This is a genomic window from Lactobacillus intestinalis (genome assembly GCF_024397795.1).
GTDB classification, from domain to species: Bacteria; Bacillota; Bacilli; order Lactobacillales; family Lactobacillaceae; genus Lactobacillus; species Lactobacillus intestinalis.
This window is the reverse complement of sequence record NZ_CP072983.1, coordinates 1,326,445-1,557,130: the sequence shown is the minus strand read 5'-3', so window position 1 is coordinate 1,557,130 and position 230,686 is coordinate 1,326,445. Positions and strand designations below refer to the sequence as shown.

Genomic DNA, 230,686 nt, shown 5'->3' with positions numbered 1-230,686 from the left:
GAACATGACTCTTTGTGATGTGGGAGCCGGCGCAGGCTTTCCATCAATTCCTATTAAGATTATTATGCCAAGTTTGAAGATCACTATTGTAGATTCCTTAGCTAAGAGATTGACTTTTTTGAAAGGATTAGTTGAAAAGCTAGGCCTAAGTGATGTGGAATTAGTCCATGGTCGTGCTGAAGATGTAGGTCAAAACAGTAAGTATCGTGAAAAGTTTGATCTAGTAACAGCTCGTGCTGTGGCCAATATGACAGTTTTAAGTGAATATTGCTTACCTCTTGTTAAAAAAGACGGATATTTTATTGCTTTGAAGGGTCCGAAGGCTGAAGATGAACTCAAAACAGGTCAAAAAGCTCTAAGTGTACTTGGTGGGAAATTGATCAAAGATAAGGAGCTTACTTTGCCAAATAGCGACGAAGAACGGACCTTAGTTTTGATTCAAAAAATTAAAAATACCCCTAAAAAATATCCACGTCAAGCTGGTACACCAAGAAAGAAACCAATTAAGTAAAAATAGTATTGGAGGAGATTATTATGGCATTCTTTTCTTTTGGACATCGTGATGAAGTCCCAAAAAATAAACAAATTCAGGATTTAGCTTTAGATAAAATTGAACCAAATCAATATCAACCAAGACATCAATTCTCCGAGGAATCAATCAGTGAGTTAGCTCAAACCTTGGATAAAGAAGGTTTGCTTCAACCAATTGTGGTTAGAGAATCTGATAATGGTTATGAAATTATTGCTGGTGAACGTCGTTACCGTGCTGCTCAAAGTTTAGGTTGGGAAACTATTCCAGCTATTGTTAAAGAAATGGATGACGATCAAGCTGCTTCTCTTGCTGTAATTGAAAACTTACAAAGAGAAAACTTGAACCCAATTGATGAAGCTCAAGCATACAAGAATTTGATGAAACTCAATGATTTAACTCAAACTGCTTTAGCTAAGGAAATGGGTAAGTCTCAATCTTACGTTGCTAATAAGTTGCGTTTGCTTAAACTTACTCCAAAGGTTCAAGCATCTTTAATCGATGGCAATATTTCAGCTCGTCATGGTCGTGCCTTGGTTGGTCTTGATGAAAAGACGCAAGAAAAAGTTCTTAATGAAGTTTTGGCTAAGGGATTAAATGTTAAAGAAACTGAAGCTATTGTTAAAGATGTAGACGGATACTTTAACCCAAAGACTAAGAAAGCTAAAAAGCAAGGAAAATCAGAGTCAAAGAAGCGTGTAGTTAATAAAATGCCTAAGGACTTAAAAGTTCAAATTAACACTATTAAACGCGCTGTTAAACTTGCTGAAGAATCTGGAATTGAAGTTAAGGTAAAGGAAAATAATAATCCAGATGATTACCGCATTACAATTGAAATGAAAAGAAAATAGGAGGGGAAGCATAGATGGTAAATGTAATTTCAGTTGCTAACCAAAAAGGTGGTGTTGGTAAAACTACCACTACCATTAATTTAGCAGCTTCAATTGCCGACCGTGGTTACCGCGTTTTAATTGTTGATATTGACCCTCAAGGAAACGCTACTTCTGGTTTAGGAATCGAAAAATCAGAGATTGACCAGGACATTTACAATGTTTTAATTGATGAAGTCCCTCTAAAAGAAACTATTCACCATACTTCAACTAAAAAGTTGGATATTGTTCCAGCAACGATTAACTTGTCTGGAGCTGAAACTGAATTGATTAGCATGATGGCACGTGAAACTAGACTAAAATCAGCGCTAGATACAGTGAACGATGACTATGATTTTATTTTTGTGGATTGTCCGCCGTCTTTGGGACAGCTTTCAATTAATGCTTTTACTGCATCTGATTCAATTTTGATTCCTGTTCAAAGTGAATATTATGCCATGGAAGGATTGAGTCAACTTTTAAATACGATTAGATTGGTGCAAAAGCACTTCAATAAGGATTTAGGAGTTGAAGGAGTATTGCTCACAATGCTTGACGCTCGAACTAATCTGGGAGCTGAGGTGGTTAAAGAAGTTCAATCTTACTTTAATAAAAAGGTCTATAAGACAATTATTCCTAGAATTACTAAATTGGCCGAAGCTCCAAGTTATGGACAGCCAATTACTGAATATGCTCCTCGTTCACGTGGTGCCAAGGTTTATGATGATTTAGCAAAAGAGGTTTTAAAAGCTCATGGTAAGAGACTCAAGAAATAACGAACCAAGAAAAAAGGGTGGCTTAGGTCGCGGAATTGAAGCTTTGTTTGAAGATGAACCCCAAGTTGAACAAGCTGAGGAAATTCAAGAACTCAATTTAAGTGAAATTCGCCCCAATCCATATCAACCCAGAAAGACTTTTGATGATAAGAGCTTAAAAGAATTGTCAGATTCCATCAAAGAAAATGGTGTCTTTCAACCCATTATCGTCCGCAAATCTGTCAATGGCTATGAAATTATTGCTGGTGAGCGACGCTTTAGAGCATCTAAGCTTGCTAAAAAGGAAACTATCCCTGCTATCATTCGCAAGTTTGATGAAAGCGAAATGATGGAAGTTGCTGTCTTAGAAAACTTACAAAGAGAAGACTTAACTCCATTAGAAGAAGCTCAAGCTTATGATATGCTTCAAAAGAATCTTGGCTTAACTCAAGAAGAAGTTTCTAAGAGAATGGGCAAGTCTCGTCCTTATATTGCTAATTACTTACGTTTATTGACGCTTCCAAGTAAGACTAAACGTTTGCTTCAACACGGAGATCTTTCCATGGGACAAGCTAGAACTTTACTTGGTTTAAAAGATAAGAGCCGTATCGATGATGTGGCAAAACGCGTTGTACGCGAAGAAATGCCAGTTAGAAAAGTGGAGGCCTTAGTGGCTAAGTTAAATGCTAAAAAGGCACAAAAAAAGCCAGCTAAAAAATCTGCTTTTATTAGAGCTAGCGAAAGTCAATTGGCTAATAAATTTGGTTCAACTGTCAATATTTCTGAAAATAAAAAGGGTAAGGGACACCTTTCAATTGATTTTGCTTCAACTGAAGAATTGAACCGAATCCTTAACATTTTAGGGGTTGATCTCGATGATTAAAAATGATTCATATGATTTGGGCGATACTGTACAAATGAAGAAGCCTCATGCTTGTCAGACCAATGATTGGGAGATTGTGCGCATGGGTGCTGATATTCGTTTAAGATGTATGGGATGTGGTCGTACAATTATGATGCCAAGAGCTGAATTTACTAAAAAGCTCAAGAAGGTTTTAACGAAGGCTAATGATCCAGTCAATGCAAAAAAGGAATATTATTTGCCAAAGGATCGCATTGCACGCCCAAATTTACTAAAATAAAAAGGTAACAAATATATAAAAGAAAAAGAGGATAAAAATGTCACTAACTGCTGGGATTGTAGGTTTACCAAATGTTGGTAAGTCAACTTTATTTAACGCGATTACAAAGGCTGGTGCGGAAATGGCTAATTACCCATTCGCAACCATTGAACCAAACGTAGGAATGGTGGAAGTACCAGATAAGCGTCTTGCTCGAATTCAAGAATTAATTCCTGCTAAGAAGATTGTTCATACTACTTTTGAATTTACGGATATTGCTGGACTTGTTAAGGGTGCTTCCAAGGGTGAAGGTCTTGGTAACAAGTTCCTTGAAAATATTCGTCAAACCGATGCGATTGTTCACGTAGTACGTGCTTTTGATGATGACAACATTACTTCAGTTACTGGTAAGGTTGATCCAGAAGAAGATATCAATACTATTAATTTGGAACTTGCAATTGCAGACCTTGATGCAGTTAACCGTCGTATCAATAAAGTTAAGAAAGTTGCTCAACAAGGTGATAAGGAAGCTAAGGCTGAAATGGCTGTACTTGAAAAGCTTAAGCCAGTTTTAGAAGAAGGAAATGCTGCTCGTTCACTTGACTTTAACAAGGATGAGCAAAAGATTGTTAAGGGTCTTTTCCTTTTAACTTCTAAGCCAGTTATTTATGTAGCTAACATTGCAGAAAGTTCAATGGCAGATCCAGAAAGCGATAAGTACTACCAAATCGTTAAGAAGCATGCGGAAAGTGAAAATGCAGAAGCTTTAGGAATTAGTGCAGCCACTGAAGAAGAAATTGCTGCTATGGATGAAGATGAAAGAAAAGAATTTCTTGAAATGGAAGGCGTGGAAGAATCTGGACTTGATCGTTTGATTAAGGCTGCCTACCATATTTTGGGTCTTCGTACATTCTTTACTGCTGGTGGTCCAGAAACTCGTGCTTGGACTTTCCACGAAGGGATGAAGGCACCACAAGTTGCTGGAGTTATTCACTCCGACTTTGAACGTGGATTTATTCGTGCCGAAGTTGTATCATTTGACGATTTGAACAAACTTGAAACTATGCAAAAGGTTAAGGAAGCTGGTCGACTTCGTCTTGAAGGTAAAGATTATGTTGTTGAAGACGGTGACATTATTGAATTTAGATTTAATGTCTAGGGGGAAAAATGGCAGAAGAGAAGAATAATACTGCAAAAATTAATCAATCTAAACAAGAAAAACTTAAAAATCAAACTGAGAGTCAAAATAAGGATGACGAATTAAAAACTAAGTCACCTGCTGAATTAAGAAAACTTCTCAGTAATAAGAATTCTGACTATGTTTTTCGTCTTCAAAAAGAACTTCAAGCTCAGGGTAAAATGACCTTGGAAGAAGCAGAAAGTAAGGTAAATGAACTTTTGCCCGAAATCATCGTTGCTCAACGTCATGGTCAACCAGCTAATGGACTTTACATGGCATCCCCTAAGATTAAAGCCATGGATATGCTTAGTCCTAAGAACAAAAAGCCTGTAGTTCACCCATTTTGGCAAAGAGCAATTGATAGTGCCCTTCTTTACTTAGTATTCTTTGTTGGGGCATTTGGTGTACTTGAAATGTTTCAAAGCAGTGGTCAAAAAGACAACCCTCAAACTGGAATCCTAACTTTAGTTAGTGTTGGGGTATTAATGGGGATCTATATGGCTAAGTACAATGATTGGGTTGTTCCTGGTAAAGGCCAAGGCAAGACCCGAGTATCCTGGGGGAAAGCAATTTTAGGGATGCTAGGATTGTTGATTGCTTTGTTTATTTGGTTATGGATAATTACTCTTCCGGGTATTCGAGTAATTAACCCAACTCTACCAGGAGTCGTAGATATCATTATTGCGGCCATTGCTTATGGTATACGCTGGCTCTTTAGACGCCATTATGATATTACAGGCTCAACTTTTGCTCCTGCACCAAGACAGAAATAAAGTTGCTTAATTAATGGAATTGGTATAATCTAAATAGTGATGTAAAGGGATAAGTAGGTGTTATTTGCCTATTTATCCTTTTTAATATTTGTGTGCATAAAGAAGGGGGCTTTTAATTGATAAAAACACTAAGTAAATCAATACGGCAGTATAAAAAATTATCACTTCTGTCACCACTTTTTGTTATTGGCGAAGTAATAATTGAAATGCTGATTCCGTATTTGGTTGGTATTTTAATTGATAAAGGGATTATGAAAGGAGATATGGCTTACATTAATAAATGGGGCTTAATCTTGTTCATAATTACAATTGTTTCGTTAATTCTGGGTGCGAGCGCCAGCTATGTTTCAGCTCACGCAGCAGCTGGTTTTGCGGCTAACTTGCGTAAAGATATGTTTTATCATATGCAAGATTATTCTTTTGAAAATATTGATAAGTTTTCAAGTTCAAGTTTGGTAACTCGTTTAACTACTGACGTAACTAATGTTCAAACCGCTTATCAGATTTTGATCCGAATTGCGGTTAGAGCACCAATGATGTTAATTGTGTCAGTAATTATGTCAATAATTATCAGCCCAAGATTATCATTAATTTTCTTGGTAATTGCACCGATTTTTGTCATCATTTTGGCTTTGATTATTAAATCAGCTTATCCGTATTTCCCAAAGAGCTTTAAGGGATATGACCGTATGAACCAAGTAGTGCGTGAAAATGTACGTGGGATTCGCGAAGTTAAGACTTATGTCCAAGAACAACCACAAATTAAGAAATTTGAAAAGTCCTCAGGTTTCATTTATAAGCTATTCTCTACTGCACAAAAGATTATTTCATTAAACGCACTAGTTGTAATGGCCGTACTTAATATTGCAACTTTAGCAATTTGCTGGTTTGGTGCTAAAGAAATTGTTGGTGGAACTTTGCAAACTGGGCAATTAATTTCAATGTTCTCTTATTCCAACTCTGTTTTGTTCAGTTTGAACATTTTGGCTATGATTGCGACTCAATTGATTATTTCTGGCGCGAGTGGTCGTCGTATTGCTGACGTAATTACTGAAAAACCAGCCATTGAAAATCCAAGAAAACCGCTTAAGACCATTACTAATGGAGAAGTGGTGTTTGATCATGTTAGCTTTAAATATGATCCATCCGATAAGCATTTAGCCTTAGATGATATCGATTTACATATTAAACCCGGAGAAACAATTGGTATCATTGGAGAAACTGGGTCTTCTAAATCTACTCTCGTTTCCATGATTCCACGTTTGTACGATGTAACGGCGGGTGCAGTCCGGGTGGCTGGACACAATGTTAAGTCATATGATTTAAAGAGTTTACGTGATAACGTAGCGATGGTATTGCAAAAGAACATCTTATTCTCCGGTACCATTAAAGACAACTTGAAGTGGGGTAATGAAAATGCAACTGATGAACAAATCGTTGCAGCAGCTAAGATTGCCCATGCAGATGGTTTTATTCGTGAAATGCCAGATGGCTACGATACGATGATTGAACAAGGTGGTAATAACGTTTCAGGTGGTCAAAAGCAACGGTTGACAATTGCTCGTGCGCTTTTGAAGAATCCAAAGATTTTGATTTTGGATGATTCAACTTCAGCTGTTGATACCAGTACTGAGCGAGAAATTCGTCATTCTTTGGCTAAAGATATGCCAGAAACCACTAAGATAATTATTTCTCAGCGTATCGTTTCCATTAAGGATGCAGATCGCATTATTGTAATGAATCATGGAAAAATTGAAGATATCGGAACAAACGATGAACTTATGAAACGTAACGCTCTCTATAGTTCAATTGCTAAGTTCCAAGAAGAAAATGGAAAGTAGGGTGATTAATTTTGGATCAAACAGTAAATAATGAAAAAGTTCATCATTCTAGTACTTTAGCTAGATTATTAAAATTAATCTTAACTACTAGCCCATGGATGTTCATTGCCTCAATAATTACCATTATCTTGTCGGCTGGAGCCAACGTTATAGGTACTTTATTTATTGAGCGTTTAATTAATAACTACATTGCGCCTTTAGTTAAGCAGGTACAACATGGTCAGAGTCCTAACTACGGTCCGCTTGCATATGCAATTTGGGTAATGTTAGGTATTTATGCCATTGGATTTATCTCTAACTATCTATTCACAATGTTAATGGCAATTTTGGCCCAAAAGGTTCAATTCCGGGTACGTAACAATATGTTTACCCACATGGAGAACTTGCCAATTGCTTATTTTGACCAAAATGACTACGGCGATATCATGTCACGTTACACCAACGATATCGATACTTTGATGCAGATGATTTCGCAGTCAATCCCACAGTTTACTAACTCAGCTTTGACTTTGATTTTCGTAATTGCCGCCATGTTTAGTTTGAGCTGGCAGCTTACGATCTTCTCATTTATCATCTTCGCCTTATCATTTGGAATTGTTCGTTTCTTAACTAAAAAGTCTAGTTACTACTTCAAGGTTCAGCAAAAGAAACTTGGCCAAATTAATGGTTATAACGAAGAAATGCTTAACGGCTTAAAGGTTATCAAGGTTTTTTCACATGAACCAGAAGTAAAGGAAGGCTTTGAAAAATATAATGATGAATTGAGAATCGCTTCTGGAAAAGCTAACACTTACGCAACTATCCTTTTCCCAATTATGGGTAATATGGGGAACTTACTTTATGTATTAATTGCAATTTTAGGTGGAGCCGTTGCTATTAATAACTGGGCACCATTGACTTTGGGTGCAATTGCTTCATTCTTGCAATTGTCTAGACAATTCAGTATGCCAATTGCTCAGATTTCTCAACAATTGAACTCGATTGTGATGGCTTTAGCTGGTGCACAAAGAATTTTCCAATTAGAGGATGAACCTGTTGAAGCAGATAATGGCGTGGTTACAATTTCTAAAGATAAAGAAGTTGAAGGTGCATGGCACTGGAATGTTCCTCAAAAAGATGGCAGCACCAAGAAAGTTCCAGTACGTGGTCATATTATTTTTGATCATGTTAACTTCTCTTATGTACCTGAAAAGCAGATTTTGTATGATATTTGTATCAATGCCAAACCGGGGATGAAGGTGGCTTTAGTTGGAGAAACTGGAGCTGGGAAGACGACGATTTCTAATATGCTTAACCGTTTCTATCCAATTAGTTCTGGCGAGATTACTTATGATGGTATTCCGATTAAGAATATTAAAAAGGATGATCTAAGAAGATCGCTCTCAATTGTATTGCAAGAAACACACCTGTTTACAGGAACTATTATGGATAATATTCGTTTCGGTAATCCAAATGCTAGTGATGATGAGGTCTATCAAGCTGCACGCTTATCACATGCGGATGAATTTATTCATGAGCTTGATGATGGGTATGATACTGTGATTGACGGTGATGGTGGCGATTTATCACAGGGTCAAATGCAATTGCTCAGTATTGCCCGGGCAATGATTGCGGATGAGCCAGTAATGATTTTGGATGAAGCTACCTCAAGTATTGATACACGAACTGAAAAGATGGTTCAAGCGGGTATGGATAACTTGCTTGCTGGTAGAACAAGTTTTGTAATTGCGCACCGTTTGTCTACAATTGTTAACTCAGATCTTATTTTGGTTCTTGATCATGGTCATATTATTGAATCAGGTACTCATAAAGAACTTCTTGCCGAAAAAGGCTACTACTACGAACTTTATACTGGTAAGAAAGAAATTCAATAAGTGTTAGGCTCTATATCTATAAGCTGAAAGTGGTAAAATGAAGGCGGAAAGAAGGCCTTTATTATGAGGAAGAGTAGTTTATGGATGGCATCGATTTTATTGGTGCTCCTAGGCGTGATGGTCTATTGGGACCACGGATTCAAGGATTATACTAGGCCCGGAATGATTTTGACATCAATATTGATCATTTTAACAATCTTGATTGCATTCTTTGGAACTTTTAGCAGTACCTTTAATGCCTGGGTTGGATCTTGGTGGGTCATTCCAGACGGAATTTTATTTGGTTTTGCAAGTATGCTCGATTATGCTTCAATTCCTAAACTTTGTTGTTTTGCTTTGTTGTTCATTGTTTGTGTTTATATTGAAACTCAACTTTACGATGATAAACATGCAGCACATTAATCGAGATATTAATCTCACATAAAATACGCTTTTCTCAGTTAAGAGAGGAGCGTATTTTTTAGCTTTTAGTAAAAAAATTATATGAAGACTGTATATTTTTTGAAAATGTGTAAAATAGACTGCATGAGGTCTGCTAAACTATAAGTAATGTAAGATAATGTATTAATCAAAAGAGAGGGGTTTTCTCTGTGAAAATCTTAGTTGTTGACGACGATAAAGAAATCGTAGAATTATTAAGCATTTACCTAAAAAATGAAGGATATGAACCAATTGCAGCCTATAGCGGTAAAGAAGCAATTACTAAATTAACTACCACTCCTGACATTGCTTTAATGATTTTAGATGTCATGATGCCAAATATGACAGGGATCGAAGTGATTAAGGAGGTTAGAAAAGATTCGGATATTCCAATCATCATTGTTTCTGCTAAGACTGGAGATATGGATAAGATTCAAGGGTTAATTACTGGTGCAGATGATTATGTTTCTAAACCATTTAATCCATTAGAAGTAATGGCTCGTGTACGTTCACTTTTGCGTCGTAGTCAAAAGCAAGTCAAAGATGACGAACCTGATGTTTTAGAAGTTGGACCACTTGTAATTAATCGTGATTCTCATGAAGTAAAAACAATCGGCGGTAAGGATATTCAATTAACAGCTTTGGAATTTGGAATTCTTTATTTACTAGCAAGCCATCCAAATCGCGTTTTCTCAGCTGATGAAATCTTTGAAAGAGTATGGCAACAAGAATCCATTGTTTCCGCTAAAACTGTTATGGTCCACGTTTCCCACCTTCGTGATAAAATCCAAAAAGCAACTGGTGGCGAAGATGTTATTCAGACTGTTTGGGGAGTTGGCTATAAAGTAGAGGCTTAAAACCTATGAAAAAAGAGCGCGTAAAATTAACTGGCGCTGAAAAAAGTGAACTTTTTGCGGAAGCGGTCGTTACGATTGTTTTGCTTTTATTACTGAACTTATCGATCATCATTTTAATTCATTTGGCGATTTTACAAGATGAAAACTTAGTCAATGGGATTTATTTCTTAAAAAAGACGATGAGTTTTGTAGGAGGAAAAGACTTCTGGTCTTGGCAAAATGTCGTGATTATCATCATGGCTATTGGGGATTTGATAGTTTTGTATTGGCGTTTAATCCGTCGCTATCATCAAATGCAACTGCGCCATGTGATTTCGGAATTGCACTATATCGCAAACGGTCACTTTGATCATCGAATTTCTTTTGTGGTAAGAACGGACCTCCAACGCGTAATTGATTCAATTAATTCTTTGGTAGATAGTACTGTGAATTCAATTAATGAAGAGCGCGCTATTGAGAAGTCTAAAGATGAACTTATTACTAATGTTTCTCATGATATTCGCACACCGCTGACTTCAATTATTGGTTATCTTGGCCTGTTAAAATCCGGCGCAGCTTTACCTGAAGATACGCAGAAATATGTTGATATTGCTTATACTAAAGCCGAGCAAATGAAATCTCTGGCAAATGATTTGTTGGAATACACGACCTTGAAATCAACTAATACTACCTTGAATTTATCGGCACTTCATATTTATTCTATGCTGGAACAAGTAGCAGCTGGATTTGAACTGGAAGCTGAAAAAAAGGGAATTAGTTTTGAAATTCAAGCTCGTCCGCAAGATTTAACTATTAAGGCTGATCCAGAAAAGCTTGTCCGTGTTTATAATAATTTGATTACTAATGCTTTGAAGTACGGTACTGGGGCTACGACGATCAAGCTGGTAGCAAATTTAGTAAATAATCAACAAGTAGAACTTCGCGTCGAAAATAATGGGGCTAAGATTCCTGAAGAGTCCTTGAAGAAGATTTTTGAACGTTTCTACCGTGTCGAAACTTCTCGCAATACTAAAACTGGCGGAACTGGGCTAGGTTTATCAATTACAAAAAGTGTAGTTGATTTGCACCATGGAACAATTACTTGTGTATCGGATGATAATTGGACAAGTTTCATTATTCGTCTGCCATTAGATCCAAGTAAAGCGTCAGTGAAGCAGTAGCTGTGTTATAATTTTGTCTGAAACATTAATATTCTATTTGAGGGGTATAACATGAGTATTTCTTTAAATACCTGTATTTTAATTTTAAAAGAACACCACTTGCTTAAGTCAAGTGCGGTTCAAGATGCTGTCGCAACTAAGATGGATTACGTATCTTATGATTCACGCGACATTCAAACCAACACTTTATTTTTCTGTAAAGGGGCTGGATTTAGACCAACCTACTTATCAATGGCTAAAGACAACGGCGCCATTTGTTATGTTGCAGAACAACCATATCCAGAAGGAAAAGGGATGCACGCCTTAATTGTTCGGGATGTATCAAAGGCCATGGCACTTTTGTCTGCCGCATTTTTCCGTTTCCCACAAGACGATTTATTTGTAGTTGCCTTCACTGGAACTAAGGGTAAGACCACTTCCGCATACTTTTTAAAGGGAATGCTTGATCAAATGAATGGTGGTCGCACTGCACTTATTTCTTCAGTTAATGATGTAGTGGGTCCTAAGCCAGAAGACAGCTTTAAATCAAGCTTAACTACACCAGAATCACTTGATTTGTTCCGTGATATGAGAACTGCTGTTGATAATGGAATGACTCATTTGGTAATGGAAGTTTCAAGTCAAGCTTACAAGAAGAATCGTGTATTTGGTTTGACTTACGATCTTGGCTTTTTCTTAAACATTACGCCAGACCATATTGGACCAAATGAACACCCTAACTTTGCGGATTATCTTCACTGTAAGTTGCAATTGTTGGTAAATTCACGCAAGTGTATCATCAATGCAGAAACTGCTCACTTTGATGAAGTATATGCAGCCGCAACTACTACAACTAATCCAGACAGTATTTATCTTTTTGCTAACGAAAACTTTGAAAATCCAAACTTGAAGGTTCCAATTGATTTCCGCTATGCTTCACAAGAAACTGATATGCGTGAAACTCGCTTCAAGCTTTACTGTGCAAGTGATAAAGCTAAGCAACTTCCAATTAATGGCGATTACACTTTGCAAATGATCGGTGACTTCAACGAATCAAATGGTACTGCTGCAATCATCGGCGCCGGACTTGCTGGCATGGATCATGATGAATGCGCTAAGGGGATTCGTCACGTTACCATCCCTGGTAGAATGCAAACTGAAATGACCAAGAATCATGGAATGGTTGTTGTGGATTATGCTCACAACAAAGCTTCAATGATGGCACTTATGAGCTTTATGCAAGAAGAATTTGATAATCCAAAGATTATTGTGGTTGTAGGTGCTCCTGGGGATAAAGGAGTTTCTCGTCGTCCAGGATTCAGTGAAAGTTTGACTGCTTATGCTGATAAAGCCTTCCTTACTACCGATGATCCAGGATTTGAAGATCCAATGTCAATTGCTCAAGAAATTGACTCTGGAATTGATCACTCAAAGTGTGATGTAACAATTGAATTAGATCGTAAAAAGGCTATCCATGATGCAATTGCAATGGCTGGCAAAGATGATGTTGTTCTTATCTGTGGAAAAGGTGCAGATGCTTTCCAAAAGATTCGCGGTGTAGATACACCATATCCATCAGATATCGTTGTTGCTCAAAATGTAATTAACGAACTTGAAGGTGAACAAGAACATTTTGAACATTAGTAACGGTTAAAATAATCAAAGTAGGGAAATTATGAAGCATTTTTTTAGTATTATCGGTGGAATGGGAACAATTGCCACTGAAAGCTATGTTCGTTTAATTAATCATCGAGTTAAAATTGCTCGAGACCAAGATTATTTAAACTATATTTTGGTAAATGATGCCCAGGTTCCTGATCGAACTTCTTACATTATGGATCATTCCAAGCCCAACTTCTTTTATGATTTAAAAGATGACGTCTTAGGCCAAGCCAAGCTTAATCCAGATTTCTTTGTTATGCCATGTAATACAGCTCATTATTTCTATGATGATTTAGCTGCTTTGACAGATATTCCATTTTTGCATATGATGCGAATTGCAGTCCATAATTTTATTGATAATTATCCCGATGAAAAGAAAATCGGCTTGATTGCTACTGAGGGTTCAATTTATGATCATTTATATGAAGATGAAATTCATCATGTTGGACGGGAAGTTGAACTAGGTGGGTCTGAGATTCAGCCTATGGTTAATGAGTTGATTTATTCAGACATTAAGGAAAAAGGCGTTGTAAATCACGATTTATATCATAAGATCTTGAAGACGATGCATGATAAGTACGGTTGTAATGTGGTCTTGTTGGGATGTACCGAGCTTTCTTTGGCTCAAGAAAAAGCACCCGATCATCCCTACAATGTAATCGATCCACAATCCATTATTGCCGATGTTTCCATTGAGCTAGCATTAAAAATTAGAAATGGAATGGATCCACAAGAAGCTTGTGCTAAATATTTGTACAAATAAATATTTTTAAACAAAATAGTGAATGACTTTATAAAAGTTCGTTCACTATTTTTTTGATGGTTTCTTAAATGTATTTTAGAATGAGTACATGTTTTGTTATCTGTTATTTTTCGCGTTAAAATATGGTATAGCATATAGAATACAGACTTAAGGGGATTTGACTTATGATTTTCAATAAAAATGACTACGATAGTAAACAAAGGTTTAGTATTAGAAAACTAAGTGTTGGCGTATGTTCTGTATTGTTATCAACATTATTTTTGACAATGAATGATAATCAAACGGTTCATGCAGCAACAGAAAGTAATCAGCAAGAAACTGAGACAAGTGAAAATGTGGAGGCTTCGGCTTCTAGCAGATCGAATGTTGGAGACCAATCTGCATCAAAGTCTGCTACTACCACAGAAACTTCTGAATCAGCTCAATCAGAAGCTTCTGGGACACCATCACCTCAACCAGAGAATTCTAAGAATGGAGCTACCCAACTGAAGACTTCTGGGGCAGAAACTCCTAAAAAGCCTGATGAAAGTAAGAATGATAATGTAGAGAATACTAATCAACAGAGTACAACTGCTAAGCCTGTAGAAACTCCTTCTACTGCTCAAAATTCTGAAACTTCAAAGTCTGATTCTTCTATTCCTCAAAAGACTAAAAGTGAAACAGATTCTTTAAATCAAAAAAATAATGCTAATGATGCAGCTCACGATACAACTACATTTAATGTAAGTAACTTTGCTGCTAAGGTTAATTTTAATGCTCTTCAAGAAAATAAGGCTGTAGCAGCAAGCGCCACCGCACCTACTACTAACGGTGGATATGATTCTGCTACTTGGGGAACATTAGATACCTCTAAATGGACAGGGCAGAACACGACATTTGATGGAAACAATTATTACCAATTAACTGGCTACACTGGTGATCAAACTCATATTATTGTGCCTAATGAGGCTGACTTTACGGCTGCTGATAAATCAACTAATGGTCTTCAAGTATCGATCTCTAACGATTTAATTAAAACCTGGCAAAAGGCCGCTACTATTGCTTTTAGTAAGACAGAAGATAAGAAAGTTAAGCTTGCAAGTAATAACTTAAATAATACATTCCAAAATGATACGAATTTGACTAGTTTAGATACCAACAGTTTAGATACTAGTAGTGCTACTTCAATGCAAAATACTTTTAGCTGTGCTACTAAACTCTCTTCTTTAACTGGAATTAGTAATTGGGATGTTTCCAATGTGACTAATATGTCCCTTCTATTCCAAAATGCGACTGGCTTGACTAGCTTAACTGGTTTGGAAAACTGGGATGTTCAAAAAGTTACGAATATGACTCGGATTTTCAACAATGTTAACAAAGTTACAGATCTTTCTCCTTTGAGCAATTGGAAGACTGATAGTTTACAAAAACTTAACACTGCATTTGCTAATAATAGTTTTACGAACTTACAAGGTCTAGAAAATTGGAATGTAAGTCACGTAACTGATATGGGCGTCATTTTTATGAGTGATGCTAATCTGACTGACATTAGTGCCTTAGCTAATTGGGATACTAGCAATGTAACTGATCTGAATCGTGCATTTAATGTTAACCAGGCTCTAACGAGCCTGCATGGTTTGGAAAACTGGAATACCAGTAAGGTAACTAATCTTGAAGCAACTTTTGCCAATGAAGGATCATTGGTTGATGCAAGTGCGATTGCTAACTGGAACACGAGCAATGTTACCAATATGTCAGTTTTGTTTGCTGGGTCAAATGCTCAATATGTTGATCTTTCTAACTGGGACTTTAGTAAGGTAACCAGTGCATCTAATGTCATAAATAATACTCAGTCAGTCGTTTATCTCGGCAATAACTCCACACTTACTGCTGATAAGTTAAACACTTTGGGTATTGCCAATGGTGGCTTTACTCAGCCAATCATTTTAGCTAGTGGTAATCTCTACACTCTTTTATCCAATAAAAACAATAATACACATAATATTACTATTAATAATGCCAGTGGTAGCCAACTTACTACTATTTCTGTACCTGTTGTTTATGATGCAGCTGGTGCAAGTAACATGACGGATGCCATTAATAGTTACAAAGACATGATTGATCAAAAGCTTGAGGATTATGTTACTGAACATAACTATGTATTAAAGAGAGTTTCAACTGCCCCTGTTGATGATGTAACGGGTCACAATAATCATCTAGTTAACTATGCGAATGCTATATACCAAGTTGTTACTATCCCCGCAGATCAAAAGAAAAATCTTCAGATTCAAGATAAGACTACCTATAAGGGGAAGACTTTAACAGCTAAAGATTTAGTCACTAATGTTGCTGATTTTCCATCAGGTACTACATTTGAATTTACTGATAATAGTGAACCAAATTGGGATCAAGTAGGAACATATAATGTTAAAGTTATTGCAACTTATCCAGTTTCTGTGAATGGCCAGCAATACACTGCCGTAACTGCTCCAGCTACTGCTAAGGTTACTGTTACTCAACAAATGCAGTTTACAATCACTTACTGGGATGATACGGAAAATAAGGAAATTACTCAATTTGATATAAAAAATGCTGGTAATGGGGCATATAGTCGACTTAAATTTCCAGAAGGTATAAATCCAAACGATTATCAATCTGTCAGTGTCTCTGGAGTACCTGCAGGAGCAACAGTTGCCGGGGATTTCTGGAAGCCGTTTACAGATCCAAGTTGTAATTGGACAATACCAAATTATAAATGGACGACTGAGGCTGCTCCTTCATTCTATGGTGCAAATGTTGTTGTTCACTTAGTTCATAAAACTCAAGACGTAACTAATACTGATCCAGCCGCACAAGAAACACGCACTGTTACCGTAAATTACGTTAAGACAAAGGTTAATGAAGACGGTACTTACACCGAGGATGGTAATGCCTTTACTTCCGCAGTTTTAGATGTTTACTATACTCGGCAAGCTACAAAAGATTTGGTAACTGGAACTGTTACGTATGGTCCATGGCAATGGAATACTAAAAAAGGTGATAGTAATACACCTGGTTACCATGTGGTATCCGGGACTTGGACTAATTTACCGCAAGAGTGGGCTACGGTAACTGCCGATGTACCAACCTTAAATGGATATACAGCTTACACTGGTGGTCCTGCTACAAATACTAATAAAGTTCCCGCTAATCAATTTGTTTTCCCTACTTGGAATGGTAGTGATGACGATACCAGCGATATTTCTAAAGGCTCAACTGCATATACTACGGCTGCATCTCTTTATGAAGCTCAACCTGTTCATACTATTTTCTATGTTCCAAATAAAACTGCAGCTAGAACAATAACCGCTAAATTTGTGTATGCAGGTGGTGATAAGAATGGCCAATCAGTTGCCCCCGATGCGCAGATTCAAGTCTTCTTCAAACAAGCTGGGACCATTAATGCTTCAACCAATAAAGTGGTTTATGGAGATTGGACTTGGGATAAGACTGAGGACAACTTAGGTTTCCATGTAATTTCTGGAAATTGGAATATAGCACAAGATGGACAATTTACTGTTACTCCTCCTGATGCTGGCAATGACTATGTAGTAGCAAACCTCAATTCTACAGGCACATATACTACTGTAAATTTTGCTAATCCAAATTATAATTCCAATACAGTATTTACTACTAATAATGCTTCTCAATGGTATGTTCGTAATGAATTGACAACTTACTATGTACCTAAATCATTGACGCAAAAAACTATTAACCGTGTAATTAACTTCACGCCAGTTAACCAACCAGGAACTCCTTCAGTTACCCAAACTACGACTCAATCAGCTACGATTACTAGACCTGTTAGAGTAAATACTGATGATAGAGGAGTAGTATTTGATGGCTTTGATGGTAGTGGCTGGACTACAGGTGAATGGGACCGCTACAAGAATATGCCAGTTCCTGATAATTATACGAAAGTCATTAAACAAATTGTTACGCATCCTGATGGGACAACTACTGAAACAACATTAAATATTCCAAACTGGAGACCTATTCCAGCTCAAACTGTTACTATCGATACACTTCCGACTGTAATTAACATAACCTATACGGCAACTGCAACAGCATTTTTGGCAGGTACTAATGAGTCAACTTACACTGGCAGTCCAATCACTCTTGATGACCTTAATAATGGGGATGGTAACAATCCAATTTATGCTGGAGTTAGCGGACCAACTGGAAATGTCTATTATTTACAGGCCGGGGATGTTGAATTTTCATCTAATAATGGTCAAACTTGGACGAGTGAAATGCCAACTAATGCAGGCACCTATGAGTTACGTTGGTCAGAACATGGCAAGCAGAATATTATAAAAGAATTTGGTAATAACAGTATTAAATGGGTAGATGCTCAGGGTAATTCAACCTTTACCAGTACTGCAACCTATATTATTAATCCGGCCCCAGCTACTTTCACTTTAAGCAACCAGACATCTGGAAATTATAGTAAGATCTATGATGCCCAACCTGCGACTAGTATCGATCCTTCAAAATTAACAATTACTGCTAACTTTAACAATGCCAAAGTAGTTTTAGATACGACGGACCTTACTAGTGATAGTTATGAGTGGGTAGATGCTCAGGGTAATCCGATCAGTAATCCTGAAAATGTTGGAACTTACTACATAAAACTTAAGGACTCTGCACTCTCTACTCTAGAAAAGGATAATCCTAACTTTACTTTGACTAATGGTGGTGGTTTAGCTACTTACACTATTACGCAAGCTCAAGCAAGTGGTGTATTAAGTGGCTCTAACTCACGCACATACGATGGTCAAGCTACTACAACTGCTGAAGTAAATAGCAATGGTCAAATTGGTGTAACGGTAACCTTTCCAGGTGTTACTGATGCTAACAAGACCTATATTCTTAAAGATGGTGACTACAAGTGGAGTAGTGGCTCTGCACCAACTAATGCTGGAGCATACACAATTACTTTGACACCTGATGGTATTTCCAACATTGAAAAATATATTCTTGGTTTAGCAGGTTCTGGTCAAAATAACACACCAAATGTAGTATTTGCTGATAATGACTTTACTGGAAGTGCAAGTTATACAATTAATGCTGCTGAAAATACTGTAAGTGTCGATGGTACACAAACCGAAACTTACACGGGCCAACCAATTAGCGTTAAATACAATGCTAATGGAAATAACAGCGTTCAAGTAAGCATTAGCTCTAAAGATGGAGCAACAGCTAGCTTGAGCAATGTACAATTAGATTCTGGTGATTTCCAAATTGTTGATGTCAGCGGTAAGCCTATCACTGCAACGAATGCTGGTGGTGTTTACCATATTGTCTTAACTGATGCCGGTGCCAATAAGATTCAACAAGCCGTTGGTGATAATTACAAGATTAGCCAAGGCACAAGTTTCGGTACTTTAGTTATTAACAAGGCCCAAGCATCTGCAGAATTTAGTGGCAATCCTTCATACACTTACACTGGTAGTCCTAATAGTGATTACTTAAACGGCTTCTCAATTAAGCTGAATGAACCAAATAATCCAACTTATAACTTAGTTGCTGGTGATATTGAATTTAATATCGATGGGACTTGGACTACTACTGTTCCAATTAATGTTGGAAAATATGCAGTTCGTTTATCACAAGCCGGTTGGGATCATATCAAAGAGATTAATAGTGATAATGTAACTTGGGCTGCTACAGCATCAAGTGGAACAGGGACTTACAACATTACTCCTGCTAGCGCTAATACTGAACTTAGCGGTCACAATTCTATGGTTTACAATGGCAATTCAGTAACAACAGCTGATTTGTACACTGATGGTTCAACCATCAAGGTAGTTATTAGTGGTAATAATATTGTTAACTTACCAACTAGTTTCACTCTTGCAGATGGAGACTACGCTTGGAATACTCAAGATGGCAAAGCACCTGTTAATGCTGGAAACTATACTCTAACTCTTTCTAGTGCAGGTCTTGATAAAATTCAAGCTGCAATTGATGAAGCGGTTGGTAAAGGTAATGTTATCTTGTCTAAGGTCAATACAGGAAGTGCCACTTTCCAAATTGAACAAGCTGTTTCACCAAACGTTCAGTTAGATGGTAGTGAAAAGAGTGAATACAATGGTCAAGCGGTCAGCTTTGATCCAAGTAATGAAGAAACCAAGAAGAACTTTGGCTTCAATAATGTTCAAGGCTTGACTATTCCAGATTTAACTGCTGATGACTTTGAATGGGTCGATCAAGATGGCAAACCGATTGCTGCTCCAACTGATGCTGGTTACTACTACTTGCAATTGAATGAAAAAGGTAAGACCGCTTTTGCGAATGCTAACCCTAACTACACATTTGTTAAGGATGGAAAGAGTACTATTTCAGGCCGCATTACTTACCACATTTATCCAGCAAGCTTGATTATTGGCGTAAGTGGAACTGCATCACAAGTTTATAATGGTCAAAATGCAGCCATTACCCAGACACAGCTTGATAATGGTGATATTAAACTAGTATGGGGTAATTCAAATGATGAGCCAATTGGATTGGGGAGCTTCACTTTAATCCCAGAAGATTTAGAAGTGGTTGATAGTGCTGGTAATCCAGTCAACCATGCTAACGCCCAAGAAAACGATAAAACAGGTAATCCAGCTTATTATGTTCGTTTGACAAGTGCTGCACTTAATAAGATTAAGAATCTAACAGGTGCAAGTAATTATGACATTAGTTTAGGTAATGCAACTGGTAATTTCTTAATCTATGCTCGCAAGGCTCAAGTTACCTTAAATGGTAATCAAACGACCACTTACGGGACTGATTTACCACTCGACCCAAATGCATATCATATTGAACTAACTAATTGGAATAGCAGTATTCCTGGGCCAACCGAGGCTGAAATTATTCAAAAAATTGGTGGTTTGAAAACTGGCGATGTCTATATTAATGGCTTTACTGATGGGCAAATGCCAGTTAATGTCGGCTCTTACCAAGTTAAGATTGCTGGTCAATTACTGCAAAGACTCCAAGCAGCTTTTCCAGATTATGATTGGAATGCGGTCAATGGAACTAATAGTAATGCTAAGAGTGGGTCAACTGATGCTAATACTGTTGATGCTAGACATGAACCAGCTACATATGTAATTACGCCGGCTGATACTACCGTTACGATTAATGGCGCAGAGCATATTAAATATGGTGAAAATACCACGATTCAATATGGCGGCGATAACGGCTACAGTATAACTATTACTGCACCTGTTAAGAATGCGACAACTGACAATGAACATGAGCCAATTTATACAGATTTGAAGCTTGAAACAGGCGATTTAGAGTTTGTAACTACTCCAAGTAATGTTGGTACTTATGAAGTGAAATTATCTGCTCAGGGGCTGAAGAAACTTCAAGCTTTAACTGGTTCAACTAACTATAATTGGACTCAAGCTGCTGAAGCACGGGCTAACTTCTTTGTTGACCAGATGCCAGTGACAATTACTGTTGGTGGTAATGAGCAAAATGTAACTTATGGTTCCAATGATTGGTTAAAGGCTATTAAGGAGAATCCTCAAGGTTATACTCTAACTGTGAAAACTGAAAATGGCACTTTAAACTATCAAGCTAAAGATGGGGATTTGATTTTTAGTCAAACACCAGGCAATGTTGGTAGCTACCACGTTGTCTTATCAGCTCAAGGTCTGGAAAATATCAAGAGTGCATTAGGTACTAACTATGCCTATCCACAGGATGCGAGTGATGTAACTACTTATGGCACCTTTACCGTTAACCTAGGCGAAGTCACGATTAGCTTAGATGGTAGCGATAATAAGACCTATGATGGAAAAACTACTTTACCAGCTGATTTGAACATTGATAAGTATAAGTTAACTTATTCAGCAACTGTTTATGCTCCCGACGGTACTGCACAAACGATTAAGTTAACTAGTGATGATTTGCAGTTTGCTAATGGTGATCCTATTAATGCTGGAACTTATACGGTTGAATTATCACCAGCCGGTGAAGCTAAGTTGAAGAATTTAACTGGCAACAATGGCGATAACTACAAGTGGACATTTAATACTAAGGCCACTTATACGATTAATGCAGCTACTGAGGCTAGTGCAAGCTTGTCAGGTTCTAACCAAATGACATTTAATGGATCAGCAGTAACTACCGCTGAACTTAACAATGGTGGTGACATTATTGTTAACTTGACCTTCCCTGGTAGCACTGAAAATAGCATTTACCACTTGCAAGATGGTGATTACATTTGGACTAATGGTGCGGCACCAACTAATGTAGGTACTTACACTATTAAGTTGACCCAAGCTGGTTTGGCTCATTTGCAAGCTGCAATTGATCAATATGCTGGTTCAGGGAATGTAAAAATTAGTGCGGATAGCTTAACTGGTTCAGCTACTTTTGAAATCGGTCCTAAGTCAATTACTGATGTAACTATCTCGGGCAAGGATCAAGAAAAGACTTACGATGGTCAGCCTGCTAGTTTAGATGTAAAAGACTTAACGATTAACGCTAATGATCTTGTTACTGATAACCCATTATCAATGAAAGGTATTACTATCAGTGATTTTGATTGGTATAATGCCCAAGGTGAGAAGCTAGATGCGATCCCAACTGATGCTGGCACTTATGAAGCCTGTTTGAAACCTTCTGCTCTGCAAACATTGCAAAAGGATAATCCTAACTACAGCTTTAATGCTGCAAGTGGCACGATTAAGTACACAATTAATCAAAAAGCAGCTACTGATACTTTAGGTGGAAATGGCAATAAGATTTACAATGGTCAGGAAACTTCAGTTAGTGATGTCTTTAATTCAATTACTTGGACGCCAAGTGGCTTAGTTGCTGGCCAAAGCTTAGATCTTTCTAATTTGAATGTTGACGACTATGCTTGGTATTCCAAGAATGCAGACGGCACTTACACTGAAATGACTGGCTTACCAACTAATGCTGGTACTTACTACTTGAAGCTTAAGGATAGTTCAATTGCTAAAATTCAGGCAGCTAACCCTAACTACAGTTTTGCCACTGGTGCAATTAGCGGTGAGTATACTTATAACATTAGTCAAGCTAAGGCTGAGATTACTTTGCCAAGTACTAGTGATCAAACTATTACTTGGACTGGTAATCCAGCAACAATTGATCCAGCTAACTTTATTCCAGAAATCACTACTGATAATCCAAATGAAAAGACCATTGCTTTGCCAAGTACTTTGCAATTAACTGCAAGTGATTATGAATTCTTACAAAATGGAAAAGTAATTTCTGCACCAAGCGAAGTTGGAACTTATCAAGTTCGTTTAACCGAAGCTGGCTGGCAAAAAGTCCAAAATGCGATTACTGGAAATACTAACTATACTTGGAGTTACCAAGGCGAAGGTAATTATCATATTGAAAAGGCAACTGCAAGCATTACTCTTGACGGTTCAGCTTCAACAATTTACACAGGAAATCCAGTAGTTATTCCAGCCACTGATGGAGTTGTTAACGGCATTAATGTGAAGTTATCAAATGGCCAAACTTATGTCTTAAAGACGACAGATCTTGAATTTGTAAATGATCAAGGCAATCCAATTCCTGCACCAACTAATGCAGGTACTTACAAGGTTAGATTGACCGAAGCAGCATTAGGTCAAATTCGAAATCTTGAAAGTAATCATTATAACTATACTTATAATAATGATGCGGTAGACTTTACAATTGAAAAAGCTAACGCTGATGTAACCACTTCCGGTTCATATGATGTAGTTTACAACGGCCAAACTCCAGAAATTACTGTTGATAAGATTACTAACGCTATTGCTACTAACAATGGTGTAGATCTTACCGCCCCAACTCTATCTGCTGACGACTATGAATGGGTTGATGAAACTGGTAAGGTAGTTGCTGCCCCAGTAAATGTGGGTACTTACTACTTGAAGCTTAAGGATTCTAGCCAAAGTAAGATTGCTACTAATAATAATTACACATGGAACTTCAAGGGTTTAGCTAGTGTCACGATTAGCAAGGCAAATGCAACCATCGGTTTTAGTGGTAATCAAGAAACTCCTTATACAGGCAGTGTAATAGCATTAGACCCTGATAAATTTGAAGTTAAACTTTCTAACAGTCAAACTTACCAATTAACTGACAAAGATATTCAAGTCATTGGTAATCCAATAAATGTTGGTACTTACCAAGTTAAGTTAAGTCAAGCTGGAATTGATGCAATCAAAGCAGCTGATAGTAACTATAACTACAGTTACGATGACAGTCAGGGAGCACTAGTAATTGTTCGCGCCAAGGCTAGTGCAACAATAAGTGGTTCTCAAACTACTCAAGACTTAGAACTTGATCCTCATAACTACTCAGTTGTTGTAACGTTAAACGGGCAACAACAAACTATTACTGGATTAACAGCAAATGATTTTGTCTTTAGTAAAGATGGTCATCCAGCTCAATTAACTGAAGCAGGAATTTATGACGTTGAACTTAGTGGGGATGCAATCAATAAGATTCGTCAAGAAAATCCAAATTACAATATTGACTTCAGTTCAATAGCCACATTTACTTTGGAAAATGGTAGCCAAACTATTAATTATGTGGATGCTGATAATAAGGTAATTAGTTCAACTGATATTAAGGGGCACCTTAAAGGAACTAAACTTCCATTTACTCCTGAAATTCCAGTAGGTTGGGTAGCAAGTGATCCAAGTGAAGTGCCAACTGAAATCACCATTAATAATGGAACTACTGTAATTAAGATTGAACATGGAATAACCAATGTTGATCATAATAATCCGGTACCAACAGGTGAAAAGACGGTAACTGGTGCAGTAATTAATGGTGCTCACGCAAGTGACTTGAACCAAACAATTACAAGAACAATTAATGTAACTAAGCCAGATGGAACTAAGAGTACGGAAGTTCAAACCGCAAAGATTTACCGTAATGCAAGTTACGATAATGTAACTGGTGCAGTAACTTATGGAGAATGGTCAACTGGAAGTTGGAAAGAATTTAGTCCAGAGAAGATTGATGGATACACTCCAAGTGAAGCCGTTGTTCCTGCAGTTGAAGTTAAAGACGGTCAAAAGAATGTCACAGTTGATATTACCTACACTGCAAATAAACAATCGACTAACATTATTTACCAAGATAATACTGGTCAGGTTATTAAGACAGATAAGGTAAATGGGGAAACTGATCAGACAGTTGATGTTTATTCAACGGTTCCTGCAGGCTGGAAGCTAGTTAATGGCTACACCATTCCATCAACTATTACTTTTGGCCCAGATGGTCACAAGGATGTAGTTGTTCAAGTTGAACATGCAACAATTACGATTACTCCAGATACTCCTGAAGATCAGATTCCAAATGGTAAGGTTCCAGGTAATCCAGATAAAACTTATCCAAAAATGGAAAAATTAGTTTCTGAACCAACGAGAATTATCGTGGTAACTAAACCAGACGGAACTAAAGAAACTGTTACTCAAAAAGTTAAGTTTACTAGAGTTGCTACATTTGATGAAGTAACTGGCGAAGTAACTTACAGCGATTGGAAGAGTACTGATTCTGCTGTTTGGGAAGCTTATACCCCTGCAACAATTGATGGATATACTCCAAACATAGCTCAAGTTGCTCAAGAAGCAGTGAGTGCAGATACCGCAAATGTAACTGTTAATATTTCTTACACGAAGAATATTGTTCCACCTGTTGAAGAAACTCAGACTATTGAGTATCAAGATAAAGATGGCAAGATTATTGCTAGGGAAGCAATTACTGGTGAAAAAGGCCAAGAAATGCCATTTACTCCACATATCCCAGAAAACTGGCAAGCAAGTGGAGAAGTTCCAAAGACAATCACAATTGGTGAAAATAGTAATAAGACCATTATTAGAATTGAACCTAAGATTGAAACTACGGAACTTACTAAGACAGTTACTCGAACAATCATTGAACATTTACCAAATGGCGATAAGAAAGTTGTTCAAAAGGTAACTTTAACTGGCACTCAAAGTAAGAATTTGGTAACTGGTGAAGTTCAAACGCAATGGAATTCTGGTAAATTTGATGCTTATACTCCAGAAAAGGTTGCTGGCTACACTGCTAGTCCAAACATGGTAGGAGAAGAAGTAGTTAATGCAACTACTGAAAACTCAACCATTGAAATTACTTATGTTAAGGATAAAGTTCAAGCAAGCCAAGTAGTTCAACTTGTTGATTCAAAAGGCCAGGTAATTGCTTCGACTACTGTGGTTGGAAAACTTGGTCAAGAAGTAACTTACAATTTGCCACTTCCAAATAATTGGGAATATACAAATGGTAAGCCAGCTGATCAAGTTAAGGTTGAAAATGGTATAACTAAGATTGCAATTCAACATAAGACAGAGGAAGTTACTGATACTCACACTGTAACAGAAACAATCCACTTCAAGTATGCTGATCAAAGTCAAGCTTTACCAGATACCATTCAAACTATCACCTTTATACGCAATGGGGTTAAAGACTTGGTAACTGGTGAAACGATTTGGGGTAAATGGGACAAGGAAAGCTCCACTTTCCCAGAAATTGTTGCTCCTAATATTTCAGGCTACAGTCCAAATCCAATGACTATTAATGCTCAAACTGTAGGTCCAAATTCACAAGATCTTGAATTTACAGTTACTTATAGTTCGATTAAGAAGCCAAATGATGACAACAATAAACCAACTCCAAATCCAGATAATCCAGTAAATCCATCTAAGCCAGATAATAACAAGCCAAATAAACCTGATCATAATAAGCCAATTGAACCAAATAAGCCGAATAAGAAACCAGCTAAGCCGGTTCAACCAAACAAGAAGCCTGCTAATAAGGTGCCTGCAAAACCTGTAACTCCAACAATTCACAAGCCTTCAACCAAGGGGAGTGATAATAAGCCTCTTTATGAAGAAAAAGATTTCCCAAGAGGAAGTCATAAGCTTGATAATGGTACAATTGTTGATTCACACGGCAGAGTACTTTATAAAAATGGCAAATTGACTCGTTTAGGTAGAGCGATGCTTAAGAAAGGTCATGAAAAGGTTTTGCCACAAACTGGTCAAAGGGATAGTGAAAATATTAGTTGGATTGGTGCACTTTTAGCTGGATTGGGAATCTTTGGATTAGCCGATCGCAAAAAGCGTAAAAAGAAAAACTAATATTAAATAAAAGTCATGGAAAAAGTCCATGGCTTTTTCTTGTGCTAAAATTTAATTAAAAGATATGAAAGGGGCGTTTATCATGAAAGAAACGGAAATGGGCGTTGGGATGCACAATAACACTTATGCCGCCAACAACGAATTTATTATTAAAGTAAGAAGCTTGGTTAATAACGATCCTGATTTGATTGGGAACAAAGATATTATGAAGATCGTGAAGTTAGCTTTGTATAAAGCAAGCAAAGATGAGCCACGTGCTGAAGTTGCTAAGGAACTTGATGACGAGCTCTCGGTTTATTTAGCTAAAAATAAATTCAAGGTGCCAAAGGGTGTGCGCAAGCTTCAAGAAGAACTCAAAAAATATACAGTTGAATTTTAAAAAAGATCCCAAGTTAGTTAAGTGCTAACTTGGGATTTTTTTGCCTAAATAATTTTATTTATCAATAATAAAATATTGATTTACAAGTATTAATTATCGTAATACAATAATTAATGAATTAAGGGAGGAGCTTGAAATGAAAAAGTTTTGGTTGAATTTGATTGAAGTTGTAGCTTTTATTTATCAAATTTTCTGTGTTTTGGGAATGGTCTTTAGTGTATTTGTGCTAGGGATAGTTGCCTTTAGTTTTAACAATAATTCGGATTTTGCTCAAGGATTTAGAGCAGGTTTTGGAAGTTGGGGCAAAGGAAACACGCTTTGGCTAGCAATTGCGTTCTTTGTTGTATTGTTTCTTGAAGCTTTGGCTGAATTCTTTATCTGTAGATTCGCGCGAGGATTAGTAAGAAATATCAAAAATGAGATCTTTTTTGCTAATCAAAATTTAGAATTGATTCGTAAATTGTTGGTGTGGGTTGCAACTTATACAGTGATGACGATTGTTTTGTTCTTGATGAGTCTTAATTTACAACCAGGGAAAGACGAGATACAACACCTTGCTTACCCTACAGGCGCTCAAGGAGGACTGCTGTTTCTTGCCGTAATATATGTAATTTACATCGTGTTCAAATATGGGATGCAACTTCAAGAAGATTCAGACGCAATTATCTAGGGGGCGAGTAGTTTGATAGAAGTGACACTAGATTTTATGTTGTTAAAGCGAAAAATATCTTCAAAAGAATTAGCACAAAAAGTGGGAATTACTCCAGCGAATCTATCGATTTTGAAAACGGGGAAAGCTCACGGGGTGAGATTTGATACCTTGAATAAAATCTGTGAGGTGTTGGATTGTCAACCAGGTGACTTACTTAAGTATAAGAAAGAGGAAGAAGAGGAGTGGAAGGATTTAAAGAATGGCTGATTTTGGTACTGATTTTATTAGTGCTGATTGCCATTATAGATTTGATCTTCATTTTAGTATTTGCAAGCTGGCGTGCCTTCACTCGAAAAGAAAATGGAAATTACTATTTCACTTTGAAAAGTCGACGAATTGATCAGTTCGTAAGGGGTGAAAAAGAGAAGGTCTATATTCACGAAAGATGTAAAAGTTATGGCGAAGCTTTTCGTAAATATGCAAAGTATTATTTGAAGCATTGGTGGAAATGGTGGCTTATAGATGCGATTTTCTACTTTTAGCTAGAAAGTATTGACAGAGTTTGCAATCTATATTACTGTATTAAGTAAATAATACAGTAGATCGAAAACAAGTGGGGGATTCAAGATGTTATATTTGTTATACATTTTAATTGGCATTATCATCGTATTAGGGGTTAACTGTTTAATTACTGCATATTGGGCAGTAATGGATACGTTGAAATATCACGATAGAGATCATTTGACTTTTATCCAAGCATTTAAGAAATACTTCGCAAAGAACAATAATATCCCAACTAGTATGTCTGATTTATTTAATTAAGTCGGTGATATGATGAAAAACTACTGGAAGAATATTGTCTATCCAATAATTTGCTTTTTCTCATTGGTTTTATCATTAGTTGTAATTGCAAAATTAGCCGGAAGATTTCAAGTAATCATCGTTTCGCCTAATATCGCTAAAACTGTGCAATTCATTTCAATGATAGTGTATGTCTTATTAATTGTTGCTAGCAGCTACTTATTAACTAAATCCCTATATTTAGGAGCTTGCATTGCAGCAATCGCAATATTTATCTTTTCGATTTTATATTTATTAATTAGTAGTGTTGAATTTGCATTACTTATCTACTATTTCTTATATGCAGCAGTGATTGGTATAATTGCTTTCACTGAATTGAGAAAAGAATAATCCCGTAATAAAGAAGCAATCTATATGATTGCCTCTTTTTTTGCATTTAATTGCTTAATTTTGAAGAAAATTGAATTTATTTGAATTATTTTGAAGAAAAATGATTGATTTTAGAATCGAAAGCGAATACAATATTTTTTGAGGTGAAAATTATGCTGACTGAGGAACGCCGAAGTTTAATTGAAAACTATGTCAACGAGCATGAGTTGTGTCGTGTGGCAGAGCTATGTAAATTAACTGATACTTCTGAATCAACGATTAGACGAGATTTAATCCAAATGGAAAAATCAGGAATTCTTAAGAGGGTTCATGGTGGCGCTCAATCAGTGAAGAATTTCTCTCGTGATGTTTCACAAAATGTTCGTTTTAATCTTAATCACGATGCTAAGATAGAAATTGCCAAATATGCGGCGGAACATTTCGTTCATTCTGGAGATAATATTTTTATTGATGCTGGGACTACTACCTATGAGATGGTACCATTTTTAGCGGAAATTCCTGATGTAAAGATAATTACTAATGGAGTAGAGACCGCTTTATGTAGTTTAAATTATGGCATTGAAACTATTTTAATTGGCGGAAAGGTTAAAGATGATACTCATGCAGTCATCGGTCAAACCGCATTAAAACAAATTAAAGGGATGAACTTTTCTGCAAGTTTTATTGGGGCAAATGGTATTGAAAAAAATGGCAATATCACCACTCCGGATCCAGAGGAATCTGCCATTAAAGCAGCCGAAATTGCTCAAGCGCACAAGGCCTATGTTTTAACAGATTCTTCTAAGATTGGGGAACGCAATTTTGCAGTTTTTGCAAATGTAGACGACGTTTGTGTGATTATCAATAAACTTAATCAAAGTCAAAAAAAGGCACTACCTGCCGGGATAAAAATAGAGGAGGTACAAAAATGATTTATACAGTTACTGTTAATCCAGCACTTGACTATGTAATGCAACTTGAAAAAGTTAATGCTGGTGAAGTTAATAGAACTAATAATTATTCATTTTTAGCAGGAGGAAAGGGAATTAACGTTTCTCAAATCCTTAACCAATTAAACGTAGAAAACACAGCTTGGGGCTTTGTTGGTGGTTTTACTGGTAAGGAATTGATTCGTCAATTGAATCAAAAGAGAATTACCAGCGACTTCGTTACTATTTCAGATGTAACCCGTGTGAACGTTAAGATTCATGCTGAAAAGGAAACTGAAATTAACGCTGCTGGTCCCCAAATTACTAACCAAGAAATCACTGCTTTTAAGTCACGTTTAGACGATCTTAAGAAGGGTGACATTGTGGTAATGAGTGGTTCTCTTACTCCAAGTTTACCAACTGATTTTTATCAACAATTATTGCCTACAATTAAGGATGCAGGTGCTGAATTTGTTGTAGATACTACTGGACAAGCACTTCTTGATACTCTTGAATATGGCCCATTAGTAATTAAGCCAAACCATCATGAATTAGCAGATTTGTTCAATACTAGCTTTGATTCTAGCGATGTCATGCTTGAATACGCAGAAAAGCTTTTGAACATGGGTGCACAAAATGTAATGGTATCTATGGCTGGCGACGGTGGTTACCTTTTGACTAAGGACCACGTTTACCACGCAAAGGGTGCCGTTGGTACTGCTGTTAACTCCGTAGGTGCTGGTGACTCAATGATCGCTGGATTTGTTGGTACTTACTTCAAGACTCATAATGCAGAAGAAAGCTTTAGAATGGGTATGGCTTGTGGTGCTGCAACTGCCTTTACTAAAGATATTGCTGTTAAGAGTCAAATTGATGCTGTACTCCCACAAATTAAAGTAGAACAAATTTCTTAATTAATAAATAAAAAATAGGAGGACATGATTCGATGAGAATCAAGGACATATTAAGTACTGAGTCCATGATTATGGACCTCAAGGCTACTAATAAAGAAGACGCCATTAAAGAAATGGCTGACCTTGAAGTCAAGACTGGCATTGTAAATAATGAAGATGAATTCATTAAATCAATTTGGGCTCGTGAAGATGAATCAACCACTGGTATCGGTGGCGGAATCGCAATGCCTCACGCACGTAATAAGTACATTAATAAAGCACGAGTATTATTTGCCAAGAGTAAGAATGGTATTGACTACAATTCTTTGGATGGTCAACCAGTTCACTTATTCTTCATGATTACTGCACCAGATGGTGCTGATAATACTCACCTTCAAGCTTTAGCAAAACTTTCAGGACTTTTGGTAAATCCTGATTTAGTTGAAGAATTAAAGAAAGCTCAAACTCCTCAAGAAGTAATTGACTTGTTTGAAAACGCTGAAGCTAAGAAGGATGCTGAAGATAAGGCTGCTGCTGAAAAGAAGAAAAAGCAAGAAGCCGCAAAGGCTGCCGGTACTTCTAAGGAAGACGAAAAGCCTTTAATTGTTGGTGTTACTGCATGTATTAACGGTATTGCTCACACTTACATGGCTCAAGAAGCTTTGATTAAGGCCGGTGAAAAGCGCGGTATCGAAGTTAGAATCGAAACTAACGGTTCTGAAGGTGTTAAGGATAAGTTAACCCCAGAAGAAATTAAGCGCGCTAAGGGTGTAATTATTGCATCTGACAAGAAAGTTGACATGCCACGTTTTGATGGTAAGGAATTAGTTTCTCGTCCGGTTGTTGATGGTATTAATAAGCCAAATGAATTGATCGATGACATTATGGATGGTAAGGCTAGTGTTTACCATGCTAGTGCAAGCGACAAGTCAGATGAAGGATCAAGCGACGCAAGCGTTGGTGTTTGGGGCAAGATCTACAAGAACTTAATGAGCGGTGTTAGCCACATGTTACCATTCGTTATTGGTGGTGGTATCTTGATGGCTATCTCCTTTATCGTTGAAAACTATATGGCTGGTGGTCCTAAGAACCCTGCATTTATCTTCTTAAACTCAGCAGGTAACTTAGCATTTGCTTTCATGGTTCCAATTTTGTCAGCTTATATCGCTGAATCAATTGGTGATTTGCCTGCATTGATGCCAGGGTTAGTTGGTGGTTATATGGCTGCCATCGTTAACGGTACTAATGGTCTTCAAGTTAACGTTCAAGCTCATGCAACTTCTCCAGCTGGTTTCTTAGGCGGTATTGCTTCAGGTTTCATCGCTGGTTACTTGATGATTCTTTTGAAGAAGATTTTTGCAAAATTACCTAAGTCAGTTGAAGGTATGAAGCCAATGCTTCTTTATCCAATTTTAGGACTATTGTTCATTGCTTTGATTATGTACTACATTGTCAACCCAATCTTTAGTTCAGTTAACTTTGCAATTACTCACTTCTTAAACAGCATGGGTACTGGTAACTTAGTAGTTCTTACTACTATCTTGGCTGGTATGATGGCTATCGATATGGGTGGTCCTTTCAACAAGGCTGCTTACGTATTTGCTTCTGGTGCCTTTGCTAATGACCCTCATTCAGCTACTGCCGCTGTTATGATGGCTGCCGTTATGGTTGGTGGTATGGTTCCTCCATTTGCTACTGCTATTGGTACTACTTTCTTTAAGAACAAGTTCAACAAAGAAGAACGTCGTGCTGGTGTATCAAACTGGATTTTAGGATTCTCATTCATCACTGAAGGTGCTATTCCATTTGCTGCAGCTGACCCAGGTCACGTCATTCCATCATGTGTACTTGGTTCTGCTGTTGGTGGATTCCTTGTTGGTTTATGGCATATTCAAGTTCCAGCCCCTCACGGTGGACTTTGGGTATCACCACTTGCTAACCACATCTGGCTCTACTTCTTAGCAACTATTATTGGTTCTATTGTTGCCGGATTAGTTCTTAGCTTCTGGAGAAAGCCAATTTCAAAGGATCCTGACGAATAAAATTATTAAAAATTGTTGTCTACTCAGGCAGCAATTTTTTGTTAGGTGATATTAGAAAAAACTAATCTAAAAAGATAACGCAATCCCAAAATAATGGTTAAATGCAAAAATAACCTATGTTATCGTGCAAAATGACTACTATTTTTATAAAAAACGTATTATAATATAAATATCTTGATGATCTCTACTTAAATCAAGATACTCTGTTATGTTTTGCGTCACCTGAGGGTGGCGTTTTTTTGTTTTTGAAATTAAGTTATAATGAAGGAAGATTGACAGGACAGGTGGAAAAAGAAGTTGAATGATCAAATTATTCGAATTACGAGAGCATTAAATCACCCTATTCGAATTCAAATCCTTTATTATTTAAATGATAATAAACAAAGCAGCGTGAATAATTTAGTTAAGCAATTTGATGTTAGTCAACCTGCGATTTCGCGTCATTTGAGAATTTTAGAAGAAGCTCGGCTAGTAAAAAGTGAAAGAGTCAAGCAAGAAAAGTACTATTATCTGTTTGACAATCATATTATCAAGATTCTTGATGTTCTAAGACAACATGCTAAAGGTGAATTTTAGTTTGACAATCATATAAAAATATGTTTATATAATGATGTAATTCTAGATAAAGCATTTAAATAATTCAGCAAAATTTATGGCATGAATATCGATAACATCAAGCTTCTTAGAGCTTGATGTTATTTGCGTTTCTCAAAGATGTTGACAGAATATAAAAACTAGCTTATGCTAACTTTAAATCAAAAATGTTGCTGAATTTTGATTTAAATGCTTTTTTATTTGTATTTTGGAGGTAAATATGAAAAATACAAAATCTAGAATTATAAGATCCATTTCTATCTTAGGATTATTAGGTGCTTTAATGGTGCTTGTTTCAGCTTGTTCTGGACAAACCGACTCCACCAGTGATTCAAAGAAGATTCAAATTGTAACTACCACTAACGTTTATTCAGATATCGCCAAAAATGTAGTGGGTAAATATGGCGATGTACATGCGATTATTACTAACAGTACAACTGATCCGCATGATTTTGAGCCTACTACTGCAGATGCTAAGAAATTATCAAATGCCAATATCATTGTGGCTAACGGTTTAGGTTATGATAGCTGGATGACAAAATTAGCCAGTTCAGTAGATAAAAAGCCGGTTCTAGTAGGTGAAGACTTGATGGGCCTTAAAAAAGGCGACAATCCACATATTTGGTACAATTTAAACATGCCAACTAAATATGTAAACTACTTGGTAAAGCGTTTGTCTAAATTGGATAAAAAGCATGCTGCTTACTTTAAAGAAAATGGTCAAAAGTATCTAGCTAAAATTAATAAAATCAAGAAGTTAGCTAAGAGCATTGATGGTAAGAATAGTAAGCCGGTCTTTGTAAGTGAACCAGTCTTTGATTATGCTTTAAAAGAAGCTGGTTATAGAATTGGCGATAAGGAATTTGAAGAAGCAGTTGAAAATGGTACTGACCCAAGTCCAAAGATGATTAACAAGATGACTAATGATATTAAGAATCGGAAGATTGCTTTCTTTGTTAATAATAGTCAATCCAGCAGTTCAACTGTGAAGAGCTTTGTAAAACAAGCTAAAGACCATGGTATTCCTGTTTTGAATGTTCGCGAAACTATTCCTAACCATGTAACTTATTTAAAGTGGATGAATGAAAATTACGAAAAATTAGCTCAAGTTTCTAAAAAATAGTAACTAAGCTGAATTAAGAAGAAAAGGTGGCGCAAAAATTTGACTGATGTTTTAAAAGTTAAAGACTTAACCATGAAGTTTGATTCAAAAGTCATCTTTCAAAATTTAAATTTTGAATTAAAAAAGGGTTCCATGACTGCGCTTCTTGGTCCTAATGGGACGGGAAAAACAACTTTGATCAATATTTTGATGAAATTGTTGATTCCAACTTCGGGGACTTTTGAATTTGCCAAAGGTGTAAAATTGGGTTATGTTCCACAATTTAGAAATATTGAAGCCGACTATCCTCTATCTATTAGAGCTTTTGTCAGTTTAAATACACCTTTAATTAAAACTAAGAAAATTAAGGAAAGAGTTACCTCTGAGTTGAAAGAAACCCATCTGCTCTCCATTCAAAATACTCGCATGGGTGAAGCTTCTGGAGGACAAAAACAACGCGCATATTTAGCGCAAGCGCTGCTGGATAAGCCCAATATGATTATTTTGGATGAGGCAACGGCTAGTCTGGATCCTTCTGCCAAAGAAGAACTTATGCAGCTCATTAAGCATTTGAATGAAGAACATGATATTACTGTACTTTTTGTAACGCATGATGTTCCTTTAGCTAGAAAATATATGAATAATTATTTGTACCTAAATCACGGTACAATTACTCAAGGTAAGATGAGCGAATTTGAGGGGGATTACGAATAATGTTTCAATTTGAATTTATGCGTTATGCCTTCCTTGCAAGTACGTTCATTGCAATTACTTGTGGTGTAGCAGGAGTTTATGTAGTGGCGAGAAACTTTAGTTTTTTAGCTCATACATTATCAGAAATCGGCTTTGCTGGTGCGGCTTTTGCAGTTTATTTGAATATGGCGCCATTGTGGGGGATGCTTCTGTTTACTCTTTTGGGATCAATTAGTGTAGGTGAATTATCTATGCACACTGACCAAAAAGAAAGCTCAATTAGCGCAATTTCTGCTTTGTTTATTGGATTAGGTGTGTTGTTTTTAGCTATTTCTAATTCCAATAGTCGTTATGCAACTAATATTTTATTTGGAAGTATTATTGGTGTTGACCGTAAAGGGGTTATTCAGTTAGTCATTCTCTCAATTATTGTTTTATTACTGATTTTTAGTGTACAAAGGCAATTGAATTTTGATTCTTTTGATCATGTAGGTGCGCTAGCTAATGGGGTAAAAGTTGGATTAGTAGGATTAATATTTTTAGTTGCATTGGCAATGGCTGTTTCAATTGGCTCACAAATAGTAGGATCAATGCTGGTCTTTATCCTTTTGACTTTGCCATCATCTACGGCGCGTTATATTGCTCGCAGTGTGCCCGGAATGATTGCGTGGTCAGTAGGAATTGCCCTTTTTAGTGTATGGCTTGGGTTATATTTAGGATTTGTAACTAATTGGCCCGTAACTTTCTTTATTTCTTTGATTGATGTAGTTATTTATTTGGGAGCTTACTTTACTCATCTCATTAAACATAAAGTCTAGAGAATAAGGCCGAAAGGCCTTATTTTTTGAGTAAAAATCATAATAAGTCATATTGTTATAGCATGAAAGTGCTTTCTTTTATAATGAGAGTGAAATATAAGATTTCATAGATAATAAGAGGGAGTACTAAAATGACTTATTATTACAAAGGATTTCCACAAAGTACCCGTGATGAAGTATTACATATGGTGAATGTGGAAGAGCTAGCTAGAAAAGCTAAAGATGTGATGCCAGAGGCAGCTTACTACTATGTTGCATCTGGTGCTGAAAATGAATGGACTTGGCGTGCTAATACTTCTGCCTTTAACCATTATCAAATTATTCCCCGGGCACTAACTAATATGAGCCATCCTCAACTAGATACCGAATTTATGGGGATGAAACTTAAGACACCAGTAATGATTGCTCCAATTGCTTGTCATGGGATTGCCAATAAAGCTGCGGAAGTTGGTACCCAAAAAGGGGCTGCCGCTGCAGGAGCACTCTTCTCATCAAGTACTTATGCAAATAAGAGTGTTGAGGATATTGCTGCAGCTGCTCCAAATGCTCCTAGATATTTCCAACTTTATTTAAGTAAAGATTGGAAATTTAACAGAATGGTCTTTGATGCTATTAAAAAGACAGGTTATAAAGGTATTTGGTTAACCGTTGATGCTTTGGTATCAGGTTATCGTGAAGCAAACTTAAGAACTCACTTTACTTATCCTGTTCCGCTAGATTTCTTTACTCGTTATTTAGGTGGAAAAGGAGAAGGTCAAACTGTGGCTCAAATGTACGCCGCTTCTGCTCAAAAGATTGGTCCTAAGGATGTTCAAAGAATTAAAGATGAAAGTGGCTTGCCTGTATTTATCAAGGGTATAACTAATGCGGAAGACGCATATAAGGCAATTGGTGCAGGTGCAGATGGTGTATACGTAACTAACCACGGTGGTCGTGAAGTTGATGGTGAACCAGCTACAGTTGATGATTTGCCAGAAGTTGCCAAAGCTGTAGCTCATCGTGTTCCTGTTGTTTTTGACTCAGGTGTTCGTCGGGGTTCACATGTATTTAAGGCTTTAGCACTTGGTGCTGATATGGTTGGTATCGGTCGTCCGTTCCTTTATGGCTTAGCTCTTGGCGGTGCTAAAGGGGTTAAGTCGGTAATTGATCAATATAATAAAGAATTACTTATTGATATGGAATTAACCGGTTGTAAAACCATTGAAGATGTAAAACATGCTAAGATTGCTCATATTAGATATACTGCTGACAATCTACCATCTGATACTGATCCAACTAGAATGAAACCATATCCTGTCACTAAGTATAATCAAATGAAGAGTGATGAAGCTGATGCAAGTTCAGGAGCTTCTGAAGCTTAATCAGTAAAAAATAAAACCGCCTCCCAACGCAGGAAGCGGTTTTTTGATGTGAGAAATTTTACTTTCCTTTAATAGTTATATATGTAGTTTAAGAAGTAGTCAAATTAAATTTATAAAAATAGTGAAAAATTTCCGTTATTGCGTTTTTAATTTATATAATAAGTCATTTGCATAGTTTACTACTTTGATTAAATCAATTAAATGTTGACGTTGAGAGAGATCATTAAGAAAGTTATCGAAATCCAAAATTTCTTGATTGAAGGCATCCATTACCTCTAAAGATTGATCATTAGAATTCATAATATCCTCTGGAACGCTATCGGTTTTTGCTTGCATGGTAATCTTTAAAGCTACTTCATGATATTCCTTGATCAATTGAAGAAGTTTATCAATATGTTTTTCAATAATTTCAGCCCACTGCTTTTGATTCTGCTCAATTTCACTGATCATTTGATTGAATTCCATATGAGTATTATAGCCTGCTCTTAATAAAGCACGATTAATTTTTTCCTCCATCACAAAAATCTCCTTTCTATCTATACATTAATACGTTTTGAGGAAAAATAGTAAAAAATAACCCAGAAATTAATGTTTCCTGGGTTATATTTTTTAGAATTGATCAATCAAACTTTCAAATTCATTTAGTCGTTTTTCAAAGGTCTTGAAAGCATCTTCTAAGTAATCAGGTTTAGTCATATCAACACCTGCACGTTTCATGATTTCAACAGGATAATCGCTTGAACCAGACTTAAGATAATCAATATAAGCTTCTTTATCTTTTTGATCGCCATGAACCACTTTATTTGCTAAAGCTGTCGCTGCTGCAAAGCCGGTCGCATATTGATATACATAGAAGTTGTAGTAGAAGTGAGGAATACGTGACCATTCCTTAGCAATATCTCCACCTGGTGTAACACTGTCGCCGTAGTAGCGTTGGTTGAGCTCACCGTAAAAATTATCTAAAACTTCAGCAGTTAAGGGTTCACCATTGGCATCGGCTTCATGAATAAATTGTTCGAATTCCGCAAATTGAGTTTGACGATAAAGAGTACCTTTAAATGAATCAAGATAATAATTTAAAATGAAGGCCCGGGTTTTTGGATCCTTAATATGGTCCAGGAAATATTCCGTCAAAATATTTTCGTTAGTAGTTGATGCAATTTCTGCAACAAAAATCGGGTAGTCCCCATAAACATAAGGTTGATTGTGACGGGTGTACCATGAATGCATTGAGTGGCCAGTTTCATGAACTAAAGTATAAAGAGAGTCAATATTGTTTTCCCAGTTTAAAAGTTCATATGGATCAGTATCGTAGGCTCCTCCAGAATAAGCGCCAGTGACCTTGTTTTGGCTTTCTACGGGGTCAATTACTCGATTGTTAAAAATATAATCGACATGCTTTAAATAATCTTCTCCAAGAGGAGCTAAAGCTTTTTTAGCTTCTTTTTTAGCTTCTTCAAAATTATATGAAAGAGCAGGTTTTCCAGTCAAAGGCACATACATATCCCACATTTGTAAATCGTCAAGCTTGAGAATCTTTTTACGTAAACTAACGTAGCGGTGGAGAAGATCAAGATGCTTGTTAACTTCTTTTAACAATGTGTCATAAACATTGGTATTTACGCCATTTTCGCTAAGAGAAGCATTCCGTGCAGACTTAAAATTGTGAACCCGAGCGTTATAGTTATGCATTTTTACTACGCCAGATAAAGTTGAAGCTAGTGTGTTTTCAAATTGACCATAAGTTGCATACATCACATCAAAGGCCATTTTACGTACATCACGGTTTTGAGATTGAATTAAATTGGAATATAGCCCATCAGAAAGTTGGACCATTTGACCATCTTCATCTTGAACATATCCGTATTGCATGTCCGAGTTAGTTAAAACGTTAAAGGTGCTTTCTGAAGTATTCATTGCATCACTCGCGTCAGCAATTAATTTTTCTTCTTGGGCTGGAAGAGTATGGGGACGCATCTTGGTGATGGTGTCAATTAAATGAGCATAATCCTTTAAACGTGGTTCCTCTTTCATAAAGTCAGAGAGCTTTTCTTCTGGGATAGAAAGGATCGCAGGATTAAGGAAGGAAGTCACTGCTTCAAATTGACTAGCTAAGCTTTGGACACGGGCGACATAGCCTAAATAATGATTATTTGAAGTATCAACATCGCTTGCCATTGTGGCATAGACATAAATGTTTTCAAAGCGCCGCTTTACGGCCAACATTTGAGTGATAGCTTCGTACAGATCTTTTCCAGAATTGGTAATAGTATTTTTTAAATCTGCTAAATCATTGATATCGTTTTTGACGTTTTGGTACGCATTTTCCCAATCTTTATCTGATTTGAAAATGCGACTCAAATCCCAAGTTAATTCTTCTGGGACTTCGTTTCTTGTTGGTAAAGCCATAAAAATCTCCTTTTTACATATCACTTATTCAAAAACTGTATGTGCTAAAATACAAAGAATAAGTTATTATTAATTATCAGTAATTTTATTTTATCTGCTGTTTAAAAGTGGTACAAATAAATTTGTATTATTTTTGAAGGGAAACGATATAACGATATGGATCCAAATTCCGAAAATAGAGAGAACTATCGCTCGCGGCGCTCGGGACTCAATTTACATCGTAATCGAGTGTTTGCGGCATCAAAAGGTTCATTTAAACAAGGAAATACATTCATTAGATTTATTGGCTTGCTTGTATTAATTGTAGCTGGATGTGGAGTTGCTTGGGGGGCTCATATGTACTTTTCAGTTCACAATGCAATTGACAATGCTAGTGGCAACACCTCGGCTACTTCCGGTAAAATTGCAGCTAAGCAACCAATTTCTGTGTTGATTTTGGGAGTAGACCAGGGTATTGAAGGACGCCATGATCAAGGAAATTCCGATACTTTGATTTTAGCTACGGCTAATCCACAAAAAAATAAGGCCACTATGACCTCTATCCCTCGTGATACATTGGTAGATGTTTTGGGTGAACCTGGGAATAAATACTTTATGTTTAGAGTTAATTCCGCATATGAAGTAGGTGGGAATAAAGCTGCAGTTAAGACAGTTTCAACGATGCTTAATGTACCTATCAATTATTATCTAGAAGTTAATATGAAGGCATTAAAGAGCTTAGTTGATGCGGTAGGTGGAGTAGACGTTCAAGTTCCATTTAGCTTTTCTTATGACTGGTGTGACTTCCACAAGGGTAAACAACATTTGAATGGGCGTCATGCGGTAGCTTATGTTCGAATGAGAAAAGAGGATCCGCGCGGTGATTACGGTCGTCAGCTTCGTCAACGTCAAGTAATTGAGGCAGTAGCCCAAAAAGCGATGTCCGTTAATACAATTAGAAACTATCGTAAGTTAGTTGAAATTTTTGATAAATATGTCAAAACTAACCTTACTTTTAATGATATGTTCGCATTGGCTATGAATTACCGTGGTTGTATGAACAATTTAGACAGTGGCTATATCCAAGGGCATGACGCTTGGATTAATGGTTCTTCTATTCAAGTTGCTTCAACTAAAGAATTGCAAAAAACTTCTGATAAAATCAGAACTAATCTAGATCTTGATAAAGAGACTTTGGATAATGAAGAAACTCGTCAAAATGAGTTGAATGAGCTTCATAATCATATTAATTGGAAAGATCCAAATGCCTTCACTAATTATCAAATTTTTGATGCAAATTCAGATACACCTCAAACTAGAAATTCAACGAGTTCTAGTTCGACGACAAGTTCATCTTCAAATTCTGAGTCTTATTATTCTGGTAATTCAGAAACTAATCAAAATTCAAAAACTACAAAGAGCAAAAAGAGTAATACTTGGAGTATCTTCAAGTAGATATGGAAAAGCATTTCGGATAGAAATGCTTTTTTTGTATAAATAACCATAAAAATTTTTTTGATTTTTATTCAAGGATAATAATAATCCTTAATTAGTTTTTGTTTGTGAAGTTAATTGTAAATATATTTCTAATAAAATTATATAAATATTGTTCTTTGCCATCGGATAGGGATTCAAAAATAATTTAATGTATAAGCATAATGTTATAATTGAAAGTAAAGCTTAACAGAGAAATAATATAACAGTTGTGAAAGCGCATTATTTAAGGTGTTGCAACATTTCATAAGTAGCAGTAGACTGGAAATGGGATTAAATAATGTACGTTATTATTAGAAGAATTTTCTAATAGTTTTCTCAATGGAGGCGTAATATGAATATTGTCGATTTGGCAAGATTTCAGTTTGCGATGACAACCATATTCCACTTTTTCTTTGTACCATTTTCTATTGGTACAGCATTTGTTGTTGCAATCATGGAATCTATGTATGTAAAGACTGGGAATTCCCAGTACAAAAAAATGACAAAGTTTTGGGGCAATGTTTTCTTGCTTAGCTTTGCCGTGGGAGTAGTTACAGGAATAATTCAAGAATTCCAATTTGGAATGAACTGGTCTGATTATTCAAGATTTATGGGAGATATTTTTGGAGCACCGCTTGCATTTGAAGCTTTGCTTGCTTTCTTTATTGAATCTACCTTTATCGGACTTTGGATGTTTACCTGGAATAAAGTGGGGAAAGGTTTACATCTGTTCTTTATTTGGATGGTCTCATTTGGTACATTAGCTTCCGCATTTTGGATTTTAACTGCTAATGCCTTTATGCAACACCCAGTAGGCTATTCAATTAAAGGTGGTCGTGCCGTAATGGTTAACTTCGGTGCGTTGATCACTAATCCACAATTAGGCTTTGAATATGGACACGTTATTTTTGGTGCTTTATTGACTGGCTCTACTATTTTTGCCGGTTTAGCTGCCTTTCAACTTCTTAAAAAGCGTGCTATTTCAAAAGAAAGTAAGCAAATTTATCATAAAACAATGCGTTTAAGCTTTGTCTTAATGTTTATTTTCTCTATTTTAACTATTGGCTTAGGTGACCTTCAAATGCAATATTTGGTTAAGGAACAACCTATGAAATTTGCAGCTACTGAAGCAGTTATGAAGACCACTGGCGAACGTGCACCATGGAGTGTAATTGCTTTTGTAAATCCAAAAACTCATGAAGTCAAAGGAAACATTGATATTCCTGATATGCTAAGTATTCTTTCTTACCACAAAACTACAGGTTCAGTTAAGGGTATGGAAGAAATCAATAAGGAAATGGAAAAGAAGTACGGCACTAGAATTGCTGGTCACAAGATGAATTACTATGTTCCAGTTAATACTTTATTCTGGAGCTTCCGTTTTATGGCTGGATTCGGAACACTTCTAGCTCTTGTTTCAATTGTTGGTTTAATTATGACTCGCAAAGGTCATGAAACCTTGTATAAGCATCGTTGGTGTCTATGGGTGGTTGCTATTTTGACATTTGCTCCATTTATTATGAACACTTGTGGTTGGCTAATTACTGAATTTGGTAGACAGCCATGGACTGTTTATGGAGTATTTACCACCGCTCAAAGTGTGTCGCCAAATGTTTCGGTAGCATCCCTATTAACATCCAACATTGTTTACTTCTGTTTGTTTACAATATTAGCGATTATCATGATTGCTTTAGTGGTTCGCTACTTGCGTAAGGATCCTGACGATATTGAAAATCAAGAACCTAAATTAGCAGATCCATTTGCAAAGGGGGCCTTCTAAATGTCATTCTTACAGATACTTTGGTTTGTTTTGATCGGCGTTTTATTTGCAGGCTTTTTCTTCCTTGATGGCTTTGATTATGGGGTAGGAATGGCTGTTGAGACGCTGGCTTATAATGAAAAAGAAAAAAGCCAAGTTATTGAAACAATCGGTCCTGTTTGGGATGGAAATGAAGTGTGGCTAATTACTGCCGGGGGTGCGATGTTCGCATCATTCCCATATTGGTACGCTACTTTATTTTCTGGATATTATTTAATTCTGTTGTTGATCTTATTTGGTTTGATCATTCGTGGGGTATCATTTGAGTTCCGTGCTCAAAGTCCGGAATATCGCAAGCCTTTCTGGGATGCAATGCTTGCTCTTGGAAGTTTAATTGCTGTTTTCTTCTTGGGAGTTATGTTTATCTCAATGATTAAAGGGATGCCTATTGATGCAAATGGTAATATGAAAGCCCAATTTTTCGATTACTTTAATTGGTTCTCAATCGTAGGGGGGGTTGCCTTAGTTCTTCTCACTTATTTGCACGGCTTGAACTATATTACTTTAAAAACTAAAGGCCCTATTTCTGATCGTGCCAGAAATTATGCCCAAGCTTTATATTGGGTACTTTATGTTGGTGAAGTGATTTTTGCATTACTTCTTTTATTCCAAACCGACTTTTTGAGAGTTCATCCAATCTTAACTTGGGTATGCCTAATTTTGATTGTGGGCTTCTCAGTTGCAGCTCATATTTGCACCTTTAGTGATAAGCAAGGATTGGCCTTTACTTTTAGTGGACTTACCTTAGTTTCATTAGTTGCATTGATCTTTTGTGGATTATTCCCAAGAGTCATGATTTCATCAATTAGTAGTAGTTATGACTTGATGATTCAGAGTGCATCATCATCAAACTACACATTAGTAATCATGACTATTGCAACAGTTATTTTGGTACCATGTATTTTAGCTTATACCATTTGGGCATATTGGATTTTCCGTAAGAGAATTGAAATGCCTAGAGTAGGGGACGGATATTAATGATTGATCGACATCTATTTCAACTTGCAGGTGCTAATTCAATCGCAAAAAGACTTGCAGTACTTGAGGTTCTGCAAGCCTTTTTCATTATTGGACAAGCTGTGGCGTTAAGTATAGTTTTAACCCAGCTATGGCAAGGAAAAAATTTAAATATTGAAATGCTTTTAGTCTTTATTGTTTGTTTTAGCTTTAGACAAATAATTAATTGGCTAAATGAAAAAATACTAGATCATTATTCAAGTAGAGTAAGTGAAGAATTACGAAAAAAGCTTCTACAGAAAGTCTTTGTAGAAGGACAAGCTTTAATTCAAAAACAAGGGACCGGCAGTTTGATTACGATGGCCCTTGATGGGATTGATGAAGTACGACAATATATCAAGTTAGTTTTCAGTAAAGTTTTAACAATGATGATTGTGCCAATTTTTATTTTTATAGCTATGCTATTTTTGAATTGGCTATCAGCTCTAATTTTGCTTGCAATGTATCCCTTGATTGTTTTGTTCATGATTATTCTTGGTCATGCGGCTCAAGATAAGGCAATTAAGCAATTTGGTAATTTTCAAAAATTATCTAATAATTTCATTGATTCTTTGCGTGGCATTGATACCTTGAAGTATTTAGGATTAAGTAAACGTTACTCTAAGAGTATTTTTAGGTTAAGTGAACGGTTCAGACATCGAACTATGGCCGTTTTAAAAGTGGCGATGCTATCAACTTTTGCCTTGGACTTTTTCACTACTTTATCGATTGCCGTAATTGCGGTTTATTTAGGATTTGGGCTGATGAATGGCAAGGTTAGTTTGTTTCCGGCTTTAGGAATCTTAATCTTGGCTCCCGAATTTTTCTTACCAATCAGAAATTTTGCAGGTGATTTTCACGCAACCTTAAATGGGAAAAATGCCTTTAAGAGGATAAATGAACTCATTAAATCACCTAAAGAACCTGTGGCCAAGATCAGTCTTCATACTTGGCAAAAGGATGATGAACTTCAAGCTGAAAATATTTGCTTTGATTATGAAAAAGGGGCTGAAATTGGACCAATTAATGTCAAAATAAAGGGCTATGAAAAAGTCGGCATTATTGGGATGAGTGGCTCGGGTAAAACTTCTCTGGTTAACCTGTTAAGTGGATTCTTAACTCCATCAGATGGTGAGTTTGAAATTCAGAATCATAAAACTAAGACCTTAAATATTCCGGATTGGCATCAGCAGCTCATCTATATTCCTCAACAGCCCTATGTTTTTACTACGACTTTGAGGAAAAATATTGCCTTCTACACTCCAGATGCTAGCGATGAAGAAATTAAAGAAGCGATCCATGTAATGGGGCTAGATGATTTATTAGCTGAATTACCTAAAGGTCTAGATACAGTGATTGGCCAAGGAAAACGGGTTTTGTCAGGAGGACAGGCTCAGCGAATTGCTTTAGCACGAGCATTTTTGGATAAAGAAAGACGAGTCATGATTTTTGATGAACCAACTGCTCACTTAGATATTGAAACTGAAATTGATCTAAAGAAGCGGATGATTCCGTTAATGGAAAATCGACTGGTTCTGTTTGCCACCCATAGATTGCATTGGATTAAGAAGATGGACTACATTTTAGTAATGAATCATGGTCAACTTGTTGAGCAAGGAACTTATAGCGAATTAACCAAGAAAAATGGCTACTTTACAAGTTTAATGAAACAAATGAGAGGTGAAGAGGATGCTAAATAAAATTCCAATTTTGCGATCTCTAAAAAATGATCATTGGGTAAAGCCATTTTTAAAACGCTATAAAAAGACTTTGATTTTGGCCATTTTTTTAGGAATTTTGACCTTTGTTTGTGGGGCCGGATTGATGTTTTGCGCTGGCTATTTAATTAGTAAAGCCGCCACAATGCCAGAAAATATTTTATTGATCTATGTTCCAATTGTATTAACTAGAGCATTTGGGATTGCGCGTCCGGCAGTTCGTTATGTTGAAAGACTTGTGAGTCATAATTGGGTTTTGAAAATGACATCTAGTTTTCGAAAAAAACTCTATGATTCATTGGAAGTAGATGCGGTATTTTTCAATAGTAAATATCAACTAGGTGATATTTTGGGACTTTTGGCAGATGATGTAAGTCACATTCAAAATTTATATCTGCGGTCTATTTTTCCCATGTTTGTTGCTTGGGGGCTTTATGCCTTAATTGTAGTAGGATTAGGAATCTTGTCACCTTTAATGGGACTATGGATGTTAATTCTATTTGGTTTGATGATTTTTGCTATTCCATATTGGTCTGTAATTATTAATGGTGCGCGTCAAGCCTATGAAAAAGAAGTTCAAGATAAAATTTATGTAGATTTAACCGACAATGTAATGGGGGTTAATGATTGGATTTTATCAGGTCGCAATAAAGAATACTTGCGTTTGCATGTGGCCAGCGAAAAAGAATGGCTCAAAGTTCATCAAAAAATGAGAAAGTTTGAACGAATGCGCGACTTTCTTTTGCAGATGTTATTTCTTTTAATTGTAGTGAGTTTAATTATTTGGGCCGGGGCTAAATTTGGTGGTCACTATAGTTCAGCTACTAATTGGATTGCTGCTTTTGTTTTAGCAGTTTTCCCAATGGTAGATGCTTTTGTTCAACTTCCAAGTGCAGCTCAAGAAACTAATATCTATCAAAGGTCTTTGGTTCGTTTAAATAAACTTCCCCAACCTAAAAAAGAAGAAGTTAAGCCTATAGATCTGAAACAGCCCTATGAATTGACTTTGTCTAATGTTCATTACACTTATCCTGGGACTAAAAAAGAAATTTTAAAAGGAATTAATTTAACTATTAAGCCGGGAGAAAGACTAGCAATTCTTGGTAGAAGTGGGTCGGGTAAAAGTACTCTTGCATCTCTAATTAGGGGTGATCGAAAGCCAAGTAGCGGGTCGATAAAGCTGAATGGAGTTGATACTGATAAATTTGGAGATCAAATTACTAAATACATCAGTATCATCAATCAAACGCCATATCTCTTTAATACCACAATTGCTAATAATCTCCGTTTAGGAAACGAAGATGCAAGTGAAGAGCAATTATGGCAAGTATTAAGACGAGTTGGATTGAGCGAGATGGTTCAAGAATTACCTGATGGCTTAGAAACTAAGGTAGATGAAGCCGGGCTTCGCTTTTCTGGGGGGGAACGCCATCGCTTGGCATTAGCGCGAATTTTATTGCGCGATACTCCCATTGTGCTTCTTGATGAACCAACTGTAGGCCTCGACCCGATTACAGAACAGGCTGTCATTAATACCTTTATTAAACAGTTAAAAGGTAAAACTCTGATTTGGATTACTCACCACCTGCAGGGAATCGATAAAATGAATCAGGTGATTTTCATTGAAGATGGTAAATTGACCATGGAAGGAACTCCGCAAGAGTTGTGGGAGACAGAACCCCGTTTTCGTGAATTAAAAAAAGCCGATCAGGGCCTTTAAAGTGTTCTAGATAATAATTCTTGTGACATTTTTTGAAGGAGTTTAACAGCCTTATTTGAGGGTAATTCCTTTAAGTTGTTAATTGCTTTTTGAGAAAATTGCTCGGCGAGTGCGCGACTTTCTTCGATGGTGTTGCTTGATAAAATTATTTCTTGAATTTGACCAATATCTTCAAGAGTCATTTCACGCTTTTTAGCTAAAATTGGGTCAAGTCTTAAGCGCAAATTATCATGACTTAAGGCCAGGAGGATGGGTAATGAATAAACTCCGGTTGCTAGATCTTCTAGCGTAGGTTTGTTTAATTTTTTGCCACCAGCATAATCTAAAATGTCATCAATCATTTGGAAAGCAATTCCTAGATTTTGGCCAAAGTCAGCCATTAATTGCACCTGATCAAAATCACCGCCAGCAAAATGAGCTCCTTCTTCACTGGCTAGACTAAATAAAGCAGCGGTTTTACCTTTGATATCTTTTAGATAATCATCAAAACTTTGATTAATGTTAAAACGCTGGCCCATCTGTCCCAATTCACCATTTAAAATTCGGCGCATAGTTTGGGCATTTTTAACTAAAAATTCGTGTTCATCAATGGTTTCAAGCATCAGATCAAAGAAATTAGTAAATAGTAAATCACCTGCATACACGGCTACGTCCTTACCAAATCGAGCTTGGATGCTAATATTGCCACGTCTTTTATCAGAATCATCAATAACATCATCATGAATTAAAGTAGCCATATGTAAAATTTCAATTGAAGTAGCTAATTTAATTATTTTAGGAGAAGTGGCTAATTCCTTTTTTCCACAGCTTCTAGCGGATAAAATTAAAATTGTAGGACGCAGATATTTTCCGCCACTGTTTACCATTGTTAGTAAGGCTGATTGAAGACTGGGAATGGGAGCCTTGATTGTTTTTAATAAGTAATCGTTAACTTGAGATAACTGTGAACTAATCAATGGATAAGATTGCCAAGGTTTATAATTATTCATGATGAAATTTCCTTAATTGTTGTAAATACTCAAAATTATGTTTTGAGAGGATGTGTTGTGGATCGATGTCATTAAATGTATTTTTAGAACTTGTTGAAATAAAAGCTAAAACAGCTAGTGTAGCCCCTTTTTTGTTAGGGATGTGCTTTAGTGCATATTATTATCATCACCTGAATTGGACTTTAGCATTAGTATTCTTTGTAGCAATGTTTTTGTTCAATATGGTGGTTGATATGCTTGATAACTACAGTGACTATTATCATGCCGATAATAAAGCTTACCAACAAAGTACTAACATTATTGGAAGAGAAAACATTTCCCCAAAACTTGTTTTGGGTTTGATGATTAGCTTTACCCTTATCTCAGCTTTATTAGGAATCTGGTTGGTTATCCAAGCTGGATTGCCAGTACTTTGGATGGGAATATTCTGTTTTGCAATTGGATATTTGTATTCCTCTGGTCCCAAGCCAATTTCAGGACTACCTTTGGGAGAATTTGCCTCAGGTTTTACAATGGGGTTTATGATTGTGCTTTTAAGCGTTTATCTGAATACCTATCAAGTCTTTTCCTGGAGTTGGGTAAGCCTAGGCCGGGTATTTTTATTAGCATTAGCTGATGAATTATGGATTTCTAATTTGATGCTAGCTAATAATTTATGTGATGCAGAAGAGGATGAATCCAATCACAGAACAACGATTATTCACTTTATTGGTAAAAAAGCGGCTTTAGTTGCTTTTAGTGTAAAAAATGTGTTGGCATTTTTAGTTATTATACTATTGCCATTTATTAATATTGCCCCTAAAACAGTGTGGCTAACAGTCTTTATTGTACCTTTCGTTTATAAGCAGAACAAGCTACTAATTCAAAAGCAGGTAAAAAAAGAAACATTTATTACTGCTGTTAAAACATTGTTAGTTGGGTCAATGACTTTTTTAATTACGTATTTCATTGGAATTTTAATCTAGAGTAGAAATGGAGGATTAAATATGAAGAAGATTGTAGTATTAGGTGGAGGTTTTGCGGGAATTAAGACAGTTGTTGAGTTACAAAAAAAGCTCAAAAGAGAAGTAGAGATTGTTCTTGTCGATCGCAATCCTTATCACTGTGAAACCAATCGCTTACCAGAAGTTGCATCAGGTAACCATCCTTACACTCGTATTTCTTATAATTTTACGGATGTTTTAGATGATAAAATGAGTAAATTAATTGTTGATGACGTCACTACTGTAGATTATAAAAATAAGACGGTTCATTTGAAGAATCACGCAGATCTGAAATATGATTACTTGGTTTTAGGTTTAGGCTTTGTTTTGGGTACTTTTGGGATTAGCGGAGTAAAAGAAAATACTTTGCCAATGTACAATACGGAAACAGCTCAAGCAATTCGTGATCATATTTATGCAAAAATGGAAGACTATCAGAAGACCAAAGATCCGAAAGATTTACGGATTGTATTTTGTGGTGCAGGCTTCCAAGCCATTGAACTTGCTGGGGCAATTGCTAGTTCAAGAGATAAATATGCCAAGATGGCTGGCGTTGATCCTGAGAAAATTGAAGTTAGAATGATTGATGGCTCTCCTAGATTATTGCCAATGTTTGATGATAAGCAAATGAAATATGCTTTAAGTTTGGTGGATGAAGTAGGAATTAAAATTATTAAACCTGCTCGAATTGAAAAGGTTGAGGCAGATGCAGTTTACTACAAGATGACTTCTGAAAAAGACGAAGAAGATCTACATAAAATTGAAGCTAATACTACAATTTGGATGATGGGCTTTAGTGGTAATCCTGTAATTGCGGCTTCAGGCTTTAAACAAAATCGTGGTAGAATCACAGTTACTGAACATTTAACTGTGCCTGAAGACGAAGCAATTTATGCTTTAGGGGATGTGTCAGCTGTTATGGTTCCAGGTAAAAAGTGGCCATGGCCAAATACCGCTCAATTAGCCCTTTCAATGGCTGGTTATGCAGCAAAAGACATCTCTGCACGTGTTTTAGGTCATAGTCGTCCAAATCCATACCGTTATCATGATTTAGGTGTAGACGTTGCAATTGGCGATACCAAGGCTGCTGCTAAGGCTCTTGGCCACAATTACCGTGGCTATTTGGCTTCAGCTTTAAAAAAGATCATTGATGATAAGTCTTTAATGGAAACTGGTGGAATTAAAGAAACATTAGCTGTAGGTAGATTTGATTTGTATCATTAAATCTAATCTACATGAAATAATAAAGATGGATTTCTTTTGAAGAAATTCATCTTTTTTCTTCTTTTCTTTGCTTATAGAATGTAAGATTAGATTAATGATTTTTGAAAGGAAATACTATGAATAAAAATCAAATCTTTCCCGTAGTATACGGGATTATTTCTGCTATCATTTCTTTTATTGCTGTCTTCTTCATTTGTATGCGTAGTTTTCATCTTAATTTGCAGCTTGCGATTTTATTAAGTGGAATCTTTGCTGTTTTCTTTTTTGTCTTGTCCTGGTTTCGCGGACATGCTAGTGTTGAAATTAAACGAATCGTTTATAAATATCATTTAACAGATCAAGATTTGGCTGAAATTACCGGACTTAAGGCAAGTGATTTTCCAATTTATCATGATCAATTGCAGTTGATTTTGCCTAAGCGATATTGGCCACGAATTTTGAATGCTTTACAAGTATATGAAAAAGAACATAGCTAAAAACGTGTTATAATGTTTGAATTTGATTTTTAAGGGATGTGAAAAAGTTGAGTTTATTAACTGTAAAAGACTTAAGTCAAAGTTTCATTGATAAAACTTTATATGAAGATGCAAACTTTGTATTGAATAAAGAAGATCATATGGGAGTTACTGGGCAAAATGGAGTAGGTAAGTCTACGTTGATTAAGATTTTGACTGGCGATATTATTCCAGATGAAGGCCAAGTGAAATGGCAAAATAAAGTAAGTGTTGGATACCTAGATCAGTATGCCAAACTTGCGCCCGGAGTTACTATTCGTGGCTTTTTGAGAACGGCTTTTGATGAGTTATACACAAAAGAAAAAGAACTTAACGATCTTTATACTAAATATGCAGAAAATAGTGATGATGCACTTTTAGAAAAGGCAGGCAAAGTTCAAACTTATCTAGAAGAAAATAATTTCTATGATTTAGATACCGAAATTGAACGTGTGGCTTCAGGATTAGGGTTAGCAGATTTAGGTTTTGACCATGATGTATCTAAATTATCGGGAGGTCAACGTTCTAAGATTATTTTGGCAAAATTACTTCTTCAAAATCCAGATGTCTTGGTTTTAGACGAACCTACTAACTACCTTGATGTTTCCCATATTGATTGGTTAGTGGACTATTTAAACAATTTTGAAGGTGCCTTTATCGTTGTGAGTCACGATTACGACTTTTTAGGCAGAATTACTAATTGTATTATCGATATCGATTTTGGAACAATTACTCGTTATACGGGAACTTTGAAGCAAGCTCTGCGCCAAAAAGCTGCTAACCGTGAAACTTACTTGAAGGCGTATTCGAACCAGCAACGCAAGATTGCAAAGACTGAGGCTTATATTCGGAAAAATAAGGCCGGTACTCGTGCAAAAAGTGCTAAGTCGCGTGAAAAGCAATTGGCTAGAATGGAAGTTTTAACTCCACCAAAGAATAATCGCCGGGCTAAGTTTGATTTTCCTTATGTTGCGACTGCATCTAATTTGCTTTTGCAAACACAAGATTTAGTTATCGGTTATGATGAAGCCTTGGTAAAAACTGCCTTTAACTTTTCGGTGGGTGGAAGTGAAAAAGTTGCCATTACAGGTTTTAACGGAATTGGGAAGACTACTCTGCTTAAAACTTTATTGGGGCAACTTAAGCCGATTTATGGCAATTATGAATTATCAGTAACAGCTAAATTGGCTTATTTTAAGCAAGATTTGACTTGGCCTAACAATAATATGACGCCGCTTCAATATCTACAAGAAGAGTTTGAACGTAAGAAGCCTAAGGAATTACGTCAAGCCTTAGCAAAAATGGGCCTAACTGCACAACAAGCCATGAGCCCACTTAAAGAGCTTTCTGGTGGAGAACAAGAAAAAGTTAAACTAGCCAAGATGCAATTTGAACCAGCAAATTTGCTCTTCTTGGATGAGCCAACTAATCACCTTGATAATGATACCAAGGACGCTTTAAGAAAGGCGATTGTAAATTTCCCAGGAGGTGTCATTATCGTTAGTCACGAGCGCGATTTCTTCCGCGGAGATTGGGTAGACAAGACCATTGATTTAGAAAAATTGAATTAATTTTGTAGGTAAAATTATGGCTAACAAACATGATGCGAAGTTTTATCAAGAGATACTAGATATCTGTTTACTAGCTGGGCGTTTAATGATCGAAGGCGGTAGCGAAATGTACCGTGTGGAAGATACGATGCTTAGAATTGCAAAAAATGCCGGTGTAGATGATCCTCGAGTTTTTGCCACACCAACTTGTGTATTTATGAGTTTAGATGGGGGAAACTTGTCCCAGATGAAGCAAATTCGTGATCGAAACATTAATTTGGAATTGGTGGATCGAGTAAATGAATTGTCGCGTGAATTTGCTAATAAAAAAATAGATTTGATCCAACTGCATAATAAAATAGCAAACGTGGAAACTAAGACGCCTACTTTTCCTTTATGGATGCAGGTAATAGGAGCTGCAGTGTTAAGTTCAACCTTAATGGTACTTTTTATGGATGATTATGATTGGATTGACTTTCCGGCAGCTGCTCTAGTTGGTGCATTAGGATACTTAGCCTATGTTTACTTCAAACGTTTTACTAAAGTACGCTTTTTATCTGAATTGATTGCAGCCATAGTGATGAGTATTATTGCGATTATTATCAAAGCATTATTCCCGCAAACCATTGTAGATAATATTTTAATTGGGGCGTTGATGACCTTAGTTCCGGGTCTGGCTTTTACTAATGCTTTGCGAGATTTGTTTATGGGAGACTTGTTATCAGGAATCGTGAGACTATTTGAAGCCACTTTAACGGCAATTGCCTTAGGTGGGGGCGTAGCGATTGTGATTAAGTTTATGGGAGCGTAAAGATGCCAATATACATGCAGATTATTATCAATATTGTCTTTTCCTATATTGCTTCAGTGGGATTTGCGCTGACGATCAATGTGCCACACCGTGCCTTGAATCTTGCGGGAGTTAGTGGAACGGTGGGCTGGATGGTGTGCTGGTTTATTACTAAAGCTCAAATGGGAAGAATGCTGTCTAACTTAATGGGCGCATTTGTGATTGGAATCTTGGGTTTATTTTTTGCCCGAATTAAAAAATGTCCAGTGACTGTTTTTAATATTCCCGCTCTCGTTCCGCTTGTACCCGGAGTGCCAGCTTATCAAGCGGTGCGAGCTCTCGTAAATGGCAATGTATTTGACGCAGAAGCTTCGTTTTTACGGGTTGGAATTGTAACGTGTTCGATTGCTTTAGGAATTTTACTTGCCACCATGTTTACTGAAATGTTCTACCGAGTTAAAAAGTTTTACAAGAAGCGCAAAATTAAGCTATAATACTAATGACGAGTCGAGAAAAACAACGCGAGATGCGGATATTTTTGAGATAGAGGACATCTACTTTAAATAGCAGGCACGGGAAGTGCTGATGTTGGACAACCCTGATGTGAACAGGAAGTGTCCACATATTTTCTTTTGAAAATGTGCCTTGAGTTAAAAGACCAGGAACTTTATGGTTCTTGGTCTTTTTTTAGTTGATGTACAAGGCTTGACGTCCTTGCTGGTTATAACTGGCTTCGATATTATTCCATGAGACAGCTTTATTTTTAACCCCATACGGGTCATTTACGTAAACTAGGCGCTTCTTTTTATCGTAACCTGTAATTACACATGCATGCGAAGAGGGCGTTACATGGACATTTCCTTGCTTCGTTTTCCAAGTTTGCATGTCATTGACCTTATTAAAATGTAAGGTAGTAATAATCATCACGGGATGTCCGCTTGAAACAAGGCTGAGAAGATGGGTAAAACTGGAGCCGGTTGCGTTTTGGATGCGGTCAGTGTATTTACGCGCAACATTATAGAGCGGTTCGTTATAAACGCACCAGCCGGCATTTGCGATGCTCATATAGCCAACGAAGCCTTCATGAGGATTACCCCGATACTGTCCATCATCTGTGAAGGATGAAACATGCTTGATATTTTGCGCAAGTTTATCCTTTGAAACGTTGATGTGATAATAGTTTAAAAGCATTGAGAGGGATGTCACTTCACACCCATTAGGTAAGTCAGGAAGTTGTTTTTCCAAGGGGACATTCAATTCTTGCCTTGGCTTCATCGTGAGCCAGTCCCAATTTTTCTTGATTTTGTTAAAATTGAGAAAAACACCTAGTAATCCGATTGCCAGAATGATACAGAGAATATTAACCCAATTTTTATTGTGTGATTTTCTCATTTGAGATCTTGTTTTTGTTTCCATGGCTAGTATTTAAGCACATTTTATGTATTTTTGAAACGACTTATAGTTGTATTTAGTTTAAAAGTTGAGTAAGGTAATACTTAGAAAAACTCAAATTTAGATCAAAGGACAATACGTTTTGGAAATTAATTTAAAAGACTTAATTGATAAGATTGAAAATCAAGAATACATTCAAGATCTTGAAACTATAAAATATGCAGATGTAAGCAAGTCAAAGAAGAAGCTGAAGGTTTATACTGACAAGATGGTTAAAGAGGTAGTGGCTGCCTTTAAGCATGATTCCTTAGTTCAAACTCAGCTTGCTTTAACTGGGCGAAGACCGGTGACTTTTGCCCTGGAAACGAATATCATCAACTTGCCTTATAGTAACTATAAAAAGATCTCCAACTTTTTTGACGAAGGTGTGGATTATGCCTTGAATGTTTATTTTGAAACTCGTTCAGAATATATAAATGTTTCTCATTTTCGAATTGATCAAATTGCGACTGAAAAGCAAATTGAAGCTGATCCAGAAGCGATCAGTAATATGATGGTTGATGCAATTATGGATAAGTTGCAAGTGATTCGTGAATATAAGAAACCTGAAAAAACAACAGCCAAAAAAACAACAACTAAGAAAAGTGAATAAAGTAAAAAGCAATTCTAAGAATTGCTTTTTTCTATATAATATTTTTTGTATTTAGATTAATCACTATACTTTTGCCAAAAATATCTAAAATTTGACCTTAACTCTAAACAAAAAAGAAGCCCATCGGGCTTCTTTCTAGTGTTCTTCATGAAACTCAGTAAGACGATTGCTGTTTTGATAATAGAAGAAATCTTCAAAATCAGCACTCTTAATTACTCCTTGTTGAATGGTAGGGTTGATGGTATTGGCATCATCAGGGTAAGGAGTAGGAAATCCTAAGTTCATGTAATTTTTGTTAATGGTATAGCGGAAATAATGCTTTACCTCATTATTCCATCCGCAATTCGTGTAGAGCTCGTCGATGTGCTTTTCGACTAAGCCAGCTAAATTAGCTATAAAAGTATCAATCCAAACCTTCAAATCATCTTGCTTTTCTTTAGATAAATTATCAAATGAAGCTCTAAATTTAACGCCAGGGTACATTGCATTAAAGGAAGTACTCCGAATAGCTAATTTGATAATTTCGGCCGAGCGTACTAATTTACCTTCTCCAAAAATGTAAAGAGGGGTGTAATAATCTGCATGATAGACTGCCATTTCTACGAATGATAAGGCAATCTTCTTTTGCAAAACACTCCCCTTTAAATAGACATCCCCAATTAAAGTGGCAATATCCTGCAAAATGTCAGAATTTTCAGCCCACTCAATCATGCTGTCAATTTGTGTTGGATCTGCTAAAGTTTGGATTACATAGTTATAGCCTCGATTAGCAATTGACTCCAAGTAAGCCAAAGCATTAAAAACAGAGTATTCAAGTTGAGTTGCGGAATCTTTTTTGACAATATCGTCTCCAATTTTAACTTGTAAACTGGAGAGGAATGCCAAAGAGCTAAAAGATTTCAAGAAGGTATCTTGAATAACGGGCTCTAAATTATTAAATTCATCTTTATCTTTATGGACTGGAACTCGAGCTGGCTCCCAAATAAAATCATTTAAACGAGACCAAGCTGAGAAATCTACTCGATTTTCAATTTTATTCCAATTGATTGTTCTATATTTCTTAGTCATTATTACCTGTAGTCACTTAAAAAGCTAATATTTCCACGCATTTCTTTGGGCTTTTGTACCTCTTTCGTACTTTGACCCTTTGCAAGTCCTCTAACAATTTTGCGAACATTTTTAACGTCCTTATCTGTCCCACTAAATTCCATTAAATAAAGTATTGGAACTTTAAGAGTAACCGATAGTTTTTTGGCGGTTTGCGCAAATAAATCGTTAAAGTTTCGGTTGCCACAACCAATAATTCCAACTAGGTGTTTTTTATTATCTTTATAATTTAAAAAATCAACAAGCGAATCCATCATAAAATCCTGATAGGAAGGTGTAATAAGAATGTAGTCTTCTCCCATATCATATTGTGGCCACGCATCGTCGATTTCATGGGCCTCTAAGCCTGTCTTGACAACAAATTTCTTAGTTTGCCCAGTAATTGAATAAAATGCTATTGCTACCATAATTTTTCCTAAATATAAACTATCACAAGTTCATTCTCCCACTTCATTGGTCATGTTTCAATTGTTTAGTTAGGAAAAAAACCATATAATTAAAACCATAGAAAGGGGCAGTCAATATGATTAGTTGGAACTTGCTCGGGATTTTATTATGGGTCATTGTTATCCTTTATTTAGTGTTTATCATTCAAAATATTCGCCGTAGACGAATCGAAATGATTATTAAGAAACACCAACGCTTTAATTGGCCGAACTTTATTTTAGACGTGGTTGAAATTGTAATTTTTATTGTGGCTGCCCTATGGCTGTTTAATCAGACAGCGCTGGATAACCCTAACCTCGATGATACAAGCCGCATTACTTCCAGTGTGAAATATGAACCTTTGATTATGAACACTGGCTCAGGGAATTCAAGTTATGTGACCATCAATTCTTCTAAGAAAAAGAACGGTTCTCAAACTTATACTTATTACCGCGCTGGTAGTAAAATTACTGTCTCCAGCGATTATGCGACCGTATCTTATGGCAATAATCCGATGAGCGTTAATGCAGAAAAGATTCCATACGAATTGAAGAAATTGAAACAAATGGATGAAAAGTATCAAAGAGCATATGTGGCAATCTACACAGCACGCTACGAGAAGAACTGGCAAAATGGAATTGGAATGCATGCAGGAAGAATTGCGACGCAGTATTACTTGATTCGAATTCCTGATTCAACTTTTGTTAAACAAAAACGTAGTTAAAAATATAAAAAAGACGATCTTCGGATCGTCTTTTTTATTTGAATAATCTTTGTGTTCTTGACTCACCAGCAAATTCTTTCAACAAAAATCCACTAACAAATGCCAAGATGAAACTTGCCGTTAAAAAGTCCATTACGTTTCCTGAAGAAAAAGCAGCTGCTAACATGAAAACCATCGCAGTTAAGATAGATGTAATTAGATAAGTGCGTTTGTTTTTGTTTAAGATCCACTTCAAGATTCCATAGGCCAAGATAGCAACATAAGGGCCAATAAACAAAATCATGCCAAACCATCCTAAGGAATAAATTTGTGAAGTGAAATCACGCTCTAAATTGAAGATATTAGTTTCACGCGTGTAAGAAATACCCATGAACTTATCAAGCTTATTGTTGTTAGTAGCGACCACTTTATCGAGCATAGCGCGTTCAAGATAGCGATTCTGCATTCGCGTTTCACCGGGTTGTTTCATAATAGATAGCCAGAATTCGGGATCATATTGATATGAATAACTCTTCGTAACGAATTTTTCGTTTAGTGCGTATGAATGGTAATTTTCTTTAATAAATGTCCGTAAGAATTCCTGACGCTTTTTACCTTGAGGATACTTCTTTAGACCAGTTTCAAGTTCTTTAGTTTCATCTTTTAATTCATGGTCAGATTGATGAGCTAAGTAAATTTCATAGTTGTAACGCTGAATTGCAGGGCTGAAAGGAAGAATTGCCAGGGATGCAATTTCAATGATTAAAGCTGCCAGAACAGCCTGTGTATTTTTATGTACATTTTTTATCAAAAAGCGATGAATAAAGTAAATCAAAAGGGTGATGATGATTCCCGCGATTAAACCAATCGCCGCCACTTTAGTCCCAATTTCTAGCATGGCTAAGGCTTGAACTGCGTTTAAAGTAACGATTTTCCAGTTGAATTCCTTAAACATAAAGTAAAGCATTAGCGGAAGCAACATAAACAAAATCGCGCTAACCATATTGGCAAAATTGAAAAATCCTTTAGAAGCAATATGAGAATAGCCAATATTTTGATTAAAAAACCACTCAAAAACATTTGCTGAAATAAAACCGTCGCCATAAGATCTTAGCGAAATTAAAAATAAATTACTGATGACGATTGTAAAGGAAAATAATCCCGACAATCCCATAATCACTTTTTTAAAATCTTCTTGAGTAAATTCCAACTCACGGGTAAAGTAAATTACGCTGAGTGGAAGAAACATTCTAATTAAATAAAAAATTTCACTGATGGTGGAATAGTTGTAATCATTCGGATTGACGCTATTAAAGTGGCGCACATGTAATAAGTGAAAGATTGAATACACAACTAGCAAAATTAGATAGGCAATCAACCATTTCTGCTTATTAAGCTTTTGCCAGGAGTCTTTTTTACTGAAAAACATCCCGATTAAGATTCCCACTGCTAAAATTCTAATGATTGTCGGTAGTGTGAATGGCAAAATCGTGGCTAGCTTACCATTATAGAGCCAATAAAGGTCTAAAAATGGCTGAATAAGTATGAACCAAAATAAGGCAGTTCTTGTTTTTTCTTTCATTGTTAAAGTTATCCTCTTTCAAAACTACTCGCCTTATTTTAGGAAAAAAAAGACGAAAAAAAAAGACTAAGATATAAATTCTTAGTCTAATTCGAAAATTACTTTTCTTTCTTATCGTCGTCTTTTTTAGCAACTTTCTTCATCTTTTCGATCTTAACTTCGTTAGTTGCGGCAGTCTTAGAGTTCTTCAAGCTGCGAGCACTCTTTAAGTTTTTGAAGTTAACAACAATCTTATTATTTAAGTCGCTGATGGCAGTTTCGTCAACTGGGTCATATGAAGTAATAGCTAAAAGAGCGGAATTTTCGTAGATTTTTTCTACTTTACCTAAAAATGGCTTCTTAAGTTCTTCTTCTGACTTGCCGCCAACAATTGCGCCAACTTTTACATCTGCTTTTTTCATAGTGAAATTTTTCTCCTTCCACTTTTCTTTTATACAATAGTAGAATGTTATTACATTAATTATAAGTTTTCAAGGGAAGTATACTCAAAAATGAAGAAAATTATTTTGATCGCCGGACCAAGTGGGGCAGGAAAGACAACGATTTCAAATTATTTAGAGCGTGAATATGGCATCCCTCGGGTGATTACTCATACTACGCGTCCTAAACGAGAGGGTGAAGTCGACAAAGAAAGCTACTTTTTTGAAACAAATGAAAGCTTCAATAAGTTGCACTTCTTTGAACATATAAAATATGGCAACTACCAATATGGCTCAAGTAAAGAGGCCTTGGAAGCCATGTGGAAAAAGCATGACATCGTTTCTTTAATAGTTGATATTCAAGGAGTGAAGTCATATTTGTCCAAACTTGATCCTGAGCAAGTTTATTTTCTTTATGTGACAACTTCCACCATGGATGAGTTGCGTGAGCGTTTAATTAACCGTGGGGATAGTAAGGAAATGGTCAAAAAACGTCTGTCTGGGAGTGAATTAAATCGATTGCCAGAAGATTTGAAGCAAACAGCGCACATTTTGTTAAATGATAAATGGAATGAAACTGAAAGCGATTTAAACACGATAGTAACAAAGCTTAAGCAAAATTAATGATTCCTTTTTTTACAGATTTAGTTCTTCCTTTACATGTTTCTTAACGGGATGGTAGTTTTTTTGAAACATTCATGTAACATTAGCTAGGTATGATATAAACCGTCAGCTGATTTAAGAAATTACTAAAAAATCGGCGATCCTTTAAAAAAAGTAAATTAAATTTTAAAAAAATTAGTAAATGTTATAGGGAGAGAATTAATTTTGAATTTTAAGTCAAGTTTAGTTAAGTTTACAGCAGTTTTATCAGTGTTCTTTACTGGAATTTCAGTAGTTAATGTTCCAGTTCAAACAGCACAAGCTGACACTGTTGACTCAAGTCAAGTTGACAAGAATACTACTAACGCAGTTACACCTGAAATTGCTGCACCAGTTAAGAAAGCTAAGACTACTTCAGCAAAGACTAAGAAGTTAAACGCAATTGTTAAGCTTGCTAAAAAGCAAGTTGGTAAGAGCTACGTCTATGGTGCTACTGGTCCTTACGCATTTGACTGCTCAGGTTTAGTACAATACGTTTACAGAAATGCTGGTAAGAAGACTTTGCCAAGAACTACTTACTCACAAGTAAATGTTGGTAAACGTGTTTCATTGAGTCACTTGAAGAAGGGTGACTTGTTATTCTGGGGTTCTGCAAGTGCTCCATACCACGTAGGTATTTACGTAGGTAACGGTCAATATGTTCACGCTGCAACTCCTTCACAAGGTGTTCGTAAGCAAGCTTTATCAGGCTACTTCTACCCATCAGCAGCTAAGAGAGTTTTATAATTAAAGTTCTAATTCTCTTTCAATAATAAATTAAACGCTCAAGTTTGATCTTGAGTGTTTTTTTGTGTGCTCGTATTATTTCTGTAACGATTTTGTAATATAGTGCGTGTATCATATAGTCGTTAAGAGGATTAGGTATAGATTATGCTTAAAGAACATTTTCTTATTAATTAAGCAATATTACAGAGGAAACTGAATTTTGAAAATTAAGACTAACTTAGTGAAGATTACAGCAGCTGCTGCATTGACTGCTGTGGGAGTTACTGGAATTAATGCAGTTAAGACAAGTTCTGTTCAACATGTACAGGCTGCTGTTTGGCGCATCAAGGTTAACTATATTCCAGGTTATGGCGTGAATATTTGGTCAAGTTATAAGAATGGCCATTTTACTGGTAAACGCGCTATGCATGGTGAAACCTACGAAGTGCTTGAAACTAAGAAAGATCAAGATGGTAATACTTGGTATAAACTAGATGATCATCAATGGATCGAAGGTCGCTACGCTATCAATGCTAAATCTGCTAAGGCTAAGAAAGTAAGTGCTAATCAAGCAGTAAAAGCCACTGGTACTATTTCTAAACCTAAGAAGAAAAAAGCTACTAAGAAAACTAATTTAACTATCACAACTCAAAATCAAAATAGCGAAGCAACTTCTAAAACTTCACAAGTTAAAAAGACATCAAAGCAAGCTTCAAGTAGTGCATCCGCAATTGTAGCTCTTGCTAAAGCTCAAGTAGGCAAGAATTACGTTTGGGGCGGTACTACTCCTGCTGGTTTCGACTGTTCAGGTCTTACCCAATATATTTATAATAATGCAGCTGGAATTGATATTTCACGCACTACTTATACTCAAGTAAATCAAGGTAAGGCTGTTTCCTTAAACAATTTACAACCAGGTGACTTGTTATTCTGGGGTTCTGCAAGTGCTCCATACCACGTAGGTATTTACGTAGGTAATGGTCAATATGTTCACGCCGCAACCCCAAGCGAAGGGGTAAAGATGCAAGCTCTTAGTGGCTACTTCTACCCATCTACTGCACGTAGAATTTTGAAATAATAAAATCAACAGAAATTTTAAAAATTAGTAGTTAGAGAGTATTCTCTAGCTGCTTTTTTAGTGCGCAAATTTAAGCTTCTCTGTAAAAGGCTGCTAATTCTTAATATAAAGCCAAAAATTTACAGAATTTCTTTACCCTTGTAATGGATTTGTAATTGCTAAGTCTTTAAAATAGGAAGTGTAAGATTTTTAAGTGAGAGATATAGATGGTTCTTTGTGACCATTTTTCGCTACCAAAGGGGATTATATATGTCACATAATTTTTTTAAAATTGGAGCTGCAGCTGCTTTAACAGTTACGGGTCTTTCTGCGGCAACGTCTGTGAAGACGGTTTCGGCCTCAAGCTTTAAGACGGCAATTAAGAGGGTAAGAATTAAATATTTGCCTGGTCAGGGTGTTAGAATTTGGACTAATTATAATAATGGACAATTTATGGGCTTTCGTGCTAAGGATGGTACTGAATGGAATATTGCTCAAACTGCAATCGATAAATCAGGAAATCTTTGGTATAAGGTCGGGACGCGGGAATGGATTGAAGCTCGGTATACTGAAGATATTGAAAATCCGAAACCAGCAAAAACTAAGAAGCCTAAGAAAACTAAAAATCCGGTAGTTCAAATTTTAGATAAAACTGCAAAAAATGTAGCTGTTAAAAAGAAAAAGACTGCAGAAAAAAAGGCTGATGATCAAGCACAAGCTCAAAAGCCTGAAGTTAAAAAGAATGATAAAGTAGCCGCACCAACTAAGCCTACAGCTTTAAAAAACACGGTTAAAAAAACTAATAAAATTAAAAAGGCTAAAAGTATTGTTACTAATACTCTCAATAAGCTTAATAAGGCATCTACACCAGCTCAAAAACCTGCTTCACAACAAGCACCTTCGGTCTCAACAGCAACTAAGTTGAATGCCATTGTGAGTTTAGCTAAACAACAAGTTGGCAAACCATATATTTGGGGTGGTGTAGGACCGGATAACTATGATTGTTCAGGCTTAGTTCAATATGTCTATGGTCATGCAGCTGGCGTGAACATGCCGCGAGTTACGGCCGATCAAGTAAGAGTAGGTCAAACTGTCCCAATGGATCAATTAAAACCTGGCGATTTGATTTATTGGGGATCAATTACCTCGCCATATCACGTGGCAATTTATGTGGGCAATGATCAATATGTCAGTGCCGCAACGCCAGACCAAGGTGTTGCTTTGCAAAAACTTACAACATATTACTATCCAACCATTGCTAAAAGAGTTTTGTGAAACAAAAAAGACATCTGGGTTTTCAGATGCCTTTTTGTATGAGTGAAAATTTTTAGTGGTGGGATGCGCCAGAGGTTGCGTCTAAATCTTCTTGTGGTTGATTTTCGCTAGTTACGGGATAAGGTTTCATTCGAGAAGGATCAGTATTAGAAGGTAAATTATCTGCGGTGTAGTTAATGTGCATAATCTTTGCCTTTTTGACATCATCAATGGTCTTGCAGCCAGTTAATTGCATGTCGATTTTAAGTTCTTTATTGTATTGTTCGATCACAGATTCAACGCCTTTTGCCCCACCTAAAGCTAATCCATAAAGGTAGGGACGACCGATTGCGACTAAGTCTGCACCCAGGGCTAAAGCTTTAAAGACATGAGAACCACGACGAATGCCAGAATCGAAAATAATTGGGACGCGGTGGTTAACTGCTTTAGCGATGTCAGGTAAAACGTCAATTGTCGCAGGTGAACCGTCAATTTCCCGCCCACCGTGATTGGTTACATAAATTCCATCGGCCCCAGCTCCCAGAGCTTTATAAGCATCTTCCACACAAGTGATTCCTTTAATAAAGATAGGAAGGCCGGCTTTCTTCTTTAATGCGAGCTACATCCTTGGGGCCAATCTTTTGGGCAGAAGCCGCGTACATTTGGGCTACACTTTGTCCTTCACCTTTAGCGCCCAAATAACGATTAAAGAAGTCAAGAGGGACGGGGTAGGTGAATTGTGTCCGCAAGTTGGCTTCACGATAGCCGGATACCAATGCATCGACAGTCAACATGATAGCCTTATAGCCAGCTTTTTTGACTGCATCAAAAACCATCTTGTTGAAATTCCAATCTTTACTTAAATAAAGCTGGAAAAATCTTGGTGCGTCAGGTGCGGCTGCCGCAATATCTTCTACGCTCTTGTTAGCATAAGTACTTGAAGAAAATAGAGCACCAGCTGCCGCGGCACCTTTTTGCGTGGCGACTTCTGCGTCTTTATGGGCGATTCCATGACAAGCAATTGGAGCAATCATTACAGGAGTCTTTAACTTTATTCCCATGAATTCGGTGTCAAGTTGGGGATCTTCCATATCAGTTAAAGCCCGGGGCACAATTTGATAATGATTGAAGGCAGCGGTGTTGTTGCGCCAGGTCCACTCGTTTTCTGCTCCTGAAGCGATATAATAGTATGCTCCTTCAGGGATAACTCTTTTAGCGTCTTCTTCAAGTTGATCAACATTGATTAAGTTTAGCTTTTCATCATGTTCACTTTGTGGAAAACCATTGTAATAATAAGTCATTCGCAAAAATCCTCCTAATTTGATTAAGTTACTGTTATAGTCTCACTATAAATGAAAACGCATACAAAAGCTAGTGAATTTTGAAGATTATTTGTGTACAAAAATAAGGAATCGTTGAAGCGATTCCTTATTTACTATGTTGAGTGGTTTTGTGAACAACTTTTTTAGGACTTTTTAAAGTATCCTTTTGCCTAAATAAGCGAAATGAATATGATGTTACACCGCGGATTTCTACCTTATATTTATGGGTATTGATCAGAGAAATATTAGGATCAAAGCTGATCGCACTTGTGTAGCCGTCGCCAAAGTAGTCGGTGCCATAGTTGCGCACGTGAATGGCGCGCTTTTTCTTATTAGTGGTGAGATCAGTCACGTAGATTTTAGGCTGGCGCGTTAAATGTCGCTTGGCAAAGTAAATCGACCAAGGAGTGTCGCTGTCTAATAGTTCATAGGGAAAAACGTCACTGCTTGGGAAAGCAACCACATCTTTAACAGCTGGACGCAAGATATCATCTGCAAAAACCCCATTTTGAACTGAATAAAACTTCTTATTGGAACTACCGTAAGCTGCGCCAATTCCCATGCGAGTTGCGCGCGCAGATAAAATTAGGGCCCGATGACCAGTATTACCACTGCCATCGAGGTTGTTATCGTCTTTGATTAAATCAGTCACGATTTCTCCAGCGCTGGCACCGGTGTCACTTTCAAGAAAGTTGATATTGCCTAAAGTTGCGTCTTCAGCAGTATTCCATTCGTCCTCGCTGATGTAATAAGGGCGTGTGTAGCCAAGAAGACCGTGGGCAGTGAGGGATGTCTTAGCATTGATGGCGGCTAAGGCACTCGCCCCGATTTGAGCATCGCGATTCACTTTATCATTATTGCTTTCGCTGGGAAGGCCACAGAGCTTGCGATAGTAATTAACATAGTCCATCGATGTCGTAATGTAAGCAGCCTTTAACTGGCCTGGATTGAATGGCTCGGCAAAATTAGGTTCAACTGTGTATAAATTATTTTCATCATAGACCTTTTTGCTGAGCTTTTTGTAACGGTTCTGAAAATACCGTACCTGCTTGGCTTCGCTTTTGCTGTAATTAGCGGCATTGACTTGTGTGGGTGCCAGGAAGAATGTACAAGAAACTAGAGCCACCAACATTGTGATTTTTAAATGTTTAATTTCCATCATCTATATCTTTCTAAAATCTAGTTAAGTTAATTGTAGTCCAACTTTTATTTTAGAAAAACAAAAATACACCTACCAGCTTAAAAAGCTATTCAGGTGCATTTTCGTTTGTTATACTTTTTGATAGTGCAGGTCAGAAATTTCACCCACCTAATTCATTGATTTCTCCTTCTAGGCTGATTAAGCAAGGATACCCCGGATTTTAATCCGGGGAGGAATTGCACTTTCAGCCTTTTTATATTTTGTCTTTTTCTCCTCTAATTTCTATGATATAATCATTTTCAAACGCTTGTTTGGAGGTGAATAATTTGGATCAGGCAGTAACGATTAAAGCCAAGCTCCTTAATATTGATGATGAGACTGAACACGCTTTTATAAAGACCATGACTGCATACAGAGATGCCTGCAATTTCGTCTCGCAGTATGTTTTTGACCATGATTTTGAGTTTCGGTTTTCTCGGTTAAATCATGTCCTTTATCATGATTTGAGAGACCTGTTTGGACTTAAAAGTCAAATGGCTCAATCGGTTATCAGAAATGTTGTTGCTCGCTATAGAACCATCAAAACCCAATTAAAGCAAACACCGTTTCGCTATAATACTGGCGAAAAAGATGCGCAGGGCCATGCTATCTGGTCGCAGATTCCGCGTGATCTCACTTGGCTTTGGCGTCCAGTTAAGTTTAAGCGTCTTCAGCTTGATCTTCAGCGCAATCGCGACTGGTCTTATTTAAATACAAGCACCCAGCTTTCTTTGAATACCTTAATGGGGAGAAAGAAAGTTGATTTTGTCTGCAAAAATTTCGACCAGTATCTTGATTCTAGCCACTGGAAGTTTGGCTCAATTAAGCTGCTTCAGTTCAAAAATAATTGGTATATCCACCTTAGTGCGACCACGTCCTTTTCTGAATATGAATTAAAGCAGACGCAGCACATCGTTGGGATTGATCGCGGTCTGCGCTTTTTGGCTGCCTGCTATGACGAACAGGGCCAGACTCTGCTTTGCAGCGGACAAAAAGTATTGCGCACCAGGCGCAAATATAAGAAACTCCGTGCTCAGCTTCAAGCCAAAGGCACTAAGTCTGCCAAGCGAAGACTTAAAAAGATCGGTCAGCGAGAGAACCGTTTTATAAGCGATGTTAATCATCGCCTTACCAAGACACTCGTTGATCATTACGGTCCCAATACTATCTTTGCTTTAGAAGACTTAACCAATGTCCGCTTTGCGACTGAGAAAGCTGCCAAAAAGCGTCGCTATGAAATGGTTTCTTGGACTTTTTACCAGTTTGAGCAGTTTTTAGCTTACAAGGCTAATTTGAATTCTTCAACTGTAGTCAAAGTTTCTCCAAGATTTACCAGCCAGCGCTGTCCTAAGTGCGGAAGAATCCGCAAGGAGAACCGCAACCATGAGTTGCACCTCTACATTTGTGATAAGTGTGGCTACAAATCCAATGACGATCGCCTAGCGGCCATGAATATCCAGTTTTTAGGAGACCAGTACCACAAAGGTGTTAAAATACCTAAATTTACTAAATTAAGATCTGCCGAGTAAACTTGGCAGGTAAACGGGTATTGTCAACTGCCCGACGATGCAGCCTCGGAGGCGGAAGTCGCAAGACGCTATAACCGCTATCTAGTAAAAATAGATGAGAGCTGCAAACCCTAGAATTTATTCTAGGGTAGTTGATAACGAGAAGGTGTTCCCATACGGAAACTTTTTGTTTGAGTGCTGATCGGCAGCGCACTGGACCTGCGCTGGGATAGTAGCACTAAGCTAATTTACCGACTTGACTATCGAAGTAATTAACTTCTATAGCACAGGAGTAATTATAGCCTGAATTAGCTATCTAAGAAAGGCACGGAACTTATCCTTGCCTTTTTCTTATGCATTTTCTGCAATCATGAATTTCTTAAATCTTGCCTGATCGCTTGGTGCAATATTGGCGCTCACATGGACGCCGTCGTCCTTGAATTCTTCCTTATTAACTTGAGCATGTTCGTGTAAAAAGGCCAATTCTTTTCCATCGGATAATGGCAAAAGCAATTCAAATTCGCCATACCCAGCAAAAATGCGCTTAGTAATCAAATCTGCCAACATCCGAATCGACTTCTCGTCGGTGGCAGAATAAAGGATGTCATCGCCTTCGATTTGTGGATAATTACGGCCGGTACGATCTGCCTTGTTGTAAGCTGTGATCATTGGGATGTTGCCAGCGCTGATTTCATTCAAAACTTTTTGGGTGGTGCGCACCATCTGAATCATATTTGGATCAGATGAATCAACGACGTTCACCAGTAAATCGGCATCGCGTGCTTCTTGCAAAGTCGCCTTAAAGGATTCAACCAAGTTGTGAGGCAATTTAGAAATGAATCCAACAGTATCGGATAAGATAAAGCCTTTGTTGTTGTCGATGTCGATTTTACGTACACTAGTATCCAGCGTAGCAAAGAGCATATTTTTTACAAAAACTTGCTTGTCGCTACCTTCATGGTCGAAGGCTTTGAGTAAACCGTTCATTGTCGTGGATTTACCCGCGTTCGTGTAGCCGACAAGAGCGACTTTAGGGATGCGGCTTTGATTGCGGCGACTAGCTTTAATCTCTTCTTGGCTCGCAACGGCTTTGAGTTCTTTCTTAATTGCAGAAATTTGCTTACCAATTGTTCTTCGATTTAATTCTAACTTAGTTTCACCGGCACCACGGTTGCTCATTCCGCCCCCGCGCTGCTGGTCCAAGTTATTCTCTGACGGGTGCAAACGTGGCAACTCATATTGTAAGCGAGCTAATGCCACTTGAAGCTTGGCCTGCTTGGTGCGGGCACGACTAGCAAAAATTTCCAAAATTAATTCGGTTCGATCAATGACGCGTAACTTGGTCATTTTTTCCAAATTGCGGATTTGAACTGGACTCAATTCATCATTTAAAACTAACACCTTAGCCTTGAGTCCTTGAGCCATCGACTTAATTTGGTTAATTTTACCAACACCAAAATAAGTTCCAGCGACAATATTCTCGGCTTTTTGTTCAGCGCGGCCAACAACTTCCATATTATTTGCTTCAGTTAAATCAGCAAGCTCAGTCATATAATAGTCAAAGTTAGGGTCATTTAAGTTAACGCCTGCGATGAAGGCTTTTGTCTTTTTTGGTCGATTATCGATCATTTTTTCGCCTGCTTTCTATGTGAATTTGTAACTTAATTGTATTACAGTCGATAACAATAAGGAAGAAATTGTAAAAAATGTGTTTATTTTCCTTGTTTTAATTGAAAATTGACACTTTATTCTGTATGTAAAGGGTTAACGGGGTGGTCAAACGACCAAGAACGATATATAATTATAGAGATTCTGAAAAACTATTGAACTAAGGGGATAGAGTATGGCAGAAGATAATAAACAAAATCAAACCCAGCAACATCACCATCGTCATCATCACCGAAGACGTCGTCGCAAATTTTGGCGAATCTTCTGGATTGTGATCGGTATAGTCGTTGTTGCTGGTATTTTTGTTGCCGGAATGATGTACAAGAATTTACGTGATACCACCAACAATATGTACACACCGGTTGCTAAAAAGACTAAGAGCAATAAGGGACGAGATTTAGATACTTTATTACAAGAAAAGAAACCAATCAATATCTTGCTATTGGGTATTGATACTGGTGCAATGGGTCGTCACTGGAAGGGTAGAACTGACACCATGATGATGATGTCAATCAACCCTAAAAAGAACACTACCGACATCATGTCGATTCCGCGTGACTCCGCTGCAATCTTCCCTGACTTTAAACAATATGGCGTAACTAAGATCAACTCAGCTTATACTTTGGGTGGAGTAAGCCAAACAATGAAGACACTTGATAAGTATTACAGTGTTCCAATTGATGGTTATATCTTAATCAACATGGGTGGTCTTAAGAAAGCTATCGATCAAGTAGGTGGAATTGATGTAACTTCTCCACTTACCTTTGACAACATGGGTTACCACTTTGAAAAGGGTAAGACTTACCACATGAATGGTAAAAAAGCCCTTGCCTTCTCACAATTGAGACACGGCGACCCACGTCAAGACTATGGTAGACAAGATCGTGACAGAAGAGTAGTTATGGCACTTCTTAAGAAATCTGTTTCACCAACAACTCTTCTTAATACTAAGTTCTTGAATTCAATTGCTGACGAAATGCAAACTGACTTAACAATGAACCAAATGTACAAGATCGGAATGGACTACAGAAAAGCAACTGATCATGTGGTTCCAGATCACGCACAAGGTGTAAGTAAGTCAACTGACAACCCTAAGTTTGGCAATATGGAAATCGAAGTAATTAGTCGTAAGGAACGCCAACGCGTATCTGACCGATTAAGAGAAAATCTTGAACTTCAAAAAGTAACAGTAGCCAAGGATGATACAGGCTACAATATGAATTAAGGATAGGTTTGATGGAACAACAAAACAATAATACAAATACAATTGATTTAACGCAATTAATTCGCATTTGCCGTAAGCATATTTGGGCATTGATCCTTTGGAGCGTAGGCTTAGCACTTGTCGGCTGGGGAGTTGCCAGCTTTATCATTTCTCCAAAGTATACCTCTTCAGCACAAGTCTTAGTTAACCAAAGAAATGCACATAATGATCCTAATGCGGCATTAGCTACCCAACAAGCTAATATGCAATTAGTTACTACCTATAAAGATATCGTAACTAGTCACGTAATCTTGCAAGAAGCTTCTGACCGTTTAGCAAATCCAACTCGAGTAGTTAAAAAAGCTCAACCAGCAAAATATAGAACTGAAGCTGACGGTACGCGTCGCTTAATTAAAAAAGCTCAACCAGCTGTAATCGATCGTTCAGGTAAGGCTTACAGTGTTAGCGCAAAGCAACTTGCTAAAAGTATTTCAGTAACTACTCAACAACAATCACAAGTCTTTACTATTAATGCCAAAGCTGATACTCCAGACAAGTCAAAAGCTGAAGCTAACGCTGTTGCCGAAGTATTCAAAGACCGTATTAAATCAATTATGAACGTTAACAACGTTACAATTGTAGCTCCAGCTACAACTGGTGTTCAATCTTCACCAAATGTAAGATTGTTCACTTTGGCTGGATTTGTAATTGGACTTGTACTTTCATTTGCAGTAATTATGATTCGTGAATTATCAGATACTGCTGTTCGTGATGATAGTTACTTAACTGATACTTTGGGCTTAACTAACTTGGGTCAAATTGCTCACTTTAACGTTTCATCATCATTCCAATTGAACCAAAACGCTAATAAGAAGAATAAGAGACGTCGGGTATAGGAGGAAGAAGCAGATATGTCTTTATTTAAGAAAAAACGTGGTACTAACGAAACTATGAAAAAGGGTGCCAAGTTGATCACTGCTGCTGATCCTCAAAGCCCTATCTCAGAACAATTTAGAACTGTTCGTACCAACATCAACTTCATGAGTGTTGATAAGGAAATCAAAACTTTAGCATTCACTTCTGCTAACATCAGTGAAGGTAAGTCAACTGTTACTGCTAACGTTGCTATTACTTATGCTCAAGCTGGTCGCAAGACTCTCTTAATCGATGGAGACCTTCGCCGTCCAACTTTACACAGTACTTTCAATGTGAAGAATAACAGGGGATTGACTACCGTGTTGACATCAGATGCTGATGAAATCGATTTAGAAGATGTGGTTAAGGAAAGTGGTGTTAAGAATCTTTCAATTTTAACTTCTGGTCCAATTCCACCTAACCCATCAGAACTTATCGGTTCTCATAGAATGCAAACCTTTATTGACTTAGTTAAGGCTCATTACGACTTGGTCATCATCGACTTAGCTCCAGTGCTTGAAGTATCCGATACGCAAGAATTAGCCAGCCACTTAGACGGAATTATCTTGGTCGTTCGTCAAGGTAAAACTCAAAAGGTTGCTATTCGTCGCGCCGTTGAAATGCTTGAATTTGCCAAAGTTCGCATCTTGGGTTACGTAATGAATGATATAAGCGCTGAAAATAGCGGCTATGGTTACGGTTATGGTTACGGTTATGGTTATGGCTACGGACAAGAAAATAAGAAATCCCGCTTCTTTGGTGGATCTAGCACAAATAAGGAAAGTAAGTAATTATGACCTTAGTTGATATCCATTGCCATATCTTGCCAGGGATTGATGATGGTTCTAAGGATTGGGAAACGTCTCTGCACTTGGCACGAGAGGCAGTAAAGGATGGCGTTACTCATGCAGTTGTGACGCCACATACACTAAATGGTAAATATACTAATCACAAGAAAGATATCATTTGGCTCACTGATCAATATCAGCAAAAACTTAATGAAGCGAACATTCCGCTTACGGTCTTTCCAGGTCAAGAAGTCCGCCTTTCAGGTGGGCTTATTCCTGCTTTAGAGGCAGATGATATTTTATTCTGTGATGCCGATGGTCAATATATGCTTCTTGAGTTTCCAAGCGAAGATGTGCCAACTTATGCCAAGAATACAATCTTCCAGCTTCATGAACATGGTATTACCCCGGTAATAGTTCACCCAGAGCGAAATAATCGAATCTTGAAGGAGCCACAGGTGCTACAAGAATTAATCGAACAAGATTGTTTAGTGCAGATTACTGCTAGTTCTTATACGGGATTATTTGGTGAGAAAGTTGAAAACCTGTCACGCAGATTAATTGAAGCAGGTCAAGGTTGCACATTTGCGTCTGATGCACATGATTTGCCAAGGCGTCAATATCAACTAAGTGAAGCATATGACAAAATGGAGCGCGAGTTTGGGAGCGAACTTGCGGAGGCTTGGAAAGAAAATGCACGCAAGATCATTAATGGTGATCAGGTGCAAATGGATTGGAGACCGTTAAAGAAAAAGAAGAAGTTTTGGCTATTTTAAAGCTAGAATTAATTTAGTGAGAGTGAGAGGAAAATGATTGTGACGGAAAAACTTGAAGTTAATCCAGCTAAGGTGCATCATCGCCCTATCTATCATGGAATTAAGCGATTATTTGATATAGTAGCTAGTGGAATAGGATTGGTATTACTTTCGCCACTGTTCGCTTATTTGGCAATTAGAATTAAGCATGAAGATCATGGACCGGCCTTTTATTCGCAAGAGAGAATTGGTAAAAATGGTAAGCCGTTTAGAATGTATAAGTTCCGTTCAATGATTGTAAATGCCGATCAAATGGTAGAACAACTTGAAGAGCAAAATGAAATTGATGGTGCCATGTTCAAGATTAAGGATGATCCAAGAATTACCAAGATTGGCCATACAATTAGAAAATATAGTCTTGATGAGTTGCCACAATTATGGAATGTCTTAATTGGCGATATGTCCTTAGTGGGTCCTCGTCCACCTCTACCTAGTGAAGTAGCTAAATATACTGATTATGATAAGCAACGCTTGGAAGTAATGCCTGGCTGTACCGGACTTTGGCAAGTAACTAAGCGAAATGAAGCTGACTTTGATGAAATGGTCTGGCTTGATATTATCTACATCAATCATTCAGGTTTATGGGAAGATTTCAAGATTTTGGTTAAAACTGTGGGTGTAGTGGTTCATCCAAATAGTGCGTATTAGGGAAGATTCTATGAATAAAAAAATTAGAGTTCTCCATATTGCAGAAGCAGCTGGCGGAGTAGAGCGGTATTTAGAAACACTTTTTAAATATAATGATAATGATAAAGTAGAAAATATTTTAGTATGTTCTCAAAATTATGATTCTAACAAGTTTAAGAATATAGCTAATCGAGTAATAGTCTTAAAGATGGCCCATGATATTGATCCCAAAAGTGATTTAAAAGTCGAAAAAAAATTAAGATCAATTATTAAACAATTAAAGCCAGATATTGTATATGCTCATTCAAGCAAAGCGGGAGCTTTTGCTAGAATTGCGGATCTCGGATTGAAGAATAAGGTTATCTATAATCCTCATGGATGGGCATTTAATATGCAACAATCTGCTAAAAAGAAAGAAATGTATAGATGGGTAGAGAAGATTTCCGCTCATTTTTGTGACAAAATTGTCTGCATTTCTGATGCCGAAAGGGAGTCAGCTCTTAGAGAAAAAATCTGTAAGCCAGACAAGCTAAAAGTAATTTATAACGGAATTGATATAGAGGAGATAGAGAAGACTTCTCCTATGAGTAGAACTCAATTAGGCATCCCTAAAGATGCATTTGTTGTAGGTATGGTAGGTAGAATATCTAAGCAAAAGGCTCCAGATACCTTTGTAAAAGCTGCAAAGTTAATCAAAAAAAAGATTCCCAATGCATACTTTTTAATAGTTGGGGACGGTGAATTACGAGATAAAATTGAAAATTTAATTAATCAATATAATCTTAGTTCATCATTTTTGATAACTGGCTGGGTAAATAATCCAACCGCATATATGAAGACTATGGATATAGGAATGCTATTATCTAGATGGGAAGGTTTTGGCTTAGTTTTACCTGAATATATGGCATCTAAAATTCCTATTGTAGCCACCGACGTAGATGCAATACCAAATATAATTAAATCTTCTCTAAATGGAATATTGGTTGAAAAAGATGATTATATTGCTATAAAAGATGCTGCTTTGAAAATCTATAGGAACAAAAATTATAAAGAACAGATGCAGACTTTTGCCAAATCTTATGTTCAAAAAAATTTTGATGGAAAAAGAGTATCAGATCAAAGTTATATTCTTTACAATCAAATTTTAAATTATTGAAATTGTTGTACGCTTCAAAAAATTAATATTATTACTTGTATACTTAATAATTAGGAGGATAAATGTGAAAACTTTAACTATATCAGTAGCCGCATATAATGTAGAATCTACGCTAGACAAAACATTAGCATCTTTTAATGATCCCCGTGTTTATGATGATCTAGAAGTTTTAATAATAGACGATGGATCAAAAGATAATACGAATCAAATCGCTAAAAAATATGAAAATATTGCTCCTCAAACATTTAAATATATTCCTAAAAAAAATGGAGGACATGGTTCTACCATTAATAAAGGAATGGAATTAGCGACAGGAAAGTATTTTAAAGTGGTTGATGGGGATGACTGGGTAGATACGTCTAGCTTAGTAAAGTTTATTGAAGATTTGAAGTCTCAAGATTCCGACTTAGTATTAACTGATTTTACTGAGATGTATCCAGATCAATCTAAAAATATTAATTTGATAAAAAATGTAGAACCAGCAAAAGAATATACTTGGAAAGATAAAATTGATATAAAACGAGTAGTATTACATACATTAACGGTAAAAACAAATTTACTTAGAAAGAATAATGTTCATATTACAGAAAATTGCTTTTATGTTGATGTAGAATTTGTAACATGGGCAGCTTATGTTTCTCAGACAATTACTTATTTTGATTTATATCTTTATAAATATCGGTTAGGAGAAGCAGATCAAAGTGTTGCAAAAGCTAATATGTTAAAGAATATTAAGATGCAAGAGAAGGTATCATATCAACTTGTAAAAATGTATGATAGTTTTACAAAAAATAATAAAATGTTGCCTAATCAAGAAGAAACCATATTTAATACATTTAGACGCTCAATAGGAAGCACCATGAGAACATACCTACTTATGTCTCTAGGAGAAGCTAAAAGTAGAACAAAAACGTTTGATAAAAATATTAAAAGACTTTCCTTGGCTAGCTATCAAAGATTAAATAATGATAATTTTATTCGATTAATCAGAAAAGGTAACTATTCTATGCTTCCCTTAGCCAAAGTTATGTATAGAATATGGGTAAAAAAATATGGATATTAATCATAAAAAAGCCATGATTATGATGGCAACGTACAATGGAGAATCCTATATTAAGGAACAAATTCAGAGTTTACAAAAGCAAACTTTTAAAGATTGGGAGCTATATATTAGTGACGATCATTCTACTGACCATACTTTGAATATACTTAAGGATTTACAAAAAGAGGATCCTCGAATAAAAAAAATAATTACTAATAATACTCAATATCATGGTGCTTTTGCAAATTACTTTAATTTGATGAGATATGTGCAAACTCATTGTGCACCTGTTGATTACTATTTTTATTGTGACCAAGATGATATATGGGATGAAAAAAAAATATCTTTAGAGATTAAAAGTATGGAAAAGTTAGAAGAAAAGTATGGAAAAACTAATCCTGTATTTTGTTATTGTGATTTAGAATTTTATGATAAAAATGGCACTGATCAACATGACAAAATGAGTAATCATATCAGAACACAGTTTATAGATAATCCCTATAATTCCTTTTTTAAAGATCAATATGTATGGGGAACAACTATAGGGCATAATTTTGCTTTGTGGAAACTGGTTAATCTTGGAACCTCGGCTCAAGTTAAAAATAATATAAGTCATGATGTATATCTTAGTAAATATGCACTTACTTATGCCCAAATAGCATATATTCCTGTTACCTTAGTAAAATATCGGAGAACTGGTAATAATGTAAGTGGCACTCCAGGAGTTTATACTATTAGTAATGTTTTGAAAAAAATTATTAATTTTAATCAAATTATTGATGATGCAGCTAGAAATTTTTGGGGAACTCTTTTTTTTGCTTACCATGTTCCTAAAAAATCCGAAGTTATTAAAGATATAAAAGAATGCTTTAATAACAAAGGACAAAAAAAATTTTTTAATAAGTATGACGTGCTAAAAAATGAAAGTACATTAGGGAAGATTTCTACAAAGGTTGTACTTTCTACAGGATTATATAAACATAGCTCTATTTTTAAACATGAAAGATATAAGTAAATGCTAATTCTTCTATTTTTAATATTTATATTATTATTATTTATAACTTATTATTTATTTGATAAAGATTATATGGCTCCTCCCTTTCTTTTTTGTGCAGTTTATATTATTAGTATTGGAAGTGCTTTAATTAATTATACTCAATGGGGATTACAAGATTATTCTATTACTCCTTTTTTAATTCTTTTAGGAGGAGCCCTTATTTTTATTTTTGTTGGATATTTAATAAAAAAATTAGTATGTAATCAAATACCGGATAATTATGATAGAGTACTGGCATCATCAAGAATCAATATTAATATAGGTATCTCATTTTTTTTGGTGATTTTAAATTTATGGATTCTATATTTAACTTTTAAAAGTGTAAAAGCCATAGGTGGAAATGGCTCTTTATCTCAAGTTATTGAAGCATATAGAGCGATTACGTCTTATGGAACGGATACTAGCATGAGTATTCCAGGATACATACAACAACTTCAAAAAATTCCTACTATTTGTGCATATATTTATCCATTTGTATTAATCTTTAATATTGTGAAAAGTTATGTAAATAAAAAAGACTGGTTGTTTTCTATAGCAAACGTATTAATTTTTGTTCTAATGAGTATGATCTTAAGTAACAGATTAAACATACTGGGTATGGTAGGGACCATTATTATTTATTATTTTGTTCTAAAACAAAGCCCTTCTAATAATCAAAATGTGAAAAGTTTATTTAAACTTTTAGGTATTTTTGTAGGATTAATGATCTTTTTTTATTCCATCCGACTGCTAGTCGGCAGGTCTAATTCGGCTGATTCAAGTTTTATGGATTATATAACTATGTATGTAGGGGGACCAGTTAAACTTTTTGATATGTTTATCAAAAATCCAATTCATGATGCTTCTATATGGGGAAAAGAAACCTTTATCTCTATGATAGGAACGGTGAGAGATCTTGGAGGAAATATCCCAGTATATTTGCAACATAAAGAATTTAGAACTTACAATGGCATTCAATTAGGAAATGTCTATTCCGCTTATAGAAATTGGCTTGCAGATTTTGGAATATCTGGGGTTATTATATTACAAACTCTGTTTGCAATCTTTTATAATTACTATTATTATTTGCTCCAACGAAGAAATATTATAAAACATAAACTTGCTTTTATTATATATGGATATATGGCAGAGGGGATATTTTTACATCCAATCGATGATTGGCTTTTTTCAATATATTTATCAGTTGGAATGATAATTTACTTGATTTTATTCTTTGTCTTATATAATTTGATTACTAGGAAAGTTAAGTTTTAATATGAATAAAGAAATTAAAAAAAATTTTTTATTTGCCTTTCTAGCACAATCACTCTCTTTAATTGTGAGTTGTGCTACTAACCTAATTTTGCCTAAGGTAATGAGTGTAGCCGATTTTAGTTATTGGCAACTTTTTATATTCTATAGTAATTATATTCCATGTCTGGCTTTGGGATTAAATGATGGAGTCTATCTTCGTTATGGAGGTAAAAAATTAGATCAATTAAATTACACTGCAGTAAAAAGCCAATATTATTTTGGAATTATTTTTCAATTAGTTTTAGGAATATTAGCTGGATTAATTTTGACTATTTTTTCTAAAACTTCTGAACGACGTTTAGTAATATTTTTTGTTATAGTATATTATTTTATATTTACGCTTCAAAATTATTTGGGGTACATTTTTCAAGCGGTGAACGAAACCAATATATATTCTAAATCAATTATTATCCAGAGAATAATATTTTTTGGATTTCAAATTTGCTTATTATTCTTGAGTATAACGGATGCCTTTATTTATATTCCATTTTATATTTTAGGAGTATTAGGGGCACTTGTATACTTAAGAGTAAAGATAAATCCCCAATTCCGTTCGAGTGCATTGAATTGGAGTATCGGAATTAGTGATGGGGTTACTAGTATGAAAATAGGTATTAGTTTAATGATAGCTAATGTTTGTTCAATGCTAGTTTTAGGAATTGGTAGACAAATTATTGATATGCGTTGGGGGTTAATAGCATTTGGAAAAGTTTCATTTTCACTCACATTAATGAACTTTGCATTAACTTTTATTATGCAAATAGGCTTAGTACTTTTCCCAGCATTAAGAAGATTAAAACAGGAAGATTTAAAGAATACATATAGAAAATTTAATATAAGGATTTTCTATATTCTCCCTCTAATGTATCTTGCTTATATTCCCGTGCAATATGTATTAAAACTATGGTTACCACAGTATGCAGAAAGTATCAATTATCTTGCTATAGTTTTACCAATATGTTATTTTGACAGTAAAATGGATTTGATCGGAAGTACTTTCTTTAAAGTGTTGAATAAACAGGTAACTTTATTAAGGGTTAATTTAATTACTATTGTACTTAGCGGAATTTTATGTGGAATAACTGCATATGTATTTAATGATATGAATGCTTTGATAATAAGTCTTGTGATAGCCATTGCTTTTAGAAGCATCTTGGCGGATTATGTATTAAGTCATTTTATTGGAATACGTATTACTATGTTAGATATTTTAGATGTGCTTATGGCTATTTTGTTTATCGAAGTTAATTATTTTTGTAATTGGTGGACAGCATTTTTATTACTCTTGTTTACATATATGTTGAGAGTAATATGGATAAAAAAGAGTAATTATGAAATGGATTTGAGTAAAATATATGGATAAAAATAAGTATTTAATAGTAGGGTCAGGCCTTTTTGGAGCAGTATTTGCTCATGAGGCTGCAAAACGTGGAAACAAAGTTACAGTTATTGAAAAAAGAGATCATATTGCAGGCAACATCTACACGAAAGAAGTTGATGGAATTCAAGTTCATCAGTATGGTGCACATATTTTCCATACTTCAAATAAAGAAGTTTGGAATTATGTTCATCAATTTTCGGATTTTAACCGTTATACGAATAGTCCTGTAGCGAACTACAAAGGTCATATGTATAACTTGCCTTTCAATATGAATACTTTTAGTGAAATGTGGGGAGTAAAAACCCCACAAGAAGCGATGGCGAAGATTAATGAACAACGTCAAGAAATGGCTGGGAAAGAACCAAAGAACTTGGAAGAACAAGCTATTTCTTTAATTGGTAGAGATATCTACGAAAAGCTTATTAAGGGTTACACTGAAAAGCAATGGGGTAGAAAAGCTACTGAACTTCCAGCTTTCATTATTAAGCGTCTTCCAGTTCGTCTAATTTATGATAACAACTATTTCAATGATGATTATCAAGGCATCCCAATTGGTGGTTATACTAAGATGGTTGAGAATATGCTTAATAATCCAAATATCACAGTTGAATTGAATACTGATTTCTTTGATAAGAAAGATGAGTATTTGAAGAATTACGATAAAGTTGTTTACACTGGCATGATCGATAAGTTCTTCGATTATAAATTAGGCGAACTTGAATATCGTTCACTTCGTTTTGAAACTGAAGAAAAGAATGTTGGTAACTACCAAGGAAATGCTGTTGTTAACTATACTGAAGCTGAAATTCCTTATACTCGTGTAATTGAACACAAGCATTTTGAATTCGGTAAGGGTGACAAGGATAAGACAATTATTACCCGGGAATATCCAGCTGACTGGGAGCGCGGAGATGAACCTTATTACCCGGTAAATAATGACCGTAACAACGATATGTATGCAAAATATGCAGAGCTTGCTAAAAATACTGATGATAAAGTTATTTTTGGCGGACGCTTAGGTCAATACAAGTATTACAACATGGATCAAGTTATTGCAGCCGCGCTTGATGCAGTTAATGATGAATTTGGTGATTAGTTTCTATGAAGGTTATCAGAAATTACCTTTATAATGTAGGATATCAAGTTTTAGCAATTATAGTACCTTTAATTACTTCCGCTTATGTCAGTCGTGTTTTGCGCCCTGAAGGTGTAGGTGCGAATGCTTTTACTAATTCAATAATCCAATATTTTATTCTTTTTGCAAGTATGGGAATTGGATATTATGGTAATCGGCAAATTGCTTATGTACGTGAAAATCCTCGAAAAATGTCTCAGACATTTTGGGAAATTCAAATAGTTAAAACTATAATGACGCTTCTTGCAATCATTGCTTTTGAAGTATTCATGATGTTTTATACTAGACAGCCAGAATATATGGTTGCACAATCTATCAATTTGATTGCAGTAGCCTTTGATATTTCTTGGTTTTATGAAGGAATTGAGAACTTTAAAGTTACTGTTTTAAAGAATTCCTTTGTTAAGTTATTGTCAATGGCAGCTATTTTTCTTTTGATTAAGGGTCCTTACGATGTAACTTTATATATTGTTGTCTTAGCAATTTCGACATTATTAGGTAATTTGACCTTATGGCCTAATATCAAAAAAGATCTTCCTAAGATTAATATTAAGATTTTAGATCCTTGGCGCCATTTTCTGCCAATGGCAGAATTGTTCATTCCTCAAATCGCTACACAAGTTTATGTTCAATTAAACAAAACTATGTTAGGTGGAATGGTAAGTGAAACTGCTTCAGGTTATTACCAATATTCTGATAACTTAGTCAAATTAGTTTTAGCTTTAGTAACAGCAACCGGTACTGTTATGCTCCCTCACGTAGCTAATGCGGTATCAAAAGGAAATATGCGAGAAGTTAATCGAATGCTTTATAAGTCATTTGATTTTGTCTCTGCCGTTTCCTATCCAATGATGTTTGGACTTGCTGCAATTTCTTTAACATTGGCTCCTAAATACTATGGCCCTGGATATGGTCCAGTTGGTTCAGCTATGATGATTGAATCTATCGTAATTTTAATGATTGCCTGGAGTAACGTATTGGGAGTTCAATACTTACTTCCAATTCATCATCAACGTGACTTTACTATCTCGGTAACGATAGGGGCTTTTGTAAATATCATCTTGAATATGCCTTTAATTCATACGTGGGGATTATATGGAGCAATGTGGTCCACTGTAATTTCTGAAATTTCAGTAACTGTATATCAACTTTGGGCTGTTAGAGGATTACTAAACTATAAACAATTATTTTCTAGTTCTTGGAAATATTTGTTAGCGGGAATTGTTATGTTCATTCCTGTATTTTGGATGAATCAACATTTGAAAGATAGTTGGCCTATGATGGGATTAGAAGTCATCGTTGGCGTCATTATTTATGGAGTAATGGTATTAATTTTAAAAGCTCCAATTGTAGATCAAGCTAGAGATTTAATTATTGAAAAATTGAAGAAATAGGATTGAATAACCTCAAACTTTACATGGGGAGCCTAAAATACCCTACATTATTCGGTAAGAACTTGACTATAACAACTTCAGCACTAAGAAGATTAATGGTAAATTTTCCTAGGCTTTGCAGGCTAACAATTATTACGAGGAAAATAGAAGCTGTTTAACTAAATAGATTGAAATGAACCTCCATCGAGCGAATGCTTAGGGGAGGTTTTTGTGTACTAATAAGTAAAATTATTTTAAGAAAGGAATTATGATATTGAGGTGGTTAAAAGACATGCTTAATAAAATGAAATATGGTAAAATAAATTTTTTAATTAACAAAGATCAATATAATTCTATACCCGAAAATCAAATTTTTGAGTGGAAAGAAAATATATACGGAGAATGGTTTAGAGAATATAAAAAAATCTTTGAGAGGATACAGCATACTAATAATCAATTTGAAAGGGACCTCAACACTCAAATTTTTAATCCTCTTATGGATTATGAGGGTTGGGTATACCAACGAATTAATTATTATTTACGGTATGGGAAATTTGTTGATAATTATTCTTCAGAACGTGAACATATATTAATTGATATTTCCTTGTTAAGATGGGCAATATATTCTTCTCCCACTATTCCAAACAATATAATAGTTTATAGAAGAATTCCGGAAGAAATTGCATCTGAAATTGTTGAAAATAATAAAAATTTTGAAGAGAAGGGGCCTTTTCAAGAGAAAGGATTTATGAGTACAAGTTTATCAAAACGTCTGAGTTCAGATTATCCTCATCACTATGTTTTAAAAATTTATGTATCTGAAAATAGTTATGCTGTATGTGCAGATATGGAAGAAGATGGAGAATCCGAACTGATTTTTCCTCCAAATTGTTATTTGCAATTGATTGATTATCCTTTTAGGGATGATGAAGATATTGTAATTCCATGTAAATTAATTCAATTTACGTAATTTCGACCACTATAATTTTGTAATTTTAGAAAGAATTAAGTAAAGATGTATATAGATAAAATTTGACTATTAATACTTGTACCACCAATAATTAATATGTTAACTTTTCTAATTAGATTAGCTAAAAAAGACATCATTATTATAGTGACAAGAATTCTTATTATAGGGGAATATGCGTATTAGTATACTGTATTTGGGACCACAAAAAATAGGAAAGATTTGCAGTATGTGAATTGAGTATAGTCATGGTAGCAATTATATTGAGCAAAATGAAGTTAAAAACAATGTTGAATAAAAATGATTAATTAAGTGAATATGCTACAATGAAATTCCATCAAATTTATGGTTGATGGGATTTTTTATTTTGCAAGTCTTACCTTTTATTATCTGTGAAGAATTAAAAAACAAAGATATGATAATTTTGATTATTCATCAATGACAAATAGGTATATACTAACAGAGGAATAATGGGAGAGGAGAAAGATATGAAAATTAGAAAAAGTTTAGTTTTAGTAGTGGGGATGTTATTTACTATTTTGGGAGTCGTAACAATTACTCATTCTACTCAAGTAAAGGCTTCTGTTTTTCAAAAAATTAATGTGCCTAAGAGATTTAGAGGAACTTGGTATGGTTATGATTACACTAATAAGCTTAAAGCGTTTAAGATTTCGCGCTCAAAGATTGTATTAGCTGGTTATTCTGATGCAGGTACGAAGGCTAGAACTTATAAATATACTGATCGTGCGCATAATTCCAACGCAGATTATAGTTCACATCAATTAATTAAAAGTAAGGGCAATAGGATGCGAATGAGCTATCCTATGGGTGAAACAGCAGTTGTATATGTTACCAATAATCGCAAAAAACTCTATGTGGGAATTAATACTGCAGTAGACACATATTATAAGAGTAAGGCGGCTGCAAAGAAGAATCATAGAGTTGATAACAAAAAAAGAAGATCACCTAAGCTTTTTAGATTTATTTGGCAACTGTAATTGATGAAAAAGTTAATTTTGGCGTTCAGGTGGTTCATAATTAATCGTCTAGGGATTAATTAAGCAAGTAATGTAATTTTTTTATTAATATAACCATTTAAAAAGATTCAGTTTTTGTGACATAAAGGAGTTTATATTATAAGAAAGAATAAGTCATTAACAGTAAAGAAAGTTTCAGTAATCTCTAATGAGAGGAATTGAGGCTTTTTTTATGGATATAGAGGAATATAGGTTGTATTAATGGAGATTGTCATAATGAAACAACGTGAATTATTAATTATTGTAGTTTCAGCGATAAGTGGAATATTTGGGGGCGTAATTTCTTCTCTCTTTATTACTAGAAAATTACCTGTGCAAGAAATAGGTGATTTAGCTAGCTGGGTAAGCGGAATAGGGACGGTTATTGCGTTCATAGTAGCATATGTAGAACTAGTTAATTCTAAAAAAAGGTTTGAAAAAGAGCATAGACCTGAATTGAAAGTTTTTACAGGATGGAAAGATGCGGCAATTGTTAGCAGAACAAAAGATGACAATGAAAGTTATGACACTGGAATAGATAATCCAGGAATAGAGTTACATATCATTCCGATAAATGGAGGGTTGTCAGCGGGTATATATCGTTATGTAGGCATATGTAAAAAAGATAAATTGAACGAAGTATCTTTTTTAATAAAGAAAGTAAAAATTGGAAATATAACTGCTGAAGAAGTTGATAAACTTGCTACTCTTATATATTATACTCCAGCAGATATTGGGCAAACTAGTCAAAGCCATGATATGACGGGGATGAGTTTGTTATATCCAAATGATAGTAAACTATTTCAAACTATAGAACCAAATCATGTGGGAAAAATTATTGATAAAAAGAGATTGGATATAGAGAAAAAATTAAATATTAATATTTCTAAAGATGTAGTAGAAGTATTGTATATGGATCTAAATATGAAACTTTATAATTTTGAAGTAAAAACGTATACATCTCCTAAAAGTATAGTAAATATTAATTTAAATGGTAGTAATGAATTAGTGATATAAGTCCTACTTTGATAAACAATATAAATGTATGACTCTTTGTTCAAAAAGTTTATCAATATAGATAAGTCATCAATAGAGAAAGCTTTTTAAGTAGGAGAGAAGAGATTTGTAATAAATAGCTTTTGAAACAATAAAAATAGTATAAGGAGATTTCTTGTGGCTGAAGAGAATAAAAAAATAAATTGTAGTCAAACTATTCGATCCTTGTTAAATGCTTTATCAATATATGGATTTGTGTGTCTAATAATTTCCTTTATATTGATGTTTATATTTAACCTTAATGAAAAAGTTCTTTTATATTTAGGAGGAATAGATGTGATGACTTATATGATTGGTGGAATAATATTTTACTTTGGGAGAAAAAAACCTGAAATTAGGGCTTTCAATAGTAGAATAAAAGAGACCTCATATATTTTAGCTGTCACATATATGATTTTGGAATTAATTCCAAAATTGGAAACTATATGGTGTCGCCTAGTAGTTGGATTGCTAATATTGGGTGTTATCTGGTACTGTATTGAAAAGTTTAAAAAATTTCTTCTTTATAAAAATCAGGAAACCTTAAAGTTTATAAGTATTTGTATGGACATAATAGAAAGCGCTATTTTTTACTTAGTAATTGAAACAATTATTTTAGCAATAATTGTTTCTTTATTTCATATAAATGGAATAATTAATAATTGGGTGCCAATTTTTATTATTTCAGGAGCTTTGACCATCATAGTTTTTGAATATTGGTCAATTCTTATTAATGTAAAAGCTATTTTAATATATATTTTTCTTTGGATTATAATCCCAATAATTATTTTTGTATTTTATGTCCAAAATTGTATTACAGGAGGATATAATACATTCCATTTTTTATTTTTAATACTTGCAGCTTTGGATTCTTTTGCATTAGCCACTTTTAGCAATGAAATGCAAACGCTAGTGGGTAAGAAAATTCATGATAAGGATGGATTTATTGCTATTACTAAAATAGTTTTAGCAAATGTTACATTATTAGTTGCTATAGCAACGGGAATATTTGAAAAAAATAGATTAAAAAATTTTATTTTTTGGATTTGTTCATATTTTTATCGAATTAGTAAGAATTGGCATATAAATTTGAATTTTTCAATTAATGGAAAAATGACAATGTTCATTTCAATTACGTTATTTTTTATTATATTATTAAGTTTTTTATTAATCTTTTTGGAAAAGAAATTTTTAAATTGGGGAATAAATAAATTAACAAAACACGGCTTTATTGATTAATATGGACTCTCTTTTAATGAAAGTATTAGTAGGAATAGAGTTGAATTAGTCAAAATAATGTGATGATAGAGATCAATATGAATATTGTGGTCCTTTCATAGGTTTTTATACCCAATGTGATTATTTGATTTCAACTAAAGTTTTTGGTTTTGAGGAGCTATCTTGTAGTCATAGAATAGTATGCTTGATTAAAGCGTGCATATTATTTTATGCACGTATGTGATGACATTTTCTTGGAGATATGGCTATAAAATATAGTTTGATAAACGAAAATAATATTTGTTAAAATAAATTTTTTGCTCTAAAGTTGCCATATTATCCCTCTAACTGATGTAGGGGAAGGGTATAATTAATGCTGTTCTGTATGATCCCAATTGCGTAAAACCGCTAAGCCAAAATGTTTATTTATAGTTTAATTTTATACAAATAATTGTATACCAAAAAAATTCAATTTTATAAAAAGTCTAATAAAGGTTCGCTTGAATCATGGTTACCCAGCATGCATATTAAAGGGGGGTATGAAGAACGAGCAGCTAATAAGCTTGGATTCAGCTGGCCCAATTAGGTCATATAATTTTAGATTTTCAGGTTCATTAAAATAAGGTAGTTGTAATTATTAATAAATAAAAGATAACAACAGATTGTATAAGAAGCACTTCTAAATAGGAGTACTTTTTTATAAAGAATATTTTAGAATGATTATGTCAAATAAAGGAAATAATATCTCAACATGCCAACATACTACACAAGTGGTGAATTTGCGAAGAAGGCGCATGTGTCGATTCGTACAATTCGCTATTACGACCAAAAAAATTTATTAAAGCCGACTGCTCATACTAAAGGGGGAGCCCGGCGTTATACTGACAGAGATTTTGCTAAACTTCAGCAAATTCTTCTTTTGAAGTATCTTGGTTTTTCCCTAAGTGATATTAGGGAAATGACTATTGGATCAGGGGATCAGCAATTATTGCTTGATTCGCTTCAAATTCAAAAACGACTTGCTGAAGAACGTTTGGAAGAAATGAAGAATGTTATAACGGCGATTGATTCAACTAGGGATGCATTGAAGGATGAGGGAAAAGTTGACTGGCAGAAGATGTTGGACTTGATTCACTTAACTTCTATGAATCAATCCTTGAGTACGCAATATCAAAATGCAACTAACATTTCTGCTAGAATTAGATTGCACCGAGATTATTCCACTAATAAGGAGGGTTGGTTCCATTGGCTTTATAAGCATTTGGATTTGAAACCGGGAATGAAGATATTGGAATTAGGTGCTGGGAATGGAACTTTATGGTCGCAGAATATCGATCGAGTTCCTAATGGTGTAACGATCGTTTTATCAGATATTTCCGAGGGAATATTGGCAGATGCCAAGAATGATATTGGGGATCATCCGCAATTTCAATATGCGGTGTTTGATGCGCAGAAGATTCCTTTTGCAGAAGATACTTTTGACTTAGTGATTGCTAATCATATGCTCTTTTATTGTGATGATATTCCTCAGACTCTAAGTGAAGTTCGTCGAGTATTGAAGCCTGGAGCTTCTTTTGCTTGCAGTACTTATTCTAAGAAGCATATGCGAGAGATTACTGACTTAGTACAGAATTTTAATTCGAATATTGTTCTGTCATCAGTTAACTTATATGATCGTTTTGGTTTAGAGAATGGAAAGCAGATTTTGAATTCATATTTTAAGGATATTACTTGTCACAAGTATGAAGATGCAATTGAATTGTCTGAATCTACACCGCTGATTTCGTATATTTTGTCTTGTCATGGGAATCAGAATGCACTTTTGTTAGATCATTATCCGGATTTTAAGCATTATGTTGATCAGAAAGTAAAAGATGGCTTCTATATTACTAAGGGTGTAGGGTATTTTATCGGTAAAAAAGTCTAACTTTTTTATTTTTGAGATATCGGTAATCTAAACTTATGCTAATTTGGATGTTTGTAAATTTCAAGGTATAATTAGTAATTGTTGATAATGACCCTATAGATTATCGTAAATAACTATTTATTAAATAGAATTTACACATATCACAAAAATGCTAAAAAGTCAATTCTTTTCTTTTGCTTTTTAAATAGGCGCTGGAGTGGCTTAAAACGTTGATACATCAGTATTACTTTCTTTTCTTTTTCTTTTACTTATAGGTGAACTTATGGATTTTATTAACTTTATTAAAGATATGGGTACTAGTGAATTTACAACCCCAAAAGAAGGCTTGCATTTAGAATTCAAAACAGCAAGTTGGAAATTACCTCAAAATATATGGGAAACAGTAAGTTCATTTTCCAATACGGATGGCGGTCTCATTGTATTAGGTGTAGATGAACCCAAATCACATCATTATAAAATTGTAGGTGTTGATTAACCTGATGATGTAATTAAAGAATTATTTAATAATAATAGCAATCCCAAGATCGTTAACAAGCCGGTAATTCAAAATTCCGATGTTGAAGTTACTCGCTTTAATGGGAAAACATTACTACAAATTAAAATATTTCCAGCTCAGTTTTCTAATAAACCAATTACTTTTAAAGATAAAGCGTACATGCGAACTGATGATGGGGATCGTTTTGCAACACATGATCAGCTGAAGTATTTGTATGCTGAAAGTCAAGATCAAGTTGATACCAGATTACTTAAAAATTTTGATTGGGATAGTGACTTAAATTTAGAAGATGTCAATGATTATAGTAAAAAGTTAGGAAAGATAGAAGATGCAGATAGTGTGTCAAAATCAGATTATGAGCTTTTAACAGATATCGGAGTGTTGAGGCGTGATAGACGTTCTTCAAGTAAAGAACGTAAATTGACAGAGGGTGGATTATTATTCTTTGGCAAGTTTATGTCAATAATGGATAGATTTCCTAGGTTTCAATTAGATTATACAAGATATGCTAGAGATGGAGACACAGATTGGGTTGATCGTGTGTCGGCAGGTGATATGAATTATCCCGAAATGAATGTATATTCATTTTACAATTTAGTTCTTCCTAAAATCACTTCTAATATTAATGATAAATATGTTCAAGATGAGGATTTAACTCGAGGAAGCTATGTTGCTGATTTGAGATCTGCTGCAAAGGAAGCGTTGGTTAATTGCTTAATGCATGCTTATTATGATGGAACAATAGCAATTCAAATTGAGGATCGTCCAAGTTATTGGGAATTCACAAACCCCGGTGATATGAGAGTCAGTAGGGAATCATTTTTGCGCGGTCAAAAGTCAGAAGTAAGAAATTCGGAAATTGCCACTTTATTTAGAAGGATTGGTATTTCAGAAAAAAGAGCCAGTGGAGGACCCAGAATTTTAAGAGCCGCAAGCAGAAATCACTTAATGGAACCAGAAATTGAAATTGATGCGACTAATAAAATTACTAAGATCAGAATTTGGAAAATCGATATTAGAACAAAAATTGATGATGAAATGATCTTAGATCCAACAGAAAAATTTATTATTGATTATGCTATTCAAAAGTCTGAGTTTAGTTTTTCTCAGATGTTTAAAGATATGAATAATAGATTTGGGAGCAATAGTACGGTAAGAAAAAGACTTAATCATTTATTAGATAAAAAAGTTCTAGTTTCAGAAGGAAATGGTAAATCTACTGTATATAAGTTGGAAAAAACTAGTGAACAAGAACAGGTGGATAGAATAATGAGATTGAAAAATATGGAAGAAAATTTGTGATAAATAGAGTTTTTGTTTTTATGATACTAGGGAGATAACCCAAAAGCACGACTTTGCTAAAGAAAAAAATTATTTTTATTTTACTCTTAATTTAAGTCTGTCTAAATGATGAGATAACGGGATATGATTAGTAAAAAAGTCTAACTTTTTTATTTTTACTATTGAAAGTGACGTAACGTAATGTTATATACTTCATATGAACTAAGAAATCTTATCGGAGGATTAATATGAAAGTTATTGTTACTGGTGGTGCCGGTTTTATCGGTTCAAACTTTGTTTTTTACATGTTAAAGAAGCATCCAGACTACGAAATTATCTGCTTGGATAGCTTAACTTATGCAGGTAACTTGTCTACATTGAAGGGCGTAATGGACAATCCTAACTTCAAGTTTGTTAAGTTAGATATTCGTGACCGCGAAGGTGTTTACAAGTTATTCGAAGAAGAAAAACCTGACGTTGTAGTTAACTTTGCTGCTGAAAGTCACGTTGACCGTTCTATTGAAAACCCAGAAATTTTCTTAGAAACTAACATTATTGGTACTTCAGTATTGATGGATGCATGTCGCAAGTACGGTATCAAGCGTTTCCACCAAGTTTCAACTGACGAAGTTTACGGGGATTTACCACTTGATCGTCCAGACTTGTTCTTCCATGAAGACACTCCACTTCACACTTCTAGTCCTTATTCCTCAAGTAAGGCAAGTGCCGATTTACTCGTTGGTGCCTACGGCAGAACTTTCAACTTGCCAGTAACCATCTCACGTTGTTCTAATAACTATGGCCCATATCAATTCCCAGAAAAGCTTATTCCATTAATGATTCAAAGAGCTTTGAACAATGAAAAACTTCCAGTTTACGGCGATGGTGAAAACGTTCGTGACTGGCTTTACGTTGAAGACCACTGCAAAGCTATCGACCTTATCTTAGAAAAGGGTACTCCTGGTGAAGTTTACAATATTGGTGGTCACAACGAAATGCACAACATTGACATTGTTAAGCTTATTTGTGACTACTTAGATAAGCCATACTCATTAATTGAACACGTTACTGACCGTAAGGGTCATGACCGTCGTTACGCCATCGATCCAGAAAAGATTCACAACGAATTAGGCTGGCTTCCTGAAACCATGTTTAAAGATGGTATCAAGAAGACTATTCAATGGTACCTTGACAACAAGGAATGGTGGGAAAACATCATTTCTGGCGATTACCAAAATTACTACGATGAAATGTATGGTAAGAAGCAAGTTTTAGATAAGGACTAATTCAAAATGAAGGGAATTATTTTAGCGGGCGGTTCAGGTACACGTCTATACCCATTAACTTTAGTAACTAGTAAGCAATTGTTGCCTGTTTATGACAAGCCAATGATTTATTACCCATTGTCAACTTTGATGTTGGCTGGAATTAAGGATATTTTGGTTATTTCTACTCCAGCTGATACTCCACGCTTTAAGGAATTGTTAGGAGACGGTTCACAATTTGGAATTAAGTTGACTTATAAGGTTCAACCAAGTCCAGATGGATTGGCACAAGCCTTTACGTTGGGTGAAGATTTTATCAATGGCGAACCTTGTGCGATGGTACTTGGTGACAATATCTTTTATGGCAATGGCTTTACTGAATTACTTAAGAATGCCGCTCAAGATGCACAAGACGGTAAGGCAACTGTCTTTGGTTACTATGTTAACGATCCAGAACGTTTTGGTGTGGTTGACTTTGATGAAAATGGTAATGCTGTTTCTATTGAAGAAAAGCCAGCACAACCTAAGAGTAACTATGCTGTAACTGGACTTTATTTCTATCCAGCTGGCGTTAGTGAAAAGGCGGCTCAAGTTAAGCCTAGTGCACGTGGTGAAGTTGAAATTACTAGTTTGAACGATATGTATTTACAAGATGATAACTTGGGTGTTCAACTTTTGGGACGTGGCTATGCTTGGCTTGATACTGGCACTATGCAAAGTTTAGTTGATGCTTCTAACTACGTTAAGATGGTAGAAGAACGCCAAGGAGTTTCTGTTTCAGCTCCTGAAGAAATTGCCTACATTCATGGCTGGATTGATAAGGATGAACTTCTTGAAGCAGCTACTCACTATGGTAAAAGTCCATATGGCAAGCACCTTAAGTCAGTTGCTGAAGGCAAGTTACGTTACTAATTTTTGAAAGGAAGAAGAGTAAAAATGGGACAAATTAAAGTTGAAAAGAATGTTGGCGGCATTGAAGGTTTAGCAGTTATTACCCCAACTGTTCATGGTGATGATCGTGGTTACTTCATGGAAACTTTTAACCAAAGAGACATGATGGATGCAGGTTTTAGCATTAACTTCGTTCAAGATAACCAATCAAGTTCAACTAAAGGTGTACTTCGTGGTTTACATTTCCAAAAGCATTATCCACAAGTTAAGTTGGTTCGTGCCGTTCGCGGTAGCGTATTTGATGTTGCTGTTGACCTTAGAAGTAATTCAAAGACTTACGGTAAGTGGTATGGTGTTGAATTAACTGCTGAAAACAAGAAGCAATTCTTGATCCCACAAGGTTTTGCTCATGGTTTCCTTGTTTTGAGTGACGAAGCAGAATTCTGCTACAAGGTTAACGATTTCTGGCACCCAAACGATGAAGGTGGTATGGCTTGGAACGATCCCGAAATTGGAATTGAATGGCCACATCTTCAAGGTAATTACCCAGAAAATGCCAGTGCTGAAGGCTACACTTTAGATGATGGAACAAAATTGACTTTGTCTGATCGTGACCAAGAATGGGTTGGTTTGAAAGACACTTTCAAGTTTTAATTAGTGAGGTAATTTAATGAAAGTTTTTGTGACTGGAGTCAATGGTCAACTTGGCCATGACGTAATGAATGAACTTGCTAAGCGTGGGTATGAAGGTGTCGGCTCAGATTTAGCACCTGAATATGCCGGTGTTGCTGATGGTACAGCTGTAACTAAGGCACCTTATGTTTCTTTAGACATCACCGATGCAGATGCAGTCGATAAAGTTATTTCTGAAGTGAATCCAGATGTCATTGTTCACTGTGCTGCCTGGACTGCTGTTGATATGGCAGAAGATGATGACAATGTTGAAGCTGTTCGTAAGGTTAATGTTGGTGGTACTCAAAACATCGCCAATGTTGCCAAGAAGTTAGACGTACCAATGGTATACATTTCTACTGATTATGTATTTGATGGTCAAGGAACTACTCCGTGGAAGCCTGACTTTAAAGGCTATAAGCCAATGAATGTTTATGGCGAAACCAAGTTAGGTGGCGAAGAAGCTGTGGCTAACACTTTGGACAAGTACTTCATCGTTCGTATCGCTTGGGTATTTGGTGTTAACGGTTCTAACTTCATTAAGACCATGCTTAAGGTGGGTAAGAGCCATGATGAAGTTAAGGTTGTTGACGACCAGATTGGGACTCCAACTTATACTTTTGACTTGGCACGTTTGCTCGTTGATATGATTGAAACTGATAAGTACGGTTACTATCATGCAACCAATGCTGAATTGCCAGAGTCTGAAGGTGATCATAACGCTGATGGTACTAAGACTGGTTATATTTCTTGGTATGATTTTACTAAAGAAATTTACCGTCAAGCTGGCTATGATACTAAGGTTATACCTGTAACTACGGAAGAATATGGCTTATCCAAGGCTGTGCGTCCATTTAACTCTCGCCTTGACAAGAGTAAGCTTGTCGAGAATGGCTTCCAGCCACTTCCAACTTGGCCTGATGCCATTAAACGTTACTTAGAAATCTTGAAAAAAGACGGTTTCTTTGACGAATTAAATTAATAATTACACTCAATCTACCCTATTGAGAACAAAACAGGACACGTTATTGTAGCGTGACCTGTTTTTTGTTTAAATGTTTGAACTATATTTGTAAATAAAATGACACCTTTATTACAATTTTATTACTATACATGGCTAATCGTTTTCATGTGATATAATAAGACGGATTTTCATAGGGAGGAATTACATGAGTATTAGTAAGAAAGATTCACTACTGACATTTATCTCAGCGGCAACTTTGCTTGGAATGTTTGCAACAACTAATCAAGCAGTTCACGCGGATACCATCAAAACACCACTTGTAGCAAAATCACAAAATGAAAATAAACAAACTGTTGCAGCTGGGCAAACTGCCAAGGATGATAAAGCTGCCACAACTACAAATCAACCTGAAAATGATCAGCCTAAAGCTGAAGCGACTAAAGATAAAGTAGAAACTACTAAAACAGCTGATAATAATCAAACAACTACTAAGAATACACAAACTCAAGCTAATAATACTGTAGCACCTACTACTCCTCAAACTACTAAGACTAATGATTCGAAGGATAGCAAAAAGACTACAGATAAAGATACTAAGAAGAATCAACAAGAAGTTCAACCAACTCAAACTACACCGGTAGAACAGGAGCCAACGGTTTTTGTTCCTCAATCTGAACTTCCAACTGATGACAGTACAACTGAAAAAGCAACAAAAACTGACTATCAATTAAGTGAAGAAGCATTAAAGGTTTTAAAAGAGGCTGAAATCAATGTAGATTCTTTGACTAAAGATCAAGTTGCTAAGATTAAGAAGATTAACTTTGATGACACCAAAGCTAACACCGCGGCTAAATGGACATATTCACAATATACGGGTGTTGCTAACAAGATGCTTAAGCAAGATGAACGCTATCGTATTCCATATTTCAACGCGAAGAAGATTAAAAATATGGGCGGCATTACAACCAAAGATGCTCAGACTGGTAAAGTCGCAGATCTTGAAATTTGGGATTCATGGCCAGTTCAAGATGCCAAGACTGGTAAAGTTGTTAACTACAAAGGTTTTCAATTAGCAGTTGCAATGATGGGAATTCCACAACAAGATGATTCTCATATTTATTTACTTTACAACAAGTATGGCGATAATAATTTTGATAATTGGAAGACGGCTGGGCCGATTTTTGGTTATAAAGGTACGCCACAAGCTCAAGAATGGTCTGGTTCAGCTACTGTAAATAAAGATGGTAGCATTCAATTATTCTACACTGATGTGGATACTCGCGAAGGAACAAATAATCAAAAGATTTCTACTGTTAACTTAGTTTTGAAGGTTGACAAAAAGAAGGGCACAGTTAAGATTGCTAAGCGTAGATATCGTCACGTTTTGTTCACAGGTGATGGATACTATTACCAAACTTACAAGCAATGGAAAGACAAGAACAAAGGTGCCGACAACATTGCTATGCGGGACGCTCACGTTATTTCAGTGAAGGGACGTCGCTACTTAGTATTCGAAGCTTCAACTGGTAGTCAAGATTACCAAGGTGAAGACCAAGTTTACAAATGGCAAAATTATGGTGGTACTGAAAAAGAAGCAATTGAAAACTTCTTAAAGATTACTTCAAATGCTGATATGACAAGTCGTGCTACTTGGGCTAACGCCGCCATTGGAATTATTCGTTTAAGTAAAAACGAAAACAATCCGAAAGTTGATAAAGTTATGCCTCCACTTGTAAGCAGCTTGATGGTTTCAGATGAGATCGAACGTGCTAACCTCATCCCTATGAATGGTAAATATTATTTATTCGCTACCACTCGTCTTAATCGTGGTACTGGTGATGACTTATGGCAAGCAGCTGATCAAAAGATCGGTGACAACGTTGCCATGCTTGGTTGGGTATCAGATCACTTGACTTATGGCTATAAGCCACTTAACGATGATGCCGGTGTATTAGTAGCAAGTGTTCCATTCAATTGGAGAACTTCAACATATTCCTATTACCCAGTTCCAGTTAAGGGCAGTAATGATGAATTGTTGGTAAATTCCTACATGACTAATCGTGGCTTTGCCGCTGGTGCAGGTAAGCGTTCAACCTTAGCACCTTCATTCTTGATTAAGGTTAATGGCGACAAGACTTACGTTGAAAATGTTGCCACTAATCAAGGTGTTTGGGATTACAATAAGAATTCTAAGAATAACTCCATGATAGTAAGCACTATTAAGGGTGCACATCTTGATGGTGAACCGATTGACAAGAGTCAATGGAATAATGTTTCTCTTGTTTCTCATATTGAAAAAACTAAGAAGATAAATAAGAATAAAGCTACCGCAAATACTAAAGCAAAGGTAAAGAAGGTAACTAATAAAAAATTTGCTAATAAGTCAATTCTTAAACTTACTGCTCCTGTAAAGATAACTGCTATACGCAGAACACCGGTTGTTGGTAAGGATGGCAAGCAAGTAAAGACTTACATGGGTAGCAAGAAGTACAATGTGATTGGCAAGAATATCACAGTTAATGGCTTAGGTACCCAAAAGATTAACGGTAAAACTTACTATATCTTACAAAATGGCTACTATGTACTTGCTAAAGACTTCAAGTTGGCAGGTACGTTAGTTTAAAATGGTCAGCATGTAATGGTCTTTTCTTAAAATAATGAAAAACTGAAACAGGACACGTTATTGTAGCGTGTCCTGTTTTGTTGGTAAAAAATAAATTTTCTATTAAATTGAAAGAACACGGTTAATTTATGAAGGCAAACAAAAAAGCTCTTGGCTATTTCAGCAGACAAGAGCAACAAAAAAATATCAAACACCTAAAAAATACGGCATAAATTACCTAAAGTAATCAGCTTTAGGATTTTAATACAGAAGTTATAACCTCCGCATGACAATTTTGGGATTTTTTGTTAGCGTCGGTGCGTCAGTGCTAGCAAGTCTTATTTCTCATTGGCTGATTAAGAAGCTAATGAAATAACATTTTATGGAAGGGTAGGCAATATATTATTGCTACCCTTTTCTTTATTATACCATACGTATGAAAGTACCTTCTAATGGTAAGTTTGGTATAAATAAAGAATGTTTGTAAATTGCCCCCTAATATATAACTATTAATTATTTCAAAATCTGACTATCATTATTAATCAACTCCCTAACACACAATTCCAAAATCGCATTTCCAATATCGCTGCGGGGTATTTCTTTGATTTGCGTAATGTTGGGGTTGTCCCAAGTAGCAAAAGGAGTCCCATCGACAATTAAACGATTAAGAATATTGATGTTGTCGATGCAAGCGTTATGGATGTTAGTACGGCGATTATCTAAGTTAGAGAAGAGTTGTTGATAATCTGCAGTACTTTTTTCGGTTTGCCAAGTAGCTTTTTTCTCATTGAATCTGAGAACTATTTGGCCGTATTGTTTGAAATTGTCTAGGGCATCTGTAACGATGGCGCTTATGTCTGGATCTGAATTATTTAAATAAGGCGTGAGTACTGACAGATTTAAGGTGACGGTTGTTCGCATTTTTCGGCGAAGAGCTTTTTTAATTTCGGTTTGTGCATCTTGATTGTAAGCAGCTACAATAGTTTTTAAATCCTCGCTTCTATCTTGTAATACGCCAGCTTCTTTTAGTAGTTGACCTACTTTTAGAATATCGTATTTAGGGGTAGTGCTCTTAGCAAGATCAAACATTAATTGATCTGCTTGTTCTAGTTTTTCAATATCTTTACTGATCATGGTTGATCCTTTCTTTTATCTAATTTATTATATGAAATTTTGAGAATATAAGATACTTTTCTACACAAATATAAGGTAAAATTGTTTTTTGTGAATGAAATAAAAAGTTTAGGAGAGTATTTTAGATGAAAAATAAGAATTTCCTAGGAATACTAGGCTTATTATTTAGTATTATGATGTTATTGACGGCTTGTGGTGAAGATGATTCAAGCACTAAAGCTCTGACACATCATACTCAAAATATTTACAATGTAAAAATATCCAAGGTTAAAAGTGATGATGGAGACTTTGTGGTAAGTGGGACAACTAAGGCTCCAGATGGAAGCAAGATTTTAGCCCAAGGAGAAACGGATAAAGATCAGAATAAGGCTGAGGCTGACGATGATGTAGACTATTGTAAAGTCAAAGATCATAAATTTACTGCTAGATTGACTGCTGATAATTTAACCGAAAAAGATATTAAGCAAGATTTGAAGATTAAGGTAAAGATCTGTGCAGTTAAAAAATATGACGTTGATTATGATGATTATAAGATCACTAAAAAGGTTAGAACCGCTTTAAAGAGTAAGGTTAAGACGACAGTTTTAACAGTTGATGATAAAATAGCTACCTATTATAAAAAAGACGATAGCTCATCAGATGACAATGACTCAAATGATTCTGATTCCTCAGATGAAGATAGCGATTCAGATTCGGATGAAGATGATTTAAGTGATGAAGATACAAATGACGATTCGGACTCTGAAGATGATGTCGATGATTCTGACGTGGATGATACGGATGACGACATTGACGATAGCGATCTAGACACTGATGATGAAGAGGAAGATGAACCAGAAGACGATGCAGACGAAGACAGTAGTGATGATCAGTCTGCTGATGCCAACTCTGATTCTGATAAAGTGTATACCGGTGATTCTTCACAAATTATTGGAGATGCTAGAACTAAAAAGTATCACATGCCAGGACAAGCTGGTTACTATATTGATAAGAAGAATGTAGTGATCTTCAACTCTGAAAAAGAAGCTCAAGCCCAAGGTTATATTAAGTCTAAGAGGTAGTATACATACCATCTTTAGCCTTTATGTAGAAAAAAGCACCTTCTCATTTTTAGCTTTTCTGCTACAATGAAAGGGAAATTATTTAAAAATGGGAGAAAAAATATGAAGGTTAGAAAAGCTGTTATTCCTGCAGCGGGTCTTGGAACCAGATTTTTGCCTGCAACCAAGGCGATGCCAAAGGAAATGTTACCAATTGTGGACAAGCCAACCATTCAATTTATTGTTGAAGAGGCTAAGAAGTCAGGAATCGAAGACATTTTGATCGTCACTGGTAAGAATAAACGTGCTATTGAAAATCATTTTGATTCAAATCCTGAATTGGAACAAGATTTGAAGGATACGGGTAAAGTTGAATTGCTTAAGTTGACTGAAGAAATTACGGACTTAGGTGTGAACTTGTACTACACTCGTCAACCACATCCAGCTGGTTTGGGGGATGCGATTTTCCGTGCGCGTAGTTTCGTGGGGGATGAACCATTCGTCGTTATGCTTGGCGATGATTTGATGCGTGATGAAGTGCCTCTAACTAAGCAGCTAATTAATGATTACAATCAAACTCATGCTCCAACTTTAGCCGTTATGAAGGTGCCACATGAGGAAGTTTCTAAATATGGTGTGATTTCCCCTGAAGGTAAAATCAACGATGATCTTTACAACGTTAAGTCATTTGTGGAAAAGCCACCAGTTGCTAAAGCTCCAAGTGATTTGGCAATTATTGGACGTTACTTGCTTACTCCAGAAATTTTCGATATTTTGGCAACACAAAAACCAGGTCGTGGTGGCGAAATTCAATTAACTGATGCCATCGACACTATGAACAAGACCCAACGCGTTTTTGCTCATGTGTTTAACGGTCAACGTTTCGATGTTGGTAACAAGGAAGGCTATCTTGAAACTTCCATTCAATACGGCTTGCGCCACCCTGAAACTAAGGATGCCTTGAAGAAGTACATCATTGACTTAAGTAAGAAATTACAAAAATAATTCGATAAAATCAGCACTTGAGGTGCTGATTTTTTAGGTGGGTAGAAGTAGAATCTGAGATCATTACCATTAATTTGTATGTTATGATTGACTTTAAATAAATAAATAATAAAATAGAGGTAAGAAAGAGTGGCGGTGGACTCTACGTGAGGCCGTTGCGGAAAAACACCTCTATTATTTTGTAGAGGTGTTTTTTTGTGAAAGAATTTAAAACAATTGATGAACAAATTATGCTTTTAAAAGCAAGAGGCCTGACTTTTAATAATATTGACCATGCAAAAAAGTACTTAAAGTCTAATAATTATTACAATATTATTAACGGTTATAGTAAATACTTTCAAGAAAGTCAGGATCAATTTATTTCAGGGACAACTTTTGATGAAGTGAGTCAACTCTATTTTTGTGATAAACAATTAAAGCAAGCCTTTTTTAATGCGATTATTAATGTAGAGCATCATTTAAAATCTATTTTTGCGTATAACTTTGCTCAAGAATTTGATGGTAAAAGATATGCTTGTTTAGATATCAATTCTTATAATCCGAATAAGGTGTTAACGGTTGGAAGGACTATTAGTGATTTAACTCGAGTAATTAATTTTTATAAGAATAAACCTAATACCCCTATTTATCATTATGTAAAAAAATATGACGATGTACCAATTTGGGTAATAGTAGAGTTTTTAGATTTTGGACAATTATGTTCTCTAATTAAGAATTCCAAAAGAACGGTTCAAAATAATATTTGTAAAGATCTTCTTGAGTTTATTACAGATAATATAGGACCCATTCAAGAACATTTTACTCCAGAAATTATGATGTCCTTTATTGAAAATATTCGTGAACTCAGAAATATTTGTGCTCATAATAATCGACTTTTGAAATTTAGATGTAGAGCAGATTCTAAATATTTTGCTAGCTTAGATAAACTTTCAGGAGTTAAAAATACAGATTCACGTAAGTATGCATATTCGGTTTTAATTAGTATGCAATGTTTTTTAAGTCCTACTGAGTATCGAATTTTAAGTAATACAATTAGAAAGAAATTGAATTTTTTAAGTAATCATTTAAGCTCAATTAAAATTGATGAAATTCTGTCAGCTATGGGATTTCCTAATGATTGGTTAGAAAATCCAAAATTTCGACAGTAGTAAGTTTGATCTAAATATGATCATCTAAATCTCTTGCTTTTCGCCTGTACGGGAGCCGATTAACTGTTAACAAAAATATAGAAATATTTGTCATAATTATTCATCAGAAAGTTAAATATGGATGTGAATATTATGACAGTTTTAAAACCTAAAGATGTCGCTGATCGACAGTTTGTTCTAAAAAAATAAAGGAGCCTGCGAAAGGCTCCTTTTTTGTGGGAGAAGATTGTATAATTACTACTATAAGGATTTTCACATATAGGGCATAACGATGAAGAAAAAACTACCACTTATTTTAATTTTGATCTACATTTTCTTTTGTGGTTACCTGTTTGTTTCAACTCATTTTTTAAAAAATATTACTGGAGCCACTCCTCAAGATCAGATTTCTTTAAAACAAAAGAAGCAAATCAAAAAAATGCTGAATAGCTTTGGTTTTAAGGGGAATGCAACTTTTTATAAAGATGGTAAGCGAATTTGGAATTACACCACTGAAGGGAATATTAATTCGGCTTACTTGATTAATTCGGTTCAAAAAGCATACACGGGCGCGATGGTCATGCAAGCGATTGATGAGGGAAAATTGAGCTTAGATGATAAAGTAGCGAAGTTTTATCCAAACGTACCTAATGCTGGCAATATTAGTATTTTAAATTTACTTGAAATGACTAGTGGCTTGTCGGAGCAGGGACCATTTGGCAATAATCCCTTCAAAAATGATGATGATAATGCTCAAAAGACGATTCAAGATATGCATTTTGATGAGCAAAATTTTAATAAATGGAACTATCAAGATGTAAATTATGTCCTGCTAAGTCATATTTTAGAAAAAGTAACAGGTTGCAGTTATGAAGATCTCTTTAATGAGATGTATGTGTATAAGCTCGGACTCAAGCACACAGATTTTCTTTGGGCCGATGCACAAAAGATTAAAGAAATTGAACTAATTCCTAGCAGTACTCAAGTTGATATGAATGAGATTCATGGCTTGCTAGGTGCTGGAAGTGTTGCAATGTCTAATGATGATATGTTTCTTTCAATGTTGGCACTTTTAAGCGGAAAAATATTGCCAATGCAAAGCATTCAAACAATTTATGACCCGGGAAATAATCAAGCGCAGTATCGGGGCGGCTTATATACTAAAGATGGTTATTACCAGGCAAATGGGGCCGGATATAATTATTCAAGCTTTATTCGAATCTCTAAAGATGGCAAGAATGCGGTGATTTTGCAAACGAATGTCAATCAGTATCAGGGATGTAACGATAATGCAACGGCAATCTACAATATGCTGTTTAATGAGAAGAAGGAGAACTAGATGGATTTGTGAATCAGATAAACATAACAGAGAGATTAATATTTGTTCATGAAAATAAAAAACTACTATACTCGTGGTTAAAAATGTGCGATTATGGTAGCTAGCAACTTACTGATATTTAGGAAGACTGTTTAGAGATGAGAGAACGTAGAGAAAATAGGCGGAGAAGCTTTAGTCTCATTTGGCTAGGGTTATTAGTGATTGTCATCTTTTGTGGCTTGTTTTTCCCCGAAATTCCTAACATTAATACATACATCAATTCAAATAACGAACATCATTTACTGATTACAAAAGTTAAGATTGCAGGAGATGCTCCAATTAAGTATCGACATAATCATCCTGAAGGGGTGGTAATCAGTCAAACGATTAAAAGAACTGACACCGTTCATGCTTATGTAAGTAAAGACGGTGTTATTCAAATGCATTTACCAAGTAAAAGTGCTACTGATTCTCATAGTAAAATCAATACCCGTTATATTCAAGTGGGGGTAGGAGAAGAAGATAATGCTCCTAATTTTGCTAAAAGTATGGATAATGCAGCAATTTATACGGCTAATTTGATGCATAAATATCACCTAAAGCCTGATGCAACTAGCTATAATAATCGTACTTTGTATTCTTTAAATGATTTAGTTCATAGTAAAAATAGTACTAATTTAGATGATTATTTTGGTCGCTTTGGTTATAGCAGTGTGCAATTTTATAATTTGGTGAGTCAATATTACTATAATAAGGCAATTATCCCACCATTTGGATTGCCAATCTTTGAACGGCTAATTATAGTGTTGAAGATTTTTGGGATAATTGGAGGATTTGTGCTGATTATAATCAGTATTTTTTTACCAAGTGCCTTTTGGAAAAGATGGTGGCAATAGCTTTCACGCAATTGTCATGATATTAATAATCAAGTACAATATTTTTAGTGTAGTAATTAGATCGATGAAAGATGTTTGAGTTGCAATTAAGCAGAACAAACCGGGGAAGTGAACAACACAGTGACTGTAAATAAAGATTTGGATCAACAGATTATCGCCGTTCAAAAAGAGATGAGTGGAGATAAAAAAATTGCCGAATCAGAAAAATACCAACAAATTAATGGAAAGATTTCTTCAATCTTGGATAATGAAATTAAAAAAATCCAAGCTAAGAGACCTAATTTTTGGGTACCATTAATTATTTTGCTGATTATTATGGGGATTATTTCTGCTGTTCTTCATTTTGGAAGAAGTAGATTTTGGCTGGTTTTAGTAATTAGTATTGCGATTTTAGCTGTAGAATATTTAGGCTATGATTTTTGGCGTAGAAGTCGTGTGGAAAAGAACTATAGCGAGCTTTTACAAATTCAAGGAAAAATCGAAAAGACTAAGGGAAACTTTAATCCTAAATATCTTGACTTAGAAAATAAGCGTGTCGATTTACTAGATAAAATTGATGAAATTTTTGATAAAGATGGGGATAATGAGCAAGCATATCACGTCTTAAGATCAAAATATGGTGACTTGCTCATTCGGGATATTTTTGATAAAAACGGTTTTCGTCATTATCAAATTGTCTACTCTCTTGATGGGAAAATTGAACAAGTACGGGAATTTTCTATCAGTAGAGCAGGTTATTTGTTGACCCTTTATGAAGATGGCAATATCAAAAAGCGCGAATTTCACGGTGAAAGTGGAACTGTCTTATCATTGAAAAAATATGATGATTTGTACAATGTGACCGACAAAATTGGTGTAATCAAAGATCAATATGTAAGGGATATTGCTGCTAAAGTTAAGGAAATTGATAAGATCAAGAAAAATACTCCTACTTGTACTTATAATTGGTTTGAATATAAGAAAATTTCAGATGATCAAGCAGCTGAATCTCTTAAGGAAGCTGAATACATTGGTCGAATGAAAGAAGGAAAAGAAGAAAATCCTGCTGAGCAACTTGATCATGACTTAACTGACAAGAATTTAGAGGGAATTAGCACTATAAATGAGCTTTACTCTGACTATGACGAAGAAGTAGAAAAACTTTATTCTAAAGTAGAAGCTTTAAAACAAAATAATTACAGTGTATATAAGTCACTGACTGATCTCAGTTGGTTTTTGAGACCGGTGGAGGTGTTTGCTGGAGAATCTAAAAAGAAGATTTGGAATCACCTTAGTGATATTTTGGCTTTAAATGCTGCTCAAGCTGAAGTTGTAAAGCAGTTGGAAAAATCAGATGATGTTTATATAATTAATAATTTGATTTTACCTCTTGGAGAAGGAGTTACTACTAAAATTGATCATCTTGCTATCACCCCAGCAGGAATTTTTATCATTGAAACTAAGGCTCGCAATATTGAAGATGGCAGAATTTATCGAGCTAAAAATGAACTTGACAAGGCAGCAATTAGAAAGCAAATCACTCTCCATAAAGACGCTATTTATAATCAATTAAAAATTGCAAGTCGGGGATTTTTTGCTTCAAATGCAGTTGAACAAATTTTAAATAAAGATGCTATCCGCAGCCTAATCGTGATTGTAAATCGTGATAATCCCCAAAAACAAGATTTCTTAATTGATAATCCTAATTTTTATCGAGAATATGATCGCAGTTTGATTATTAATCCTAGTGAAATTGGACATGTGATTCACCGTAATACATCTGGCATTAATTTGGATGCCGATGCTCGTAAGATGGTGGCTGCTGCACTTGAACCAAATGCTAGATTAGTAGATAGAGAACAATTGGGGTATGATTTCTTCCCATATCTTAATGATTTAAAGGGACAAGAATATAGTGGACAAATTTGGAATCAGTTGAAGGGGATTGCGGATCTTCAAAAGATTATTTCAGATTTAAGTGAATTAGTTGAAAAATTGATTGAATTTGAAAGAGAATATCAAACTTATGAATCTTTACATGCAATTTTACCTTATTTCACTGATCATATTCCTGATGAAGAAAAGCAACTCACTGGAAAAGTAAAGGATATAATAGATGAATTAAGCCAAGTCGTTCATCAACAAAATAATCTACTAGATAAGACTGAAAAAACTGTTGATGAAGCTGTAGTTGGATATAGTGACCGTATTAAAACTTTACAGCATATTGAAGAAACAAATCTTGATGCTGTAGTTCCAATTGCACTGGCTGTGGTGATCAGTACTTTAGTTGGCACAATGTTTTAAAGCTTGCAGATAATGCAAGCTTTATTTTTTTGCGTCAATTTTCCAAAGAAGTAGTAAACTAAAAAGGTAAAATCTACTATTTTGGAGGAATTATTGATGAAAATGAAGAAATTCATGCAAATTTTAGCCATTGGGCTTGCAATGTTAATGGGAGTAGAAACAGCTACAGAAGTGGCTAATATCAATCCCACAACGCATACTGTTCAAGCTGCTCGCCGCCGTTATAGAAGGAGAAGAAGACGCCGAGTTTTAGATCGGACAAAAATTTATACTTCTACTAGACCAGTAATTATTGGAAATCGTCGTTCCCATATTTATCATGTTTATCGCCAACATGCTTATCGGATGAATCGGGGAAATGCAGTTTATTTTAGAAGTGAAGCCGCAGCCCGCGCAGCGGGCTATCGTAAGTCTTATAGATAAATAGAATAGGATTTAATTATGAACTGGAAAAAAGTGGGTCAAGTCATTTTATGGATCCTATTTTGGTATTATTTACTGCCACACTATCTATTGAAAAAGTACGTTTTTAAAGGCAAAAATGGTGGTGTATGGTCAAGTATCTTAAGTGTGGTCATCGCCTTTTTCTTTTTGGTTTTTGCGATTGGAAGTCAAGCTAGTGATGAGGATGAGGCGGATAGTCATGCTTCACCTAAAGTTCACTATGTAGTGAAAAAGGTTGGAACTACTCGTTTGGCTGAAGCCAAAGCTAAAGAAAAGATTTTAAATAAAGAAAAATCTACTAAAGAAGCTGAATACGAGAAGTTAGAAAAAGAACTAAGTCGTGCTCAAGCAGCTAAAGAAAAACAAGAAGCTGAACAAAAGGCGCAACAAAAAGCCGCTGCCGCTAAGGAAAAGAAAGCACAAGCCGCAGCTAGAAGAGCTGCAAAAGAAGCACAAAAGCAAGCAGAGGAAGATTCTTCAACTTCTGATTCTCACTCTGAAACTCACCACAGTAATTCTCATGAAGGAGATTTATATACGGGTGAATCAGGAAAGATCATTGGTAATAGTCGTTCTCACATATATCATGTTCCAGGGCAAGCAGGTTACCATATGAATTCCGCAAATGCTGTTTACTTTGATTCTGAGCAAGATGCAATTAATCAGGGATATCGAAAGGCAATGAGATAATGAAAAAGAAAATTATTGGTCTACTTTCTGGTGTGCTTGTTGCAGTTTCTTTGGTTGGAGTTAGAAATTCCCAATTTGTTGCTTTTGCTAAAGATAAAATTGTCACCAAGTATCGTTATGATCGCAGTGATCAAAATAAAGCCGAAAAAATTGAAGAGAAAAATAGAGCTACTGAAAAGCAAATTGCTGTTTTAGATAAAAAGATTGCTAAATTACAAAAGCAACTAAAGAAATATAGTGGCGCTCACACAGTTGAATCAGTTAGTGCAGCTAAGTTGGCTAGTTTGAACTATTCTGGTAAAGACGTTATTACTGTTAACAATAATGAACCGAGTTTTAGTAAATCAGATTTAAGTACAAGCCAAGGAGCATGGCAGCGTTATGGCGAACTGGATAATGAAAATCGCGTTACTGCAGCCAATGCTCTTCTTAATCAGAAGTTGATGCCTAAAGCTCAGCGAGAACCACTACACGTTAATCCAACTGGTTGGCATAATAAACGGGTAGCTGGCGGATGGCTTTATAATCGTTGCCATTTGATCGGATATCAATTAACTGGGCAAAATAATAACTTGAAGAATTTAATGACAGGTACACGTCAACTTAATGATCCTGATATGTTGCGTTATGAGGATCAAGTTGCAAATTATTTGAAAGAAAGTCCGCATAATTATGTGCGCTATCGCGTAACTCCAATTTTTAGAGGCCAAGAACTTTTGGCCCGTGGAGTAGAGATGGAAGGGCAATCTACCAATTCAAATAGCGTTCATTTCAATGTTTATATCTTTAATGTGGCTGATGGTGTAAAACTAAATTACGCTGATGGTACGAGCCAAAGGTAGAAAAAAGCTTGCAGGGATGCAGGCTTTTTTGCTTATAAGTTGAAATTTTTGGAATAATTGTTAGGCTAAAGAAAAAGACAGACTTAGAGAAAAGGTAAATTGTATGAGTAACAAAAAAATTCTAAAAAACAAGAAGACCTTTTGGTCTAAAAAACATAAGATTTTGATTATTACTACACTCTCTATCATTATTCTTTTTGGTATCTTTTATGCCTGGGGAAGTTATTATTATGCTCGAAATCGCCAAATAGATAGGATCATTGACGGGATTTCTGATCCAAAAAAGGATTTATCAAGCTATGTCATGCCTACTAATCCTGATATTGATGTAAATGAGAGTAAATTGAAGCCACTCCAAAATTATTTTGCCGAAAATAAGAATGCCCTCAATAAATTAACCAGTAATTTACGAGAAGGAAAAGGTAGTAATGAAATTAGTTTAGTTGAATCCGGCACTCATTTTCTATTCTTCCCTAAGTACCAACTTCGGGTTCAAGTTTATCGTCCTCAAGTTGAAACCAATCATCCCAATTCTTATTTAGTAGTAGATGGGAATAATATGGGTACTCTGGAAGGTGGAGGTCAAAATTATTACCAAGATTTAGGCTTAGTATTTCCCGGGCGATACCATATTATTGTAAATACAAAAGTTGCTGGGCGTAAGTTACAGGCAAATTCAGTAGTTAATATTTGGTCTAGTAAGAATATTAATATGAATATTCGAACTGCGACTTTTCAGGTAAGAAGTGTTCCTAATGGAGAAATTTATATTAATGATCATAAAGTTGCAAAGTTAAGCAAGACAGGACAGTATATGTTTAAAAACTATCCAATTGCAAAAAATATGGAACTTTATGTTAAAACTGAATACAAGGGGAAGACTATAAAATCTGAAAAAGTAACGGATTTTCCCCAAGCAATTAGCCAAGAATTCGCTAATAGTGAAGATGGAATTAGTGATTATGATAATGTTTCTCAATATGTTGGTAATCAAAATAAGGATGTTTATCAAGATGCCGAAGGGGATTATATTGTTAATCCGATTTGGCCAGGATTAATTTCTGATAAAACAGCCGCTCAAATTTTAGCTAATAATTTTTTGAAGGCTGATCCTAAGCAATTTACTAAAGGGAAAGAAAATAAATCTTATAAAGAGCTTCATAAAGAAATAAAAAAGACTGTTAAAAAAGTTGATGCTAAAAAAATGGTAGATAAAGTTAAGATTAAGTCAATTTTGCCAATAGGGAAGGATCGCAGTTTAGTTAAGTTTGAGGCTTATTATAGCTTTAAGAAAGATAAGAAAAAGCATCGAATAGAGTCTAAATTCACGACGGCTATTTTTAAGAATATCAATAATCAGCAAACAATTGAGAAGTTAGAAAAAAGACCTGAATAGGTCTTTTTATTTTTTAAGAAATTTTCGTAAGCGAGTTGAAAATTTGCTCTTTTTCTTTTGTTTTAAGTATTGCTTGGCAAGCTTAACTTCTGGGTTTTTGGATTTACTAGTAATGGTCTTTTTTATGGGATGTTTGATAGTTCTTTTCTTGAAAGAATCATGGGCGTGAGTAGCCGCATCCATCGCAATATCAGGTCGCATGTAGTACAATTTTTGCTCTTTATAGGTATTTAATAAAAAGACAAAAATATCATTAATGTCGCAAATGCAGCGCCAAGCTTGGCCTTTTGAAATGGAATAATCTTCATCGTGAACCGCATCATTACCAAACTTGCGCACTTCATTAAACAAATTAATGATGCTAGTTGGATAATGAAGTTCTGATTGTAAATAAAAGGTGTCGCTTCTCAAAGTTCGACGATTACCGTTATGAACCGGATAATAACGATCTAAATTTTCAATAATAAAAATTTTTTTGACGATAGATTCCAGTAGAAGACGACTGTTAATCATTACATCTCGATAATCTTCAATCTCATATAGTTTCAAAATTTTATTTGCAGTTTTGTACTGATTGCTAAAGAGTGAACTACTTTTTAAAAAAGCAAAATTTAGTTGTGCCATGGCTTATTTCCTCATTTCTGTTTCTTATCCTAGCGAAATTTTGCTGTTTATGCAAAAAAAGTAATTGACATCTCTTTAAAATCATATTAGTGTATTATATAAATAATACAGTAAAACAAAAGAATGAAAAAGGTGACTATCATGAACGCAATACTTAAAGTAAATCAACTTACTAAAACTTATGGTAAAAAAGGCGAAAAACAATACCAGGCTTTGAAAGGCATCAACTTCGAATTGAATCGTGGTGAGTTTGTGGGAATCATGGGGGCTTCCGGTTCTGGTAAAACTACCTTACTAAATATTTTATCCACTCTTGATAAGCCAACTTCAGGTAATGTTGTAATTAATGGAAAGGACATTACAACGCTAAAGAAGAATCAAATGGCTGATTTTCGTGGTAAAGAAATTGGATTTATCTTCCAAGATTTCAATTTGCTTGATAATTTAACTAATCGTGAAAATATCGCACTGCCACTATCTCTTCAAAATGTTAAAGCGCGGGAAATTAACAACCAAGTTGAATCAATTGCTTCAAGACTTAACATTGCCCAAATCTTAGATAAATATCCTGCTGAAGTTTCCGGTGGTCAAAAGCAACGTGTTGCCTCAGCCAGGGCTTTAGTGCATAATCCATCTATTCTATTTGGGGATGAGCCAACTGGAGCACTTGATTCTAAGTCTGCTACTGAACTCTTGAATACCATGGATGATTTGAATAAAAATGATCAAGTTTCAATTTTAATGGTAACTCACGATCCTTATTCTGCTTCATACGCTCAAAGAATTTTATTCATTAAAGACGGAAAAATCGGTAAAGAACTAAAGAAGGACGACAAGAGTCGAGAAGAATTTTATCAAGAAATTATTGCTGAATTAGGTAGACGTTAATAGAAAGGAAATCGACCATGCTTTGGAAATTATCATTAACTGGAATTAAGAGTCGCTTCAAAGACTACTTGATTCTGTTTTCAGGATTGACCTTTGCAAGTGCAATCTTTTACATGTTTATGTCGATTGCCACCAATTCAACTTTTTTGAAAGGTGCTTTGGTAATTGCTTTTAAAACTACTCAATTTGTCTTTGGCTTTGGAATTGCCCTTCTAGCGATTATTACTTTTGTCTACATTGTATATGCCAATAGTTTTTTACTCAGTATGAGGCAAAAAGATTATGGAATGTACATGATGCTTGGAGCAAGAACTGGTAAAATAGGGACTTTAATCTTTTTAGAAACCCTGATTGTTGGATTTTTAGCTACTATTTTGGGTGTTCTAATTGGAGTAGGTTTAACTCAAGTAGTTTCACAACTATTGATTAATCAATTGGGTTTACAAATCCATAAATTCGTTGGTTTTTACTTGCCGGCCTTTATTTGGACGATTATTTTCTTTGCTGCATTATTCCTGTTAGCGGCTCTTTGGAATCGTCACAAATTAGTTAAATCAAATGTAATTAACTTACTTCATGAAGACCAAAAGCCAGTGAAGCTTCGCTATAATAAAGTTTGGAAATTTATTGAAGCTGTTTTGGGTATTGGACTCTTAGGAATTGGTTACTGGGCTATGACCAAATATCAAGTCTTATTGACTAATTCAATTACAATTGGCTTCTTCACAATTACGATTGGGTCATACTTTGTCTTTGATTCTTTATTTACAACAATTATTAACATTCTTAGAAATAATACAAAATTTGAATACAAGAAGCTTCATTCATTTACTCTAGGCCAACTTAAGTTTAGATTAACTGACTATACTCGAATTTTATCAGTTGTTTCTCTTCTTTTTGCTTTAGCACTTGGGGCTATTACCGTAGGACTAAACTTCAATAATATGGCCGATCAAGCCTTAGAATCTTCATACTATGACGTAGTTTTATATAAAAAGACCCCGCAAGTTGAACATGATTTAAAAAAGATTTCAGTAAAATCAACCAAAACCTTCAATTATAAGCTTATAGAAGATAAGAAAGCTAAGAATCCGCAAACTATTTATGTTTCAAAAGATGAAATTGCAAAGAAGAACTTAAAATATCAGAATTTTTATGTAAATAAAAAAGGTCAACAAGCTTATTCAACAAAGACTATTAATGTTAAAGAGTTACAAAAAGGATCTTCAGCTCGAACTGAAATGATGAAATACCAATTAACTCAATTGACACCTTATCCAGGTGCTGGAGTTAAAATTGTTTCTCAAAAACAATATGATCAGTTGAGAAGCGAAAATAAGAGTGTTGAACTATTGATGGTGAATAACTTTAGACAGAACTTTGCTAATATTGAAAAATTACAAAAGGCAGCTGTCACTGGTTCACTTAATGATGATAATCCAGTATTAAATTCAACTAAGGCGATGAATTACCGCTTTGTATCTAGCATGGCCTCTGGATTTGAATTTATGGGCTTTTTCTTAGGACTTGCATTCTTGGCAATGCTTGCTTCAACTTTAATGTTTAAAGTTTTGTCTGGAGCAAACAGCGACAAGCCAAGATACAAGATGCTTTGGAAGATTGGAACTCGTCAATCACTTTTAAAAGCTTCAATCGCCAAAGAAATCGGTGTATTGTTTGCTTTGCCAGCAGTACTTGGAATTATCGATGTTTTGTTTGGACTTCAGTTCTTTAAATCACTGCTTAAAAATCCGTATGATAAAATTTGGATTCCATTTACTATTTTCTTAGTTCTTTACTTAATTTACTATTTGATCACAGTAAAACTGTATGAAGGAATCGTCCTAAAAGATAATAAATAAAAAGTGCCTCTTACTGGGGCACTTTTTTTAAAGGGTCATTTTATTATAAGCGGTAATCTTCATTTCACCCTTGTCGTTCATATCCATGATAGTAATTGAGGCATTTTGTGGGCCATTGCTGATATCGATGCCGTTGCCATAATGATCGACAATACTGCGAATGGTGAAGCCGTGAGTAACAAGCAAAATGTTTTCAGCACCATCAAGTTCGCTAATCATCCTAAAGCCTTGGTTTACACGTTCCCAATATTCTTGAGCATTTTCAGCTTCATGATATGGGTCGGCTTCTTTGATCCAATCTTTAATGGTGTCAATTCGCTCCTTGCGCAATAATTCATGACGATCGTCGTATCCATGAGGGCCTCCAATCATTCTCCAGGCCATTTCAGAATCCATCCCTTCGAAATAACCATAAAATTGTTCACGGAAGAATGGACTAGCGATGTGTTGAAGCTCATCTTTATTTACATTATGCTTCATGATGATTTCGCAGGTATCACTCGCGCGCTTTAAATCGCTTGATAAAGCAATGTCAAAGGGGATGTCTTTTAAATGTTCACCTGCTTCATCAGCTCCTTGAACTCCTAAAGTAGTGAGCGGCGTATCACACCAACCTTGCATTTTATTGTAACGGTTGATAAATGTTTGACCGTGACGAACGATGTAAATTCTCTTCATAATTTTTCTCCTAATAAAAATAGCTACTTCCATTGTAGTGAAAGTAGCTAAAGAAGGGAAATTATTTTTCTTTATATAATTTTTGCACTGCCTTAATATCACCTGGTTGAATGGTGTATACAGAGCCCTTCGGATACATGACTGACACACCGTTATTATGGTCAAGACCGATAGCATGTCCTAATTCATGTTCGGCGGTATTGATAATTCGATTTTGGCTGTAACCATACCATCTATTTTGTAAATAGTAACGGTTAAGGTTAACTTTTGCTCTTAATAAGTGGCCAGTTACAGGATTATAAGTGGTGGAAGTTTCACCAGCAGCACTGGTATCGCTGTCATCAACTACGCCAATAATAATTTGAGCGTCGCTTTTATTATCAGTTTGCACAAAATTAAAGGCCCCCGTTCTATTCCAGGCATTCATGGCATCGATGGATGCCGACCGCAAAACTGGATTATTTTGAATATTTAAATAAACTTTCGCAGTCGCGCTAGGCCAGCGGCGGTTAGATGTTTTAGTAACTGTTTCACGGCTACTGGATTGAGTTTTATTTGGATTTTGTGTGTGAGTGTCGCTAGTTTGCGGAAGCTGAAGATTCCCAGTAGTAATAAATTGACCAATTTTTTGTTTTAAAACAGCGACTGAGTCATTAGTTGCTGTGTGTATATCAGGATTATTTTGATAACTCCAAACCCCAAAGGCAAGGAGTGTTAGAAGCAGTAAATTTTTTATAAAACGAAAAAAGCTTCTCATATAGCATCAACTCCAATGTTACAGATTATAAGTAAAAAAGGTAAATTTTTCATGAACTTTTACTTACATTTATTTAGCGAAAGCATCAAATTCTCGAAATAAGTTGACTTCGTGATAAAATAGAATGTAAGTTTTCTATAGAAATAGGTGACTAAATGACTAAAGAAATTAGTGAAAAACAACGTGAACAACAGCATCTTGATCACGTTTTGGACTTAATTAATGATAAAGAAAAGGAATTAAAGAGCTCTATTAAGTCTGCAGAAGGTGAAGCTCGAGATATTAATTCACATTTTTTTGATGATGTAAAACTTGATTATGATGGATATTCGACCTCCATGGAAACTGCGCTTTCCATTCATCAACAACAGCAGCTTTTAAGCGAACGTGAACATGCTTGGCAACATTCGGCTAAACAACTTGATACTATTGAACGCTTAAAAAAGAAGCCTTATTTTGCGCGGGTTGATTTTAAGGAAAGTAACGAGAAAAAAGCAGAAACTATCTATATTGGGCTAGGATCTTTTGCGGATCGCGATGACCATTTTTTGATTTATGATTGGCGTGCGCCTATTTCGTCCATTTATTATGATGGCAAATTGGGTGAAGTGTCTTATAACTCACCTGAAGGTGAAATTACCGTCGATATGACTAAAAAACGCCAATTTATGATTAAGGATGGCAAAATTGAAAGCATGTTTGATACTAATGAATCAATTGGCGATCAAATGCTTTTAGAGGTTTTATCGGAAAAGTCTAGCACCCAAATGAAGTCGATTGTAACGACGATCCAACAAGAACAAAATAAGATTATTCGTAATACAAGTGCGGATTTATTATTTGTTCAAGGGGCAGCTGGTTCAGGTAAAACTAGTGCCATTTTGCAACGAATTGCTTATTTGCTTTATCGTTATCGTGGGAATTTGACCTCTAGTGACGTGATTATGTTTAGTCCTAATCAGCTGTTCAATGACTATATAAAGAATGTTCTTCCTGAAATGGGTGAACAAAATATGGTGCAAATGACTTATTGGCAGTTTGTTTCACGACGTTTGCCTGGAATGGAAGTCGAAAGTCTATTTAAACAGTTTGAAGATCAGAATTCTGACACTAATATTAGTGCATTTAAAGACTCTGTCAACTTTTTTAACTTAGTAACGCGTTATGCTAAGCATCTTAATAAACGTGGAATGATCTTTAAGAATATTTATTTCCGTGATAAGAAAAAGCCATATTTTGATAAAGAAAAGATCAAAGAAATCTACTATTCTTTCAATGAAAACTACAAATTAGCCAATAGAATTGATGCAACGCGTGAAGAATTAATTAAGATGCTCAATCGTAAAATTGCTCCTGAAGTTAAGAAGAATTGGGTAATGCAGACAATTGAAGGTTTAAGTCGAGATGAATTAAATGAATTGTATGATCGTCCCGATCAAGAATTCAATTCCGAAAAAGAAGAAGAAAAGTTCTTAGGCCGAAAGATTGTTGTTAAGGCCCTCAAGCCTGTTTCAAATAAAATTAATCATAATCAATTTATTAACATGCGCGCTCAATACTTAAGCTTTTTGCGTGCAGTTCCAAAGATGACAGACCTTTCTAAGTGGAATATTTCTGAAGAAGATTGGCAAAAGCATATTGAAGAAGTTAAGGAAAACTTCAAGAAACATCATATTTATATGAATGATGTTTCTGCTTATCTTTACTTGTATGACTTGATTACTGGTCGTAGAACTGATTATGAAATGCGCTATGCTTTCATTGATGAAATTCAAGACTACACCCCATTTCAACTTGCTTATTTAAAGTATAATTTCCCACGTGCTAAATTCACGATGCTGGGTGATTTGAATCAGGCGATCTTTACTAAAGATGAAAGTCGTAGTTTGTTAAAGCAAATTTCTGGTTTATTTGATCCTAAGAAAACTGATGTGGTTCAGCTTACTAAGTCATATCGGTCAACTAAGGAGATTACCGATTTTACTAAACAGATTTTACGACAAGGTGAAAAGATTGAAGCCTTTAATCGTCGTGGCCCCAAGCCTGCATTATGGGGAAGAAGCAATGAACAAGAAGCAATTGAAGCTTTAGTTAAGATTTTAGACAAAAATAATAAAAGTCAACGCACCACAGCTGTAATTACGAAAGATTTAGCCAGTGCTAAGCAAGTGGCTGAACAGCTCAAGCAAAAAGGTGAAAAGGCTACTTTGATTGCTACTGCTAATCAGCGACTCGTCCCAGGAACCTTAGTGGTGCCATCCTACTTGGCTAAAGGACTAGAATTTGATGCGGTTGTAATGTGGGATGCATCAAAAGAAAATTATCATAAACTTGATGAAACCCAGCTAGTTTATACCATTACCTCCCGTGCGATGTATGAACTTGACATTATTTATATTGGAGAAAAAAGCCCTCTTTTAGATGTTGATTCTGACACTTATGTTGAAAAATAATGTTGACAAAAAAATTAACATCGGTTAACATTTTAGAAAATAAAAGACGTAGAGCAGAATAAGTAATTTAGATGACGCTGATAGAGAATCTTTGATGGTGGAAATAAGATAGCAATTTAAATGAAAACACATCTGTGAGTTGGTTTCTTGAAACTCAGTAGAGAGATCCGGGATTTAGCCCGTTACAGCTGAAGGTTTATTAGTAAACTTATTAAGGCAATTAATGTGAGTTAATTGTGAAAATGAGGTGGAACCGCGGATTTCTTCGCCCTCTTAGGTCTTTGACCTAGGAGGGTTTTATTTTTGCTAATAAACCTGCCGAGGTAGACGATGTGAGTTGTCTATAAAAATGAGGTGGAACCACGGATATTTCGTCCTCTTGGAGTAATCCAAGAGGACTTTTTTATTAGGAAAAGTAGGTGCGAGGATGAATTATATTAGTGAAATTATGCCGGCTCTTTTAGCTGGAACTTGGATGACATTGAAAGTTTTCTTTTGGACGCTGGTTTTAGCGATGCCATTGGGAGTTTTAGTTTCTTTAGGGGAAATGAGCAACATTAAACCTTTAAAGTGGCTGGTAGAATTCTATGTTTGGATTATGCGTGGGACACCACTTTTGTTGCAACTTATTTTTGTTTTTTATGGTTTACCAATTATTGGGATTGTTTTTCCAAGATATGAAGCTGCACTTTTTGCTTTTGTGCTTAACTATGCTGCCTACTTTGCAGAAATTTTTCGCGGTGGATTGCAATCAATTAGTGAAGGTCAATTTGAAGCAGCGCAAGTTTTACGACTTAGTCGTTTTCAAACTATGACTCACATCATTATTCCCCAGGTAATAAAAATTGTTTTACCATCAATTGGAAATGAAGTTATTAATTTGATCAAAGACTCCTCTCTGGTTTATGTCATTGGATTAGGAGATTTGTTAAGAGCCGGGAATGTAGCAATGGCAAGAGATGTAACTTTGGTTCCGCTTGTGTTAGTAGGAGTAATTTACTTACTCTTAATTAGTCTATGTGCTTTTGTTCAAAAGAAGATTGAAAAATACTTTAGTTACTACAGATAAGGAGGAATGGCAATGCTTGAAGTTAAGAATTTATGCAAGGAATTTAATGGACGTCCGATTTTAAAGGGTATTTCCTTTACTTTAAAAGACGGTGAAATCATGACGATTGTTGGCCCTTCTGGTGCCGGGAAAACCACTTTACTTAGAATTATCGCGGGGCTTGAAACTCAAAATAGTGGTGAAATTTTAATTGATAATAAAAAATACGACCGCGGTAAAGTGGGCGTCGTTTTTCAGGATTTCAACCTTTTTCCTAATTTGAGCGTTTTACAAAATGTAACGCTCGCTCCAAGATTAGTTTTAAAAGAAAGTGATACTGAAGCTGATCAAAACGCTAAAGATTGGCTTGAAAAATTACAAATGCATGGCCATGAAAATCAGTATCCATTCCAGTTATCTGGGGGACAAAAACAGCGGGTCGCAATCGCACGTGCTTTAGCAATGAAACCAAAAATTCTTTGTTATGATGAACCCACAAGTGCCCTTGATCCTAATTTGCGTCAAGAAGTAGAGAAAATGATCTTGAATTTGAAAAAAACAGGTTTGACGCAATTAATCATTACTCACGATTTAACTTTTGCAAAAAATGTGGCGGATCAGGTACTTAAGATAAAACCGTTAAATGAGGGCTAGCCTATGAAAAAATTTTGGATGATTATCCTCCCCTTTCTTTTGTTAGGGTTGACGGGATGTGAAAGTGTACAAAAAAGAGCTAATACTCAAGATACTTGGTCAAAAATTGAAAAAAAGAAGCAAGTAGTAATAGGGCTGGACGATTCTTTTGTTCCCATGGGATTTGTGAAAAAGAACGGCCAACTTACCGGATATGACGTTGATTTAGCCAGAGAAGTGTTTAAGCAATATGGAATCAAAGTTAGTTTTCAAACAATTGACTGGTCAATGAATGTTACTGAGCTACGCAACGGTACAATTGATTTGATTTGGAATGGTTATAGCGAAACGCCCCAAAGAAAAGAAAAAGTTGCCTTTAGTCGCCCATATTTACGCAATGAACAAGTTTTGGTTGTAAAGAAGAATAGTCCTATTCATAATTTTAGTCAGATGAAGAATTATGATTTAGGGATGCAAACTGGTTCGACAGCGCAGCAGTGGTATGAAGGAAAGCAAAACGTTATCCATGCTAAAAATGTTGTTCTTTATGATCAAATTCCAAATTCTTTTTTGGACTTGAATGCTGGTAGAATTAAGGGAATTTTACTTGATGAAGTTTATGCCAACTATTACATTGCTCATATGACTAAGGGAAATTATCGGGTAATTGAAAATCCGAAAGTCCCAGCTGATATGTTTGCAGTAGGGATGCGTAAAGGGGATAAAACTTTACGTAAAAAGATCAATCAAGGTTTAATTAATTTGCAGAAAAATAGCAAATTAAAAGAACTAAATGAAAAATGGTTTGGCAAAAATAGCAATTATTTAGGGGAGTAAAATGGAAAAGATAAACGAATTCGTTTTTAAAAAAGTTGACGAAATGAGCGGCCGTGAACTCTTTTGTGTAGAAAAATTACGCATTAATTCATTTGTAGTGGAACAAAAAATCACTCTTCCCGAACTAGATGATACTGATCTAGTTGCGACTCAAGTTTATTTATTAAATAATGATCAAACTTGTGCTTTGGCAACTTGCCGCGTCTTTAAGAAAGGTGACAAGTGGATGTTTGGACGCGTTGCTGTAGATAAAGATACCCGGGGCCAACACTTAGGGGCTAAAATGATGAAAAGTGTGCACCAATTCTTGATAAGCCAAGGAGCCGATCGCGTTTATTGTCATGCACAAATGCAAGCGAAGCCATTTTATGATTATCTTGGCTATGAAACCGAAGGCGACATCTTTGATGAAGGTGACGTCAAGCATGTAATGATGTATTACAAACTAAAAAAGTAGGATAACGATCCTACTTAAGATTAAGTTTTTTCTTAATACTTGGTACAATGGAATTAACTAAGAAGGCATTTCCTCTTGCAGTAAGGTGTTGACCATCTGCTTGATAAAGTAGGGAGATGTCTTTTTGCTTTTTAAAACTAGCAATTAAATCTACGAATGGAGCATTATTAAGCTCAGCACAAGTTTTTGCTACTTGGTTAAAGGCATTTAGATGATCTGCTGGATAAAATTGATTGATTTCGACATTATTAGGATCAGGGAAACTTGGACCAACTACGATTACGCGCTTCTTTCCAATTTGATTAATCATAGAGAGCAGATTATATTGGTAGTTTTCTAAACTGAGTCCCCAACCAGTTGAAGAATCATTGGTGCCATATTCGATGACTACTAGATCAGCTCCTGGATCAATTTGATGAATGTAGTCCAGTCCCTCAACAGTTGTTGCTCCACTTTTAGAAATATTATCGATATTTGTATTTGGTAAAGCGGCTTTGAATAAATCGGTAACGATAGTAGTGTTTTGATGGTTAGTAAAACCATTAAAAAGTGAATCTCCGAATAAAACTATTTTTTTCATATTTTTTCTCCTTTCTTTTATAATAAAATAAGAATTAACAAAGAGGAAAAATTATGAAGAATTACACAGCTTTTAATCGAGATGAATGGGCAAAACTTGCTCCCAAAAATAAAGTTGAGATTACTCAGGAAGAGTTAGCCAATATTAAATCTTTGGGGGATGTAGTTGATTTAACGGATGTGCATGAAATTTACACCACTTTAATTAGTTATTTGCATCTAGTATATAAAGAAAAGCGAAGCGGTCAAGCAAAACAAAGAGAATTTTTGCATAGGGATCTAAAACCTGCACCTTTTATTATTGGGATTTCTGGATCGGTAGCGGTCGGTAAATCTACTACTGCACGACTTCTACAACTATTGCTTAGTAGAACTTATCCAGAATTAAAAGTGCATCTAATGACTACCGATGGTTTTATTTATCCTAATGCTGAATTGAAAAGAAAAAACCTGATGTCACGTAAAGGCTTTCCGGAAAGTTATGATATGGCCTTGTTGACCGATTTTTTAAAAGATGTCTTGAGTGGCAAAGATGATATTGTATATCCACTTTATTCGCAAGAATTAAGCGATATAGTTCCTGGGAAATATGGTCATGTTCAAAATCCTGATATTTTAATTATCGAGGGGATCAATACTTTACAGCTCCCTCGCGGAGGACAAGTAGTGACGAGTGATTACTTTGATTTTTCACTTTATATTGATGCCGAGGAAAACATAATTGAAAAATGGTATATGCAGCGTTTTTATAAAGTAATGGATATGAATAAGAATGATCCAGATAATTACTATTATGAGCTTGCGAATGCTCCTCGTGAAGAAGCAACTAAGTTTGCCGAAGAAACTTGGCAGATGATCAATCTAGTTAATTTAAGAGAGTATATTGCGCCGACTAAACAACGAGCTAGTTTGATTTTACATAAAACTACTGGACATTTAATTGATCAAATTTATCTGCGTCACTTTTAGTTTGGTATAATAAAATCATGAACATGATTTATTTATTATTAATTAAAAAGTTTGCTTTACCTCCAGCGCAAAATTTGGCATGCTAAAAGAAGTTGTTTTGTGATGAAGGAGATTAAAAAATGGTACAAGCAATTAATTTGAAAAAAGGAATGGTCTTCAGTCAAGAAGGCAAATTAATTATGGTTTTAAAGGCTAACCACCACAAGCCTGGTAAGGGTAACACCGTTATGCAAATGGATTTGCGCGATGTTAAAAGTGGTGCGGTAGTTCACAAAACTATGCGTCCAACTGAAAAGGTAGATTTAGTTGAATTGGTTAAGAAGCCAGCTCAATTTCTTTATAGCGAAGGTGATATTTATACCTTTATGGATACTGCAACTTATGACCAATATGAAGTTTCTGCAGACCAATTAGGTGATGACAAGTTATACCTTATTCCAAATACTAACGTAGATTTGGAATTCGTAAATGATACTGAATTGATCGGCGTTAATTTGCCAGCCACTGTTGAATTGACTGTTCAAGAAACTCAACCTGAAATTAAGGGCGCTACTGCTGCTGGTGGTGGTAAGCCAGCTACTATGGAAACTGGTTTAGTTGTTCAAGTTCCTGACTTTATTAAAGAAGGCGAAAAGTTGGTTATTAATACTGCGGAAGGTACTTACAAATCACGTGCTGATAGCCAATCTAGATAAACTAAAAAGACGAGATCCACAAGGATCTCGTCTTTTTAGTTGTTTATTATCTCTTTTGAAAGAGCATCAATTTTAACTTTTGTAACTTCATTATGGTCAATAATTTTTACCGTCCAAATAGGGTTGGTATGAGAGGGGGTAACGGCTAAAGTCCATTCTCGAGCCTCTCCACCCCCAACTTTTTGGATTGCAATTTGGCTAGCTTCTTTCCTAGATACGAGCTTGTTGATTTGTAAAGTATCTTCTTCGGTGTCCACTCCCTGATCTTCATTTCTTAAAGTAGATTGCCCTAAGATTTCGCCAGTACTGGCATTAATTTTTATAGTGCAATCTTTTTTAGTATCATAACCAACAATATCGTAAATATAGCTTTGATGTTGGATGGTTAATTTGATCTCTGTAACTTTAGTGTTAGGGTACAGACGGTGAAAGTCTTTAATTGCTCGATTTTGACTAATTTTAATAATCGGAGCTTCTTCTTGAGCTGTATTGGTAGAAACTTTATGAATAGAAGAAATTTTTTCTTTTTTAACCGGATAAGAATGAGTAGCGGGCAAAAATTCCTTGATAGTAAGTCCAATTGCAATTCCAATGATTAAACTTGTAATTATAATTAGTGCTTTTTTCATATTACTCTCAATTCTAAATCTAATACACTTTCTATAAGCTGTATTATATCTAGAATTAATAGGAAACTTCCACTAATATGCTCTAAAGAAAGAGTAAAATTAAAGCAATTAAAGCAGGTAGCATTTGAACAAAAAATATTTTCTTGGTAGCAGTGAATCCACCAAAAGCTCCTACGACAATGATGAAAAGCATTAATAATTGCCAAACGTGAATTAAGACGGCAGGATTATTTGAAAATACAAAATAAGAAAGTAAGATAGTGATTCCCAACATTCCATTGTAAATTCCTTGATTAGCCATAGAAATGCGAGTTTCCTGTTTTTTAACATATTCCAGGGGCATATCAAACATATTGGCTTGCTTTTCTGGGGATGCAAAGATTTCCAAGCCACAGATTACAATATGTTCTAAGGCAATTAACATCACTAAAAAAACTGAGATTAAGAATATAGTATTATTTTCCATAAATTTTTCCTCCTCTTCTTAATATTACCCTATTCATAAGAGAACTGCTATCATTATATTTTTGTTGTATTTACAACAAAAATATATTAAACTTTGATAAGTGAGGTTAGTTATGGAAAAAGATACTTTAAGAAAAATTGGCACAATTTCAAGGGCTCTGGATTCAATTGCCAACATTGAATTCAAGCAGATTAAACTCACTCGAGGTCAATATTTATACTTAGTAAGAATTTATGAAAATCCCGGAATGATTTCGGATCGTATTGCAGAAATTTTGAGTATGGATAGAACAACAGTAGCTCGGAGCATTCAAAAATTAGAGAGACAAGAATTGGTAGTGAAGAAGTCAGATCCTAATAATAAAAAGATTCGGCATTTATTTGTAACTGAAAAGGGAAAAGAGTTAGCTCAAGTAATTGAAAAAGAGAATAGTTTCTCGAATCAGATGGCATTAAGAGGACTGGATCAAAGTGAGAGAAAGCAGTTAAATAAATTACTCAGTAAAGTTGAACAAAATGTAGATCAAAATTGGCATTTTGTTAAAAATGGTGGAAAGAGAGAATATTGATGGTGGAATATACAATTAAAGATGTAACAGAAAATGATGTAAAAGAACTGCAAGCTATTTCCCGGGAAACTTTTAAGGCTACCTTTGATGAATATACTGCACCTGCGGATATGGCACGATTCTTAAAAGAAGATTATGCTACGGAAAAATTGCTCGCTCAGATTAATAATTCTGATAGTCGCTTTTTCTTTTTGATGGTAAAAGACGAAGTGGCCGGTTATCTAAAAGTGAATGTCAATTCTGCCCAAACTGAAAACGTAAAACCCAACGCTCTGGAAGTAGAACGGATTTATTTGAGACAAAAGTTTCAACATCAAGGATTAGGACTTGTTTTAATTAAATTAGCTGAAGAAATTGCTCGTAAAGAAAATTATGATTATATGTGGCTAGGAGTTTATGAAAATAATTTAATTGCTCAAAAGTTTTATAAAAAAGATGGCTTCACTAGGGTGGGACAGCATGTATTTCAAGTGGGAGAAGACCCACAAATTGATTATATTTTAGCTAAAAAATTAGATTAACTAAAAAAGCTCCATTTTGGAGCTTTTTTCTTTAGTCTTTTTCAACATGTAATACTTTCTTATTAATTGCATCAATTTTAACATCGGTTTCTTTGTTAGCACTAACGACCTTAACTTCCCAAATGGTTTGATTATTGTCCTGTTCTAACTTCCATTCTTGGCTAGTACCTGTAGCATGTTTTTCAGCAATTTTACTTGCTTCTTCACGACTAATAGTTTTATCTAGGTTAATTCCTTTTTGTAAATGTTCGTCTAAATCAAGTTTCTCGGAATGAGTATTTAAAATCTTTCCAGAATTAGCATCGATATTAACTGTATATTCTTTATTCATGTCAAAGCCATCAATTTTGTAAATATACTTATTATTTTCAAGTTCTAAGTCAATTTCTTTGATTTTTTTGTCTTTAAATTGTTCATTGAACTTATTTAAAGCTTCAGACTGACTTAAGTTAATTTCTTGAGTTTTAAGCTTAGTAGTATTTTCTTTTACTGCTTTTTTAGTTTGGCTTTTAGTGGAACTTACCTTAGAACTATTTTTAGTGGAAGAATTGCTTTGGGAGGAATCATTGTTTGAACTACATCCAGCTAGCATAAGGGATGCTAAAGCAATTGAAGCTGTTACTTTTCCAAAAGTTGTTATTTTTGACATAATACATTCTCCTATATCTACGTAAAATCGCTTACTTGTATACACATAATTATACATGTAAATCATATATAAATCTAAAATTTAGATAGTATTTAAATCGGTTTAGTCTTTTCTTAATAATTTGAAATTAATAATTATAATATAATAAGCCGTTTTATTTGTGATTACTAAATATTTGTTGAATACTGAAAGTGCATACAATAATATATTTTGGACTTGAAAGAGAGATGTATCGCTATGGCTGATAACCTTTCAACAAATAAAAAAGTTGTAAGTAAAGGCTATAAATATTTTATGGTGTTTCTGTGTATGTTAACTCAAGCTATCCCTTATGGAGTTGCTCAGTTAATACAGCCTTTATTTGTACACCCATTAGTTAATACTTTTCATTTTACATTAGCTTCTTATACATTAATTTTTACTTTTGGTGCTGTAGTTGGTTCAATAGTTTCACCTTTTGTCGGAAAAGCATTACAAAAAGTAAACTTTAAACTTCTATATATCATTGGTATTGTTTTGTCAGCTGGTGCCTATGTCATTTTTGGGATAAGTACGAAACTGCCAGGATTTTATATAGCTGGGATAGTATGTATGGTAGGTTCAACGTTCTATTCTGGTCAAGGTGTTCCATGGGTAATTAATCACTGGTTTCCTTTAAAGGGTCGTGGCGTTGCATTAGGACTTGCCTTTTGTGGTGGGTCAATTGGTGATATTTTTCTTCAACCTATTACCCAGGAAATATTGAAGCATTTTATGACTGGTAATACTAAGACTGGTCATTTAACTTCGATGGCGCCGTTCTTTATTTTTGCAGCTATCTTATTAATTGCCGGATTAATAATCGCAGCATTCATTCGAGTACCTAAGCCAACTGAAGCTTTAGCATCTAAAGATGAAGTTAAAGAGAATAAAAAAGTAGCTCATGAAAAAGCTGCTCACGAATTTCAAGGTTGGACAGGTAAACAAGTTTTAAAGATGAAATGGTTCTGGATTTTTAGTATTGGCTTCATGATTATTGGCTTAGGGTTAGCTTCTTTAAATGAAGATTATGCGGCCTTTTTAGATACTAAATTATCACTGACTGAAGTAGGAATTATTGGATCTGTTTTTGGTGTAGCGGGTATTGTCGGAAATATCTCTGGAGGATATTTATTCGATAAGTTCGGTACAGCTAAATCAATGACTTATGCTGGAATTATGTTAATTATTTCGATTTTGATGATGATCTTTATTTCATTTCATCCCTATGACAGTAGGATAAGTTTGTATGCTGGTATGGGTTGGGCTATTACAAGTGGCCTATCAGTATTTAGCTATATGTCTGGTCCAGCATTTATGGCTAAAAGCTTATTTGGTTCAAAAGCACAAGGAGTTAACTTGGGATACATTAGTTTAGCTTATGCGATTGGATTTGCTATTGGTGCACCTCTCTTTGGTGTAATAAAAGGAATTACCAATTTTACGATTGCTTGGTGCTTCACTATTGGTTTTGTAACGATTGGCTTCATATTGCTAGTAATTGCTGCAATCAGAATTAAAGATATTCAAAAGCAAATGGTAGCAGATAAGCCTGAAATTGTTTTAGATAAATAAGATTATTTAGAAAGAGGTGTTTGTCATGGCTAGTGCAAGTAATGAAAAAACTGTCAGCAAAGCATATAAGTACTTTATGGTATTTCTTTGTATGCTTACTCAAGCCATTCCTTATGGTATTGCTCAAAATATTCAACCACTTTTTGTCCACCCGTTAGTTAATACATTCCATTTTACGCTCGCTTCTTATACCTTGATTTTTACATTTGGTGCTATTGCGGCATCTGTCGCATCTCCATTTATTGGTAAAGGTCTTGAAAAGATAAATTTTAGGGTAATGTACTTAATCGGTATTGGTCTTTCAGCAGTTGCCTACGTAATTTTTGGAATTAGTACAAAACTACCAGAATTCTATATTGCAGCTATCATTTGTATGATTGGTTCAACATTTTATTCTGGACAAGGTGTTCCTTGGGTAATTAATCACTGGTTTCCTGCAAAAGGTCGTGGGGCTGCCTTAGGAGTTGCCTTTTGTGGTGGTTCGATTGGTAATATCTTTTTGCAACCTGCTACTCAAGCAATCTTAAAGCACTTTATGACTGGTAATACTAAAACTGGCCATCTAACTTCGATGGCTCCTTTCTTTATTTTTGCGATTGCACTGCTAGTTGTAGGTGTAATTATTGCAATATTTATTAGAACGCCTAAAAAGAATGAAATTGTGGTTAGCGAACAAGAATTGAAAGAAAGTAAAGCCGCCCAAGAAAAGGCAAAAGCAGAAGAATTCCAAGGCTGGAGCGGTAAGCAAGTTTTAAAAATGAAATGGTTTTGGATTTTTAGTTTGGGCTTTCTAATTATTGGTTTAGGTCTAGCTTCTTTAAATGAAGATTATGCCGCTTTTCTTGATACTAAATTATCATTAACAGATGTTGGTCTAATAGGATCCATGTATGGAGTTGGTTGTTTAATTGGTAATGTATCCGGTGGAATCTTATTTGATAAATTTGGTACAGCTAAATCTATGACATATGCGGGATGCATGTATGTTTTATCTATTGCCATGATGATCTTTGTAAGTTTGCAACCATATGGTTCCCATGTGAGCAAAGTAGCCGGAATAGCTTATTCAATTTTTTGTGGTTTGGCCGTATTTAGCTATATGTCTGGCCCAGCATTCATGGCAAAAGATTTGTTTGGTGCTAAAGATCAAGGAGTAATGTTAGGGTATGTAGGTCTAGCCTATGCGATTGGATTTGCTATTGGTGCACCATTATTTGGAATAATTAAAGGAAAAGCGAGTTTTACAGTGGCATGGTACTTCATGATGGCCTTTGTAATTGTGGGCTTTGTACTTTTAGTCATTTCAGTAATTAGGATTAAGAAAATTCAAAGAGTTTATATTGCTAAACATCAAAATCAAAAAGCTAAAGTTAAGGAGAATTAAAAATGTGTACAGGTTTAAGATTTACAGATGATCAAGGAAATTTGTATTTTGGTAGAAATCTTGATGTGGGCCAAGATTATGGTGAAAAAGTAATCGTTACGCCACGTAATTATCCTTTACCATATAAATTTCTAGCTGATACCAAGACTAGCAAAGCTGTTATTGGGATGGGTATCGTAGTAGATGGTTATCCTTCTTATTTTGATTGCTTTAATGAAGATGGCTTGGGAATAGCTGGTTTAAACTTCCCTCATTATGCCCAATTTAGTAAAGAACCAGTGAATGGAAAAATTAATTTAGCCTCTTATGAGATTATGCTTTGGGTAACGCAAAACTTTACTACAGTTAAAGAAGTAAAGGAAGCTTTGAAAAATGTAAACTTAGTCAGTGAAGCTATTAATTCAGATTTTGCAGTTGCTCCTCTTCACTGGATTATCAGTGATAATGAAGAAGCAATAGTTGTAGAAGTTTCTAAACAATATGGGATGAAAGTTTTTGAAGATAAGTTAGGCGTTTTAACTAATAGTCCAGATTTTAATTGGCAAGTAACTAATTTAGGAAATTATACTGGCTTGAGTCCTCATGATGCTACGCTTCAAAATTGGAATGGCCAAGAGGTTATGCCATGGGGCGTTGGTACTGGTAGCTTGGGTTTACCGGGCGATAGTATTCCTGCTTCTCGATTTGCCAAAGTAGCATATTTGAATGCAAATTATCCTACTCAAAAAGGTGAAACTGCGAATGTGGCAAAATTCTTTAATATTTTGAAGTCAGTCGCTATGGTAAAAGGAAGCGTCATTAATAATCAAGGAAAAGATGAATATACGGTTTACACAGCTTGCTATTCATCAAAAACGAAGACATATTATTGTAATTATGCTACTGATTTTGAGTTGAAAAAATATACTATTACTGATGAAAATTTAAGCTTAAATAAACTTACAATTTATTAGAATTTGGATCAAAAAATAGCCTCTAGATTCCAAAAAAATCTAGGGGCTATTTTATTGGTTATTCACCTTTGAAACTACCATTTTCAACTTCACGGATAAAGTCGGCTAAGTGTTTATAATAAACATCTGGATTATCAACCATGTGGTGATGACCACCATCTGGTGTAGTTACTAAACGAGAATTTGGAATTTCTTTTTGCATAATTTTAGCAGTAGAAATTGGCATTGTTTCTTGTTCACCAAAAGTTAAAAGAGTTGGAACCTTAATGTTCTTTAATTGATCTCTAAAGTGCCAATCTTTAAGTTTCCCAGTAATGACAAATTCATTGTCACCTTGGAATGCATGGTAAACATCACTGCCACCAATATCCTTTAAGTGGTAAAGCTTTGAAGGCTGCTTTCTATCGACAAAGTTAATGTTTAAAATTTGAACGTCATCTTGGTAACGTTTGTTATCGTAGTCATTATTTTCTTCACATTTATGCATGAAATCAATTTCACTTTGTGGAAGAACTTCTTGACGGCGACGGTTTACAGATTCTACGTATTCGTCAATTTCATCAACCATTGAAGAAATGATAGCACCCTTTAAGTGCTGACCGTATTTTACAGCATATTCTTGAACTAACAAGCCACCCCAACTTTGACCAATTAAATAGAAATTGTCTAAGCCTAATTTTTCTCGAACTTCGTCAACTTCATCTAAAAAGTATTCATAAGTTAGGTATTTCTTGGCAATTTCTGGATCAGAATAATCAGGTTGATCTGAATATAAAGAACCTAATTGGTCATACATGGTAACTTGAACATTAAGACCTTGCTTCTTCAATTGTGCTGCAGTATCTTCCCAGTATTCGTGATTACCGCCAGGACCGCCGTGAAGAGCGAGTAAATGAATGTCACCTTCACCTTGAGTATTAGTCCAAAGATGATAACCGTTGTCTAGAGTAATAATTTTAGTACCTGTCTTCATTTTCAAACTCCTTTTCAACATTTCTTTCCATTCTACATCATTCGTTGATATCTAGCTAATTTGAGAAGTTGCTACCTTTTCGCGTATAATGTTTCCAGTAATAAGTTTGAAGGGAAAAAGCAGTTTTTATGAGTTTAAAATATGCGAAAAAAAGCCAAGTTGTGTTGTTTACAATTTTGGCAGCAATTAAAGCCTGTAATATTGTCTTTGTTGCTTATATGATCAAAATTATGCTTAATGTTGCTTCTTCGGGATCGCATGATTACATGCATCTAGTTCGTTTGGCAATTTTAACTGGACTTGGTCAATTATGTTTTATGGCAAGTAATTTTGTATATGAAACGGTTAAAATGACTATTGTTCGAGACGTAAATATGGTTTTTAAGAGAGCGAATCTAACTTATTTAGTAGATCAGGGTAATCCAGATATCAAAAATGGATTATCTTTATTGACTAATGATTTAAAACAGATTGAAACAAATCGTGTAAATGCTCAATTGGATATGATTTTACAAGGATTGACTTTTATTGGTGCAATTAGTTTTGCTTTTTATTCTTCTTGGCAAATGACTGTAGTTTTTGTAGTGGCAATGATTGTGCCAGCCTTAATTCAAATGATTACCAGTTCGGTTATTACCAAAAAATCAAAAATTTGGGCAGCCAAGAATGCAATTTATACCCAGAATGTTTCTGACTCTTTAAACGGAGCTCAATCAGCTAAATTATATAATGTCCAAGAAGATATAGTGAGCCGTGCTATTAACGCTGCTCGCAATATGGAAAATGCTTTGAGAAAAATGTCCTTAACTCAAGCGTGGGCATTGGAATTAATTTATTCTGCTGCTGAATTGTTTTGTTTTATAATTCCATGTACAATTGGCGGTATTTTAATGATGCAAGGCCAATTAGAAGTGGGAACGCTGGTAATGATGGTTGACTTGGCAATGAACTTCATAACGCCAGTTGTAACGCTTTTTAATGAATTTAATCAAGTTAAATCTACAGTTCCAATGTGGGAAAAAACTAAGAAGGCTCTCAACTATACGTTTAAGCATAATAAGCATATTCCAGGTGATTTTGAAGGGATGCAAATTCGGGATTTATCTTATGTAACGCATAAAGATAAAAAACGGATTTTTGAAAATGTAAACTTGGATGTTCAGCCTGGTGAAAAGGTTCTCTTGATGGCTCCAAGCGGTTGGGGAAAAACAACCCTTTTAAGATTAATGTTAGGATTAAAAAAGCCGAAAAATGGAGAGATTATCATCAATCGGAAAAATGTTTCAGGCAACTGGGAAAAGGCTCATAATTTTTATTCCTATGTGAATCAAAAGCCATTTATGTTTGATGATACTTTGCGCTTTAATATCACGTTGGGTAGAAAAGTAAGTGATAAAGAATTACAAGCAGCAATTAAAGAAGCTGGCTTAGAAGATTTGGTAAAAGAACATGGCCTAGATAGCAATGTCGGCGAAGGTGGGAATAATTTATCTGGAGGACAGATTCAGCGGGTTGAGATTGCACGCGCACTTTTGTCCCAAAGACCAATTTTGTTAGCTGATGAAGCTACTAGTGCGTTAGATCCTAATTTATCCTTAGCAATTCATAAAACTTTACTTGAAAATCCAAAAATCGCTGTTATTGAAGTAGCCCATAAAATTTCAGAAAAAGAAAAATCGATGTTTGATAAAATTGTTCATTTGGATAAGCATCGCATAGAAACAAAAATGTGATTTTTTATATAAAATAAATATACTTGTATTAATTAAATTAGCTATTTCCTTGCTATGAAACAGCTTACATAATACAATGGATTTGTACAAAGTTTGTGTTTATCAAAGGAGTTTTAATTATGGCAGAACCTAAGTGGCTTAAAGATATGAATCCCGATGAATATATGAAAGAAGATTTCAAGGCAGAAGGAAAGTCCGAAGCTGGTACTACAATTGAGGGAATTGACAAAAATGATCCAGATTGGCTTGAAAAAGCAGCTAAAAAAGTTCATGCAGCTGAAGGTAGCGACTATGTAAAACTAGATGCAGGGTTAATGACAGTGGATCAACTTAACTGGATGCTTCGCAGTACTATTGGGGAATTAACTTTTGTTGATGATAACAATCAATTTTTATGGTACAATCGTCCAACCAATCCTAATTATAAGATGAAGGCTAAACGTACTCCTGACCAAGTTGGGGATACTATGGGTGCAGTTCACCCTAATGTGGGAGATGTGATTCCTGAAGCTAAAAAAGTGGTTCATGCGCTTCGTACCAAGCAAGATGGTCATGATGATGTCTACATGCCAGTTCCCACAGGTAATTTAAAAGAATTGGTTTTGCATTATTACAAGCGTGTTGAAGATGATAAGGGCAATTACGCTGGTATTTATGAATGGGTTCAAGATTTATATCCACTTGTTAAATATTTCTGCGAGACTACTGGTCAAAAATTAGTCGTAGATCCAGATGCAACAACTGGTGCAACTTACCGTCGCAATTCAGATCCAGACGCAAAAACTGGTGCTTCGACAAAAGCTGAAGCTGAAGAAGAAAAGAAAGAAGAAAAGCCTGATACAACAACCAGTGCATCACAACATTAATATTTTTTCTAAAAAAGGGTGGCGAAAGCTGCTCTTTTTTTGCATAGCAAAATAAAAATAAAAGTCAATTCTTGTATTTAAAAAATCAGGCTACTATACTAGATAATGTCGTTTTTAAGAAAAAAGTTCGCTTCAAACACAATATATAGTGTTCGGAAGCATAGAATGGAATGGGGAGACTTTATGCATACTGATAACAACGAGAATTATTTTGTCTGGCTTTTTAATCAATTAAAAGGCTGGCCTGTACAAAACTACATGCTTTGGTTTTTTGCTTTTGGCTTTCAACTTGCACTTTTAATTCAACAAAAGATGACACCAGTCACTATTATCACTTTTATTGGTACTTTACTTGGTACTTTATGCGTGCTCGCAATTAACGCTACTAAAGCAATCAATGGTTGGCTTGGGTTGATTTCTGCAGCTTGTTTTATTTATGCAGGACTTGAAGCTAAGAACTACTTATCAATTTTTGAACAAATTGCTTATATTGCTACTCTTGATTTGCCAGTTATTCTTTCAGTAAAGTCATGGAATGATGATACTAAGAACCACTTGCGAAAATTTGGAGCTAAAGAATGGGTTATTGCTATCGTTGGTACTTTAGCAGTTTATGCAGTTAGTGGTTACTTGATTGGTAAGTTTACTAATGATCCTCGTCCATGGATTGATGCTATTAGTTTTGCTATTTCTCTTACTGCTGGTATTATGTGCTTTATGCGTTACAACAACCAATACTTCTGGTGGACAGCTAGTGGTATTTTTCAATTAATTCTTTGGGGCGTAACTTATGCCGAAGGTGATGCTACCTTAGCGATGGCTATAAACTCACTTATTTATGTAATTAATGATGTTTTGGCATTTACAGTTTCACCATGGTTCAATATGGGAAGACGTCGTGAAGGTCTGAAAGAAATTAAAAATTAGTTTTTGATTTTCTAGCTACTGAGTATTTGGTCAGTAGCTTTTTTTCTGTGCTAAAATAATTTCAAAATAAGAAAGAAGGACTGAACATGGTAGATTATGATTTTGATTATATAAAGAATAAGTTTATCCAGTATGCAAAGATGAATACTCGCTCTGATGAAAATAGCAATGCAATACCAACTACAAAGGGTCAAGTAAAGTTACTCAAAGAGTTAGTTTCTGAATTGAAAAAGTTAGGCTTAGTAGAAGTTTCATATTCTGAAAAGGATGCTTACACGGTTGGTAAAATTGCTGCCAATATTAAGGAGGAGCTTGCCCCAATTGGTTTTGTAGCGCATGTTGATACTGCGGATTTTAATGCGGACAATATTCAACCACAGATTTTTGAAAATTACGATGGTCAAGATATTGTATTAGGTCATGGGTATACTTTATCTGCCACAGAATTTCCTTCTTTGAAAAAAGTAATCGGACAAACTTTGATCACTGCTTCAGGTAATACATTACTAGGGGCCGATGATAAAGCAGGAATTGCGGGCTTGCTTGGAATGGCAAAATATTTAAAAGATAATCCTGAAATTAAGCATGGTGATATTTGGCTTGCTTTTGGTCCAGATGAAGAAATTGGTCAAGGAGCTAAAAGATTTGATGTTAGCCGTTTTCCAGTAGAATTTTCTTATACTTTAGATAATGGAAATCCAGGCGATATTGCTTATGAAACTTTTAATGCGGCAGCTGCTAAGATTAAAATCAAGGGCACAGTAGTGCATCCCGGAGAAGCTTATCATTTAATGGTAAATGCGACTCTGATTGCTAATGAATTCATCAATCAATTGCCAACTAATTTTGTTCCTGAAGAAAGTCGTGACTATCAAGGGTTTATCTTAATTTTACGCAATGATGGAAATGTTGATCATGCAGAAATTGATTTAATTATTCGTGATTTTGATACGGATTCGTTTTTAAAGCATAAAAAATTGATTGAGAATACAGTAAAATCTTTGAATCAAAAATATGGCGAAGGCCGAGTTAGTTTAAAAATGTATGATCAATATATTTCACCTGGTGATACCATTAAAAAGCATCCCTATGTGGTGAATTTAGTCCACCATGCTTATCAAAAGATGAATTTACCAATTAACCACGTACCTTTTCGTGGCGGAACAGATGGTAATTTTATTACGCAAAAAGGAATCCCAACCCCGAATTTATTTAATGGAGGGGCCAACTTTCATGGGCGCTATGAATATGTGACAGTTGAAAATATGCTTTTATTGGCCAAAACTTTGACTGCTATTGTGACAGAACATGTGAAATTAGATAATAAACGAGATGAAACACCACTAACAAGATAGAATTATGACTTTTTATACAATTAACTATATTCAAAATAATCAAAATAGTGACAGAACCATATTATATGTGTTGATGCTGATTGCGGCAGGAGCGATGATCATTTTTACTTTTTTATATTTAAAAGATCGTTTTGCAACTCGATATCGTGATTTAGGGATAATCGCCTTATTGTTTCTATTGCTTTTTGCAGGAAGCCAATATGAGAAATATACTCAAATTAATTCGCAAAAGTCACAAGCTACGCAAATTATTCCATTTATTAAATCAGTTGCTCGAGACAATAATGTGGCGGAAAATGATGTATTAGTAAATTCCACTAGCTTGCAAAATGGAATGATAGTAAGAATTGATTCTAAAAATATTGATTATCAGTTGAATCTTAATGCTGATAATAATACTTATACATTAAATCGGGCCCATGTGATTGATCATAAAGTTGATGTGAGGAAATAAAATGCAATTAGACTATACTGAATTATTTATCAAATTTGCTCTAGGGATGTTAACCTTGATTTTCCAAATTAATCTTTTTGGAAAAAGTAATCTTGCTCCTACGACAGCTTTAGATCAATTACAAAATTACGTTTTGGGTGGGATTATTGGTGGTATTATCTATAATCCTAGTATTAAGGTTTTGCAATTTTTACTTGTATTAATTGTTTGGACACTCGTTGTCTTTTTATTAAAATTTGGCCGTGAGCATAATAGCTGGATTCGAAATATTGTGGACGGAAAGCCAGTTCAGGTAATTAAAAATGGGGAAGTTTTGGTTAATAATTGCATGCGGGCAGGAATTTCGGCTAATCAATTGATGTTTAAATTGCGTAGTCGAGGAATTTATTCTGTAGCTAAAATCAAGAATTGTATTTTTGAACAAAATGGTCAGCTAACTGTCATTGAAAACGATGAGGCAAATATTCGCTTTCCAATTATTAGTGATGGGCAAGCTAATATTGATGTGTTAGAACTGATTCATAAAAATGAATCTTGGCTTGAAGAAGAAGTTGAAAAAGCTGGCTATAATAGTATTAGTGACGTGTTTTTAGGCGAATATAATAAAGGTAAATTACATTTTGTTGGTTATTCAAAAGAAAAGAGATAAACAATGACAGAAGTAGAGCAAGCAAAAAAATGGTTATCTGATGCGGATGCGATAATTGTTACTGCAGGAAATGGTTTTGCTCAAGAAGAGGGTCTAGATATTTTAAGTGAAGAAAATTTTGACAATAATTTTGGCGAAATTGCTGAAAAATATGATGTCCATACGATTGGGGATGCATTAGATAAGAAATTTGATTCTTGGGGCGAGCAATGGGCTTTTTGGAGTGAATTAATTAATCAATATACGCTCAATTATGTTCCAAGTGAAAATGTGGGAAATTTGAAGAAGCTCTTGGATGATAAGCAATACTTTATTGCTACGAGTACTTTTGCGCGTTATTTTGAAAATAGTGGCTTTAATCCAAATCGAATCTTTGATGTGTTTGGAGATTGGACAACTATGCAATGTTCTAGCGGTGTCAATCATGGTCAAAAGAGCGATATTGAAGTAGTGAAGAACTTTATTAAAGCTAAAGAAACTGGAGCAGATTTAGAAAGTTTGGTCCCAAAATGTGAAATTTGTAATAGTGAGATGGAAATCCATATGCCATTGAATGCACATTTTTTCCCAGATACTGATGCGAATGCTCGCTTGCGTTGGTTCTTAACAGCTAATGAAGATAAAAAGGTGGTAGTTTTGGAATTAGGGGTAGATGAAACTAGCCCCCAACTTCTTGATCCTATGATTAGTTTAGTCGATCAATTTCCAAATTGGCACTATATCACAGCGGATCTAAAGAAAGAGGACCTACCTGATAATATTCAGAAAAAAAGTGCAGTGTTGAATTCAGATGTGCATAATTTGCTAAAACAACTTACTGAATAGGAGAATTGGAACTTAATGAGTATTTTTGTAAAAGATGGCGTCCTTTACGTGTCTGGTGCGCAGGATAAGCTACGCAAAAAAGGAAAAGAAATTCCTAAATTTCTGGATGACTATACTCTTTTAGATATTGAAACTACAGGTCTAAGACCGTATAAAGACCGGATTACTGAACTGGGAGCGATAAAAGTTCGCAATAATCAGATTGTAGATAAATATAGTAATCTGACGATTTATCCCAAATCTAATCGAGTACCTAAGTTTATTACTGAACTCAATGGTATTACCGAAGAAAAAATTATGACAGAAGGTGTTCCAATTAAAGAAGCTATGTCTGAATTTCGCAATTTCATCGGTGATGATATCATTGTTGGTTATAATGTGAATTTTGATTTGAACTTTATTTATGATGCAGTGGAAAAGCTACATTTAAAGCAATTAAGTAATGATTATGTTGATGTCTTTCGTTTTGCGCGAACTTATTATCCCAAAGAACGTCATAATCGGTTGATCGATTGTATGCAGCGGGCAGGAATTGCTCAAGTTGAACAACACCGCGGACTAGATGATTCAATTGATACTAAGAAAGTTTATGATGATTTTAGAGAACACTTTACTGAAGATTTGCTTGAAAAAATGCGAGAGCAAATTAAAAATGTTGATTTAGTTAATGAAAAATTAACACCCCAACAATTAGGAATGCATAATCCAATTCGAAATAAGAATATTGTTTTCTCGGGTCATATTCATATGGATGTTGATGAAGCTCATAATATGATCTATAACATGAACGGTCAAAATCAGGATAGCGTAGACAGGGCAACTAATTATTTGATTATGGGAGATCATGATTTCTTTAGACGAGATAACGAGGATTTGAATAAAGCGCGTGAATTGATCAAAAATGGGAGTCGAATAAAGCGTTTGTCAGAAAGTTTCTTCTTGAGTATGCTTGATGATTGGGCACGAAGTTAAGTGAAAGTAGCGATTTTACTCGCTACTTTTATTTTTATGTTGTAATGAAATAATACATGTACTACACTGAAAAAATATCCCAAAAAGGAGATTTTTTATGGCACGTAAAAAGCAAAAGAAGCAAGGAACTTTGTATACTGTTATTGGGGCAATTATCATTATTGCTTGGGGAATATTTTCAAAAGATGGAAATTTTAATTTAAACAACCTGTTTTCCATGAATCCATCTAATACAGTTAATAATGCTAAGAGTGCAAATACTTATTATGGTGGCTTATCTAAAACAGATTACGATCAATTAGCTAAACTTGATTTTAAGAGTGGGGATCGCGCATATATTGATGTGAATCATAATAAGTCCACTTTAATCAAAAATGCATGGAAGGTTAATAAGGTAATCTATTCTAATTTAGATAGTTTAAATAGAACATCGCATTCAAATACTGCTTTTCTAGAAAAGCGAAATGTCGCCAATGATAGCTTAAGGGTAAGACAGTTTGTCCAGCCAACAGGATGGCATTATAACCATCGTAATGGCACTCAAATTTATAATCGTGGTCACTTGATTGCTTATTCAATCTCAGCGGGAATCGATCAAGATGGTAATTACAATCCTAACAACCAATCTGGTGATCAAAATAATCCTAAGAATTTGTTTACGCAGTCAGCTTATTCCAATCAAAAGATTCAAACAATCTTTGAAAGTAAGGTACGCCGTGCTTTAAGAGAAAATAAACGCGTAATTTATCAAGCAACTCCTATCTTTAGAGGAAACGAATTAATGGCTCGGGGAATTAATTTACAAGCAATTTCTACAGATGGTAGCTTGGACTTTAATGTTTATCTGTTCAACGTTCAACCGGGGTTTGTTTATAACTATAATGATGGTCGCGCGAAAATTGATCGTCAGATGATCGTCAAACAGTAGTAAAATACCTATAAGAAGAAAGTTATTTCAGTAAAGGAAGTACAAATTATGAAAAAAGACAACTGTACTGCAATGCTCGTGGGTAAGGATGCTACTTTAGATGGTTCAACCATGATTGCCCGTGATGAAGATGGTTATGGTGGCATTAATGAAAAGCTTTTTGTAGTAAATAAAGCTCGCCATTATGATGAAGAATATGTTTCTAAATATAATGGCTTTAAAATGCATCTTGAAGGAGATGGCTGCAGATGGACTGGTACTCCAACTGCGGATGAAAGTGAAGGACGTTGGGACGAACAAGGAATTAACGAATATAACGTCGCTATGTCTGCCACTGAAACTGAGGCTACTAATGCTCGCTGTTTAGGTCATGATCCACTCGTCAAAGATGGAATTAATGAAGATTCCATGGTTTATTTAGTTTTGCCATTTATAAAAACTGCTCGCGAAGGAGTTAAGCGTTTAGGTCAATTAATTGAAAAATACGGTACTGGCGAAAGTAACGGGATTGCTTTTTCTGATAATGAAGAAGTTTGGTATTTAGAAACTGGTGCAGGTCACCAATGGGTTGCCGCTCGTGTTCCGGATGATTCATACGCAATTTGTCCAAATATTATGGTGATCCAAAATGTGGACTTTGATGATTCTGACAACTTTATGTATGCAAGTACAATTCGTGATTTTGTTGAAGAAAATCATCTAAACCCATCTCAAGATGGCACTTTTAATTTCCGTGATATTTTTGGTACTAAAGATGAAGCAGATGCATTTTACAACACTCCAAGAACTTGGTATGGTCAAAAATTGTTTAATCCAAGCATTGAGCAAGATCCAACTAGTCAAGAAATGCCATTTACTCGCGTTCCGGAAAAGAAAATTGGTGTTGAAGATGTAGAAAAGTTTTTGACAAGCCACTATAACGGCACTGAATATGATCCAATGGATACTTATTCTTCTGGGGATGAAAAGAAGCAAAAGATGTTTCGTTCGATTGCCCTTGATAGAAACCAAGAATCAAGTATTTTACAAATTAGAAATGATGTGCCAAAAGAATTAGCTGGGGTTCAATGGATTAATATGGGATTCTATGCTTATTCTCCATATGTTCCTTTCTACACTAATATTGAAAACACTCCAGCCAATTATCAAGTTGCCGACCATACAGTGGATCCTGATCAGAGTGCATATTGGCTATATAAGACTTTACAAGTGTTGGTAGAGCCACGCTACCATCAATATATTTATCAAATTAATACTTATCGTGATGAATGCCAAAGCTACGGCGTAGGTCGAGTTTCAGAAATTGATAAAGAAGCAAAAGATAAGCAGGGAGATATGTTAACTAGCTTTTTAACTTCCGCTAATGAAGTAACTGCAAATGAAATCACTAAGAAAACAAAGACTTTAATAAGTGATTTAGTTCGTCAAGCCTTAAATTCATCTAAATATCAATTTGAACGTGGTGACAATTTATAATAGTTCGGATTTTGACTTTAAATAGAAATCAGAATTGCAAAAAAGACTACTGAATAGCAGTAGTCTTTTTTATTTATGTAGATCATGACATACAATATATTGTAAATCCGAATTTAAATTGATTTTTACAAAATAAAGTTTGTGTATTATAGAACTTTTTGAACAAAAAATCAATTATTTTTCAAACTAATTAAAGAAATTACGAATTTTTTTGCGGATTTTATTTGTGATTTTGATATATTTAGCTTAAAATTGATAAAGAAATTCTGTAACAATAACAAGATGTAGTGGTGTATGAATTTATGAATGATAACAAGTTTGTTGAAGTAAAGAATCTGAAAAAGGTGTACGACAACGGTCACCAAGCTATCAAGAACGTTAGCTTTCACGTTAAAAAAGGTGATTTGGTATGTTTGCTCGGCCCTTCTGGATGTGGAAAAACAACTATTTTAAATATTTTGGCTGGTCTTCTTAATCCAACAAGTGGAGATATTTTATTTGATGGCAAGTCTGTTGTTAATACTGCATCAAAAGATCGTCAAATCGGATATGTTTTCCAAAACTATGCTTTATATCCACATATGACAGTTTTGCAAAATGTAATGTTCCCTTTGACTGTCGGTAAACAAAAAATGCCTAAAGATAAGGCTAAGGAAATTGCAGAAAAGTATATGGAATTAACTCAAATTTCTGATTTTGCTAATCAAAAGCCAGGTCAACTATCCGGAGGACAGCAACAGCGTGTCGCAATTGCCAGAGCCTTAGTTCAAGAACCTAAAATCTTGCTCATGGATGAACCTTTGAGTAATTTGGACGCACGCTTGCGTTTGAAGATTCGTGAAGAAATTCGTTCTTTAGTTAAAGAAGTTGGAATTACCACCTTATTTGTTACGCACGATCAAGAAGAGGCGCTATCAATTGGAGATAAAATTATTCTCTTCAATGAGGGTGTAATTCAACAAGACGATTTAGGTCAAAACTTCTACTTAGAACCAAACAATTACTTTGTTGCTAACTTTGTTGGTAATCCAGTGATTGATAACTTTAAAGTAAAAATGCAAGATGGCAAACTTATTGGGTCTGATTTTGAATTAAATGTGAATGATTTACAACAAGCTCGCTTTAAGCGTCAATTGACAGATGGAGACTATATTTTGTCAGTTCGTCCTGAAAATATTTTGCCAAGTGACGACGGAAATGTCTCTGCTCATATTGATGACGTTGAATTAATTGGTAGAGAAAGAATTTTGAAATTTACTCATGATGGGGTTCAGGCTCGATCTTTAGTAGATCTTGAAACTCCTATTAAAGCTGGAGATGATATTAAGTTGGAAATGCGATTAGACAGGGTGTTTATCTTTACTCCGGAAGGAGAGAGGGTTTACTAATGAAGCAGAATCAAAAAAAGGCATGGCTATATTTAGCACCAACCATTATTTTTGTAACTTTCTTTAGTATTTATCCAATTTTACGAGCATTTGTAATGAGTTTCCAAAGTGGCTCATTAATCAACTTAAATTGGACCGGTTTTAGCAATTATCAATACATTTTTCATGATCCGGAATTTTGGTTAGCAATTAGAAATACTATTCTTTATGCATTAATTTCGGTTCCAGTAGCATTAGCAATTTCAATCATGCTTGCTTGGCTAATCTTCAGTAAGGTAAAGAATAAGTCGTTTTTTGAAACTACTTTCTTTATGCCTTATGTAACTTCCACTATTGCGATTGGTATTGTCTTCCGTTATATCTTTAACGGTGATTATGGGATGCTTAACTTTATTTTGCGTGCTCTTCATTTGCCAGCACCTAATTGGATTGATGATCCCGCAATGTCTGTTACTACCATTATTATCTTCGGAATTTGGACTTCATTAGCTTTCAATATTGTTATTTTGATGGGAGCTTTGAGAAATATTGATCCAAATTATTACACAATTGCTGATATGTATGGGGCCTCTGGAACTGAAAAGTTTTGGCGAATTACGATGCCTCAATTAGTACCAACAATTGCCTTTTTGTTGACAATGAATATTATTGCTGCTTTCAAAGTTTATACTTCTGTATATGCTCTGTTCAATGGACAAGCAGGAGTCGGCAATTCAGCTACAACCGCAGTGTTCTATATTTATAATAAATTCCAAATTGTAGGTACTCCAGGTGTAGCCATGGCTGCGACAGTAGTTTTATTCATTATCATTATGTTTGTAACTTTTTTACAACGTAAAATGATGAAAAAGATTGGAGGACGGTAAGGGATGAAAAAAATTCGCTGGGGTGTAGTTGTTGCTTATGTGATTTTAGCGATTTTTGCAATCATTACGGTTTTCCCATTTATTTATATGATTTTAGGTGGATTAATGAGTTTTCAAGAAACAACTACTATTCCACCAACTCTTTGGCCTAAAAATCCACAATGGAGCAACTATGCAAAGGTATTTTCTCAAGCACCTTTTGGACGTTACTTCTTAAACACCTTTATAACGGCAAGTGTAACGACAATTGTTAGTTTGTTTAACGCCTTACTAGGTGCTTTTGCGATGGTTAACTTGCACTTTAAAGGTAAGCATTTTATTCAAATTATCTTACTTTCACTGTTAATGGTGCCCGGAGAGGCAATTATTTTTACTAATTACAGCACAATCGCTCAAATGGGATTGTTGAATACTTATATTGGTTTGGTATTACCATTTTTAACTTCTGTATTTTATATGTACTACTTACAAAGTTACTTTGGATCAATTTCCAAAACAATTTATAAAGCATCAATGATTGATGGCGCTAGTGATTGGGAATATATTTGGAGAATTTTGGTTCCAATGTCAAAAGGTGGTCTTTTTACCGTAGGACTTTTGAGTTTTATTTCTGGATGGAATTCATTCCTGTGGCCACTTCTTGTCACTAATGAAGACAGTATGCGTCTGCTTAACAATGGATTAACTGCATTTACTTCCGACTCAGGAAGCGAAACACAATTGCAACTCGCTGCGGCAACTTTAACTGTTTTACCGATCTTGATTCTATACTTTATTTTTAGAAAGCAAATAATTAGAGGGGTAGTACGTAATGACCTTAAAGGATAAAACTACAGTAACCTTTTATAATGGTTTAACCACTATTGGTGGACCAATGATTGAAGTTGCTTATAATGATTCTCATATTTTGTTTGATTTAGGAGAAGTTTATCGTCCTGAACTTAAACTAAGTATGGAAGATGAAGATTTTGAAACTTTGATTAAGTATCAATTGATTGGGGAGGTACCAAATTTCTATGATCCTAAAATTACCGGTAAAGAAATTGATAAAGATCGTTGGAAGCATGCTGCTGCTTACATCTCCCATTTGCATTTAGATCATAGTAAGGCACTTAATCTTTTGGCGCCAGAAATTCCACTTTATACTGGTAAAATTACTGCTCAATTATTGCCGGCTTTAAATGAAGATGGCGACTTTTTATTACCTGCTGCAGGGCATGACAAAGGTTATACCCGGGAAATAATTGCAGCTGAATATAAGAAGCCAATTCAAGTAGGCGATATTACTATGGAAGTGTGGCCAAGTGATCATGATGCTTATGGTGCCACCGGCTTAATTGTTAAAACTCCTGATAAAACGATCGCTTATACGGGGGATATCCGTTTACATGGTTACCATCCAGATTGGGTACATGATTTTTTAAAGGCTGCTAAGCATTGCGATATGTTCATTATTGAAGGTACTGGTGTTTCTTGGCCTGAAGAAAAGCATGACGACAACAGTGAGGAATTTACTGGACCAAAGAATGAAGTTGAGCTTACTGAGCAAATTGTTAAACTAGAAAAAGAAAATCCTAAGCGCCAAATTACATTTAATACTTATCCAACTAATGTGGAACGATTGCTTAGAATTATTTCTGATTCGCCAAGAAAGGTTGTGCTGCATGCAAAAAGAGCCCACCTTTTAAAAGACAGTTTAGATCAGAATTATCCTTACTATTACTTGCCAGAGGAGAAAAGATTTAATGATTTAAATCCGGAGCTGGAAGTTTCCTATCAGAAACTTCTAGATGATGATCATGAATACCTTTGGCAAGCAGTCAAAAATTATGATGATCTCAAAGAGGGTGGCTTATATATCCACTCTAATGCGGAACCGCTGGGAGATTTTGATCCGGCCTACAAGCCATTTGTAGAAAAGTTTGCGCAGAAGAAGATTGAGTTTGAAGCTTTGCGTTGCTCTGGACACGCAGATGAAGAAGAGCTCAAAGAGATTATTTCTGAGGTTGAACCAGCAATTTTAATCCCAGTGCACACATTGCATCCGGAGCTGGAAGAAAACCCATATGGAGAACGGATTTTACCTAAGCGCGGTCAAACTATCGTGCTTTAGTGAATCAAAAAATTTGTTATTTAGTTTTATTTTTGGGAGGATTTATCCAAATGAAGTTTAGTAAGAAACTTGCTATGGCGGCTGTTGCTGGTTTAGCTTTGATTGGGACTGCTGCATGTTCAAATGGTGGCAGCAAATCTTCATCGAGTTCTGAGAAGATTCCATCAAAGATTACTAAAAAGACTACTGTTGTTTTCTGGCATGGTATGGTTGGGGTTCAACAATCTACTTTGCAAAAGTTGACTAAGGAATTCGAAAAAGAAAATCCTAAGATCACTGTTAAGCTTGAAAATCAGGGTGCATACAATGATTTGCAAGCCAAAATCAATTCAACTTTGCAATCACCAAATAATTTACCTACTATTACTCAAGCTTACCCAGGGTGGCTTTGGAATGCAGCGCAAAATAACATGCTTGTAAACTTAACCCCATACATTAACAATAAGAACGTGGGTTGGGGAAGCGCTAAGGCTTCAAACATTAGAACTGAGTTATTAGATGGTGCCAAGATTAAGGGAACCCAATATGGTATTCCATTTAATAAATCAATTGAAACTTTAACTTACAATAAAGATATGTTTAAGAAGTACGGTATCAAGAAGGTTCCAACTACTATGGAAGAATTGAAGTCCGCTTCAGAAACTATCTACAAGAAGAGTAATCATAAGGTTGTAGGTGCAGGCTTCGATTCTCTTTCTAACTACTATGTTTTAGGGATGAAAGATGATGGCGTAAACTTCACTAAGAACATTAACTTCAATGGTTCAACTTCAAAGAAAGTTATTAATTACTATGCTGATGGTATAAAGAAGGGCTACTTCAGAGTTGCCGGTTCCGAACACTACTTATCTGGCCCATTTGCTAACCAAAAGGTAGCAATGTTTATTGGTACTTCTGCAGGTGAAGGCTTTGTTAAGCAAGGTGTAGGTAACAAGTTTACTTACGATGTGGCTGCACGTCCAGGTAAATACACTATGCAACAAGGTACTGATATTTACATGTTTAAGCATGCTTCAGCTGATCAAAAAGCAGCTGCCTTCAAGTACATGAAGTTCTTAGTATCTAAGTCAAGTCAACTTAAGTGGGCTAATGCTACTGGTTATATTCCAGTAAATAACAATGTAATTACTTCAAAGGAATACAAGGCTAACAAGAGTACTAAACTTCCTGCTAAGCTTGATTCTACAATGAAGAACTTATACAGTGTTCCAGTTGAAAAGAATTCAAATGCTGCTTACACTCAATTAAACAGCATTATGCAAAATATTCTTTCTGCAGCACAAAAGGATCAAAATGTTAACAATGCAATTAACACTGGTAAATCTAAATTTGATGCTGCTTGGAAGCAATAAAACTGAATAACAATTTAGATGAAAAACAGGCCGATTGGCCTGTTTTTTGATTATTTTAGATCGGATCATGATAAGATAGTAAAGTTGAAAAATGAATGTTACGATTAGATGAGTAATATTAAAGCAGGTGAGACTAGATGATTAGACAACAGAATTTTCCCGTTGACACAAAGTACAAATGGTACGATATCAGTAATTTAAGTGAGCAAGACAGTGATCGGTTGCAAGATGAATTCAATTTCACTCCAGATATCATTTCGTATATCTCCGACCGGCATGAACGTCCTCACTATGACTACGATGTTCACACCCACAGTCATTTATTGGTGTATGATGTTCCTATTTGGCCAACTAATACAATTAAGCATTTTACGGCTCATCCAATTACTTTCTTAGTTGTGGGAGAAAATGTTTTTACTTTCCATACTGAATCAACTAGTTATGTCTTTGATGAATTTAATGATGAACCCATGCGTGAGCGTTTATCTGAAGCTAAAGATGTGACTGAGCTCTTGATGATATTTTTGCTTTACGCTTCTCAATATTTCCAAAGAGCAGTCACTCAGCTGGATGTAGAAAGAAATAGCTTAGATCAAAAATTATCTGATGATATTGATAATAAGGATTTAGTTGAATTGTCCAACATTGAAAAGAGTTTGGTTTATTTATCTAGTTCCATTCAAACTGATCTAATGATGCTTCATAGTTTAGATCATTCAAAATTGTCATTTACTAAAACGGCCCATGAACGGCTAGATGACGTATTGATTGAATCTAATCAGGCGGCTGAAATGATTCAGATTTCGCAACAAGTAACGAAAACTTTGTCGGCGACTTCTAATAATATGATGAACAATAACCTAAATGACACGATGAAATTCTTAACTGTCTGGTCTTTGGTGTTGACTATTCCAACGATCTTGACAGGTTTTTATGGAATGAATGTGGACCTTCCTGTGATTCATAGCCCGTTTGATTGGGTAATCATTACTGTATTAATGATTGTTCTGATGGTCTGGTTAGTAGTTTTAATGCGTAAACATCACTTCTTTTAAGGAAAAAATCAATGAAGAATAAAGTATTTATCGTCTCTTTGATTGCAACAATTATTTCTTTTTCACTTTATTTTGCTAATTTAAAAAGGGTCAAGAATGCTAGCATTAATATAATTGAGCCTAAAACTAGTAAAACTAGTCCGAAGAAGAAAGTAAAAGAGCCTAAACCTAAAATAAAAGAACCTAAAATCAAAACTATTGAGTACGCTAACCATGTGAAAGTTGCATCAGGTAGTCAAAAGAAGCTTGCTCAAAAGATTAAGCAGATTATGGGTAAAGATTATAGTTATCAAGTTGCAGTTCAAGATTTAAATAATTCAGCTAAGTTTTGCCGAGTGGCTAATACTAAGGTGGCACATAATGTGGATGACACCATGAAATTATACCTGCTTTTAGCAATTTATGAACAAGAGCAACAGGGTAAATTAACATCTAAGACTGTAATTAAAATTAAGAAATCTGATCGCGTTAATGGTGAAAAAGCGCTCAAGACTAATATGTCTTATGGGATTTCGTTTTTAAGACAGGCAATGATGCGCGGTAATAAGACTGCCGCCAATGCTTTGATTCGTAAAGTTGGTCATGATAAAATCGATGCCATTATCAAAAAACTAGGTGCCGATCAGACTACAATGTCTGCTAACTTTAGTAAAGCTCCCTATGGAAAGACTACAGCCCATGATTTAGTAAAAACAATGGCTGGAATTTATCAGGGACGAATCTTAAATCAGAAACATGCTAGTTTGCTTTTGCAAGCTTTGAATTCTAAACCAAACTTTGTTAAAGGAATAAATGGTGGAGTTTATGCAATTGGGGATGATCATTCAGCTGTTGCGATTGTTCAAACCCAAGGTCATTCATATTGCATGAGCGTATGGAGTAGCAATAATAAGAAGTTTAATGAATTAGGTAAAGCAATAAATGCGTCATTTACGGCAAAGAAAAAGTAGAAGAGAAATCTTCTACTTTTTTAGTTATTTACAGTTTGTAGATTGTAATCTTCATTGTGTAGTGATATATTATTTACTATGCGTGACAAGGAGGGGTGGAAATGACGCAAAAGAGAAGTTTAGATTTAAATAAAATAATTGATAAAGCTATTCAGTTGATTCGAGATAAAGGGTTAACTGAGACTACTCTGCCAGCTCTTGCTAAAGAATTAGGCGTGAGATCCCAGTCTCTTTACCATTACGTATCCAATCGTAAGCAATTAATATCTCTAGTTGGTGCGAGTCGAATTAAAGTTTTACATCAAAAATTAATTGAAAATTTGATGGGGGTTTCAGGTAAAGAGGCTCTCCTCAAATTCGCAGATGTGACACGTGACTTTGTATTAAAGGATCCGGCTTTATCAAGTATTTTATATCACTTGAATGAATATTCTGAAGATGATGCTATTAATAGAGAGATTCTCAACATTATTCAATTAGGTGAAAAATTAAATCTTAAAACAACTAGCACTATTTCAGCTCATGCCTTAATCGGCGCAGTACTTGGCTATGTCTTTTTGGATAAATCATCATCATTTCCTGATGAAAGTGAAGATGAGGCCAATCGTAATTATCATGAAATGATATTGCGACTAGTACAACCAATTGCCGTTTTGCAGGAATAATAGGGGGAAAGGAAAATTGCAGAAATTTCTGAAAAACCATGTGTTTTCATTAATTGCATGGATTTTAATTTTGCTAATTTCCGTCTTCGCTTTGCCAAATGTTAGTCAATTGACTAGTGAACATTCAACGATTTCATTACCAAGCAATGTTCAAAGCGAAGTTGCACAAACAATCCAAAATCAATGGGGAAAGAAGAAAAAGAATACCTATGAAGTTGCGGTTGTTTTCAATAAGGAACATGGCAAATTAAACGATGCTGACAAAGCTGCGATTAATAATACTGTCAGTTATTTAGAAAACCATAAAAAGAAATATGGAATTACGGACGTTTTAGCTCCTGATTCTAACATTGCTACACGAAAGAAGTTGCAATCAAAAGATGGCACTACTTGGGTAATGCAACTTAATATTTCTAAAAAGCATGGTCGAATCGGTGAAGTAGAAGATCAAATCACTAAAGCTGTTAAAACGCAGGGAGTTCGTACCTACGTAACAGGTGCAGATATTTTACAAAATGCATTCTCAACTTCAATTCAAGAAGGTATTAAGAAGACAGAAGCTATCACAGTAGTATTTATCTTTATCGTACTTATTATTGTGTTCAGATCACCAATTGTGCCATTAATTTCATTGTTAACGGTTGGTGTGTCATTCTTAACATCTTTCTCAATCGTTACCAATTTGGTAGAACATGCGAATTTCCCATTTTCTAACTTTACACAAGTGTTTATGGTTATCGTATTGTTTGGGATTGGTACCGACTATAACATTTTGCTGTATGATAAATTTAAAGAAGATCTGGGTAAAGGAATGGATAAATATGAGGCACTTAGGGATTCCCTCCGCAATGCCGGTAAAACCATTCTTTACTCAGGTTCATCAATTTTAATTGGATTTACAGCATTAAGTTTAGCTAAATTCTCTATTTATCAATCAGCAGTCGGAGTTGCTGTTGGGGTTGCAACTTTATTAGTTGTTCTCTTGACTTTAAATCCATTCTTTATGGCTGTTCTTGGTAAAAATATGTTTTGGCCGGTTAAAGAATTTACTGGTGAAAGCGAAAATAAACTTTGGCATGGGATTTCAGCTGAAACTTTGAAATATCCGGTCATCTATTTGGTAGTTTTAGCTGTGGTAACTATTCCGTTTATGTTGATGTATCATGGTCAACTAAATTATGATGATACTGATGAAATTGCGGATAATGTACCAGCGAAGGCCGGCCTTTTAGTAGTACAAAAACACTTCTCTAAAGGGATGGCTGAACCTTCATACTTATATATTAAGAGTGACCATCGTTTAGATAATGAAGCTAATTTGAAGTTGATTGATCAACTGACTAAACAGCTTCAAGCTTCAAAGGATGTTTCATTTGTGACTTCTGTAACTCAACCTTATGGTGAACCAATTGATCAACTTTATGTAAATAATCAATTGGGCACTGTAAATGAAGGTGTTGACCAAGCTCGTTCTGGACTTGGTAAATTGAGTAAGGGTAGCCAGAAATTAAGTAATGGTGCAAGCCGTCTGCAAAGTGGGGCCGAACAATTAGAAAATGGTACCGGTCGTCTACAAAGTGGAGCAGACCAACTTAGAAGCGGAACTACTCGTTTGCAAAATGGTGCAAGCCGTCTACAAAGTGGAGCAGATCGTTTACAAAACGGAGCTGGTACTTTGCAAAATGGTACTCAAAGCTTGCAAAACGGAGCTGATCGTTTACAAAGTGGAGCAAGCAGCTTACAGAATGGTACTAGTTCTCTTGTGAGCGGTGTTGGTCGTCTTCAAGCTGGTGCTGGTAGATTAGCTAGTGGTACTTTAGCTCTTCAAAACGGTGCAAGTAGCCTTCAAAGCGGAGCTGCCCGTTTGCAAAATGGTGCTGGTAATTTAAGAAATGGTACCCAAAGTTTACAAAATGGTACGCAAGAATTAGTAAATGGCTTGAATCAATTAAATAATCAATTGTCAACCCAATTGAATGGCTCAAATCGTGCTCAACTTGCACAATTACAATCTGCACTTCCACAAATTAATAATGGTATTCAAGCTTTGAATACTGCTTTAAATGGTGCAGTTGATACAAGTGCAACTACTAATGGTTTAGCAAGTGTTCAAAGGGATGCTGCTAGACTTCAAAGTAGTTTAAGTAAGTTGCAAAGCTTAGCCGGTAGTGCTGGTAGTTCTTCTAACACTAATGCTTCTGCTGCTGAAAGTGCAATTTCTGGCGCTGTTCAAAAAGCTGTTGAAGGAGCTTTGAGTAACTCTAAAGCAACTGATGAAGAAAAGGCCGCTGCTGCTCAAGCTGGTGCTAGTGCAGCAAGCTCGGCAGTAAAACAAGCTCTTAGTGGTAATAGTGGTTCATCTTCAAGTGGTGAACTTCAAAGTACTCTTGCTGAAGCAAATTCTGCAGCTCAAGGACTTCAAAGTTCTATGCAAGCAATGCAACAAAGTAATACTTTGAATCAAATTCAAGCTTTGAAGACACAAGTTAATGCTTTAGCTGCTGCTTCTAATCAAGCAATTCCAGGTGCAGTAACTGCCCTTAACCAATTGAATTCTGGTTTATCACAAGTTCAAGGTGCTGTGACTCAAGGTGTTGCTGGTGCAAACCGTTTGAACAGTGGAGTTGCTTCATTGAACTCAGGCGCAGGTCAGCTTTACAACGGTCTGGGTAGTTTGAGTTTAGGTGCAAGTCGTTTGAACTCAGGCGCTGCTCAATTAAATTCAGGTATCGGTACACTTAATACAGGGCTTGGCAGTTTAAGTTCAGGTGCAAATCGTCTAAACTCAGGCGCAGGTCAACTTTACAACGGCCTTGGTAGTTTGAGCTCAGGTGCAAGTCGTTTAAACTCAGGCGCAGGTCAACTTTACAGCGGTCTTGGCAGTTTAAGTTCAGGTGCCGGTCAACTAAACTCAGGTCTTGCACAAGGTGCAAGTGGTGCTGAGCAGTTGAGTAACGGTATCGGTCAACTTAACAGCGGTGCAAGTCAATTGAGTAGAGGTGCAGGACGTTTAGCTGACAGTACGCCACAACTTACCTCAGGAATTGATCGTGTTAACAGTGGTTTAGGTCAAGGAGAAGCTTACTTAAGAGGTCTCGGCTCATCTGCTGCAGCAGATACGTTCTACATCCCTAAGGAATTCATTAATAACGCAATGTTCCAAAAGTCAATTGATGTTTACTTGAGTCCAAATAAGAAGTCAGCAATGTTAATTGTTGTCTTCAATTCAAACCCAAGTGCTCCTGAAGCTACGGCTCGTTCACAAGAACTTAGTGCAATGGCTAAGAAGTCATTACAAGGTACTAAACTCAAGAATGCTACGGTTGCAATGGGTGGACAAAGTTCTAAGATCGAAGATACCAAGAATGTTGCAAGTGGTGACTTTATCAGAACTGCTGCAATTATGTTGATTGGTATTGGTATTGCCTTAATGTTCGTAACTCGTTCATTACTTCAACCTGTATATATCTTGGGTACTTTGCTTATTGCATACCTCTGCTCACTTTCAATCAATCAATGGATTGTTAAGCTTGTTCTTGGAAGAGATCTTCTTACTTGGAACACACCATTCTTCAGCTTTATTATGTTGATTGCTTTAGGTGTAGACTATAGTATCTTCCTTATGACGAGATATCGTGAGCTGGAAACTGAGGGTCTGACTAGCCCAAGTGCTAGAATCCTTAAGGCTTGTGGTATTATCGGTACAGTAGTAATTTCTGCAGCGGTTATTTTAGGTGGTACTTTTGCTGCTCTTATCCCATCAGGTATTCCAACTTTAATTGAAGTTGCATTGACAGTTATTGTTGGTTTGATTATTTTAGTATTTATCATGCCAATTACAATGTCAGCTGGTGTGAAATTGACTTATGAAGGATTTTCCGGATTTAAGTTAGGAAAACACAAGCATTCGATGACTAAATAAAATAAATTAATAGAGTAGGTCTGAGACCTGCTCTATTTTTTTGCTTAAATAATAAAAAGTGGCGCATAATGAGGACAAGAGATGTGAAAACGATAATTTTATTTCTAAAATAAAAAAGGCTGAGAAGGGGAAATATGGCTTCTAACACCTTAAGAATGAAAATGATATAATTTAGGTAAATTGATTTTGAGAAGGGAGGATTACTATGACTACATGTCCAAATTGTGGCCAATCCGTTACCAAAGATGATGATATTTGCCCAAAGTGTGGTTTTAATTTAAAAAAGTATCGTGATACCTTTTTTGAAGATGACTCTGAAAAAAAGAGTGTCTCATCTCAGCCTAAACGTGCACAATATCGCGAAGAATTTCGACCGAAAAAACAAAATACGACTATTCAAAAGATGATTGCTTGGGTGAGAAGTAATGCGACAATTGTTTTCTTACTAGGAGTAGTTCTTTTAGTAATCATGAGCTTTTCACGAGCCTTAGGTTGGACATCGTTTTTAGTTTTGATGGTGTGGCTCTTTATTGTTTGTGATAAAGCAGATAAAATTGAGCAATATACAGCTGATAAACGGCTAACTGAAATGATTAATAAAATGGGTTCAGATGTGGTCAATACTGCTAAAGAGCACACGGATAAAGTAAGAAAAAAGGGAAAGAATTTCACTGAAACCCATCCCCACGTTAATCGGCATGTTGAAAAAGTAAAAGAGCGTAGCAAGTCAAAATTTAGCTACATTCAACTTTCTGTAGTTTTAACTTCTGTAATCAGCTTAATTGTGCTATTTACAGGTTCAGGAGCAGCTGTGGCAGATGTAAGTTATACTCAAAAACTTTCTCTTTCCAAAGTAATTCTCAATTTGGCAAATCGTCTACTTTCCTCTAGTCATACTTCTATGTCAGCAATTATTTTGTATGTATTTTGGCTACTACTGGTTCTTTTCCCAATTTTTATTATTTACAATATTTTCAAAAACACGAAAAATAGTCAATTCTTTGCCTTTATTTTGTCGCTGCTTGAAACTGCATTTTTGATTTATATTGTCTTTAAGATTTCCAATAATTCATCAAATCATGGTGTAATTGGCGAATTAACTAATCAATTTTTGATGTATGCAGTCTCAATTGGCTCATCGGCATATTTCTTGATTTTAGCGAGTTTATTGACGACGGGCCTTGCTGGGTATAATTATTTTAAGAAAAGGTAGTTGAAGCAAGCAATAAATCTTCTTTATTTTAGAAGGTTCATTGCTTGTTTTTTGATCAGTGATATAAAAGTTGAGTTAGAATTCGACAAATTTGTTAGATTTTTAACCATTTATGTTATTTCCGTAAATTAAGTTAAGCCAGTGATAATATGAAATCGTCAAGATAAAGTCAAATGAGAAGGAGATCGAAAATGGAAAACATTATAAACGCAATTTTAGGATTGCAAAAACAAAGAGAGGAAAAGAAACATCATAAGCAAAGTGATGGTAACAATGAAGTTAAACATAGTTTGATTTGCTTTCATGATTTTTCAGATTGGTTTAAATTTTAGAAAAAGGAAGAGAAAATGAATTCAATTATAAATATGCAGGCTTACCCTACGCAAGCAACTGTAGAATATTTTGTAAAAAAGCGTAGAAAGCATAGAACTTCAAGAACTCGAGTAACAATAATTTGCTGGAATATTTTTTAGAGGAAGAAAAAATGGAAAATTCTAATATATTAAATTTACAAAAATTGAATGTGAATGGAACTTCTTCTCAAGCTTTATTAACAAGTAAAAGAATTAGTGTGTTCTGTTTTAATAAACATGGAAAACATAAAATGAGAAATATCTATTTACCACCTATTCTATTCGCCTAATTATGAAGAAAGAAAATCAAATTAGTTTATTCGCCGTAGATAGATTATTAATAATAGCTATTCTGCTAAGTGTTATTGGAAGCTTATTTAATTTAATTTTGCCACTTTTTGTTCAGCAGTTTATTGATCTAGGGTCAAAAGTCAAATTTTCAATTTCCACTTTATTGCCAATAATACTCTTATTAATTGGAGGATCTATCATTAATGCTGTTAGCTCTTATTTAATTAGTTATTCCGGAGATAAAAGGATAAGAAATATAAGGGCGAAACTAGAAAAGAAATTATTAAATTTACCAATTTCATTTTATGAAAAAGTTTCAAGCGGTGAATTAGTAAGCCGAGTGATCAATGATTCTTTGATTATCAAAGAATTTACTACAAATGAATTGCCCAGTGCAATTATTAGTATAGTTACTCTATGTGGAAGCGTACTGATCTTACTAATATTAGACGTTCGTCTTACTTTTGTAATTATTATTTCGTTTACATTAGTATCACTTATTGCTTATCCTTTAGGGAAAGTTAATGAAAAATATTCTTTCTCTATTCAAAAATATTTGAGTAAATTATCTCAAGTTATAACTGAAAATATCCAAAATATTAAGATCATTAAACTATATAATGCTCAAACTGAAGTAGAGAATAATTTTAAAAAGCAAAATGATAAAGTTTACTCCTTATCTAAGAAAGTAGATAAGATTTTTAGTATTACAGGGCCTATTCAAACCTCGTTTACCCTTTTAGCATTTTTGGTAATTATTCTTTACGGAAGTTCACGTGTAGCTCATCACACATTGTCTATGGGAATTTTAGCGTCCTTTATGATGTACGTGTTTGAAATTATTACTCCTATTAATAATTTGGCTAATTTTTATGTGAGCTATTCTGAGGCGAAAGGTGCTTCCCAGGTCATTAATAAGATTATGGAAGAAAAAGAGGAGCGTCTTCAAGGTAGAAATATTGAGCATCCTCATGTGGCTGATTTAAAGATGAAACATATATTTTTTAATTATACTGATTCACCTATCAAAGTACTAAAAGATGTAAATGTTTTATTTGAGCCAGCCAAAAAAATTGCTATAGTGGGACCTTCTGGAGCCGGAAAAACTACCTTAACTAGTATTTTGACTAGACTTCAAAATACTTTTGACGGTGAAGTTTTATGGAATAAAATTGATGCTCAAATTTTTTCTTTAAAGGCATGGCGTTCTTTATTTAGTGTAGTAACCCAAGATAATAGCGTCTTTTCAGGGACTATCAAGGATAATTTAACTTTGGGGTTAGGCTATGATCCATCGCAAATGCAATTAGCTGAAGCGATCAAGCTGGCAAGATTGGAAAAGTTTATTAGTCAATTATCAAATGGATTGGATTTTGAAGTTGGAGAAAATGGTAAAAAGTTATCTGGAGGACAACGACAAAAAATTCAAATTGCGCGCGCTTATTTGAGGAATACTCCTTTTATTATTTTTGATGAAGCTACTTCAAATTTAGATCCGGAATCAGAAGCAGAAATTTTAAAGGCAATCGACAAATTGTCGGAGAAAAAGACTTTGATTGTGATTGCACATCGATTATCGACAATTGTGAATGCAGATAAGATTTACTTTATGGATAATCATACAATTTTAGGAGTTGGAAAGCATTCAGATCTATTACATCAAATTCCTAAATATAAGGAATTTGTAAATGATCAATTCATATCTAACGAGGAATAATATGAAATACAATATAGAAGGTTACCTTCCTTTTACACTTAATGATAAAGATTTTTTTAGCGAACCTAATAAAAAGGCTAATGAATTTAAGGTGAAAGTTCCACAAGGTTGGCGGCAATTTTCTGATTTACATTGGCAGTATTTTTTAAATTCTAAAGCAAAGCTTCCAGACCAAGGATGGAAAATTCATCTTTCAGCTGGATATAAAGATATAGAACAGCTACTTCAAACTGTAACTAAATATTTAGTTGATAAAGGAGTAACTTTTAAAGTCACGATTGGTAAAGAAGAATGGATTTTAAAGAATTCAAAATCAGCTGATAGAGTTTCTTCAGGAAAATTTATTACGATTTATCCGCAAAATGATCAAGAATTTAAAGAGATAGTTCATGATGTGTCTAAGAAAATTGCTTCTTTTGAAATTGGACCATATATTTTGTCAGATAAAAGATATAAAAATACCAATATTTATTATCGATATGGTGCTTTTACAGAATTACGAAACGATCAAGGAATTCTATGTATTCGGGATGAGAATGGAAATCTAATCCCAGATTCAAGGCAACCTTTTTATCAACAACCCAATTTTGTAGAAGATCCATTAATGGATGAGCAAGATATTTCACAGCTACGAATTGCTAATAAAGAAAAATTGGATAAATACCACATTACAGGAGCATTGCAATTCAGTAATGCTGGAGGAGTATATGTAGGAGAATTTCAAAATAAAAATTATGTTTTAAAAGAAGGTCGATTACAGGCCGGGATTGATTCTAATTACGAAGACGGATTTTCTAGAATTAAGCATGAATCTGATATACTTAAAAAACTGCAGAATTCACCCTATGTAGTTAACTTTAAAGAATACTTTCCTGTATGGATTCATAATTATTTGGTTGAAGAGTATTTACCATATGAAAATTTGGGAGATTATATTACGGATAATTTTCCATTTCATGGAGAAAACTCTGAGTATTTAAATATAATCAAAGAGATAGCCCATAATTTAATTAAAGCGATTAAAGATGTGCATAGCCGAGGGATAGCAGTTGGTGATTTACAACCAGATAATATTTTAATTAATGAAAATAAAAATGTAATTTTGATTGACTTTGAACAAGCAAATAACAAAACCGAAAAGTATAATCCGGGATTAAAAACTACTGGGTTTGTAGATCTTGATGTTCAAACGTATGGAGAAGCTGATTGGATTGCGGTATACAAGACAATTAGGCATGCCTTTTTGCCAATAATCAATATTGATGAGTTGTCTGATAATACTAGCGAGAGTTATCAAGATCAGAATTTGAAGAAGTATGACCCAGCAGTCTATAAATTTTTGATGTCATTTAAGAAAGAATGCTATGAAAAGATTAGCTTAGAAAGCTATTCATTAAATCAAAAAGCTTATTTTTCACTTGATCTTAATAATTTAGAAGAGGCAGTTAAAAAAATAAGACAAGGTATTAAAAATAATCTCGATTTTAATCAAGAAAGAATTTTAAAAGGGGATATATCACAGTATTTATCTACCATAGGGATGTTTAACATTCTGAATGGTGGAATGGGATTAGGTCTTATTCTTTCGGATTTGAATGAAGGGACGCGGACTCAATTTTTGGATTGGTTTGAACAAAATAAAGCTGAGATATGGAAGGGCATCCAGAAAGATTCAGGATTATTCACTGGAGCTGCTGGAATAGGTTCGGTAATATATTCTAATATTAATAAAGATCTTGGAAAAAAAATAATCGATCAAATTGATTATTCCCAAATTTCGAGTTTATCATTGAAAGATGGATTAGCAGGGATTGGGTTAGCACTATTAGCCTTAAATCAAGTAGAACCTGAATTTGCTCGACAACGTAAAATAAAAGAGATAGCTAGGAATGTAAATGATAACTATGATGAGTGTCCTTCAGCAGGATTGTTAGATGGTAAATTAGGATTATTGCTTTTCTTAGAAAAGGTGGCCATCTATTTGCAAGATTCTATCTTATTTAAAAGTGTAGAAAGTAAAGTAAACTTTTTTATCAAAAACGAGCTGCATAGAACCGAACGAGGTTTATATTTAATGGATGAAACGCACTCTAATTATTTACCCTATCTAAATTCTGGTTCAGCAGGACTAGAAATTGTTATTTTAGAATTCATTAAGGATGGGATAAATATTGAAGACGGAAGAAAACTAATTGAATCATTGTCAGCTACTAATGATGTTAAATTAACTTATATGAATGGAATATTTGATGGCTTTTGTGGATTAATGCTGGCAGATTTAGCAGCTGAGAATTATGACTATTCGAATGCGTTACAGAAAAAGATTCATCTTCTGAATAATTATTTAGTAATTAAAAAAGATGAAATTCTGGTTCCAGGACGACATGGGTTAAAGAATTCAATGGATTTAGATTCAGGTGCAATTGGAGTTTTACTGACTTTACAAGGAATAATAGATAATGATTGGGGGCAGTGGTTACCCATTATTCATAGTGCTAAATTATCTATACTGAAAGGAGGTGAATAGGGATGCATGATGAAAATCAAGATATCCTCAACTTACAAGGAACCACACCTTTTGTTAGTCTAGCAAGACGTCGTGGTCATGGTGGAACTAAAAATTATAATTTCTCTCTGTTTTGTTGGAATCATATCAAGACAATCTTTCATTTGAAGTAGATGAAAGAGATAATCAAAAAAAGCGTAACTAGGGTTGCGCTTTTTGGTGTATAGGAAAGGAAAAATCGATGAAAAAAATTAAATTAATTGAAGTAAATGGCCTTTTTAATCCGTATGTTAGTTTTTTTAGTAAAAAAACGGCCGAAAAACATAAAGTAATGCAATTTTTAAAAAGATTGTTTAAATAATGTTACTTGCAATTATTAATATATTTTTTATAGGCCCTGCGGTAGATATATTAATTTTTCTAAATATAACTAAACTAAGAGTAAAAAGTATTTTTGATAGATTTGTCTTAATTGGATTGGGCATTACAGTAATCTTATTAGAATCAATTTCAGATTTTATCAAATTGGATCAAACAGATCTTATTTTTACTATCATAGAAGCTAGTTTGTTTGAAATAGTTTTTTATAAACGAGTGAAAGATAAAATATTGCTAGTTAATGCTGGAATAATAGTAGCCATGCTAAGTTTAATTTCAGATTTTGTTATAACGATAAGTGAAAATTTATCATTTACCAATACTGCTCTAGTGGAATTCATGTCTATGCTGTTGCCCATTATAGAATATATAGTTATTAGGCATTATTCTTCAAAATTAAATAGGCTATTCTCCGGTATAAATAAGAAAACAATTTTTTACACTTTGCTTTATCTATACATTTCGACTGCCATAGCTTATATTGTTGCTACTTTGGAAAAGCAAGTTACTATTGAAACCCTGACTATTTTGGGAATACTAGTGATTCAAGGAGTTTATGCTATTGTTAGCTTAAAACTGAATCTCCAACTTCAAACTACTTTGCTTGAAAAAGCAGAGCAGCAAAAACTAAAAGACGTAAATCATCAATTAGAAAAGAATAATAAACAATTAAAGGATTATGCGACCTCTCTTGAAAAAGATGAAGATCGTTTGCGTAGATTTAAGCATGATTACCGCAATATTTTGAATGGTTTAAAAATTGCTGCCCAGAAAGACGATTCTAAAGCACTGATAAAACAATTGGATGAGTATAGTCAAAATCATTTTGATGAGAATACATTATCTAAGTTTAAAGACGTACATCATATTCATAACGACATGATTAAAAGCATTATTATCACCAAATTAGCTAAAATATATGATGATAAAATTCCTTATAGATTTAGCTGTGAAAAGGATATAATTGACTTTCCTTTTATTTCTAAGGATGAAGAGCTTGATATTGTGAGAATCATTGGAATCGCATTTGATAATGCCATAGAAGCTAGTGAAGGATTAAAAAATGCACAAATTGAAGCTATGCTTTATCAAAGTGAAGGAAATTTAGAATTCATAATTAGAAATAAAATCGATCAAGTGGATAAGGACCAAATTCTAAAAGCAGGATTTACTACTAAGAACGACCATAACGGGCTTGGCTTAAGTAATGCCATGGAAATTGCCAATAAGTACTTTGAAAATATTATGGTTGATGTAGATACTAAAGGAGAATGGTTTACATTCAGTTTAGTTCTTTTGCCAACTAATTAGTTTAAGGGAGGATAGAAAAATAAAATATTCAGTTTTTATATGCGATGACGAGCAAGAACAAGTAAATATCCTTAAAGAATGTATTCGAAAATCTAGCATTATTTTAAGTGATGAAGATAAGTTGGAATTTGATATTGTTAAAACTGTAAATAACTACGATGATGCTATAAATTTTATTGAAAAAGTATCTTTTAAGTCTGGAATTTACTTTTTAGATATTGAAATCGGAAAGAAACTTTACGAAAAAAATGGTCTCGATTTAGCAGAGATTATTAAAAAAAGAGACAAAAATGCTCAATTGATTTTTATAACGAGTCATCAAGATATGGCATTTTTAACCTTTAAGAGAAAATTAGGTGCTGTAGATTTTATTATTAAAAATGGTAATGTAGGTGATCTACAAAAAGATGTAAATTATGCTTTACAAAGTGCAACTAAAGCTATTTCTAATGCAGATTTTATTAAGAAAAATACTTTTTCTTATAAGTTTGGTCAAGAAGTAAGAAATATTAATTTAGGTGATGTAATTTATATAACTACAACTTCTGTAGGGCATAAATTAAAGTTGATAAAAACAACGGGGTGGGGATATTTTATTGGAAACCTAAAAGAAATTCCAGAAAAATATGGAAGTCTCGTTCAAATAAGTCAGTCTTGTGTAATTAATCCAGAGAATGTAGATAGAGTAAACTTTAGAGAAAAGAAGATTGGTTTTGTTAATGGGGAGTCACAGTACTATTCTGTGCGGAATACTCACAAAATGCATAAACTATTCAAAAATAAATTTTGATAAACAAAAAGACAACTTCACGTGAAGGTTGTCTTTTTGTTTTTTTATAAATTATTTAATTATTCGTTTTCTGAAGTAGTGTCAATTACCAAGTGTTCATTGACAAAGGCCATCAAGCCAAGTTTGCCTAATTCACGGCCATAGCCAGACTTCTTAACTCCGCCAAATGGTAATTCAGGAGCAGTTACCCAGCGGCCATTAATTACAGTCATGCCAGTTTCAATCTTAGCAGCTAACTTTTCTGCATGAGCAGTATTCTTGCTGATGATTGAAGAGCCAAGGCCATAGCTTGAATCATTAGCTAATTTAATAGCTTCATCTTCATCTTCTACGCAGTGAACTTCAGCTACTGGGCCGAACAATTCTTTGTCAAAGACAGGATTGTCCTTACCAATGTGGGTAAGGATTGTTGGTGGGAAGAAGGCACCAGTTGATTCGATTTCTGGGTGTTGGTAGTAAATTTGTGCACCATGATCAACTGCTTCTTGAACTTGCTTTTCTAGTTTTTCTTTAGCACCTTCAGAATTCATTGGAGCAAGAGTAGTTGATGAATCAAGTGGGTCGCCTGGTTTTAATACTTCATATAAACTCTTTAATTCTCGTAAGACTTCTTCGTAACGGGACTTAACAACAATGATTCTCTTAGATGAGGTGCAGACTTGACCATCATTGTAAGTTCTCGCGTCAGACAAAACATTGCGTAAAACATCCTTATCAGCGTCCTCTAATACAATAAATGGATCGTTTCCACCGAGTTCCATGGTTGATTTCTTTAAGTTCTTACCAGCTTCTTCAGCAACACTGCTGCCGCCGCGTTCAGAACCAGTTAAAGCTACGCCTTGAATTCTAGGGTCACGAATAACTTGTGCTAATTGATCATAACTTAAATAAAGATTGATTAAGCTGCCTTCTGGAGCACCAGCTCTTTTAATAATTTTAGCCATTAAAGCAGCTGAAGATGGAACATTGTGAGCATGCTTCAAAATGATTGGGTTACCTACCATGAAGTTAGGGGCGAAGACGCGGATAACTTGATAAAGTGGAAAGTTCCAAGGTTCACATGCTAAAACTACCCCAGTTGGTTGCTTTAAGTAGTAAGCATTTCCTAAACCTGATTCAAGAGGTTGTGGTTTTAACATATCTGCACCATTGACAGCGTAATATTCACAAATTTGAATACAAAGCTCAACTTCTTCTTTGGCTTCGCTGAAAAGTTTACCTATTTCTAAGGTCATCATTTGGGCCATTTTGTCTTCGTTTTCACGAAAACCTCCCGCAATAGCAAGCAATTCTTTGCTACGAGTGCTTGGATCTTCATGACGCCATTTTTTATAAAGCATATGAGCTAAGTTAAGTGATTCTTCGATTTCTTTGTCAGTTGGATTTTCAAAAGTGGCAAAGACATCTCCGTTATATGGATTTATTGATTGATATCTAGACATTGTCAAACCTTCTTTTCAAATTAATACACTTTAATTCTAAGCGTTTTCAGATTTAACTTCCAGAATTTTGACTAAAATTGCATCCCGGTCATGGTAGAATGGGAATAAATATTTTTAATTCTAAAGGAGCTGATTAACTGTTAACAAAAATATGGAAAAATATAGAAATTTGTAGATAAAACAAAAGATAGAGCTTATTTAGAAAGTTAAACATGGAAAATAAGCTTTAATTAAATTTTTACTTGTTTTGCTTTATCTCTTTAGATAAACTTATGTTTGTATTTAAGGAGGTGAAGCAATGATTAAAACACAAGTAGTAAAGCTAAAAGTTAATAAGACCATGCAAAAGCATCTTGATACTTTGTGCGATTATCGTCGATACTGCTGGAATAAAGGCTTAGAAACTTGGCAGTTAATGTATGAAGCTCATACATTAAACAAAAAAGATAATCCCAATCCTAACGAACGCAGAGTCCGCGATGAATTAGTGGCTAATAAAGCCGACTGGCAATATAATTTGTCAGCTCGATGCTTACAATTAGCTGTTAAAGACTTGGCTAATGCTTGGAAGAATTTCTTTGATAAAGCTCAGCCTGATTGGGGCAAGCCTAGATTTAGATCTAAGAAGGCACCTAGGCAAGGCTTTAAAACTGACAGAGCTAAGATTGTGAACGGGAAGCTCCGCCTTGATCGTCCAAGAAGCATTTCAAGAGATAGTTGGTTTGATCTAGCAAGTTATGAAGTCTTAAAGATGGATGAAGTTAAGGTAGTAAGCATCTTCAAAGAAAAAGATAGTTATTACGCATCTTTGCCTTATGAAGAAGATATACTAGCTAAAACTAAAACTCATAATAAAACGGCAATTGATGTCAATGTTGGTCATTTCAACTATACCGAGGGGCAAATCATTGTTTTGCCTGCTAAATTGCAAAAGCTGTATAAGCGGATTAAACATTATCAAAGAATGCTAGCTCGTAAAAGAAAGGTTAACGGTAAGTTGGCTGCTAAATCCAATAATTACTTTGCAGTGAGAACCAAATTGCAGAGAAATTATCGCAGAGTAGCCAATATCCAAAACGATCTTTTACAGAAGTTTACTACTAAGCTTGTTAATGATTACGACCAAATTGTAATTGAAGACTTAGCAATAAAGCAAATGATGATGACGCATGTCGCTTCCAAAGGTATGCAGAGATCGCTCTTTGGTAAATTCAGACAGATATTAACTTACAAATGCGATTGGTATGGCAAAGAACTGATCTTGGCCGAGAAAACCTACCCATCAACTCAAAGATGTGCTCAGTGCGGCTATGTTAAAAAAGGTGACGAGAAGATCACTTTGCAAGGCAACAAAAAGCATGGCACAAAGCATAATGAGTATATCTGTTATGAATGTGGCTACAGTAACGATCGAGATGAAAATGCAGTATTAAATCTTTTAGCTTTAGCAAATTAAAGAAAATAAACGGGGCTGGCTAGGCCCTTAAGCTGGAAGAGCTAGTCAATGTGATTACTCCTATATTGGAATATCGGAATACTAGTGAAGACGACAGTAAGTGAAACAAAGAAAGGAAAAATATATCTTTCTGATATGTAGAAAATTCGCATTCTTCTACATATTTCTATGTTTTATATACCAGTAAATTATGACGGCAGAAATTTCCACCGCAAAGATTTATTTAGGATCACCATTTTACAATGATGCTCAAAGAGAACGCGTTACTAAAGCAAGAAAGTTGCTTGCTCAAAATCCTACAGTTTGGCAAGTGCATTTCCCATTTGACCAAAATTTCGTAGATCCAGAAGAAAAGAACCCTGAAATTGGCGGTGTTCGCAGCATGACGTGGCGTGTTGCAACTTACCAAAATGATTTAAATGGGATTGTGAATGCTACTTGTGGTGTTTTCTTGTATGACATGGACAATATTGATGACGGAAGTGCCTTTGAAATTGGCTTTTTCCGTGCACTTCACAAGCCAGTTATCTTAGTTCCATTTACTGAAATTGAAAATAAAGAAAAAGAAATGAATTTAATGCTTGCACAAGGTGTAACAACTATCATTGATGGAAATGACAGTTTTGAAAAATTAGCAAGCTATGATTTCAATTCTTGCCCAGCTGATCCAGTTGTGGGATACAAAATTATCTAAAGAAAAAACGTGGAATTAATCCACGTTTTTTTGATTGAGTTCTTTAATTAATTTTTTCGCCTTAGTTAAAATGACATGATTCTTATTCAAGCGGGCAAATGCACAGGCATCATAGAGGTGCTGTAAGGCCTTATCTAGGCCTTTACCTTGCTCAATATCATTTAGTCCCCAGCGAAATAAAATACGCGCTAAGAAGTAAACTGTATGCTTCTCAGAGGCAATTGAATAAGCGTAACGTAAAAGAGAGTTAGACTTCTTATATTCTTTTTGTTTGCCGAAAAATTCACCAGCATCACATAAGATAGCCAAAACTTGTAAAGCAGTTAATTCATCATCAATGTCAATATCTTTAATGTAGCTCAAAATCTGATCATAATAATGATGGGCCTTTGCCATATCATTTTCACTGGCATAAATTTGACTACATCCATTTAAAGCAAGCAATCGATAAATATTATTATCGGCAATATCACGGTTGGAAAGGATATTGTTGAAATAATAAAGTGCAGTCATGTCGTTTTTTTCGCCGTCCAGCGCATAAAGCCCGCGCAAATAATCAAAATGAAGGCGATCTTGTTCGTGCTTTAAATCTTGTTCGTGAATGCTAGAAAGTAAGTCACGGATCTTATTATAATCATAAGTAATGAATGCAAATTCTGCTTCAAACATGTTTTTTGTTGCGGGATTATCACTACTTTGTCTAATAATATCGCCAACTTCAATCCCCATTCGATCACACAATTGCTTTAATATCTTAAAAGAAGGTACTTGACCATTGTTTTCGAATTTACTTAAAGTGGATTGTGTACAAATTCCATGAGACAGTTCATTTTGTGAAATTTTCTTTGATTTTCTTATTTTTATAAATTTATCAATGTTAATCATAATTATTTCTGCCGCTTAATTGTTTGATACAAAAAATCAAGAGATTCATCAATATAATCGCTCGCATATGCCATAGCGTGACGATGTCCCTTGATGACGAGTAATTCAACACCTAAATTTTGATCAGCTAAAAATTGAATGAAATTAAGAACGTTAGGTAAAGGATTCAATTCATCAGCCGAATTAATCATCATGAGTTCTTTTAAATGACTATAATCATAAGAGTCTGCATCTAACTTTTTAAGGACTTTTTGATCAGCAGTTCCTGCATAAGTTAGAGTGAAATATTTATAGAACGAATTATTTATGTCATGCAAATCTGTTAAACCAAACTCTTTAGCCCCTTCATATGAAGGTTTAACATTTTCGTGGTTTTTCATCCATTTTGAAAATTCAACTGGCGCTGACCAAGTGACGGTAGGAAAGCCATATTTCCCCGCTACATAAAGTGCGAGCGTTCCTCCAACACTGGCTCCGATTTGAACAATGTTTTTTTGATCATCTTTATCAGTATAGTTTGAATTTAAAAGCCACTTCACGAAATGGACTGCGTCATCATGGGCTTCAGGAAAAACATGCTCAGGAGCAAGACTATAATCTGGAATAAAGGTCATAAAACCAGCATTAGCCAGGTTAACTCCAACTTTTTTGGCATCGTCTTTGCTTCCGCGGAACCAACCGCCACCATGCCAAAAGATTAAAATCTTTGTTGCTGAAGTCGTATCATTAGGATAGTAGATGTCTGTCTTAAGTTTCTTTTCTGAATCGTAAGTAATGTCGTTTTTTATTACAACCATTTATAAACACATCCTTTTTAAAAAACTCATATGTCGCTTATATTATATATTATAAAGTATTGATTTAACTAAAAATTGACTTTTCGATAAACATAATTAAATATATTTAAGATTTAGGGTGCAGCACCAGTATTTTGATAGAATTAATTTAAGTTAGGGGATGATTTAAATGCACTTGTCAGCTAAAACTAGTCGAAAGCTAATTAATTATGCCACTATCATTTGTGGAATCATAATTATATTGTTGGTGATTTATTGGTATCGGTTAGGGATTTTTACCAATCAAGAAAAAATGAAGGCATATTTGCAAAATAAGCAAATAATTGGACCAATTGTCTTTGTTTTGATTCAGATTGTCCAAGTAGTAATTCCGATTATTCCAGGAGGAGTTTCTCTTTTAGGAGGAGTGGTTTTCTTTGGTCCCGTTGCTGGATTCCTCTATAATTATGTGGGAATTTGTATTGGATCAATAATTAACTTCTTCTTAGCAAGATACTATGGGCGATCTTTTATCTTTCATATTGTTTCAGAAGAAACTTTGAATAAATACATGAAGTGGACGAAAAATCAAAAGAAATTCAACTGGTTTTTTGCTCTTTGTATTTTGGCACCTGCTGCTCCAGATGACGTTCTATGTTTATTAGCGGGGCTAACAGAAATGAAGTTCTGGACGTATTTTTGGATTATTATTTTGTGTAAGCCATGGACGATTGCGGCCTACAGTATCGGATTAGTATATGGAGCAAATTGGCTCCTAAAGTTAGTTGGTAAGTAATGTTAGCATCAAAACGAATTTATTTACGAAATGTATCTGAAAATGATGCTCCAATTTTATTAAAATGGGGTAAAGACAAAAGTTATCATGATAGTGCTGGTTTTGGTAGCTATGAGAATTTAGCTGAGGCCAAAAAAGCAGCCAAGCAATATATCATGCGTAAAAATAGTTATTTGATTTGTTTAAAAGAAAATGATCAGGTTGTCGGCTTAATCGAATTAAATGAACGAGGGATGGATGAAAGAAGCGGGCTGCTTAAGACTAAGGAATTAGGCTTTTTAATGGATAAAGATTACCGGCAAAAAGGTTTGATGACCGAAGCTATTGATTTAGTAGTTAAAGATGCTTTTATTAATTTAGATCAAAATGAAATATGGGCCGGAACTTTTGAAAATAATCTCAAATCGCAAAATTTATTGAAAAAGTTAGGCTTTAAATATATTTATGAAATCGACTATAGCCAAATTAGCGATCTTTTTTCGTATAAGGAAAAATACTATTTGCTCAAAAAAACAGAATGGCTTAAAATAGAACAAAACACGAAATCCTAAGACTACTTCAGAGAGTTCGCGGTTGGTGGGAGCGAACGGATGTCGTTTCCAGATTTCTAAATGTGGGCAATTAATAGTTGCACGGCTTGGCGCCGTTATTCGCCTTATAATGAAGTGCAGCCGTTTAGGCTGAAGATGGGTGGTACCGCGAAGTCGTGACAGAGCCGATTCGTCCCAATTTAGGGATGGACGGCTCTTTTTTATGGAGGTTTTTATAAATGCTAGATATAAAAGTAATTCGTGAGAATCTTGATTGGGCTAAAGATAAGCTTGCAACTCGTGGAATTAAGCCAGAAGAATTGGATGAACTAATTCAAATTGATGCTAGACGTCGTGAAGCTTTAAATGAAAGTGAACAATTAAAGGCAGAACGTAACAATGTCTCAAAGAAGATTGGTGAAGCTAAGCGTAATAAAGAAGACGCTAGCGATGCCATTAAATCAATGAAAGAAGTAAGTAACAAGATTAAAGATCTCGATAATGAAATTAGAGATTTATCTGAAAAGCAAGAATATATCTTGCTTCGTTTACCAAACTTCCCAGCTGATTCTGATCCAATTGGTCCTGATGAAAGCTATAACGAAGAAGTTCGTAAGTGGGAAGAACCTACTAAATTTGATTTCAAACCAAAAGCTCACTGGGATCTTGGTACTGATTTAGATATTCTTGATTGGGACCGCGGTGCTAAAGTTTCTGGTGCTCGTTTTGTTTACTATAAGGGAGCTGGTGCGCTTTTAGAACGCGCCGTATTTAACTTCTTCTTAGATGAAAACACCAAAGAAGGATATACAGAAATTATTCCACCTTACCTTGTAAATGACGCTTCAATGCAAGGAACGGGCCAATTCCCTAAATTCCGCGAAGACGTATACACTATTGTAGATAACGATGATCCAGACAAGCCACGTGACTTGACGCTTATTCCAACTGCGGAAGTTCCATTGGTTAACTACTTCCGTGATGAAATTATTCATGAAGATAAGCTTCCAATTAATGTTACTGCAATGTCTCCAGCCTTCAGAAGTGAAGCAGGTTCAGCTGGTCGTGATACGCGCGGTTTAATTAGAATGCACGAATTTAGAAAAGTTGAAATGGTTAAGATTTGTAAGCCAGATGAATCTTGGGATGAACTTGAAAAGTTGACCCATAATGCTGAACATCTTCTTCAAAAGCTTGGTTTGCCATACCATGTAGTTGCTCTTTCAACTGGGGATGCCAGCTTTACTAGTGCCAAGACTTATGATCTTGAAGTTTGGATGCCATACCAAGATAAGTATCGTGAAATTTCAAGTTGTTCAAACTGTACTGATTTCCAAGCTCGTCGCGCCCAAATTAGATACCGTGGGGAAGATGGCAAGCTTCATTTGGTTCATACTTTAAATGGTTCAGGACTTGCTGTAGGTAGAACTGTTGCTGCTATTTTAGAAAATTATCAAAATGAAGATGGTAGTGTTACTGTACCTGAAGTTTTAGTTCCTTACATGAATGGTATGAAGAAAATCACTAAACAACCTAGCTTAATTTAATAAAAAATATCCGCATGAAGCCTTGATAGCAAAGAGTTTGCTATTAAGGCTTTATTTTTTTATCAAAAAAGACTTGCCAAAAAAGAATAAATCAGGTATATTAATAAAGTCGCTTTTGAGAGAAAGCGAAACAGAAGCAGGCAAGCAAAAAGAAATAAAAAAATATTTCAAAAAAAGCTTGCAAGAGAGAAAAACTTCTGGTAATATATTTAACTGTCGTCAAGTTAAGAACTTGAAGGCGAAAAAATAAATTCAAAAAAGTTCTTGACAAAGGACAAACGAATTTGATATAATATAAAAGCTGTCTGATGTAAAAGATCAGGCAGAGGTAGTACCTTGAAAACTGAACAAAGTTTCGCTAAAGTGTGCGGGTGTAAAAACCCAAACAAAGAGCGAAGTCAATTCGCAAGCAATAAATTTTGAGACAAAGATCTTAAAAAAGGAATGAGCAATCATTCAAACTTTTAAAAAATGAGAGTTTGATCCTGGCTCAGGACGAACGCTGGCGGCGTGCCTAATACATGCAAGTCGAGCGAGCTGAACCAGCAGATTCACTTCGGTGATGACGCTGGGAACGCGAGCGGCGGATGGGTGAGTAACACGTGGGTAACCTGCCCTAAAGTCTGGGATACCACTTGGAAACAGGTGCTAATACCGGATAACAACAATAGCTGCATGGCTATTGCTTAAAAGGCGGCGTAAGCTGTCGCTAAAGGATGGACCCGCGGTGCATTAGCTAGTTGGTAAGGTAACGGCTTACCAAGGCGACGATGCATAGCCGAGTTGAGAGACTGATCGGCCACATTGGGACTGAGACACGGCCCAAACTCCTACGGGAGGCAGCAGTAGGGAATCTTCCACAATGGGCGAAAGCCTGATGGAGCAACGCCGCGTGAGTGAAGAAGGTTTTCGGATCGTAAAGCTCTGTTGTTGGTGAAGAAGGATAGAGGTAGTAACTGGCCCCTATTTGACGGTAATCAACCAGAAAGTCACGGCTAACTACGTGCCAGCAGCCGCGGTAATACGTAGGTGGCAAGCGTTGTCCGGATTTATTGGGCGTAAAGCGAGCGCAGGCGGAAAGATAAGTCTGATGTGAAAGCCCCCGGCTTAACCGAGGAATTGCATCGGAAACTGTGTTTCTTGAGTGCAGAAGAGGAGAGTGGAACTCCATGTGTAGCGGTGGAATGCGTAGATATATGGAAGAACACCAGTGGCGAAGGCGGCTCTCTGGTCTGTAACTGACGCTGAGGCTCGAAAGCATGGGTAGCGAACAGGATTAGATACCCTGGTAGTCCATGCCGTAAACGATGAGTGCTAAGTGTTGGGAGGTTTCCGCCTCTCAGTGCTGCAGCTAACGCATTAAGCACTCCGCCTGGGGAGTACGACCGCAAGGTTGAAACTCAAAGGAATTGACGGGGGCCCGCACAAGCGGTGGAGCATGTGGTTTAATTCGAAGCAACGCGAAGAACCTTACCAGGTCTTGACATCTAGTGCCATCCTAAGAGATTAGGAGTTCCCTTCGGGGACGCTAAGACAGGTGGTGCATGGCTGTCGTCAGCTCGTGTCGTGAGATGTTGGGTTAAGTCCCGCAACGAGCGCAACCCTTGTTATTAGTTGCCAGCATTAAGTTGGGCACTCTAATGAGACTGCCGGTGACAAACCGGAGGAAGGTGGGGATGACGTCAAGTCATCATGCCCCTTATGACCTGGGCTACACACGTGCTACAATGGGCAGTACAACGAGAAGCGAGCCTGCGAAGGCAAGCGGATCTCTTAAAGCTGTTCTCAGTTCGGACTGCAGTCTGCAACTCGACTGTACGAAGCTGGAATCGCTAGTAATCGCGGATCAGCACGCCGCGGTGAATACGTTCCCGGGCCTTGTACACACCGCCCGTCACACCATGGAAGTCTGCAATGCCCGAAGCCGGTGGCCTAACCACTTATGTGGAAGGAGCCGTCTAAGGCAGGGCAGATGACTGGGGTGAAGTCGTAACAAGGTAGCCGTAGGAGAACCTGCGGCTGGATCACCTCCTTTCTAAGGAAGCCAAAGCGACGGAGAGTAGAAATACTAAAAGAAGTCGCAAACGGCAAACGGAAGCACACTAAAGAAACTTTGTTTAGTTTTGAGGGTAATACCTCAAGAAAAGAAGCGTTAGTCGGGCCTATAGCTCAGCTGGTTTAGAGCGCACGCCTGATAAGCGTGAGGTCGATGGTTCAAGTCCATTTAGGCCCATTGACATAACAACCGAAATGAGTTAAAGTTATGTCTGTCTAATAATTAAATATTTTGGGGGCTTAGCTCAGTTGGGAGAGCACCTGCTTTGCACGCAGGAGGTCATCGGTTCGAACCCGTTAGCCTCCATTGGATTTCGAAAAGAGATCCAAAAGAGATAGTACGTTGAAAACTGAATACAAACCAAGCAAAAACCGAGACAATCATTGAACAGATTGTAGAGCGACCGAGAAGAGAGAAAAGAACTTGAGTAAGGTCAAGTAGAAAAGGGCGCACGGTGAATGCCTAGGCACTAGAAGCCGATGAAGGACGTGACAAACTACGAAAAGCTTCGGGGAGCTGTAAGTAAGCTATGATCCGGAGATATCCGAATGGGGGAACCCAGTGCAGCGATGCACTATCATGTATTGTTAAGATATATGAAGGAAGACGCAGTGAACTGAAACATCTAAGTAGCTGCAGGAAGAGAAAGAAAGATCGATTTCCTTAGTAGCGGCGAGCGAAGAGGAAAGAGCCCAAACCAGATGATTTATCATCTGGGGTTGTAGGACTGCGACATGTGAGCTTAAGCGATAGCAGAATTATCTGGGAAGGTAAGCCAGAGAGGGTGAGAGCCCCGTAAGCGAAATTGCAAGAGCAGCTAGCAGAATCCTGAGTAGGCCGGGACACGAGGAATCCCGGTTGAATCTGCGAGGACCATCTCGCAAGGCTAAATACTAACTAGTGACCGATAGTGAACCAGTACCGTGAGGGAAAGGTGAAAAGAACCCCGGAAGGGGAGTGAAAGAGAACCTGAAACCGTGTGCCTACAAATAGTCAGAGCACATTCAAGTGTAATGGCGTGCCTTTTGTAGAATGAACCGGCGAGTTACGTTATATAGCGAGGTTAAGTCAGAAAAGACGGAGCCGGAGCGAAAGCGAGTCTGAATAGGGCGAAAAGTTGTATGACGTAGACCCGAAACCAAGTGACCTACCCATGGCCAGGTTGAAGGCGTGGTAAAACGCGCTGGAGGACCGAACCCACGTAAGTTAAAAATTGCGGGGATGAGCTGTGGGTAGCGGTGAAATTCCAAACGAACTTGGAGATAGCTGGTTCTCTCCGAAATAGCTTTAGGGCTAGCCTCGTGGTAGAGGATAATGGAGGTAGAGCTCTGTTTGGACTAGGGGCCCGTCAGGGGTTACTGAATCCAGATAAACTACGAATTCCAGATATCTATACACGGGAGTCAGACTGCGAGTGATAAGATCCGTAGTCGAAAGGGAAACAGCCCAGATCACCAGTTAAGGTCCCCAAATCTATGCTAAGTGGAAAAGGATGTGGAGTTGCGTAGACAACTAGGACGTTGGCTCAGAAGCAGCCATCATTCAAAGAGTGCGTAATAGCTCACTAGTCGAGTGGCGCTGCGCCGAAAATTTACCGGGGCTAAGCATAGTACCGAAACTGTGGATGTGTTTTAAAGAGCACGTGGTAGGAGAGCGTTCTAAGTGCGGCGAAGTCAGATCGAGAGGACTGATGGAGCGCTTAGAAGTGAGAATGCCGGTATGAGTAGCGAAAGATAGGTGAGAATCCTATCCGCCGAAAGACTAAGGTTTCCTGGGGCAGGCTCGTCCGCCCAGGGTAAGTCGGGACCTAAGACGAGGCCGAGAGGCGTAGTCGATGGACAACAGGTAGATATTCCTGTACTGCGTTTAATCGTTATGAGCGAAGGAGGGACGCAGGAGGCTAAGCACGCATGGCGCCGGAAGCCATGTTTAAGCGTCAAGCCAGAGAGTGAGTCAAATGCTTGCTCTTGATGAAGGCAAGGCGCGACGAGGAGCGAACTAAAGTAGCGAAGGTGCTGATGTCACACTGCCAAGAAAAGCTTCTAGCCAGAGAGAACGTACCCGTACCGCAAACCGACACAGGTAGTCGAGTGGAGAACACTAAGGTGAGCGAGAGAACTCTCGTTAAGGAACTCGGCAAAATGACCCCGTAACTTCGGGAGAAGGGGTGCTGATCGCAAGATCAGCCGCAGTGAATAGGCCCAAACAACTGTTTATCAAAAACACAGGTCTCTGCAAAGTCGTAAGACGACGTATAGGGGCTGACACCTGCCCGGTGCTGGAAGGTTAAGAGGAGAGCTTAGCGTAAGCGAAGGTTCGAATTGAAGCCCCAGTAAACGGCGGCCGTAACTATAACGGTCCTAAGGTAGCGAAATTCCTTGTCGGGTAAGTTCCGACCTGCACGAAAGGTGTAATGATTTGGGCACTGTCTCAACGAGAGACTCGGTGAAATTATAATACCCGTGAAGATGCGGGTTACCCGCGACAGGACGGAAAGACCCCATGGAGCTTCACTGTAGCTTGATATTGAGTATCTTTTAAACATGTACAGGATAGGTAGGAGCCAGAGAAAGTAGGACGCTAGTCTTACCGGAGGCAATGTTGGGATACTACCCTTGTTTGAAGGATGCTCTAACCTCGGCCTGTAAGCCAGGCCAGGGACAGTGTCAGGTGGGCAGTTTGACTGGGGCGGTCGCCTCCTAAAGTGTAACGGAGGCGCCCAAAGGTTCCCTCAGAATGGTTGGAAATCATTCGCAGAGTGTAAAGGTATAAGGGAGCTTGACTGCGAGAGATACATCTCGAGCAGGGACGAAAGTCGGGCTTAGTGATCTGGTGGTACCGTATGGAAGGGCCATCACTCAACGGATAAAAGCTACCCTGGGGATAACAGGCTTATCTCCCCCAAGAGTTCACATCGACGGGGAGGTTTGGCACCTCGATGTCGGCTCGTCGCATCCTGGGGCTGAAGTCGGTCCCAAGGGTTGGGCTGTTCGCCCATTAAAGCGGCACGCGAGCTGGGTTCAGAACGTCGTGAGACAGTTCGGTCCCTATCCGTCGTGGGCGCAGGAAATTTGAGAGGAGCTGTCCTTAGTACGAGAGGACCGGGATGGACGCACCGCTGGTGTACCAGTTGTCTTGCCAAAGGCATCGCTGGGTAGCTATGTGCGGAAGGGATAAGCGCTGAAAGCATCTAAGTGCGAAGCCCCCCTCAAGATGAGATTTCCCATGCGTAAGCAGTAAGACACCTCAGAGACTATGAGGTAGATAGGCTGGAAGTGGAAGAGTAGTGATACTTGGAGCGGACCAGTACTAATCAGTCGAGGACTTGACCAAAGCGAAGCAATCGAAACGGTTTTTGCGAGGAATGTATTTAGTTTTGAGCGTAGTAGCTCAAAAAAGAGTGCGGTGGCGATAGCAAGAAGGATACACCTGTTCCCATGCCGAACACAGAAGTTAAGCTTCTTAACGCCGAGAGTAGTTGGTGGGCAACTGCCTGCGAGGGTAGGCAACTGCCGTGCTCATGGAGGATTAGCTCAGCTGGGAGAGCATCTGCCTTACAAGCAGGAGGTCACAGGTTCGAGCCCTGTATCCTCCATCGAGTCGTTAGCTCAGTTGGTAGAGCAACGGACTTTTAATCCGTGGGTCGAGGGTTCAAGTCCCTCACGGCTCATGACCCTATATTTGCGGGTGTGGCGGAATTGGCAGACGCGCTAGATTTAGGTTCTAGTGTTTTCGGACGTGTGGGTTCAAGTCCCACCACCCGTATTGCCAACCACATATTGACAATTTATGCCGATTTAGCTCAGTTGGTAGAGCATCTGTCTTGTAAACAGGGGGTCGTACGTTCAAGTCGTATAATCGGCATTATATATTATGCGGAAGTAGTTCAGTGGTAGAACATCACCTTGCCATGGTGGGGGTCGCGGGTTCGAATCCCGTCTTCCGCTTTCATTAAATACGCCGGGGTGGCGGAATTGGCAGACGCACGGGACTTAAAATCCCGCGGTTGGTTTCAACCGTACCGGTTCGACTCCGGTCCTCGGCATTTAATGATGCGCCCTTAGCGCAACTGGATAGAGTGTCTGACTACGAATCAGAAGGTTGAAGGTTCAAATCCTTCAGGGCGCATAGAGCGGGAAGTGGCTCAGTTTGGTAGAGCACCTGGTTTGGGACCAGGGGGTCGCAGGTTCGAATCCTGTCTTCCCGATTGTAATCTAATGGTTACAGTTTTTTGGCGGTGTAGCTCAGCTGGCTAGAGCGTCCGGTTCATACCCGGGAGGTCGAGGGTTCGATCCCCCCCGCCGCTATATGTAAGCTTGGACCTTTAGCTCAGTTGGTTAGAGCAGACGGCTCATAACCGTCCTGTCGTAGGTTCGAGTCCTACAAGGTCCATAATGACTTAAAACTTACATTTGTTTTCATCGCGGGATGGAGCAGTCTGGTAGCTCGTCGGGCTCATAACCCGAAGATCGTTGGTTCAAATCCAGCTCCCGCAATTTGGTCCATTGGAGCAGTGGTTTATCTCGCCTCCCTGTCACGGAGGAGATCGTGGGTTCAAATCCCACATGGACCGTAAGATGGCTCGGTAGCTCAGTTGGTAGAGCAAAGGATTGAAGCTCCTTGTGTCGGCGGTTCGATTCCGTCCCGCGCCATTCGTTTTTTTATAGTTTTGCGGGTATAGTTTAGTGGTAAAACGAAAGCCTTCCAAGCTTTAGTCGCGAGTCCGATTCTCGTTACCCGCTTTTTGGGCCTATAGCTCAGCTGGTTTAGAGCGCACGCCTGATAAGCGTGAGGTCGATGGTTCAAGTCCATTTAGGCCCATATTGGAGTAGTACTCAAGTGGCTGAAGAGGCGCCCCTGCTAAGGGTGTAGGTCGGGTTTCCGGCGCGAGGGTTCGAATCTCTCCTACTCCGTAATTAATGTAAGAAAAGCTTTGATATTAAATTGATTTAAATTTGATATCAAAGCTTTTTTGTTTTATTATTTTTTCTTTTTTAAAAACAGAGGATATAGTTGAAAATCGCAAGAAGCAACGGGTTACTATCTGGAAAATAAATACCAATCCCTTATTCTAAAATAATTCTAGAGGATGGAGATGAAGTAAAGTAAATTTATCTATATATAATTTAAAAGCTCATGGAAGGGGAGAAGACAATTCTTAATTAAAAAGGCCTCTGAAGTGATTTTAAGGCCCTTTAAAGGCAAATAATTTGTTAAAGGGGATAGGGGACTTGAATAGGGGGTGATTCCTTCGTATTATAAAAATGATGTTGAATTATCCTTTTTATTTTATGGAGAACTTTATAATGGTTTTTAATGATTTACTTCACAGAAAGAATATTGAACAAGCTAAAGAAATGGCAGCAGCTTTAACGTTTTGTGGAGGATTTATTGATGCTTACACTTTTATTCAACGTGGACAAACTTTGGCTGCGGGTCAAACTGGAAATATTATCTTTTTTAGTGCTTCTGTAGCAAATGGAAATGTGACAGGAATGCTAAATAGGCTTTCAACCATTTTATCCTTTATCTTAGGGTTAATTATCGTTACTCTTATTCATAAGCACTCACAAAGCCATTATTGGCGGATTTTTGAAATGATCCCGATTATTATTATTTGCGTGGTAGTGAGCTTTTTACCTCATTCAGTACCGAATTATTATATTGTGCCACTGTTAGCTGTAGGGTTAGCAATGCAAAGTGGCGCTTTTAGTAAAATTGAAGGTTTAGGTTATAGTAATGCATTCACTTCAGGGAACTTAAAAAAATCAGTCTTAGCGTGGAGTAAATTTTATTTTGATAAAAATATTGATCAAAAGGCGCCTGCGGAAAATTATTCTATTTTAGTGGGAGCGTTTATGAGTGGAGCAATAATATCTGCCTTAATTCAAAAAATTTTGGGGATTAGAACTTTGCTCGTAGCAGCATTTTTACTTTCAATCATTAATACTTTTTATGGTTATGTGATATTTTTACGCCATAAAGAATGGGAAAAAGAATTAAAAAGCAGAGGATAGAGTGCTGATATATCAAGGGTTAGCGCGTTATTAAGAAAAAATCTCAAAAAAAATCAAATTTTTACTTGCATCTTCTGAGTATTTTAGGTATTATTAAATACGTCTTGTGGCACAGAACTTTTAAAAAGTTCAACAAATTAAATGAAAAAAGTTGTTGACAAAGTTTGGAAGTTGAGTTAACATAATTAAGTGCCTTGCGTTAGTAAGCGACAAGCATGACCCGTTGGTCAAGTGGTTAAGACACGGCCCTTTCACGGCCGTAACATGGGTTCAAATCCCGTACGGGTCATTACCAACTAAATAATTATATTGGTACTTTAATTTCACGATGGAGGATTACCCAAGTGGCTTAAGGGAACGGTTTTGAAAACCGTCAGACGGGTTTATGCTCGTGCGTGGGTTCAAATCCCACATCCTCCTTAAACATCGCGGGATGGAGCAGTCTGGTAGCTCGTCGGGCTCATAACCCGAAGGTCGTTGGTTCAAATCCAGCTCCCGCAATTTGGTCCATTGGAGCAGTGGTTTATCTCGCCTCCCTGTCACGGAGGAGATCGTGGGTTCAAATCCCACATGGACCGTAAGATGGCTCGGTAGCTCAGTTGGTAGAGCAAAGGATTGAAGCTCCTTGTGTCGGCGGTTCGATTCCGTCCCGCGCCATCAGCCTGGAGGAGTAGCGAAGTGGCTAAACGCGGCGGTCTGTAAAACCGCTCTCTCTGAGTTCGGCGGTTCGAATCCACCCTCCTCCATTTAATAGGGATATCGTATAATGGTAGTACATCGGTCTCCAAAACCGCTGATGTGGGTTCAATTCCTACTATCCCTGTTTAAACTCATGGCGGAATTGGTGAAGGGGTTAACACACCGGTTTGTGGATCCGGCATACATGGGTTCGAATCCCATATTCCGCCCTAGCATTGGGATATAGCCAAGTGGTAAGGCATTAGACTTTGACTCTAACATGCGCTGGTTCGAATCCAGCTATCCCAATCTATTAACAAAATATGTAACTGATGGCGGTGTAGCCAAGTGGTAAGGCAGAGGTCTGCAAAACCTTAATCGTCGGTTCGAGTCCGACCTCCGCCTTTTAGGCTAAATTGCTATTAAAAAAGATTATGGCGGTGTGGCGGAATTGGCAGACGCGTCAGACTCAAAATCTGGTGTCCATTTTGGACGTATCGGTTCGACCCCGATCACCGCTATATATTAAGCAGTTCACGGAAGGTGAGCTGCTTTTTTGTTTTTATAATATTTTTTCTATATTTTCAATTAAAAATTGCACATGTTTTGTCTAATCTCTATAATACCTATTATATGGAGGTATTTAAATGAATATTGGTCTTTTTACCGATACATATTTCCCTCAACTTAGCGGTGTAGCTACGTCCATTAAAACTTTAAAGGATGCGCTAGAAGAGCAGGGGCACAATGTATTTATTTTTACGACAACTGACCCGCATATTAAGAAAGGAACAATAGAACCTAACGTTTTCCGTTTTAGTAGTATTCCATTTGTTTCTTTTACAGATAGAAGGATTGCATTTAGGGGTTTTTTTGAAGCAACAAAAGTAGCTAAAGAAGTTAAGCTGGATATAGTTCATACTCAAACTGAATTTGCCTTAGGGACAATGGGAAAATATGTTGCCCATCAGTTAAAAATTCCAGCAATTCATACTTATCACACTATGTATGAAGATTACTTACATTATGTTTTAAATGGTCATTTATTGCGTCCATATCATGTAAAACAATTTACACGTGGGTATTTAAAGAATATGGATGGAGTGATTGCACCCAGTGAACGTGTAGAAGCGTTATTAGAACGTTATGGGGTGAAAATTCCTATTAGAGTCATCCCTACCGGGGTTGACATAAAAAGCATGAATGAGGCTGATAATTGCGATATTCGTGCTGAGCTCGATATAGATAAAGATGCACCTGTAATTTTAACTTTAAGTAGAATTGCAGCAGAAAAAAAGATTGATCATATCCTTGATGTGATGCCAGATATCATTGAAGAATTTCCTAAAGTTAAATTAGTAATTGCAGGCGATGGTCCTGATGTAAAAATGTTAAAAGAACACGTTGAACGCTTAACTTTAGAAGATTATGTCATTTTTACAGGAGCAATTGCTCATGAAGATGTGGGTAATTATTATAAAATGGCAGATTTATTTGTGTCGGCCAGTGATACTGAAACTCAGGGATTGACATATATCGAAGCATTAGCAGCAGGTACTCAGTGTGTAGTATATGATACTGATTATACTGAGCGCGTTTTTGATGATGAAATGTACGGTAAAATTTTTACTACTAAAAAAGAAATGTTAGCTGATATTTTATGGTATTTACGGCAGGGGAAAATTAAAATTCCTCAGGATAAATTAGAAAACAAAATGGATCAAGTTTCAGCTAAGCATTTTGGATTAGAAGTGTATGATTTCTATCAAGAAGTAATTAATAAATATCAAATAGAACACGAAGAGGAATTAAATGATTAGAATTAATATGTTCTCCCAAGCTGATTCCGTTAAAGGACAAGGAGTTGGATCTGCTTATAATGAATTAACGGGGCTGTTGAGAAAAAGATTAGTAGATGAATTTTATGTTACGGTAAATAAATATGGTAGTAGTGATCTGACTCACTATCATACAATTAATCCTACATATTACGCTAATAGCTTTTCTCGAGCCCGCGGGCGTAAAATAGGCTATGTTCACTTTTTGCCTGACACCCTTGAAGGATCAATTAAATTGCCTAAAGTGGCTAAAGATGTCTTTTATAATTATGTAATTGATTTTTATAAGCGGATGGATCAAATTGTAGTAGTCAATCCAATTTTTATTGATAAGTTGGCTGAATATGGAATTAATCCTAAAAAAGTTCGTTATATTCCTAATTTTGTTTCTAAAAGTGAATTTTATCCTAAAAATCAAGTAGCTAAGAATGCATTCCGACATGAATTAGGAATTCCATTAGATAAGTTTGTGGTTTTTGGAGACGGCCAAGTTCAAGAGCGTAAAGGTGTAGATGACTTTGCTAAAATGGCTAAAGCTAATCCAGATATTCAATTTATTTGGGCCGGAGGATTTTCTTTTGGTAAAATCACGGATGGGTATGATCACTATAAAAAATTAGTAGATAATCCTCCTAAGAATTTGAAATTTACAGGAATTGTGAATCGTGAGAAATTGGTAGATTATTTAAATATGGCAGATTTATTTGTTCTCCCTTCCTACGATGAACTCTTCCCAATGTCAGTTCTAGAAGCCTTTAGTTGTGGGACACCGGTTCTTTTAAGAGATTTAGATCTTTATAAGGCGATTATTGATGGCTACTATATGAGTGGAAAGAATTTTGAGGAAATGGATCAAGTGTTAAAGCATGTGATCAATAATCCAGCTGTTTTGAAGAAATATAGCGATCTTTCTTTAAAAGCTAGTGATGAATATTCTGAAGACAATTTAACTAATATTTGGAGTGACTTTTATCACGAACAATATGATCTAGGTAGAAAGTTAGGTCAAATTCGTTAATGAATAAAAAACATTTATGGGGCATACTGGTTGTATTAGCAATCAGCGCCTTTGTACTTTATAGCGATCTGAAAACTACACCAATCAATGAATTAGTCAAAGCGGCTCAAAATATAAATATAGTTGCTTTTGTTTTGATTTTCGTTTTGATGATTTTGTCTTATGTGTGTGAAGCATCTATCATTGCAGTTTTAGCCCATCGAAAAAATGAGCCTAGAAGAAGCAAGTGGTCGTTTTTTAGAATTCCAATTATTCAAGCTTTGTTTAATGCCATTACTCCCATGTCGACAGGGGGACAACCAGCACAACTTGCGGCCATGATTCAAATGGGAATTGAAGGAGGAAGAGCTACTTCACTTCTTTTGATGAAATTTATCATCTACCAAGTAGCTGTTTTTATTGCCTATGTTCTAACTATCCTCTTTGGGTTTCATATGGTGGCGACTAGTTTTTCTGGTTTGGCAATTTTTATTGTGATTGGTTTATTGATTCATGTAGGTTCAACCTTATTTTTATTGGCAATAATGTTTGCTTACAAGTGGACAAAAAAAGCTACAAACTGGGTAATGAACGTTTTAGCTAAGTTTATGAAAGAAGAGCGGGTTGAAAAATGGCGTCAGGCTACTATGGAAAAAATTGAAACTTTTTATGCTGAGAGTCAAAAGTTAAAAAAAGAAAAGAAAAAGCTTCTTGTCGCTACTATTTTGACTTTATTACAGTTATTAATTTTTTATTCAATTCCTTATATGGTTTTACTCGCATTAAACGTCCATGCTTCTTGGATAGCTGTTACACAAATGAATATTATGATCATTATGTTTATGGCGATTATTCCAATTCCAGGTGCGTCTGGAGGAGCTGAATACAGTTTTCAAACTTTATTTGCTACATTCGTTTCTTCCCATGGATTGTTGGTTTTAGGGATGTTTTTATGGAGATTTGCAACCTATTTCTTTGGTATGATCCTAGGTATTTTTGGTTGGATATTTAAACCTAAGAAAATCAAGGGACCTGAAAATGATTAATTTTTACTAAAAACAGATGTCTAGATAATTTACCAGTAGTAAGATTAATTAACGAAGAAAAGGGGGATATAATGTCCAACAATAGATTTGTCCAGTGGTTAACCCGTACAAAACTAGGATTCTTTACCCTGGTTTTAATTTTATTTTGGCTAAAGACTTACTGGATATACGTCAATAAATTTAACTTGGGTGCAGTTGGCCCAATGCAGAATTTTTTATTGCTAATTAATCCATTACCAGCCGGGATGCTTTTATTAGGAATCGGATTATTTTTTAAAGGAAGAAAGTCATATTGGATCATTATTATCATCGACTTGCTTTTAAGTATTTGGCTATTTGCAAATATTTTATACTATCGGGAATTTTCCAATTTCTTATCACTTTCTATCATCAAAACATCTGGTTCTACAGCAGATAATTTAGGGAAAAGTATTGTTGGCATTACAAAACCTTCTGATTTTTTAGCGTTTATTGATGTGTTGATTGTAGTAATTTTACTTGCTACAAAATTAATAAAAATCGATATTAGACCTTTAAAACTTAAAGTAACAAGTTTAATTGAAGTTTTGGCTCTTTCTTTTATGGGATTTAATTTGTTGATGGCACAGCATGATCGTTCAGGACTTTTGACTAGGACTTTTGACAATAATTATATTGTTAAGTATTTAGGGATGAACGAGTATGCAATTTATGATGGGTTTAAAACAGCTCAAACTAGTGCACAAATGGCTAAAGCCAATGTTTCAGACATTAAATCAGTTCGAAAGTATTTAAAAGCCAATTATGTTAAACCTAATCCAGAATATACTGGAGTTGCTAAAGGTAAAAATGTCTTAGTCATTCACTTGGAAAGTTTCCAACAATTTTTAATTGGATATAAATGGAAGGGAAAAGAAGTAACTCCTAACTTAAATAAGATTTATCATGCTAAAGATACAATTAGCTTTGATAATTTCTTTAATCAAGTTGGCCAGGGAAAAACATCTGATGCTGAAATGATGTTGGAAAATTCTCTCTATGGACTCCAATCAGGCTCAGCTATGTCAAGTTATGGTACTTCTAATACTTTTGAGAGTGCTCCTGCAATTTTGAGCCAAAAAGCAGGTTATACTACAGCTGTGATGCACGGAGGAGCCGGCTCGTTTTGGAATCGAAACAATGCTTATAAGTCATTTGGTTATCAATACTTCATGCCATTGTCTTATTATGTAAATAAACCCGATTACTATATCGGCTATGGTTTAAAAGATAAGATTTTCTTTGATCAATCAATTAAGTATATTGAAAAATTACCGCAACCATTTTATTTGAAGATGATTACAGTAACTAATCACTATCCATATCAAATTGACAAGAAAAATCAGACAATTTCAAAGACTGATACTAATGACGAAACTGTTGATGGTTATGTTCAAACGGCGCACTACTTAGATCAAGCTATTGGCGAATTAATGAAATGGATGCATAAAACAGGTCTTGATAAGAACACTTTAATTATGTTCTATGGAGATCACTACGGTATTTCTGGAAATCACCATAAGGCCAGCGCCCAACTACTTAAGAAGGAAAGTTTTAATGACTTTGATAATTTACAATTTCAAAGAGTACCTTTAATGTTCCATATGAAGGGACTTAAAGGTAAAATTGATCCAACTTATGGTGGAGAAATTGACGTTTTGCCAACTTTGCTTAATTTATTAGGAATTAAAAATCAAGATACTATCCAATTTGGTCATGACCTTTTAAGTAAAGATGCACCGCAATTAGTAGCACAAAGAAATGGTGACTTTATTACGCCTGAATATGCAAAAGTGTCAGGTAGTTATTACTACACCAAAACAGGGAAAAAGATTGTTGATCCTGATAAAAAGTTAAGGACAAAATTATCCTCACTTTCTAATCAGGTCACTACTCAACTTTCCCTTTCTGATAGAGTGATTGATGGGAACCTCCTTCGCTTTTATAAACCCGTTTGGTTTGAAAAGGTGAAGCCAAGTGATTATGATTATAATAAAGAGGTTGCATTGAAGAAGCTTGATTCATCAAGCAATAAAACTTCCTTATGGTATAAAAATCATAAGAAGACAACTCAGTCGAAATTTAAGACTGACGCGCCGGAGTTAAAAAATAAATCTGCAAAATAATTGATTTTGTGATAAAATTGTTCAGTAATCGTATCTGTGTATTGGAGGCAGCGCATTGTACAATTTATTTATGACGCTACTAATTATTGTTTCAATCTTAATCGTCATCGCAACGATGATGCAGCCGCAAAAACAACAAGATGCATTAAATGCCCTTTCTGGCGGTGCAGTTTTTAGTGGTCAAACCAAAAAACGTGGTTTTGAAGCATTTATGGAAAAAGTAACTTCAGTGTTGTTGGTGCTATTTTTCGTATTCGCTATTGTATTAGCATATTTATCTTCAAAATAATAATGTTTGTAACCTCCCGATCAAAATGTATGGGAGGCTTTTTTATATTTTTAATAAGAAACGGAGATTAACGATATGGCACAAAACAATAAAACTTTGGCCGGTGTATTAGAAATTTTTCGCCATGATCCTCAAAAACAATATCGGGTAGATCAAGTAGAAAAAATGAGTCGACGTGATCGCTTAGGTAGTTTTAGTGATATTATCAAAGCTCTATCTGTGTTGGAACACGAAAAAAAGATCATTACGGACGGTAAGGGTCAATATCAATTGGCAAAAGAAAATACTGTTGTTGAAGGTGAATTTAAGGCCAATGATAAAGGATTTGGCTTTGTTCGTTTAGACGATGAAAATGCTGAAGATGTCTTTGTTTCAAGTGATTACACTGATTATGCAGTTAATGGTGACCGTGTAAAGGTTAAAATTACTGCTGGGGGAAATCCTTGGAATGGTAAGGGACCTGAAGGTCGAATTGAAGAAATCGTTGAACATGGCTTAGAGACTTTAGTTGGTGAATTTCATCCTCTGACTGATGAACAAGTAAAGAAGAGTCACTTTATTGGCTATGTTTTAAGTAACGATAAAAAGCTTCACCGGTATCGTGTATATATTTCTGAAAATGGAATTACTCCTCAAATGGGAGACATGGTAAAGGTATCTATTAAAGATTATCCTAACAAAGAATACCCAGAATCAATGACTGGTGCAGTTACCGAAGTAATTGGTAATAAGAATGATCCAGGTGTTGATATCATGTCAATTGTTGCCGCACATGATGTTAAAACAGAATGGCCTGAAGATGCAATGGCTCAAGCTAATGCAATTCCTGATCATGTTACTGAAGAAGATAAAAAAGGCAGAGTTGATATCACTGATCAACCTGCAGTAACTATTGATGGGGACGATTCAAAGGACTTTGACGACGCTGTAGTAGTTTGGAAACTTCCTAATGGAAATTATCACTTAGGTGTTCACATTGCAGATGTTTCTCACTATGTTACTGAAAACACCCCTCTTGATAAGGAAGCTTTTGCTAGAGGAAACAGTACTTACTTGGTAGATCGCGTTATTCCAATGCTTCCATTCCGTTTATCAAATGGTATTTGTTCTTTAAATGAAGGTGTGGAGCGTTTGGTACTTTCTTGTGATATGGAAATCACGCCAGAAGGTAAACGAGTAAACTACAGTATTCATCCATCTGTGATGCGCTCACATGGCCGTATGACTTACAACAAGGTTAATAAGACTTTAAAGGGTGAAATGGATGGCTTAGAAGATAAATATGTAAAATTGCGTCCAATGCTTGAAGATATGGCTGATTTGCATAATATTCTTTACAAGAAGCGTCATCAACGTGGAGCTATTGATTTTGAAGAACCAGAAGCAAAAATTGTAGTTGATGATAAAGGTAAGCCAACTGATATTGTTTTACATGAACGTGGAACCGCTGAAAAGATGATTGAATCTTTCATGTTGATGGCTAATGAAACTGTGGCCGAAGACTATTACAAGAAGAATTTACCATTCTTATACCGTGTTCACGAAACTCCAGATGCTGAAAGAATTACTAGTTTCTTTGAATTCTGCAGTGCCTTTGGATTAAACGTAAATGCTGATCCAAACGATGTTAAGCCTATTGATTTACAAAAAGTGGTTTCTAAGACTGAAGGAACTCCGGAAGAAGCAGTTGTTCAGATGATGATGCTTAGAAGCTTAAAGCAAGCCCATTATTCAGATGAAGCTTTGGGTCACTTTGGTTTGGCAGCAAAGTATTACACTCACTTTACTTCACCAATTCGTCGGTATTCTGACCTAATGGTTCACCGAATGATTCATTCTTATGCAGATAATAAGAGTGAAGAAACTCAAAAGCATTTTGCCAGTCAATTGCCAGAAGTTGCTGAACAAACTTCAACTCAAGAACGACGTTCAATTGATACTGAACGTGAAGTAAATGACTTGAAGATGACTGAATACATGGCAGATCAAGTGGGTCAACATTTTGATGCGGTGGTTTCATCAGTAACTAGTTTTGGTATGTTTATTCAACTTCCAAATACAGTTGAAGGCTTAATCCACATTTCTAATTTGACTGATGATTTCTACAGTTTTAATGAAAAAACTTTGACTTTAACTGGACGTGGTACCCATAAACAATTCAAGATAGGGATGCCAATAAAAGTTACTTTGATTAATGCAAATGTGGAACAACATCAATTAGACTTTGAGATTTATGATCCTAATGCTCCAAAACATGCGCATCATGATCGCGGAATGAATAATAAGCGTCATGGAAATCGCGGCTTCAGAAATGATCATGGGCGTCGTAATAATGGACATGGGCAATATCGTGGACGTGCCCAAAATAACGTTCATGTGGGAGCTAGAAAACACTAGGACTGGATTTTATGAAAGAAAAACAGGAAAATCTAATTGCTCAAAATAAAAAAGCAAGACATGATTATTTCATAAAGGATACTTTTGAAGCGGGAATTGCTTTAACGGGAACAGAAATTAAATCAATTCGTGCACGCCGAATCAGTTTGCGAGATGGGTACGTGCAAATTATTGATGGTTCTGCTTTTTTAGAAAATGTTCATATTAGTGAATATAAAGAAGGAAATCGTTATAATCATGATCCTTTAAGAAGCAGGCGCTTGCTTTTACATAAAAAAGAAATTAGACATTTAGAAAAAGCCCAATCTGAGAGAGGAATTGCCATTATCCCTCTTAAGGTCTATTTAAAGCATGGTTTTGCTAAAGTTTTAATTGGTATTGGGCAAGGTAAAAAAGAATATGATAAGCGTGAAACGATCAAGAAGCGAGATCAAGATCGTGAATTACGTCGTAAATATCGAGTTTAGTGAGACGAGCATCCAAGATAGGGATGCTCGTTTTATTTTTACTTATAAAAAATAAATATTTTTAATATTTTTAGATATTTAAATTGTATATTTTAGTCTAACCTGGTATAGTTTTATAGGTTTGTTAAAAATATATATACAATAAATTATAATTAATAAACCAATTATTAAAACGTTATAGTTATAGAAAGAAGGGAAGAATTAGAATATGATAAAATATGAAATTATATTGAAGAAGAAGTTGGATGTTAAGAAAATAGATAAATTTACAATTACTCGCTTATGTAGCTTGGCAGGAACTTCACAAAATGAATTTCAACGACGTTATGGTACAATGGCAAATTTTGTTACTCTTGTTTTAAACAAAAAATTGCGTTATATTTTGAGAACTTATAATAAAAATATTGAACAATTAGTTTACGATGTTCTCGTTGAATTACATGATAACAAAATTTATTATGCTAATTTATTCATGTTGATTTCAAAAGGAAGAAAAGTAGGAGAAGTAGAAAGAAAAATTAATGCCTACCAAAGTCTTAAAAAGACTCTTTTTGAAGGATTAGAGGATTATATGCGTCCCCGAGGACCTTTTTATGTTAAAGCGATTGATGATTGTTCGAGTCATATTTGTTCACGAATTCAAGTTTGGATTAGTCATGATTTTAAAGAAGATCCACAAACTATTTTTAAAGAATTTCGTAGAAGTCTAAGAGAGATCGAGCATCCAGAAGATCGCAAATAGAGTAATTGAAGTAAAGTTATTGAAATTTTTTCAATAACTTTATTTTTTTATCAAAAAGGACTTGCCAAAAAAGAATAAATCAGGTATATTAATAAAGTCGCTTTTGAGAGAAAGCGAAACAGAAGCAGACAAGCAAAAAGAAATAAAAAAATATTTCAAAAAAAGCTTGCAAGAGAGAAAAACTTCTGGTAATATATTTAACTGTCGTCAAGTTAAGAACTTGAAGGCGAAAAAATAAATTCAAAAAAGTTCTTGACAAAGGACAAACGAATTTGATATAATATAAAAGCTGTCTGATGTAAAAGATCAGGCAGAGGTAGTACCTTGAAAACTGAACAAAGTTTCGCTAAAGTGTGCGGGTGTAAAAACCCAAACAAAGAGCGAAGTCAATTCGCAAGCAATAAATTTTGAGACAAAGATCTTAAAAAAGGAATGAGCAATCATTCAAACTTTTAAAAAATGAGAGTTTGATCCTGGCTCAGGACGAACGCTGGCGGCGTGCCTAATACATGCAAGTCGAGCGAGCTGAACCAGCAGATTCACTTCGGTGATGACGCTGGGAACGCGAGCGGCGGATGGGTGAGTAACACGTGGGTAACCTGCCCTAAAGTCTGGGATACCACTTGGAAACAGGTGCTAATACCGGATAACAACAATAGCTGCATGGCTATTGCTTAAAAGGCGGCGTAAGCTGTCGCTAAAGGATGGACCCGCGGTGCATTAGCTAGTTGGTAAGGTAACGGCTTACCAAGGCGACGATGCATAGCCGAGTTGAGAGACTGATCGGCCACATTGGGACTGAGACACGGCCCAAACTCCTACGGGAGGCAGCAGTAGGGAATCTTCCACAATGGGCGAAAGCCTGATGGAGCAACGCCGCGTGAGTGAAGAAGGTTTTCGGATCGTAAAGCTCTGTTGTTGGTGAAGAAGGATAGAGGTAGTAACTGGCCCCTATTTGACGGTAATCAACCAGAAAGTCACGGCTAACTACGTGCCAGCAGCCGCGGTAATACGTAGGTGGCAAGCGTTGTCCGGATTTATTGGGCGTAAAGCGAGCGCAGGCGGAAAGATAAGTCTGATGTGAAAGCCCCCGGCTTAACCGAGGAATTGCATCGGAAACTGTGTTTCTTGAGTGCAGAAGAGGAGAGTGGAACTCCATGTGTAGCGGTGGAATGCGTAGATATATGGAAGAACACCAGTGGCGAAGGCGGCTCTCTGGTCTGTAACTGACGCTGAGGCTCGAAAGCATGGGTAGCGAACAGGATTAGATACCCTGGTAGTCCATGCCGTAAACGATGAGTGCTAAGTGTTGGGAGGTTTCCGCCTCTCAGTGCTGCAGCTAACGCATTAAGCACTCCGCCTGGGGAGTACGACCGCAAGGTTGAAACTCAAAGGAATTGACGGGGGCCCGCACAAGCGGTGGAGCATGTGGTTTAATTCGAAGCAACGCGAAGAACCTTACCAGGTCTTGACATCTAGTGCCATCCTAAGAGATTAGGAGTTCCCTTCGGGGACGCTAAGACAGGTGGTGCATGGCTGTCGTCAGCTCGTGTCGTGAGATGTTGGGTTAAGTCCCGCAACGAGCGCAACCCTTGTTATTAGTTGCCAGCATTAAGTTGGGCACTCTAATGAGACTGCCGGTGACAAACCGGAGGAAGGTGGGGATGACGTCAAGTCATCATGCCCCTTATGACCTGGGCTACACACGTGCTACAATGGGCAGTACAACGAGAAGCGAGCCTGCGAAGGCAAGCGGATCTCTTAAAGCTGTTCTCAGTTCGGACTGCAGTCTGCAACTCGACTGTACGAAGCTGGAATCGCTAGTAATCGCGGATCAGCACGCCGCGGTGAATACGTTCCCGGGCCTTGTACACACCGCCCGTCACACCATGGAAGTCTGCAATGCCCGAAGCCGGTGGCCTAACCACTTATGTGGAAGGAGCCGTCTAAGGCAGGGCAGATGACTGGGGTGAAGTCGTAACAAGGTAGCCGTAGGAGAACCTGCGGCTGGATCACCTCCTTTCTAAGGAAGCCAAAGCGACGGAGAGTAGAAATACTAAAAGAAGTCGCAAACGGCAAACGGAAGCACACTAAAGAAACTTTGTTTAGTTTTGAGGGTAATACCTCAAGAAAAGAAGCGTTAGTCGGGCCTATAGCTCAGCTGGTTTAGAGCGCACGCCTGATAAGCGTGAGGTCGATGGTTCAAGCCCATTTAGGCCCATTGACATAACAACCGAAATGAGTTAAAGTTATGTCTGTCTAATAATTAAATATTTTGGGGGCTTAGCTCAGTTGGGAGAGCACCTGCTTTGCACGCAGGAGGTCATCGGTTCGAACCCGTTAGCCTCCATTGGATTTCGAAAAGAGATCCAAAAGAGATAGTACGTTGAAAACTGAATACAAACCAAGCAAAAACCGAGACAATCATTGAACAGATTGTAGAGCGACCGAGAAGAGAGAAAAGAACTTGAGTAAGGTCAAGTAGAAAAGGGCGCACGGTGAATGCCTAGGCACTAGAAGCCGATGAAGGACGTGACAAACTACGAAAAGCTTCGGGGAGCTGTAAGTAAGCTATGATCCGGAGATATCCGAATGGGGGAACCCAGTGCAGCGATGCACTATCATGTATTGTTAAGATATATGAAGGAAGACGCAGTGAACTGAAACATCTAAGTAGCTGCAGGAAGAGAAAGAAAGATCGATTTCCTTAGTAGCGGCGAGCGAAGAGGAAAGAGCCCAAACCAGATGATTTATCATCTGGGGTTGTAGGACTGCGACATGTGAGCTTAAGCGATAGCAGAATTATCTGGGAAGGTAAGCCAGAGAGGGTGAGAGCCCCGTAAGCGAAATTGCAAGAGCAGCTAGCAGAATCCTGAGTAGGCCGGGACACGAGGAATCCCGGTTGAATCTGCGAGGACCATCTCGCAAGGCTAAATACTAACTAGTGACCGATAGTGAACCAGTACCGTGAGGGAAAGGTGAAAAGAACCCCGGAAGGGGAGTGAAAGAGAACCTGAAACCGTGTGCCTACAAATAGTCAGAGCACATTCAAGTGTAATGGCGTGCCTTTTGTAGAATGAACCGGCGAGTTACGTTATATAGCGAGGTTAAGTCAGAAAAGACGGAGCCGGAGCGAAAGCGAGTCTGAATAGGGCGAAAAGTTGTATGACGTAGACCCGAAACCAAGTGACCTACCCATGGCCAGGTTGAAGGCGTGGTAAAACGCGCTGGAGGACCGAACCCACGTAAGTTAAAAATTGCGGGGATGAGCTGTGGGTAGCGGTGAAATTCCAAACGAACTTGGAGATAGCTGGTTCTCTCCGAAATAGCTTTAGGGCTAGCCTCGTGGTAGAGGATAATGGAGGTAGAGCTCTGTTTGGACTAGGGGCCCGTCAGGGGTTACTGAATCCAGATAAACTACGAATTCCAGATATCTATACACGGGAGTCAGACTGCGAGTGATAAGATCCGTAGTCGAAAGGGAAACAGCCCAGATCACCAGTTAAGGTCCCCAAATCTATGCTAAGTGGAAAAGGATGTGGAGTTGCGTAGACAACTAGGACGTTGGCTCAGAAGCAGCCATCATTCAAAGAGTGCGTAATAGCTCACTAGTCGAGTGGCGCTGCGCCGAAAATTTACCGGGGCTAAGCATAGTACCGAAACTGTGGATGTGTTTTAAAGAGCACGTGGTAGGAGAGCGTTCTAAGTGCGGCGAAGTCAGATCGAGAGGACTGATGGAGCGCTTAGAAGTGAGAATGCCGGTATGAGTAGCGAAAGATAGGTGAGAATCCTATCCGCCGAAAGACTAAGGTTTCCTGGGGCAGGCTCGTCCGCCCAGGGTAAGTCGGGACCTAAGACGAGGCCGAGAGGCGTAGTCGATGGACAACAGGTAGATATTCCTGTACTGCGTTTAATCGTTATGAGCGAAGGAGGGACGCAGGAGGCTAAGCACGCATGGCGCCGGAAGCCATGTTTAAGCGTCAAGCCAGAGAGTGAGTCAAATGCTTGCTCTTGATGAAGGCAAGGCGCGACGAGGAGCGAACTAAAGTAGCGAAGGTGCTGATGTCACACTGCCAAGAAAAGCTTCTAGCCAGAGAGAACGTACCCGTACCGCAAACCGACACAGGTAGTCGAGTGGAGAACACTAAGGTGAGCGAGAGAACTCTCGTTAAGGAACTCGGCAAAATGACCCCGTAACTTCGGGAGAAGGGGTGCTGATCGCAAGATCAGCCGCAGTGAATAGGCCCAAACAACTGTTTATCAAAAACACAGGTCTCTGCAAAGTCGTAAGACGACGTATAGGGGCTGACACCTGCCCGGTGCTGGAAGGTTAAGAGGAGAGCTTAGCGTAAGCGAAGGTTCGAATTGAAGCCCCAGTAAACGGCGGCCGTAACTATAACGGTCCTAAGGTAGCGAAATTCCTTGTCGGGTAAGTTCCGACCTGCACGAAAGGTGTAATGATTTGGGCACTGTCTCAACGAGAGACTCGGTGAAATTATAATACCCGTGAAGATGCGGGTTACCCGCGACAGGACGGAAAGACCCCATGGAGCTTCACTGTAGCTTGATATTGAGTATCTTTTAAACATGTACAGGATAGGTAGGAGCCAGAGAAAGTAGGACGCTAGTCTTACCGGAGGCAATGTTGGGATACTACCCTTGTTTGAAGGATGCTCTAACCTCGGCCTGTAAGCCAGGCCAGGGACAGTGTCAGGTGGGCAGTTTGACTGGGGCGGTCGCCTCCTAAAGTGTAACGGAGGCGCCCAAAGGTTCCCTCAGAATGGTTGGAAATCATTCGCAGAGTGTAAAGGTATAAGGGAGCTTGACTGCGAGAGATACATCTCGAGCAGGGACGAAAGTCGGGCTTAGTGATCTGGTGGTACCGTATGGAAGGGCCATCACTCAACGGATAAAAGCTACCCTGGGGATAACAGGCTTATCTCCCCCAAGAGTTCACATCGACGGGGAGGTTTGGCACCTCGATGTCGGCTCGTCGCATCCTGGGGCTGAAGTCGGTCCCAAGGGTTGGGCTGTTCGCCCATTAAAGCGGCACGCGAGCTGGGTTCAGAACGTCGTGAGACAGTTCGGTCCCTATCCGTCGTGGGCGCAGGAAATTTGAGAGGAGCTGTCCTTAGTACGAGAGGACCGGGATGGACGCACCGCTGGTGTACCAGTTGTCTTGCCAAAGGCATCGCTGGGTAGCTATGTGCGGAAGGGATAAGCGCTGAAAGCATCTAAGTGCGAAGCCCCCCTCAAGATGAGATTTCCCATGCGTAAGCAGTAAGACACCTCAGAGACTATGAGGTAGATAGGCTGGAAGTGGAAGAGTAGTGATACTTGGAGCGGACCAGTACTAATCAGTCGAGGACTTGACCAAAGCGAAGCAATCGAAACGGTTTTTGCGAGGAATGTATTTAGTTTTGAGCGTAGTAGCTCAAAAAAGAGTGCGGTGGCGATAGCAAGAAGGATACACCTGTTCCCATGCCGAACACAGAAGTTAAGCTTCTTAACGCCGAGAGTAGTTGGTGGGCAACTGCCTGCGAGGGTAGGCAACTGCCGTGCTCTTTTTTTAATATTCCGGCTTAGCTCAGTTGGTAGAGCGCTTGACTGTTAATCAAGATGTCGTCAGTTCGAGTCTGACAGCCGGAGCTAAATAAAAAAAGGATCTGATAACTATCAGATCTTTTTTTGTTGCTTTTTTCACTAGATACCTATATTTAGATTTTATTGAATACGCTTGCATGAGCATAAACATTGATAGAATAATGGATAAGAGATGGGAGATATTTGTTCACTTTTTCATTAGTTTAGAGTATAATAAAAGCGGATTCATTTTTTGATCTAGAGGAGGAAATAACATGGTAGGAATTGTTTTAGCCAGCCATGGTGGTTTTGCAGACGGCATTGCAGAATCTGCACAAATGCTGTTTGGTAAACAAGACAATTTTGCACATGTCATCTTAAAGCCTAATGAGGGTCCAGATGATATTCGTGGCAAAATGGAAAAAGCAATTGCTTCATTTGATAGCCAAGATGAAGTATTGTTTTTAGTGGATTTATGGGGAGGTACGCCTTTCAATCAAGCCAATGCGCTTCTTGATGAGCATGCCGATAAATGGGCTATTGTAAGTGGTATGAATTTACCAATGGTAGTTGAAGCTTTAACGCAAAGAATGATGAATGCTAATGCTACTGCCCATGAAATTGCAACTGCAGTTGTTCAACCTGCAGAGGATGGCATTAAAACTAAGCCTGCTGCCTTAATGCCAAAAACAGAAAAGGCAGCTCCGGCTCAAGATGAAAGCGGTTCAGCTACTAAGAAATCTATTCCAGAAGGTACCGTACTTGGTGACGGACATATTAAATATGTATTAGCAAGAATTGACTCACGTCTACTTCACGGTCAAGTTGCTACTGGTTGGATTCCAGCAATGCACCCAGATCGGGTTATTGTTGTTTCAGATAGTGTTGCTAAAGATGAATTGCGTAAGAGTATGATTCGTGAAGCTGCACCTGCTGGTGTAAAAGCTCACACTGTTCCATTGAAGAAAATGGAAGAAATTGCTAAAGACCCACGCTTTGGTGATACTCATGCACTTCTTTTATTTGAAAATCCTGAAGATGTGTTACGCGCAATTAAAGCGGGCGTTGATATTAAAGAAATCAACGTAGGTTCAATGTCATATAAAGATGGTGATGTTAATGCGAACAACGTATTATCAATGGACCAAAAAGATGTTGATACTTTCCGTGAACTTGAAAAGATGGGTGTTAAGTTTGATGTACGTAAGGTTCCATCAGATAACCCAGGTAACATGGACGCAATTTTGAATAAAGCTCAAACTTTATTAGATGAACAAAATAAAAAATAGGAGAAATTAAATGAACGCTATACAAATGATTTTGGTAGTGGTTGTTGCTTTCCTTGCTGGTACTGAAGGTATCTTGGATGAATGGCAATTCCACCAACCATTAGTTGCATGTACATTGATCGGTTTAGTTACTGGTCACTTGGACTTAGGTGTTATTTTGGGTGGTCAATTACAAATGATCGCCATGGGTTGGGCAAACATTGGTGCCGCAGTTGCTCCTGATGCAGCTTTAGCCTCTGTTGCTTCAGCAATTATTTTGGTAGAAAGTGGTCAAGGAACTAAGGGTATCGGTATGGCTACTGGTATTGCTATTCCATTAGCTGTTGCTGGTTTGTTCTTGACTATGATCGTACGTACTATTTCTACTGCTATCGTTCACATCATGGACGCAGAAGCTAAGAAGGGTAACTGGCGCATGATTAACTTATGGCAATGGATTGCCGTATGTTTGCAAGGCTTAAGAATTGCCATCCCAGCTGCATTACTTCTTGCTATTCCTTCACACTACGTTCAATCATGGTTAGCTGCTATGCCAAGTTGGCTTAGTGAAGGTATGACCATTGGTGGTGCCATGGTTGTAGCCGTAGGTTATGCAATGGTTATTAACATGATGGCTTCAAAAGAAGTATGGCCATTTTTCGCAATCGGTTTCGCTTTAGCTGCTGTTAAGGACTTAACTTTGATTGCTCTTGGTGCTATTGGTTTGTCACTTGCTATGATGTACTTAGCACTTGAAGCAAAAGGTGGTAGCGGTTCTAACAACTCAGGTAATGAAGGTACCGGCGATCCACTCGGCGATATCATTGATGACTATTAAATTGAACGCATAGAGGAGGATTTTATAAATGGCTGATAAGAAAATCAAATTAACAAAAGCCGACCGCTTCAATGTTATGTGGCACTCACAATTCCTTCAAGGTTCTTGGAACTATGAAAGAATGCAGAACGGTGGTTTTGTTTACTCAATGATCCCTGCTTTGAGAAAGCTTTATCCAAACAAGAAAGATATGGCTGCAGCTCTTCAAAGACACTTGGTATTCTTTAACACTCACCCATACTTAGCATCACCTGTACTTGGTGTTACCTTGGCTTTAGAAGAAGATAAAGCTAATGGTGCTCCAGTTGAAGACGAAGCTATTCAAGGTGTTAAGGTTGGTATGATGGGACCTTTGGCCGGTGTTGGTGACCCTGTATTCTGGTACACTGTTCGTCCAATTATTGGTGCCTTGGGTGCATCAATGGCTTTAACTGGTAATGTTGTTGGTCCAATCTTGTTCTTCGTACTTTGGAACATCATCCGACTTGCCTTCTTATGGTACACACAAGAATTTGGTTACAAGGCTGGTTCTGCTATTACCAGTGATATGTCCGGTGGTTTGCTTCAAAAGGTAACTCGTGGAGCTTCCATGATGGGTATGTTCGTTTTAGGTGCCTTAATTGAACGTTGGGTAAATATTAAATTTACTCCTGTTGTTTCTAGAACCCCTATTCAAAAAGGTGGTTACATCGAATGGGATAAGCTTCCATCTGGTGCCAAGGGAATCCAACAAGCTTTGCTTCAATGGAACAAAGGCGATGGCATGTCATTAACTAAGACTAAGACCACCACTTTGCAAGATAACTTAGATCAATTGATCCCAGGTTTAGCAGGTCTTCTTTTAACCTTCCTATGTATGTGGCTTTTGAAGAAGAAAGTTTCACCAATTTGGATCATCATTGGTATCTTCGTTGTTGGTGTTCTCTTCCACGTATGGCACATTCTTTAGTCAAAAATGGTTAAATCAATTAATACAAAAGTCGATCTCACAATAACTGCAACATGGTTTCGTGGTATTGCGTCTTATGGAAAAGTTATGATCGGCGATAAAGCTTTTGAATTTTATAATGAAAAAAATATAGGTGATTTTGTCCAGATTCCTTGGGAAGAAATTACTTATGTAGTAGCTGATGTTCGTTTTCATGGAAAATATATTCCACGTTTTGAAATTAGAACAAAAAAGAATGGAAACTTTATTTTTGCAACGCAAGATTCTAAAAAGACTCTGCGAGCTATAAGAAAGTACATTCCAGCCGATCGTATGCGTCAATCTTTATCTTTACGACAGAAATTGACGTTGAGTTTTAAGAATATGATTAATAAAGTTCATAAAAAATAGAAAAATGCCTAGTTACAATCGTAGCTAGGCATTTTTTGTTAGTCGAATTTTACATCATCCATAATAGAAGCTTTTAATCGATCAAGAAACAGCTGAGCAACTGGTGATAAGGTGGTCTCTTTTTTCCAAATGATATTAAGTGGCTGATAGATGGCTGGTTTTAAAGGAATAAATACAAGGCCCGATTCTGCAGAAGTATTGGCAAGTTTATCAAGAGTAAGCATAATAGCTGCATGATTTTTTACTAAAAGCGTCCCATTGTAGCTTAGATTATAGGTACCGATAATATTTACTTGCTCTTTATAATTACCAAACCAATTGTCAAAAATTCCATAAGTTTCGGCTTGCTGAGAATTGATAATTTGTCGATTAACAATATCATTCGGAGTTATATGTTCTTTTTTTGCCAAAGGATCGTCACTTGCTACCAAAACACCCCAGGTGTCTTTTTCAGGGAGCTGCATCGATGCATAGCCATTAAGAGGTAGATTACCTATGATAACTGCAAAATCGACTGTACCCGTGTTTAAGCGTTTCTCCGCGAATTGATAATCTCCACTTAAAATATGAAGTTTAACTGTAGGATAATCTTGAACGATATTGCTCATCACATTCACGATTCGTTGCATAGCAATACTTTCCCCAGCAGCGATTGTGAGATCTCCACTAATAATTGCCGTAGATTGCAAGTTACGTTTAGTTTTTTCGCTTAAGGTCAAAATTTCTTTGGCTTGTTCTTGTAAATATTGGCCTGCAGGAGTTAATGTTAATTGCCGAGGCTTACGGATAAATAGTTTAACTCCTAATTCATCTTCTAAGTCAGCTATTTGTCTAGAAAGAGCAGGTTGTGAAACTAATAGTTTTTCAGCTGCTCGAGTCATATTTAGTTCTTGTGCAGTTGCTAAAAAATAATTTAATACTCGTAATTCCATAATCTCACCATAAATTATTGTTGTTGTAATTAATAATTAATGAGTTTTTTACATTGCTTAGAATACCTTTTAAACTTAAATTTAGCAATAAGTTTAAGTAAAGTAGGGATGAAAATGGAAAGTAATAAAATACATCAAATAATAGAGCAGAATCAACGGCTATTACAAAACTTGAATACGCAGAGACGCTGTGAATATAAAATTCGTCAACTAATCGGTGAGATTACGGGCGAAAAGATTTCAGATAGTGTAGAGATTCGTCTTCCATTTTTCACAGACTAATGGGAGAAATATCAAGCTTGGGAAAGATATTTTTATTAATTCCAATGTTACAATGGTGGACTTAGGTGGAATAGTAATTGAGGATCATGCTTTCATTGGACCAGAAGCGTATTTGATCAGTGTCAATCACATGATTGATCCAAAGCGGCGCAAAGAATTGATTTTAAAAATGGTCCATTTAGAAAAAATGTTTGGATTGGAGTGGGCGCTAAGATCTTACCAGGAGTGACAGTTGGAGAAAACTTAATTGTTGCGGCTGGAGCAGTAGTTACAAAAAGCGTACCTAAAAATAGTGTTATAGCAGGAGTCTCAGCCAAGATAATAAAAAAAGTAGCTCAATAGAGCTACTTTTTTAGTTTTCGTTTTTCTCTTTATCCCAAATTTTGGTAATACCATATAAAATAATGAAAATTAAAATTGCGGCTATCATTGGGATGCGGTAGCTTGGTAAGATTAAAAGTAAGATAATCATTAAACCAAAGAACAACAAAATTAAGTAATCAAGATATGGGAAGCCCGGCATTTTAAAATCATTCAATTCAGATTCTGGAGTTCTTCTACGATAAGCAATATGAGTTAAAGTCATCAAACACCAAATAATCAAGAACATACTAGTTGAAGTTGATGAAATAAAGTTGAATGCTTGGTCTCCAATAAGGAAAGTAATAAGGGGAGCCAGCCCCATTAAAACTGCGGATAAAATTAAACCATTTTGAGGCAATTGTCTATGTGACAAATGTCCAAAAGTTTCGTTCCATTTTCCTTTTCCGTTAAAAGTAACAGAAAATAGCAATCGTCCCGCACTATATAAAAAACTGTTAGTTGAGGAAACAGCCGCTGAAATAACTACAAAGTTAATGATTGAGCTAGCATTTTTTATTCCAGTGGCACCCAGAGCCTCCACAAAAGGACTAGAATTCGTGGAAACTTTTGACCATGGGATTACAAGTAAAATGGCTAAAATAGCTAATACATAGAACAAAATAATTCTAACTGGTAATTGATTAATTGCATTTCTCAAGGTAACCTTTGGGTTTTGTGCTTCAGCTGCGGTTAAACCAATTAGCTCAACTCCAATAAAACTGAAGATAACCATTTGGAATCCTTGTAAAAATCCTTTTCCTCCACGTGCGAAGAAGCCACCATTATCGTCTAAATTGGCAAATGTTACAGGTCCAAAACTTGTTTTACCGCCAGTAACAAGTAAGTAGCCAATTAAAATTACAAAAGCTACAATCGTTACAATTTTAATAATAGCAAAGCTAAATTCCAGATTACCGAATACTCTTGCGGAAATTAAATTAATTATTAACAAAAGGACAATGGTAATCAATCCTGGAATCCACGGTTTTAGTTCCGGGAACCAATACTGAAAATAGATCCCTAAAGCTGTGGTTTCAGCCATCCCTAAGGTAATCCAACTTAACCAATAAAGGTATCCAGTAATAAACCCGATGTTTTTCCCTAAATACTTTTCAATAAAGTCAATATAAGTATGTTTGTTTAGGTCGGACATAATTAGTTCGCCTAAAGCACGCATAAGTAAGAAAAGGAAGATTCCTACAATAATGTAAATCAGAATAACGCTAGGACCGGCTCGGTGAATACTATCTCCAACACCAAGGAACAGTCCAGTTCCAATTGTACCGCCTAAGGCAATTAACTGAATATGAGCATTGCTAAGCGTTCGTTTATAACCAGAGTTAGTTTGCGAATCCTTTTTTGTCATTCAATTTCTCCCTTTTTAGTATAAATATACTTAATATTTTATCATTCCTAAGAAATGATGATAGGGGTAAGTATAATTTTTAAAAAAATCTAAACTTCTAAAGAAATATTAAAGATAGCATAATAGGTAAAAAATTAGCGAACTATAAATTATTTAAAAAGTTTGTTAATTCACAAACAAATATTTTAGATAGCGCTTTCATTGATGGCGTATTTAAAATACAGCTGGATAGGGATGTTTGCTCAGTTGTAATATTAGTAACGTAACCATTTACATTTAAAATTAAAGTGCTATAGTAAATATTGTAAATTGGTTCACAAGAAATAGTAAATCTTAGAGGTAATTAAATAATGGCTAAGGTACAACAAAAACAAACTCTTACTGAAGAAGAGAAAAACAAGCAAATATACAACATGGTTGATGATTTGGTAAAAAGATCACATGTTGCATTAGATAAAATGGCCAACTTCACTCAAGAACAAGTTGATAAAATTTGTGAAGCAATTGCCACTGCTGGTGAACAAAATGCTTACCCACTTGCAAAGATGGCAGTTGAAGAAACTCAACGTGGTGTTGTTGAGGATAAGACCACTAAGAATATGTATGCCAGCGAAAATATTTGGAACAGTCTTCGTCATGAAAAGACAGTAGGCGTTATTGAAGAAGATAAGGAACAAGGCTTAATTAAAATTGCTGAACCAAAAGGTGTTATTGCTGGTGTAACTCCAGTCACCAACCCAACTTCTACGGTTATTTTCAAGACGATGCTTGCTTTGAAAACTAGAAATACAATTATCTTTGGCTTCCACCCACAAGCTCAAAAGTGTTGTGTTGAAACTGCAAAAATTTTACAAAAAGCAGCTGTTGAAGCTGGTGCCCCAAAGGACGCCATTCAATGGATTAGCGAGCCAAGCTTGACTGCAACTAACGATTTGATGACTAATCCAGGTGTTCAAACTATCTTGGCTACTGGTGGTCCTGGAATGGTTAAGGCAGCTTATTCATCTGGCAAACCTGCAATTGGTGTTGGTCCTGGTAATGGTCCTTCATACATTGAAAAGAGTGCCAACATTGATCGTGCCGTTTACGATATTGTTTTATCTAAGACTTTTGATAATGGTATGGTTTGTGCTTCTGAAAACTCAGTTGTAGTTGACGATGAAATCTATGATCGAGTTAAGGAAGAATTTAAGAATTGGAATTGTTATTTCTTAAATAAGGAAGAAATCAAAAAATTTGAAAAGCACTTCATTGATCCGAAGAGAGGCACAGTTGCTGGTCCTGTTGCTGGTAAGTCAGCATATGAAATTGCTAAACTTTGTGGAGTAGATGTACCACATAATACTAAGGTAATTATCGCTGAGTATGAAGGCGTGGGTAGAGACTTCCCATTATCAGCTGAAAAGTTGTCACCTGTCTTTACATTATATCGTGCTAAGAATTACGAAGATGCATTTAGAATTTGTACTGATCTTCTTAACTATGGTGGTCGTGGCCATACAGCTGGTATTCATTCTAATGATGATGCGATTATTAGAAAATTCGCAATGAAGATGGATGCTTGCCGTATCTTGGTTAACTCTCCAGCCGCTTTAGGTGGGATTGGTGATCTTTACAACAACATGCTTCCATCACTTACCTTAGGTACTGGTTCATACGGGGCTAATACATTCTCACACAACATTGGTGCTAGAGATTTGCTTAATATTAAAACTGTTGCTATGCGTCGTGATAACATGCAATGGGTAAAAGTTCCAGCAAAGACTTACTTTGAACATAACGCTGCTAACTACTTGCGTCACATGCCTGATGTTCACCGTTTCTTCATCGTTACTGATGAGGGAGTAGCTGCGCAAGGCTTTGCTGATGAAATTACTGCTATCATTTCAAAGCGTCGTGGTAACAAGGAATATGAAGTATTTAAGGCTGTAACGCTTGATCCAACTACTGATGTAATTAAAGATGGTGTTCACAGAATGAACATCTTCAAGCCAGATGTAATTGTAGCCATTGGTGGTGGTTCAGTCATGGATGCTGCTAAAGCAATGCGTCTATTTTATGAAAATCCAGAGATGACTTTTGAAGAAGCATATCAAAAGTTCCTTGATATCAGAAAACGTGTCGTTCGCTTCCCAAAGGCTAACAACGTTAAACTTGTATGTATTCCAACTACCTCAGGTACTGGTTCAGAAGTTTCTCCAGTTGCAATTATTAAAGATGCTGAAACTGGAATTAAGCACACTTTATGTGATTACGCATTAAACCCAGATGTTTCAATTGTTGATGATCAATTTGTTGAAGAACTTCCAAAGCGTTTAATTGCTTGGTCAGGTTTTGAAGCTTTAGGTCACGCAATTGAAAGCTATGTTTCAACAATGGCTACTGACTTTACTCGTGGATGGTCACTAGAAGCAATCAAGACTATTTTCGATAATTTGAAGGCTTCCTATGATGGTGATATGGAAGCTAGAAAGAGAATGCATGATGCTGCCACGATTGCCGGAATGGCTTACTCCAATGCTTTCTTAGGCCTTGAACACTCAATTGCTCATACAGTTGGTTCAACCTTTGATATTCCAAGTGGAGTCAGCGATGCAATTGCTCTTCCACAGGTAATTCGCTTCAATAGTAAACGCCCAGAAAAGCTTGCTATGTGGCCACATTACTCAGTTTACAGAGCTCAAAAAGACTACGCTAATATTGCTAGAGCTCTTGGTTTGACTGGTAAGAATGACGAAGAATTAGTTAAAAAATTAGTTCAAAAGATTATTGATTTAGCTCACTCAGTTGGTATTAAACTTGCCTTCAAGGAATATGGAGTTGATAAGATGAAGTTCCACAGTAAGGTTGCTGACTTAGCCGTTGAAGCTTATGGCGATCAAAACACTGTTACTAACCCAGTTGCTCCATTAATTCACCAAATCGGTATTTTGATGGAAGACTGCTATGAAGGTAAAGGTATTAATGAAAAGTAGTTTGTAAACATTCCAATTTTGCTTGAATTGAATATCCCAAAAAATGAAACACCTGCGACTATGGTCGTAAGTGTTTTTTTGATAATAAAAAGTTATAGTGCGATATTTGGAATAAATATTTTTAATTTAGCTAAAAATAAATTTTAATATAAATAAAGAGAAAGGAAGTCGATCAAATATCAATTAAAGATGATGCTCAAAGAGTACATAAAAACTTATTAGGATAAACCGATTCAGACATTATTGATAGAATTAACCATTTTGCTTTTGATGAAGTTCAAAAAGATGTTGATTTACCTGATCGCACGAAAATATTGAGTACATTAGCTTATTTATTGGGATGCCAAGGAGTAGAAGAATATAAGATTATGCTTCCAGTTGCCCTTGGCAATGGTGTTAATCCTGTAGAAGTTAAGGAAGTTTTATATCAAACAATCGACTATCTTGGATTAGGACGTGTTATGCCTTTCTTTAAGGTAACTAATGAAATTATGACTGCTAGAGGTATTAAATTACCTCTTGAGAGTCAAACGAAGACTACAATGGAGAATCGTCTTGAAGAGGGGGAACAGACTCAAATCCGCTTATTTGGTCCTCAAATGAAGGACTTTGCTAAGAGAGGGATCATCAATAAATGGCTTGTAGATAATTGCTTTGGCGATTACTATACTCGTAGCGGTTTGGATGATCGCGACCGTGAAATGATTACATTTTGTTACTTAGCTGCACAAGGTAGCGTTGAGCCACAACTTTTAGCACATGCAAAGGTAAATATTGGTCTTGGCAATGATAAAGAATTTTTGACTAAGGTTGTTTTACAAAATGAACCATTTATCGGTTATCCACGCAGCTTGAACGCAATTTCGATAGTTAATCAAGCAGCGAAAGAACTAGAAAAGTAAGAAGGAGTTTTTTAAATGGCAAAATTTGAAGAAGAAGTAAAGAATAGTCCATTTGGTTTTGGTGAATCTAATGATGCTTTCGTAAAATATTTCACTGGGAAGAGTTGGTTAAATCCACTTGCTAATAAAGCAAATGTTAATATTGTTAATGTTTCATTTTCACCAGGCTGTATTAATCACTGGCATGAGCACACTGTTCCTCAAACTTTGGTTTGTGTAGCTGGGGAAGGTTGGGTTCAAGAAGAAGGTAAACGAGCTCATAAGATGACTGCTGGGGATGTATACGTTGTTTCTCCAAATACTAAGCATTGGCATGGTGCTGCTAAGGATGCTTGGTTTGCACACCTTTCAATGATGGCTGATACTGATAAGGCTAAGACTACTTGGTATGAACCGGTTGATCCAGAATATTACGACAGCTTGAAATAATTTATTAACTAAATAAAAATTACCCAGGAAGATATTTCCGGGGTAATTTTTTTGCGATAGTTTAGTTTTTGATTAACTTAATTCTTTAATGATATTTTCCAAAGTTTCCTTAGCTTCTGCTTGAATAGGAGTTTCTGGATGTTCTTCATCATATTTGTTGAGCCAGTCCAAACGATCTTGCATTCTTCTAGCTAAAGTCTTTTGATATTCTGGATCATCTAGGTGAACTTCATAACCATCAATTGGTAAGTAAGATACACCCTTAAAGTTGCCAAATGGCTTGAAATCACTGTCTTTAATATCATCATTTGCTAAATCTTCAATAATCTTCTTAGTCACTTCTTTTGGAATATCTTTACCCATGAAGGCATCAGTGTTCAAGATATAGCAACTTGCTCCACGCTTAGTAAATAATTCCTTAAAGTCTCTGTAGTCGCCAGATACAGGGTAAGCACGGAATGGGTCAGCGAATGGTTCAATTACCAAGGTGTTCATATCAAAACCTTTTGGTAAGTTTTCAGCACTAGTTCTCTTAGTAGCTAAAGTACAGCCCATTGTAGTTGCTAAAATCGGATCATCAATCTTAAGTAATGGAGGTAATGAACCATCTTTCATAATCCAGAATAAAGCGGTAATTGGGGCTTTTTCAAAGTCTACACGATGAGGACTAGTGTAGCGGGTCTTGATAACACGACCGTTATTGTTTCTCAAGTCTTCAGTAATGATAACTTTATTACCATCTTCATCTTGAGTTACATCACAGTTCATAATAGTAGTGTAGTACTTAGTTTCATGGTGACCGGCTGGGTAGTCGTGAGTCTTATCAAAGTATGAAGGCTCAAGGGCTACTGAAGAACCATCCTCACGAGAAATAATGAATGCATCATCGTGTAAAACAGTAATATCATATTTACCATCATACATTTCGTGAGTCAAAGTTGATTTACCGGAACCAGATAAGCCATAAAATGCAAATACTTTATCATTTTTGTCGTCAAAGTGGAATGACTTTTCACCACCGTGACAAGCTGTGTAACCGTGACGGTGAGCAATAGCCCAAGCTAAGGTTAAAGTCCCTTTCTTAAGTTCACCGAAGTAACGAAGGTTAAAGACAGCTGCACAGTTATGTGGAGCATCAAATACACCGAGTCCCTTTGGATAATCTGGATCTTGAACATTTGGATCAAAGTAGAAGTAGATGTCAGGTTCATCATAGAACTTAGACTTCTTGTACATCTTTTCAGCTTCATCATCAAAGAAATGGAAGTTTAAGATGTATGAAAGTAAATTGAATGCTTGATCTTCTGGCATCATAACGTGAGCTTTGATTGTAAATGATGGATCCAGCCCAACTAAAACAGTTGCCTTTAAGAATTTTTGATTATGACCAGCATAGATGTCTTCACGTAAGTTACCTGCTAAAGCTTCAGCGTCTTCGTTTGGGTCATCAGTAAAGTGACGAGCAGATGCGGTTCTACCCAAAATTTTACCGTGGTTGTAAACCAATTGAGTTGCGCCTTGTGGCAAACCTAATTCTTTAGTATGTAAAATTGGTAAATCAGTAACAATAACACCAGGTTGCTTTTTAGCAAGTTCATAAGCTTCAGCAACACTTGTGACTTCATGCACATTGTTGCCATAAAATGCGCTTTCGATAGTTGCACGAACGCGGCTAAACATTGGATTATCTTTTCTTAATTCATCTTGAGAATAACGTTCTTTTGTACTCATATAAGATTATTCCTCTCTAGAAATCGAGTAAGCGGTTTCATCTATTACATTATCTATAGTAACATACTTATTTGTGCATAACCACACAAATATAGAATGTTTTTGAAAGCGTTATTCGAAAAAGCTTATATATGTAAGGATGAGAAGAAATAATAAATGTTAAATTTTAGGCTAAAAAATAACCTTCAGAATAAATCTAAAGGTTAAAACTATAATTATTTGTCTTCATAGCCTTTTGGATGGCCTTGGTGCCAATTCCAAGCGGTGGAAATTACATCTTCGACATTTTCATGCTTTGGCTTCCAGCCTAAAACTTCGCGAGCCTTAGTTGAATCGGCTACCAAACTATCTGGATCGCCGCCGCGTCTTGGTCCCATTGTGTAAGGGATGTCAATGCCAGTGACTTTCTTGGCTGCTTCCAGGATTTCCAAGTTGGAGTAGCCTTGAGCAGTCCCCAAGTTGAAGACGTCAGACTTGTTAGTTTCCATCACATGCTTTAAAGCTAAAATGTGAGCGTCAATCAAGTCTTCTACTTGCACATAGTCACGGACATTGGTACCGTCTTTGGTGTCGTAATCGTCACCGAAGATAGTGAAGTTGCCATCACCAGAAATTGCACTCTTTAAAATGTTTGGAATTAAGTGAGTTTCTGGAGCGTGATCTTCACCAATACTGCCATCACTAGAAGCCCCAGCCACATTGAAGTAGCGCAAAGCAATTGACTTGATGCCGTCAGCCTTGTCAGCCCAGTGCATAATCTTTTCCATCATCATCTTGGTTTCGCCGTATGGGTTGATTGGATCAAGTGGTGTGTCTTCGGTAATTGGTAATTTCTTTGGAATACCATAAGTAGCTGCAGAACTTGAGAAAACCAAATATTTAACATTGGCATCATTCATAGCTTCTAAAAGTGAGATCATGCCAGAAACATTGTTGTCGTAGTACTTGAGTGGCTTCTTGACAGATTCTGGAACTAATGAATAAGCTGCAAAGTGCATAACAGCGTCAATTTTTTCATCGCGCAAAATCTTGCTTACCAAAAAAGTGTCTTCAATATCGCCTTGGTAAAACTTAGCCTTAGGATCAACAGCCTTTCTGTGGCCGGTGTACAAAGCATCTAAAACAACAACATCGTTGCCTTCTTTAACTAATTCTTTAACAGCGTGAGAGCCAATATAGCCCGCTCCGCCGATAACTAAAACTCGCATAATATACTTCCTTTTTTCTTTGTAGTATTGCGCTTTTATTTTAGCATAAGCTAGTGGATTTATTTGACTTACAATTAATTAGTATTAGACTTAAATTATTAATTAGAAAAAAGAAGGACAAATCATGGAAAATAATTTTACAATTGATAAGCAACTTAACCATCGTTCAATTAGAAAGTTTAAAGATCAAATCTTATCTAAAGATCAACTGGAGACTTTGGATAAAGTATTTAGTCAAACTCCAACTAGTATGTTTATGCAAAATGCAACCTTAATTCATATTACAGATGAAAAGAAAAAAGCTAAAATTCAGGAATTATGTAATCAAAACTACGTTGGTGCTGAAGGTGATTTGTTTATTTTTGTGGTTGATTTATACCGCAATCAACAAATTAGAAAGCAATTGGGGCAAAATGATGGACGTGTCCATACTACTGATATTTTCTTCCAGGCGATGGAAGATACACTTTTAGCTTTTCAAAATGTAGCTAATGCTGTAGAAAGCATGGATTTAGGTTATGTTCCTTTGGGAACCGTTAATGATCATCCTCTTGAAATGTTGAAGACTCTTGGTCTTCCTAAGTTGACTTTCCCTGTTTTAGGAATGCAAGTCGGAGTTCCTGATCAAACACCACAACTTAAACCACGCTTACCTCTAAAATTTACTACTTTTGAAAATGAATATAATAAGAATTTTGATGTAAAAGATTTAAGTGATTATGACAAAATCGTCACTACTTATTATGATTTGCGTGATAGTAATCGTCGGATTGATTCTTTTACCAAACAAATCACTGGGGCAAAACTAAACGATCATGAAACTGATCGTGATCAGCTTCCAGAAGAACTTCATCAACAAGAATTGTGTCTTGATTGGAAGTAGATTTATTATTTTTATTAATTTCATTTTCTCAAGGTATATTTCTTTATATAGGTAAGAACTAGGGCTTAAAATAAGAAGTGATGAAGATAATAGTATTAAAAGGTAAGATGAATAGTAATGAATTGGATTATTGCATTTTTACCTGCTGTCGGTTGGGGGTTAATTCCAATAATTTCAGGTAAAATTCCTAGCAGTAGGCCACTAAATGAAATTTATGGTACTGGGATTGGAGCTGTAATTATAGGTATTATTTTTACGATTATAGCTCATCCCAAGATGTCAATTGGCATTTTTTTATTGGCAATGATCTCAGGAATTGGTTGGGCAGTTGGCCAAATTGGGCAATTTATTTCCTTTACAAATATTGGAGTTACTAAGACGATGCCTATTTCGGCAGGCCTTCAATTAATTGGCTCATGTCTAATCGGAGGACTGATTTTTCATGAATGGAATAGTCCTAAGGCAATCTTCTTAGGGATTCTTGCTCTAGTTTTGATGGTTGTGGGTGTATTCTTAACTTCAATAAGTAAAGGCTATAATGAAAGTAATCAACTTAAAGACTTTCTATTATTGCTATTTACTTCAATTGGTTTCTGGATTTATGCCACATTTCCTAAAACGGTCAAGGTCAGCGGTAAAGATTTATTTCTTCCGCAAATGATCGGAATTTTATTGGGAGCCATTATTTATTTGGTATTTTCTAAGAAAACGGCTGCTTTTAAAGAAAAGGCTAGCTATTGGAATATTTTAACTGGATTCTCCTTTAGTATTGGTGCTTGTGCGTACATCTTTTCTGTTGAAGAAAATGGTGTTGCCAGCGCATTTATCTATAGTCAAATTGCCGTTGTAATTGCTACTCTTGGTGGGATGTACATCTTAGGTGATAAAAAACACGGCAAAGATTTAGTTCTTACTTTAGTTGGATTGGCCTTAATTGTTGCTGGTAGTTTCATTTCTTAAATAATCCATATTGAAGTGATTTTTCAAGTTTGCTATAATGTGATGTTGTAGCGCGCTGATTTAGCTCAGTTGGTAGAGCGTTTCCCTCGTAAAGAAAAGGTCGCCAGTTCGATTCTGGCAATCAGCACTAAGTAAAAAGCTCTTCAGATAAGTATATAAAACTTATCTGAAGAGCTTCTTTGTTTTTGAATTGGAGAATTGCTCTTTTCTTACATCTCTTTGATATTTCGATTGAAAATCACCATGCCAATTACTAAAAGCAAAATTGCCACCGAGTTGCCAATCACTTCAGTCAAGTTGCTGTGAGCAGTAATTAAACCTCGCAAAAGAGCCGTAATTCCAAGGCCCATTAAGAAATTAATGCTAGTGTGACCGTGATGGTGAAGCGCGGAAATTACCATTGCGGCAAATTCAAAGAATAGGAAGAAAACAATAATTTCATCCATAATTTCTGCATTGCTGCGCGAGATCGAGGGTGAAATGAAAGCATCGAGTAAGGAATAGATTTCTCGGAAAAGCAATAAAATAAGAAGAATTCCTAAAAGTGCAAGGGCTATAATTAAGAGCATTTGCAAAAAACGGGCAAAATACTCAATAAACTTGGTAAATTTGTGCATTCTAAAAACCTCAATAATAGTAGAAAAAAGTCGTGGTTGAAACTCCAACCACGACTTTACTCATTATAGAAGAAACTAGTCTTCTTTCTTAGCTTCGTTCATTGCTTTCATGATTGAAGGGTTCTTTGAATGACAATCCTTAATCATTTGCAAGTCTTCTTCAGTTAACTTAACAACGTATTTAGTCATAATAATTCCTCGCTTTTTTAAAAAATTACATCTTTATTATAGTACTTAAGACCTGATTTGCCATCTTATGGCATAAAGAAAAGTGCTTTTTTACCAAAAATAAGAAAATCTAGCTGTTTTTTTGACTATTTTTTCTTAGGAATAGAACAAAATAGAACGTACTTTTGTAGTAGAAATATTGCAAAATGATGTACTGAATAATGTGATTTTTACCACCAAACATACGTATTGAATGACAAAAAACGCCTTTAAAGTGTTGATATTAAGCTGTTTTTACTGAAAATACATCAAAAATAATTATGTTACAAATATTACAAAAATGTCACATTTAGTAATATTTCTTTAACATATGAGTGATAATTTTGTTATGGTTCTGAAATTTTTGCACTGTATTATAATACCTGTCAATTGAAAAAGACAGACGAAAACATAGCGAAGTAGTATTCGCTATTCAAAAAGTATTATTTTTAAGGAGAGACTTTTTTTGAAAATCAAATCTATCTTAGGTAAATCAATTGCAGTTGCTGCACTTTCAGTTACTGGTTTAGTTGCAGTAAATACTATGAATTCAAACGACGCACAAGCAGCTATTGTTCAAAACGATGCTACTGTTTACACTGTGCACACTACTACTACTGTATACAACGATTATGAAAATCCTGTTGCTACTGGTCAAACTTTACCAAGCAACACTGATTGGAGAATTATCAAGACTGCTTACGACTCAAAGGGTCAAAAGTGGTACGATTTAGGTAAGAACCAATGGGTTAAGGCAACTAGTGCTGCTAGCTCAGTAGTTAAGACTGAAGCTCCAAAGGCTGAAACTCAAACTACTCAACAAGCACAAACTGCTAATACTTCAGTTCAAACTCAACAACCACAACAAGCACAAACTCAAACTTACTCTGCACCACAACAATCAAGTGCATCAACTACTTCAAGTAGTTCATACACTTCAACTGCTACTGGTTCAGAAGCAAGTGCTAAGGCTTGGATCGCAAACCGTGAATCAAGTGGTTCATACTCAGCTCGTAACGGTCAATACATCGGTAAGTACCAATTATCAGCTTCATACCTTAACGGTGACTACTCAGCAGCTAACCAAGAACGTGTGGCTGACAACTACGTTAAGTCACGTTACGGTTCATGGACTGCAGCTCAAAGCTTCTGGCAAGCAAACGGCTGGTACTAATCCGTAGAAAACTGAATAAAACAAAATAGGCCCTTATTTGAGGACCTATTTTTTATAGCTAAATCTAAATTTTCTGATGAAAGAAGAGACATGTATAAAAAGAAGACTATTTTTACCGTAATTGCAGCTTTATTATTTGTAACAAACGTTGCTAATTTTAATAATGTAAATTTCGCTCATTCCCAAACTGTACAAGCGGCAACTAAAAAATTAGGTATCCTAAAAGTTAAAGGAACCAAGAAGGTTCGTTTATATAATCTTTCGGGAAAAGCTACTAAATATTACGCTGCCCCTCATAAAGAATACTCTTATATCGCTAAGAAATATTTGAAAATTGGGAAGACTAAACATTTAGCCTATAAAATTGGAGATAATTCTCATTGGATTATAGCTAAGAATGCTTCTTTAGTGAAAAATACTACATATAAAAAAGCAAAAATTGTGATGCCGAAGGGATACACGCGGGCTAGTTTATTGAAAGCTTATCAAGGGAAACCCAGCAAAGTCTTTATTAATGCCTGTATTAAAGGGATGAACAGTAATAATTTTAGTAGAACTAGCCAAGCAGAAAGCAAAAAAGACAATTCAACTAAAATTAATCCAGCTAAATTAACTCAGGCGCAAACTAAAGAACTGGGAGAATACAGCGTGCGTTTAATTAATGATGCGCGTAAAGCGCTTGGCTTGAAGCCATGGATCTATAACGCCAATGTTGAAAAATTAGCGCAAGATATTGCTACAGAATATACTAATCATAAGCGCGGAATTAACAATGGTGACCACTATGTCGCTGGGATCGTGCGCGCTTGCAAGAAAAATGGTCTTAATTTAAATGACAATTACGTCGAAGATATGGCAGGATTTGCGACTGCCAATAAAACGATGACGATGACCGAAATGAAGAAAAATATCTATTTTGGTTTGAAGCAAATGATTTTTGGCTATACTGGTCCAACTGAATTGCAAAGAAATGATCGTCAATTTTACCGTGAATGGGAACATGCAGGGGACTTGTTTAACACGCAAGGTTCAAAGCATGATGGCGATTATAATTATTACGGTTTTAGTATTTCTAAAAATGGAAATGTCTATTCAATGCACTACATTAGTGTGCCAACTTTCATCATTAATAGTTCAGAATACAATCAGAGTTTTGAACTATAAAAAAAGTCCACCATTGAGTGGACTTTTTTGGTATATTTTAGATAAAGAATTTGGGAGGATTTTATGACAAAGACAATTTATTTAGTGCGTCACGGGCAAACTTATTTTAACTATTATCATAAAGTTCAAGGGCGTTGTGATTCACCGTTAAATGAACGCGGAATTCGTCAAGTTGAGAAGACACGCGATTATTTTAAAGAAAATGAGGTCAAGTTTGATAAGGCGTTTTCTTCAACGCAAGAACGTGCTAGCGATACTTTAGAAATTATTACTGACCATCAAATGCCTTACACTCGTTTGAAGGATTTGCGTGAAAAGAGCTATGGCATTTTTGAAGGACGAGATGAATTCTTGCTCCCTTGGAATTACGGCAATACTAATGTTGATCCAACTATGGAACCTAACGAAGAAGTTGTTGCTAGAATGAAGCGGGGAATAAGAGAAGTTTTAGATAATATTGAAGATGGCGAAACGGCGCTTGTTGTGGGACATGGCGATATTTTAGCGCGTTACGTTCGATCAGAAACCGACGAAAAGGACTTTTCTGGTTTTGGCAATGCATCAGTAGTTAAATTAACTTTTGATGGAGATAAGCCTCACTTTGAATATTATGTTTGGCCAGCAGAAGATGTTCAATAATAAAAGAGATCGCAACGCGATCTCTTTTTTGATTAATCATTGAAAACGAATTTCTTAAGTGCTTTAGCAATTCCGTCGTCATTGTTGGCAGCAGTGATATAATCAGCCGCTTCTTTAGCTTCCGAATTACCATTTTTCATGCAGATAGCTGTTCCTGCGAAGTTAAACATCGGAATGTCATTCTTTTCATCGCCGATTGCAATTACATTTTCTGGCATAATGTTAAGTTTTTGGCAAAGTTGCTTTAAAGCGTATCCTTTGTTAACCTCACTATTTAAAAGTTCAAGAAAATGGGGATCAGCACGTACAACATAGAGTTCTTTACCGAATTCTTTACGAATTTGTTTTTCCCATTGATCTAATAATTCAGGCTTACCGACAAAGCATCCTTTTGCAATGCGAATATTATCTTCAGGAAGTTGATCAGGATTGCGAATATACAAGGGTGCATTATTTTCAAAAGCTTGAATGTAAATCAGTGGATCAACATTGTGGTCAGCGGTGATAATTCTGGATTCCGCATCGACGATGTTGAAGGGGATTTTATTTGCCATTCCAAAAGCTGTCATGCGTCGATAAAAACTATTCGGCACCAAATTTTCACTAATAATGTCATCATCAGTGTTTCTGATAATAGCGCCATTTAAGGTGATTACATATTGGGCAGAACCGGTAATACCAAGTTGGGTAAGATAGTCTTTTAGACCGTCAATCGGGTGTCCAGAACACAGAACGACTTTAATTCCATGATCGAGAGCTTTTTTGATAATTTTTTTCGAACTTTCAAGAATTTTGCCATTTGGATCTAATAATGTACCGTCAGTATCAAGTGCAATTAATTTTTTAGTCATAGTAATTCCTCTTTTATTTCTGTAATCGATTTCATTATAACTGAAAATTACTAATAGTTATAACAGATTAGTCTTTAATCAGTTTTGCAAAAGTAACCGTTTACAAATATAATAAGTATATACTTTATTGAAGAGAGGAAAAATAATGACATTTCCAAAGAACTTTTTATGGGGTGGCGCAACTGCTGCTAATCAAATCGAAGGCGCGTATGATGTTGATGGTAAAGGACTTTCAGTTACTGATATTACAACTGCCGGAAGCTTGAATGAACCTAGATATTTAACTTATAAACTAAACGGCAAATTAGAAAAAACGCCAGCTGTTCCAGGGGCTGGCCTTCCTGAAGATGCTGTTGGTGCAATCGATCCAAACAGTTATTATCCTAACCATGTTGCAATTGACTTTTATCATCATTATAAAGAAGACATTAAGATGTTTTCTGAAATGGGATTCACTACTTTTAGACTTTCAATCGCGTGGACGAGAATTTTTCCAAAGGGTGATGAAGAAAAGCCAAATCAAGCAGGACTTGACTTTTACCGGAGAGTCTTTGAAGAGTGTAAGAAATACGACATTGAACCAATCGTAACCATTTCTCACTATGAAGATCCTTTATATTTAAGTGAAAAGTATAATGACTGGCAAGATCGTAAGATGATCGATATGTATGTCAAGTATGCGACAGTTTTGTTTAAAGAATACAAGGGCTTGGTTAAATATTGGCTCACCTTTAATGAAATTAATACTGCACTCTTGTTGTTAAATTCATTCGGCAATGCCGATGCAGATGATGCAGCTTACCAACATGCTTATCAAAAATTACACTATCAATTTGTTGCTTCAGCTCGTGCTGTGAAGATTGCTCATGAACTACACCGGCACTAAAGTACCCGGTTTCTGGGAACACTAAGTAGTGTTTAGGATCTTACAGAAGATATTGCTATCTTCATACCTAACTCACAGAACTTAGCTATTTACCACGGCCAGTTCCTGACCATTTGGCATTGCTTTATGCAAGATATTAACTGCTGCATTAATATCTCGATCATGATGAACCTGACAGTTAGAACAAGTCCATTCCCGAATTTCTAGCGATTTAGCTCCGCTGTTAAATCCGCACTTGGAACAGATTCTGGAGGTGTTCTTAGGATTAATGACAATTAATTCCTTGCCATATCTTTCACACTTATACTCCAGCATTTGTCTAAACATGCTCCAAGAAGCGTTGGCAATTGCTTTGGCTAGGCAGTGATTCTTTTGAAGGTTTTTGACTTTCAAATCTTCAATTGCAATCACATCGTATTGCCTAACCAAGTGCGTTGTCAGCTTATGGAGATAGTCTTTGCGTTTGTTGGCAGCCTTCTTTTGATAGCTGGCTTTAAGCTTGCGTGCTCTTTGCCAGTTGGAAAAACTTTCTAGGCTTCTAGGATTAAGAACTTTTTGATTCTTGTCCTGCTCGCAAAGAAGATAAGCTAAATGGCGTCTGCGTGAATATTTGCACTGCCAGATTCGGCTTTGCTTTTCAAAATAAGAAGCATCAAAAGAAGGATACTTTAGACCATTTGACAAAATTGCCAAATCGGCTACGCCGACATCAATCCCAACTTGCCTGCCCGTCTTTTTAAGCTTTTCAGCTTCTTTCACTTCTGCTTGAATTGACAGATAATACTTGCCGGTAGGCTCTAAAGAAACCGTATAGCGTTTAATCTTAACGTCTTTTAGAACACCCGTCTTGCTGGTTTTAATGTAGCCCAGCTTAGGAAGATAGAGATAGCGTCTTCCAGCGATTTTCACAATAGACTTGCCAGTATAAGACGGTTTTAAATATCTTCTGGAATGGAAGCGCGGCTTGCCAACAGTGCCGGTTTTATCTTTAAAGAAGTTCTTCCAAGACTGATTTAAAAATTCATTGACTAGCTGCAGGCTAGACGAATCGCTATTTTTCAAAAAAGGATATTCTTTCTTTAAGGGCTTAAGCAGATAGTTAAGCTTGAACTTGCTTAAGAAAGGCAAATCTTTGTTATTCTTATAGCGCTCGTTCATCATATCGAGCATTCTGTTCCAGACAAAGCGGTCATTACCAAACATTTGCCAAAGCTGGCTGATCTGAGTTTGATTGGGATAGAGTCTTAGTTTTATTCCCGTTAGCACATTTGTTCCCTCCTTTCTTAAAAAATTATAGCAAAGGAAAAGAAGGAAAAATAGACTTTAAAAAGAAAGCGATGAAAAGAGCCGTTTTCATCACGGGATTAAAATCCCATGTTTTCAACGGTAATTTATTCAATAAAATTGATCCAGATTATGTCCTGGGGAATATGATCTGTGGTGTGGTTGATTATCCATTAACTCCAGATCCAGCCGATGTTTTGGAAACACGTCACGTGATGGAAAAGAATATTTTCTACTGTGGGGATGTTCAATGTAAGGGTAAGTATCCTACCTATGCTAAGCGTCTTTGGGATGAACACAATGTTCATTTAGACATCACTGAGCAAGATAAGAAGGATTTAGCTGAAGGAACAGTTGATATGTACATCTTCTCCTACTACATGAGCAATGTAATTACCACTCATGATGTAAGTGATAGAGTTGGTGGTAACTTCTCAGCTGGTGCGAAGAACCCATATCTTAAATATTCAGAATGGGGCTGGGCAACTGACCCAACCGGCCTTCAATACTACCTTGAAGTGATGTATGACCGTTATGATCTTCCAATTATGGTTGTTGAAAATGGACTTGGTGCCGTCGACAAGATTGATTCTGATGGTAAGATTCACGATGATTATCGTATTGATTATTTGAAGCAACACATTGATGCAATGCAAAAGGCCATCGATGACGGTGTAGATTTAATTGGCTACACTACTTGGGGTTGTATCGACCTCGTTTCTGCAGGTACGGGTCAAATGTCTAAACGCTGCGGTTTCATTCATGTAGATCGTGACGATGAAGGAAATGGTACTTTGAAGAGAATGCCTAAAGATTCATTTTACTGGTATAAGAAAGTAATCGAATCTAACGGTGAAGATTTAGGTTAATAAGATCAAAATTGGTCTAGGATTTAGATTTATTCTAAATCCTTTTTATTTTACCATTGTTAGCGATTACAAATTCGTTATCATCCAAACCGTATAGACCAATTATAGATTAATCCATGATTTCATTGAGAAAATTAGCTTTAAAATTTATACCAATTAATATAAAATAGATTACATTGTGATTTTAGAAAGGGTATGTGAATTTTGAATAATTTTCTACTTGTGAGCCATGGAGAATATGCAAAATCAACTCTAGCTAGTTGCGAAATGATTGCAGGTAAATTATCCAATGTGAAGGCTATTGCATTCAAGCAAACCATGAATCAGGATGATCTACTTGATGAAATTACCAAAGTCGCAGCGAGCTTTGACACTGCACCAACAATTATTGTAGATATTGCTGGAGGAACTCCAGCGAATGCTTCTTTACGCTATCAAAAAGCTCATCCTGATGTAGAAGTATATAGTGGACTTTGTTTGCCATTACTTTTAGCAGCGGTAATGGGTACGCCGATGAAGGATGCAATTGAACAAGCTAAAGCTAATTTAGCGCCGGTTGGGGATGCCCATGAGAATAAACCTGAGCCTAAAAAGACTCCCATTAAAGTTGATAACCAAAATGCGGAAGTTGAACCGCAAACTATGCACAACATCCGAATTGATGAGCGATTAATTCATGGTCAGGTAGCGACAATGTGGACCAATGCACTTCATTTGACGCGTTTGATGGTAATTGGAGACGATATTGTTAAAAACGATATTCAAAAAACTGCTCTAAAAACGGCTTGCCCGCATGGAGTGCATTTGAGTATTTTAACTGCTAAAGGTGCTGCGCGCCGAATTAATTCAGGTAAATACAAAGGCCAAACTGTATTAATCTTAGTGAAGAATCCGGGCGTTTTAAAAGAATTAGTTGATAACGGAGTTAAATTGCCTGAGATTAACGTCGGAAACATGTCAACAAAAGCTAATTCGCGCCAAGTTGCTAAAAGTGTGGCTGTGACAGAAGAGGATATAGAAAACTTTAAGTATCTTGATAAGAAGGGATGCCATCTTTATCACCAAATGGTCCCAGCTGAAGATAAAGAAGATTTTATGAAATTATTGAGTAAATAGAGGAATAAGTATGACAATACAATGGTGGCAGATTTTATTACTTACATGCCTAGCATTTTGGGTAATTATTGACCAGTTAACCGTTTCAATTATTAACAATCCGTTAGCAATCGGAATGATTTCTGGAGTTATTATGGGCGATATGACGGTTGGATTGGCCGTAGGAGCAACTTTACAATTAATGGTTTTAGGAGTTTCTACCTATGGGGGAGCTTCGATGCCCGACTTTATGACCGGGGCAATAATCGGAACTGTTTATGCGGTGATTTCTGGAAAAGGGGTTCAATTTGCGATTGGATTAGCGGTTCCGGTAGGACTTTTGATGGTTCAACTAGACGTGCTTGCTCGTTTTACCAACACAATTTTCCAGCACCGCATGGATAAATTTATCAATGAAAATAATCCAGATGCTGCTGCGAGAAATGCTTTATGGGGTACTTTTTCTTGGGGACTATCTCGCGCAATTCCCGTCTTTATCTTACTTGTGGTAGGAAATGATGTGGTAAAGGCGATTTTAGCAATTATTCCTGAATGGCTTACAGATGGATTGAAGGTTTCAGGACATATTTTGCCAATTGTCGGAATTGCGATTTTGCTTCGCTACTTACCAACCAAGCGTTTTATTTCATACTTGGCAATTGGCTTTATTGCTGCAGCTTATTTAAAGATTCCAATGCTTGGAGTCGCTCTTTTGGGTGCTGCCCTGGCCTATATTCATTACCAAAATGAGATTGAAAAGTTAGACGCAAAACCAGTTAATTCAGAAAATACAGATGAGAATGGAGAATACACAAATGCCGAAGGAGAATACGAAAACTAATTCACTTACCAAAAAAGATTTATTTCGTGCCAATTGGCGATGGCTATGGTCTAGTCAATTATCTTGGAATTACGAAAAAATGATGGCTCCCGGCTATTTTTATTCCGTTTTACCATTTTTAAAACGTTGGTATAAAGATGATGAATTGGTTGAAATGATGCAAATGCAATCCCAGTTTTTCAATGTTAATGCTTTTGATGGAAACTTCATTATTGGGATGGATTTAGCTATTGAAGAAAAACAGGGCAGTAAGGCTAAAGATACTATTGCAGGACTTAAGACCGGTTTGATGGGACCATTAGCTGGCGTGGGTGATACGATTTTTGGTGCCATCATTCCTACTATTTGTGGTTCTATTGGTGCTTATATGGGACTGCGTGGCAATCCATTTGGTGCAATTTTATGGATTATTGTTAACCTTATTGTTTTATTTACTAGATTTGGATTTTTAAATTTAGGTTACACCCAAGGTGCTAAGTTGATCGACTCTGCTTCTGGACGCTTAAATGCGATTACAGACTCTGCCGTTTTGCTGGGGGTAACGGTCGTTGGAGCGTTAGTACCAACCGTTGTAAATGTGAAGGTGCCTTTTGTCTATCAAACTGGAAAAGTGACCTTAAAGATGCAAAGTATTTTGAATCAGATTATGCCTTCTTTAGTTCCCGTTTTATTGGTCGCTTTAGTTTATTGGCTATTAGGTAAAAAGCACGTTACCTCTACTAAGATGATTTGGTTTGTTTTGATTTTAGGCATCGTTTTAAGCTATTTCCACATTTTAAGTGCATAAGAAAAACCTCAAAGCTAAAAATTCAGCTTTGGGGTTTATTTTTTGGTAAAGTAATCGTTGAAAGGAATGATTAAAATGAGTAAAACAGATGCAAATACTGGTGCTTCTTTGATGCATGAAGAAAAGAAAGAAGTTGCAAGTCCATGGCCTGGTCCTAAAGGAATGATCCCTGTCACTAGCGGTCAAGCTGATGATGCTAATCTTCACAATCGCGCATATTTGGATAGCATTTTGGTAGAGATGCGAATCATTGATGCGATTAAGCCAAATTTAACCACGGAAATTTTTGGCAGAAAATACAGCAGTCCTTTAACTTTGGCTGCTTTATCTCATTTAAATAAAGTATTGCCTGACAAGTCACGCAAACCAATGCAAGAAAAAGTTGCTGTTGCTAAAAAGATGAATGTTCTTAATTGGATTGGCATGGAATCTGATGAAGATTATATGGAAATGGAAAAAGATGCTGGTGATATGATTAGAATTGTGAAACCGTTTGCCGATCATGAACGAATTATAAAAGAGTTGCAATTAGCGGAAAAATTAGGCGCAGTTGCGGTGGGAATGGATATTGATCATGTTCCTGGAGAAAATGGTGATTATGATGTTGTTGATGGGATTCCACTCGGGCCGCTTACTTTTGCAGATTTGCGCCGTTATGTGAAAGCAACGAAATTGCCATTTGTGGCTAAGGGCGTTCTTTCAGTGCGGGATGCGACTAAGGCGCGGGATGCAGGTGCAAGCGCGATCGTAGTTTCTCATCATCATGGCCGGATTCCATTTGGTGTGCCACCTTTGAAGATTTTACCTGAAATAAAGAAAGCTCTTAAAGGGAGCAAGATGACAATTTTTGTGGATGGTTCTTTAATGAGCGGCTATGATGCTTATAAAGCTCTTGCCTTGGGTGCTGACGCAGTCTTAATTGGCCGCGGGATTTTGCCGGAATTGTTAAAAGATGGCCAAGCCGGTACTGAAGCTAAAATTAAAAAACTCAATGAAGAATTGAGTCAGATGATGCTTTATACGGGAATTCCTGATACTAAAAGTTTTGATAGGAGCATCTTACATTTTGAATGAAGTAAATAATACGTTTAAGCAGATAATTTACTTGATTTAGGTCCGCGTGGTGGAAATAAAGGCGGAAAAATCGTTGCTCAAGGTCGTCCAAGTGATTTGATTAGACAGCCGGAAAGCTTAACAGTGCAATATTTAGCAGACTATTGGAATGAGTTCACAAGTAAAAGCTAAATTTAGTTAGGTAATTTTTGCCCATTTTTGAAAAATAGCTATAGAATAAGAATGTAAATATATTTAACTAGTGAGGTATAAAAATGGATGAAGAACCAGTATTAAAGATTAGAAAATTGACGATTAAGCGTGAAGATCGTGGCGAATATCTTCGTCAAGCTGAAAACAATATGCACCAATCAATTCCAGCAGAATTGGATACTTTGATTATTGGGAGTGGTCACGAAGATCCACAAGGTACAATTGATTACACAATTGAATTATTCCGTAATGAATTGGCTGAACACTTACACATTGCTTCAGATCACGCTGATGATTATGAAGAAACTATCAAGAAGATTGCTAGTGATAGAGAACTTTTTGATTTAAAACCAGAAATTGTCACTACTAAGTCTAATGAATCTTTGAACGCTTATAGTGACGAATTTGTAATGCGCTTAACTCACGTAGTTGTTAAAGATGGCGATTATGATAAGTTTGCTCATGCAATTAAGAAAGAAATCACCACTGCTATGGCCGAAGAACCAGGTGCTAAGATGATTATTGCTGGTAGCGAAAAGTCAAACCCAAACAGCTGGTACATCTGGGAAGTTTACACAAATGATAAAGAATACGAAAATCATTTGAAGTCAACCCACTTTACTGAATATCAAGCTGAAGTAAAGGCCTTGATTGAAAAGCGTGATGTCAAGGTTTTATTCCGTGATACCTTAGCTTCACAAGGTGCTATTGTCTTAGACTAAAATTTTTTAAATTTTTTCTTGACTCATTTGGTTATTTCCCCTATACTATTAATTGTTGAACGGCGGAAGTCGTTTGAATAGAGTCTAACAAGTAAAAAGACTTGAAGGATGGGTTATAGCCAAGTGGTAAGGCAATGGTTTTTGGTACCATCATGCGCTGGTTCGAATCCAGCTAACCCAATATAGGGTCAAATAAGGTCTTGATGTCAACGCCTTAGATGTATTGACATCAAGGCTTTTTTGCTTTTTTTGAAATTATCTGACTTTTTTAAAAGGATACAACATTTAGTGGCAATTTTTTAAACGATGGTTATTGATCATCTTTGGTCTAAGGAGACAATATGACCCGAGAAATAGAAAATATAAAATTCAGCGTAAACGAGTTAATCAAAGGCTTTAAATAGCAATGTTTTTAAGGTGTGGATTTTATTTTCGTGTAAAATTATAATAAAAAGTAATGTTTGGAATGAGATAAAATGCCAAAAAAATATAAATTATATAATGATGATTGCATTAAGGTTATGCAGAGTTTGCCAGATGATAGTGTTGATCTTATCTTAACAGATCCTCCCTACAATATTGGTAAATTTATGAAGAAGAGACAAACAAACTTAAATAGGATGCGTGAAAATTTTTTTGTTGGTGCAGGTTGGGATAATGAGGATTATACTGACTGGATTAGTGACATGTCTCGATTTTTTAATGAAGCTCATAGAGTTTTAAAGAAGAAAGGAACATTAATAATGTTCATGTCTGTTTTAAAAGTAGAAAGTATTATTGAATTAGCACAAGCAACATCTTTTTACTATAAAACTACAGGTGTTTGGCATAAAACAAATCCGATGCCCAGAAATATGAATTTGCATTTTGTAAATTCAAACGAATCTTGGCTATATTTTATAAATGATGGAAAAACTGGGACTTTTAATAATAACGGAAAATTAGAATTAGATTTTATTCAAACCGGTGTTACACCTGCTGGTGAGAAAAAATATGGAAAACATCCTACCCAAAAACCAGTTGCGTTAATGGATCATTTTGTTACTATCTTGAGTAATCCAGATGACATAGTACTTGACCCATTTATGGGCAGTGGAACAGCTGGAGTATCAGCGATTTCAAAAAATAGAAAATTTATTGGAGCAGAAATTTCAAAGAAGTATTTTGATTTATCTTTAAAAAGAATATCGGAAATATCTGATTTATTTAATATGGAGTGAATAATTGAAAGCAATTGATTTATTTTCTGGAATTGGTGGATTATCAGAAGGTTTTAGAAAAAACAATGTTGATATTGTTGTGGCTAATGAGATAGATAAAGATATCGCATCGTCGTATAAAAAGAATAATCCAGAAACAGAGATGATAAATGAAGATATTACTCAATTAAATATTGAATCCGTTTTTGGTAAATATAAGGATGCCAATATTATTCTAGGTGGTCCCCCTTGTCAAGGGTTTAGTCAAAAGGGAAAAAGATTAAGTTTAAAGGATCCAAGAAATTATTTATTTAGATATTTTGCAAAAGTAGTTGATTTTGTAAAACCAGAATATTTTGTGATGGAAAATGTGCCCAATTTACTTACTACATCAAATGGATATTTTAAGAATGAAATTATAGATATCTTTTCGAGAATGGGCTATAAAGTTAATTTAGATGTGCTAAACGCAGCAGATTATGGTGTACCACAAAATCGTAGAAGAGCCATTATTATTGGAGCTTTGAATGGACATAAGGTACTAATGCCTAAGAAAATAAATAAAAAAGTTACTACGTGGGAAGCAATGAGTGATTTAGCATTTTTGAAGAGTGGAGAAGGAAGCTTTGAACAGGAATATAGAATAGCACCACAAACTTCTTATCAGAAAGATAGAAGAAAAAATTCAACTAAATTATTTAATCATCAAGCTACAAATCATAGTTTGTCTGCTATAAAAAGAATGCAATTGATCCCTGAAAATGGAGATAAGAATGATTTACCTCAAGAACTACTTACTAAATCTATTTATAGTGGAACATGGGGAAGAATTATAAAAAATTATCAATCAGTGACTATTACTACTAGATTTGATACACCTAGTTCTGGGAGATTCACTCATCCATTTTTAAATAGAGCCATAACTGTTAGAGAGGCAGCTAGAATTCAATCTTTTGATGACGATACTATATTTTGGGGGCCAAAGACTTCACAGATGAAACAAGTAGGGAATGCTGTACCTCCTAAGTTAGCTTATAAAATCGCTCAACAGATTATTAAAGATAAGAAGAGATAATAATATGTCAGAATTTAAATATCCTAAAGAATTTATAAGTACAGATCCAATAAATGCAAGACTTGGTATAAAATCTTCATTTCCTAATGCTAAGCAGAACTTAGCATTATTATATTTATTGTGGGCCTTGAATGGTAAAAAGGCTAAATATGAATTTTATGATCAAGAACAAGATAGAATAAAAATCACCTCAAAGTACTTAAATAATATTTTTAATAAAGTAGAACCTTATTTACAAAAAAGAAATACTAAGGATGCTGAAAATAAATCTCTTTTTGAGTTATTTGAAAAAGAAATAAATTCAATGGGGCTAGTAACTGATCAAATAGAATCGTTGCAAGTTGCCTTTGAATTAGTTTGGTGTTTGGCTAAAGTAACTTTTGTTAATAAAGAATTTTCAAATGTAAAGGAAAGAAAAGGCGGCAAAAGATATGCCAAATGCTTTGAATTTACTAGTAGTATGGATTTAATTAGTTATGCTTTTTTGGGACAGGATAATGAGCTAAATATTGCCCTTACAACATGGATATTTGAAAAAAGTAAGGTAATAAAGGTTAACTTAAAGGAATATTCTAAAGATAAAATTGATTTGTTAAGTAATAAGGCTTTGGATTTATTTTCTCTTCTTTCAGAAAATACTGCTTTTAGTATAAAGATACCGACAAGTAATGATAAGGACGGTAGTCTAGTATTCAAAAAAGAAGGTATCTATCGTGCTTTAACTGATGAGAAAAATAATAAAAGTAACGTTAATATTGTAGGAGAAAAAGAAACTACAGGGCCTTTAAGAATCCTATTGACTATGATAAGGCAACATATGGAGCCTTACATTACCATGAGCGATAAAAATCAAAAAGGTGTAGTATCTCTTGATGATTCAAAAGCAAATACAGATTTTATTGTTAATTATGCCAAAAGATTAGGTACCAATTTTGAATTGTCAAATGTTAACTTAAATAATAGTAAATCCGAAAATACTAATGTAGAATCATCTTCTGAAGATACCTTAAGAGGTGGGAAAAATATTATTTTTTATGGTGCACCGGGTACCGGTAAATCATATGGGATACAAGACTATATTAGGAAACACGGAATACCAGATTATTCAGCAGAAAAAGGAAATAAATATGTATTTAGGGTTACTTTGCATCCAGAATATACTTATTCAGATTTTGTTGGACAATTAATGCCTATTGTAAAAGGTTCAGACTCAGATAATAGAGAAATTATTTATGATTTTTATTTATGATTTTAAGGAAGGAATTTTTACTTTAGCATTAAAACGTGCAAATTTTGAAAAAGATAAGCCTGTTTTTCTCGTTCTTGAGGAAATGAGTCGAGCAAATGTAGCTGCAGTTTTTGGTGATTTATTTCAATTATTAGATAGAAAGAGTAATGGAGAAGGTGAGTATGCTATCAATAATGAGCTACTTGCTACTAAGGCGCTAGGAGAAGAGAAAGATGATCCGGTACGACTTCCAAGTAATTTAACAATAATTGGTACCGTTAATACCAGTGATCAGAACGTTTTTGCAATGGATAATGCATTTAAACGAAGATTTGAATGGCAGTATGTCTCCACAGAAGCAGGAGATGATTTTGATAATAATCCAGATATAGAAATTGTTGGTTTGAATGATAAAGTAAGTTGGAAAACGTTTTATTCAAATTTAAATAATTATATTGTAAGAAATTTGAATTTAAATGAAGACAAGCAGATAGGACCATATTTTATCAAATTCTCTCAAAATGCTAATAGCGAATTTGATAATGACACTCCAGAAGACTTAATTAAAAACAAGTTATTACAATATCTTTGGGAAGATGTAGAAAGTATGGTAGATATACATTCTAAAGAAGGAATATTTGATAAATCGATAAAAAGCTTTTCTGAATTATATTCAGATTTTGAAAAAGATAAGCAGATATTCTCTGATAATTTCTTGAATACTTTGAAAGCAGCAAATGGGAATAATAAATGATGAAAGATGAACTTAAGATATTTGTTATCGAGGATGGCAAGCCTGTTTCATCGGATATTATTCAAAAATTTAATTTACAGATTAAAGATTTAAGTAAAAATTCTGATTCTGAAATTATTTCAGATTTTGTAGGCATTGTAAGAAGAGAAAGCTCAATACTGTTTTCGATGCCTAAACACTATTATGATAAAAATGAATTTGACAACTTAGATATTACAAAAAAATTGTATTACATCAAATTAGTGATGAATACAATTTTTAGTTCTGTATTAAGCAATACTTATTCGGAATTTCATAACAGTGATTTAGAAACAGATTTATCTTTTGAATCGTTTTATAAAATATATGATTATTATAAAAAGTTTGGTTTATTTTATAAAAAACGAACCACAGTAAAAAAGGGCTATAAAGGGCATATTTCGTGGCATAGAGTTTTGACTACGTCTAAAAAGATAATAAGTAATGGAAATTTATTGTTTTTGCCTTTGTATGTTGATAAGAAAGTAAATGATGAAACCTTGATTACAAGGTGTATGATCTTTGCTATTAATTATACAAATTATTTATTTAGTCTTTTTGTAGATTTACCTAATGCATCTGGATTATCTTCTTTTGGTATAGATCGAACTTTGTTAGATAATAGGTCATTAGTTATCTCAAAACTAAAAAATTTGCAAAACAAAATTTTTAAAGATATAGATATTCGTTTATTAGATAATTTAATTACTTTTTTTGAAGGACTAAATTTTAGTTCTGAAAAGATACATGATTTAAAATTTCAGAATTTTAATAATATATGGGAAAAAGCAGTTGAAAAATACTTGAACAATTATTTTCAATGTGTTAACAATGACCGTTTAATTTTTTCAAAATCAAAAGTTAAAAATAATTTCTCGAAAATCCCTTTTAGTGAATTTAATTTAGCGAATACTAATCATACACTAGAACCAGACCATTATTTTTACAATAAAAGTAATGATATTCAATATATTTTTGATTCTAAGTATTATACAGTATTAAAGAATTTTGATTATAAAGAATTCTCGTATCACATATTATTGATGAATAGAGCCGCTACAACATATGATGCATTAATAATGCCCACCAGAGCAAAGAATCGGACTGAACAATATATACAGATTAATAAAAATTATTTACCTAAAGGAATTAATTCAGTTAAAATTTATTTGGTTTATCTTAATATGATACATGTTCTAAAAAATTTCATTGACTAAAATATTTTGTATTCTATTCTAATTCTTGTCAACCTTGTATCATTTGTTGGAATTGCATTAATTTTTGCCGTTTATCATAGTTAGTGTTTTCTTTATCGAATGCAATATTCATTCGTCTTTGTAATTCTGTTAGATAATCTTTAGAAATAGTAAATTTAAGTTTCTCTTTAAATTGTCGATCTGCTTTTTGTTGGCTTAATTTTTTGAGAAACTTTTTCTTTTCTTGTTTTTCCTGAAATTGTGTTGAAGTTAATCTGTGTATAGTGCGTACAGTAGAATTCCAATTATTTTGTAAACTTCCAGTGTTTAATTGGGATTTAACTGCCTTTTTACGTTTTTCTTGTGTCTTTGTTTGATTCATTAATTCATGGAGTAGAGCATTTCCTAAACGTTATCTGATAGCTTATTTTCTTTATAATTTTTTGAATTATGCTTAGTTTTTCCATAAATATCTTCTCTGTTATTACTGTGTGGGAATGTCTGATTGTAATTCCTGATAATCATCATTATTTGAGAGAAGCTGATCTGTAATTTTGTTTATTCTTTCTTTTTGTGATTTATGTAGGGAAGCATAATGCCATTTTTTCTTATTTGTTGGTAAATCAAGTAAAAGATTAGTAATCTCTGATTGTAAATTATTATCTTGGGGTAATTCTTCAGAAGCTTTTATAACTTCTTTTTTAATTTATTACGTTTAGTATTTATATCTTTTAATAGGTCTGACATATCAAGTAATTCATTAGTAAATGAAGCTTTCATTTTATCAATTGTCGATTGTTTACGTTTCCCACGAGGTTGTTGTTTGCTTTGGATTTCTTTTATTTTTTAGCTATTTACTTCTTCAACAGTTGCAAAGTGAATATTACCGGTGTTTCTGTGAATTGCAGCTACCCAATATGGATTATTTAGTTTTTCTAGATTTGTAAAAGTTTCCATCATTTTGTGTGAGGTGGAGATTATTGCCTTAGTATTCAATGTATCAGTTTGGGGATTAAGTAATCTATGTCGAACTAGAAATTGAATATCAATTGAGAAAATAATACTATTGATGGTGATACCATATTCTGTTACTTCCTTTTATAGTTAAAGCGTACCCATAATGGATACGCTTTTTTATTTTAATTTTCTTTTAGTTTTTTCAACCTTTTGCTTTTAGCATTTTGATGATATAAATTAACTGCTTTATTGTAAATTGACTATTCAGTGCCTAAAATCATATCTTTAACTCCGATCCTTGAACAGATTTCACAAATAAGTTCTAATACAACGTTTGTGGCCAACTTTATTCCCTTGATATCATTTGGAATAGATTCATATTCACTCAAATAGTCATCAATATTTTCGATTAACCTAGCTTGTTTAATTGCTTTATTAATACCTTGGTTGATAGAAGTTAGATGATTAAGATAAATAAGATCATTAACATAGTCTTTATTCGACTTACTTAATCTAACGGTAATCGAAGAGGGAATACTAATTTTCTTCTGAATTTGTTGATTCATCTTCAAAGCCCACATTTATTAATTGAATGATAAGATCTGTTAATTTGGCAATCTCCTCATTTAATTGCATTACATTATTTTTAAATAGAATTAATTGAATCTCCTGTAGTTTATTTTCTTCATTTCTTAAAGATACATTATTTTTTGAAAACTAAGTACTCATTTTTTGAAATAGGTTTATAATTATGGCGTATTCAAGTGAATCATAAGGATTCATCAAGAAAGGAATTAGACCACATGAAAAAGAATACAAAAATGATTAGTTTAGCTGCGGCTGCACTCCTTGCAGTTGCTCCAGTTGTTGCTTCTCCAACAGTTGCGAATGCTGCAAGTATTACTGTTGGTGTTACTAACGGAGAAAGTGCTCCAGCAACTACTAACAACCAAGATATCAAACTTTCACTTAGCGTAAACAACATTAACGCTATTGAAAATAACAGTGCTGCTTCATCATTATCAGTAAGTTTGACTTCAAATTATGGCAACTTAAAGCAAAATGGTAAAGTATATGTTTACAATGCTAAAGATGTTAAAAATGGTGTTGTCGCTAAAAATGCAAAAGCTGTTTCTAAGCTAACTGCTGGTCATAGTTACGTTGTAGTTGCAAACGATGTAACTATTAGTGGCTTGACTGCAAATGGGGAATATACCATTAACGGTAAAAAGGCAACTGCCGATACATACGGCAATATTACTAAGGGGTTTGATGTAGTAAGTTCTGAATTTACTACTCCTGACAAGAGTTTGACTGGTACACCATACTTTGCAGAAAACAACCGTGAAGTTACTAGCGGAAGTATTACTTTAGGCAAAGACGAAAATAATGTCGATTCTTTAGTTAATGCGATTGCTAAGAAGTACTCAGTTAAAATTGCTGGTACTGCAAAGGCAAATTGGAGCGATTTAAAGAATGATGTTGAAAATGGTTTAAAGAGTGCAGGGATTAGCTATTCTGGTGCTAAAGGTGACTTCTCAGCTCCTGCTAACTCATTTACTTTAACTGTTAATGCTTCAGCTTCAAACACTAAGACTGCAAGTATGCCAATTACTGTTACTGCTTATAATGCCCCAGCTGACTACAGTGATAATCCAGTAATTACCTATAACGGCACTAAGTACGATCACACTCAAAAGATCGATTTAGCAGACAATGCTTCATTTAATTATGTAAATCTTAACGGTACTGTAGATACTAATGCCATTCAATCAGCCTTTTCTGCAACTACAACTGCTGCTGATACAACTTTGATTTCAACTAAGATTGATACTTCTAAAGTTAACACTACAGTTGCTGGTAAGTACCCAGTGACCGTTACTGCTACTAACGCTAATGGTAAGACCATCACTTTGACTTTTGATTTAACTGTTGGTCAAAAGGGTGCAACTTACAAGACTATTAAGGCAACTGAAAACACTATTCCAGTTTACGAAATTAACGGCAATACTGTAACGCAAACTACTGACACCGTTGCAAACAATGCTAACATTGCAACCTTTGGTACCACTACTGTCAAAGGTACTTCTTACACTCATGTAAACAGTGAAAGCTCAAACCACTTTATCGAAACTAAGTATGTTGACGGTTCAGCTACTCAAGAAACTGAAAAGGGTGAATCATACACTGTAATGCATGATTCCCAAGCTTACGACAAAGATGGCAAGAAGATTGATGGTGTCATCTACAAGTCATACAAGCAAGTTTCTATCGTGCCAAGGGAAGTAACTGTCAATGGCAAGACTTACTACAAGATTGCTAATAAAGATCAATATGTTCGTGTAACTAACATTACTGGTCAAAAGCGTACTTTAAAGCACAATGCCTACATCTATGCAACTTCTAAGAGACGTGCAAACAGAAAAGTTTTGAAGAAGGGTACTAAGGTTACTACTTACGGTGGTTCCTACAAGTTCAAGAATGGTAAGCGTTACTTCAGAATTGAAGGTGCTACAGCTTCTAAGAAGATGTACGTAAGAACTAGCAACTTTTAGTTAAATAGCGCGAGAAAATAGCGGTGTATCAGCATCGCTTTTTCTTTTGCAAAAAAATCGAAAAAATATTTATTTTTTGCTTGCATTTTATGTAGTTTTTCGCTATTATAATAAACGTGCGTTACGGAGGAGTAGCGAAGTGGCTAAACGCGGCGGTCTGTAAAACCGCTCTCTCTGAGTTCGGCGGTTCGAATCCACCCTCCTCCATTGCTGAAGAAATTCAGCTGGTACATTGAACAACAAGTAAAAGTTCAATCGAATGGGTTATAGCCAAGTGGTAAGGCAATGGTTTTTGGTACCATCATGCGCTGGTTCGAATCCAGCTAACCCAATTGTTCAATATGAACACCCAACCCGAATAAAAGCATCTCGAATGAGGTGCTTTTATTTTTTGCGCAGTATTCCGATTAGTTATAGATTTTAATAGCTAGAAAATATTTGCAAATTTTATTTATTCAGCTGTACATATTAAATGTAAGTAAGGAGGGTGAAAATGAAATCTAAACATTTTTTAGCAGGACTTGTCACATTATTAGCACCTGGGATTTTAGCAGCATGTTCTAACTCTAATTCTAGCTCTAACTCCAATAAGTCTGTGATGAATAATACTTCAACCCCGAACGAAATCCCCACTCTAGACTCAAGTAAGTATGGTGATACTACCAGTTCTGAAATTTTACAGAACTCAATGGAAGGTCTTTATCGTTTTGATAAGAAGAATCGTCCTTATCTTGCTGGCGCAACTAGCGTTAAAAAGTCTAAGGATGAAAAAACCTATACTTTTAAATTACGTAAAAATGCAAAATGGTCAAACGGTGATCCTGTAACTGCTTGGCGCAGAACCGTTGATCCAAAGAATTCTTCTTTAGATAGCGATAGTTTTGCTATTATTAAGAATGGAACTAAAATTACTCAAGGTAAGGCTAAAGTAAATTCATTAGGCGTTAGAGCTTTAGATAAGCATACCCTACAAGTGATCTTGGAAAATCCAATTCCATATTTACCACAAATTCTTGAAGGTGCGCAATTCTATCCGCAAGATACTAAGGTGGTAAATAAATTAAAGGATAGGTACGGAACTAGCAGCAAGAATCTTGTTTATAATGGACCTTTTGTTGTAAAGGGCTGGACTGGATCTAACTTAAAATGGACCTTAGTGAAAAATAAAAACTACTGGGATAAGAATTTGGTTCATATTTGCTCAAATCAAAAGTAGACGGTTTCCAACTTTCACCGTACGGAAATGTGGCCTACTACTGGAATGTAAAAATTAAATAAGTATAATGAAATAGCTAAATATCTTTTAGCTATTTTCATTTTTTCTGAAAAAACAAGTAAAATAGTAAGTAGATTTTATAAAAAAGAGGGGAAATAGATGCCTAGAATAGTTAAAGTAGGAGCCGGCGGTGGAGAAGTTCATTGGCATGATGCCTTAAAAGATTTGCGCGCAGATGATGTTTTATTTCTGGAACCAGGTTTTTATACTATTCCCCAGGGAATAACTTTGACCGATATTACT

At 35.9% G+C, this 230,686-nt stretch carries 193 protein-coding genes, 36 tRNA genes, 6 rRNA genes, 5 pseudogenes and 1 other annotated feature (2 of these 241 running past the window's edge); of the genes and pseudogenes, 207 read left to right on the top strand and 33 right to left on the bottom strand.

The genetic code is table 11. The annotated features are described in order from the left end of the window. The 29 genes from rsmG to KBW87_RS07225 all read left to right on the top strand — a co-directional run. Positions 1–511: the 3' portion of a 16S rRNA (guanine(527)-N(7))-methyltransferase RsmG gene (rsmG, locus tag KBW87_RS07365; protein ID WP_057808878.1), read on the top strand. It extends 212 nt beyond the left edge of the window; 511 of the gene's 723 nt are visible here — the last part of the coding sequence; its start codon lies off the left edge, out of view; the stop codon is at positions 509–511. A 23-nt stretch (positions 512–534) separates the two neighbouring features. Next, entirely contained in the window at positions 535–1,380 is an 846-nt protein-coding gene (noc, locus tag KBW87_RS07360; protein WP_004040304.1) for a nucleoid occlusion protein, read from the top strand. Positions 1,381–1,394: 14 nt separating this feature from the next. After that, positions 1,395–2,174, top strand: a complete 780-nt coding sequence (locus KBW87_RS07355; RefSeq protein WP_057808876.1) for a ParA family protein — start codon at positions 1,395–1,397, stop codon at positions 2,172–2,174. Then, positions 2,152–3,036: a ParB/RepB/Spo0J family partition protein gene (locus KBW87_RS07350; protein ID WP_004040308.1), complete on the top strand. Its 885-nt coding sequence runs from the start codon at positions 2,152–2,154 to the stop codon at positions 3,034–3,036. Before KBW87_RS07355 ends, KBW87_RS07350 begins: the two co-directional genes overlap by 23 nt. Continuing rightward, positions 3,029–3,295 carry a DUF951 domain-containing protein gene (locus KBW87_RS07345; protein WP_057808874.1) on the top strand — a complete coding sequence of 89 codons (267 nt, stop codon included), beginning with the start codon at positions 3,029–3,031 and terminating at the stop codon, positions 3,293–3,295. The genes KBW87_RS07350 and KBW87_RS07345 overlap by 8 nt, the downstream gene beginning before the upstream one ends. Before the next feature lie 37 nt (positions 3,296–3,332). Then, positions 3,333–4,433 (top strand): redox-regulated ATPase YchF, encoded by a 1,101-nt coding sequence (gene ychF, locus KBW87_RS07340; RefSeq protein ID WP_057808872.1) that lies wholly within the window; start codon positions 3,333–3,335, stop codon positions 4,431–4,433. 8 nt (positions 4,434–4,441) lie between these two features. Continuing rightward, a complete protein-coding gene (locus KBW87_RS07335; protein ID WP_004040318.1) occupies positions 4,442–5,227 on the top strand; it encodes a DUF1129 family protein in 786 nt (261 codons plus the stop codon). Positions 5,228–5,343: 116 nt separating this feature from the next. Beyond that, positions 5,344–7,068 (top strand): ABC transporter ATP-binding protein, encoded by a 1,725-nt coding sequence (locus KBW87_RS07330; RefSeq protein ID WP_057808870.1) that lies wholly within the window; start codon positions 5,344–5,346, stop codon positions 7,066–7,068. 11 nt (positions 7,069–7,079) lie between these two features. Further along, on the top strand, positions 7,080–8,942 hold the full coding sequence (locus tag KBW87_RS07325; RefSeq protein ID WP_057808868.1) for an ABC transporter ATP-binding protein: 1,863 nt from the start codon (positions 7,080–7,082) through the stop codon (positions 8,940–8,942). A gap of 63 nt (positions 8,943–9,005) precedes the next feature. After that, on the top strand, positions 9,006–9,344 hold the full coding sequence (locus KBW87_RS07320) for a hypothetical protein (RefSeq protein ID WP_004040326.1): 339 nt from the start codon (positions 9,006–9,008) through the stop codon (positions 9,342–9,344). 188 nt (positions 9,345–9,532) lie between these two features. Next, entirely contained in the window at positions 9,533–10,219 is a 687-nt protein-coding gene (croR, locus tag KBW87_RS07315) for a response regulator transcription factor CroR (protein WP_057808866.1), read from the top strand. A 5-nt stretch (positions 10,220–10,224) separates the two neighbouring features. Next, entirely contained in the window at positions 10,225–11,379 is a 1,155-nt protein-coding gene (locus KBW87_RS07310; RefSeq protein ID WP_004040331.1) for a sensor histidine kinase, read from the top strand. 51 nt (positions 11,380–11,430) lie between these two features. Continuing rightward, the gene (locus KBW87_RS07305) at positions 11,431–13,002 is read left to right on the top strand and encodes a UDP-N-acetylmuramoyl-L-alanyl-D-glutamate--2,6-diaminopimelate ligase (RefSeq protein WP_057808864.1); all 1,572 of its coding nucleotides are present in this window, start codon (positions 11,431–11,433) and stop codon (positions 13,000–13,002) included. 31 nt (positions 13,003–13,033) lie between these two features. After that, positions 13,034–13,783, top strand: coding sequence for an amino acid racemase (locus KBW87_RS07300; protein ID WP_057808863.1), 750 nt, complete (start codon positions 13,034–13,036; stop codon positions 13,781–13,783). A gap of 164 nt (positions 13,784–13,947) precedes the next feature. Then, the gene (locus tag KBW87_RS07295; RefSeq protein WP_057808861.1) at positions 13,948–26,940 is read left to right on the top strand and encodes an MBG domain-containing protein; all 12,993 of its coding nucleotides are present in this window, start codon (positions 13,948–13,950) and stop codon (positions 26,938–26,940) included. A gap of 82 nt (positions 26,941–27,022) precedes the next feature. Continuing rightward, the gene (locus KBW87_RS07290) at positions 27,023–27,319 is read left to right on the top strand and encodes a bacteriocin immunity protein (RefSeq protein WP_057808859.1); all 297 of its coding nucleotides are present in this window, start codon (positions 27,023–27,025) and stop codon (positions 27,317–27,319) included. Positions 27,320–27,455: 136 nt separating this feature from the next. Next, positions 27,456–27,989: a hypothetical protein gene (locus tag KBW87_RS07285; protein WP_057808858.1), complete on the top strand. Its 534-nt coding sequence runs from the start codon at positions 27,456–27,458 to the stop codon at positions 27,987–27,989. Positions 27,990–28,001: 12 nt separating this feature from the next. Beyond that, positions 28,002–28,238 carry a helix-turn-helix domain-containing protein gene (locus tag KBW87_RS07280; RefSeq protein WP_057808855.1) on the top strand — a complete coding sequence of 79 codons (237 nt, stop codon included), beginning with the start codon at positions 28,002–28,004 and terminating at the stop codon, positions 28,236–28,238. Then, positions 28,214–28,513, top strand: coding sequence for a hypothetical protein (locus KBW87_RS07275; protein WP_057808853.1), 300 nt, complete (start codon positions 28,214–28,216; stop codon positions 28,511–28,513). The genes KBW87_RS07280 and KBW87_RS07275 overlap by 25 nt, the downstream gene beginning before the upstream one ends. A gap of 85 nt (positions 28,514–28,598) precedes the next feature. Then, on the top strand, positions 28,599–28,793 hold the full coding sequence (locus tag KBW87_RS07270) for a hypothetical protein (protein ID WP_057808851.1): 195 nt from the start codon (positions 28,599–28,601) through the stop codon (positions 28,791–28,793). Positions 28,794–28,802: 9 nt separating this feature from the next. Then, positions 28,803–29,162, top strand: a complete 360-nt coding sequence (locus KBW87_RS07265) for a hypothetical protein (RefSeq protein ID WP_162255588.1) — start codon at positions 28,803–28,805, stop codon at positions 29,160–29,162. Positions 29,163–29,314: 152 nt separating this feature from the next. Continuing rightward, a complete protein-coding gene (locus tag KBW87_RS07260) occupies positions 29,315–30,073 on the top strand; it encodes a DeoR/GlpR family DNA-binding transcription regulator (RefSeq protein WP_057808847.1) in 759 nt (252 codons plus the stop codon). Next, entirely contained in the window at positions 30,070–30,984 is a 915-nt protein-coding gene (pfkB, locus tag KBW87_RS07255) for a 1-phosphofructokinase (RefSeq protein WP_057808845.1), read from the top strand. Before KBW87_RS07260 ends, pfkB begins: the two co-directional genes overlap by 4 nt. A gap of 32 nt (positions 30,985–31,016) precedes the next feature. Further along, positions 31,017–33,005, top strand: coding sequence for a PTS fructose transporter subunit IIABC (locus tag KBW87_RS07250; RefSeq protein ID WP_057808843.1), 1,989 nt, complete (start codon positions 31,017–31,019; stop codon positions 33,003–33,005). 297 nt (positions 33,006–33,302) lie between these two features. Beyond that, complete coding sequence (locus tag KBW87_RS07245; protein ID WP_004040360.1) at positions 33,303–33,581, top strand: ArsR/SmtB family transcription factor; 279 nt, start codon at positions 33,303–33,305, stop codon at positions 33,579–33,581. A 238-nt stretch (positions 33,582–33,819) separates the two neighbouring features. Next, positions 33,820–34,722, top strand: coding sequence for a metal ABC transporter solute-binding protein, Zn/Mn family (locus tag KBW87_RS07240; protein WP_057808841.1), 903 nt, complete (start codon positions 33,820–33,822; stop codon positions 34,720–34,722). A gap of 72 nt (positions 34,723–34,794) precedes the next feature. Beyond that, positions 34,795–35,415 (top strand): metal ABC transporter ATP-binding protein, encoded by a 621-nt coding sequence (locus KBW87_RS07235; RefSeq protein WP_034975523.1) that lies wholly within the window; start codon positions 34,795–34,797, stop codon positions 35,413–35,415. Beyond that, the gene (locus tag KBW87_RS07230) at positions 35,415–36,212 is read left to right on the top strand and encodes a metal ABC transporter permease (protein ID WP_057808839.1); all 798 of its coding nucleotides are present in this window, start codon (positions 35,415–35,417) and stop codon (positions 36,210–36,212) included. The genes KBW87_RS07235 and KBW87_RS07230 overlap by 1 nt, the downstream gene beginning before the upstream one ends. Positions 36,213–36,343: 131 nt before the next feature. Next, positions 36,344–37,573, top strand: a complete 1,230-nt coding sequence (locus KBW87_RS07225) for an alpha-hydroxy-acid oxidizing protein (protein WP_057808837.1) — start codon at positions 36,344–36,346, stop codon at positions 37,571–37,573. Between the two features lie 135 nt (positions 37,574–37,708). Here KBW87_RS07225 and KBW87_RS07220 read toward each other — a convergent pair whose 3' ends face one another. Both KBW87_RS07220 and pepF read right to left on the bottom strand, forming a co-directional pair. After that, positions 37,709–38,089 carry a hypothetical protein gene (locus KBW87_RS07220; RefSeq protein WP_057808835.1) on the bottom strand — a complete coding sequence of 127 codons (381 nt, stop codon included), beginning with the start codon at positions 38,087–38,089 and terminating at the stop codon, positions 37,709–37,711. Positions 38,090–38,182: 93 nt separating this feature from the next. Continuing rightward, entirely contained in the window at positions 38,183–39,982 is a 1,800-nt protein-coding gene (gene pepF, locus KBW87_RS07215) for an oligoendopeptidase F (RefSeq protein ID WP_057808833.1), read from the bottom strand. A gap of 156 nt (positions 39,983–40,138) precedes the next feature. Here pepF and KBW87_RS07210 point away from each other — a divergent pair, with 156 nt between their 5' ends. The 5 genes from KBW87_RS07210 to cydC all read left to right on the top strand — a co-directional run bounded on the left by KBW87_RS07210 (position 40,139) and on the right by cydC (position 47,690). Further along, positions 40,139–41,416, top strand: coding sequence for an LCP family glycopolymer transferase (locus tag KBW87_RS07210; RefSeq protein WP_057808831.1), 1,278 nt, complete (start codon positions 40,139–40,141; stop codon positions 41,414–41,416). A gap of 373 nt (positions 41,417–41,789) precedes the next feature. Then, on the top strand, positions 41,790–43,217 hold the full coding sequence (locus tag KBW87_RS07205) for a cytochrome ubiquinol oxidase subunit I (protein WP_057808829.1): 1,428 nt from the start codon (positions 41,790–41,792) through the stop codon (positions 43,215–43,217). Next, the gene (gene cydB / locus KBW87_RS07200; RefSeq protein ID WP_057808827.1) at positions 43,218–44,234 is read left to right on the top strand and encodes a cytochrome d ubiquinol oxidase subunit II; all 1,017 of its coding nucleotides are present in this window, start codon (positions 43,218–43,220) and stop codon (positions 44,232–44,234) included. Next, on the top strand, positions 44,234–45,952 hold the full coding sequence (gene cydD, locus KBW87_RS07195; protein WP_057808824.1) for a thiol reductant ABC exporter subunit CydD: 1,719 nt from the start codon (positions 44,234–44,236) through the stop codon (positions 45,950–45,952). The genes cydB and cydD overlap by 1 nt, the downstream gene beginning before the upstream one ends. Further along, positions 45,942–47,690 carry a thiol reductant ABC exporter subunit CydC gene (gene cydC / locus KBW87_RS07190; RefSeq protein ID WP_057808822.1) on the top strand — a complete coding sequence of 583 codons (1,749 nt, stop codon included), beginning with the start codon at positions 45,942–45,944 and terminating at the stop codon, positions 47,688–47,690. Before cydD ends, cydC begins: the two co-directional genes overlap by 11 nt. Here cydC and KBW87_RS07185 read toward each other — a convergent pair. Next, on the bottom strand, positions 47,687–48,679 hold the full coding sequence (locus KBW87_RS07185) for a polyprenyl synthetase family protein (protein ID WP_057808820.1): 993 nt from the start codon (positions 48,677–48,679) through the stop codon (positions 47,687–47,689). The genes cydC and KBW87_RS07185 overlap by 4 nt on opposite strands. 65 nt (positions 48,680–48,744) lie before the next feature. Between KBW87_RS07185 and KBW87_RS07180 the strand changes: the two genes are divergently transcribed. The 6 genes from KBW87_RS07180 to KBW87_RS07155 all read left to right on the top strand — a co-directional run bounded on the left by KBW87_RS07180 (position 48,745) and on the right by KBW87_RS07155 (position 54,214). Beyond that, positions 48,745–49,644 (top strand): prenyltransferase, encoded by a 900-nt coding sequence (locus KBW87_RS07180; protein ID WP_057808818.1) that lies wholly within the window; start codon positions 48,745–48,747, stop codon positions 49,642–49,644. Between the two features lie 21 nt (positions 49,645–49,665). After that, on the top strand, positions 49,666–50,886 hold the full coding sequence (locus KBW87_RS07175; protein ID WP_057808816.1) for an NAD(P)/FAD-dependent oxidoreductase: 1,221 nt from the start codon (positions 49,666–49,668) through the stop codon (positions 50,884–50,886). 116 nt (positions 50,887–51,002) lie between these two features. Beyond that, positions 51,003–51,362 (top strand): hypothetical protein, encoded by a 360-nt coding sequence (locus tag KBW87_RS07170; RefSeq protein WP_004040385.1) that lies wholly within the window; start codon positions 51,003–51,005, stop codon positions 51,360–51,362. A 47-nt stretch (positions 51,363–51,409) separates the two neighbouring features. Then, the gene (locus KBW87_RS07165; protein WP_057808814.1) at positions 51,410–52,951 is read left to right on the top strand and encodes an ABC-F family ATP-binding cassette domain-containing protein; all 1,542 of its coding nucleotides are present in this window, start codon (positions 51,410–51,412) and stop codon (positions 52,949–52,951) included. Positions 52,952–52,967: 16 nt separating this feature from the next. After that, a complete protein-coding gene (locus KBW87_RS07160; RefSeq protein WP_057808812.1) occupies positions 52,968–53,741 on the top strand; it encodes a threonine/serine exporter family protein in 774 nt (257 codons plus the stop codon). Positions 53,742–53,743: 2 nt separating this feature from the next. Next, complete coding sequence (locus tag KBW87_RS07155; protein ID WP_057808810.1) at positions 53,744–54,214, top strand: threonine/serine exporter family protein; 471 nt, start codon at positions 53,744–53,746, stop codon at positions 54,212–54,214. 193 nt (positions 54,215–54,407) lie between these two features. Here the strand turns inward: KBW87_RS07155 and KBW87_RS07150 are convergent, their stop codons facing one another. Next, on the bottom strand, positions 54,408–54,995 hold the full coding sequence (locus KBW87_RS07150; RefSeq protein WP_420896548.1) for a C39 family peptidase: 588 nt from the start codon (positions 54,993–54,995) through the stop codon (positions 54,408–54,410). Positions 54,996–55,254: 259 nt separating this feature from the next. Here KBW87_RS07150 and KBW87_RS07145 point away from each other — a divergent pair, with 259 nt between their 5' ends. Next, complete coding sequence (locus KBW87_RS07145) at positions 55,255–55,764, top strand: hypothetical protein (protein ID WP_057808806.1); 510 nt, start codon at positions 55,255–55,257, stop codon at positions 55,762–55,764. A gap of 135 nt (positions 55,765–55,899) precedes the next feature. On the opposite strand, the gene KBW87_RS07140 is transcribed toward KBW87_RS07145, so the two are convergent. Then, positions 55,900–56,832: a ribonucleotide-diphosphate reductase subunit beta gene (locus KBW87_RS07140; protein WP_057808804.1), complete on the bottom strand. Its 933-nt coding sequence runs from the start codon at positions 56,830–56,832 to the stop codon at positions 55,900–55,902. Between the two features lie 2 nt (positions 56,833–56,834). After that, a complete protein-coding gene (nrdI, locus tag KBW87_RS07135) occupies positions 56,835–57,278 on the bottom strand; it encodes a class Ib ribonucleoside-diphosphate reductase assembly flavoprotein NrdI (RefSeq protein ID WP_004040410.1) in 444 nt (147 codons plus the stop codon). Positions 57,279–57,394: 116 nt separating this feature from the next. Between nrdI and KBW87_RS07130 the strand changes: the two genes are divergently transcribed. Then, positions 57,395–58,021 carry an LVIS_2131 family protein gene (locus KBW87_RS07130; RefSeq protein ID WP_057808802.1) on the top strand — a complete coding sequence of 209 codons (627 nt, stop codon included), beginning with the start codon at positions 57,395–57,397 and terminating at the stop codon, positions 58,019–58,021. A gap of 34 nt (positions 58,022–58,055) precedes the next feature. Here KBW87_RS07130 and KBW87_RS07125 read toward each other — a convergent pair whose 3' ends face one another. Next, positions 58,056–59,582 (bottom strand): O-antigen ligase family protein, encoded by a 1,527-nt coding sequence (locus KBW87_RS07125; protein ID WP_057808800.1) that lies wholly within the window; start codon positions 59,580–59,582, stop codon positions 58,056–58,058. A gap of 98 nt (positions 59,583–59,680) precedes the next feature. Then, entirely contained in the window at positions 59,681–59,983 is a 303-nt protein-coding gene (locus tag KBW87_RS07120) for a DUF2187 domain-containing protein (RefSeq protein ID WP_057808798.1), read from the bottom strand. A 90-nt stretch (positions 59,984–60,073) separates the two neighbouring features. Between KBW87_RS07120 and KBW87_RS07115 the strand changes: the two genes are divergently transcribed. From KBW87_RS07115 to KBW87_RS07100, 4 genes are all read left to right on the top strand, one after another. Then, entirely contained in the window at positions 60,074–60,625 is a 552-nt protein-coding gene (locus tag KBW87_RS07115; RefSeq protein ID WP_057808796.1) for a guanylate kinase, read from the top strand. Positions 60,626–60,829: 204 nt separating this feature from the next. Then, on the top strand, positions 60,830–61,390 hold the full coding sequence (locus tag KBW87_RS07110) for a C40 family peptidase (protein WP_004040420.1): 561 nt from the start codon (positions 60,830–60,832) through the stop codon (positions 61,388–61,390). 199 nt (positions 61,391–61,589) lie between these two features. After that, positions 61,590–62,447, top strand: a complete 858-nt coding sequence (locus KBW87_RS07105) for a C40 family peptidase (RefSeq protein ID WP_255807070.1) — start codon at positions 61,590–61,592, stop codon at positions 62,445–62,447. Positions 62,448–62,696: 249 nt separating this feature from the next. After that, positions 62,697–63,701 (top strand): C40 family peptidase, encoded by a 1,005-nt coding sequence (locus KBW87_RS07100; protein ID WP_057810271.1) that lies wholly within the window; start codon positions 62,697–62,699, stop codon positions 63,699–63,701. 52 nt (positions 63,702–63,753) lie between these two features. Here KBW87_RS07100 and KBW87_RS07095 read toward each other — a convergent pair. Both KBW87_RS07095 and KBW87_RS07090 read right to left on the bottom strand, forming a co-directional pair. Next, positions 63,754–64,981, bottom strand: a pseudogene (locus tag KBW87_RS07095) (lactate oxidase). A 127-nt stretch (positions 64,982–65,108) separates the two neighbouring features. Beyond that, positions 65,109–66,164 (bottom strand): CAP domain-containing protein, encoded by a 1,056-nt coding sequence (locus tag KBW87_RS07090; RefSeq protein ID WP_083478866.1) that lies wholly within the window; start codon positions 66,162–66,164, stop codon positions 65,109–65,111. A 305-nt stretch (positions 66,165–66,469) separates the two neighbouring features. Between KBW87_RS07090 and KBW87_RS07085 the strand changes: the two genes are divergently transcribed. Further along, positions 66,470–67,711: an RNA-guided endonuclease TnpB family protein gene (locus tag KBW87_RS07085; RefSeq protein ID WP_255807069.1), complete on the top strand. Its 1,242-nt coding sequence runs from the start codon at positions 66,470–66,472 to the stop codon at positions 67,709–67,711. A 330-nt stretch (positions 67,712–68,041) separates the two neighbouring features. Here the strand turns inward: KBW87_RS07085 and hflX are convergent, their stop codons facing one another. Further along, positions 68,042–69,319: a GTPase HflX gene (hflX, locus tag KBW87_RS07080; protein WP_057811555.1), complete on the bottom strand. Its 1,278-nt coding sequence runs from the start codon at positions 69,317–69,319 to the stop codon at positions 68,042–68,044. Between the two features lie 214 nt (positions 69,320–69,533). Here hflX and KBW87_RS07075 point away from each other — a divergent pair, with 214 nt between their 5' ends. The 24 genes from KBW87_RS07075 (at position 69,534) to KBW87_RS06960 (ending at position 96,499) form a co-directional block, all read left to right on the top strand. Further along, positions 69,534–70,583, top strand: a complete 1,050-nt coding sequence (locus KBW87_RS07075) for an LCP family protein (RefSeq protein ID WP_004040434.1) — start codon at positions 69,534–69,536, stop codon at positions 70,581–70,583. A gap of 11 nt (positions 70,584–70,594) precedes the next feature. Next, on the top strand, positions 70,595–71,458 hold the full coding sequence (locus KBW87_RS07070; RefSeq protein ID WP_057811557.1) for a YveK family protein: 864 nt from the start codon (positions 70,595–70,597) through the stop codon (positions 71,456–71,458). 15 nt (positions 71,459–71,473) lie between these two features. Then, positions 71,474–72,268, top strand: coding sequence for a CpsD/CapB family tyrosine-protein kinase (locus KBW87_RS07065; protein WP_057811560.1), 795 nt, complete (start codon positions 71,474–71,476; stop codon positions 72,266–72,268). Between the two features lie 2 nt (positions 72,269–72,270). Then, on the top strand, positions 72,271–73,041 hold the full coding sequence (locus KBW87_RS07060; protein ID WP_057811562.1) for a tyrosine-protein phosphatase: 771 nt from the start codon (positions 72,271–72,273) through the stop codon (positions 73,039–73,041). Between the two features lie 33 nt (positions 73,042–73,074). Next, a complete protein-coding gene (locus KBW87_RS07055; protein ID WP_057811564.1) occupies positions 73,075–73,728 on the top strand; it encodes a sugar transferase in 654 nt (217 codons plus the stop codon). Between the two features lie 10 nt (positions 73,729–73,738). Next, positions 73,739–74,863, top strand: coding sequence for a glycosyltransferase family 4 protein (locus tag KBW87_RS07050; protein WP_057811565.1), 1,125 nt, complete (start codon positions 73,739–73,741; stop codon positions 74,861–74,863). A 64-nt stretch (positions 74,864–74,927) separates the two neighbouring features. After that, on the top strand, positions 74,928–75,926 hold the full coding sequence (locus KBW87_RS07045; protein ID WP_057811567.1) for a glycosyltransferase family 2 protein: 999 nt from the start codon (positions 74,928–74,930) through the stop codon (positions 75,924–75,926). Then, on the top strand, positions 75,916–76,920 hold the full coding sequence (locus tag KBW87_RS07040) for a glycosyltransferase (protein ID WP_057811569.1): 1,005 nt from the start codon (positions 75,916–75,918) through the stop codon (positions 76,918–76,920). Before KBW87_RS07045 ends, KBW87_RS07040 begins: the two co-directional genes overlap by 11 nt. Beyond that, on the top strand, positions 76,921–78,216 hold the full coding sequence (locus tag KBW87_RS07035) for an O-antigen polymerase (protein ID WP_057811571.1): 1,296 nt from the start codon (positions 76,921–76,923) through the stop codon (positions 78,214–78,216). It begins immediately after the preceding gene. A 1-nt stretch (position 78,217) separates the two neighbouring features. Further along, positions 78,218–79,618: an MATE family efflux transporter gene (locus KBW87_RS07030; RefSeq protein WP_057811573.1), complete on the top strand. Its 1,401-nt coding sequence runs from the start codon at positions 78,218–78,220 to the stop codon at positions 79,616–79,618. Further along, the gene (glf, locus tag KBW87_RS07025; protein WP_057811575.1) at positions 79,611–80,732 is read left to right on the top strand and encodes a UDP-galactopyranose mutase; all 1,122 of its coding nucleotides are present in this window, start codon (positions 79,611–79,613) and stop codon (positions 80,730–80,732) included. Before KBW87_RS07030 ends, glf begins: the two co-directional genes overlap by 8 nt. 5 nt (positions 80,733–80,737) lie before the next feature. Then, positions 80,738–82,165 carry a flippase gene (locus tag KBW87_RS07020; protein ID WP_057811577.1) on the top strand — a complete coding sequence of 476 codons (1,428 nt, stop codon included), beginning with the start codon at positions 80,738–80,740 and terminating at the stop codon, positions 82,163–82,165. Between the two features lie 271 nt (positions 82,166–82,436). Then, positions 82,437–83,114: an ADP-ribosyltransferase gene (locus tag KBW87_RS07015; protein WP_162255606.1), complete on the top strand. Its 678-nt coding sequence runs from the start codon at positions 82,437–82,439 to the stop codon at positions 83,112–83,114. Positions 83,115–83,599: 485 nt separating this feature from the next. Beyond that, positions 83,600–84,109, top strand: coding sequence for a hypothetical protein (locus KBW87_RS07010; protein ID WP_057811580.1), 510 nt, complete (start codon positions 83,600–83,602; stop codon positions 84,107–84,109). Between the two features lie 255 nt (positions 84,110–84,364). Next, positions 84,365–85,144, top strand: coding sequence for a hypothetical protein (locus KBW87_RS07005; protein WP_157055172.1), 780 nt, complete (start codon positions 84,365–84,367; stop codon positions 85,142–85,144). Positions 85,145–85,300: 156 nt separating this feature from the next. Then, positions 85,301–86,401 carry a hypothetical protein gene (locus KBW87_RS07000; RefSeq protein WP_057811584.1) on the top strand — a complete coding sequence of 367 codons (1,101 nt, stop codon included), beginning with the start codon at positions 85,301–85,303 and terminating at the stop codon, positions 86,399–86,401. 730 nt (positions 86,402–87,131) lie between these two features. Then, positions 87,132–88,307, top strand: coding sequence for a MerR family transcriptional regulator (locus KBW87_RS06995; protein WP_057811586.1), 1,176 nt, complete (start codon positions 87,132–87,134; stop codon positions 88,305–88,307). 262 nt (positions 88,308–88,569) lie between these two features. Next, on the top strand, positions 88,570–88,782 hold the full coding sequence (locus tag KBW87_RS06990; protein WP_057811588.1) for an AlbA family DNA-binding domain-containing protein: 213 nt from the start codon (positions 88,570–88,572) through the stop codon (positions 88,780–88,782). Positions 88,783–88,962: 180 nt separating this feature from the next. Next, on the top strand, positions 88,963–90,105 hold the full coding sequence (locus KBW87_RS06985) for a DUF8451 domain-containing protein (RefSeq protein WP_057811590.1): 1,143 nt from the start codon (positions 88,963–88,965) through the stop codon (positions 90,103–90,105). 227 nt (positions 90,106–90,332) lie between these two features. Beyond that, complete coding sequence (rfbB, locus tag KBW87_RS06980; RefSeq protein WP_057811592.1) at positions 90,333–91,370, top strand: dTDP-glucose 4,6-dehydratase; 1,038 nt, start codon at positions 90,333–90,335, stop codon at positions 91,368–91,370. Between the two features lie 6 nt (positions 91,371–91,376). Then, positions 91,377–92,261, top strand: a complete 885-nt coding sequence (rfbA, locus tag KBW87_RS06975) for a glucose-1-phosphate thymidylyltransferase RfbA (protein WP_057811594.1) — start codon at positions 91,377–91,379, stop codon at positions 92,259–92,261. Positions 92,262–92,285: 24 nt separating this feature from the next. Next, the gene (gene rfbC / locus KBW87_RS06970; RefSeq protein WP_057811596.1) at positions 92,286–92,894 is read left to right on the top strand and encodes a dTDP-4-dehydrorhamnose 3,5-epimerase; all 609 of its coding nucleotides are present in this window, start codon (positions 92,286–92,288) and stop codon (positions 92,892–92,894) included. A 16-nt stretch (positions 92,895–92,910) separates the two neighbouring features. Further along, positions 92,911–93,894: a dTDP-4-dehydrorhamnose reductase gene (gene rfbD, locus KBW87_RS06965; RefSeq protein WP_057811598.1), complete on the top strand. Its 984-nt coding sequence runs from the start codon at positions 92,911–92,913 to the stop codon at positions 93,892–93,894. Between the two features lie 187 nt (positions 93,895–94,081). Then, positions 94,082–96,499, top strand: a complete 2,418-nt coding sequence (locus KBW87_RS06960; RefSeq protein ID WP_236695290.1) for a glycoside hydrolase family 68 protein — start codon at positions 94,082–94,084, stop codon at positions 96,497–96,499. Positions 96,500–96,991: 492 nt separating this feature from the next. Here KBW87_RS06960 and KBW87_RS06955 read toward each other — a convergent pair whose 3' ends face one another. After that, positions 96,992–97,612, bottom strand: a complete 621-nt coding sequence (locus KBW87_RS06955) for a DUF3232 domain-containing protein (protein WP_057811600.1) — start codon at positions 97,610–97,612, stop codon at positions 96,992–96,994. Positions 97,613–97,737: 125 nt separating this feature from the next. Here KBW87_RS06955 and KBW87_RS06950 point away from each other — a divergent pair, with 125 nt between their 5' ends. From KBW87_RS06950 to KBW87_RS06905, 10 genes are all read left to right on the top strand, one after another. After that, on the top strand, positions 97,738–98,673 hold the full coding sequence (locus tag KBW87_RS06950) for a sunset domain-containing protein (protein ID WP_057811602.1): 936 nt from the start codon (positions 97,738–97,740) through the stop codon (positions 98,671–98,673). 102 nt (positions 98,674–98,775) lie between these two features. Then, positions 98,776–99,657 (top strand): UTP--glucose-1-phosphate uridylyltransferase GalU, encoded by an 882-nt coding sequence (gene galU / locus KBW87_RS06945; RefSeq protein WP_057811605.1) that lies wholly within the window; start codon positions 98,776–98,778, stop codon positions 99,655–99,657. Between the two features lie 197 nt (positions 99,658–99,854). After that, positions 99,855–100,805: an Abi family protein gene (locus KBW87_RS06940; protein WP_057811608.1), complete on the top strand. Its 951-nt coding sequence runs from the start codon at positions 99,855–99,857 to the stop codon at positions 100,803–100,805. A gap of 271 nt (positions 100,806–101,076) precedes the next feature. Next, on the top strand, positions 101,077–102,123 hold the full coding sequence (locus tag KBW87_RS06935; protein WP_057811610.1) for a serine hydrolase domain-containing protein: 1,047 nt from the start codon (positions 101,077–101,079) through the stop codon (positions 102,121–102,123). 137 nt (positions 102,124–102,260) lie between these two features. Then, on the top strand, positions 102,261–102,998 hold the full coding sequence (locus KBW87_RS06930; protein WP_057811612.1) for a peptidoglycan recognition protein family protein: 738 nt from the start codon (positions 102,261–102,263) through the stop codon (positions 102,996–102,998). A 120-nt stretch (positions 102,999–103,118) separates the two neighbouring features. After that, positions 103,119–105,284 (top strand): nuclease-related domain-containing protein, encoded by a 2,166-nt coding sequence (locus KBW87_RS06925; RefSeq protein ID WP_057811614.1) that lies wholly within the window; start codon positions 103,119–103,121, stop codon positions 105,282–105,284. A gap of 96 nt (positions 105,285–105,380) precedes the next feature. After that, positions 105,381–105,707, top strand: a complete 327-nt coding sequence (locus KBW87_RS06920) for a sunset domain-containing protein (protein WP_057811616.1) — start codon at positions 105,381–105,383, stop codon at positions 105,705–105,707. Between the two features lie 18 nt (positions 105,708–105,725). Further along, the gene (locus KBW87_RS06915) at positions 105,726–106,418 is read left to right on the top strand and encodes a sunset domain-containing protein (RefSeq protein WP_057811617.1); all 693 of its coding nucleotides are present in this window, start codon (positions 105,726–105,728) and stop codon (positions 106,416–106,418) included. Next, a complete protein-coding gene (locus tag KBW87_RS06910) occupies positions 106,418–107,260 on the top strand; it encodes a DNA/RNA non-specific endonuclease (protein WP_083478896.1) in 843 nt (280 codons plus the stop codon). The genes KBW87_RS06915 and KBW87_RS06910 overlap by 1 nt, the downstream gene beginning before the upstream one ends. A 103-nt stretch (positions 107,261–107,363) precedes the next feature. Further along, positions 107,364–108,656, top strand: coding sequence for a TcaA 3rd/4th domain-containing protein (locus KBW87_RS06905; protein ID WP_057811619.1), 1,293 nt, complete (start codon positions 107,364–107,366; stop codon positions 108,654–108,656). A 6-nt stretch (positions 108,657–108,662) separates the two neighbouring features. On the opposite strand, the gene KBW87_RS06900 is transcribed toward KBW87_RS06905, so the two are convergent. Next, complete coding sequence (locus tag KBW87_RS06900) at positions 108,663–109,280, bottom strand: hypothetical protein (RefSeq protein ID WP_057811621.1); 618 nt, start codon at positions 109,278–109,280, stop codon at positions 108,663–108,665. A gap of 141 nt (positions 109,281–109,421) precedes the next feature. Here KBW87_RS06900 and KBW87_RS06895 point away from each other — a divergent pair, with 141 nt between their 5' ends. Together KBW87_RS06895 and KBW87_RS06890 are read left to right on the top strand one after the other, a co-directional pair. Continuing rightward, a complete protein-coding gene (locus KBW87_RS06895) occupies positions 109,422–110,168 on the top strand; it encodes an ABC transporter ATP-binding protein (protein ID WP_057811623.1) in 747 nt (248 codons plus the stop codon). 17 nt (positions 110,169–110,185) lie between these two features. Beyond that, complete coding sequence (locus tag KBW87_RS06890; RefSeq protein WP_057811625.1) at positions 110,186–112,030, top strand: FtsX-like permease family protein; 1,845 nt, start codon at positions 110,186–110,188, stop codon at positions 112,028–112,030. Positions 112,031–112,057: 27 nt separating this feature from the next. On the opposite strand, the gene KBW87_RS06885 is transcribed toward KBW87_RS06890, so the two are convergent. Both KBW87_RS06885 and KBW87_RS06880 read right to left on the bottom strand, forming a co-directional pair. Continuing rightward, entirely contained in the window at positions 112,058–112,708 is a 651-nt protein-coding gene (locus KBW87_RS06885; protein WP_057811627.1) for a histidine phosphatase family protein, read from the bottom strand. 61 nt (positions 112,709–112,769) lie between these two features. After that, positions 112,770–113,465 carry a matrixin family metalloprotease gene (locus tag KBW87_RS06880; RefSeq protein WP_057811629.1) on the bottom strand — a complete coding sequence of 232 codons (696 nt, stop codon included), beginning with the start codon at positions 113,463–113,465 and terminating at the stop codon, positions 112,770–112,772. Positions 113,466–113,620: 155 nt separating this feature from the next. Between KBW87_RS06880 and helD the strand changes: the two genes are divergently transcribed. From helD to KBW87_RS06855, 5 genes are all read left to right on the top strand, one after another. Continuing rightward, positions 113,621–115,918, top strand: coding sequence for an RNA polymerase recycling motor HelD (gene helD, locus KBW87_RS06875; protein WP_057811630.1), 2,298 nt, complete (start codon positions 113,621–113,623; stop codon positions 115,916–115,918). A 40-nt stretch (positions 115,919–115,958) separates the two neighbouring features. Beyond that, positions 115,959–116,194 (top strand) — a binding site (T-box leader). 151 nt (positions 116,195–116,345) lie between these two features. Then, positions 116,346–116,987: an amino acid ABC transporter permease gene (locus tag KBW87_RS06870; protein ID WP_057811632.1), complete on the top strand. Its 642-nt coding sequence runs from the start codon at positions 116,346–116,348 to the stop codon at positions 116,985–116,987. Positions 116,988–116,999: 12 nt separating this feature from the next. Next, a complete protein-coding gene (locus tag KBW87_RS06865; protein ID WP_057811634.1) occupies positions 117,000–117,620 on the top strand; it encodes an amino acid ABC transporter ATP-binding protein in 621 nt (206 codons plus the stop codon). 3 nt (positions 117,621–117,623) lie between these two features. Continuing rightward, on the top strand, positions 117,624–118,436 hold the full coding sequence (locus KBW87_RS06860) for an amino acid ABC transporter substrate-binding protein (protein WP_057811636.1): 813 nt from the start codon (positions 117,624–117,626) through the stop codon (positions 118,434–118,436). Position 118,437: 1 nt separating this feature from the next. Further along, positions 118,438–118,893: a GNAT family N-acetyltransferase gene (locus KBW87_RS06855; RefSeq protein WP_057811637.1), complete on the top strand. Its 456-nt coding sequence runs from the start codon at positions 118,438–118,440 to the stop codon at positions 118,891–118,893. Positions 118,894–118,903: 10 nt separating this feature from the next. Here the strand turns inward: KBW87_RS06855 and KBW87_RS06850 are convergent, their stop codons facing one another. After that, complete coding sequence (locus tag KBW87_RS06850; RefSeq protein ID WP_057811639.1) at positions 118,904–119,473, bottom strand: SGNH/GDSL hydrolase family protein; 570 nt, start codon at positions 119,471–119,473, stop codon at positions 118,904–118,906. Between the two features lie 53 nt (positions 119,474–119,526). Here KBW87_RS06850 and coaA point away from each other — a divergent pair, with 53 nt between their 5' ends. Continuing rightward, positions 119,527–120,441 (top strand): type I pantothenate kinase, encoded by a 915-nt coding sequence (coaA, locus tag KBW87_RS06845; protein ID WP_057811641.1) that lies wholly within the window; start codon positions 119,527–119,529, stop codon positions 120,439–120,441. Between the two features lie 119 nt (positions 120,442–120,560). Next, on the top strand, positions 120,561–121,136 hold the full coding sequence (gene efp / locus KBW87_RS06840; RefSeq protein WP_057811643.1) for an elongation factor P: 576 nt from the start codon (positions 120,561–120,563) through the stop codon (positions 121,134–121,136). Positions 121,137–121,171: 35 nt separating this feature from the next. Here the strand turns inward: efp and KBW87_RS06835 are convergent, their stop codons facing one another. Then, complete coding sequence (locus KBW87_RS06835; RefSeq protein ID WP_057811645.1) at positions 121,172–121,765, bottom strand: PepSY domain-containing protein; 594 nt, start codon at positions 121,763–121,765, stop codon at positions 121,172–121,174. A gap of 82 nt (positions 121,766–121,847) precedes the next feature. After that, positions 121,848–122,231 carry a DUF1304 domain-containing protein gene (locus tag KBW87_RS06830; RefSeq protein ID WP_057811647.1) on the bottom strand — a complete coding sequence of 128 codons (384 nt, stop codon included), beginning with the start codon at positions 122,229–122,231 and terminating at the stop codon, positions 121,848–121,850. A gap of 112 nt (positions 122,232–122,343) precedes the next feature. Between KBW87_RS06830 and KBW87_RS06825 the strand changes: the two genes are divergently transcribed. Together KBW87_RS06825 and KBW87_RS06820 are read left to right on the top strand one after the other, a co-directional pair. Beyond that, complete coding sequence (locus KBW87_RS06825; protein ID WP_057811649.1) at positions 122,344–122,799, top strand: MarR family winged helix-turn-helix transcriptional regulator; 456 nt, start codon at positions 122,344–122,346, stop codon at positions 122,797–122,799. A gap of 2 nt (positions 122,800–122,801) precedes the next feature. Further along, positions 122,802–123,320, top strand: a complete 519-nt coding sequence (locus tag KBW87_RS06820) for a GNAT family N-acetyltransferase (protein WP_057811720.1) — start codon at positions 122,802–122,804, stop codon at positions 123,318–123,320. Between the two features lie 31 nt (positions 123,321–123,351). Here the strand turns inward: KBW87_RS06820 and KBW87_RS06815 are convergent, their stop codons facing one another. Then, positions 123,352–123,969 carry a PepSY domain-containing protein gene (locus tag KBW87_RS06815; protein WP_057811651.1) on the bottom strand — a complete coding sequence of 206 codons (618 nt, stop codon included), beginning with the start codon at positions 123,967–123,969 and terminating at the stop codon, positions 123,352–123,354. A 237-nt stretch (positions 123,970–124,206) separates the two neighbouring features. Here KBW87_RS06815 and KBW87_RS06810 point away from each other — a divergent pair, with 237 nt between their 5' ends. From KBW87_RS06810 to bsh, 3 genes are read left to right on the top strand one after another with little or no spacing between them, the layout of a single operon-like run. Continuing rightward, on the top strand, positions 124,207–125,562 hold the full coding sequence (locus KBW87_RS06810) for a conjugated bile salt MFS transporter (protein WP_057811654.1): 1,356 nt from the start codon (positions 124,207–124,209) through the stop codon (positions 125,560–125,562). Between the two features lie 25 nt (positions 125,563–125,587). Then, on the top strand, positions 125,588–126,946 hold the full coding sequence (locus KBW87_RS06805; RefSeq protein ID WP_057811656.1) for a conjugated bile salt MFS transporter: 1,359 nt from the start codon (positions 125,588–125,590) through the stop codon (positions 126,944–126,946). A gap of 2 nt (positions 126,947–126,948) precedes the next feature. After that, positions 126,949–127,899, top strand: coding sequence for a choloylglycine hydrolase (bsh, locus tag KBW87_RS06800; protein ID WP_057811657.1), 951 nt, complete (start codon positions 126,949–126,951; stop codon positions 127,897–127,899). A 58-nt stretch (positions 127,900–127,957) separates the two neighbouring features. On the opposite strand, the gene KBW87_RS06795 is transcribed toward bsh, so the two are convergent. Then, positions 127,958–128,872, bottom strand: a complete 915-nt coding sequence (locus tag KBW87_RS06795; RefSeq protein WP_057811659.1) for a prolyl aminopeptidase — start codon at positions 128,870–128,872, stop codon at positions 127,958–127,960. 128 nt (positions 128,873–129,000) lie between these two features. On the opposite strand from KBW87_RS06795, the gene KBW87_RS06790 reads away from it, so the two are divergent. The 27 genes from KBW87_RS06790 to KBW87_RS06660 all read left to right on the top strand — a co-directional run bounded on the left by KBW87_RS06790 (position 129,001) and on the right by KBW87_RS06660 (position 159,927). Continuing rightward, the gene (locus KBW87_RS06790) at positions 129,001–130,605 is read left to right on the top strand and encodes an ATP-binding cassette domain-containing protein (RefSeq protein ID WP_057811661.1); all 1,605 of its coding nucleotides are present in this window, start codon (positions 129,001–129,003) and stop codon (positions 130,603–130,605) included. 119 nt (positions 130,606–130,724) lie between these two features. Next, positions 130,725–131,471, top strand: coding sequence for a PAS domain-containing protein (locus KBW87_RS06785; protein WP_057811663.1), 747 nt, complete (start codon positions 130,725–130,727; stop codon positions 131,469–131,471). Positions 131,472–131,654: 183 nt separating this feature from the next. Next, positions 131,655–132,398: a nicotinamide riboside transporter PnuC gene (gene pnuC / locus KBW87_RS06780; protein WP_157055176.1), complete on the top strand. Its 744-nt coding sequence runs from the start codon at positions 131,655–131,657 to the stop codon at positions 132,396–132,398. Between the two features lie 86 nt (positions 132,399–132,484). Beyond that, on the top strand, positions 132,485–133,753 hold the full coding sequence (pepT, locus tag KBW87_RS06775; protein WP_057811667.1) for a peptidase T: 1,269 nt from the start codon (positions 132,485–132,487) through the stop codon (positions 133,751–133,753). A 4-nt stretch (positions 133,754–133,757) separates the two neighbouring features. Then, positions 133,758–134,207, top strand: a complete 450-nt coding sequence (locus KBW87_RS06770; protein WP_057811669.1) for a DUF3290 domain-containing protein — start codon at positions 133,758–133,760, stop codon at positions 134,205–134,207. A gap of 1 nt (position 134,208) precedes the next feature. Next, entirely contained in the window at positions 134,209–134,856 is a 648-nt protein-coding gene (locus tag KBW87_RS06765) for a DUF421 domain-containing protein (RefSeq protein WP_057811671.1), read from the top strand. 3 nt (positions 134,857–134,859) lie between these two features. Further along, positions 134,860–135,681, top strand: a complete 822-nt coding sequence (locus KBW87_RS06760; protein WP_057811672.1) for an SIR2 family NAD-dependent protein deacylase — start codon at positions 134,860–134,862, stop codon at positions 135,679–135,681. 15 nt (positions 135,682–135,696) lie between these two features. After that, the gene (locus tag KBW87_RS06755) at positions 135,697–136,653 is read left to right on the top strand and encodes an exonuclease domain-containing protein (protein ID WP_057811675.1); all 957 of its coding nucleotides are present in this window, start codon (positions 135,697–135,699) and stop codon (positions 136,651–136,653) included. A 97-nt stretch (positions 136,654–136,750) separates the two neighbouring features. Continuing rightward, on the top strand, positions 136,751–137,581 hold the full coding sequence (locus KBW87_RS06750) for a DNA/RNA non-specific endonuclease (protein ID WP_057811677.1): 831 nt from the start codon (positions 136,751–136,753) through the stop codon (positions 137,579–137,581). A 48-nt stretch (positions 137,582–137,629) separates the two neighbouring features. After that, the gene (locus tag KBW87_RS06745) at positions 137,630–139,057 is read left to right on the top strand and encodes a C69 family dipeptidase (protein WP_057811679.1); all 1,428 of its coding nucleotides are present in this window, start codon (positions 137,630–137,632) and stop codon (positions 139,055–139,057) included. Positions 139,058–139,359: 302 nt separating this feature from the next. Continuing rightward, positions 139,360–140,445 (top strand): ABC transporter ATP-binding protein, encoded by a 1,086-nt coding sequence (locus KBW87_RS06740; RefSeq protein ID WP_057811681.1) that lies wholly within the window; start codon positions 139,360–139,362, stop codon positions 140,443–140,445. After that, positions 140,445–141,311 carry a carbohydrate ABC transporter permease gene (locus KBW87_RS06735; protein WP_057811683.1) on the top strand — a complete coding sequence of 289 codons (867 nt, stop codon included), beginning with the start codon at positions 140,445–140,447 and terminating at the stop codon, positions 141,309–141,311. Before KBW87_RS06740 ends, KBW87_RS06735 begins: the two co-directional genes overlap by 1 nt. Before the next feature lie 3 nt (positions 141,312–141,314). Further along, a complete protein-coding gene (locus KBW87_RS06730; RefSeq protein WP_004040575.1) occupies positions 141,315–142,139 on the top strand; it encodes a carbohydrate ABC transporter permease in 825 nt (274 codons plus the stop codon). Continuing rightward, positions 142,123–143,424, top strand: a complete 1,302-nt coding sequence (locus KBW87_RS06725; RefSeq protein ID WP_057811686.1) for an MBL fold metallo-hydrolase — start codon at positions 142,123–142,125, stop codon at positions 143,422–143,424. Before KBW87_RS06730 ends, KBW87_RS06725 begins: the two co-directional genes overlap by 17 nt. A gap of 50 nt (positions 143,425–143,474) precedes the next feature. Beyond that, positions 143,475–144,776 carry an extracellular solute-binding protein gene (locus tag KBW87_RS06720; protein WP_057811688.1) on the top strand — a complete coding sequence of 434 codons (1,302 nt, stop codon included), beginning with the start codon at positions 143,475–143,477 and terminating at the stop codon, positions 144,774–144,776. A 137-nt stretch (positions 144,777–144,913) separates the two neighbouring features. Further along, a complete protein-coding gene (locus tag KBW87_RS06715) occupies positions 144,914–145,831 on the top strand; it encodes a magnesium transporter CorA family protein (RefSeq protein WP_057811690.1) in 918 nt (305 codons plus the stop codon). A gap of 11 nt (positions 145,832–145,842) precedes the next feature. Continuing rightward, the gene (locus KBW87_RS06710) at positions 145,843–146,781 is read left to right on the top strand and encodes a serine hydrolase (protein ID WP_057811692.1); all 939 of its coding nucleotides are present in this window, start codon (positions 145,843–145,845) and stop codon (positions 146,779–146,781) included. 101 nt (positions 146,782–146,882) lie between these two features. Further along, positions 146,883–147,446, top strand: coding sequence for a TetR/AcrR family transcriptional regulator (locus KBW87_RS06705; RefSeq protein ID WP_057811694.1), 564 nt, complete (start codon positions 146,883–146,885; stop codon positions 147,444–147,446). Positions 147,447–147,462: 16 nt separating this feature from the next. After that, positions 147,463–151,368: an MMPL family transporter gene (locus KBW87_RS06700; RefSeq protein ID WP_057811696.1), complete on the top strand. Its 3,906-nt coding sequence runs from the start codon at positions 147,463–147,465 to the stop codon at positions 151,366–151,368. Positions 151,369–151,573: 205 nt separating this feature from the next. Further along, on the top strand, positions 151,574–152,581 hold the full coding sequence (locus KBW87_RS06695; protein WP_057811698.1) for a zinc ribbon domain-containing protein: 1,008 nt from the start codon (positions 151,574–151,576) through the stop codon (positions 152,579–152,581). A gap of 191 nt (positions 152,582–152,772) precedes the next feature. Next, positions 152,773–152,913, top strand: a complete 141-nt coding sequence (locus KBW87_RS06690; RefSeq protein ID WP_157055174.1) for a hypothetical protein — start codon at positions 152,773–152,775, stop codon at positions 152,911–152,913. Positions 152,914–152,928: 15 nt separating this feature from the next. Beyond that, positions 152,929–153,054: a hypothetical protein gene (locus KBW87_RS06685; protein ID WP_255807066.1), complete on the top strand. Its 126-nt coding sequence runs from the start codon at positions 152,929–152,931 to the stop codon at positions 153,052–153,054. Positions 153,055–153,226: 172 nt separating this feature from the next. Beyond that, positions 153,227–154,942 carry an ABC transporter ATP-binding protein gene (locus tag KBW87_RS06680; RefSeq protein ID WP_057811700.1) on the top strand — a complete coding sequence of 572 codons (1,716 nt, stop codon included), beginning with the start codon at positions 153,227–153,229 and terminating at the stop codon, positions 154,940–154,942. A 1-nt stretch (position 154,943) separates the two neighbouring features. Continuing rightward, positions 154,944–157,469, top strand: coding sequence for a class III lanthionine synthetase LanKC (lanKC, locus tag KBW87_RS06675; RefSeq protein ID WP_057811702.1), 2,526 nt, complete (start codon positions 154,944–154,946; stop codon positions 157,467–157,469). A 2-nt stretch (positions 157,470–157,471) separates the two neighbouring features. After that, positions 157,472–157,621 carry a hypothetical protein gene (locus KBW87_RS06670; RefSeq protein ID WP_157055175.1) on the top strand — a complete coding sequence of 50 codons (150 nt, stop codon included), beginning with the start codon at positions 157,472–157,474 and terminating at the stop codon, positions 157,619–157,621. A 187-nt stretch (positions 157,622–157,808) separates the two neighbouring features. After that, a complete protein-coding gene (locus KBW87_RS06665; protein ID WP_057811703.1) occupies positions 157,809–159,137 on the top strand; it encodes a sensor histidine kinase in 1,329 nt (442 codons plus the stop codon). After that, positions 159,133–159,927, top strand: a complete 795-nt coding sequence (locus KBW87_RS06660; RefSeq protein WP_369424468.1) for a LytR/AlgR family response regulator transcription factor — start codon at positions 159,133–159,135, stop codon at positions 159,925–159,927. The genes KBW87_RS06665 and KBW87_RS06660 overlap by 5 nt, the downstream gene beginning before the upstream one ends. Before the next feature lie 59 nt (positions 159,928–159,986). Here KBW87_RS06660 and KBW87_RS06655 read toward each other — a convergent pair whose 3' ends face one another. Next, the gene (locus KBW87_RS06655; RefSeq protein WP_057811705.1) at positions 159,987–161,369 is read right to left on the bottom strand and encodes an NAD-dependent succinate-semialdehyde dehydrogenase; all 1,383 of its coding nucleotides are present in this window, start codon (positions 161,367–161,369) and stop codon (positions 159,987–159,989) included. Positions 161,370–161,667: 298 nt separating this feature from the next. Between KBW87_RS06655 and KBW87_RS06650 the strand changes: the two genes are divergently transcribed. Beyond that, positions 161,668–162,825, top strand: coding sequence for an RNA-guided endonuclease InsQ/TnpB family protein (locus KBW87_RS06650; RefSeq protein ID WP_255807065.1), 1,158 nt, complete (start codon positions 161,668–161,670; stop codon positions 162,823–162,825). A 190-nt stretch (positions 162,826–163,015) separates the two neighbouring features. Further along, positions 163,016–163,519 carry a nucleoside 2-deoxyribosyltransferase gene (locus KBW87_RS06645; protein ID WP_057811707.1) on the top strand — a complete coding sequence of 168 codons (504 nt, stop codon included), beginning with the start codon at positions 163,016–163,018 and terminating at the stop codon, positions 163,517–163,519. A gap of 15 nt (positions 163,520–163,534) precedes the next feature. On the opposite strand, the gene KBW87_RS06640 is transcribed toward KBW87_RS06645, so the two are convergent. Then, positions 163,535–164,404 carry a helix-turn-helix domain-containing protein gene (locus tag KBW87_RS06640; RefSeq protein WP_057811709.1) on the bottom strand — a complete coding sequence of 290 codons (870 nt, stop codon included), beginning with the start codon at positions 164,402–164,404 and terminating at the stop codon, positions 163,535–163,537. A gap of 2 nt (positions 164,405–164,406) precedes the next feature. After that, on the bottom strand, positions 164,407–165,201 hold the full coding sequence (locus KBW87_RS06635; protein ID WP_057811711.1) for an alpha/beta hydrolase: 795 nt from the start codon (positions 165,199–165,201) through the stop codon (positions 164,407–164,409). A gap of 169 nt (positions 165,202–165,370) precedes the next feature. On the opposite strand from KBW87_RS06635, the gene KBW87_RS06630 reads away from it, so the two are divergent. From KBW87_RS06630 to KBW87_RS06360, 55 genes are all read left to right on the top strand, one after another. Continuing rightward, complete coding sequence (locus KBW87_RS06630; protein ID WP_057811713.1) at positions 165,371–165,976, top strand: TVP38/TMEM64 family protein; 606 nt, start codon at positions 165,371–165,373, stop codon at positions 165,974–165,976. Then, complete coding sequence (locus KBW87_RS06625; RefSeq protein WP_057811715.1) at positions 165,976–166,527, top strand: GNAT family N-acetyltransferase; 552 nt, start codon at positions 165,976–165,978, stop codon at positions 166,525–166,527. Before KBW87_RS06630 ends, KBW87_RS06625 begins: the two co-directional genes overlap by 1 nt. Before the next feature lie 218 nt (positions 166,528–166,745). Further along, the gene (gene serS / locus KBW87_RS06620; RefSeq protein ID WP_004040592.1) at positions 166,746–168,053 is read left to right on the top strand and encodes a serine--tRNA ligase; all 1,308 of its coding nucleotides are present in this window, start codon (positions 166,746–166,748) and stop codon (positions 168,051–168,053) included. Between the two features lie 22 nt (positions 168,054–168,075). Continuing rightward, positions 168,076–168,303, top strand: coding sequence for a hypothetical protein (locus tag KBW87_RS06615; protein ID WP_255807064.1), 228 nt, complete (start codon positions 168,076–168,078; stop codon positions 168,301–168,303). A gap of 217 nt (positions 168,304–168,520) precedes the next feature. Next, positions 168,521–170,088, top strand: a 16S ribosomal RNA gene (locus KBW87_RS06610). Positions 170,089–170,211: 123 nt separating this feature from the next. Continuing rightward, positions 170,212–170,286, top strand: a tRNA-Ile gene (locus KBW87_RS06605). A gap of 56 nt (positions 170,287–170,342) precedes the next feature. Then, positions 170,343–170,415 (top strand) — tRNA-Ala (locus KBW87_RS06600). 125 nt (positions 170,416–170,540) lie between these two features. Beyond that, positions 170,541–173,442: ribosomal RNA gene (locus tag KBW87_RS06595) — 23S ribosomal RNA — on the top strand. A 68-nt stretch (positions 173,443–173,510) separates the two neighbouring features. Continuing rightward, a 5S ribosomal RNA gene (gene rrf, locus KBW87_RS06590) occupies positions 173,511–173,627 on the top strand. The 16S, 23S and 5S rRNA genes sit together here with 18 tRNA genes alongside, the layout of an rRNA operon. A 4-nt stretch (positions 173,628–173,631) precedes the next feature. Further along, a tRNA-Val gene (locus KBW87_RS06585) sits at positions 173,632–173,704 on the top strand. Positions 173,705–173,706: 2 nt separating this feature from the next. Further along, positions 173,707–173,779, top strand: a tRNA-Lys gene (locus tag KBW87_RS06580). Positions 173,780–173,792: 13 nt separating this feature from the next. Beyond that, a tRNA-Leu gene (locus KBW87_RS06575) sits at positions 173,793–173,874 on the top strand. A gap of 26 nt (positions 173,875–173,900) precedes the next feature. Further along, positions 173,901–173,973, top strand: a tRNA-Thr gene (locus KBW87_RS06570). A gap of 11 nt (positions 173,974–173,984) precedes the next feature. Next, a tRNA-Gly gene (locus tag KBW87_RS06565) sits at positions 173,985–174,056 on the top strand. A 12-nt stretch (positions 174,057–174,068) separates the two neighbouring features. Beyond that, positions 174,069–174,154: transfer RNA gene (locus KBW87_RS06560), tRNA-Leu, on the top strand. Positions 174,155–174,163: 9 nt separating this feature from the next. Next, positions 174,164–174,237 (top strand) — tRNA-Arg (locus KBW87_RS06555). 5 nt (positions 174,238–174,242) lie between these two features. Continuing rightward, positions 174,243–174,316 (top strand) — tRNA-Pro (locus KBW87_RS06550). A gap of 26 nt (positions 174,317–174,342) precedes the next feature. Beyond that, positions 174,343–174,416, top strand: a tRNA-Met gene (locus KBW87_RS06545). Between the two features lie 11 nt (positions 174,417–174,427). Further along, positions 174,428–174,501, top strand: a tRNA-Ile gene (locus KBW87_RS06540). A 30-nt stretch (positions 174,502–174,531) separates the two neighbouring features. Continuing rightward, positions 174,532–174,605 (top strand) — tRNA-Met (locus tag KBW87_RS06535). Positions 174,606–174,608: 3 nt separating this feature from the next. Beyond that, positions 174,609–174,682: transfer RNA gene (locus KBW87_RS06530), tRNA-Asp, on the top strand. A 6-nt stretch (positions 174,683–174,688) separates the two neighbouring features. Further along, positions 174,689–174,761, top strand: a tRNA-Phe gene (locus KBW87_RS06525). A 19-nt stretch (positions 174,762–174,780) separates the two neighbouring features. Then, positions 174,781–174,851: transfer RNA gene (locus KBW87_RS06520), tRNA-Gly, on the top strand. Positions 174,852–174,855: 4 nt separating this feature from the next. Continuing rightward, a tRNA-Ile gene (locus tag KBW87_RS06515) sits at positions 174,856–174,930 on the top strand. 4 nt (positions 174,931–174,934) lie between these two features. After that, positions 174,935–175,022, top strand: a tRNA-Ser gene (locus KBW87_RS06510). A 393-nt stretch (positions 175,023–175,415) separates the two neighbouring features. Beyond that, positions 175,416–176,126, top strand: a complete 711-nt coding sequence (locus KBW87_RS06505) for a YoaK family protein (RefSeq protein WP_057810504.1) — start codon at positions 175,416–175,418, stop codon at positions 176,124–176,126. A 217-nt stretch (positions 176,127–176,343) separates the two neighbouring features. After that, positions 176,344–176,415, top strand: a tRNA-Glu gene (locus KBW87_RS06500). Positions 176,416–176,456: 41 nt separating this feature from the next. Next, positions 176,457–176,546: transfer RNA gene (locus KBW87_RS06495), tRNA-Ser, on the top strand. Positions 176,547–176,553: 7 nt separating this feature from the next. After that, a tRNA-Met gene (locus KBW87_RS06490) sits at positions 176,554–176,627 on the top strand. A gap of 3 nt (positions 176,628–176,630) precedes the next feature. After that, positions 176,631–176,704: transfer RNA gene (locus KBW87_RS06485), tRNA-Asp, on the top strand. Between the two features lie 6 nt (positions 176,705–176,710). Further along, a tRNA-Phe gene (locus tag KBW87_RS06480) sits at positions 176,711–176,783 on the top strand. A 7-nt stretch (positions 176,784–176,790) separates the two neighbouring features. After that, positions 176,791–176,872: transfer RNA gene (locus tag KBW87_RS06475), tRNA-Tyr, on the top strand. 6 nt (positions 176,873–176,878) lie between these two features. After that, a tRNA-Trp gene (locus tag KBW87_RS06470) sits at positions 176,879–176,949 on the top strand. A 12-nt stretch (positions 176,950–176,961) separates the two neighbouring features. Continuing rightward, a tRNA-His gene (locus tag KBW87_RS06465) sits at positions 176,962–177,034 on the top strand. Positions 177,035–177,041: 7 nt separating this feature from the next. After that, positions 177,042–177,113 (top strand) — tRNA-Gln (locus tag KBW87_RS06460). Between the two features lie 25 nt (positions 177,114–177,138). Next, positions 177,139–177,209: transfer RNA gene (locus KBW87_RS06455), tRNA-Cys, on the top strand. A gap of 31 nt (positions 177,210–177,240) precedes the next feature. Then, positions 177,241–177,325 (top strand) — tRNA-Leu (locus tag KBW87_RS06450). 126 nt (positions 177,326–177,451) lie between these two features. Further along, on the top strand, positions 177,452–178,624 hold the full coding sequence (locus KBW87_RS06445; protein WP_057810502.1) for a glycosyltransferase family 4 protein: 1,173 nt from the start codon (positions 177,452–177,454) through the stop codon (positions 178,622–178,624). Continuing rightward, on the top strand, positions 178,617–179,660 hold the full coding sequence (locus KBW87_RS06440; RefSeq protein WP_057810500.1) for a glycosyltransferase family 4 protein: 1,044 nt from the start codon (positions 178,617–178,619) through the stop codon (positions 179,658–179,660). The genes KBW87_RS06445 and KBW87_RS06440 overlap by 8 nt, the downstream gene beginning before the upstream one ends. After that, on the top strand, positions 179,660–180,685 hold the full coding sequence (locus tag KBW87_RS06435) for a lysylphosphatidylglycerol synthase transmembrane domain-containing protein (protein WP_057810498.1): 1,026 nt from the start codon (positions 179,660–179,662) through the stop codon (positions 180,683–180,685). Before KBW87_RS06440 ends, KBW87_RS06435 begins: the two co-directional genes overlap by 1 nt. A 71-nt stretch (positions 180,686–180,756) precedes the next feature. After that, on the top strand, positions 180,757–182,829 hold the full coding sequence (locus KBW87_RS06430; protein ID WP_255807063.1) for an LTA synthase family protein: 2,073 nt from the start codon (positions 180,757–180,759) through the stop codon (positions 182,827–182,829). Positions 182,830–182,884: 55 nt separating this feature from the next. Next, complete coding sequence (gene secG / locus KBW87_RS06425; protein ID WP_004046692.1) at positions 182,885–183,118, top strand: preprotein translocase subunit SecG; 234 nt, start codon at positions 182,885–182,887, stop codon at positions 183,116–183,118. Positions 183,119–183,193: 75 nt separating this feature from the next. Next, complete coding sequence (rnr, locus tag KBW87_RS06420; protein ID WP_057810494.1) at positions 183,194–185,515, top strand: ribonuclease R; 2,322 nt, start codon at positions 183,194–183,196, stop codon at positions 185,513–185,515. Positions 185,516–185,526: 11 nt separating this feature from the next. Then, positions 185,527–185,982, top strand: a complete 456-nt coding sequence (smpB, locus tag KBW87_RS06415) for an SsrA-binding protein SmpB (protein WP_057810492.1) — start codon at positions 185,527–185,529, stop codon at positions 185,980–185,982. Between the two features lie 208 nt (positions 185,983–186,190). Then, positions 186,191–186,724, top strand: coding sequence for a hypothetical protein (locus tag KBW87_RS06410; RefSeq protein ID WP_057810490.1), 534 nt, complete (start codon positions 186,191–186,193; stop codon positions 186,722–186,724). Positions 186,725–187,179: 455 nt separating this feature from the next. Continuing rightward, a 16S ribosomal RNA gene (locus KBW87_RS06405) occupies positions 187,180–188,747 on the top strand. A gap of 123 nt (positions 188,748–188,870) precedes the next feature. Then, a tRNA-Ile gene (locus KBW87_RS06400) sits at positions 188,871–188,945 on the top strand. Positions 188,946–189,001: 56 nt separating this feature from the next. Beyond that, positions 189,002–189,074, top strand: a tRNA-Ala gene (locus KBW87_RS06395). A 125-nt stretch (positions 189,075–189,199) separates the two neighbouring features. After that, a 23S ribosomal RNA gene (locus KBW87_RS06390) occupies positions 189,200–192,101 on the top strand. Positions 192,102–192,169: 68 nt separating this feature from the next. Next, a 5S ribosomal RNA gene (gene rrf / locus KBW87_RS06385) occupies positions 192,170–192,286 on the top strand. A gap of 14 nt (positions 192,287–192,300) precedes the next feature. Further along, positions 192,301–192,373 (top strand) — tRNA-Asn (locus KBW87_RS06380). A gap of 209 nt (positions 192,374–192,582) precedes the next feature. Then, positions 192,583–193,596: a PTS sugar transporter subunit IIB gene (locus KBW87_RS06375; protein WP_057810099.1), complete on the top strand. Its 1,014-nt coding sequence runs from the start codon at positions 192,583–192,585 to the stop codon at positions 193,594–193,596. Positions 193,597–193,606: 10 nt separating this feature from the next. After that, positions 193,607–194,413 carry a PTS mannose/fructose/sorbose transporter subunit IIC gene (locus tag KBW87_RS06370; protein ID WP_057810101.1) on the top strand — a complete coding sequence of 269 codons (807 nt, stop codon included), beginning with the start codon at positions 193,607–193,609 and terminating at the stop codon, positions 194,411–194,413. Positions 194,414–194,441: 28 nt separating this feature from the next. Beyond that, positions 194,442–195,362, top strand: coding sequence for a PTS system mannose/fructose/sorbose family transporter subunit IID (locus KBW87_RS06365; protein ID WP_057810103.1), 921 nt, complete (start codon positions 194,442–194,444; stop codon positions 195,360–195,362). Between the two features lie 6 nt (positions 195,363–195,368). Then, the gene (locus tag KBW87_RS06360) at positions 195,369–195,752 is read left to right on the top strand and encodes a DUF956 family protein (RefSeq protein ID WP_057810105.1); all 384 of its coding nucleotides are present in this window, start codon (positions 195,369–195,371) and stop codon (positions 195,750–195,752) included. A gap of 38 nt (positions 195,753–195,790) precedes the next feature. Here the strand turns inward: KBW87_RS06360 and KBW87_RS06355 are convergent, their stop codons facing one another. Beyond that, a complete protein-coding gene (locus KBW87_RS06355; protein ID WP_083478858.1) occupies positions 195,791–196,684 on the bottom strand; it encodes a LysR family transcriptional regulator in 894 nt (297 codons plus the stop codon). Between the two features lie 114 nt (positions 196,685–196,798). On the opposite strand from KBW87_RS06355, the pseudogene KBW87_RS09630 reads away from it, so the two are divergent. Beyond that, positions 196,799–197,308, top strand: a pseudogene (locus tag KBW87_RS09630) (DapH/DapD/GlmU-related protein). Positions 197,309–197,318: 10 nt separating this feature from the next. Here the strand turns inward: KBW87_RS09630 and KBW87_RS06345 are convergent. Next, positions 197,319–198,695 (bottom strand): amino acid permease, encoded by a 1,377-nt coding sequence (locus KBW87_RS06345; protein WP_057810107.1) that lies wholly within the window; start codon positions 198,693–198,695, stop codon positions 197,319–197,321. A gap of 350 nt (positions 198,696–199,045) precedes the next feature. On the opposite strand from KBW87_RS06345, the gene adhE reads away from it, so the two are divergent. The 3 genes from adhE (at position 199,046) to KBW87_RS06330 (ending at position 203,001) form a co-directional block, all read left to right on the top strand. Further along, a complete protein-coding gene (gene adhE, locus KBW87_RS06340) occupies positions 199,046–201,670 on the top strand; it encodes a bifunctional acetaldehyde-CoA/alcohol dehydrogenase (protein ID WP_057810109.1) in 2,625 nt (874 codons plus the stop codon). A gap of 239 nt (positions 201,671–201,909) precedes the next feature. Then, positions 201,910–202,572 carry a carboxymuconolactone decarboxylase family protein gene (locus KBW87_RS06335; protein WP_162255596.1) on the top strand — a complete coding sequence of 221 codons (663 nt, stop codon included), beginning with the start codon at positions 201,910–201,912 and terminating at the stop codon, positions 202,570–202,572. Between the two features lie 15 nt (positions 202,573–202,587). Beyond that, positions 202,588–203,001 (top strand): cupin domain-containing protein, encoded by a 414-nt coding sequence (locus KBW87_RS06330; RefSeq protein WP_057810111.1) that lies wholly within the window; start codon positions 202,588–202,590, stop codon positions 202,999–203,001. A gap of 72 nt (positions 203,002–203,073) precedes the next feature. Here the strand turns inward: KBW87_RS06330 and KBW87_RS06325 are convergent, their stop codons facing one another. Further along, a complete protein-coding gene (locus KBW87_RS06325; RefSeq protein WP_057810113.1) occupies positions 203,074–204,732 on the bottom strand; it encodes a phosphoenolpyruvate carboxykinase (ATP) in 1,659 nt (552 codons plus the stop codon). Between the two features lie 215 nt (positions 204,733–204,947). Then, entirely contained in the window at positions 204,948–205,940 is a 993-nt protein-coding gene (gene galE / locus KBW87_RS06320; protein WP_057809976.1) for a UDP-glucose 4-epimerase GalE, read from the bottom strand. Positions 205,941–206,064: 124 nt separating this feature from the next. Between galE and KBW87_RS06315 the strand changes: the two genes are divergently transcribed. From KBW87_RS06315 to KBW87_RS06305, 3 genes are all read left to right on the top strand, one after another. Continuing rightward, positions 206,065–206,823, top strand: a complete 759-nt coding sequence (locus tag KBW87_RS06315; RefSeq protein WP_057810115.1) for an NADPH-dependent oxidoreductase — start codon at positions 206,065–206,067, stop codon at positions 206,821–206,823. A 117-nt stretch (positions 206,824–206,940) separates the two neighbouring features. After that, complete coding sequence (locus tag KBW87_RS06310; RefSeq protein ID WP_057810117.1) at positions 206,941–207,783, top strand: GRP family sugar transporter; 843 nt, start codon at positions 206,941–206,943, stop codon at positions 207,781–207,783. A gap of 54 nt (positions 207,784–207,837) precedes the next feature. Continuing rightward, positions 207,838–207,910, top strand: a tRNA-Thr gene (locus KBW87_RS06305). An 82-nt stretch (positions 207,911–207,992) separates the two neighbouring features. On the opposite strand, the gene psiE is transcribed toward KBW87_RS06305, so the two are convergent. Then, complete coding sequence (psiE, locus tag KBW87_RS06300) at positions 207,993–208,400, bottom strand: phosphate-starvation-inducible protein PsiE (protein WP_057810119.1); 408 nt, start codon at positions 208,398–208,400, stop codon at positions 207,993–207,995. Between the two features lie 673 nt (positions 208,401–209,073). On the opposite strand from psiE, the gene apf reads away from it, so the two are divergent. The 3 genes from apf (at position 209,074) to KBW87_RS06285 (ending at position 211,584) form a co-directional block, all read left to right on the top strand. Then, the gene (gene apf / locus KBW87_RS06295; RefSeq protein ID WP_004040084.1) at positions 209,074–209,781 is read left to right on the top strand and encodes an aggregation-promoting factor; all 708 of its coding nucleotides are present in this window, start codon (positions 209,074–209,076) and stop codon (positions 209,779–209,781) included. 90 nt (positions 209,782–209,871) lie between these two features. Next, positions 209,872–210,945 carry an SEC10/PgrA surface exclusion domain-containing protein gene (locus tag KBW87_RS06290; RefSeq protein ID WP_057810121.1) on the top strand — a complete coding sequence of 358 codons (1,074 nt, stop codon included), beginning with the start codon at positions 209,872–209,874 and terminating at the stop codon, positions 210,943–210,945. Between the two features lie 63 nt (positions 210,946–211,008). Further along, a complete protein-coding gene (locus tag KBW87_RS06285) occupies positions 211,009–211,584 on the top strand; it encodes a histidine phosphatase family protein (RefSeq protein WP_057810123.1) in 576 nt (191 codons plus the stop codon). A 32-nt stretch (positions 211,585–211,616) separates the two neighbouring features. On the opposite strand, the gene KBW87_RS06280 is transcribed toward KBW87_RS06285, so the two are convergent. Then, positions 211,617–212,435 (bottom strand): Cof-type HAD-IIB family hydrolase, encoded by an 819-nt coding sequence (locus KBW87_RS06280; protein ID WP_057810125.1) that lies wholly within the window; start codon positions 212,433–212,435, stop codon positions 211,617–211,619. 145 nt (positions 212,436–212,580) lie between these two features. On the opposite strand from KBW87_RS06280, the pseudogene KBW87_RS06275 reads away from it, so the two are divergent. Further along, positions 212,581–213,309, top strand: a pseudogene (locus KBW87_RS06275) (glycoside hydrolase family 1 protein); the annotation flags it as partial. Between the two features lie 93 nt (positions 213,310–213,402). Here KBW87_RS06275 and KBW87_RS06270 read toward each other — a convergent pair. After that, positions 213,403–214,587, bottom strand: a complete 1,185-nt coding sequence (locus KBW87_RS06270; protein WP_057810127.1) for an RNA-guided endonuclease TnpB family protein — start codon at positions 214,585–214,587, stop codon at positions 213,403–213,405. 125 nt (positions 214,588–214,712) lie between these two features. On the opposite strand from KBW87_RS06270, the pseudogene KBW87_RS06265 reads away from it, so the two are divergent. The 12 genes and pseudogenes from KBW87_RS06265 to KBW87_RS06210 all read left to right on the top strand — a co-directional run. Next, positions 214,713–215,474 (top strand): annotated as a pseudogene (locus KBW87_RS06265) (family 1 glycosylhydrolase); the annotation flags it as partial. 204 nt (positions 215,475–215,678) lie between these two features. Continuing rightward, positions 215,679–216,590: a PTS sugar transporter subunit IIAB gene (locus KBW87_RS06260; protein ID WP_083478859.1), complete on the top strand. Its 912-nt coding sequence runs from the start codon at positions 215,679–215,681 to the stop codon at positions 216,588–216,590. Positions 216,591–216,600: 10 nt separating this feature from the next. After that, positions 216,601–217,410, top strand: coding sequence for a PTS mannose/fructose/sorbose/N-acetylgalactosamine transporter subunit IIC (locus KBW87_RS06255; protein WP_057810129.1), 810 nt, complete (start codon positions 216,601–216,603; stop codon positions 217,408–217,410). Continuing rightward, on the top strand, positions 217,385–218,197 hold the full coding sequence (locus tag KBW87_RS06250) for a PTS system mannose/fructose/sorbose family transporter subunit IID (RefSeq protein WP_004040097.1): 813 nt from the start codon (positions 217,385–217,387) through the stop codon (positions 218,195–218,197). Before KBW87_RS06255 ends, KBW87_RS06250 begins: the two co-directional genes overlap by 26 nt. Positions 218,198–218,308: 111 nt before the next feature. Next, on the top strand, positions 218,309–219,271 hold the full coding sequence (locus tag KBW87_RS06245) for an alpha-hydroxy-acid oxidizing protein (RefSeq protein ID WP_083478862.1): 963 nt from the start codon (positions 218,309–218,311) through the stop codon (positions 219,269–219,271). Between the two features lie 254 nt (positions 219,272–219,525). After that, positions 219,526–220,185 carry a putative quinol monooxygenase gene (locus KBW87_RS06240; RefSeq protein WP_057810131.1) on the top strand — a complete coding sequence of 220 codons (660 nt, stop codon included), beginning with the start codon at positions 219,526–219,528 and terminating at the stop codon, positions 220,183–220,185. Between the two features lie 109 nt (positions 220,186–220,294). After that, positions 220,295–220,366 (top strand) — tRNA-Gln (locus KBW87_RS06235). Positions 220,367–220,661: 295 nt separating this feature from the next. After that, complete coding sequence (locus KBW87_RS06230; RefSeq protein ID WP_083478860.1) at positions 220,662–221,405, top strand: DNA-methyltransferase; 744 nt, start codon at positions 220,662–220,664, stop codon at positions 221,403–221,405. A gap of 4 nt (positions 221,406–221,409) precedes the next feature. After that, a complete protein-coding gene (locus tag KBW87_RS06225; RefSeq protein WP_057810133.1) occupies positions 221,410–222,459 on the top strand; it encodes a DNA cytosine methyltransferase in 1,050 nt (349 codons plus the stop codon). A 4-nt stretch (positions 222,460–222,463) separates the two neighbouring features. After that, complete coding sequence (locus tag KBW87_RS06220) at positions 222,464–223,708, top strand: hypothetical protein (RefSeq protein ID WP_057810134.1); 1,245 nt, start codon at positions 222,464–222,466, stop codon at positions 223,706–223,708. Then, complete coding sequence (locus tag KBW87_RS06215; protein WP_057810137.1) at positions 223,692–224,441, top strand: AAA family ATPase; 750 nt, start codon at positions 223,692–223,694, stop codon at positions 224,439–224,441. The genes KBW87_RS06220 and KBW87_RS06215 overlap by 17 nt, the downstream gene beginning before the upstream one ends. Continuing rightward, entirely contained in the window at positions 224,438–225,676 is a 1,239-nt protein-coding gene (locus tag KBW87_RS06210; RefSeq protein ID WP_057810139.1) for an LlaJI family restriction endonuclease, read from the top strand. Before KBW87_RS06215 ends, KBW87_RS06210 begins: the two co-directional genes overlap by 4 nt. A gap of 28 nt (positions 225,677–225,704) precedes the next feature. Here KBW87_RS06210 and KBW87_RS06205 read toward each other — a convergent pair whose 3' ends face one another. The 3 genes from KBW87_RS06205 to KBW87_RS06200 form a co-directional block, all read right to left on the bottom strand. Then, positions 225,705–226,037 (bottom strand): hypothetical protein, encoded by a 333-nt coding sequence (locus KBW87_RS06205; RefSeq protein ID WP_057810140.1) that lies wholly within the window; start codon positions 226,035–226,037, stop codon positions 225,705–225,707. A 464-nt stretch (positions 226,038–226,501) separates the two neighbouring features. After that, entirely contained in the window at positions 226,502–226,699 is a 198-nt protein-coding gene (mobL, locus tag KBW87_RS09640; protein WP_236695258.1) for a relaxase MobL, read from the bottom strand. Positions 226,700–226,872: 173 nt separating this feature from the next. Next, positions 226,873–227,178 carry a hypothetical protein gene (locus KBW87_RS06200; RefSeq protein WP_057810142.1) on the bottom strand — a complete coding sequence of 102 codons (306 nt, stop codon included), beginning with the start codon at positions 227,176–227,178 and terminating at the stop codon, positions 226,873–226,875. Positions 227,179–227,415: 237 nt separating this feature from the next. Here KBW87_RS06200 and KBW87_RS06195 point away from each other — a divergent pair, with 237 nt between their 5' ends. The 5 genes and pseudogenes from KBW87_RS06195 to KBW87_RS06175 all read left to right on the top strand — a co-directional run. Then, the gene (locus KBW87_RS06195; RefSeq protein ID WP_057810144.1) at positions 227,416–229,167 is read left to right on the top strand and encodes an SLAP domain-containing protein; all 1,752 of its coding nucleotides are present in this window, start codon (positions 227,416–227,418) and stop codon (positions 229,165–229,167) included. 125 nt (positions 229,168–229,292) lie between these two features. Beyond that, positions 229,293–229,374: transfer RNA gene (locus KBW87_RS06190), tRNA-Tyr, on the top strand. Between the two features lie 53 nt (positions 229,375–229,427). Beyond that, positions 229,428–229,499, top strand: a tRNA-Gln gene (locus tag KBW87_RS06185). A 161-nt stretch (positions 229,500–229,660) separates the two neighbouring features. Then, positions 229,661–230,365 (top strand): annotated as a pseudogene (locus KBW87_RS06180) (ABC transporter substrate-binding protein); the annotation flags it as partial. Between the two features lie 177 nt (positions 230,366–230,542). Then, positions 230,543–230,686 carry the beginning of a hypothetical protein gene (locus tag KBW87_RS06175; RefSeq protein ID WP_057810147.1) on the top strand. 972 nt of this gene lie beyond the right edge of the window, so only the first 144 of its 1,116 coding nucleotides appear in the window; it begins with the start codon at positions 230,543–230,545; its stop codon lies beyond the right edge, outside the window.

Coding starts and splice junctions, on each gene's coding strand:
- noc (WP_004040304.1), top strand. CDS start 535: ATGGCATTCTTTTCTTTTGGACATCGTGATGAAGTCCCAAAAAATAAA.
- KBW87_RS07355 (WP_057808876.1), top strand. CDS start 1,395: ATGGTAAATGTAATTTCAGTTGCTAACCAAAAAGGTGGTGTTGGTAAA.
- KBW87_RS07350 (WP_004040308.1), top strand. CDS start 2,152: ATGGTAAGAGACTCAAGAAATAACGAACCAAGAAAAAAGGGTGGCTTA.
- KBW87_RS07345 (WP_057808874.1), top strand. CDS start 3,029: ATGATTAAAAATGATTCATATGATTTGGGCGATACTGTACAAATGAAG.
- ychF (WP_057808872.1), top strand. CDS start 3,333: ATGTCACTAACTGCTGGGATTGTAGGTTTACCAAATGTTGGTAAGTCA.
- KBW87_RS07335 (WP_004040318.1), top strand. CDS start 4,442: ATGGCAGAAGAGAAGAATAATACTGCAAAAATTAATCAATCTAAACAA.
- KBW87_RS07320 (WP_004040326.1), top strand. CDS start 9,006: ATGAGGAAGAGTAGTTTATGGATGGCATCGATTTTATTGGTGCTCCTA.
- KBW87_RS07310 (WP_004040331.1), top strand. CDS start 10,225: ATGAAAAAAGAGCGCGTAAAATTAACTGGCGCTGAAAAAAGTGAACTT.
- KBW87_RS07305 (WP_057808864.1), top strand. CDS start 11,431: ATGAGTATTTCTTTAAATACCTGTATTTTAATTTTAAAAGAACACCAC.
- KBW87_RS07300 (WP_057808863.1), top strand. CDS start 13,034: ATGAAGCATTTTTTTAGTATTATCGGTGGAATGGGAACAATTGCCACT.
- KBW87_RS07295 (WP_057808861.1), top strand. CDS start 13,948: ATGATTTTCAATAAAAATGACTACGATAGTAAACAAAGGTTTAGTATT.
- KBW87_RS07290 (WP_057808859.1), top strand. CDS start 27,023: ATGAAAGAAACGGAAATGGGCGTTGGGATGCACAATAACACTTATGCC.
- KBW87_RS07285 (WP_057808858.1), top strand. CDS start 27,456: ATGAAAAAGTTTTGGTTGAATTTGATTGAAGTTGTAGCTTTTATTTAT.
- KBW87_RS07270 (WP_057808851.1), top strand. CDS start 28,599: ATGTTATATTTGTTATACATTTTAATTGGCATTATCATCGTATTAGGG.
- KBW87_RS07265 (WP_162255588.1), top strand. CDS start 28,803: ATGATGAAAAACTACTGGAAGAATATTGTCTATCCAATAATTTGCTTT.
- KBW87_RS07260 (WP_057808847.1), top strand. CDS start 29,315: ATGCTGACTGAGGAACGCCGAAGTTTAATTGAAAACTATGTCAACGAG.
- pfkB (WP_057808845.1), top strand. CDS start 30,070: ATGATTTATACAGTTACTGTTAATCCAGCACTTGACTATGTAATGCAA.
- KBW87_RS07250 (WP_057808843.1), top strand. CDS start 31,017: ATGAGAATCAAGGACATATTAAGTACTGAGTCCATGATTATGGACCTC.
- KBW87_RS07240 (WP_057808841.1), top strand. CDS start 33,820: ATGAAAAATACAAAATCTAGAATTATAAGATCCATTTCTATCTTAGGA.
- KBW87_RS07235 (WP_034975523.1), top strand. CDS start 34,795: ATGAAGTTTGATTCAAAAGTCATCTTTCAAAATTTAAATTTTGAATTA.
- KBW87_RS07230 (WP_057808839.1), top strand. CDS start 35,415: ATGTTTCAATTTGAATTTATGCGTTATGCCTTCCTTGCAAGTACGTTC.
- KBW87_RS07225 (WP_057808837.1), top strand. CDS start 36,344: ATGACTTATTATTACAAAGGATTTCCACAAAGTACCCGTGATGAAGTA.
- KBW87_RS07220 (WP_057808835.1), bottom strand. CDS start 38,089: ATGGAGGAAAAAATTAATCGTGCTTTATTAAGAGCAGGCTATAATACT.
- pepF (WP_057808833.1), bottom strand. CDS start 39,982: ATGGCTTTACCAACAAGAAACGAAGTCCCAGAAGAATTAACTTGGGAT.
- KBW87_RS07210 (WP_057808831.1), top strand. CDS start 40,139: ATGGATCCAAATTCCGAAAATAGAGAGAACTATCGCTCGCGGCGCTCG.
- KBW87_RS07205 (WP_057808829.1), top strand. CDS start 41,790: ATGAATATTGTCGATTTGGCAAGATTTCAGTTTGCGATGACAACCATA.
- cydB (WP_057808827.1), top strand. CDS start 43,218: ATGTCATTCTTACAGATACTTTGGTTTGTTTTGATCGGCGTTTTATTT.
- cydD (WP_057808824.1), top strand. CDS start 44,234: ATGATTGATCGACATCTATTTCAACTTGCAGGTGCTAATTCAATCGCA.
- cydC (WP_057808822.1), top strand. CDS start 45,942: ATGCTAAATAAAATTCCAATTTTGCGATCTCTAAAAAATGATCATTGG.
- KBW87_RS07185 (WP_057808820.1), bottom strand. CDS start 48,679: ATGAATAATTATAAACCTTGGCAATCTTATCCATTGATTAGTTCACAG.
- KBW87_RS07180 (WP_057808818.1), top strand. CDS start 48,745: ATGTCATTAAATGTATTTTTAGAACTTGTTGAAATAAAAGCTAAAACA.
- KBW87_RS07175 (WP_057808816.1), top strand. CDS start 49,666: ATGAAGAAGATTGTAGTATTAGGTGGAGGTTTTGCGGGAATTAAGACA.
- KBW87_RS07170 (WP_004040385.1), top strand. CDS start 51,003: ATGAATAAAAATCAAATCTTTCCCGTAGTATACGGGATTATTTCTGCT.
- KBW87_RS07160 (WP_057808812.1), top strand. CDS start 52,968: ATGGCTAACAAACATGATGCGAAGTTTTATCAAGAGATACTAGATATC.
- KBW87_RS07155 (WP_057808810.1), top strand. CDS start 53,744: ATGCCAATATACATGCAGATTATTATCAATATTGTCTTTTCCTATATT.
- KBW87_RS07150 (WP_420896548.1), bottom strand. CDS start 54,995: ATGAAGCCAAGGCAAGAATTGAATGTCCCCTTGGAAAAACAACTTCCT.
- KBW87_RS07140 (WP_057808804.1), bottom strand. CDS start 56,832: ATGACTAAGAAATATAGAACAATCAATTGGAATAAAATTGAAAATCGA.
- nrdI (WP_004040410.1), bottom strand. CDS start 57,278: ATGGTAGCAATAGCATTTTATTCAATTACTGGGCAAACTAAGAAATTT.
- KBW87_RS07130 (WP_057808802.1), top strand. CDS start 57,395: ATGATTAGTTGGAACTTGCTCGGGATTTTATTATGGGTCATTGTTATC.
- KBW87_RS07125 (WP_057808800.1), bottom strand. CDS start 59,582: ATGAAAGAAAAAACAAGAACTGCCTTATTTTGGTTCATACTTATTCAG.
- KBW87_RS07120 (WP_057808798.1), bottom strand. CDS start 59,983: ATGAAAAAAGCAGATGTAAAAGTTGGCGCAATTGTTGGCGGCAAGTCA.
- KBW87_RS07115 (WP_057808796.1), top strand. CDS start 60,074: ATGAAGAAAATTATTTTGATCGCCGGACCAAGTGGGGCAGGAAAGACA.
- KBW87_RS07100 (WP_057810271.1), top strand. CDS start 62,697: ATGTCACATAATTTTTTTAAAATTGGAGCTGCAGCTGCTTTAACAGTT.
- KBW87_RS07090 (WP_083478866.1), bottom strand. CDS start 66,164: ATGATGGAAATTAAACATTTAAAAATCACAATGTTGGTGGCTCTAGTT.
- hflX (WP_057811555.1), bottom strand. CDS start 69,319: ATGATCGATAATCGACCAAAAAAGACAAAAGCCTTCATCGCAGGCGTT.
- KBW87_RS07075 (WP_004040434.1), top strand. CDS start 69,534: ATGGCAGAAGATAATAAACAAAATCAAACCCAGCAACATCACCATCGT.
- KBW87_RS07070 (WP_057811557.1), top strand. CDS start 70,595: ATGGAACAACAAAACAATAATACAAATACAATTGATTTAACGCAATTA.
- KBW87_RS07065 (WP_057811560.1), top strand. CDS start 71,474: ATGTCTTTATTTAAGAAAAAACGTGGTACTAACGAAACTATGAAAAAG.
- KBW87_RS07060 (WP_057811562.1), top strand. CDS start 72,271: ATGACCTTAGTTGATATCCATTGCCATATCTTGCCAGGGATTGATGAT.
- KBW87_RS07055 (WP_057811564.1), top strand. CDS start 73,075: ATGATTGTGACGGAAAAACTTGAAGTTAATCCAGCTAAGGTGCATCAT.
- KBW87_RS07050 (WP_057811565.1), top strand. CDS start 73,739: ATGAATAAAAAAATTAGAGTTCTCCATATTGCAGAAGCAGCTGGCGGA.
- KBW87_RS07040 (WP_057811569.1), top strand. CDS start 75,916: ATGGATATTAATCATAAAAAAGCCATGATTATGATGGCAACGTACAAT.
- KBW87_RS07035 (WP_057811571.1), top strand. CDS start 76,921: ATGCTAATTCTTCTATTTTTAATATTTATATTATTATTATTTATAACT.
- KBW87_RS07030 (WP_057811573.1), top strand. CDS start 78,218: ATGAATAAAGAAATTAAAAAAAATTTTTTATTTGCCTTTCTAGCACAA.
- glf (WP_057811575.1), top strand. CDS start 79,611: ATGGATAAAAATAAGTATTTAATAGTAGGGTCAGGCCTTTTTGGAGCA.
- KBW87_RS07020 (WP_057811577.1), top strand. CDS start 80,738: ATGAAGGTTATCAGAAATTACCTTTATAATGTAGGATATCAAGTTTTA.
- KBW87_RS07015 (WP_162255606.1), top strand. CDS start 82,437: ATGCTTAATAAAATGAAATATGGTAAAATAAATTTTTTAATTAACAAA.
- KBW87_RS07010 (WP_057811580.1), top strand. CDS start 83,600: ATGAAAATTAGAAAAAGTTTAGTTTTAGTAGTGGGGATGTTATTTACT.
- KBW87_RS07005 (WP_157055172.1), top strand. CDS start 84,365: ATGAAACAACGTGAATTATTAATTATTGTAGTTTCAGCGATAAGTGGA.
- KBW87_RS06995 (WP_057811586.1), top strand. CDS start 87,132: ATGCCAACATACTACACAAGTGGTGAATTTGCGAAGAAGGCGCATGTG.
- KBW87_RS06990 (WP_057811588.1), top strand. CDS start 88,570: ATGGATTTTATTAACTTTATTAAAGATATGGGTACTAGTGAATTTACA.
- KBW87_RS06985 (WP_057811590.1), top strand. CDS start 88,963: ATGCGAACTGATGATGGGGATCGTTTTGCAACACATGATCAGCTGAAG.
- rfbB (WP_057811592.1), top strand. CDS start 90,333: ATGAAAGTTATTGTTACTGGTGGTGCCGGTTTTATCGGTTCAAACTTT.
- rfbA (WP_057811594.1), top strand. CDS start 91,377: ATGAAGGGAATTATTTTAGCGGGCGGTTCAGGTACACGTCTATACCCA.
- rfbC (WP_057811596.1), top strand. CDS start 92,286: ATGGGACAAATTAAAGTTGAAAAGAATGTTGGCGGCATTGAAGGTTTA.
- rfbD (WP_057811598.1), top strand. CDS start 92,911: ATGAAAGTTTTTGTGACTGGAGTCAATGGTCAACTTGGCCATGACGTA.
- KBW87_RS06960 (WP_236695290.1), top strand. CDS start 94,082: ATGAGTATTAGTAAGAAAGATTCACTACTGACATTTATCTCAGCGGCA.
- KBW87_RS06955 (WP_057811600.1), bottom strand. CDS start 97,612: ATGATCAGTAAAGATATTGAAAAACTAGAACAAGCAGATCAATTAATG.
- KBW87_RS06950 (WP_057811602.1), top strand. CDS start 97,738: ATGAAAAATAAGAATTTCCTAGGAATACTAGGCTTATTATTTAGTATT.
- galU (WP_057811605.1), top strand. CDS start 98,776: ATGAAGGTTAGAAAAGCTGTTATTCCTGCAGCGGGTCTTGGAACCAGA.
- KBW87_RS06935 (WP_057811610.1), top strand. CDS start 101,077: ATGAAGAAAAAACTACCACTTATTTTAATTTTGATCTACATTTTCTTT.
- KBW87_RS06930 (WP_057811612.1), top strand. CDS start 102,261: ATGAGAGAACGTAGAGAAAATAGGCGGAGAAGCTTTAGTCTCATTTGG.
- KBW87_RS06920 (WP_057811616.1), top strand. CDS start 105,381: ATGAAAATGAAGAAATTCATGCAAATTTTAGCCATTGGGCTTGCAATG.
- KBW87_RS06915 (WP_057811617.1), top strand. CDS start 105,726: ATGAACTGGAAAAAAGTGGGTCAAGTCATTTTATGGATCCTATTTTGG.
- KBW87_RS06910 (WP_083478896.1), top strand. CDS start 106,418: ATGAAAAAGAAAATTATTGGTCTACTTTCTGGTGTGCTTGTTGCAGTT.
- KBW87_RS06905 (WP_057811619.1), top strand. CDS start 107,364: ATGAGTAACAAAAAAATTCTAAAAAACAAGAAGACCTTTTGGTCTAAA.
- KBW87_RS06900 (WP_057811621.1), bottom strand. CDS start 109,280: ATGGCACAACTAAATTTTGCTTTTTTAAAAAGTAGTTCACTCTTTAGC.
- KBW87_RS06895 (WP_057811623.1), top strand. CDS start 109,422: ATGAACGCAATACTTAAAGTAAATCAACTTACTAAAACTTATGGTAAA.
- KBW87_RS06890 (WP_057811625.1), top strand. CDS start 110,186: ATGCTTTGGAAATTATCATTAACTGGAATTAAGAGTCGCTTCAAAGAC.
- KBW87_RS06885 (WP_057811627.1), bottom strand. CDS start 112,708: ATGAAGAGAATTTACATCGTTCGTCACGGTCAAACATTTATCAACCGT.
- KBW87_RS06880 (WP_057811629.1), bottom strand. CDS start 113,465: ATGAGAAGCTTTTTTCGTTTTATAAAAAATTTACTGCTTCTAACACTC.
- helD (WP_057811630.1), top strand. CDS start 113,621: ATGACTAAAGAAATTAGTGAAAAACAACGTGAACAACAGCATCTTGAT.
- KBW87_RS06870 (WP_057811632.1), top strand. CDS start 116,346: ATGAATTATATTAGTGAAATTATGCCGGCTCTTTTAGCTGGAACTTGG.
- KBW87_RS06865 (WP_057811634.1), top strand. CDS start 117,000: ATGCTTGAAGTTAAGAATTTATGCAAGGAATTTAATGGACGTCCGATT.
- KBW87_RS06860 (WP_057811636.1), top strand. CDS start 117,624: ATGAAAAAATTTTGGATGATTATCCTCCCCTTTCTTTTGTTAGGGTTG.
- KBW87_RS06855 (WP_057811637.1), top strand. CDS start 118,438: ATGGAAAAGATAAACGAATTCGTTTTTAAAAAAGTTGACGAAATGAGC.
- KBW87_RS06850 (WP_057811639.1), bottom strand. CDS start 119,473: ATGAAAAAAATAGTTTTATTCGGAGATTCACTTTTTAATGGTTTTACT.
- coaA (WP_057811641.1), top strand. CDS start 119,527: ATGAAGAATTACACAGCTTTTAATCGAGATGAATGGGCAAAACTTGCT.
- efp (WP_057811643.1), top strand. CDS start 120,561: ATGGTACAAGCAATTAATTTGAAAAAAGGAATGGTCTTCAGTCAAGAA.
- KBW87_RS06835 (WP_057811645.1), bottom strand. CDS start 121,765: ATGAAAAAAGCACTAATTATAATTACAAGTTTAATCATTGGAATTGCA.
- KBW87_RS06830 (WP_057811647.1), bottom strand. CDS start 122,231: ATGGAAAATAATACTATATTCTTAATCTCAGTTTTTTTAGTGATGTTA.
- KBW87_RS06825 (WP_057811649.1), top strand. CDS start 122,344: ATGGAAAAAGATACTTTAAGAAAAATTGGCACAATTTCAAGGGCTCTG.
- KBW87_RS06815 (WP_057811651.1), bottom strand. CDS start 123,969: ATGTCAAAAATAACAACTTTTGGAAAAGTAACAGCTTCAATTGCTTTA.
- KBW87_RS06810 (WP_057811654.1), top strand. CDS start 124,207: ATGGCTGATAACCTTTCAACAAATAAAAAAGTTGTAAGTAAAGGCTAT.
- KBW87_RS06805 (WP_057811656.1), top strand. CDS start 125,588: ATGGCTAGTGCAAGTAATGAAAAAACTGTCAGCAAAGCATATAAGTAC.
- bsh (WP_057811657.1), top strand. CDS start 126,949: ATGTGTACAGGTTTAAGATTTACAGATGATCAAGGAAATTTGTATTTT.
- KBW87_RS06795 (WP_057811659.1), bottom strand. CDS start 128,872: ATGAAGACAGGTACTAAAATTATTACTCTAGACAACGGTTATCATCTT.
- KBW87_RS06790 (WP_057811661.1), top strand. CDS start 129,001: ATGAGTTTAAAATATGCGAAAAAAAGCCAAGTTGTGTTGTTTACAATT.
- KBW87_RS06785 (WP_057811663.1), top strand. CDS start 130,725: ATGGCAGAACCTAAGTGGCTTAAAGATATGAATCCCGATGAATATATG.
- pnuC (WP_157055176.1), top strand. CDS start 131,655: ATGCATACTGATAACAACGAGAATTATTTTGTCTGGCTTTTTAATCAA.
- pepT (WP_057811667.1), top strand. CDS start 132,485: ATGGTAGATTATGATTTTGATTATATAAAGAATAAGTTTATCCAGTAT.
- KBW87_RS06770 (WP_057811669.1), top strand. CDS start 133,758: ATGACTTTTTATACAATTAACTATATTCAAAATAATCAAAATAGTGAC.
- KBW87_RS06765 (WP_057811671.1), top strand. CDS start 134,209: ATGCAATTAGACTATACTGAATTATTTATCAAATTTGCTCTAGGGATG.
- KBW87_RS06760 (WP_057811672.1), top strand. CDS start 134,860: ATGACAGAAGTAGAGCAAGCAAAAAAATGGTTATCTGATGCGGATGCG.
- KBW87_RS06755 (WP_057811675.1), top strand. CDS start 135,697: ATGAGTATTTTTGTAAAAGATGGCGTCCTTTACGTGTCTGGTGCGCAG.
- KBW87_RS06750 (WP_057811677.1), top strand. CDS start 136,751: ATGGCACGTAAAAAGCAAAAGAAGCAAGGAACTTTGTATACTGTTATT.
- KBW87_RS06745 (WP_057811679.1), top strand. CDS start 137,630: ATGAAAAAAGACAACTGTACTGCAATGCTCGTGGGTAAGGATGCTACT.
- KBW87_RS06740 (WP_057811681.1), top strand. CDS start 139,360: ATGAATGATAACAAGTTTGTTGAAGTAAAGAATCTGAAAAAGGTGTAC.
- KBW87_RS06735 (WP_057811683.1), top strand. CDS start 140,445: ATGAAGCAGAATCAAAAAAAGGCATGGCTATATTTAGCACCAACCATT.
- KBW87_RS06730 (WP_004040575.1), top strand. CDS start 141,315: ATGAAAAAAATTCGCTGGGGTGTAGTTGTTGCTTATGTGATTTTAGCG.
- KBW87_RS06725 (WP_057811686.1), top strand. CDS start 142,123: ATGACCTTAAAGGATAAAACTACAGTAACCTTTTATAATGGTTTAACC.
- KBW87_RS06720 (WP_057811688.1), top strand. CDS start 143,475: ATGAAGTTTAGTAAGAAACTTGCTATGGCGGCTGTTGCTGGTTTAGCT.
- KBW87_RS06715 (WP_057811690.1), top strand. CDS start 144,914: ATGATTAGACAACAGAATTTTCCCGTTGACACAAAGTACAAATGGTAC.
- KBW87_RS06710 (WP_057811692.1), top strand. CDS start 145,843: ATGAAGAATAAAGTATTTATCGTCTCTTTGATTGCAACAATTATTTCT.
- KBW87_RS06705 (WP_057811694.1), top strand. CDS start 146,883: ATGACGCAAAAGAGAAGTTTAGATTTAAATAAAATAATTGATAAAGCT.
- KBW87_RS06695 (WP_057811698.1), top strand. CDS start 151,574: ATGACTACATGTCCAAATTGTGGCCAATCCGTTACCAAAGATGATGAT.
- KBW87_RS06690 (WP_157055174.1), top strand. CDS start 152,773: ATGGAAAACATTATAAACGCAATTTTAGGATTGCAAAAACAAAGAGAG.
- KBW87_RS06685 (WP_255807066.1), top strand. CDS start 152,929: ATGAATTCAATTATAAATATGCAGGCTTACCCTACGCAAGCAACTGTA.
- KBW87_RS06680 (WP_057811700.1), top strand. CDS start 153,227: ATGAAGAAAGAAAATCAAATTAGTTTATTCGCCGTAGATAGATTATTA.
- lanKC (WP_057811702.1), top strand. CDS start 154,944: ATGAAATACAATATAGAAGGTTACCTTCCTTTTACACTTAATGATAAA.
- KBW87_RS06670 (WP_157055175.1), top strand. CDS start 157,472: ATGCATGATGAAAATCAAGATATCCTCAACTTACAAGGAACCACACCT.
- KBW87_RS06665 (WP_057811703.1), top strand. CDS start 157,809: ATGTTACTTGCAATTATTAATATATTTTTTATAGGCCCTGCGGTAGAT.
- KBW87_RS06655 (WP_057811705.1), bottom strand. CDS start 161,369: ATGTCTAGATATCAATCAATAAATCCATATAACGGAGATGTCTTTGCC.
- KBW87_RS06650 (WP_255807065.1), top strand. CDS start 161,668: ATGATTAAAACACAAGTAGTAAAGCTAAAAGTTAATAAGACCATGCAA.
- KBW87_RS06645 (WP_057811707.1), top strand. CDS start 163,016: ATGACGGCAGAAATTTCCACCGCAAAGATTTATTTAGGATCACCATTT.
- KBW87_RS06640 (WP_057811709.1), bottom strand. CDS start 164,404: ATGATTAACATTGATAAATTTATAAAAATAAGAAAATCAAAGAAAATT.
- KBW87_RS06635 (WP_057811711.1), bottom strand. CDS start 165,201: ATGGTTGTAATAAAAAACGACATTACTTACGATTCAGAAAAGAAACTT.
- KBW87_RS06630 (WP_057811713.1), top strand. CDS start 165,371: ATGCACTTGTCAGCTAAAACTAGTCGAAAGCTAATTAATTATGCCACT.
- KBW87_RS06625 (WP_057811715.1), top strand. CDS start 165,976: ATGTTAGCATCAAAACGAATTTATTTACGAAATGTATCTGAAAATGAT.
- serS (WP_004040592.1), top strand. CDS start 166,746: ATGCTAGATATAAAAGTAATTCGTGAGAATCTTGATTGGGCTAAAGAT.
- KBW87_RS06505 (WP_057810504.1), top strand. CDS start 175,416: ATGGTTTTTAATGATTTACTTCACAGAAAGAATATTGAACAAGCTAAA.
- KBW87_RS06445 (WP_057810502.1), top strand. CDS start 177,452: ATGAATATTGGTCTTTTTACCGATACATATTTCCCTCAACTTAGCGGT.
- KBW87_RS06440 (WP_057810500.1), top strand. CDS start 178,617: ATGATTAGAATTAATATGTTCTCCCAAGCTGATTCCGTTAAAGGACAA.
- KBW87_RS06435 (WP_057810498.1), top strand. CDS start 179,660: ATGAATAAAAAACATTTATGGGGCATACTGGTTGTATTAGCAATCAGC.
- KBW87_RS06430 (WP_255807063.1), top strand. CDS start 180,757: ATGTCCAACAATAGATTTGTCCAGTGGTTAACCCGTACAAAACTAGGA.
- rnr (WP_057810494.1), top strand. CDS start 183,194: ATGGCACAAAACAATAAAACTTTGGCCGGTGTATTAGAAATTTTTCGC.
- smpB (WP_057810492.1), top strand. CDS start 185,527: ATGAAAGAAAAACAGGAAAATCTAATTGCTCAAAATAAAAAAGCAAGA.
- KBW87_RS06410 (WP_057810490.1), top strand. CDS start 186,191: ATGATAAAATATGAAATTATATTGAAGAAGAAGTTGGATGTTAAGAAA.
- KBW87_RS06375 (WP_057810099.1), top strand. CDS start 192,583: ATGGTAGGAATTGTTTTAGCCAGCCATGGTGGTTTTGCAGACGGCATT.
- KBW87_RS06370 (WP_057810101.1), top strand. CDS start 193,607: ATGAACGCTATACAAATGATTTTGGTAGTGGTTGTTGCTTTCCTTGCT.
- KBW87_RS06365 (WP_057810103.1), top strand. CDS start 194,442: ATGGCTGATAAGAAAATCAAATTAACAAAAGCCGACCGCTTCAATGTT.
- KBW87_RS06360 (WP_057810105.1), top strand. CDS start 195,369: ATGGTTAAATCAATTAATACAAAAGTCGATCTCACAATAACTGCAACA.
- KBW87_RS06355 (WP_083478858.1), bottom strand. CDS start 196,684: ATGGAATTACGAGTATTAAATTATTTTTTAGCAACTGCACAAGAACTA.
- KBW87_RS06345 (WP_057810107.1), bottom strand. CDS start 198,695: ATGACAAAAAAGGATTCGCAAACTAACTCTGGTTATAAACGAACGCTT.
- adhE (WP_057810109.1), top strand. CDS start 199,046: ATGGCTAAGGTACAACAAAAACAAACTCTTACTGAAGAAGAGAAAAAC.
- KBW87_RS06330 (WP_057810111.1), top strand. CDS start 202,588: ATGGCAAAATTTGAAGAAGAAGTAAAGAATAGTCCATTTGGTTTTGGT.
- KBW87_RS06325 (WP_057810113.1), bottom strand. CDS start 204,732: ATGAGTACAAAAGAACGTTATTCTCAAGATGAATTAAGAAAAGATAAT.
- galE (WP_057809976.1), bottom strand. CDS start 205,940: ATGCGAGTTTTAGTTATCGGCGGAGCGGGCTATATTGGCTCTCACGCT.
- KBW87_RS06315 (WP_057810115.1), top strand. CDS start 206,065: ATGGAAAATAATTTTACAATTGATAAGCAACTTAACCATCGTTCAATT.
- KBW87_RS06310 (WP_057810117.1), top strand. CDS start 206,941: ATGAATTGGATTATTGCATTTTTACCTGCTGTCGGTTGGGGGTTAATT.
- psiE (WP_057810119.1), bottom strand. CDS start 208,400: ATGCACAAATTTACCAAGTTTATTGAGTATTTTGCCCGTTTTTTGCAA.
- KBW87_RS06290 (WP_057810121.1), top strand. CDS start 209,872: ATGTATAAAAAGAAGACTATTTTTACCGTAATTGCAGCTTTATTATTT.
- KBW87_RS06285 (WP_057810123.1), top strand. CDS start 211,009: ATGACAAAGACAATTTATTTAGTGCGTCACGGGCAAACTTATTTTAAC.
- KBW87_RS06280 (WP_057810125.1), bottom strand. CDS start 212,435: ATGACTAAAAAATTAATTGCACTTGATACTGACGGTACATTATTAGAT.
- KBW87_RS06255 (WP_057810129.1), top strand. CDS start 216,601: ATGACAATACAATGGTGGCAGATTTTATTACTTACATGCCTAGCATTT.
- KBW87_RS06250 (WP_004040097.1), top strand. CDS start 217,385: ATGCCGAAGGAGAATACGAAAACTAATTCACTTACCAAAAAAGATTTA.
- KBW87_RS06245 (WP_083478862.1), top strand. CDS start 218,309: ATGCATGAAGAAAAGAAAGAAGTTGCAAGTCCATGGCCTGGTCCTAAA.
- KBW87_RS06240 (WP_057810131.1), top strand. CDS start 219,526: ATGGATGAAGAACCAGTATTAAAGATTAGAAAATTGACGATTAAGCGT.
- KBW87_RS06230 (WP_083478860.1), top strand. CDS start 220,662: ATGCCAAAAAAATATAAATTATATAATGATGATTGCATTAAGGTTATG.
- KBW87_RS06220 (WP_057810134.1), top strand. CDS start 222,464: ATGTCAGAATTTAAATATCCTAAAGAATTTATAAGTACAGATCCAATA.
- KBW87_RS06215 (WP_057810137.1), top strand. CDS start 223,692: ATGATTTTTATTTATGATTTTAAGGAAGGAATTTTTACTTTAGCATTA.
- KBW87_RS06210 (WP_057810139.1), top strand. CDS start 224,438: ATGATGAAAGATGAACTTAAGATATTTGTTATCGAGGATGGCAAGCCT.
- KBW87_RS06205 (WP_057810140.1), bottom strand. CDS start 226,037: ATGAATCAAACAAAGACACAAGAAAAACGTAAAAAGGCAGTTAAATCC.
- KBW87_RS06200 (WP_057810142.1), bottom strand. CDS start 227,178: ATGAATCAACAAATTCAGAAGAAAATTAGTATTCCCTCTTCGATTACC.
- KBW87_RS06195 (WP_057810144.1), top strand. CDS start 227,416: ATGAAAAAGAATACAAAAATGATTAGTTTAGCTGCGGCTGCACTCCTT.